Annotated in this window: 195 protein-coding genes, 7 pseudogenes and 2 riboswitches (1 of these 204 cut by a window edge); of the genes and pseudogenes, 127 read left to right on the top strand and 75 right to left on the bottom strand. The window is 66.3% G+C overall.

Annotated elements, in window-relative coordinates; genetic code table 11:
- The 3 genes from galE to NA3_RS20390 form a co-directional block, all read left to right on the top strand.
- Positions 1-379 carry the 3' portion of a UDP-glucose 4-epimerase GalE gene (galE, locus tag NA3_RS20380; protein ID WP_062965188.1) on the top strand. It extends 608 nt beyond the left edge of the window, so 379 of the gene's 987 nt are visible here — the last part of the coding sequence; its start codon lies off the left edge, out of view; its stop codon occupies positions 377-379.
- Complete coding sequence (locus NA3_RS20385; protein WP_062965189.1) at positions 376-1,125, top strand: polysaccharide deacetylase family protein; 750 nt, start codon at positions 376-378, stop codon at positions 1,123-1,125. The genes galE and NA3_RS20385 overlap by 4 nt, the downstream gene beginning before the upstream one ends.
- Positions 1,126-1,248: 123 nt before the next feature.
- The gene (locus NA3_RS20390) at positions 1,249-1,965 is read left to right on the top strand and encodes a DUF7144 family membrane protein (RefSeq protein ID WP_308189523.1); all 717 of its coding nucleotides are present in this window, start codon (positions 1,249-1,251) and stop codon (positions 1,963-1,965) included.
- On the opposite strand, the gene NA3_RS20395 is transcribed toward NA3_RS20390, so the two are convergent.
- Positions 1,910-3,400, bottom strand: a complete 1,491-nt coding sequence (locus NA3_RS20395; protein WP_062965190.1) for an MFS transporter — start codon at positions 3,398-3,400, stop codon at positions 1,910-1,912. The genes NA3_RS20390 and NA3_RS20395 overlap by 56 nt on opposite strands.
- 136 nt (positions 3,401-3,536) lie before the next feature.
- Here NA3_RS20395 and NA3_RS20400 point away from each other — a divergent pair, with 136 nt between their 5' ends.
- Positions 3,537-4,325 carry a TetR/AcrR family transcriptional regulator gene (locus tag NA3_RS20400; protein ID WP_062965191.1) on the top strand — a complete coding sequence of 263 codons (789 nt, stop codon included), beginning with the start codon at positions 3,537-3,539 and terminating at the stop codon, positions 4,323-4,325.
- Between the two features lie 227 nt (positions 4,326-4,552).
- Here NA3_RS20400 and NA3_RS20405 read toward each other — a convergent pair whose 3' ends face one another.
- Positions 4,553-6,004 carry an NAD(P)-binding domain-containing protein gene (locus NA3_RS20405; protein ID WP_062965192.1) on the bottom strand — a complete coding sequence of 484 codons (1,452 nt, stop codon included), beginning with the start codon at positions 6,002-6,004 and terminating at the stop codon, positions 4,553-4,555.
- 523 nt (positions 6,005-6,527) lie between these two features.
- On the opposite strand from NA3_RS20405, the gene NA3_RS20410 reads away from it, so the two are divergent.
- The 9 genes from NA3_RS20410 to NA3_RS20450 all read left to right on the top strand — a co-directional run bounded on the left by NA3_RS20410 (position 6,528) and on the right by NA3_RS20450 (position 17,804).
- Complete coding sequence (locus NA3_RS20410; protein ID WP_062965193.1) at positions 6,528-7,412, top strand: LLM class flavin-dependent oxidoreductase; 885 nt, start codon at positions 6,528-6,530, stop codon at positions 7,410-7,412.
- A 22-nt stretch (positions 7,413-7,434) separates the two neighbouring features.
- On the top strand, positions 7,435-8,733 hold the full coding sequence (locus NA3_RS20415) for an LLM class flavin-dependent oxidoreductase (protein WP_062965194.1): 1,299 nt from the start codon (positions 7,435-7,437) through the stop codon (positions 8,731-8,733).
- Between the two features lie 159 nt (positions 8,734-8,892).
- Complete coding sequence (locus NA3_RS20420; RefSeq protein ID WP_062965195.1) at positions 8,893-10,548, top strand: ABC transporter substrate-binding protein; 1,656 nt, start codon at positions 8,893-8,895, stop codon at positions 10,546-10,548.
- 2 nt (positions 10,549-10,550) lie between these two features.
- On the top strand, positions 10,551-11,504 hold the full coding sequence (locus NA3_RS20425; protein WP_062965196.1) for an ABC transporter permease: 954 nt from the start codon (positions 10,551-10,553) through the stop codon (positions 11,502-11,504).
- Positions 11,501-12,484 carry an ABC transporter permease gene (locus NA3_RS20430; RefSeq protein ID WP_084491703.1) on the top strand — a complete coding sequence of 328 codons (984 nt, stop codon included), beginning with the start codon at positions 11,501-11,503 and terminating at the stop codon, positions 12,482-12,484. The genes NA3_RS20425 and NA3_RS20430 overlap by 4 nt, the downstream gene beginning before the upstream one ends.
- Positions 12,481-14,094 carry a dipeptide ABC transporter ATP-binding protein gene (locus NA3_RS20435; protein WP_062965197.1) on the top strand — a complete coding sequence of 538 codons (1,614 nt, stop codon included), beginning with the start codon at positions 12,481-12,483 and terminating at the stop codon, positions 14,092-14,094. The genes NA3_RS20430 and NA3_RS20435 overlap by 4 nt, the downstream gene beginning before the upstream one ends.
- A gap of 101 nt (positions 14,095-14,195) precedes the next feature.
- Positions 14,196-15,101, top strand: a complete 906-nt coding sequence (locus NA3_RS20440; RefSeq protein WP_062965198.1) for a LysR family transcriptional regulator — start codon at positions 14,196-14,198, stop codon at positions 15,099-15,101.
- Between the two features lie 25 nt (positions 15,102-15,126).
- Complete coding sequence (locus tag NA3_RS20445) at positions 15,127-16,464, top strand: LLM class flavin-dependent oxidoreductase (RefSeq protein WP_062965199.1); 1,338 nt, start codon at positions 15,127-15,129, stop codon at positions 16,462-16,464.
- Positions 16,461-17,804 (top strand): NtaA/DmoA family FMN-dependent monooxygenase, encoded by a 1,344-nt coding sequence (locus NA3_RS20450; RefSeq protein ID WP_062965200.1) that lies wholly within the window; start codon positions 16,461-16,463, stop codon positions 17,802-17,804. The genes NA3_RS20445 and NA3_RS20450 overlap by 4 nt, the downstream gene beginning before the upstream one ends.
- Before the next feature lie 242 nt (positions 17,805-18,046).
- On the opposite strand, the gene NA3_RS20455 is transcribed toward NA3_RS20450, so the two are convergent.
- Positions 18,047-19,846 (bottom strand): ABC transporter ATP-binding protein, encoded by a 1,800-nt coding sequence (locus tag NA3_RS20455; protein WP_062965201.1) that lies wholly within the window; start codon positions 19,844-19,846, stop codon positions 18,047-18,049.
- Positions 19,843-21,546 (bottom strand): ABC transporter ATP-binding protein, encoded by a 1,704-nt coding sequence (locus NA3_RS20460; RefSeq protein WP_062965202.1) that lies wholly within the window; start codon positions 21,544-21,546, stop codon positions 19,843-19,845. The genes NA3_RS20455 and NA3_RS20460 overlap by 4 nt, the downstream gene beginning before the upstream one ends.
- A gap of 444 nt (positions 21,547-21,990) precedes the next feature.
- On the opposite strand from NA3_RS20460, the gene NA3_RS20465 reads away from it, so the two are divergent.
- From NA3_RS20465 to NA3_RS39295, 5 genes are all read left to right on the top strand, one after another.
- The gene (locus NA3_RS20465; protein WP_062965203.1) at positions 21,991-23,265 is read left to right on the top strand and encodes an acyl-CoA dehydrogenase family protein; all 1,275 of its coding nucleotides are present in this window, start codon (positions 21,991-21,993) and stop codon (positions 23,263-23,265) included.
- The gene (locus tag NA3_RS20470) at positions 23,262-23,732 is read left to right on the top strand and encodes an LLM class flavin-dependent oxidoreductase (RefSeq protein WP_227995225.1); all 471 of its coding nucleotides are present in this window, start codon (positions 23,262-23,264) and stop codon (positions 23,730-23,732) included. The genes NA3_RS20465 and NA3_RS20470 overlap by 4 nt, the downstream gene beginning before the upstream one ends.
- The gene (locus NA3_RS20475) at positions 23,729-24,943 is read left to right on the top strand and encodes an acyl-CoA dehydrogenase family protein (RefSeq protein ID WP_062965204.1); all 1,215 of its coding nucleotides are present in this window, start codon (positions 23,729-23,731) and stop codon (positions 24,941-24,943) included. The genes NA3_RS20470 and NA3_RS20475 overlap by 4 nt, the downstream gene beginning before the upstream one ends.
- Before the next feature lie 38 nt (positions 24,944-24,981).
- Positions 24,982-26,013: an aldo/keto reductase gene (locus NA3_RS20480; RefSeq protein ID WP_062965205.1), complete on the top strand. Its 1,032-nt coding sequence runs from the start codon at positions 24,982-24,984 to the stop codon at positions 26,011-26,013.
- A gap of 230 nt (positions 26,014-26,243) precedes the next feature.
- Positions 26,244-26,411, top strand: coding sequence for a hypothetical protein (locus NA3_RS39295; protein ID WP_308189522.1), 168 nt, complete (start codon positions 26,244-26,246; stop codon positions 26,409-26,411).
- A gap of 64 nt (positions 26,412-26,475) precedes the next feature.
- Here the strand turns inward: NA3_RS39295 and NA3_RS20485 are convergent, their stop codons facing one another.
- Positions 26,476-27,534 carry an LLM class flavin-dependent oxidoreductase gene (locus NA3_RS20485; RefSeq protein WP_062965206.1) on the bottom strand — a complete coding sequence of 353 codons (1,059 nt, stop codon included), beginning with the start codon at positions 27,532-27,534 and terminating at the stop codon, positions 26,476-26,478.
- A gap of 470 nt (positions 27,535-28,004) precedes the next feature.
- Between NA3_RS20485 and NA3_RS20490 the strand changes: the two genes are divergently transcribed.
- Positions 28,005-29,216, top strand: a complete 1,212-nt coding sequence (locus NA3_RS20490; protein WP_062965207.1) for an acyl-CoA dehydrogenase family protein — start codon at positions 28,005-28,007, stop codon at positions 29,214-29,216.
- 76 nt (positions 29,217-29,292) lie between these two features.
- Here NA3_RS20490 and NA3_RS20495 read toward each other — a convergent pair whose 3' ends face one another.
- Positions 29,293-30,372 carry an acyl-CoA dehydrogenase family protein gene (locus NA3_RS20495; protein ID WP_128145222.1) on the bottom strand — a complete coding sequence of 360 codons (1,080 nt, stop codon included), beginning with the start codon at positions 30,370-30,372 and terminating at the stop codon, positions 29,293-29,295.
- 447 nt (positions 30,373-30,819) lie between these two features.
- On the opposite strand from NA3_RS20495, the gene NA3_RS20500 reads away from it, so the two are divergent.
- The 11 genes from NA3_RS20500 (at position 30,820) to NA3_RS20545 (ending at position 41,479) form a co-directional block, all read left to right on the top strand.
- The gene (locus NA3_RS20500) at positions 30,820-31,932 is read left to right on the top strand and encodes an ABC transporter substrate-binding protein (RefSeq protein ID WP_062965209.1); all 1,113 of its coding nucleotides are present in this window, start codon (positions 30,820-30,822) and stop codon (positions 31,930-31,932) included.
- A 48-nt stretch (positions 31,933-31,980) separates the two neighbouring features.
- Positions 31,981-32,838 carry an ABC transporter ATP-binding protein gene (locus NA3_RS20505; protein WP_062965210.1) on the top strand — a complete coding sequence of 286 codons (858 nt, stop codon included), beginning with the start codon at positions 31,981-31,983 and terminating at the stop codon, positions 32,836-32,838.
- Complete coding sequence (locus NA3_RS20510; protein ID WP_084491705.1) at positions 32,819-33,673, top strand: ABC transporter permease; 855 nt, start codon at positions 32,819-32,821, stop codon at positions 33,671-33,673. The genes NA3_RS20505 and NA3_RS20510 overlap by 20 nt, the downstream gene beginning before the upstream one ends.
- Before the next feature lie 106 nt (positions 33,674-33,779).
- Entirely contained in the window at positions 33,780-34,655 is an 876-nt protein-coding gene (locus NA3_RS20515) for a MetQ/NlpA family ABC transporter substrate-binding protein (protein ID WP_227995223.1), read from the top strand.
- A 47-nt stretch (positions 34,656-34,702) separates the two neighbouring features.
- Positions 34,703-35,458: a YcnI family copper-binding membrane protein gene (locus NA3_RS20520; RefSeq protein WP_062965212.1), complete on the top strand. Its 756-nt coding sequence runs from the start codon at positions 34,703-34,705 to the stop codon at positions 35,456-35,458.
- A gap of 40 nt (positions 35,459-35,498) precedes the next feature.
- Positions 35,499-37,037 (top strand): copper resistance CopC/CopD family protein, encoded by a 1,539-nt coding sequence (locus tag NA3_RS20525; protein ID WP_167355014.1) that lies wholly within the window; start codon positions 35,499-35,501, stop codon positions 37,035-37,037.
- A 96-nt stretch (positions 37,038-37,133) separates the two neighbouring features.
- Complete coding sequence (locus tag NA3_RS37000) at positions 37,134-37,274, top strand: hypothetical protein (RefSeq protein ID WP_157126578.1); 141 nt, start codon at positions 37,134-37,136, stop codon at positions 37,272-37,274.
- A gap of 276 nt (positions 37,275-37,550) precedes the next feature.
- Positions 37,551-37,868, top strand: a complete 318-nt coding sequence (locus tag NA3_RS20530) for a hypothetical protein (protein ID WP_062965213.1) — start codon at positions 37,551-37,553, stop codon at positions 37,866-37,868.
- 278 nt (positions 37,869-38,146) lie between these two features.
- Complete coding sequence (gene sigJ / locus NA3_RS20535) at positions 38,147-39,088, top strand: RNA polymerase sigma factor SigJ (RefSeq protein WP_062965214.1); 942 nt, start codon at positions 38,147-38,149, stop codon at positions 39,086-39,088.
- Positions 39,089-39,169: 81 nt separating this feature from the next.
- Positions 39,170-40,396, top strand: coding sequence for an NAD(P)/FAD-dependent oxidoreductase (locus tag NA3_RS20540; RefSeq protein WP_084491706.1), 1,227 nt, complete (start codon positions 39,170-39,172; stop codon positions 40,394-40,396).
- Between the two features lie 261 nt (positions 40,397-40,657).
- A complete protein-coding gene (locus NA3_RS20545; RefSeq protein WP_062965215.1) occupies positions 40,658-41,479 on the top strand; it encodes a class II glutamine amidotransferase in 822 nt (273 codons plus the stop codon).
- Positions 41,480-41,508: 29 nt separating this feature from the next.
- Here the strand turns inward: NA3_RS20545 and NA3_RS20550 are convergent, their stop codons facing one another.
- Both NA3_RS20550 and NA3_RS20555 read right to left on the bottom strand, forming a co-directional pair.
- A complete protein-coding gene (locus NA3_RS20550; protein ID WP_062965216.1) occupies positions 41,509-41,766 on the bottom strand; it encodes an amphi-Trp domain-containing protein in 258 nt (85 codons plus the stop codon).
- A gap of 63 nt (positions 41,767-41,829) precedes the next feature.
- On the bottom strand, positions 41,830-42,981 hold the full coding sequence (locus NA3_RS20555) for a carboxylate-amine ligase (RefSeq protein WP_062965217.1): 1,152 nt from the start codon (positions 42,979-42,981) through the stop codon (positions 41,830-41,832).
- 768 nt (positions 42,982-43,749) lie between these two features.
- Between NA3_RS20555 and NA3_RS20560 the strand changes: the two genes are divergently transcribed.
- The 5 genes from NA3_RS20560 (at position 43,750) to NA3_RS20580 (ending at position 49,637) form a co-directional block, all read left to right on the top strand.
- Positions 43,750-45,141 carry a glucose-6-phosphate dehydrogenase gene (locus NA3_RS20560; RefSeq protein WP_062965218.1) on the top strand — a complete coding sequence of 464 codons (1,392 nt, stop codon included), beginning with the start codon at positions 43,750-43,752 and terminating at the stop codon, positions 45,139-45,141.
- Between the two features lie 110 nt (positions 45,142-45,251).
- Entirely contained in the window at positions 45,252-46,937 is a 1,686-nt protein-coding gene (locus NA3_RS20565) for an IlvD/Edd family dehydratase (protein ID WP_233427311.1), read from the top strand.
- Positions 46,924-47,949 (top strand): C-terminal binding protein, encoded by a 1,026-nt coding sequence (locus NA3_RS20570; RefSeq protein ID WP_062965219.1) that lies wholly within the window; start codon positions 46,924-46,926, stop codon positions 47,947-47,949. Before NA3_RS20565 ends, NA3_RS20570 begins: the two co-directional genes overlap by 14 nt.
- A gap of 36 nt (positions 47,950-47,985) precedes the next feature.
- Positions 47,986-48,603 (top strand): bifunctional 4-hydroxy-2-oxoglutarate aldolase/2-dehydro-3-deoxy-phosphogluconate aldolase, encoded by a 618-nt coding sequence (locus NA3_RS20575; RefSeq protein WP_218021862.1) that lies wholly within the window; start codon positions 47,986-47,988, stop codon positions 48,601-48,603.
- Complete coding sequence (locus NA3_RS20580) at positions 48,600-49,637, top strand: sugar kinase (protein WP_062965221.1); 1,038 nt, start codon at positions 48,600-48,602, stop codon at positions 49,635-49,637. The genes NA3_RS20575 and NA3_RS20580 overlap by 4 nt, the downstream gene beginning before the upstream one ends.
- A 20-nt stretch (positions 49,638-49,657) precedes the next feature.
- On the opposite strand, the gene NA3_RS20585 is transcribed toward NA3_RS20580, so the two are convergent.
- Positions 49,658-50,269 carry a DUF421 domain-containing protein gene (locus NA3_RS20585; RefSeq protein WP_218021863.1) on the bottom strand — a complete coding sequence of 204 codons (612 nt, stop codon included), beginning with the start codon at positions 50,267-50,269 and terminating at the stop codon, positions 49,658-49,660.
- Between the two features lie 256 nt (positions 50,270-50,525).
- Here NA3_RS20585 and NA3_RS38215 point away from each other — a divergent pair, with 256 nt between their 5' ends.
- Genes NA3_RS38215 through NA3_RS20600 form a run of 3 tightly spaced genes read left to right on the top strand, consistent with a single transcriptional unit; the run spans position 50,526 to position 51,890 of the window.
- Positions 50,526-50,987, top strand: a complete 462-nt coding sequence (locus tag NA3_RS38215) for an SRPBCC domain-containing protein (protein ID WP_062965222.1) — start codon at positions 50,526-50,528, stop codon at positions 50,985-50,987.
- Entirely contained in the window at positions 50,984-51,358 is a 375-nt protein-coding gene (locus NA3_RS38220) for an ArsR/SmtB family transcription factor (RefSeq protein WP_062965223.1), read from the top strand. Before NA3_RS38215 ends, NA3_RS38220 begins: the two co-directional genes overlap by 4 nt.
- A 28-nt stretch (positions 51,359-51,386) precedes the next feature.
- A complete protein-coding gene (locus NA3_RS20600; RefSeq protein ID WP_062965224.1) occupies positions 51,387-51,890 on the top strand; it encodes an SRPBCC family protein in 504 nt (167 codons plus the stop codon).
- Between the two features lie 16 nt (positions 51,891-51,906).
- Here NA3_RS20600 and NA3_RS20605 read toward each other — a convergent pair whose 3' ends face one another.
- Complete coding sequence (locus NA3_RS20605; protein WP_062965225.1) at positions 51,907-52,323, bottom strand: hypothetical protein; 417 nt, start codon at positions 52,321-52,323, stop codon at positions 51,907-51,909.
- 220 nt (positions 52,324-52,543) lie between these two features.
- Here NA3_RS20605 and NA3_RS20610 point away from each other — a divergent pair, with 220 nt between their 5' ends.
- Positions 52,544-52,759, top strand: coding sequence for a hypothetical protein (locus NA3_RS20610; protein ID WP_062965226.1), 216 nt, complete (start codon positions 52,544-52,546; stop codon positions 52,757-52,759).
- A gap of 84 nt (positions 52,760-52,843) precedes the next feature.
- On the opposite strand, the gene NA3_RS20615 is transcribed toward NA3_RS20610, so the two are convergent.
- The 7 genes from NA3_RS20615 to NA3_RS20640 all read right to left on the bottom strand — a co-directional run bounded on the left by NA3_RS20615 (position 52,844) and on the right by NA3_RS20640 (position 61,520).
- Positions 52,844-54,586, bottom strand: a complete 1,743-nt coding sequence (locus NA3_RS20615; RefSeq protein ID WP_062965227.1) for an NRAMP family divalent metal transporter — start codon at positions 54,584-54,586, stop codon at positions 52,844-52,846.
- Between the two features lie 152 nt (positions 54,587-54,738).
- The gene (locus NA3_RS37710) at positions 54,739-54,888 is read right to left on the bottom strand and encodes a hypothetical protein (protein WP_167355015.1); all 150 of its coding nucleotides are present in this window, start codon (positions 54,886-54,888) and stop codon (positions 54,739-54,741) included.
- Between the two features lie 292 nt (positions 54,889-55,180).
- A riboswitch (M-box (ykoK) riboswitch) is annotated at positions 55,181-55,352 on the bottom strand.
- Positions 55,353-55,513: 161 nt separating this feature from the next.
- Positions 55,514-56,266, bottom strand: coding sequence for a DUF8020 domain-containing protein (locus NA3_RS20620; RefSeq protein ID WP_062965228.1), 753 nt, complete (start codon positions 56,264-56,266; stop codon positions 55,514-55,516).
- A gap of 368 nt (positions 56,267-56,634) precedes the next feature.
- Positions 56,635-56,806: riboswitch (M-box (ykoK) riboswitch) on the bottom strand.
- Between the two features lie 235 nt (positions 56,807-57,041).
- Positions 57,042-58,637 carry an Nramp family divalent metal transporter gene (locus NA3_RS20625; protein ID WP_062965402.1) on the bottom strand — a complete coding sequence of 532 codons (1,596 nt, stop codon included), beginning with the start codon at positions 58,635-58,637 and terminating at the stop codon, positions 57,042-57,044.
- A 98-nt stretch (positions 58,638-58,735) separates the two neighbouring features.
- A complete protein-coding gene (locus NA3_RS20630; RefSeq protein ID WP_062965229.1) occupies positions 58,736-60,058 on the bottom strand; it encodes a magnesium transporter MgtE N-terminal domain-containing protein in 1,323 nt (440 codons plus the stop codon).
- 149 nt (positions 60,059-60,207) lie between these two features.
- The gene (locus NA3_RS20635) at positions 60,208-60,723 is read right to left on the bottom strand and encodes a DUF3558 family protein (protein WP_167355016.1); all 516 of its coding nucleotides are present in this window, start codon (positions 60,721-60,723) and stop codon (positions 60,208-60,210) included.
- Positions 60,724-60,797: 74 nt separating this feature from the next.
- The gene (locus NA3_RS20640) at positions 60,798-61,520 is read right to left on the bottom strand and encodes an ABC transporter permease (RefSeq protein WP_062965231.1); all 723 of its coding nucleotides are present in this window, start codon (positions 61,518-61,520) and stop codon (positions 60,798-60,800) included.
- Between the two features lie 191 nt (positions 61,521-61,711).
- Between NA3_RS20640 and NA3_RS20645 the strand changes: the two genes are divergently transcribed.
- A complete protein-coding gene (locus NA3_RS20645; protein WP_167355017.1) occupies positions 61,712-62,578 on the top strand; it encodes a phosphatase PAP2 family protein in 867 nt (288 codons plus the stop codon).
- A 133-nt stretch (positions 62,579-62,711) separates the two neighbouring features.
- Here NA3_RS20645 and NA3_RS20650 read toward each other — a convergent pair whose 3' ends face one another.
- From NA3_RS20650 to NA3_RS20670, 5 genes are all read right to left on the bottom strand, one after another.
- Positions 62,712-63,605, bottom strand: coding sequence for a COG4705 family protein (locus NA3_RS20650; RefSeq protein ID WP_084491709.1), 894 nt, complete (start codon positions 63,603-63,605; stop codon positions 62,712-62,714).
- Between the two features lie 79 nt (positions 63,606-63,684).
- Entirely contained in the window at positions 63,685-64,296 is a 612-nt protein-coding gene (locus NA3_RS20655) for a GPP34 family phosphoprotein (protein WP_167355018.1), read from the bottom strand.
- A 61-nt stretch (positions 64,297-64,357) separates the two neighbouring features.
- Positions 64,358-65,005 carry a DedA family protein gene (locus NA3_RS20660; RefSeq protein ID WP_062965234.1) on the bottom strand — a complete coding sequence of 216 codons (648 nt, stop codon included), beginning with the start codon at positions 65,003-65,005 and terminating at the stop codon, positions 64,358-64,360.
- 374 nt (positions 65,006-65,379) lie between these two features.
- Positions 65,380-66,402 carry an aldo/keto reductase gene (locus tag NA3_RS20665; RefSeq protein WP_062965403.1) on the bottom strand — a complete coding sequence of 341 codons (1,023 nt, stop codon included), beginning with the start codon at positions 66,400-66,402 and terminating at the stop codon, positions 65,380-65,382.
- 61 nt (positions 66,403-66,463) lie between these two features.
- Positions 66,464-66,931 (bottom strand): VOC family protein, encoded by a 468-nt coding sequence (locus tag NA3_RS20670; RefSeq protein ID WP_062965235.1) that lies wholly within the window; start codon positions 66,929-66,931, stop codon positions 66,464-66,466.
- Positions 66,932-67,044: 113 nt separating this feature from the next.
- Between NA3_RS20670 and NA3_RS20675 the strand changes: the two genes are divergently transcribed.
- On the top strand, positions 67,045-68,040 hold the full coding sequence (locus NA3_RS20675) for a helix-turn-helix transcriptional regulator (RefSeq protein WP_062965404.1): 996 nt from the start codon (positions 67,045-67,047) through the stop codon (positions 68,038-68,040).
- 60 nt (positions 68,041-68,100) lie between these two features.
- Here the strand turns inward: NA3_RS20675 and NA3_RS20680 are convergent, their stop codons facing one another.
- Positions 68,101-68,679, bottom strand: a complete 579-nt coding sequence (locus NA3_RS20680; RefSeq protein WP_062965236.1) for a TetR/AcrR family transcriptional regulator — start codon at positions 68,677-68,679, stop codon at positions 68,101-68,103.
- A 91-nt stretch (positions 68,680-68,770) separates the two neighbouring features.
- On the opposite strand from NA3_RS20680, the gene NA3_RS20685 reads away from it, so the two are divergent.
- The 3 genes from NA3_RS20685 to NA3_RS37010 are packed head-to-tail and all read left to right on the top strand — an operon-like array spanning position 68,771 to position 70,649.
- Positions 68,771-70,009, top strand: a complete 1,239-nt coding sequence (locus NA3_RS20685) for an MFS transporter (protein WP_167355019.1) — start codon at positions 68,771-68,773, stop codon at positions 70,007-70,009.
- 58 nt (positions 70,010-70,067) lie between these two features.
- Positions 70,068-70,454: a nuclear transport factor 2 family protein gene (locus NA3_RS20690; RefSeq protein WP_062965238.1), complete on the top strand. Its 387-nt coding sequence runs from the start codon at positions 70,068-70,070 to the stop codon at positions 70,452-70,454.
- A 39-nt stretch (positions 70,455-70,493) separates the two neighbouring features.
- A complete protein-coding gene (locus NA3_RS37010; RefSeq protein WP_157126579.1) occupies positions 70,494-70,649 on the top strand; it encodes a hypothetical protein in 156 nt (51 codons plus the stop codon).
- Here the strand turns inward: NA3_RS37010 and NA3_RS20695 are convergent, their stop codons facing one another.
- On the bottom strand, positions 70,650-71,105 hold the full coding sequence (locus NA3_RS20695; protein WP_062965239.1) for a MarR family winged helix-turn-helix transcriptional regulator: 456 nt from the start codon (positions 71,103-71,105) through the stop codon (positions 70,650-70,652).
- A 44-nt stretch (positions 71,106-71,149) separates the two neighbouring features.
- Here NA3_RS20695 and NA3_RS20700 point away from each other — a divergent pair, with 44 nt between their 5' ends.
- A complete protein-coding gene (locus tag NA3_RS20700; RefSeq protein ID WP_062965240.1) occupies positions 71,150-72,706 on the top strand; it encodes an FAD-dependent monooxygenase in 1,557 nt (518 codons plus the stop codon).
- Positions 72,707-72,880: 174 nt separating this feature from the next.
- Here the strand turns inward: NA3_RS20700 and NA3_RS20705 are convergent, their stop codons facing one another.
- Together NA3_RS20705 and NA3_RS20710 are read right to left on the bottom strand one after the other, a co-directional pair.
- Positions 72,881-74,347 carry an MFS transporter gene (locus NA3_RS20705; RefSeq protein WP_218021865.1) on the bottom strand — a complete coding sequence of 489 codons (1,467 nt, stop codon included), beginning with the start codon at positions 74,345-74,347 and terminating at the stop codon, positions 72,881-72,883.
- Positions 74,348-74,357: 10 nt separating this feature from the next.
- A complete protein-coding gene (locus NA3_RS20710; RefSeq protein ID WP_062965241.1) occupies positions 74,358-75,275 on the bottom strand; it encodes an MBL fold metallo-hydrolase in 918 nt (305 codons plus the stop codon).
- A gap of 101 nt (positions 75,276-75,376) precedes the next feature.
- Here NA3_RS20710 and NA3_RS20715 point away from each other — a divergent pair, with 101 nt between their 5' ends.
- On the top strand, positions 75,377-76,330 hold the full coding sequence (locus tag NA3_RS20715; protein WP_062965242.1) for an AraC family transcriptional regulator: 954 nt from the start codon (positions 75,377-75,379) through the stop codon (positions 76,328-76,330).
- A 75-nt stretch (positions 76,331-76,405) separates the two neighbouring features.
- Here the strand turns inward: NA3_RS20715 and NA3_RS20720 are convergent, their stop codons facing one another.
- Positions 76,406-77,191, bottom strand: coding sequence for an IclR family transcriptional regulator (locus NA3_RS20720; RefSeq protein WP_062965243.1), 786 nt, complete (start codon positions 77,189-77,191; stop codon positions 76,406-76,408).
- A 207-nt stretch (positions 77,192-77,398) separates the two neighbouring features.
- Positions 77,399-77,818, bottom strand: coding sequence for a hypothetical protein (locus tag NA3_RS20725; protein ID WP_062965244.1), 420 nt, complete (start codon positions 77,816-77,818; stop codon positions 77,399-77,401).
- 197 nt (positions 77,819-78,015) lie between these two features.
- Between NA3_RS20725 and NA3_RS20730 the strand changes: the two genes are divergently transcribed.
- The 16 genes from NA3_RS20730 (at position 78,016) to NA3_RS20800 (ending at position 91,581) form a co-directional block, all read left to right on the top strand.
- Positions 78,016-78,819: a 2-keto-4-pentenoate hydratase gene (locus NA3_RS20730; protein ID WP_062965245.1), complete on the top strand. Its 804-nt coding sequence runs from the start codon at positions 78,016-78,018 to the stop codon at positions 78,817-78,819.
- The gene (locus tag NA3_RS20735) at positions 78,816-79,589 is read left to right on the top strand and encodes a 2-keto-4-pentenoate hydratase (RefSeq protein ID WP_062965246.1); all 774 of its coding nucleotides are present in this window, start codon (positions 78,816-78,818) and stop codon (positions 79,587-79,589) included. Before NA3_RS20730 ends, NA3_RS20735 begins: the two co-directional genes overlap by 4 nt.
- A 31-nt stretch (positions 79,590-79,620) precedes the next feature.
- Entirely contained in the window at positions 79,621-80,655 is a 1,035-nt protein-coding gene (locus NA3_RS20740; RefSeq protein WP_062965247.1) for a ferritin family protein, read from the top strand.
- A complete protein-coding gene (locus tag NA3_RS20745) occupies positions 80,652-80,951 on the top strand; it encodes an MmoB/DmpM family protein (protein ID WP_062965248.1) in 300 nt (99 codons plus the stop codon). Before NA3_RS20740 ends, NA3_RS20745 begins: the two co-directional genes overlap by 4 nt.
- Before the next feature lie 10 nt (positions 80,952-80,961).
- The gene (locus tag NA3_RS20750) at positions 80,962-82,467 is read left to right on the top strand and encodes a YHS domain-containing protein (RefSeq protein WP_227995222.1); all 1,506 of its coding nucleotides are present in this window, start codon (positions 80,962-80,964) and stop codon (positions 82,465-82,467) included.
- Complete coding sequence (locus NA3_RS20755) at positions 82,464-82,790, top strand: phenol hydroxylase subunit P4 (RefSeq protein WP_062965405.1); 327 nt, start codon at positions 82,464-82,466, stop codon at positions 82,788-82,790. Before NA3_RS20750 ends, NA3_RS20755 begins: the two co-directional genes overlap by 4 nt.
- Positions 82,790-83,212, top strand: coding sequence for a 2Fe-2S iron-sulfur cluster-binding protein (locus NA3_RS20760; RefSeq protein WP_084491712.1), 423 nt, complete (start codon positions 82,790-82,792; stop codon positions 83,210-83,212). Before NA3_RS20755 ends, NA3_RS20760 begins: the two co-directional genes overlap by 1 nt.
- Positions 83,212-84,123, top strand: a complete 912-nt coding sequence (locus tag NA3_RS20765; RefSeq protein WP_062965251.1) for a catechol 2,3-dioxygenase — start codon at positions 83,212-83,214, stop codon at positions 84,121-84,123. Before NA3_RS20760 ends, NA3_RS20765 begins: the two co-directional genes overlap by 1 nt.
- Before the next feature lie 39 nt (positions 84,124-84,162).
- Positions 84,163-85,224, top strand: a complete 1,062-nt coding sequence (locus NA3_RS20770; protein WP_062965252.1) for an NADH:ubiquinone reductase (Na(+)-transporting) subunit F — start codon at positions 84,163-84,165, stop codon at positions 85,222-85,224.
- A gap of 22 nt (positions 85,225-85,246) precedes the next feature.
- Positions 85,247-85,717 carry a hypothetical protein gene (locus NA3_RS20775; RefSeq protein ID WP_062965253.1) on the top strand — a complete coding sequence of 157 codons (471 nt, stop codon included), beginning with the start codon at positions 85,247-85,249 and terminating at the stop codon, positions 85,715-85,717.
- 97 nt (positions 85,718-85,814) lie between these two features.
- Entirely contained in the window at positions 85,815-87,563 is a 1,749-nt protein-coding gene (locus NA3_RS20780; RefSeq protein ID WP_062965254.1) for a PEP-utilizing enzyme, read from the top strand.
- Between the two features lie 5 nt (positions 87,564-87,568).
- The gene (locus NA3_RS20785) at positions 87,569-88,615 is read left to right on the top strand and encodes a PEP/pyruvate-binding domain-containing protein (RefSeq protein WP_062965406.1); all 1,047 of its coding nucleotides are present in this window, start codon (positions 87,569-87,571) and stop codon (positions 88,613-88,615) included.
- A complete protein-coding gene (locus NA3_RS20790) occupies positions 88,612-89,286 on the top strand; it encodes an HAD-IA family hydrolase (RefSeq protein WP_062965255.1) in 675 nt (224 codons plus the stop codon). The genes NA3_RS20785 and NA3_RS20790 overlap by 4 nt, the downstream gene beginning before the upstream one ends.
- A 73-nt stretch (positions 89,287-89,359) precedes the next feature.
- Positions 89,360-89,782: a GlcG/HbpS family heme-binding protein gene (locus NA3_RS20795; RefSeq protein WP_062965256.1), complete on the top strand. Its 423-nt coding sequence runs from the start codon at positions 89,360-89,362 to the stop codon at positions 89,780-89,782.
- Positions 89,783-89,890: 108 nt separating this feature from the next.
- On the top strand, positions 89,891-90,112 hold the full coding sequence (locus tag NA3_RS36130; protein ID WP_084491713.1) for a tautomerase family protein: 222 nt from the start codon (positions 89,891-89,893) through the stop codon (positions 90,110-90,112).
- A 17-nt stretch (positions 90,113-90,129) separates the two neighbouring features.
- Positions 90,130-91,581 carry an aldehyde dehydrogenase gene (locus tag NA3_RS20800; RefSeq protein ID WP_062965257.1) on the top strand — a complete coding sequence of 484 codons (1,452 nt, stop codon included), beginning with the start codon at positions 90,130-90,132 and terminating at the stop codon, positions 91,579-91,581.
- A gap of 315 nt (positions 91,582-91,896) precedes the next feature.
- Here the strand turns inward: NA3_RS20800 and NA3_RS20805 are convergent, their stop codons facing one another.
- Positions 91,897-92,490 carry a helix-turn-helix domain-containing protein gene (locus NA3_RS20805; RefSeq protein WP_062965258.1) on the bottom strand — a complete coding sequence of 198 codons (594 nt, stop codon included), beginning with the start codon at positions 92,488-92,490 and terminating at the stop codon, positions 91,897-91,899.
- Positions 92,491-92,622: 132 nt separating this feature from the next.
- Between NA3_RS20805 and NA3_RS20810 the strand changes: the two genes are divergently transcribed.
- The 4 genes and pseudogenes from NA3_RS20810 (at position 92,623) to NA3_RS20820 (ending at position 95,434) form a co-directional block, all read left to right on the top strand.
- The gene (locus NA3_RS20810; protein WP_062965259.1) at positions 92,623-94,221 is read left to right on the top strand and encodes an MFS transporter; all 1,599 of its coding nucleotides are present in this window, start codon (positions 92,623-92,625) and stop codon (positions 94,219-94,221) included.
- Between the two features lie 46 nt (positions 94,222-94,267).
- Positions 94,268-94,459 carry a hypothetical protein gene (locus NA3_RS20815; RefSeq protein WP_062965260.1) on the top strand — a complete coding sequence of 64 codons (192 nt, stop codon included), beginning with the start codon at positions 94,268-94,270 and terminating at the stop codon, positions 94,457-94,459.
- A gap of 105 nt (positions 94,460-94,564) precedes the next feature.
- Positions 94,565-94,909: pseudogene (locus tag NA3_RS39300) on the top strand (ATP dependent DNA ligase); the annotation flags it as partial.
- 123 nt (positions 94,910-95,032) lie between these two features.
- Positions 95,033-95,434, top strand: coding sequence for a hypothetical protein (locus NA3_RS20820; protein ID WP_062965261.1), 402 nt, complete (start codon positions 95,033-95,035; stop codon positions 95,432-95,434).
- Between the two features lie 486 nt (positions 95,435-95,920).
- On the opposite strand, the gene NA3_RS20825 is transcribed toward NA3_RS20820, so the two are convergent.
- Positions 95,921-96,658 carry a DUF4386 domain-containing protein gene (locus tag NA3_RS20825; protein ID WP_062965262.1) on the bottom strand — a complete coding sequence of 246 codons (738 nt, stop codon included), beginning with the start codon at positions 96,656-96,658 and terminating at the stop codon, positions 95,921-95,923.
- 186 nt (positions 96,659-96,844) lie between these two features.
- On the opposite strand from NA3_RS20825, the gene NA3_RS20830 reads away from it, so the two are divergent.
- Positions 96,845-97,570, top strand: coding sequence for a TetR/AcrR family transcriptional regulator (locus NA3_RS20830; protein WP_062965407.1), 726 nt, complete (start codon positions 96,845-96,847; stop codon positions 97,568-97,570).
- Between the two features lie 398 nt (positions 97,571-97,968).
- Here the strand turns inward: NA3_RS20830 and NA3_RS20835 are convergent, their stop codons facing one another.
- Positions 97,969-98,307: a hypothetical protein gene (locus tag NA3_RS20835; RefSeq protein ID WP_062965263.1), complete on the bottom strand. Its 339-nt coding sequence runs from the start codon at positions 98,305-98,307 to the stop codon at positions 97,969-97,971.
- A gap of 295 nt (positions 98,308-98,602) precedes the next feature.
- Between NA3_RS20835 and NA3_RS20840 the strand changes: the two genes are divergently transcribed.
- Both NA3_RS20840 and NA3_RS20845 read left to right on the top strand, forming a co-directional pair.
- Complete coding sequence (locus tag NA3_RS20840) at positions 98,603-98,920, top strand: YciI family protein (protein ID WP_062965264.1); 318 nt, start codon at positions 98,603-98,605, stop codon at positions 98,918-98,920.
- A 67-nt stretch (positions 98,921-98,987) separates the two neighbouring features.
- A complete protein-coding gene (locus tag NA3_RS20845) occupies positions 98,988-99,797 on the top strand; it encodes a type 1 glutamine amidotransferase domain-containing protein (protein WP_218021866.1) in 810 nt (269 codons plus the stop codon).
- Between the two features lie 177 nt (positions 99,798-99,974).
- Here the strand turns inward: NA3_RS20845 and NA3_RS37015 are convergent, their stop codons facing one another.
- The gene (locus tag NA3_RS37015; RefSeq protein ID WP_128145227.1) at positions 99,975-100,238 is read right to left on the bottom strand and encodes a hypothetical protein; all 264 of its coding nucleotides are present in this window, start codon (positions 100,236-100,238) and stop codon (positions 99,975-99,977) included.
- Between the two features lie 18 nt (positions 100,239-100,256).
- Entirely contained in the window at positions 100,257-101,063 is an 807-nt protein-coding gene (locus tag NA3_RS20850) for a CPBP family intramembrane glutamic endopeptidase (protein ID WP_062965266.1), read from the bottom strand.
- A gap of 174 nt (positions 101,064-101,237) precedes the next feature.
- On the opposite strand from NA3_RS20850, the gene NA3_RS20855 reads away from it, so the two are divergent.
- Both NA3_RS20855 and NA3_RS37020 read left to right on the top strand, forming a co-directional pair.
- Positions 101,238-101,723: a hypothetical protein gene (locus NA3_RS20855; protein ID WP_062965267.1), complete on the top strand. Its 486-nt coding sequence runs from the start codon at positions 101,238-101,240 to the stop codon at positions 101,721-101,723.
- Between the two features lie 24 nt (positions 101,724-101,747).
- A complete protein-coding gene (locus NA3_RS37020; protein WP_128145228.1) occupies positions 101,748-101,942 on the top strand; it encodes a hypothetical protein in 195 nt (64 codons plus the stop codon).
- Positions 101,943-102,042: 100 nt separating this feature from the next.
- Here NA3_RS37020 and NA3_RS20860 read toward each other — a convergent pair whose 3' ends face one another.
- Both NA3_RS20860 and NA3_RS36140 read right to left on the bottom strand, forming a co-directional pair.
- On the bottom strand, positions 102,043-102,381 hold the full coding sequence (locus NA3_RS20860) for an SDR family oxidoreductase (protein WP_062965268.1): 339 nt from the start codon (positions 102,379-102,381) through the stop codon (positions 102,043-102,045).
- Between the two features lie 158 nt (positions 102,382-102,539).
- Positions 102,540-102,821: a nuclear transport factor 2 family protein gene (locus NA3_RS36140; protein ID WP_218021867.1), complete on the bottom strand. Its 282-nt coding sequence runs from the start codon at positions 102,819-102,821 to the stop codon at positions 102,540-102,542.
- Between NA3_RS36140 and NA3_RS38225 the strand changes: the two genes are divergently transcribed.
- The 4 genes and pseudogenes from NA3_RS38225 to NA3_RS37715 all read left to right on the top strand — a co-directional run.
- Complete coding sequence (locus tag NA3_RS38225; protein ID WP_218021881.1) at positions 102,715-103,077, top strand: type 2 periplasmic-binding domain-containing protein; 363 nt, start codon at positions 102,715-102,717, stop codon at positions 103,075-103,077. The genes NA3_RS36140 and NA3_RS38225 overlap by 107 nt on opposite strands.
- A gap of 201 nt (positions 103,078-103,278) precedes the next feature.
- The gene (locus NA3_RS20870) at positions 103,279-104,391 is read left to right on the top strand and encodes a hypothetical protein (protein WP_227995221.1); all 1,113 of its coding nucleotides are present in this window, start codon (positions 103,279-103,281) and stop codon (positions 104,389-104,391) included.
- A 270-nt stretch (positions 104,392-104,661) separates the two neighbouring features.
- Positions 104,662-106,146, top strand: a complete 1,485-nt coding sequence (locus tag NA3_RS20875; RefSeq protein ID WP_084491718.1) for an MFS transporter — start codon at positions 104,662-104,664, stop codon at positions 106,144-106,146.
- 27 nt (positions 106,147-106,173) lie between these two features.
- A pseudogene (locus NA3_RS37715) lies at positions 106,174-106,275 on the top strand (nucleotidyltransferase domain-containing protein); the annotation flags it as partial.
- 182 nt (positions 106,276-106,457) lie between these two features.
- Here NA3_RS37715 and NA3_RS20880 read toward each other — a convergent pair.
- Positions 106,458-107,687: a hypothetical protein gene (locus NA3_RS20880; RefSeq protein ID WP_128145229.1), complete on the bottom strand. Its 1,230-nt coding sequence runs from the start codon at positions 107,685-107,687 to the stop codon at positions 106,458-106,460.
- Between the two features lie 293 nt (positions 107,688-107,980).
- Between NA3_RS20880 and NA3_RS38230 the strand changes: the two genes are divergently transcribed.
- The 4 genes from NA3_RS38230 (at position 107,981) to NA3_RS20900 (ending at position 113,375) form a co-directional block, all read left to right on the top strand.
- Positions 107,981-109,666 carry a class I SAM-dependent methyltransferase gene (locus tag NA3_RS38230; protein ID WP_218021868.1) on the top strand — a complete coding sequence of 562 codons (1,686 nt, stop codon included), beginning with the start codon at positions 107,981-107,983 and terminating at the stop codon, positions 109,664-109,666.
- A 154-nt stretch (positions 109,667-109,820) separates the two neighbouring features.
- On the top strand, positions 109,821-110,402 hold the full coding sequence (locus NA3_RS20890) for a DUF4262 domain-containing protein (protein ID WP_062965273.1): 582 nt from the start codon (positions 109,821-109,823) through the stop codon (positions 110,400-110,402).
- A 212-nt stretch (positions 110,403-110,614) separates the two neighbouring features.
- Entirely contained in the window at positions 110,615-111,658 is a 1,044-nt protein-coding gene (locus NA3_RS20895; RefSeq protein ID WP_062965274.1) for a YdcF family protein, read from the top strand.
- Positions 111,659-112,265: 607 nt separating this feature from the next.
- On the top strand, positions 112,266-113,375 hold the full coding sequence (locus NA3_RS20900; RefSeq protein WP_063917620.1) for an MBL fold metallo-hydrolase: 1,110 nt from the start codon (positions 112,266-112,268) through the stop codon (positions 113,373-113,375).
- A 691-nt stretch (positions 113,376-114,066) separates the two neighbouring features.
- On the opposite strand, the gene NA3_RS20905 is transcribed toward NA3_RS20900, so the two are convergent.
- A complete protein-coding gene (locus tag NA3_RS20905; protein WP_084491722.1) occupies positions 114,067-115,698 on the bottom strand; it encodes an outer membrane protein assembly factor BamB family protein in 1,632 nt (543 codons plus the stop codon).
- 919 nt (positions 115,699-116,617) lie between these two features.
- Between NA3_RS20905 and NA3_RS20910 the strand changes: the two genes are divergently transcribed.
- The 4 genes from NA3_RS20910 to NA3_RS20925 all read left to right on the top strand — a co-directional run bounded on the left by NA3_RS20910 (position 116,618) and on the right by NA3_RS20925 (position 120,605).
- Positions 116,618-117,574 (top strand): glycoside hydrolase family protein, encoded by a 957-nt coding sequence (locus tag NA3_RS20910; protein ID WP_227995219.1) that lies wholly within the window; start codon positions 116,618-116,620, stop codon positions 117,572-117,574.
- 153 nt (positions 117,575-117,727) lie between these two features.
- On the top strand, positions 117,728-118,735 hold the full coding sequence (locus NA3_RS20915; RefSeq protein ID WP_218021869.1) for a TetR/AcrR family transcriptional regulator: 1,008 nt from the start codon (positions 117,728-117,730) through the stop codon (positions 118,733-118,735).
- Positions 118,732-120,336, top strand: coding sequence for an FAD-dependent monooxygenase (locus NA3_RS20920; protein WP_062965276.1), 1,605 nt, complete (start codon positions 118,732-118,734; stop codon positions 120,334-120,336). Before NA3_RS20915 ends, NA3_RS20920 begins: the two co-directional genes overlap by 4 nt.
- Positions 120,336-120,605 carry a nuclear transport factor 2 family protein gene (locus NA3_RS20925; protein WP_128145231.1) on the top strand — a complete coding sequence of 90 codons (270 nt, stop codon included), beginning with the start codon at positions 120,336-120,338 and terminating at the stop codon, positions 120,603-120,605. The genes NA3_RS20920 and NA3_RS20925 overlap by 1 nt, the downstream gene beginning before the upstream one ends.
- 409 nt (positions 120,606-121,014) lie before the next feature.
- Here the strand turns inward: NA3_RS20925 and NA3_RS20930 are convergent, their stop codons facing one another.
- The 5 genes and pseudogenes from NA3_RS20930 to NA3_RS20940 all read right to left on the bottom strand — a co-directional run bounded on the left by NA3_RS20930 (position 121,015) and on the right by NA3_RS20940 (position 123,282).
- The gene (locus NA3_RS20930) at positions 121,015-121,248 is read right to left on the bottom strand and encodes a hypothetical protein (protein WP_128145232.1); all 234 of its coding nucleotides are present in this window, start codon (positions 121,246-121,248) and stop codon (positions 121,015-121,017) included.
- Between the two features lie 34 nt (positions 121,249-121,282).
- Entirely contained in the window at positions 121,283-121,642 is a 360-nt protein-coding gene (locus NA3_RS20935) for a DUF3558 family protein (RefSeq protein WP_128145233.1), read from the bottom strand.
- A gap of 832 nt (positions 121,643-122,474) precedes the next feature.
- A complete protein-coding gene (locus NA3_RS37025) occupies positions 122,475-122,651 on the bottom strand; it encodes a hypothetical protein (protein ID WP_157126580.1) in 177 nt (58 codons plus the stop codon).
- 169 nt (positions 122,652-122,820) lie between these two features.
- Positions 122,821-123,064, bottom strand: a pseudogene (locus tag NA3_RS39155) (undecaprenyl diphosphate synthase family protein); the annotation flags it as partial.
- Positions 123,043-123,282, bottom strand: coding sequence for a P-loop NTPase family protein (locus tag NA3_RS20940; RefSeq protein ID WP_218021870.1), 240 nt, complete (start codon positions 123,280-123,282; stop codon positions 123,043-123,045). The gene NA3_RS20940 and the pseudogene NA3_RS39155, both read right to left, overlap by 22 nt.
- 208 nt (positions 123,283-123,490) lie before the next feature.
- Between NA3_RS20940 and NA3_RS20945 the strand changes: the two genes are divergently transcribed.
- Positions 123,491-124,414, top strand: coding sequence for a hypothetical protein (locus NA3_RS20945; protein ID WP_062965280.1), 924 nt, complete (start codon positions 123,491-123,493; stop codon positions 124,412-124,414).
- Between the two features lie 481 nt (positions 124,415-124,895).
- Here the strand turns inward: NA3_RS20945 and NA3_RS20950 are convergent, their stop codons facing one another.
- A complete protein-coding gene (locus tag NA3_RS20950) occupies positions 124,896-125,456 on the bottom strand; it encodes a TetR/AcrR family transcriptional regulator (protein ID WP_062965412.1) in 561 nt (186 codons plus the stop codon).
- 38 nt (positions 125,457-125,494) lie between these two features.
- Between NA3_RS20950 and NA3_RS20955 the strand changes: the two genes are divergently transcribed.
- Positions 125,495-126,535: an epoxide hydrolase family protein gene (locus NA3_RS20955; RefSeq protein ID WP_062965281.1), complete on the top strand. Its 1,041-nt coding sequence runs from the start codon at positions 125,495-125,497 to the stop codon at positions 126,533-126,535.
- A gap of 181 nt (positions 126,536-126,716) precedes the next feature.
- Here the strand turns inward: NA3_RS20955 and NA3_RS36155 are convergent.
- Positions 126,717-126,947, bottom strand: a pseudogene (locus NA3_RS36155) (transposase); the annotation flags it as partial.
- Positions 126,948-126,976: 29 nt separating this feature from the next.
- Positions 126,977-127,309: a hypothetical protein gene (locus NA3_RS20965; protein WP_062965413.1), complete on the bottom strand. Its 333-nt coding sequence runs from the start codon at positions 127,307-127,309 to the stop codon at positions 126,977-126,979.
- 236 nt (positions 127,310-127,545) lie between these two features.
- Here NA3_RS20965 and NA3_RS20970 point away from each other — a divergent pair, with 236 nt between their 5' ends.
- Positions 127,546-127,929: a hypothetical protein gene (locus NA3_RS20970; protein WP_128145234.1), complete on the top strand. Its 384-nt coding sequence runs from the start codon at positions 127,546-127,548 to the stop codon at positions 127,927-127,929.
- 577 nt (positions 127,930-128,506) lie between these two features.
- Here the strand turns inward: NA3_RS20970 and NA3_RS20975 are convergent.
- Complete coding sequence (locus NA3_RS20975; RefSeq protein ID WP_233427317.1) at positions 128,507-129,394, bottom strand: esterase/lipase family protein; 888 nt, start codon at positions 129,392-129,394, stop codon at positions 128,507-128,509.
- 168 nt (positions 129,395-129,562) lie between these two features.
- Between NA3_RS20975 and NA3_RS20980 the strand changes: the two genes are divergently transcribed.
- Together NA3_RS20980 and NA3_RS39305 are read left to right on the top strand one after the other, a co-directional pair.
- The gene (locus NA3_RS20980) at positions 129,563-130,105 is read left to right on the top strand and encodes a TetR/AcrR family transcriptional regulator (RefSeq protein WP_062965285.1); all 543 of its coding nucleotides are present in this window, start codon (positions 129,563-129,565) and stop codon (positions 130,103-130,105) included.
- A 387-nt stretch (positions 130,106-130,492) separates the two neighbouring features.
- On the top strand, positions 130,493-130,702 hold the full coding sequence (locus tag NA3_RS39305; RefSeq protein WP_372464268.1) for a helix-turn-helix domain-containing protein: 210 nt from the start codon (positions 130,493-130,495) through the stop codon (positions 130,700-130,702).
- On the opposite strand, the gene NA3_RS20985 is transcribed toward NA3_RS39305, so the two are convergent.
- Positions 130,703-131,296, bottom strand: coding sequence for a TetR/AcrR family transcriptional regulator (locus tag NA3_RS20985; protein WP_062965286.1), 594 nt, complete (start codon positions 131,294-131,296; stop codon positions 130,703-130,705). It lies immediately after the preceding gene.
- 248 nt (positions 131,297-131,544) lie between these two features.
- Here NA3_RS20985 and NA3_RS20990 point away from each other — a divergent pair, with 248 nt between their 5' ends.
- Entirely contained in the window at positions 131,545-132,684 is a 1,140-nt protein-coding gene (locus NA3_RS20990) for a lipase family protein (protein ID WP_227995217.1), read from the top strand.
- Positions 132,685-132,820: 136 nt separating this feature from the next.
- Positions 132,821-133,066 (top strand): hypothetical protein, encoded by a 246-nt coding sequence (locus tag NA3_RS20995; RefSeq protein WP_373995284.1) that lies wholly within the window; start codon positions 132,821-132,823, stop codon positions 133,064-133,066.
- A gap of 48 nt (positions 133,067-133,114) precedes the next feature.
- Here NA3_RS20995 and NA3_RS21000 read toward each other — a convergent pair whose 3' ends face one another.
- Complete coding sequence (locus NA3_RS21000) at positions 133,115-134,344, bottom strand: saccharopine dehydrogenase family protein (RefSeq protein WP_062965414.1); 1,230 nt, start codon at positions 134,342-134,344, stop codon at positions 133,115-133,117.
- A 403-nt stretch (positions 134,345-134,747) separates the two neighbouring features.
- Between NA3_RS21000 and NA3_RS21005 the strand changes: the two genes are divergently transcribed.
- Positions 134,748-135,251, top strand: a complete 504-nt coding sequence (locus tag NA3_RS21005) for a hypothetical protein (protein WP_063917650.1) — start codon at positions 134,748-134,750, stop codon at positions 135,249-135,251.
- Between the two features lie 9 nt (positions 135,252-135,260).
- Here the strand turns inward: NA3_RS21005 and NA3_RS21010 are convergent, their stop codons facing one another.
- The 6 genes and pseudogenes from NA3_RS21010 to NA3_RS21030 all read right to left on the bottom strand — a co-directional run bounded on the left by NA3_RS21010 (position 135,261) and on the right by NA3_RS21030 (position 141,874).
- Positions 135,261-136,139: a DNA-binding transcriptional regulator gene (locus tag NA3_RS21010; RefSeq protein WP_062965290.1), complete on the bottom strand. Its 879-nt coding sequence runs from the start codon at positions 136,137-136,139 to the stop codon at positions 135,261-135,263.
- An 862-nt stretch (positions 136,140-137,001) separates the two neighbouring features.
- The gene (locus tag NA3_RS21015) at positions 137,002-138,159 is read right to left on the bottom strand and encodes an acyl-CoA dehydrogenase family protein (protein WP_062965291.1); all 1,158 of its coding nucleotides are present in this window, start codon (positions 138,157-138,159) and stop codon (positions 137,002-137,004) included.
- A 60-nt stretch (positions 138,160-138,219) separates the two neighbouring features.
- Positions 138,220-139,023 carry an enoyl-CoA hydratase/isomerase family protein gene (locus tag NA3_RS37720; protein ID WP_167355025.1) on the bottom strand — a complete coding sequence of 268 codons (804 nt, stop codon included), beginning with the start codon at positions 139,021-139,023 and terminating at the stop codon, positions 138,220-138,222.
- Positions 139,024-139,089: 66 nt separating this feature from the next.
- Positions 139,090-140,520: pseudogene (locus NA3_RS37725) on the bottom strand (long-chain-fatty-acid--CoA ligase); the annotation flags it as partial.
- A complete protein-coding gene (locus NA3_RS21025; RefSeq protein ID WP_084491724.1) occupies positions 140,517-141,542 on the bottom strand; it encodes an alpha/beta hydrolase in 1,026 nt (341 codons plus the stop codon). The pseudogene NA3_RS37725 and the gene NA3_RS21025, both read right to left, overlap by 4 nt.
- Entirely contained in the window at positions 141,542-141,874 is a 333-nt protein-coding gene (locus tag NA3_RS21030; RefSeq protein ID WP_062965292.1) for a death domain-containing protein, read from the bottom strand. The genes NA3_RS21025 and NA3_RS21030 overlap by 1 nt, the downstream gene beginning before the upstream one ends.
- A 92-nt stretch (positions 141,875-141,966) precedes the next feature.
- On the opposite strand from NA3_RS21030, the gene NA3_RS21035 reads away from it, so the two are divergent.
- Positions 141,967-143,034: an AraC family transcriptional regulator gene (locus NA3_RS21035; RefSeq protein WP_062965293.1), complete on the top strand. Its 1,068-nt coding sequence runs from the start codon at positions 141,967-141,969 to the stop codon at positions 143,032-143,034.
- Between the two features lie 835 nt (positions 143,035-143,869).
- Here NA3_RS21035 and NA3_RS21040 read toward each other — a convergent pair.
- Positions 143,870-145,045: a saccharopine dehydrogenase family protein gene (locus NA3_RS21040; RefSeq protein WP_218021872.1), complete on the bottom strand. Its 1,176-nt coding sequence runs from the start codon at positions 145,043-145,045 to the stop codon at positions 143,870-143,872.
- The gene (locus NA3_RS21045; protein WP_084491756.1) at positions 145,042-146,541 is read right to left on the bottom strand and encodes an APC family permease; all 1,500 of its coding nucleotides are present in this window, start codon (positions 146,539-146,541) and stop codon (positions 145,042-145,044) included. The genes NA3_RS21040 and NA3_RS21045 overlap by 4 nt, the downstream gene beginning before the upstream one ends.
- 165 nt (positions 146,542-146,706) lie before the next feature.
- Here NA3_RS21045 and NA3_RS21050 point away from each other — a divergent pair, with 165 nt between their 5' ends.
- From NA3_RS21050 to NA3_RS21095, 10 genes are all read left to right on the top strand, one after another.
- Positions 146,707-147,306, top strand: coding sequence for a TetR/AcrR family transcriptional regulator (locus tag NA3_RS21050; RefSeq protein WP_062965295.1), 600 nt, complete (start codon positions 146,707-146,709; stop codon positions 147,304-147,306).
- A gap of 346 nt (positions 147,307-147,652) precedes the next feature.
- Positions 147,653-148,831 (top strand): hypothetical protein, encoded by a 1,179-nt coding sequence (locus tag NA3_RS37730; RefSeq protein ID WP_167355021.1) that lies wholly within the window; start codon positions 147,653-147,655, stop codon positions 148,829-148,831.
- Positions 148,828-149,265, top strand: coding sequence for an acyl-CoA thioesterase (locus NA3_RS37735; protein WP_062965297.1), 438 nt, complete (start codon positions 148,828-148,830; stop codon positions 149,263-149,265). The genes NA3_RS37730 and NA3_RS37735 overlap by 4 nt, the downstream gene beginning before the upstream one ends.
- Positions 149,266-149,293: 28 nt before the next feature.
- On the top strand, positions 149,294-149,920 hold the full coding sequence (locus NA3_RS21065) for a TetR/AcrR family transcriptional regulator (RefSeq protein ID WP_062965298.1): 627 nt from the start codon (positions 149,294-149,296) through the stop codon (positions 149,918-149,920).
- A 3-nt stretch (positions 149,921-149,923) separates the two neighbouring features.
- Complete coding sequence (locus NA3_RS21070) at positions 149,924-151,456, top strand: AMP-binding protein (RefSeq protein WP_062965299.1); 1,533 nt, start codon at positions 149,924-149,926, stop codon at positions 151,454-151,456.
- Between the two features lie 65 nt (positions 151,457-151,521).
- Positions 151,522-152,700, top strand: a complete 1,179-nt coding sequence (locus tag NA3_RS21075; protein WP_084491725.1) for a saccharopine dehydrogenase NADP-binding domain-containing protein — start codon at positions 151,522-151,524, stop codon at positions 152,698-152,700.
- On the top strand, positions 152,697-154,265 hold the full coding sequence (locus NA3_RS38235; RefSeq protein WP_062965301.1) for an acyl-CoA carboxylase subunit beta: 1,569 nt from the start codon (positions 152,697-152,699) through the stop codon (positions 154,263-154,265). Before NA3_RS21075 ends, NA3_RS38235 begins: the two co-directional genes overlap by 4 nt.
- 47 nt (positions 154,266-154,312) lie before the next feature.
- Positions 154,313-154,531, top strand: a complete 219-nt coding sequence (locus tag NA3_RS37035; protein WP_062965302.1) for an acyl-CoA carboxylase biotin carboxyl carrier protein subunit — start codon at positions 154,313-154,315, stop codon at positions 154,529-154,531.
- Positions 154,532-154,705: 174 nt separating this feature from the next.
- Positions 154,706-156,070, top strand: coding sequence for an acetyl-CoA carboxylase biotin carboxylase subunit (locus NA3_RS21090; RefSeq protein ID WP_062965303.1), 1,365 nt, complete (start codon positions 154,706-154,708; stop codon positions 156,068-156,070).
- An 899-nt stretch (positions 156,071-156,969) separates the two neighbouring features.
- The gene (locus NA3_RS21095; RefSeq protein WP_062965304.1) at positions 156,970-157,794 is read left to right on the top strand and encodes an NHL repeat-containing protein; all 825 of its coding nucleotides are present in this window, start codon (positions 156,970-156,972) and stop codon (positions 157,792-157,794) included.
- Positions 157,795-158,310: 516 nt separating this feature from the next.
- Here NA3_RS21095 and NA3_RS21100 read toward each other — a convergent pair.
- The 3 genes from NA3_RS21100 to NA3_RS21110 form a co-directional block, all read right to left on the bottom strand.
- On the bottom strand, positions 158,311-158,745 hold the full coding sequence (locus NA3_RS21100; RefSeq protein WP_062965305.1) for a hypothetical protein: 435 nt from the start codon (positions 158,743-158,745) through the stop codon (positions 158,311-158,313).
- A gap of 139 nt (positions 158,746-158,884) precedes the next feature.
- On the bottom strand, positions 158,885-159,328 hold the full coding sequence (locus NA3_RS37740) for a response regulator transcription factor (RefSeq protein WP_218021874.1): 444 nt from the start codon (positions 159,326-159,328) through the stop codon (positions 158,885-158,887).
- A 588-nt stretch (positions 159,329-159,916) separates the two neighbouring features.
- Positions 159,917-160,738: an SDR family NAD(P)-dependent oxidoreductase gene (locus tag NA3_RS21110; RefSeq protein WP_062965307.1), complete on the bottom strand. Its 822-nt coding sequence runs from the start codon at positions 160,736-160,738 to the stop codon at positions 159,917-159,919.
- Positions 160,739-161,485: 747 nt separating this feature from the next.
- Here NA3_RS21110 and kdpB point away from each other — a divergent pair.
- The 5 genes from kdpB to NA3_RS21135 are packed head-to-tail and all read left to right on the top strand — an operon-like array spanning position 161,486 to position 169,407.
- Positions 161,486-163,645, top strand: coding sequence for a potassium-transporting ATPase subunit KdpB (gene kdpB, locus NA3_RS21115; RefSeq protein ID WP_062965308.1), 2,160 nt, complete (start codon positions 161,486-161,488; stop codon positions 163,643-163,645).
- Between the two features lies 1 nt (position 163,646).
- A complete protein-coding gene (locus tag NA3_RS21120) occupies positions 163,647-164,519 on the top strand; it encodes a potassium-transporting ATPase subunit C (RefSeq protein WP_062965309.1) in 873 nt (290 codons plus the stop codon).
- Positions 164,520-164,521: 2 nt separating this feature from the next.
- Entirely contained in the window at positions 164,522-166,174 is a 1,653-nt protein-coding gene (kdpA, locus tag NA3_RS21125; RefSeq protein ID WP_062965310.1) for a potassium-transporting ATPase subunit KdpA, read from the top strand.
- A complete protein-coding gene (locus NA3_RS21130) occupies positions 166,175-168,751 on the top strand; it encodes a sensor histidine kinase (protein WP_062965311.1) in 2,577 nt (858 codons plus the stop codon).
- Complete coding sequence (locus NA3_RS21135) at positions 168,742-169,407, top strand: response regulator (protein ID WP_062965312.1); 666 nt, start codon at positions 168,742-168,744, stop codon at positions 169,405-169,407. The genes NA3_RS21130 and NA3_RS21135 overlap by 10 nt, the downstream gene beginning before the upstream one ends.
- A gap of 907 nt (positions 169,408-170,314) precedes the next feature.
- Here the strand turns inward: NA3_RS21135 and NA3_RS21140 are convergent.
- The 3 genes from NA3_RS21140 to ald all read right to left on the bottom strand — a co-directional run bounded on the left by NA3_RS21140 (position 170,315) and on the right by ald (position 173,502).
- Entirely contained in the window at positions 170,315-170,599 is a 285-nt protein-coding gene (locus NA3_RS21140) for a hypothetical protein (protein WP_157126582.1), read from the bottom strand.
- Between the two features lie 181 nt (positions 170,600-170,780).
- Positions 170,781-171,221, bottom strand: a complete 441-nt coding sequence (locus NA3_RS21145; protein WP_062965416.1) for a hypothetical protein — start codon at positions 171,219-171,221, stop codon at positions 170,781-170,783.
- Positions 171,222-172,401: 1,180 nt separating this feature from the next.
- Entirely contained in the window at positions 172,402-173,502 is a 1,101-nt protein-coding gene (ald, locus tag NA3_RS21150; protein ID WP_062965314.1) for an alanine dehydrogenase, read from the bottom strand.
- A 138-nt stretch (positions 173,503-173,640) separates the two neighbouring features.
- On the opposite strand from ald, the gene NA3_RS21155 reads away from it, so the two are divergent.
- From NA3_RS21155 to alr, 3 genes are all read left to right on the top strand, one after another.
- Positions 173,641-174,177 carry an Lrp/AsnC family transcriptional regulator gene (locus tag NA3_RS21155; protein ID WP_062965315.1) on the top strand — a complete coding sequence of 179 codons (537 nt, stop codon included), beginning with the start codon at positions 173,641-173,643 and terminating at the stop codon, positions 174,175-174,177.
- Between the two features lie 599 nt (positions 174,178-174,776).
- Positions 174,777-176,117, top strand: coding sequence for an amino acid permease (locus tag NA3_RS21160; RefSeq protein ID WP_227995470.1), 1,341 nt, complete (start codon positions 174,777-174,779; stop codon positions 176,115-176,117).
- Positions 176,114-177,304, top strand: coding sequence for an alanine racemase (gene alr, locus NA3_RS21165; RefSeq protein WP_062965317.1), 1,191 nt, complete (start codon positions 176,114-176,116; stop codon positions 177,302-177,304). The genes NA3_RS21160 and alr overlap by 4 nt, the downstream gene beginning before the upstream one ends.
- A 376-nt stretch (positions 177,305-177,680) precedes the next feature.
- Here the strand turns inward: alr and NA3_RS21170 are convergent, their stop codons facing one another.
- The 4 genes and pseudogenes from NA3_RS21170 to NA3_RS21175 all read right to left on the bottom strand — a co-directional run bounded on the left by NA3_RS21170 (position 177,681) and on the right by NA3_RS21175 (position 180,417).
- Positions 177,681-178,109: a VOC family protein gene (locus NA3_RS21170; RefSeq protein WP_218021875.1), complete on the bottom strand. Its 429-nt coding sequence runs from the start codon at positions 178,107-178,109 to the stop codon at positions 177,681-177,683.
- A gap of 31 nt (positions 178,110-178,140) precedes the next feature.
- Positions 178,141-178,290 (bottom strand): annotated as a pseudogene (locus NA3_RS36175) (ATP-binding protein); the annotation flags it as partial.
- A 1,021-nt stretch (positions 178,291-179,311) separates the two neighbouring features.
- Positions 179,312-179,610 (bottom strand): annotated as a pseudogene (locus tag NA3_RS39495) (IS1380 family transposase); the annotation flags it as partial.
- Positions 179,611-179,661: 51 nt separating this feature from the next.
- Complete coding sequence (locus NA3_RS21175; RefSeq protein WP_062965319.1) at positions 179,662-180,417, bottom strand: SDR family oxidoreductase; 756 nt, start codon at positions 180,415-180,417, stop codon at positions 179,662-179,664.
- A gap of 106 nt (positions 180,418-180,523) precedes the next feature.
- Between NA3_RS21175 and NA3_RS21180 the strand changes: the two genes are divergently transcribed.
- Both NA3_RS21180 and NA3_RS21185 read left to right on the top strand, forming a co-directional pair.
- Positions 180,524-181,366 (top strand): LysR family transcriptional regulator, encoded by an 843-nt coding sequence (locus tag NA3_RS21180; protein ID WP_062965320.1) that lies wholly within the window; start codon positions 180,524-180,526, stop codon positions 181,364-181,366.
- A gap of 208 nt (positions 181,367-181,574) precedes the next feature.
- Positions 181,575-181,898, top strand: coding sequence for a hypothetical protein (locus tag NA3_RS21185; RefSeq protein WP_128145241.1), 324 nt, complete (start codon positions 181,575-181,577; stop codon positions 181,896-181,898).
- Between the two features lie 696 nt (positions 181,899-182,594).
- On the opposite strand, the gene NA3_RS21190 is transcribed toward NA3_RS21185, so the two are convergent.
- The 3 genes from NA3_RS21190 to NA3_RS21200 all read right to left on the bottom strand — a co-directional run bounded on the left by NA3_RS21190 (position 182,595) and on the right by NA3_RS21200 (position 187,422).
- Positions 182,595-182,870 carry a hypothetical protein gene (locus tag NA3_RS21190; protein ID WP_063917652.1) on the bottom strand — a complete coding sequence of 92 codons (276 nt, stop codon included), beginning with the start codon at positions 182,868-182,870 and terminating at the stop codon, positions 182,595-182,597.
- 47 nt (positions 182,871-182,917) lie between these two features.
- Positions 182,918-183,544 carry a hypothetical protein gene (locus NA3_RS21195; RefSeq protein ID WP_062965323.1) on the bottom strand — a complete coding sequence of 209 codons (627 nt, stop codon included), beginning with the start codon at positions 183,542-183,544 and terminating at the stop codon, positions 182,918-182,920.
- A gap of 98 nt (positions 183,545-183,642) precedes the next feature.
- Positions 183,643-187,422, bottom strand: a complete 3,780-nt coding sequence (locus NA3_RS21200) for an nSTAND1 domain-containing NTPase (RefSeq protein WP_062965324.1) — start codon at positions 187,420-187,422, stop codon at positions 183,643-183,645.
- A 165-nt stretch (positions 187,423-187,587) separates the two neighbouring features.
- On the opposite strand from NA3_RS21200, the gene NA3_RS21205 reads away from it, so the two are divergent.
- Both NA3_RS21205 and NA3_RS21210 read left to right on the top strand, forming a co-directional pair.
- The gene (locus tag NA3_RS21205; RefSeq protein WP_062965325.1) at positions 187,588-189,024 is read left to right on the top strand and encodes a phenylacetate--CoA ligase family protein; all 1,437 of its coding nucleotides are present in this window, start codon (positions 187,588-187,590) and stop codon (positions 189,022-189,024) included.
- Positions 189,021-190,157 carry a ThiF family adenylyltransferase gene (locus NA3_RS21210; protein ID WP_062965417.1) on the top strand — a complete coding sequence of 379 codons (1,137 nt, stop codon included), beginning with the start codon at positions 189,021-189,023 and terminating at the stop codon, positions 190,155-190,157. Before NA3_RS21205 ends, NA3_RS21210 begins: the two co-directional genes overlap by 4 nt.
- 23 nt (positions 190,158-190,180) lie before the next feature.
- Here the strand turns inward: NA3_RS21210 and NA3_RS21215 are convergent, their stop codons facing one another.
- Positions 190,181-190,921 carry an MSMEG_1198 family transcriptional regulator gene (locus tag NA3_RS21215; RefSeq protein WP_062965326.1) on the bottom strand — a complete coding sequence of 247 codons (741 nt, stop codon included), beginning with the start codon at positions 190,919-190,921 and terminating at the stop codon, positions 190,181-190,183.
- A 153-nt stretch (positions 190,922-191,074) separates the two neighbouring features.
- On the opposite strand from NA3_RS21215, the gene NA3_RS21220 reads away from it, so the two are divergent.
- Positions 191,075-191,491 (top strand): hypothetical protein, encoded by a 417-nt coding sequence (locus NA3_RS21220; protein ID WP_062965327.1) that lies wholly within the window; start codon positions 191,075-191,077, stop codon positions 191,489-191,491.
- Positions 191,492-192,241: 750 nt separating this feature from the next.
- A complete protein-coding gene (locus NA3_RS21225; protein WP_084491731.1) occupies positions 192,242-192,523 on the top strand; it encodes a LuxR C-terminal-related transcriptional regulator in 282 nt (93 codons plus the stop codon).
- A gap of 839 nt (positions 192,524-193,362) precedes the next feature.
- Here NA3_RS21225 and NA3_RS21230 read toward each other — a convergent pair.
- Both NA3_RS21230 and NA3_RS21235 read right to left on the bottom strand, forming a co-directional pair.
- Positions 193,363-193,797, bottom strand: a complete 435-nt coding sequence (locus NA3_RS21230; RefSeq protein WP_062965328.1) for a hypothetical protein — start codon at positions 193,795-193,797, stop codon at positions 193,363-193,365.
- 149 nt (positions 193,798-193,946) lie between these two features.
- The gene (locus NA3_RS21235; protein ID WP_062965329.1) at positions 193,947-195,152 is read right to left on the bottom strand and encodes a hypothetical protein; all 1,206 of its coding nucleotides are present in this window, start codon (positions 195,150-195,152) and stop codon (positions 193,947-193,949) included.
- 1,223 nt (positions 195,153-196,375) lie between these two features.
- On the opposite strand from NA3_RS21235, the gene NA3_RS21240 reads away from it, so the two are divergent.
- The 4 genes from NA3_RS21240 (at position 196,376) to NA3_RS21250 (ending at position 198,230) form a co-directional block, all read left to right on the top strand.
- On the top strand, positions 196,376-196,684 hold the full coding sequence (locus NA3_RS21240; RefSeq protein ID WP_308189521.1) for a LuxR C-terminal-related transcriptional regulator: 309 nt from the start codon (positions 196,376-196,378) through the stop codon (positions 196,682-196,684).
- A 647-nt stretch (positions 196,685-197,331) separates the two neighbouring features.
- Positions 197,332-197,745 (top strand): hypothetical protein, encoded by a 414-nt coding sequence (locus NA3_RS21245; protein WP_062965330.1) that lies wholly within the window; start codon positions 197,332-197,334, stop codon positions 197,743-197,745.
- A 6-nt stretch (positions 197,746-197,751) separates the two neighbouring features.
- Positions 197,752-197,895, top strand: coding sequence for a hypothetical protein (locus NA3_RS37045; RefSeq protein ID WP_157126583.1), 144 nt, complete (start codon positions 197,752-197,754; stop codon positions 197,893-197,895).
- A complete protein-coding gene (locus tag NA3_RS21250) occupies positions 197,892-198,230 on the top strand; it encodes a hypothetical protein (RefSeq protein WP_062965331.1) in 339 nt (112 codons plus the stop codon). The genes NA3_RS37045 and NA3_RS21250 overlap by 4 nt, the downstream gene beginning before the upstream one ends.
- A gap of 5 nt (positions 198,231-198,235) precedes the next feature.
- Here NA3_RS21250 and NA3_RS39580 read toward each other — a convergent pair whose 3' ends face one another.
- From NA3_RS39580 to NA3_RS21265, 3 genes are read right to left on the bottom strand one after another with little or no spacing between them, the layout of a single operon-like run.
- Positions 198,236-199,342 (bottom strand): DUF8320 family protein, encoded by a 1,107-nt coding sequence (locus tag NA3_RS39580; RefSeq protein ID WP_062965332.1) that lies wholly within the window; start codon positions 199,340-199,342, stop codon positions 198,236-198,238.
- A complete protein-coding gene (locus NA3_RS21260) occupies positions 199,339-200,556 on the bottom strand; it encodes a sensor histidine kinase (protein WP_128145244.1) in 1,218 nt (405 codons plus the stop codon). Before NA3_RS21260 ends, NA3_RS39580 begins: the two co-directional genes overlap by 4 nt.
- Positions 200,526-201,197 (bottom strand): response regulator, encoded by a 672-nt coding sequence (locus NA3_RS21265; protein WP_084491732.1) that lies wholly within the window; start codon positions 201,195-201,197, stop codon positions 200,526-200,528. Before NA3_RS21265 ends, NA3_RS21260 begins: the two co-directional genes overlap by 31 nt.
- A 238-nt stretch (positions 201,198-201,435) precedes the next feature.
- Here NA3_RS21265 and NA3_RS21270 point away from each other — a divergent pair, with 238 nt between their 5' ends.
- From NA3_RS21270 to NA3_RS21300, 7 genes are all read left to right on the top strand, one after another.
- Positions 201,436-201,834: a hypothetical protein gene (locus tag NA3_RS21270; protein ID WP_128145245.1), complete on the top strand. Its 399-nt coding sequence runs from the start codon at positions 201,436-201,438 to the stop codon at positions 201,832-201,834.
- Positions 201,835-201,999: 165 nt separating this feature from the next.
- A complete protein-coding gene (locus tag NA3_RS21275; protein ID WP_128145246.1) occupies positions 202,000-202,461 on the top strand; it encodes a hypothetical protein in 462 nt (153 codons plus the stop codon).
- Between the two features lie 533 nt (positions 202,462-202,994).
- Positions 202,995-203,504: a hypothetical protein gene (locus tag NA3_RS21280; RefSeq protein WP_227995215.1), complete on the top strand. Its 510-nt coding sequence runs from the start codon at positions 202,995-202,997 to the stop codon at positions 203,502-203,504.
- Positions 203,501-203,839 (top strand): YncE family protein, encoded by a 339-nt coding sequence (locus tag NA3_RS21285; protein ID WP_062965336.1) that lies wholly within the window; start codon positions 203,501-203,503, stop codon positions 203,837-203,839. The genes NA3_RS21280 and NA3_RS21285 overlap by 4 nt, the downstream gene beginning before the upstream one ends.
- 913 nt (positions 203,840-204,752) lie before the next feature.
- Positions 204,753-208,970 carry a PQQ-binding-like beta-propeller repeat protein gene (locus NA3_RS36190; RefSeq protein ID WP_062965337.1) on the top strand — a complete coding sequence of 1,406 codons (4,218 nt, stop codon included), beginning with the start codon at positions 204,753-204,755 and terminating at the stop codon, positions 208,968-208,970.
- A 42-nt stretch (positions 208,971-209,012) separates the two neighbouring features.
- Positions 209,013-210,059: a hypothetical protein gene (locus NA3_RS21295; RefSeq protein ID WP_062965338.1), complete on the top strand. Its 1,047-nt coding sequence runs from the start codon at positions 209,013-209,015 to the stop codon at positions 210,057-210,059.
- 18 nt (positions 210,060-210,077) lie between these two features.
- Positions 210,078-210,464, top strand: a complete 387-nt coding sequence (locus NA3_RS21300; protein WP_167355023.1) for an integrase core domain-containing protein — start codon at positions 210,078-210,080, stop codon at positions 210,462-210,464.
- Positions 210,465-210,524 lie beyond the last annotated feature (60 nt).

Genomic DNA, 210,524 nt, shown 5'->3' on the forward strand with positions numbered 1-210,524 from the left:
GGTCGTCTTCGGTGCCGATTACCCGACGCCGGACGGATCCTGCGTTCGCGATTTCGTGCACGTGATCGACGTCGCGAACGCGCACGTCAGCGCGGCGGAGCGGCTCGAGCACGGGCAGAGGGGCAATGCGGTGTACAACGTCGGGACAGGGTGCGGGTACTCGGTGTTCGAAATCCTCGAGGCCGTGCGCGCGGTGACGGGGAAGCGGTTCCGGTATTCGGTCGGCGACCGGCGTCCGGGTGACCCGCCGCGCGTGATCGCCGACATCGCGCGAATCGGTGACGAACTCGGCTGGCACGCGCGGCTCGGCCTGGCGGACATGCTGAGCAGCGAATGGAATGCACGGGTCTTGCCGCGACGCGGGAGAAGCCACGCATGAAACGCCTCGCGTGGGCAGCGCTCGCCGGTACCGGTGCGGTGACGCTGAACGCCCTGCCGTCGGTGACCGCGATCTCCGCGGTTCGCGAGCGTCTGACTCCTCGCCTGTCCGGATACGCCGACATCGGCACGGTCGCACTGACTTTCGACGACGGCCCGGATCCGGCGTCGACGCCGGCCGTCCTGCACGCGCTGCACACCGCCGGCGTGCACGCGACGTTCTTCCTGCTCGGATCGATGCTCGCGCGGGCACCGGCGCTCGGCGCGGAGATCGCCGCGGCGGGACACGAAGTGGCGGTGCACGGCTGGAGCCACCGCTGCTTGCTGACGCGCGGGCCCGTAGCGACATACCGCGACATCGCCCGCGCGTACGACCTGATCGCCGACGTGACCGGAAGCGCGCCGCGGCACTATCGACCGCCATACGGGATAGTCTCGGCCGCGGCACTCGCCACTGCCCGGCACTTGGGCCTGACGCCTGTGCTGTGGTCGGCGTCCGGCAAGGACTGGGTGCCCACCGCGACCCCCGACACGGTGGCACGCCGAGTAGTCCGCGACCTTCGCCCCGGCGCCACGATCCTGCTGCACGACTCCGACTGCACATCCGCACCCGGCTCGTGGCGCGCGACGCTGGAGGCGATCCCGCGAATCCTGACCGAGTGCGCCGAGCGAGATCTGCTCGTCGGCTCTTTGGCCGAGCGGACGATGCACCAGCGGCGTCAGGCCGACAGCCGCGCGCGGAACTGATCACCACCCGGACGCCCCCGGTGTCGGAGGTGGAATTCATCCTCCCGCGGGTGTGGCCCGGGCATCACCGGGTACTGCGCCGATCGAGAGTCGTTGCGTTACATCGGTTATCAGGAGGAATGCATGTCGGACCACACCCCGATCACCCCGGCCCCTGTCCAGCCCGCCACACCCGATACCGGCATCCATACCTCTGCGGCGCCGACCGCCGCCGACCATTCCCGCGTGCATCGGCTGGAAGGTCCCGCCGCCGCGGTCGGCGCGGTGGCCGCGGCGATCCTGCTGGCCACGGCCGGCGCGCTCCAGATACTGCAGGGGATCTCCGCTGTCGAAGCCGATGACATCATCGTCGTCGGCCCGCAATACACCTATCAGTGGAACACCACCGGTTGGGGCGTGGTCCATATCATCATCGGCGCCTTGCTCGTCGCCGTGGCCGCCGCGCTGTTCACCGGCCGCACCTGGGCGCGAGCCACTGCCATCACGCTGGCCGCACTCTCGATCGTCGCCAATTTCCTGTGGCTCCCCTACAACCCGTGGTGGTCGATCCTGATCATCGCCCTCACGCCTTCCTCATCTGGGCTGTGGCCACCTGGCACCACCACCCCGGCCACGCGTAATCGCGGGCCGTATTTCGGGGAGCACCTTCCGAACTGGGAAAACGAGCCCGTTGAGGTCCGGCCGCCCACACTGGGCGGCCGGATCGCGCTCTGCGGCAATCCACTGGGCTGGTCTCGCCGACATCACCTTTCGATCAGCGAGCGGCCGCGTGTCGTGTGCCGAGTCACGGTGGCGGACTTACCGAGCGCGGTGCCGCGCCCGGTTGTTTCGGTTCCCTGATCACGACCAGGCTGATCACCAGCGCCGCGGCGGCGAAGACGACCGCCGCGATGACCGCGGTGGACAACCCGTGCGCCAGCGCCTCGTGGACCCCGGCGCCGGAACGTTCGCGGTCGGAGCGGGCGGATTGATAAGTGGTGGTCAGGATGCCGACACCGAGGGACAGGCCGATCTGCTGGGTGGCTTGCAGCAGTCCGGATGCCGCACCCATATCCCGCGGCTCGAGGCCACCGAGCACGGTCATATTCAGGGTGACGAACGCCAGGCTCAGGCCGGCGCCCAGCAGGATGAACGGCGCGAGAACGCCGGTGAGGTAATTGCTCGTGCCGGTGGTGGTGGTCAGCCAAACAGCTTCTGCGAGCATCAATATCACACCGGTGAGCAGAATCTGTTTGCGTCCGAACCGGGCGATGAGTTTCGGCGCCCACTTCGCCACCGCGAACTGCACGACGGCCATGGGCAGGAAGGCGAGTCCGGCGACCAGCGGGCTGAAGCCGAGCGCGTCCTGGATGTAGAGCGACAACAGGATGTAGGTGCCGGCCATGGTGGCCATCAGCAGGACGAAGGTCAGATAGGCCCCGGCCCGGACCCGGTTGCCCAGCAGGCGCAACGGCATGATCGGCTGTTCGGCGTGGCGTTCGATGAAGACGAATGCCGCCACCAGCACCACGCCGGCGACGAACGGCAGGACGGTCCCGGGCGCGGTCCACCCGTGGGTCACATTGGTCAGCGCGTAGACGATGCCGACCATGCCCAGGGTGGACACGATCGCACCGAGCAGATCGAAAGTGCCGCGGTGGCGTTCGGTTTCATCGAGGTAGCGCCGGGCCAGAAGGATGGTCGCGATGCCGATCGGCACATTGATGAAGAACACCAGGCGCCAGCTGAAGGTGGTGAGCACACCGCCGACGATCAGGCCGAGCGTGATCCCGAGCCCGGTGACCATCGAGAAGACGCCCAGCGCCCGAGTGCGCTGCGGGCCCTCGGCGAACGTGGCCGCGATCATCGACAGCGCCGCCGGTCCGGCGAAGGCGAATCCGACGCCCTGCAGCGCTCGCGCGGCGATCAGCAGGCCGCCGTTGGGAGCGATGCCGCCCAGAATCGAGGCCACGACCAGCAGCCCCAGGCCCCAGGAGAACATCCGGCGCCGGCCGAGGATGTCGCTGGCCCGGCCGCCCAGCAACAGCAGGCCGCCGTAGGCCAGCGAGTAGGCGCTGAAGACCCAGGCCAGCGATTGCGCCGACATCCGGAGCCCGGATTGGATCTCGGGCAGCGCGATATTGACGACATTGCTGTCCACCGCGACCATGAGCTGGCACGTCACGATGACACCGAGCGCGATCGACAATCTGCGATTACGGGTGATGGTGGCGGGATCCGTCGGCGCGTCCGCGCCGGGAATTCGGGTGTCGGGCTGGATATCTCGGCTGGTCATCGACAGTCCGTTCGAAGGATTCGGAGGAAGGTAGCGAGAGCTACCGCGCGGCGCTGCACATCGCTCTACGCTTGTAGACTCGAATCAGCATAGGTCTCCAGGCCAATTTCGTCTACATGTGTTGAGTGAGGTTGCGATGCCGGTTCACGAATTCGAGGCGGCTCCCGCCAGTCGTGCGCAGCGCCGTCGCCAGACCAGGCAGCTGATTCTGGAGGCGGCGCGGGACCTGTTCGCCGAGCGCGGCTACATCGAGACCACCATCCGGGCCATCGCGCAGCGCGCCGATGTCGACCCGGCGCTGGTGATGCAGCATTTCGGTACCAAGAGCGCGCTTTTCGACGAGGTCGCCGGCATTCCGGTCACGCTCGACGACGCGCTCGAGGGTCCGCCCGAGGAACTGGGTGAGCGATTGCTCCGGCATGCCCTCGCCGATGTGGACCGCAAGGAGGACCGGACCATGCCGGTGCTGCGGTCGATGCTCACCCATCCCGAGGCGGCGCACGCGGTGCGCTGCGCGATCATGAATCCCGAGACCAGTCCGTGGACGCGGGTGCTGGTCGGCCCGGACGCCGAGCGGCGGTCGGTACTGATCGGCACTCTGGTACTCGGCGTGCTGATCGCCCGCTACATGGTGCACCTGCCCGGCGTGGCCGATGCGCCGGCCGAACGCCTGGTCGAACTGCTGGGCCCGTGCCTGCGCCCGCTGGTCGTCGGCGACGCCGAAACCTCGGTTGCGGGACCAGGTTCGGTTCTGGACGAGCTGGCCGAAGCGGAGGCGGCGCGCCGGGCCGCGGCGGAGCGGGTCGACGAATGCGCGTTCGCGGCGTTGGCGGCCGGTGCCTCCTACGGGGAGGTCGGCCGCCTGGTGGGCATCACCCGGCAAGCGGCGCGGAAGCGGTGGCCGCAGCGTGGAGCTGCCGAGTAGGCGCGGATTGCGGGTGTGACAACCAGTGTTGTCGTTCGGGACAACCCAGAGCTTTTGCCGATCCGGTTGCTTCGATGACAACCTGTGTTGTCGCTTCGGTCGTGGCAACCCGAGTTCTACTGTTCTCCTCCGGGCGCGAGGATTCGCAGCCGCGGGAGTTCGACGAGGTCGCCATCGATGGGCAACGGCGGATGATGATCTATCAGGACCCGCCCCGGCACAGGTCCCTACGTCTCACTCGGCGTGAGTTGTGGCGACCATAGCGCGTGGTGATAGTGGTGCCGTAACGACGGCGGTGGCGTTGCGGGTGCGGATGCCGGCGCCGATTCCTGGTCTTCGAAGTAGAGATCGCGGCCCAGTGCGTCGACCAGCCGGGGGATGTGGTGCGCCAGGCTCTGAGTGTCGCCGATGGGGTATCCGAAGCTGAGATGTGCTGCTGCGGAGAAGATGTGGATCCGGCCGATCCATGGTGCGCGGCCGGGTGCTTTCTCGGCGAGTTGGAACCCGTCGCCCAGATAGGGCGTTCGTGCCAGGGCGGGGTCGGTGAGATCGGGATCGGGGCGGTACCGGTCGCCCCACAGCGCGATGTCCGACGCGATGCCCCGCAGTTCGGCGCGGGTGTGTGGATCGTACTGGTATCCCGTGCCGGCGATCACGAAGTCGAAAGTGTGCCTGCCGTCGGCCGCGTCGACGATCACCTGGTCGCCGGCCGGGGTTGCGGCCGACCACGGCGCGTCCAGGTGGATGCGGAAACCGGCGAAAGCGGTGGCGCGCGTGACCGATTCGAGCGGCACGCTGCGACCCGCCCGGGCGGCGAGGACTCGCTGCCGCCAGCGGGCCTCGTCACCGCGCCGGTGATAGTTGTTGCGGGCGCCGAGGTTGGCGGACGGGCCGCCGCCCGCCCCCTGCACGATGAGGTCGGACCGCCGGGTGAACAGGTGCACCTCGGCGGCACCCGCCTCGAGCGCGGTCGCCGCGGCGTCGAAGGCCGAGGCCGCGGCGCCGAGCACACCGATCGTTTTCCCGGCCAGCCGGGTGACATCGATGGGGTGGCCGGTGTGGGCGAGCAGGTTCGCCGGCAGTCCGGCGAGTTCGGGGGGCAGGTAGGGTCCACCCGTTCCCTCGACGCCGTTGGCCAGCACCAGCTTTCGGGTGGTCTCCCGGATCGTCGTTTCGGTGCCGTCGGGCCGGCGCACGGTGAGGGTGAGGACGAGCCCGTCCGGTCCGGGTGCGATGTCGGTCAAACGGGTGTGGTGGCGTACCGGGACGCCGAAGTGGGTTTCGATCCACTCGAGATAGCGTGCCCAGGTCAACCGGGGAATGCGCGGCAGGCTCTCGTAGGCCTCCTCCCCGTATACCGATTCGTACCAGGCCTGGAAACTCAGTTCAGGGAAGCCGAATTCGGGCTCGGGCCACCGCTTCGGAGTGCGCAGAGCGACCATGCGCGCGGTGGTGGTCCACACTCCCGTCGCGCCCGCCGCGGCGGCGTCGATCACCGATACGCGGGCGATACCCGCACGGCGCAGCGCGAATCCGATGCCCAGACCGGCTTGGCCTCCGCCCACCACCACGACATCGTGGTCTGCCGCCGAGGGCTGCACCCAGTTCGCCGGATCAGGACCGAAACGGCGCAGCACGCGCCTCGCGTGGAGATCGGCGGATGTATTGGATTCGGCCACAGGACAACCCATTTCACTCGGCCCGGCGGAACGATCGGGCGACTCGCACCGCCGCGCGATGGCGGCCGCCGGCGCACCAGGATGGTCACGTGACGCCCGGTGCGCCACGCGGCGACGGACCACCGCCCACCGCGTTCGACAATGTAGAGCCGGCAAGCAGCACGCACACCAGTTTCTGTCCCGGCAAATTTAATTCCTGCTCCGCCGTGGCCGGACGATTATGGGAATAGCGTTGCCGACGCCGTCGGTGAAGGCCGGCTGGAATGACCGTGTAGATAATCTTGCCGATACCAAACGGGTGCGGATCGAAACGACCGGCATAGTCTGGGACGGACGTCCGAACCTCGAGCCTCCAAGTGGTCGGTGCGATGACAATCGAAGCGGCAGTGGGTGTTTCACCAACGGATGCTCCGGCGGCCGTTACGGTGCCACGGGAATCCTGCGGGCGCTCCCGACATGTCCGTCCGGTGTTTTCCGGGCCGTGGAAATTGCCGATGACCGCGACGAAGAAAGGTCATGTGCCATGACCCGTCACACTATTGTCGGCGCCGCCCTGGACGGGGCACAGGTGGCAGCCGTCTTCGATCGAGCAGGCGCCGGGCCGAAGAAATTCGGCGCGCTGCTGGACGATTCGGGAATCGATTTCGTCGTGTTGCGGCCGGACTCCGCGACCGTGCGATTCGATCCCTCGGTCGCCGCCGCGGTTTTGGCTCGCCATACGCGGTCGGTGGGACTGGTGGTGGCCGCTGCCCCGCTGCGCGACCATCCCTACAACCTGGCCCGGCGGCTGGGCTCGATCGACCACGCCAGCGGTGGCCGGGTCGGCTGGCTGGTGCTGCTCGGCGATCCGGCGGCCGCCGACGGGCGCAGTGTGTGGACCTCGGCGCCGCGTGGCGATGTCCCGGCCGACGCCGTGCGGGCAGTCCGTGAACTGTGGGAGAGCTGGCCGGCGGATGCCGTCGTGGACGACCGCGAACGCGGTGTCTTCGCCGAGTCCGCGCGCATTCGATATGTGGATCACGCAGGCGCGCACAGTATTACCGGACCGTTGAACATTCCGGAACCACCACAGGTCAAACCGCCCGTCTTCGCCGAATCCCCGGTCCCCGGCGAATACCGCGACCTCGCCGGGCTCGCCGACGTCGTGTTCGCCCCGGCGGGCACGGCGGTGCGCGGCCCGGTGTTGCGATGGGCCGCCGCCGAGGCCCCAGTATCGCCGGCCGCCGAGGCCGCCGGCGTCGTGATCGCCGGGGAGGGGACACCCGCAGCCATCGTGGCCGCAGCCGCCCGGCATGTCACGGCGAGCGCCGTGCCACCGGCCGGCACCACACTGCGTGCGCGCCTGGGTCTTCCGGCGCCCGATCCGGTGCTCCCGAGTAACGCGCGCAGCGCCTTTCCCGCCGCTTGATCCGGATCGACGAGGAGATTTCATGACCGCCACCGCCCAGCCCGCGCAGGTGATCCTGAACGTCAACGTTCTCGACGTCGGAATCGCTCCCGGCGCATGGACTCTCGGTGATGTGCCCGCGGGGGCCTTCGTCGATGCCGGGCATTTCGTGCAGGCCGCCCGGACCGCCGAACGCGGCACCCTCGATGCGCTGTTCCTCGCCGACGGGCCGGCCCTGCGCGAGGATCCGCGCCACAAGCCCGGACGCGCGCTCGAGCCCGGGGTCATCCTGTCGGCGGTCGCCGCCGAGACCGAGCATCTCGGTCTCATCGGCACCTTGTCGACCACATTCAACGATCCGGTCGACTTGGCCGAGCGGCTGCTGTCGCTCGACCACGCCTCCGGCGGGCGGCTGGGCTGGAACGTGGTGACGACCTATTCGCCCGCGGCGGCCGGCAATTTCGGTCTGAGCGAGATGCCCGATCGTGATGCGCGCTACCGCCGGGCCGCGGAATTCGTCGAGGTGGTGCGCGAACTGTGGGACAGCGCGCTGGCCGGCGGAGTCGTCCACCATCACGGCGAATACTTCGACGTGGAGTGGGGACTGCGCACGCCGCCCTCGGCGCAGGGCTATCCACTGCTCGTCCAGGCCGGTGGATCGCCTGCCGGGCGGATCCTGGCCGGCCGCAGCGCGCACGCCGTGTTCTCGGCGGAACTGACGGCATCCGCGGCGCTCCGGCACTACCGGCACGTGAAAGCCGTCGCGTGCGAAGCCGGGCGTGATCCTGCCGAGGTGAAGATCCTGCCGGGACTCACCACGGTCATCGGGTCCACCGAAGCCGAAGCACTGCAACGGTTTCAGACCCTGTTCCGATCGGTCGACGAGGGGCCCGAGCGGGTACGCCTGGAGGCGACCCTCGGCGTGCCGCTGGATTCGCTGGATTTCGACCGTCCGCTTCCCGAGGCGGTGCTGGCCGGCCCACCGGATCCGAGTACCTTCTCCGCCTCGCTGGGCTTCCGGGAGTCGATCGTCGAACTGGCCCGCGAACGCGATCTGACGCTGCGGGAGTTGATTCGGGAACTGCGCGGGGGCGCCGGTCATCGCGCGGTGATCGGAACACCCGAGGACGTCGCCGACACGATCGAGGACTGGTTCCGCCGCGGCGCCGCCGACGGCTTCAACCTCATGCCCGACGCCTTTCCCTCGGGCCTGACCACCGTCGTCGACGAAGTGGTCCCGATCCTGCGCCGCCGCGGACTATTCCGGCACGAATACGCCGAATCGACGCTGCGGGAACGCTTCGGATCACCGGTGCCCGCGCCTGCCGCCGTGCGGGTGTGACCTGTCGTCTTCGTTCAGATTCGCTTCAACGACGGTGTAGTCGATCTGGCCGATCGCAACCCTCGGAACCGTTCCCGGACCGGCCTAGCCTGAGCGCACGCCCCGAGGCGTCCGATCTGACGAGCGCATCGCGCCGCCACCCGAAACGAATCGAAACCTATGTCACACAGAAGAATTCACCGCCGCCCGATCGCGCTGGCGATCGCACTGATCAACGCGGCGGTGGTCGCCGGATGCGCCACGCCCGCCAAGCAGGTCGCCGTGAGCGACGACAACGCCACGCCCGTACCCGGCGGGACCCTGCGGTTCGGCCTTCTCGATGCTCCGGCGAATCTCGACCCGCACTCCGGCAGCTCCTATCCGGAATCGCTGATCACCAGCAACATCACCGACAAACTCGTCTACCAGAATCCGAAGACCGGTGCGCTGGAGCCGTGGCTGGCCACCTCGTGGCAGTACAACAACGCCCTCACCCAGTTCACCTTCCATCTGCGCGACGACGTCACCTTCAGCGACGGAACGAAGTTCACCGCCGATTCGGTGAAGGAGAACTTCGACCTGCTCGGCCGGGGCGACCAGCGACTGGGAATCGTTCCGGTGACCGCGTACTGGGTGGGATATCAGGGCACCGAGGTGGTCGATCCGACGACGGTGCGGGTGAGTTTCGATCGGCCCAGTGCCGGGTTTCTGCAAGCGTTGTCGCTGTACTTCTCGGGAATCGTGGCGCATTCGACGCTGGTTCTGCCGAAAGAACAACGCAGCCAAGCCCAGAATGTCGTGGGAACCGGGCCGTTCACCATCGCCCAGCACATCTACCAGCAGAAGACGGTCCTGAAGAAGCGGGCCGGCTACCACTGGGCGCCGGCGAGCCGCAAGCACAACGGTGACGCGTATCTGGACGCGGTGGAGATCGACGTCATCCCCGAGGCCGGAGTGCGCACCGGTGCGTTGCGGGCGGGAACCGTCGACGCGATCCTCGATGTCAACAACACCGACGAGGCCCCGCTGCAGGCGCAGGGATACCGGATCGTGCCGCAGCTCATCCCGGGTCGCGACATCTCGCTGGACTTCAAGACCGACCGCTTCCCGACCGACGACAAGGCCGTACGGCAGGCGGTGCGGCTGGGCTGGAGCCGCGACGCGCTGGTCAAGACGGTGCTGACGCCGAGCTACAAGGTATCCAGTTCGGTTGTGTCGCAACGTGTCCCGGGCTATGTGGACTTCTCCGCAGATCTGCGCGAGAACCAGGGCGAAGCCGAACGGATTCTCGAGGCCGGCGGCTGGCACAAGGGTGCCGACGGCATCCGGGTCAAGGACGGGCGGCGACTGCAACTCGACCTGCTCGGCATCGACAATCTGGTCAACAACAAGCCCGCCTACCAGCTGATCCAGCAGGATCTGCGCAAGATCGGCATCGACCTGCAGCTCAATGCGCTGCCGATTCCCGACTACACCGCCGCCAGTACGCAGCAGGGCCGCTGGAACATTCAGGCCGCCAACCAGAGTCGTGCCGATATCTCGGTGCTCGAACAGGTGTACTCCCCGCAGTACGGGAATATGGCCAAACTCGCGCCGGGAAGTCCCGAGGCGAACGAGGCGGTCGCGAAACTGAGTGCGCTGAGCAAAACCCTCGATCCCGCTCAGCGGGCGAAGGCCGCGGAGGAGGCGCAGCGGTACCTGCTCGACGAGCAGGTGCTCACCGTCCCGGTGTACAACCCCGCGCAGGTGACCGCCGCCGGCGCCAAGGTGCACAACATCGGCTACGAGGCGCAGTCGCGGAACGTGTTCTACGACACCTGGATCGAGCAGGGGTAGTCGTGCTGCGCTATGTGGCCGCGAAGCTCGCCCAGGCCGTATTCGTGGTGTGGGGCGCCTACACCGTGACCTTCGCGCTGCTCTACGTCCTGCCCTACGACGCGGTCGACGTGCTGTTCGATCCGACTCAGGGTGATCTGATCACCGCGGGCGACAAGCAGAAGGCGCGCGTCTACTACGGTCTGGACCACTCGCTGTTCGGCCAGTATCTGCATCGTCTGGGACAGGCTGTGCACGGTGATTTCGGCCGCTCCACCCGCACCGGGCAGGATGCGTGGGCGATGATCAGCGGTGTTCTGCCGCAGACCGCGGTGCTGGCGGTCACCGCTCTGGTCCTGGCGGTCGCGCTGGCGACGGTGGTGGCGATCGTGGCCGCGTACACGCGGTGGCGGTGGCTGGCGGAACTGTTCGCGACGCTGCCGGCGGCCGGGGTGTCGATTCCGGTGTTCCTGCTGGGATTGGCCGCGCTGCAGGTGTTCTCGTTCCGGCTGGGCTGGTTCCCGCCGATCGGCAACGACGGCATCGCGAGCCTGGTGCTGCCGGCGGTGACGCTCGCGATCCCGGTGTCGGCACCGATCGCGCGGCTGTTGCTGGAGAATCTCGACAGCGGGATGCGCGCGGGCTACGTGACGGTGTCGCTGGCCAAGGGTGCGACCCGGTTGTGGGTGGTGGTGCGCGAGGTCCTGCGCAATGCCGCGCTGCCCGCCCTGACCATCGCCGGGGTGACCTTCGGGAATCTCCTGGCCGGTGCGGTGATCGTCGAAACCGTTTTCTCCCGTTCGGGTTTGGGCCGTCTGACCGAGACGGCGGTCCGCACCCAGGACGTCGCGGTGGTGCAGGCCGTGGTGGTGCTCGCGGCGGTGATATTCGTGGTGGTGAATCTGATGGTCGATCTGGTGTATCCGGTGCTGGACCCGCGGCTGCGGGCTCGGCTGTCCGCGCGGAGCCCGGCATGAGCGGGCGAGGGCCGGAGGCGGCAGCGCAGCATCACCACGCAGGCCCCCCGATCATGCCCGTCGAACGCAGCATGAGCGGGCCGGAGGCGGCAGCGCAGCGTCACCACGAGGCGGTGGCCGTGCTCGACGAAGTGGAGCCGATCGCAACGACTGTGCAGTGCAATCGTTTTCGTCGATTTGCGCGTACGGCGCGCGCTCGGCCGGGACTGGTTCTCGCGTGGCTGGTGGTGCTCGTCGTGGTGGGCTGGGCGGTGGCTCCGTCCTGGTTCACCGATCACACTGCGGTCGACGGTGACCCGGACTCCGGCTTCCTGCCGCCGTCGTTGGACCATCCGTTCGGCACCGACCGTCTCGGCCGGGATCTGCTGGCCCGTGCGATCTACGGCACCTCGACCACGCTCACCGCGACGTTGCTCGCGGTCGCCATCGGATTTCTCATCGGAACCCTGATCGGTTTGCTGAGCGGGATCATCGGCGGCCGGCCCGACGCCGCGGTCATGCGCTGTGTCGACGTGCTGCTGTCGATCCCGGCCCTGCTGCTGGCGATGACGATGGTCACCGCGCTCGGCTTCGGCACGGTGAATATCGCGCTAGCGGTGGGTGTTTCGGCGGTGGCGTCGTTCGCCCGCGTGATGCGCTCACAGGTGCTGACCGTGGCGGGCAGCGATTTCGTGGCCGCCGCATACGGTTCCGGAGCCGGATTCGTCCGCGTCGTGGTGCGCCACGTGCTGCCGAATTCGATCCGGGCGGTGCTGTCGCTGGCGGCGCTCGAATGCGGCACCGCGGTCCTGGCGGTCGCGGCGCTGGGCTTTCTGGGTTACGGGGCTCCGCCGCCGCAGCCGGAATGGGGTCTGGCGGTCTCCGAAGGCCGCGACTTCCTGGCCACCTATCCGTGGATCGCACTGTGCCCCGGCGTCCTGATCGCCGTGGTCGTGCTGTCGGTGAATCGAATCGGACGCGCGTTGGGAGAACAACGATGACCACTACGGGACCGCTGCTGCGGATCGACGATCTCACCGTGCGGTACCGCGACGCCGCCGGGCCCGCGGTGTCGGGGGTGTCGCTCGAGGTCGCCGCGGGCGAATTCGTCTCGATCGTCGGCGAATCCGGCTCCGGCAAGAGCACCACCATCCACGCCGCGCTGCGGCTGCTGCCGCCCGCGGCGCGGGTGCGCGCGCGAGCGCTGGAGATCGGCGGACACGACGTCTCGCGGTGGAGCGACCGGCGCCTGGCGCGCGTTCGTGGCCCGGTGGTCGGCTTCGTACCGCAGGATCCGGGAACATCGCTGAATCCGGTGAAGCCGGTGGGCCGGCAGGTGCTCGACGCGCTGCGGCTGCATCGGCGCGCCGACGCGGGACGTGACCTGGTCGTCGAAAAACTGGCGGCGGCGGGATTGGCGGCACCGGAGCGGGTGTACCGGCAGTACCCGCACGAATTGTCCGGCGGTATGAAGCAGCGCGTCCTGATCGCGATCGCGCTGGCCAACGATCCGGTGCTGCTGGTCGCCGACGAGCCCACCTCGGCCCTCGATGTGACAGTGCAGAAGCGAATACTGGACCGGCTCACGGTATTACGCGAGGAATTGGGCTTGGGCGTGCTGCTGGTGACCCACGACCTCGGTGTCGCGGCGGAGCGGTCGGACCGGTTGCTGGTCATGCAGCGCGGTCGCATCGTGGAGCAGGGGGCGGCTGCCGCCGTGCTGTCGGCGCCGCGCCACGACTACACCCGTGCCCTGCTCGCCGCCGCGCCCGCCGCGCATCCCGGGCGGCTCGTGCCCTCCCCGGGAGTGCCCGTCCGGCCCGCAGTGGCCTCCGCGCAACCGGTGCTGCGGCTGTCGGAGGTGACCAAGGGTTTCGGCGGAGTGCGGGCGGTGGACGAGGTGACGCTCGCGGTGCGGGCGGGGACCACCCACGCGATCGTCGGGGAGTCGGGTGCGGGCAAATCCACGCTGGCGCGGCTCGTGGTCGGTCTGCAGCGCCCGGAGGCGGGCGCGGTGTGGCTCGACGACGTCCGCGTCGACGGCAGGGGCCGCCGGCCTCGGTCGCTGCGCTGGCAGATCCAGCTGGTGTACCAGAATCCGTACACGTCCCTGGATCCCCGCTTCGACGTCGCCGCGATCATCGGCGAGCCGCTGCAGGCATTCGGGCTGATCCGTGATCGCGCGGCGCGGCGCCGGCGGGTGGCCGAGCTGCTGGACGCGGTGGCCTTGGACCGCGCGCATCTGAGCAGGCGACCGGCCGAATTGTCGGGCGGCCAGCGCCAGCGTGTCGCGATCGCGCGTGCGCTTGCCGCCGAGCCCCGCGTGCTGGTGCTCGACGAGGCCGTCTCCGCACTCGATGTGTCTGTGCAGGCGCAGATTCTGCAGCTGCTGACCGATCTGCAGGCCGAGCATGGGCTGACCTATCTGTTCATCACACACGATCTGGGAGTGGTGCGGCTGATCGCCGACGACGTGAGCGTGATGCGTCACGGCCGGGTGATCGAAACAGGTTCGGTTGCTTCGGTTTTCGAGGAGCCTCGGGAGGATTACACCCGCACCCTGCTGGCCGCGGTGCCGGATGTGCGGGTGCGGCTGCCGGTGCCGGCGTGAAACCGCAGCTGCACAGAATCGTTCTGATCGTAAGGATTTCCTCCTCGGTTGCCGGCTGGCAAAGATGAAATCCGGATGTCCCGCAGTCGAAGCGAGGGACCATGTACGACATTCGACGGCTGATCCTTCTGCGGGATCTGGCCGAACACACGACGATGACCGCGGTGTCCGAACTGCACGGCATCACCACCTCCGCGGTATCGCAGCAGTTGCGCATCCTCGAGGACGAGGTCGGCGTCGTGCTGACCCGCCGCGAGGGCCGGGTCCTGCGGCTGACGCATGCCGGGCGGGTCCTGGTGGACCACACGTCGCGGATCGTGGCAGCGCTGGAGGAAGCGGAATCCGCGGTCAGCGCGACCTCGGAAGCGGTGACCGGGGTGCTGACCGTCGCCACCTTCCGCACCGCGCAGATGCGGCTGGCGCTACCGGTCACCGTGCGGTTGCGCGCGGAACATCCCGGGCTGCGGGTGCGGCTGGTGGATCTGCGGCCGGTGGATTCCGTTCCGGCGGTGCGCCAGCAGGATGTGGACCTGGCGATCACCTATTCGTACTCCTTCCGGTCCCGGGATCTGCCGCTCGGCTTGGCCTCGGAGTATCTGTTCAGTGATCCACTGGTCCTGCTGGCCCCGCCGCAGTGGCGTGAGCGAGTCCGGGAGCACGGTCTGGGCTGTCTGCGCGACGCCGACTGGATCACCGCCCTGGACGGGGAGCCGTCGGTGGCGTCGGTGCATTTCGCCTGCCGCGAGGCGGGATTCGCGCCGCGGATCGAACATCGCAGCGGAAGCTTCGAGGGTATGGCCGAGATGGTCGAGCACGGACTGGGAGTGACTATCGTGCCCGAGATCTCGGTCGCCGACCGGCATATGGAACTGGTCGTGTGCTCGATCGACAACGGCATCCGGCACGTCGGGGTGACGTATCGGCAGGCCTCGCTGGAGCGGCCCGCGGTGGCGGCGGCGATCCGGGCGCTGCGCTCGATCGCCCAGCCGTTGCGGCTGGCGTCGTGAATTCACGAAACGAGAAGGAGGAGCCGTGGCGCGACGCCAGGTCCATCTCAACGTCAATATCCTCAATGCGGGCGTCTTCGGCGGAGCGTGGCGTTTCCCCGGAGCCGATCCGGAGGCGAGTTTCGGTGTGGAGCACTATGTGCGGATCGCCCGGACCGCCGAGGCCGGCAAATTCGACGCGATCTTCCTCGCCGACGGGCCCGCGCTCCGCGACGACATCCGCTTCCGGCCGTTCAACAGCCTGGAACCGACGGTGATCCTTGCGGCCGTGGCCGCGGCGACCGAACGGATCGGACTCATCGCGACCCTGTCGTCGAGTTACAACGATCCCTACGATGTCGCGCGCCGCTTCGCCACGCTGGATCTGCTCAGCGGCGGGCGCGCGGGCTGGAACGTGGTCACCACCGCCGGCGCCGAATCGGCGCGCAATTTCGGCTACGACGACGAATTCGATCACACCACGCGATATCGCCGCGCGGCCGAGTTCGTCGAGGTGGTGCGCAAACTGTGGAACAGCTGGGAACCCGGCGCCCTCGTCGGGGACAAGGCGGCGCACCGGTTCGCCGATGTGGACCGCATCCACCGCATCGACCATCGCGGTGAATTCTTCGATGTGGCAGGGCCGTTGAACGTCCCGCGGTCACCGCAGGGCGAGCCGGTGATCGTCCAGGCGGGTGCCTCGGACGCGGGGCGGGCGCTCGCCGCGACGGTCGGCGAAGTGATCTTCACCGCCGCGCAGACGGTGGCCGAAGCGGCCGACTACCGACGCGATGTGACCACCCGTGCGACTGCGGCCGGCCGGGCGCCCGGGAGCTTCCTGGTGCTGCCGGGGCTGTCCACGGTGATCGGCGCGACCGAGCGGGAGGCGGCCGAGCGCCGGGCCCTGCTGGACGAACTGGTTCCCACCGAATACGCGCTCAATCGGCTGGCCGATCAACTCGGTGTGGATCCCGAAGTGCTGCAACCGGATTCGCCGCTGCCGTTCGACCGGCTACCCGATCCGCGGACGGCGGGCGGCTCGCACACCTTCCACCGAGTGGCCGTCGACCTGGCGCGCCGCGAGAACCTGACCGTGCGGCAGTTGCTGCGGCACCTCGGCGGCGGGCTGGGCCACCGGATCGTGACCGGCACACCGGAGCACGTCGCCGACACCATCGTCGAGTGGGTCGATGCCGGGGTGGCCGACGGATTCAACCTGATGCCCGACGTGCTGCCCGGCGGCCTGGATGACTTCGTGACGGGTGTGGTGCCGATTCTGCAGCGACGCGGCGTCTTTCGCACCGAATACACCGGCAGCACGCTGCGATCGCATCTCGGGCTGCCGATACCGGAACCGATCCGCACACCGGAGGTGGCGCGATGACGCGCGAACTGCATTTCTTCGTCAATGTCGGCAGCTCCGGCTACCACCCCGCCGCCTGGCGCGAAGACGACCTGCCCGCCGACGCGTTCATCCGCCTGTCGCACTATCGCCGCACGGCCGAGATCGCGGAGCGGGGTGCGCTGGACGGGTTGCTGTTCCCGGACATCCCCGTGCAGCAACCGTCGATCGCCCGCGCTCCGGCGGCCACGCTCGATCCGATCCTGCTCACCTCCGCGCTGGCGGTGAGCACCGAGCGGATCGGCCTGATTCCCACGGCCACAACGACGTTGAACCGGCCCTACAACCTGGCCCGGCGGATCCTGTCGCTGGATCGGATCTCCGGCGGCCGGGCGGGATGGAACGTGGTCACCACCTTCGCTCCGGACGCCGCGCGCAACTTCGGTCTCCACGACCTGCCCGAGCGCGAGGAGCGTTACCGGCGCGCCGCCGAATACGTCGACCTCACCATCCGGCTCTGGGACAGCTGGGAGGACGACGCCGTCATCGGGGACCAGGCGGCCGGCCGGTTCGCCGATCCCGCCCGGGTGCACGCGGTCGACCACGAGGGGGAGTTCTATCGGGTCGCCGGTCCGCTGAACGTCCCGCGCTCGCCACAGGGACGGCCGGTGCTCGTGCAGGCGGGCGCGTCCGGGCCCGGCCGCTCGTTCGCGGCGGCGTGGGCGGAGGCGATCTACACCACCCATCTGAGTCTGACCGGTGCGCGTGAGTTCGCCGCCGAGATCCGCGGTGCGGCAACCGCTTCCGGGCGTGACCCGGATGCCGTCCGGATTCTGCCCGGACTGATCCCGGTCCTGGGATCGAGCGAGGCCGAGGCGCGGGCGGCGTTCGATCGGCTGCAGCAGCGACTGCATCCCGACAGCGATCCGGTGCGCGGGCTGGCCGCTTGGCTCGGACATCCCGACGAGGTTCTCGATCTCGACGCACCGCTGCCGCCACGGTTGCTGACCCTGCCGGAAGGGCGGATCGGGCCGCAGGGCTTCTTCTATTCGCTGACCCGCTACGCCGCCGAAACCGGATATACCGTGCGCCGGTTGCTGACCGAATTCCTCGGCGGGCACCGCGTCGTCGCCGGAACACCGGACGCGGTGGCCGACCACATCGAGCACTGGTTCCGCACCGGCGCGGTGGACGGATTCACGATCATCCCCGCGGTCTTGCCGGCGTCGCTGGCCGATTTCGTCGATCAGGTGGTGCCGCTGCTGCGTGCCCGAGGCCTGTTCCGCCGCGAATACACCGGCACCACCCTGCGTCACCATCTCGGTCTGCCGGAGCCGTCGAACTCTTTCGCACCGGCCCTCGCGGCCACCGACGGAAAGTGACAACCCACCACATGATACCCGGCCTGACGCCGTTCTGTACAACGCCGAGCCAGCGTTCCAGGCGCTATCCGGCGCGGCGGGGCATGGCCGAAGGGCGGCAACCACATCCCAGCTTCGCCACCGCGCTGCGCCACCACCGGCTTCTCGCCACCATCGAACAGTCCGCCGCCGAGGGAATCGTCCGGAGCCTCCCATGCGGTTCGGTGGCGAGTTGCCCTTGAACCGCAGTTTCCCGCCGGTGATCAGCCGATGAGCTCCCCGCGCGGATCGTCCGCGGTATCGGGCGCCCAGGCGGCATGCAGCCGGGCGTAGCGGCCGCCAGCGGCCGAAAGCTGTTCGTGTGGACCGTCTTCCACGATCCGTCCGGCGTGGAAGACGAGGATTCGGTCGGCCATCTCGGCGCTGTGCAATCGGTGGGCGATGGTAATGGTCGTGCGGCCCGAGGTCAGGTGCGCCAGGGCGCGCTGCAGTCGCACATCGGTGGCGGCGTCGACGCCGCTGGTGGCCTCGTCGAGCACCAGCAGATCGGGATCGGTCAGCGCGGTGCGCGCCAGGGCGACCAGTTGCCGCTCGCCCGCCGACAACGCCTCGCCGCGCCGTCCGACCACCGTGCGGAGGCCGTCGGGGAGATGATCGATCCACTCGCGCAGCCCGAGCCGGTCCAGGACGTCGAGGACCGCCTCCCGGGAGGCACCGTCGCGGCCGAGCGCGATGTTGTCCTCGATACTCCGGTCGAACAGGAACGGATCCTGCGGCACGATCGTCACCCGCCGGGCGAGCACCCCGCCGTCGATGTCGGCGGTATCGTTATCCCACAGCGCGACCCGTCCGTGCGAGGGGAGCAGCTGCCGGGTGATCAGTTTCGCGAATGTGCTCTTACCGCAACCGGTCTCGCCGACGACCGCGACGTGCTCGCCCGCCCGGATGCGCAGATTCACCGGCCCCAGGGCGAGCCTTTCCGGCACGTAGCCGAATGTCACCCCGGCCAGTTCGACGGACGCCGCGCCGGACGGGAGAGCGGTGTGCCGGGGAGTTCGCGAGCTGATCGGAGCGTCCAGAACGGTCGCTACCCGCCGCAGTCCGGCCTCGGCATTGCGGGCATCGGCGAGGCTGGTGACGGCGAACTGCATCGGCCGTACGAAGAATGTGGCCAGGAACAGGAATGCCACGATGTCACCGGCGCTGGCGTGCAGCGGGCCGATGCCCGCGGCCGTGCCGACCACGATGACCGAGGTGGTGATCAGTCCGCTGGCCCACTCACCGACCGACATGTTGAATCCGACCGGCCACAGCGTTCTGCGCTGTGCGGTGAGGACGGCGTCGATGCGCCGCTCGGCGCTTTCGCGCATCCGTTCCTCGATGCCGTAGCCACGGATGGTGTCGATGCCCAGCAGCAGTTCCAGCAAGCCGGCGTACAGTTCGCCGATCCGCACGCGCACCGCGTCGAAACGCCGCGCCACCAGTCGCTGTAGCCGGCGGCCGGCGATCGGGACGAGTGTGCCGATGATCAGCACCAGCAGCGCCAGCGGCCACGAATACACCGCCATGACGGCCAGCGCTAGCACCATCTGGCAGATGTTCTGGACCACGGTGACGCCGCCCGACTGCGCATAGACCGTCACCATGTCCAGGTCGTTGGTGACGCGGGCGACCAGGTCGCCGGAATCGGTGCCCCGGTCGGCGGGATCGCGACGCAGGATGCGGCTGAAGGCGGCCGCGCGCAACCGGAACAGGACCTGTTCGACGATCCGGATCAGACGCCGGTTCACCAGCGACGAGCTCAGCATCGCGGCCAGCACCGCCGCCACGCCGACACCGACCGCCGCGAAGACGATGCGGGACCGGGCGGCCGGCGTGGTGTCGGTGAGCAGGGCATGGTCGAGCGCGTACTGGATGGTGATCGGGATGACGATGCGACCACCTCCGGCGACGACGACCAGTAGTGCGATACCCAGGAGCGCGGTGCGCGGCAGGGGAGCGTGGCGGTCGATTCGGCGCAGCAGTGCAGGAATCGAATCGCGGTGCGGGGCAACCGATGTCATCGCAGCGTCCCCGCCATCCGATAGGCTCCGATCAGATTCCGGTACCCGGGCACGGTCGCCGACAGAACCTCGTGCGGGCCGTGCGCGACGACGCGCCCGGCGTCGAGGTAGACGACGGTGTCGGCGAGGGAGATCGTCGCCGCCCGATGACCGACCAGGACGACGGTGGTGTGGCGGTCCGTTCCCGCGTATTCCGTGCGCAGCCGCTCGACCACGGTGTGCTCGACCACGGGGTCCAACGCGGAGGTGGTGTCGTCGAGCAGCAGCAGGCGCGGTCTGCGGAACACCGCGCGGGCCAACGCGATTCGCTGCCGCTGCCCGCCGGACAGCTGGGCGGATTCCGATACCACGGTGTCGAGCCCGCCGGGCAGTGCGGCGACGAAATCCTCGGCACCCGCCACACGCAGCGCGCGCCGGACCGCGTCGTCTCCGGCGGTCGCGCCGAGGGTGATGTTGGCCCGCAGGGTATCGGCGAACAGGAAGGCGCTCTGGGTGACCAGCGCGGTGCGATCCCGCAGCGTGGAGGGGCTGATCCTGCGGGTGTCGATGCCGTCGATGGATATCGTGCCCCGGTCGGCTTCCAGCAGATGGGCGATGAGAGCCAGCAAGGTGGTCTTCCCGGAGCCGGTCGGGCCGACGACGGCGACCACGCTGCCGGGCGGAATACGCAGCGCGATGTCGTGCACCACCCGCGCCGCGGTGTAGCTGAATTCAACCGCGGTGAGGTGGACCCCACTTCCGGACGGCAGCGGTTCGGGACGACATCGTCCCTGTGTGGGGTGTTCGGTTTCGGCCGCGGTGGCCGCCAGTTCGTCCTGTCCGGTGACGCCCAGGGGAAGCACTCCGAGAAAGCGCGCCAGGACGTTCAGCGGGATCGCGGTGGTGATCAGCAGATAGACGACCTCCACCAGCGTTCCGACGCCGATCTGCCCGGCCTCGATGCGGCCGACGCCGACGGCGAGAATCACCAGCGCGGCCAGCGGCGGCAGCAGCTCGATCGCCGGTTCGAAGATCGCGCCGGCGCCGCCGACCCGCAGATTCGCCGCCCGCAGCCGGTCGGCCGACGCCTCGAACCGCGCGATCTCCTGATCGGTGATGCCCAGGGTGGCGATGACCTGACGGCCCTCGACCGCCTCGTGCGCCAGAGCGCTGAGCACGGCGCGCTGGTGCTGCGCCCGTTGTGCCCGCGGCGCCAGCACGCGCTGATAGGTGAGATTCGCGGCCAATACCAGCGGTATGACGATCACCGCGATCACCGCGAGCCACGCGTCCGCGAGCGCGATATCGACCATCACCAGCGTCAGCATCCCGGTCATACCGACGGCGAACGGGAAGTGCTGCATGGGATCCCAGGCCATCTCGGTATCGGAGACCGCATGCGAGACGAGATATCCGGCCTGATGACGCCGATGCCAGGAGACGCCCAGGCGCAGATACTGCGCGACCACGGCCTTGCGGGCCGCCGCGGTGGCACCGAACTGGATGTTCCCGGTCGCGACCGTCCGGCCTATGATGGTCACCGCTCGCAGCAGCGAGACCCCGAGCACGAAGACGGCGCCGGTCGCCCCGGCGGCCCATCCGAAGCCGTGGTGGGCGAAGCCGGCCACGACGATGTGATCGGTACACCAGCCGACCGCTTTGGCGCCCAGCACCATGCAGGCGCCGTTGACGATGCTGCAGAAGAAGGCGATCGCCGCCATTCGCGGATGCCTGCGGCAGCCGCGCACCAGGCTCGCCAGCCCGCGTCGCAAGATATTCGCCCCACGCTGCGTCTCGATTCCCGCCGCTGCGAGAACCGGATTGCCCCCATGCTCATGAATCCGACTGCCGGTGCACCGAACCTGCCACGCGTGCCACCGGCACCTCCTCATCTGTCGATTCGTCCACTGTCGCGAAGTTCGTTGTTTATGGCAACGAACTTGATCGGCGTGATTCGAAACCACCATCGGTGTCTCGTGCCGGGGAGAACAAGACAGTTCCGCTTATCGAATCGTTCAGTTCAACTGAACGCTGTCGGCGTCAATGATTAGGCGGGGCAAGGGATTTCAATCATCGTGAGCGCACCCGTCGATTTCGCCCGGCTCGAGTGTTCCACTGTGGCGACCACTCAGGCCGCTGACGATTCCGGCTCCAGGAGGACTGTCATGACCCCGATATCACGACCGGATTCGCCGGCCGAAGCACTGGCGCGCATCCGCGAGGTGCTGGCCGAATTCGCGAAGGGCGCCGGGGAACGTGACCTGTCCTTCGAACACCCCGACGAGTTGATTCGCGCGCTGGGTGACGCCGGATTCGGGCGCCTGCGAGTGCCGGTCGAATTCGGCGGCTTCGATGTCGACCTGCCGACGCTGTTCGATCTGCTCGCCGAGGCCGGTCGCGCCGACTCCAACATTCCGCAGATCTGGCGTGGACATTTCACGACCACCGAAATCCTGCGCGCTGAAACCGATGCCGAGGTCCGGGCGTATTGGCTGCACCGGATCGGCGCCGGCGCGGTATTCGGCAACGCGCAATCGGAACCGTCCGCCGTGATCGCCGCGGCCGAGGCCGCGGGCACCGTGACCGGCGAATGGGGCTCGACCACCACCCAGGTGCGTACCGACGAACACGGCCGGCGGCTCGTATCGGGAACCAAGTTCTATTCCACCGGCTCGCGCTTCGCCGACTTCATCCGCGCGGCGGTGGTCGACGAGGAGGGCAATCGCGGCTTCGTCGTCGTCCCCGCGCATCATCCGGGCGTCACCCACGCCGACGACTGGGACGGTATCGGGCAACGCCAAACCGGCAGTGGCACGACGCTTTTCCACGATGTTCCGGTCGAGGAGCACGGCGATATCGGCCGCTACCGAGAGTCGCTGCGTGGCCTGGACTCGTTCGTGCAGATTGTTCATCTGGCGAATCTGACCGGTATCGCGCGCAGTATCGTCGCCGAAACCGTGGACTTGGTGCGCGGGCGCACCCGCACCAGCCTGCACGCGCTCACCCGCAACGCCGCCGAGGACCCCGAGGTGCTCGGCGTCGTCGGGCGGCTCCAGGTCCGGCGCCGCACCGCCGAAACCCTGCTGCGCCACGCCGCGGTGACCTTGGAGGCGGCCCACACCAGCGGGGCGGAGGCCGATTTCGGATACGCGTACGTCGAGACCTCCGCGGCTCAGGTGGCTGTCATCGAGGCGGTGCTCGATGCCGCGACCACGGCCTTCGACGCGCTCGGCTCCTCGGCCGTGCGTAACAGCACGCACCTGGACCGCCATTGGCGCAATGCGCGCACGCTGGCCTCGCACAACCCGGTCGTCTACAAACCGCGGGTCATCGGCGATCATCTGGTCAACGGCGTGACGCCGCGGCCGGGCTACTACCGGGACCGGCCCTCGGTCGCCGATGCGGGCGAGGCGCCCGCCGAGGTGCGGAGCGACCGGTGAGCGAACACTTGCACATCAACGTCAACATCCTCAACGCCGGAGTGTTCGGCGGGTCGTGGCGCTTCCCCGGGACCGACCCCCTGGCGAGTTACGGCATCGAGCATTACACCTCGATCGCGAAGAAGGCCGAGGAGGCCACCCTCGACGCGGTATTCCTCGCCGACGGGCCGGCGCTGGATCCGAGCATCGAGCATCGCCCCGGCAACAATCTGGAGCCGACCACGGTGCTGGCCCGGATCGCGGCGCAGACCGAGCGGATCGGGTTGATCGCCACGCTCTCGTCGTCCTACAACGATCCCGTCGAACTGGGCCGCCGCCTGGGTGATCTCGACCATCTCAGTGGCGGGCGCTTCGGCTGGAATGTGGTCACCACCGCCGGGCCGGTCGCGGCGCGCAACGCACGGCGCCGGGCCGCCTCCGAGGCGGTCGCCTCCGATTCCGCCGCCCCGAAGGCGGTGTCGCGATGACCGCTGTTCACCCGCATCGCATTCCGGAGGCAGCCGGCCCGACCGTGGCCGGCATCCGCGCTGCCGCCGAGCCGATTCTGCGGCGGCTCGGTGAGACCGCCGCCGCCCGCGAAGTCGCTCGCGACTACGCCTTCGCCGAGGTGCGCGCACTGGCCGAGGCGCGGATCGCGCTGACCGGCATCGCCCGCGAGGACGGCGGTGCGGGTGGTTCGCTGCGTTCCGTCGCCGATCTGGTGATCGCGATCGCGCGCGCCGATTCCAGTGTGGCACAGGCGCTTCGCAGCACGTTCCTGGTCGCGTACCGGGTGGCGAGCCGCCCGGACCTCCCGCAGCGCGAGCTGACGTTGCAGCGGCTGCGGGCCGGCGATCTGTTCGCCGGCACCGTCAACGAGCGCATCGGCGGGGCGAGCGGGCAGACCAATGCGACGGCGCGCCGCTCGGGTGGCGACTGGATCGTCGACGGCGAGAAGTACTACTCGACCGGCGGCCTGTACGCGTCCTGGTTCTCCACACAGGCGCGCACCGAGGACGGTACGGTCCTGCGCTTCACCGTGCCCTTCGACCGCGCGGGTGTCGAGCGGCTCGACGATTTCGACGCCATCGGGCAACGCCTGACCGCAAGCGGCACAACGTGTTTCACGCAGGCGCGGGTGTACGACCACGAAGTCACCGAAACCGATGCCGCTGAGCCGGACAATCCGTGGCAGGGCTCGTTCGCGCAGCTCTACCTCGCCGCGGTCGAGGCCGGGGTGGCGGCGCGCGCGTTCGACGACGCCGTCACCTTCGTGCGGGAGAAGGCGCGCCCGATCAAACACAGTTCCGCGACCGCCAGTGTCGATGATCCCTATGTCCGCCAGACGGTGGGCCGGATCGCGGCCCATGCTCAGGCGGCCCGTGCGGTGGTCCTGCTCGCCGCGGAAAACCTCGCGGGCGTACAGGGCCTGACCGGGGCCGAAGCCCGCGCCGCGGGTGCCGCCGCCGCGGTCGAGGTCGCACAGGCCGGTGTGGTCGCCATCGAATCCGCTCTGGCCGCAGCGGAATTGCTCTTCGACGTGGGCGGTGGCTCGATCACCGACCGCGGCCTCGGTTTCGACCGGCACTGGCGCAACGCCCGCACCGTCGCCAATCACAATCCGCGGCAATGGAAACAGGCCGTCGCGGGCGCCTACCACCTGACCGGTGTGGAACCACCGACCACCGGACTGTTCTGACCCCTGATAGTCACCATCGACGACCCCGAGAGGACCCCATGACCGTCTACACCCCCGAGGCGCCCTACGCTGCCGCAGAGAATCGCTACGAGACGATCCCGTATCGCCGCAGCGGGCGTTCGGGTCTGGACCTGCCGTCGATCTCGTTCGGCCTGTGGCAGAAGTTCGGCACCGACTACCCCTTCGCCACCCAGCGCGAAATCATCCTTCACGCCTTCGATCTGGGCATCACCCACTTCGACAACGCCGACCGATACGGCCCGCCGCACCGGGCCGCGCAGCTGACCTTCGGAGCGGTGCTGTCGAAGGATCTGGCGCCCTACCGCGACGAACTGATCCTGTCGACGAAGGCCGGCAATCCGATCGGCGCCAGTCCCTATCTCCGTGGCGGCTCCCGCAAATCGCTGGTGGCCTCGCTGGAGCACAGCCTGCGCGATCTGGGCACCGACTACGTCGACATCTTCTACCACCACAGCCCCGACCTCGAGACTCCGCTGGAGGAGACGGTCGGCGCGCTGGTCGACGTGGTGCGCCAGGGCAAGGCCCTGTACGTGGGCATTTCCAACTACCGGACCGATCGGGCGCACGAGATCGCCGAGCTGCTGCGCGGCGAGGGCGTGCCGTTGCTGATCCACCAGACCCGGTATTCGATCTATGATCGCGGCCCCGAACAGAGCGGGCTGCTCGACACCGCCAGTGCCGACGGATTCGGTGTAATCGTGTATTCGCCACTGGCACAGGGACTTCTGACCGACAAGTACCTCGAGACGATTCCCGAGGGCGCGCGGGCACGCAACAGTGCCTTCCTCTCGCCCGAGGTAATCGACGACACCTACCGGCAGCGCACCGCCGCGTTGAACAAGATCGCCGAAGCGCGCGGCCAGTCGCTGGCGCAGCTGGCACTGCAATGGGTGCTGCGGCGTCCCGAGGTCACCTCGGCGCTGATCGGCGCCAGCTCCACCCGACAGCTCGACCACAACCTCGCGGCCCTGACCTTCCCGGCACTGACCGACGAGGAACTGGCGCTGATCGACGAACACGGCGTGCACGGAACCGGATCGCGGCGCTGAGATGTACGCTCCGATCGGCGCCGTAGATCTCCCGGAAACCATTCCGGCCGAGACGTTTTCGACCGGATTCAGCGAATCCACCCGGGCGCTGATCGCCGCCGGGCCGCGTACACCGCGCGAGTTGATCGAGCGCGGCGCCGGGGCATCGCCTACTGGTCGGAACCCCAGAACAGGTTGCCGACGATCTGCGGGAGTGGTTCGAAGCCGGAGCCGCGGACGGGTTCACGATCATGCCCGCCGACACCGCCGTGGATCTGGAGAACTTCGCCACCGGCGTGGTGCCGATCCTGCAGCGGCGCGGGCTGTTTCAGTGGGAGTATCGGGAACGGACACTGCGTGCGCGCCTGGGACTGCCGGTGGTGGACCGGCAGGTGGGCGACATCGCCGAATCGGCCTGAAACAGTTGTGCGGCAGTGGTAGCACCGAGGCGGGGGAATCGAGTCCCCGCCTCGGTGTTGTCGCTCAGCGCAGCAGCGGCAGCAGGTGCTCGCCCTGGCGGTGGATCTCCTGCAGGTAGGGGGTGTCGGACAGGACGAAATGGGTGATTCCGAGGTCCTGGTACTTCCGCAGCGATTTGGCGACGTCCTCGGCTGAACCGACCAGCCAGGTGCTGCCCGCACCGCCCCCACCGACCCGGCCCGGCGCGGTGTAGAGGTTGTCGTCGAGCACATCGCCGCGGGCCGCGAGATCGTACAGGCGCTGCTGGCCGACCGCGGCCCGCCACTGCGGACCCGGGCCCGCCTCATGGCTTTTCGCCATCTCCGCCACGCGGGCCTGGGCATCGGCCCACGCCTGTTCGGTGGTGTCGCGCACGACGGTGGTGACGCGCAGACCGAATTGCAGTGGCGGAAGTTCACGTCCGTGCCGCTCACTCAGCTCCCGCAGGCGTTCGATCCGCTCGCGCACGTCGGCGAGCGGCTCACCCCAGAACAGCTGCACATCGGCCACGGTCGCCGCCACCCGCTCGGCGGCGGGCGACGCCCCGCCGAAGTAGAGGGTGGGATGCGGCCTGCCCTCCCGGACCGGAATGCGCGGCAGCACGGTGGAATCGGTCACCCGGTAGTGCGTTCCGTCGTGGGTGACGTTCTCCTCGGTCCACAGCCGGCGAACGAGGCGGATGAACTCCTCGGTCCGTCCGTAGCGGGCGGCCTGGTCCTCCTCGGATTCACCGTAGGCGGCGAGATCGTCCTTCCCGGAGACGATGTTGATCCGCACCCGGCCGCCCGACAGATGATCGAGCGTGGCGACGGCCGAGGCGAAATGGGCGGGCCGCCAGTATCCGGGCCGGATGGCGATCAGCGGCTCGAACGACCGGGTGCGCGCGGCCAGCGCCGTCGCCACGGTGAGCGTGTCCGGCCGGCCCCACCCGGTACCGAGCAGCGCACCCTTCCAGCCGTACTCCTCGAGCGCTCGCGCCTGCGCGGTGAGGGTGTCGAGGCTGTTGTGATCGGTGGTGACGGTGTCGCCCCGGTGGCCCGGTGTCACTTGATTGGGGATGTACCAGAGGAATTCGGCGCTCATCGGGGTCGTCCTGTTCGGTGGTCGCGATCCGCGGCGGGCGCTGCTGGCTACCGCCGGAGGAAGAATGTTCGGCGAGGCGAACACCGAGAGTATGGCCCCGCCGGCTCGTCCGATCGCCTGTCCGCCCGCCCGACATGATGGGCGAAAAGCGCTGTGTTCTGCGCAAATTCGATCCCAGCAGAGATAAATTCCGGTCGATTCGAGAGCTACCGCGGCGCTCGATGGATCACCGGCCGGTCCGTGTGCGCAGGCGGCGGACATTTACGTCCGCTATCGCGGTAAGAATTGGCCTGAACCAAAGCCTCCGGCCGGCCGCCGGAACGTGCGAATGTCGTTGGGTTACCACAAAAATGGACCGCGCCGGGCCTGCGGAGGAGATCGGCGTCGTGTCCGCCGCAGGAGGGGGATGCGCCCTCTTGTGGGCTGATCGCACGATCCATTCAGCACACCGACGGTCCCGGGAGGGCATCATGACGTCGACACATACCGAGCCCGTTGCACCCGCGCTCGAGTCCATCGAATTGCAGGCGGTGATCGACGAGATCGCCGCGGATGCCCGGCGCCGCCGCGAGGCCGGCGGCGGTCGCCCGGACCGCGCGCTGGCGCTGGCTCGCGAGCATCGACTGGGCGCGGTGCGACTGCCGCATGACCTCGGTGGCGCCGGCTACAGCGTGCGCGAATTCTTCGCTCTCGCGGTGCGGCTCGCGCAGGCCGATCCCGACGTCCCGCACATCCTGCGCATCCACTGGGGCACCGTCGAAGAAGCGCTCCGCACGCGCGAGACGGAGCGAAGCAAGCAGTGGCTGCAATGGATCCGCGAGGGCAAGATCTTCGCCGGTGCGCAGTCGGAGCTGTCCGGGCAGCCGGGCGTGTACAGCTACGACACACTGCTCACCGCCGAGGACGATCATTTCCGGCTCAACGGCCGCAAGTTCTACAGCACGGGCAGCATCTACGCCGACTATCTGCGCATCGGCGCGAACGACGAAGCGGGACAACTGGTCAGCGTCGTCGTTCCCGGCGACCGCGAGGGCGTGCTGCACGTCGACGACTGGGACGGCATCGGACAGCGTGAGACCGGCAGCGGCACCACCGTCTTGGACGACGTGTTCGTGCACGCGGACGAGATCGGCGAATTCCGGCTGCTTCCGGGCCCCGGACGACCCCGCAGCCCGCTGGTCCATCTGCTGCTGCACGCGATCGCCGCGGGCATCCTGCGGGCCCTGACCGAGGACACCGCGACGCTGCTGCGCGAGCGGACCCGGTCCTATTCGTGGGGCAATGCCGAACTGGCCCGCAACGATCCGCAGTTGCTGGCAATCGTCGGATCGCTGTCGAGTACCGCTTTCGTGGTGGAAGCCGCGGTGCTGGCGGCCGCCGATGCCCTCGACGCGGCGACCCGTCACGTCTGGCAGCACGGCGTCCCCGACGATCGCTTGGAACTCGCGGCCTCACTCCAGACGTCGCAGGTCAAGGTGGCGGTGGAAAAGATCGCCCTGAGTGCCGCGGCCGAGGCCTTCGACGCCGGTGGGGCGTCGTGGACGCGCGCATCGGCCGGGCTGGACCGGCACTGGCGTAATCTGCGGACGCTGTTCTCCCACAACCCGACCGTGTACAAGGCGCGGGTCGTGGGCGATGTCGTCGTCAATGAGGCCGAGTTGCCGAGCGTCGGATTCTTCTGAGCCCGCGCGCTTTCCGCCGTGTGGTGCGGGGGAGTCGGGTGGCGGTGGTGCCCGCCGCCGTCCGGCGGCGCCGCACCTATGCGGTGAGTTCGGCGAGCTGCGCTCGCCGCACATCGGCGGACTGGCCTTGCACCAGGAGGAACAGGGCGGTGCGCGCGTAGAGCTGTGCGGTGTCGTCGCCGGCCAGCCCGCGCCCGGAGCGAGCGATCAGCAGGGCGCGGGTGATCACCGACAATGCCTCGCCGACAGAGACCTTCACGGCGCGACGATCCTCGGCCCGGTATGCCCCACCGCCGTGAGCACGTGCCTCGTCGGACAAGTCGTAGGCGGTGGCTCGCAGCTGTTCGAACCGTGGTCGCCACACCGCCGCCACCTGCTGCGCCGGTTGCTCCGACGTCCGTTCCAATTCACGCAACACGGTGTCGGCCAAACCGAAATGCTGGGCGCGTGCGTCGTTGGAGACACCTTGGTCGAGGAAGCGCGCTCGTTCGATGGATTCGGTGGTGAGCACATTCTCCTCGGGCACGAAAACGTCGCCGAGCGTCACCCGCGCCGTGCGGCTGCCGGCGACCGCGCCGAGCTCGAGCGTGCCGGTACTGTGCAGGCGATCGTCCACGGGAACGAGGGCGGTGACGACGGTGTCGGTGTCCCTCTCCACCGCCGCGACGGTCAGCGCCGAGTTGAGGCCCCAGCCGCTGACCCACGACACGGTGCCGTCGAATATCCAGCCGCCCTCGGCCTTTCGTGCCGCGATGTAGTGGTCGGGGTATCGCCGCACATCGCTGACCCCGGCGCCCAGCAGCAGCTCCCCGCGCAGAATGCGCTGTGCGAGTGGGGGAATCGGCGCACCGGTCGCTTCCAGGGTGCCGATCCGCTCCGACAGCGAGGCGTGCTGGGCCCAGACCAGCCAGGTGTTGAAGCACGCGCCGGCGATGATTTCGTGCACCTGACGATCGGTCTCACGGTCGACGCCGGCGCCGCCGTAGCGCGCCGGGGCGGTGTGGTTGAGCAGCCCCAGCGCCGCGAGTTCCTCGATGTGCTCGGTGTCGACGCCCTCGCGATCGGTCGCGAGGGCACGCGGTCGCAGCACGGTGTCGGCGTAGTCGCGCACCTTCGCGACGAGCGGGTGGTCGGATCCTGTCTTCGCGAATGTCACTGCGTCCCTTCCTGTCTCTACCGAGGACGCAACCCACCGGGCAGGCGGCGACCGGCATCCTTCGACCGAAATTATCGGCCCGGACGGTGCCGGCGGATCGTTCCCGCGAGCGGATCAGCCGCCCTCGCCGCCGTCGGACCTGGTGCGAATCGATACTGCCGGACAAAAATTCCCGCAGATTCGAGGTGCGGGCATCCGCCGGATCTACGGAATTGCCAATTTCTGCTACGAGGTTCTTGGCGATTCCGTCAAGAAATACTTCATATTTCTCGTTCGCCGCAGCTGGGCTCAGGCTGAATTTTTTCGTAGGTAGAAACCGTTGGGGGGCTTACGTTCTGAACCATATCAATTCCCCGGAGTGGCAATCCAGATGAGGATGGTGGCCGGGGCCGGCGCTGGAGAGGGAAATATCGTGAGCGGCAGAACAACGCATCGTGAGGTGCGACCGTGAGCAGAATCGGCGGCAAGCGCCTGCTCGGAAAATTGACGGCGTTGTCGGTGGCGTTCCTCGCCGTCTCTGCGCTGGTGGCCGGCTGCGGTCTCGGAAAAGACAACGGAGTGGTGTACTTTCGCTTCGCCAACTCGCCCACCGCACTGTCATTGGTCAGGATCGCCGACGAGCTGGGGTACTGGAACCACGCCGGGGTGAAGCCGAAATATGTCGGTCCGGCCACCGCCGTGCCCGCGGTGCAGTTGCTCGATCAGAACAAGATCGATATAGCGACCGGCATGTTCAACGGCGATATCGACGGGAAGGTGAAGGACTTCAAGTTCACCGCCATCGCATCGAGCATGCTCGATCTGCCGAACGAACCGCATATGGCCTATTTCACCAAAGCCGGTTCGGATATCACCAAGAACAACCTGAAGGCCCTCGAGGGCAGGACGGTCGGCATTTCGGCGACCAACAGCTGTGTCGATCTGGTGATCAAGCAGTACCTGAAGAACAACGGCGTGGATCTGAACAAGGTCAAATTCCTCCAGCTCAAGGAGGAGTTGATTCCGCCGGCCATCGAAAAGGGGGAAGTCGATCTCGGCGTCTTCCACCCGCCGCTGGTGGGTGTGCTGCTGAGCAAGCCCGACAAGTTCACCGAGGCCTTCACCTCCTTCGACGACTGGGGCCCGCAGGGCGGCCAGGCGCCGTATGTCGCGAGCAACGCGTGGCTGCAGAAGAATCCGGCCGCCGCACGCGAATTCGTCGGCATCATCGCCAAGACGGCGAACTGGGCCAACGCTCACCCCAAGGAGTCCGCGGAGATCGCCGGTAAGACCACCGGCTACCCGGTGGAGCAGACCACCAACTGGCACTACGCACCTAACGCCCTGCTCGACAAGGCGAGCCTGCAGTTGTGGTGGGACCTCGTGCGGGATGTGGGCAAACCGCTGCCGGGCTCGGAGAAGCTGAAGCCGGAGGACATCGCGACCAACGCCTTCAACCCGTACGCGAAATCGGCCGATCTGCTCGAATCCCAGGAGCAGAACACCACGATTCTCGACAGCGAGCAGAACAGCAAGGTGCTGAAAACCGATCTCGTGGAGATCGCCGGCGCCGAGAAGTGATCAGGCGTTGTTCAATCCATTATTCGTCCCACAGAGAAGTCGAATGTCATGAGTCAGCAAGTGCTCGTCGAGCAAGTGGAAAAGGATCCGCCGCGGCCCGCGCCGACCGAGTGGAAGATCGAGGCGAAGAGTGTCGGCAAGCTCTACCCGCGCACCGATCGGCGTGCGAAGGAGGCGACCACCGTCCTGGACGGATTCGATCTGCGGATCGGCAGCGGTGAGTTCGTCTCGTTGCTGGGCCCCAGCGGATGCGGGAAGTCGACGTTCCTGAACATCCTCGCCGGTCTCGAAACCTACAACGGGGGAGCCGTTTTCGTCGACGGTAAGCGGGTCGAGGGCGTCAACAAGAACGTCGGAGTCGTGTTCCAGGGGTATGCGCTGTTCCCCTGGCTGTCGGCGCAGAAGAACGTCGAGGTCGGTCTCAAGGTCCGCGGTGTTCCGAAGGCCGAACGCCGGGAGCGCGCCGCGCAGGTGCTGCGGACAGTGGGACTGGAATCGGCTGCGCATCGGCTGCCCCATCAGCTGTCCGGTGGTATGCGCCAGCGTGTCGCGATCGCGCGCGTGCTGGCCTACGAGCCGGAGATATTGGTCTTCGACGAGCCGTTCGCGGCCCTGGACGCGCAGACCCGTGAATTCCTGCAGAGCGAACTGCTGCGCATCTGGGAGTCCGGTGCCAGGAAGAAGACGGTCCTGTTCGTCACCCACTCGATCGACGAGGCGATCTTTCTCTCCGACCGGATCGCGGTGATGACGCGGGCGCCGGGCCGCGTGAAGGCGGTGCTGGATGTCGAGCTGCCGCGTCCACGCGACTCCGAGGTGCGCAGTTCCGAAGATTTCGTACACATCCGCTCGCGCGTCGCGCGGATCCTCGAGGAGGAGGTGCGCATTGGCCACGACGATCAGTGAGCCGCTGCGTGATTCGGAGGCGGCGACCGATCGTGACCTCATCCCGCCGAAGGCGCCCAATCCGTGGCTCGCGAAATTCGACCGGCTCCTCTACGGCGTCATCGGTCTCGGCCTGTTCCTGCTGCTGTGGTGGTGGGTGGTCGCCAGCGGCCAGGTCAGCGATCAATACCTGTCCACACCGCAGGACACGTTCGCAGCGTTCGTCGACGGACTGAGCGACGGCACCCTGGGCAGCCAGATCTGGCCCAGCGTGCAGCGCGCGGTGATCGGATTCGTGATCGCGCTGGTACTGGGTGTCGCCCTGGGCATCCTGGTCGGATCGTTCCGGATCTTCCAGAAGCTCGCCGAGCCGGTCTTGCTGTTCTTCCGGAACCTGTCGCTGCTGGCGTTGCTGCCGGTGTTCGTGCTGTTCTTCGGCATCGGCGAGGAGTCGAAGATCGCGATCGTGGTGTGGGCCTGCTTCTGGCCGATCTTCGTCAACGCGGTGAGTGCGGTGAGCGGGGTCGAGCGCCTGCTGCTGAACGCGGCGCGGACGCTCGGCGCCGGACGGTTCTACATCTTCACCCAGGTCGTGCTGCCGGCGGCGATTCCCGCGATCTTCCCCGGGATCCGGCTGGCCGCGGCCAACGCGTTCACCGCGCTCGTCGCGGCCGAACTCGTCGGCGGTGCACAGGGGATCGGCATCTATATCAACACCGCCTCGTTGCGGTATCAGACCCCGCAGATGTATGCCGGAATCTTCGCCCTCGGCGTGGTCGGAATCATCGTCAACGCGATTCTGACCGTCGTCGAGTGGCGAGTGACCTCCTGGCAGCGGGGACTGACGAGCAAATAGCGCGGAAAGTAGTGGAATGCACAGGACAGATCGGCGCCGGTTGCCCGCAGCGATGCGGGTTCCGGTTCGGCACAGAATCACGACGATCATCGCCTCGCTTCTTCTCATGCCCACCGCGGCCGCCGGATGCGGGTCGGCGACGAAGGTCAGCTACGAACCCGGCGCTGACAGCGAGAATGCGTTGGTCGTGTACGTCGGCCCCGGCGACGATCGGGAAATCCTCGATTACGCGATCCACAACCTGCTGCCGGATTCGGTGAAGGTGAAACCGGTCGACGCGACCGGCGACGCCAATGCCCGCATCGCCGCCGGCAAGGGCGATCTGTCCTACTTCCAGCACATTCCGGCTTTCGAGGCCGACAGCCGGAAGAATTCCTATACGAATCTGAGCATCGTGGCGAAGGTGAACGTGGTGCCCTACGGGGTGTACTCCTCGAAGTGGCGGGATCTGAAGGACACCAACGACTGGGTGCATGTGGGACTGGTGCAGGATCAGGTCGCCGCCGTGAGCCTGCCGCACGGCGCTCAGGTGGCCCTGCCCGCGACGCCCACCGGTTTCGCGCGCGGGCTCTACCTGTTGCAGAGTGCGGGCCTGGTGACGCTCGATCGGCCGTTCGGCGGCACCTCGGCGGCGGATCTGACGATCGGTCAGGCGAACGTGCGCGACTCCGCGCGGCATCTATCGTTGCTGCCGTTGAGTTTCGACCAGGATCTGGCATCCATCTATCACAGCTACGACGCGGTGGTCCTCAGTCCCGACCAAGCGGCATCGCTGGGTCTGCAACCGGCGAAAGACGCGCTCGCGATCGAGCCCGGACCCGAAAATCCTTATGCGCACGTCCTTGTCGCGCCGTCTCGACTGGCGGGCGACCAGCGGGTGCTGGAACTGACTCACGCGCTGGAGAGCCCCCGGCTGGCCCAGTTCCTGGCGACGAAATACCGGGGCGCGGATATCGCCGTAGCCGCCGCGGGCGCCAAATGACGTCGTCCGGCGGTACGGGGCCGAAATCACTTCACAGAAGGAAGACAATGGCAGACAGCGACATTCGCGAGCGGCGCGCACCCGTGCATAGGCACCTCGTCCGCCGTGGGAGCGTGGTGGCGATCGCGGCCGCGGTGCCGCTGGTGGCATTCGCGGCACCGGCCGCGGCGCACGTGCAGACCGATGGCACACCGGTGACCAAGGGCGGCTACGGAGTCGTGCATCTGATCGTGCCCGGTGAATCCGCCACGGCGAATACAGTCGGGCTCACCGTCACCATCCCCGCCGGGGTGGATCTGACATCGGCACGGACACAACCCATTCCGGGGTGGACGGCGTCGGTCGAACGGGAACAGGCCGCCGGTCGGGTGACCAGGATCGTGTGGAACGCGAACACGCCGGCCGACGGTTTCGGCAATGCGCAGTACCGCGAATTCTCGTTCTCGGCGGGACCGTGGCCGAAGTCCGTGGATTCGGTCGCGCTGCCGTCCGATCAGCGGTATTCCGACGGTTCGGTGGTGTCGTGGAACGAGATAGCCGTCGACAAGGCCAGCGAGCCCGAGCATCCGGCGCCCGTCGTGCCGGTGACTCGCACCGTCGCCGGACATTCCGACGACGGCGGTCATGTCGTATCGGCGGCGAACACGTCGCTGGACGGGCACGACGACGCGCTGCACGACGGCGGCGAATCATCGCCGAGCGGATGGTGGCAGGTGTTGTCGGTGGTGGCGCTGCTGTTCGCGGTCGCGGCGGGTGCGGCGGCGACACTGGCATTGCGGCGCGATCGTGAGCCTCGGTCCTAGGGGTGCACTGCGGTGCTGGTTCGTCCTGATCGTCGCGTGCGTGGCGCCGGTGTGGTCGGCCGGCGCCGCGGCCGCGCACGCCGTGCTGGTGTCGACGACACCGGAATCGGGAACCCATGTCGACACAGCGCCGGGTGAACTGCGGCTGCAACTCGACGAGCCGGTCACCCTCGTCGCGGGGTCGGCGCAGCTGATCGACAGCGGCGGAAAGCGATTCGCGCTGTCCGCCGCTCGGCTCGACGACGGTCAGCGCCGGGTTGTGCTGGTGCCGGCCGAGGCGGTTCCGGACGGGGCCTATCTGGCCACCGCGCGCGTCGTGTCCGCCGATACCCACGTGGTGTCGTTATCGATTCAGTTCACCGTGGGTGCGGTGACCGCGCAGGGCCGGTTCGCCCAGCATTCTCCGACCGGTATCGAGCACTATCTGAACTCTCCGACGCGGGGTATCACCTATCTGGGATTGATACTGTCGGCCGGACTGTACGCCGCGGCGCTCTGGGTGTGGCCGACGGTTATTCGCAGCCGACGTTTCCGGGTGCTCTATCGGGTGGGAATCGGGATTTTCGTCGCCGGATTCGTCTGCCGATTTCTCGTTCTGGTCGCCCAGCAGGACGGCGGTCTGTCCGCGATGTCGGTAACGGGTGCACGCACGGTTCTCGAGACCCCGCTGGGAGTGGTGACGGTGATCGCGGCGCCGGCCTCGATCATCGCCTTCGCTCTCGTCACCCGTGCCGCCCGCGCGGTCGTGGGAGCGGGCGCAGCGCAGGCCGCTGCCGCGGTTGTCGCGGTGACGCTGGACGGTCACGGCAGCTCGGTGCAGGGGTGGCCGTGGTCGTTCGCCGGTACGTTGCTGCACGTGTACGGCATCACCGTGTGGCTGGGCGGTGTCGTCGTGATCGCCTTCGTCTTGCGCGGTGCGCCGAATCCGACCCGATGGCATGCCGTCGCGGTCGGGCACGTGCTGGCGGCCGTGGCCGGTGGAATCGGGCTGGCGGTCGTGCAGGTACACCCGCCGCCCGCGCTCGTGCACACCACCTACGGCCGGGTCCTGGTGGCCAAAGTCGTTGTGGCACTGGGCGTTGTGACGCTCGGCTACCTGAGTCTGCGCTGGTTTCGCCGCACCGGTGCGATCGTCGGACGGCCCGGGTCCCTCGTGCCGGAGACAGTGCTCGCGACGGTGGTGCTGGCGGTGACCTCGGTCCTGGCGACGCTGCCCCCGGCGAAGGACACCTACACCACCGATCTCGTCACCGCACTCGACTTCGGGGCCGCGCAGGTGCTGCACGTCGGCATCGACTCGATCCGGCACGGACCGCAGCGGCTCGCGGTCGACTACATACCAGCGAATACCTCTGCGGCGCACGGCGATTCCGCGACCGTGAGCGTCGACCTGTCGTCGGAATCGGCGAATGTGGCACGATTACCGGTGACGTTGGGGCGCCCCGTGGTGGAGCACGGATCCCTGGTATGGCGCAGCGAGCATCTCATCGTCCCCGCGCCGGGGCAGTGGAAAGTCACCGTCCGATTCGACGGCGGCACCGGCCCCAAACTCGCCTCCTTCTCCTACCGAGCTCTGTGACCGAGCCGGAACGAGGAAGCGATCACCCCAGCGGGGATTGCAGCGCACGATGTCGCCACAGCACGCTCGGGATCGCTCAGCACGGATCGTGGGCGCATGGCGGGATATTCCGGCGCCCCGTTCGCCCGCGAGCTCGGTATCCGGCCCGGTAGCCGCGTGCTGCTCGCCAACGCCCCGAGCGGGTTCGCGCTCGAACCGCTCGGTAGTGACGGCACGGAAAACCACGACATGGCTTGACGGCGTTACCGGGCGCCGGTGAGTTCGGTCTGCCCAGTCGGTACCGACGGACGGCCTGGTCTGCCGGCGTGGAACCACAGATCATCAACCCCAGCGCACATCTGATGGCGATCGCTCGAACTGCCGGCTGACTCCTCTCGGCATGCGCATCCCCGGGGTCCATATGGTTTCGAGCAACCGGGCAGCGGTCACGAGGACCAGTGCGGGGGCGGATGTCCGAGTAACGTTCGCGAACCTTCAGCGATCTTTCAGGCAACACGTTCAGGGAGGTTCGACATGAAATCTGTGAAGCGACTTGCCGCGGGTGCCGTCGTCGCTACCGCGACGGCTGCTGCGGCGCTGGCCGGTGCGGGTGCGGCGCAGGCCGATGTTCCGGTGTGGCAGGCCAACTGTCACGTCTACAACATCTTCAATACCGGAGGGATGTCCAACTGCGAGTTGCCGACCTGGCAGCAAGTGAAGCTGACGTGCGTCGCGTGGCCTGTTCCGTTCACCTATTGGAAGTACGGCCCGGTGCAGTACGGGCAGAACCAGTCATGGGCCAGTTGTGACTCGCCGGGGGCGTTGGTGCGCGTCGAGGTCATCCAGGCGTAAAGCTGAAGCAACCCAGGGTTATTCGTCGTCTGCGGCCGTAGTCCAGCGTCATCATTCCCGCCTCCTCCGCAGGGTGGACGCCCAGAATCATGCGGATGTGGCGATCGGGGCTGCGGAGCCGGCGAGTAATCAAGCGCCCCAGTGCCTCCGGCATCGGGGCGCTTCGGCGCATCGCCACAGCACCGCGCTGTCCCGGCAAGGCACCCGCGTACTCCGCTACCCGCCAGGACCGGGGGCTCAGGTGGACGCTCCCGATATGTGTGGCCGACGATGGTGGCATGTTGCTCACGCGCGAAGTCGATGTGTTCGAGAGTTTCCGGGCTCGTCTGGAAGCGATCGCCTATCGCTTGCTGGGCTCGGCCAGTGACGCCGAGGACGCGGTGCAGGAGACCTACCTGCGCTGGCAGGCCGCCGACCGTGAGTACGTGCAGACGCCCGAGGCGTGGCTGACCAAAGTGCTCACCAACCTCTGCCTCAACCAGCTCACCACGGCTCGCGCCCGGCGGGAAACGTATGTGGGACAGTGGCTTCCGGAGCCGGTGCTGGCCGGCGACTCGATGCTCGGGCCGGCCGACACGGTGGAACAGCGGGAATCGGTATCGATTGCCATGCTCACCCTCATGGAGCGGCTCACCGCCAAGGAGCGCGTGGTGTACGTGTTGCGCGAGGCTTTCGGCTACCCGCACCACGAGATCGCCGAACTGATCGACATCACCGAAGCCAACTGCCAGCAGGTGTATCGCCGCGCCAAACAGCATCTGTCGATGGAACGGGCGCGCATCGAGGTCGACGAGGCCGCAGCGCGACGGATCGTGGAGGAATTCCTGGCCGCGGCGGTCAGCGGGCAGACCGAGAAGCTGGTAGAGCTGCTGACCGATGATGCCTCCATTGTCGGCGACGGCGGTGAGTTCCTCGCCACGCTGAGCCGGCCGCTGTTCGGCGCGCAGCGCGTCGCGCGGTTCGTGTGTCTGGCGATCAAGCCCTCCAACGGCACGTGGAACAAGCTCGGCGGCAAGCCGGAGATGTTCGCGGCTATCGCCAACGGCATGCCCGCGCTGGTGCTGGTATCCGAGCGGCGGATTGTGGCCGTGGTGGTCCTGCAGGTCACCGTCGAGGGCATCGCGGCCGTGCACGCCCAGGTCAACCCCGACAAGCTGGCACATGCCAACCGTCGGTGGGCCACCCGCGCACCGGGAGCACCCCTGCCCGAACTCTGGTGACGCACATCACATCTGGTGACTGTCAGGCTTCGTGCCCCTGTCCGGTTCAGGTATCGACCCTACCGAGACAGGAGTACAACAATGAAGCACCGCATCGTCGTCCTCGGAGCCGGGTATGCCGGAGCGATCACCGCCGGCCGCCTGGCCAAGCGACTGCACCGCGACGATATCGAGATCATCCTGGTCAATGCCGAGCCCGATTTCGTCGAACGGATCCGCTTGCACCAGGTCGCCGCGGGTCAGGATCTGCCGGTCCGTCCGCTGCGGAAGATCTTCGCGGGCACCGGTGTTCAGGTGCGGGTCGCGCGGGTCGATTCGGTCGACGCGGACCGCAAGACCGTCGAACTGGCCGGTGAGAACGGCGCCGAGACGCTGGCCTACGACACCCTGGTCTACGCCTTGGGCAGCACCATCGCCGACATGGGCGTGCCCGGGGTCGCCGAGCACACCCACAATGTGGCGAGCAGGCAGGCGGCACTGCGGTTGCGGGAGCGCCTGAACGAGTTGGTGGCGGGGGAGACCGTCCTGATCGTGGGTGGCGGCCTGACAGGTATCGAGGTTGCGACCGAGGTCGCCGAGGCGCGCCCGGACCTGAAAATCGCCATGGCGGCGCGCGGCGGCGTCGGCGACTGGCTCGACGAGAAGGCACAGACCCACCTGCGCGCCGGCTTCGAACGTCTCGGAATCGCCGTGCACGAAAACGCCGACGTCACTCGCGTCACCGATCGTGGCGTCGTCACCCGATCGGGTGCGCAGATCCGAGCTCGAACGATTGTCTGGACAGCAGGTTTCGCCGTGCACCCCATCGCGGCCGCCAGCACACTCACCGTCTCCGAGTCCGGGCGCATCGTCGTCGACGACACCCTGCGCTCGGTCTCGCATCCCGATGTCTACGCCGTCGGCGATGCCGCGCACGCCGCCGGAGTAGGCGGCAAGACGCTGCGCATGGGCTGTGCCACCGCCTCACCGATGGCCTGGCTGGGCGGCGACGTCATCGCCGCCCGGTTGACGGGAAGAGAAGTCCCGAACGCTCCGATCGGCTACAACAGCCAGTGCATCAGCCTCGGCCGCCGCGACGCCATCGTGCAGAAGGTCACCAAGCAGGATGAGCCGACTTCCAAGGTCGACGTCGGCCGCAAAGCCGCACGCGTGAAGGAGCTGATCTGCAAGGGCGCCATGTGGAGCGTCACCCACCCCACCCTGATGATGCCGAGCAGGCGTCGCCACCTGATCACGCCCCCTGGGCTCGGCGGGCGAACCGCGGGATGGACCGCCGCTGCCGATCAGCAGCCGAGCACAATCAACTGACCGGCGCGCGGGCGGTGTGGCTCGCACGGCAGTGGCGACGCGACCGCGATTTCCGGGCAGGACACGATGTCGGTCGGCGAGGGCGGATCTCTGGCGACCGGCCGGGCCGGTATTCCGGCCGTGGAATGTGGTGGTAGCTCACCATTTGCGGCGAATCGCTCGAGAATATTCGATTCCACACCCGGGTTCGACGGATCGACGGAGCCGAGGGGCTATCGCAGATGGTGTCGACTCTGTTTGAATCAATATATGTGCCGGTGGATGGCGTACTGGGGCGAGCCGCTCCTTATCGAGGATCTGTTGTTCCGCCCTCAACATTCTCTGATCGACCAGAGTCTGCACTCCCGTATGGGGGAGACCACCACCAACGGGGACGGTTTCGGTGTCGGCTGGTACGGCGAGGGTGACGAACCTGCGGTGTACAAGGCGATCGAGCCGGCCTGGAACGACAGGAATATGCGGGAGATCGCCGGTCAGGTGCGCACGTCCAGGTTGCTGGCCCATGTGCGGGCTTCGACCGGCACCGCGGTTCAGCGCAGCAATTGTCATCCGTTCCGGCACGGTCGATGGTTGTGGGTGCACAACGGCGCCCTGCGCGGCTTCCGCGAAATCAGGCGTGACCTGTTGATGGCCGTGGATCCCACGCTGTTTTCCGACATCGAGGGATCAACGGACACAGAGGCTTTGTTCTACCTCGCCCTGACCTTCGGTCTCGCCGATGACCCGCTCGGTGCCGTCGCGCGGGCGGTCGGTTTCGTCGAGGACGTCGGGCACGCGAACGGAGTCGAGCGTCCGGTTCAGATGACCGTCGCGACGACCAACGGTCAAAGCCTGTGGGTCTTCCGCTATTCCAGCGAGCGCCGATCGCGGTCCCTGTTCTTCTCGACCGAACTCTCCCAGTTGCGAGCATTGCACCCCGAGGTCGAGGTGTTGCGCGAACTGGGCGGTGAGACCCGCTTCGTGGTGTCGGAGCCGCTGCGCGATCTCGAGGGGGCGTGGAACGAAGTACCCGAATCCGCTGCTGCGGTAGTGGGATCCGGCGCCGACGCGATCTTGCCTTTCGCGCCGATCTCACCCGTCTGAGGTCGACACAGGCGCTGAATCATGTATTCCTACAGCGCGTCGGAGACCGAGCCGCCGGTACGTTCGTCACGCCAGCTGATCTCGATTTCGATCTCGGTTTCGTCGCCGTCGATCTCGATTTCGAGTTCCCAATGGACGCGGTCGGGAACGACGGTCTCGATCGTATCGCCATCGGATCCCAGTTCCACCTCGGAGCCGCCCGCAAGGGCCTGTCCTATCGCGATGAGCCGCTCGGACACTTCTCGGCGCGAGAGTTCGGACTTTCTGTTGATCTCCAACTTCGGCACGACGACTCCTGCCTCGATGCGGTACGGAGCGATAACTGAACCATAGCTGATGCGGGGGTGATGTCACGCCGGCTGACGGTCTTCGGTGGCGACGCACCCTTCGGTAGTCAATCGTGCCATCTGCTTCAAGACCTGAGAGGGGCCTCCGACGCGCAATGCCTCGCGTTGTCGAACAGCGCCGTTGCCGCCCCGCAGAACGGCCGCCAACGCACCGCGCGTGAATTCGTAGTCGCCGGCCTGTTCGAGAGCGGGGCGGATATGGGTGAGCATGTGTGCAATGGATCCGGGCATGGGCGTGAAATGCGTTGTATCCGTGCGGAACTGCGAGCCGGACAGGCCGTCGCGGGCCGCGCGCCGGCATGCCGACCGTAGGTGTGCCAGGTCGACAGGCGCCGACGGCCGCCCGCTGTCCACTGCCGCGACGGAGGTGATGACCAGTGCCCGGACGAGGCTCGCCAACAGTGCCGTCTCCTCGACCGTGGCCGGCACGTCGCTGATGCGGATCTCGATCGTCGGCAGATGCGAGGACAAACGCACATCCCAATAGACCATCGCTGCGTCGAGGATGCGCCCGTCGTCGACAAGCTTGGTAACCATGTCGTCGTATTCGGCGGCGGACCGCAGGTACGGGGGAGGCCCGGCGCTGGGCCACCGTCCCCACAGCAGGTGGCGCCAGCTGGCGTATCCGGTATCGGCACCCTCTGTGATCGGGGAATTCGCCGTCAGGGCCAACAGTGCCGGTAGCCACGGACGCAGGTGATTGCTGACCTGCACCGCGACGTCGCGGTCGGGCACGCAGACATGAACGTGGCAACCGCAGATCACCTGCTCGGCCAGTTCGCCGAAATGCGCAGCCATGCGCTGGTATCTGGGAGTGTCGGTCATGGACCCGCGCGGCGGTCCCCAGATCGGCACTCCCACCGCCAGTGGTAGCGATCCTGTGCGCGCCGCGGCATGCGTGACCGAGAGTCGCGCCCGCCGAAGTTCGTGGTGCAACTCCGGAATGCTCGTGCACACCGGTGTGCACGTTTCGATCTGACACTGGGATAGTTCCAGTTGCAATTCGGCATCCGGGGCGCGTGCCGCGACGACGGTGTTGGTCAGCGAGGGGCGGCCGGTGGCCGGATCGATGAGAACGAACTCCTCTTCCACGCCGACGGTGAATGGACGAATGCTATTGCCGTGCAACGGATCACGTGGCTCAGTCGACACCATGGACGTCACGGCCACCTCCCGGGTCGGTGCTGTCGAGGCATGCGCGCTCGCCGAATTCGTTGCATCGCTCAGTGCTGACAGCTCGGATGGTCCGTGCGAACAATCTGTCGTTGATTCGTCGAGTGCGGCCTGTAATGCTACGAAGTTCGGTTGAATGGGTTGAATTGATTCTCGAGACAATTCTCCGATTCATCGACCAGCGCGATGGTCACGCTGGTGGAATTTTGTATTCCGGCTCCAGAATGCGGGGTACTCGAAGTTTACCGGAGAATTGCCCGCTAAACAGAGGATTGGTGCAGGTCTTGCGAATCGTCCTCGAACTCGACTCGCCTCCACCGGCAACACCGCCATCTACCGCTGCGAGTCATGAACTCGGGCCCGCCGCCCGGCTCCAGGACAGCGCCGCCCGCGCGCGACGGTGCCGTGGTGGCCGGGTGTTCGCCGGTGGCGGATCGCGTGGCGGTAACGATCGTCGGCGGACAGGTGGGTGACTGTTAGATTGAGGACGAGGAGATCGACTATCTCGTGAAGGTGCTGACCCGCTTCGGTTGATCCGCCGCCGCGTCGCCGCGTGTGCCGTGGAGGAGGTGTGATGCACGATCCCGATCCACCGTTTCGCCCGATACACCGGGCCGATGGCTACCTGTCTCCGGATGATTGCGGCCTGATCGACCCGGCCACAGGGGTGCTGGAAACCGAGCTGCGGTGCGCCACCGGAGTCGTGCGGTCGTGGCTTGACGGCTGTGACTACGCAGAGGGGGCCACACGATGATCCGACGACTCGTCATTTTCGGCGGCACCGGTGACCTGGCCGGACGCTATCTGCTGCCGGGCTTGGCCGCTCTCCACGAAACCGGCCGCCTCGACCCGGGTTTCGAGGTCGTCTGCGCCGACCGCAAGGGCCGCGACGATGAACAGTTCCAGGCATGGGCTGCGGCCCAGCTCGATCGGCACGCCCCGGCCATCTCGGCCGACACCCGGCAGGCGATCCTCGCGGCTGCGCGGTACCAGCAGGCCGACATCAGTGATCCGGCGCAGGTGGCGGAGACGATCGGCGGTGCGGAAGCGGTGGCCGTCTACCTGGCGTTGCCGCCGGCGTTGTTCTCCACCGCGATCCGGACCCTGGACGCCGCGAGTCTTCCCTCCGGTAGCCGGCTCGTATTCGAAAAGCCGTTCGGGGAGGACCTGACGAGCGCGCAGGAACTCAACACGTTGCTGGCGGATCTGGTTCCGGAACAGGCCGTCTTCCGGGTGGACCATTTCCTGGCGATGACCACCGTGCAGAACCTGCTCGGTAGCCGGTTGGCCAACCGGGTGCTCGAATCGCTGTGGAACAGCGCGCATATCGCCGAGGTCGAGATCGTCTGGGAGGAAACTCTCACCCTCGAGGACCGGGCCGGGTACTACGACCAGGTGGGGGCGCTCGAGGACATGGTGCAGAACCATCTGCTCCAACTGCTCTGCCTGGTGGCCATGGAACCGCCGATCACCCTGTCCGAACGGGATCTGCGTGACCGCAAGGTCGACGTACTGCGGTCGATCCGCACCCTGACCGACGACGATATCCGGCGCCGCACCCGTCGAGCCCGTTACACCGCCGGCGCGATCGGCGACCGGCACGTCCCTTCCTACACCGACGAGCCCGGTGTGGACCCGCAACGACGGACCGAAACCTTCAGCGAAGTCCAGCTGGCGATCGACAACTGGCGATGGGCCGGAATCGATTTCGTGCTGCGCACCGGCAAAGCCCTCGCCGCCGACCGCAAGGAAGTCGCCATTCATTTCCGGCCGGTCCCGCATATGCCTTTCGGCCATCACGGGACTACAGCGCCGAACGTTCTCCGGTTCGGCCTCGAGCCGGAAAGTCTCACGCTCGCCCTCACCGCCATCGGCGCCGCCGCGGGCACTCTGGTCCCGCTCAGCATGAGCGCAGCGATCCCGCCGCCCGACCTGCCCGCCTACGGACGCCTGCTGCTGGACGTGTTGCTCGGCAACCCGGCCCTGTCCATCCGCGGTGACGAGGCGGAGGAGTCCTGGCGAGTAGTCACTCCCATCATCTCGGCCTGGTCGCGTGACCTGGTCCCGCTCGACGACTATCCCGCGGGATCAGCGGGCCCCGGCACCTCGCATACCCCGAACCGGAAAGACCGCCGACAATGAACCGGCCGAACTCGCCGTCGCCTACTGGCGCACCACATACGCCATCGGCCGGGCACGCCGCGGGGGAGCTGCGGAGCCAGGCATGGTGGGACAACGCGGGAAACCGCGAGATGACCGCTCTGTATCTCGAGCGGTTCCTGAACTACGGCCTCACCCGCGCCGAACTTCAGTCGGGCCGGCCGATCATCGGCATCGCGCAGACCGGTAATGATCTGGTGCCCTGTAATCGGCACCATCTCGCCCTCGCCGATCGGATCAAGGATGGGGTCCGCGACGGCGGCGGTATTCCCTTCGAGTTCCCGGTGCATCCGTTGCAGGAGACCGGAAAGCGTCCGACCGCGGCGCTGGACCGCAATCTCGCCTATCTCGGACTGGTCGAGGTGCTCTACGGATATCCACTCGACGGAGTGGTGTTGACGACGGGCTGTGACAAGACCACACCCGCCTGCCTGACCGCGGCGGCGACGGTGAATATGCCGGCCATCGTCCTGTCCGGAGGGCCTATGCTCAACGGCTATCACAAGGGCATGCGGACGGGATCGGGATTGGTGATCTGGCAGTCCAAGCGGCTTCTGGCCAGGGGGGAGATCGACTACGACGAATACATGGCGCGGGTGACCGCCTCCGCGCCCAGCATCGGACATTGCAACACCATGGGCACGGCGCTGTCGATGAACAGCCTGGCCGAGGCCCTGGGCATGTCCTTACCCGGTTGCGCGGCGATTCCGGCCCCTTACAACGAGCGTGCGCAAATGGCCTACGCCACCGGCTTCCGGGCGGTGTCCATGGTCCGCGAGGACCTGACTCCCCGAAAGATCATGACCACACAGGCTTTCGAGAACTCGATCGTGGTCGCCTCCGCCATCGCGGCGTCGACCAACGTGCCCATCCACATCAACGCCATCGCACGCCATGTCGGAGTGGAACTGTCCAACCAGGACTGGCAGCGCGTCGGACACGGCATCCCGGTGCTGGTGAACCTCGCGCCGGCGGGCGAGTTCCTCGGCGAGGACTTCCACCGCGCCGGTGGTGTCCCGGCAGTCATGCGGTCGCTGCTGGAAGCGGGATACCTGCACGGTGATGCCGTCACCGTGTCGGGTCGAACCGTGGCGGAGAACCTCGAGAATGTCCCGCCCGCCGACCCGGCGGTCATCCGACCCGTGCACAACCCCGTCACCGCAAACGGCGGACTGCTGGTCATGACCGGAAACCTGTTCGACTCCGCGATCATGAAGACATCGGTCATCACCGGCAAGCCACCCGCGTTCGACTACCGCGCCATTGTCTTCGACGGGCCCGAGGACTACCACGCCCGCATCGAAGACCCCGAGCTGGGCATCGATCAGGACTGCATTCTGGTCATCCGCTACACCGGGCCCATCGGATATCCGGGCTCCGCTGAGGTGGTGAACATGGAGCTTCCCGCCACGCTGAGCCGGCAAGGCATCATGGCCCTGCCCACACTGGGAGACGGCCGGCAGAGCGGCACATCCGACGCACCGTCCATCCTCAACGCCAGTCCCGAGGCCGCGGCCGGCGGAAATCTCGCCATCCTGCGCACCGGTGACCGGATCCGCGTCGACATCGACAATGCGCGCGTCGATGTCCTGCTGACTGCCGAGGAGATCGCGGCGCGGTGGGCCGACTACACACCACCGGCGATCGAACACCAGACACCATGGCAGGAGATCTACCGTTCCACGGTCGGTCAACTGGACAGCGGGGGTTGCCTGGAGCTCGCCGTGTCATACCAGGATCTCGTCCACACCAAGGGGATTCCCCGTGACTCACACTGACACTCGCGCCACGATCCTGATCGCCGACTACGACTTCGGCGATGTCGACATCGAACGCGCGATCGTCGAGGCCGCCGGATTGCGGCTCCTCGCCGCGCAGTGCAAGAGCGAGGACGAGGTGATCGAGGCGGGACGCGAGGCCGACGGCATCCTGACCCAGTACGCGCAGGTGGGGTCGCGTGCCATCGGCGCGTTGCCCCGCTGCCGGGTGATCGCCCGCTACGGCACCGGTGTGGACATCGTCGACGTCGAGGCCGCGACCAGGCACGGAATTCAGGTCACCAACGCACCCAACGATTGGTGCGCCGACGAGGTCGCCGACCATGCGATCGCGCTCTGGCTCGCGGCCGCGCGCAAGATCTGCCAGTACGACCGGGCGACCCGGCGTGGCGAATGGCACTGGAAGACCGGAGAGCCCATCCACAGATTGCGCGGTCAGGTGCTGGGCCTGCTGTCTTTCGGCGCGATCGCAAGGCTCATCGCCGAACGGGCGAAAGGATTCGGCGTCGAGGTCTGGGCACACGACCCGTTCATCGACCAGTCCGAGATCCGAGCGGCCCAGGTCCGGCCGGCGTCTTTCGACGACCTCGTGGAAGGTGCCGACTGCGTGGTGATCCAAATGCCACTCACCCCGCAGACACACCATGCCTTCGACCGCGCGACGCTGCGCCGGATGAAGCCGACCGCCATCCTGGTCAACACCGCACGCGGACCCATCGTCGAGGACGCGGCGATCCAGCAGGCGCTCACCGAAGGGTGGATCGCCGGCGCGGCACTGGACGATCTCGAGGAGGAGCCCGCGAAACAGCGCGTGTGGCGCCCGACCAACCCTCTCCTCGAGCTGCCCAATGTCATCGTCACACCGCACTCCGCCTACTACTCCGAGGAGTCCATCGCAACGGTGCGGACCATCGCTGCCGAAGAGGCCGTACGGGTTCTGACCGGCCAACCGGCACGATTCCCGGTCAACGAGCCCGGCGCAGGGCCTGGTCGCAGCGAAGCCCGGGGTTGACGTGCACGGCGGACGGCTCGGTCGATGACGAGTCCCATGGACTCCGTGTTGCAGGGTTCCCGGATCCTGCCGGTGCTGACCGTGCCCGACCCGGCCACGGCCCACCGCTTGGCCGCGGCCCTCGCGGCGGGCGGTGCCCGCTGCGCGGAAGTCACCTTCCGCACCCTGGGCGCGGAGCAGGTACTCGAGACGATGGCGGCGCATGGCTCCCTGACGGTCGGCGCGGGCACAGTGCTCACCCGGGAGCAGGTGGACCGCGCCGTGGCCGCCGGGGCCCGCTTCGTCGTCTCACCCGGCTACGCCGAGGAAGTCGTGGCCAGGTGCCGGGAGCTCGAGGTACCTGTGGTGCCGGGCATAGCCACCGCCACCGAGCTGATGCGTGCCTTGCGTGCCGGCTGCCACACGGTCAAGCTCTTTCCCGCCGAACCACTGGGTGGATTGCGGACGCTCAGGGCGCTCGCGGCGCCGTTCCCGCAGGCCGGTTTCATTCCGACCGGCGGAATTCAGGACTCCCACCTGGCGTCGTATCTCGCCGATCCGGCGGTCGTTGCCGTCGGCGGCAGCTGGATGGCGACCGCAACGCTTCTGGAGCGGGGCGACTACGCGGAAATCCGTAGGCTGACTGCCGAGGCCGTCGATCGGAGCGCGCCGTGACCGACGTGGTGGCCCTGGGCGAGGTGATGTTGCGCTTCGACCCGGGCGAGGGCCGCATCCGCACCGCCCGCACCTTCCAGGTCTGGGAGGGCGGCGGTGAGTACAACGTCGTGCGAGGCCTGCGCCGCTGCTTCGGATTGCGAACCGCCGTCGCCACCGCTTTGGCCGACAACCCCGTCGGCAGACTGGTCGAGGATCTGATACTCCAAGGGGGAGTCGACACCTCGCTGATCCGCTGGGTCCCGGACGATGGCATCGGCCGCACCGCTCGCAACGGGCTGAACTTCGTCGAGCGTGGCTACGGCATCCGTGGTGCGCTCGGTGTCAGCGATCGCGCGCACACCGCGGTCTGCCGGCTGCGCCCGGGTGATTTCGACTGGGACACGGTATTCGGCGCCGGCCCGCGGTGGTTCCACACCGGCGGTATCTTCGCCGGTCTGTCCGAAACCACTGTCGACGTGGCCGAGGAGGCCATGGTGGCCGCCCGCCGCCATGGCCTCACCGTCTCCTACGACCCCAACTACCGCCCGAGCATCTGGGCGGACAGGGGTGGCCCGGGCCGGGCCCGCGAGGTCGATCTGCGTCTGGCCCGGCATGCCGACGTCGTCGTGGGTGCCCTCGCCTTGGCCGGTACGTACCCGGGTGATGTGCGTGTCGGTGCCGATGAGGTGGCGGACGCACTGATGGAGGCGGCGTCCCGAATCCCCCACGCATCGGTCGTGGCAACCACATTGCGCGAGGTCTCCTCCGCCGATGTCAACGACTGGTCCTCGGCTGCTTGGTCCGCCGACACCGGTTTCGTGACCGGCCCCCGAATGGATGGACTGCATGTCCTGGACCGCGTCGGCTCCGGCGATGCCTTCGCCGCCGGCCTGATCTACGGTCTGCTCGCCGGTGTCTCGGTCGAGCGCGCTCTTGCCTACGGCACGGCTCACGGAGCCCTCGTCATGACCACACCGGGGGATGCGTCCATGGCCTCCCTCGCCGAGGTCGAGTCCCTCATCGCGGACGGATCAGCCCACGTCAGACGCTGACCGGGTCGTCGGACTGCGGATCATTCGTAGCGGTGGGAATGTGGCTCTTCGGGACTGTGGGGATGACGGCGTAGCGTCGCGAGTTCGGTGCGGATTTGGGCGAGCAACCGGTCGTGTTCGTTGCGCAGGTCGGTGATGGTGGCGTCGCGGTGGGCCTTGTCGAGGGTGACCACGAGTGCGCCGCCGGGAAAGAGGGTGGCGTCCGAGATTTCACCGATGTCGTCGGCACCTTGTCGGCGACAGGCGGCGGCGACATCGGCGCGACGCAGGCCCAGGCGGGTGAGTGCTTTCGGGATGGCTCGGCCGTTGCGGACAAGGGTGGTAGGCCGGCCTTCGAACAGACGGACGAGTAGCGGATGGATGTTGACCGCGCGCACGACGATCGCGTTGAGACCGATGAGGATGGCCGCGCCGAGCAAGCCGCCGGACAAGCTGTTGTCGTTGCCGATGACCGCGTTCTGGACGACGTTGGCCAGTAGCAGCATGACCACCAGGTCGAAGCTGTTGAACTGGGCCAGATCACGTTTGCCGCCCAACCGCAGCAGCACCGCGAGCCCGCCGTAGACCAAAACGGTGCGCAACAACTTCTCGAGGGGCGGGATTTGAATGTTCCACAGGTCGTGCCAGATCATCGCCGGAGGTCTTCCCTTCACTCACACATCGGTCATGGTGTTTCCTACCCGTTGTCGCCGGGACGATTCGCTCCTGATACGGCTGCGCGGGCGCGCGAACAAGTCGCGAAACTCATCCGGAAAGCGCACCGGCGCGGACTGCCGGTGTAAGCAAGCGCCGACGTTGCGGAGAGAGCGCAGGAGCAACCAAAGGTTGCGTGTTTCGTTGGTGCCGACTAAAGTGCAACCAATGGTTGCGAATTGAGAGGAGAGGGTTGTGGAGTACGGCACCATCGAGCGCGAGATTCATATCGACGCTGCCCCCGAGGTGGTCTACGAGGTCGTGACAAAGCCTGAACACATCGCGCAATGGTGGGGCTTCGACGCGTCGTTCCCGGCGGTACCGGGCGGCAACGGGCGGATGGTCAGGCAGCCGCGAGACGGGACCGGCACGCTCGTGGTGCGGATTCATGTCGTCGCAGCGGACGCGCCGCGGCGATTCGTCTTCCGTTGGGGCCATCCGGAGAATCAACCTGCGACGCCCCGGAACTCGTTCCTTGTGACTGTCGAGCTGGTGCCCAGCGATGGTGGGACGCTGTTGCGATTGACCGAGGCCGGCTTCCGGGAGATCGGCTGGGAGGCAGCGCAGCTCGAGGCGTATTACCGCCGCCACCGTGCCGGCTGGAACCTGCACGTCTCGAACCTGGCGGCGTACGCGGCGGGTCTGGTGCGGTCGTGACGCCGGAGATCGACGATGAGCTGTGGGCGGCCATCGGGGACCCGACCCGACGCCGCCTGCTGGACCTGCTGCTCGCCGGCGGCCCCGGCACGGCGACGAGCCTGAGTGCCGCGCTGCCGGTGACGCGACAGGCGGTCGCAAAGCATCTGGGTGTCCTGGAACGCGCCGAATTGGTCATGCCCCACAAGGACGGCCGCGAGGTGCGCTACATCGTCGACGAAGCGCAGTTCTCCCGCGCTGTCGAGCAATTGGCGTCGGTTGGCGCGGCATGGGACGCACGCCTGCGCCGCATCAAGGCGATCGCCGAATCGGTGCACACGCTGCGGTCGAAAGCCGAATCGAAAACCGTTGAGGCGCAATCGGATCGGTGAAACGGTCCGGGATGAAAGGAGTCGATCCATGACACGTACCGAGCAATCTCCCGGGCCGCATGCGGAGGCCACTGGAGATTATGAGAAAACGATCCGTGTCCAGGCACATCCGGACACCCTGTTCGACGCGCTCACTACGGTCGCGGGCCTGGCGGCCTGGTGGACGGATGTCACCGGATCCGGTGACACCGGTGGTGAGCTCCGCTTCTCCTTCGATTCTCCAGAGCCCTGCGTGATGCATGTCGATCAGGCGACGCGGCCGTCGTCGGTGCAATGGACCGTCACCTCCTGCGGCTTTCTGCCCGACTGGGTGGACACGCGGCCGACGTTCACCATTGCCGCGGTCGGTCGTGACGCATCCGAACTCCGGTTCCGTCATGAGGGGCTGACCGCAGAGCTGGAATGTATCGACCAGTGCACGCGCGGCTGGGATCACTTTCTCGAAAGCTTGCGCCGGTATGCCGAGGACGGCCGCGGCATGCCGCGCGGCAGCAGCGCGGACAACGCCCGCCGCATTCGGGAACGGGCGTGACGCCGCTCGGTGACCGTCAGAAGGGGCCGTTCGGAGTCTCGCCGCCGTTGGGACCATCTGTGTCACCGAACAGGTCGCTACCTCGGTGACCGTCCCAACCGCCGTCGCCGATGTTCCTCGGGTTGTCCCCGTAGGTGCTGTCGTCGCCGAGGATTCCCGAGCCCGGCGACTGCCCGTCATCCGGGTCATGGTGACGGTGATGGTGATGGTGGGGCTGGTTGGCCAGCATCGACAATGCCACCCATTGCCCGGTGCTCCAGGTGCCGGCGCGGTCGGTGCTGCGGTTGTCGCCGTTATGGGCGTTCCACACGGTGTGATCCAAGGGGGCGTAACCGCGCAGTTCGCGCAGACGCCGCGATTCGGATCGGACGATCATGACCGCGAGGAGCGCGACGAGAGCGACAACGATGACGATCACGATCGCTGTTTCCATGCCATGAGGATGGTCGCTTCGGCGCGGTTGGGCAATGCACGCGCCGTACAACGTGGCGGCCCGTTGACGGGAATCCACGGCCGCGGGCAGAAACCTTTGCGCAATCCTTATCGCCGCCGGTGACGAGGCTTGCTTGGATGGTGGCGGAGGTGGCCGCGAAAGCGGCGTTCGCTGACCGGTTGGCATGTGCTGTCCGAGCGTGGAAGGCCCGGTGGTGAGGATGGCGCGGTATCTCGCGGAGGGGTTCGGTGCCCGGTGGGCTGTGCCGGTCGTGTCGGCGCCGGAGCATGTTCCGGCGTACACGCCGATGCAGGTGTGGATCGGAACCGCGGTGGTCCTGGTGATAGTGGTGGCGACGCTCGCGGCGATCGGCTGGATGATTCTGCGTGGTCGGGTCGCTCAGCATTCCCGGCACCGCGCGCACAGGCGTTCGTGACGCCAGGGTTCAGCATTCGTCCGGGCGAGTCGATGGTGGCCGGGGTGGTGAGCGTGGAAAACGCTCACCACCCCGGCTGGTCGATCAGCCCGTAATTTGCTGGACGATCTTGACCCCGACGAGGGCCACAGCGATGAGCAGGTAGCCCCGCAGTGCGATCATCCCGGCGGTGCGCAGCGGTGAGAACGCCGGTCGCGGAAGGGTATCGAGGGCGGGGGTGCGCCAGGTGTCGCGGTCGTTGTCGCGGATCTGTTTGCGTTCGGCGCGGCTGAGGGGAGTGTCGTCGAGTTCTTCGATCTGGTCGGGGTCCAGACCGCCGAGTTCGGCGGCGGTGCGTTCGGCGGCGGCGCGATCGGTCCGGCGTTTGCCGAGCGCGATCGCGATGCCTCCGAGCACACCGACGAGCGCGCCGACGCCGAAGCCGATTTCCAAAGTAACGGTGGAGATGTCGGGGAAGAACGTCGCCGCGGTGAGGGCCAGCGACAGCAACACCAACGACCAGACGATGACGGCGGCGACAATATTCTGGCGGGTGGTGTTGACCCACGGGCCGAGGATCGCCTTGTCGTTGCACAGCAACACCAGGAACACGGTGGCCGACGGCAGCAGCACACCCGCCAATGCCTGTACGCCCTGGGTCAGGAGCCCCAGTACGTGGTCGGGGCTGAACGACACCGCCGCGGCAATTCCCAGCAGGAGCGCGTAGCCGGCGTAGAACAGGGGAGCTTGGCTGATCTTCCAGTGCAGCGAGTGCCGCTTGCCCAGGGTGTCGCCGAGAGCGTAAGTGGTGGCCAGGCCGACGGCGTTGGCGCCGACCAGCGAGGCGTCGAGCAGCAGGATCGCGAACAGGGCACCGGCGGCCTGACCGACATGGTCGTGCAGGCCCTGGGCGACCGCGCCGGCGTCGGTGAAGGCGCCGACCGCTTCGGGAGCGAGGCCGAACGCCGCTGCGGCCATGATCGCGATGGCTCCGGACATGACGACGACGATGCCGACCCACAGGTCGATGCGTTCGTAGCGGATCCAGCGCGGGGTGATGCGCTTGTCGACGATGTTGGACTGCTGGAAGAACAGTTGCCAGGGGGCGACGGTGGTGCCGACGATGGCCACGATCAACAGCAGCAGCGTGGAGTTGAGCCCGCCGGGGAACGACGGAACGATACCGGCGGCGGTGGTCGACACGCTCGGGTGCACCATGAATGCCAGAGGGAACATCACGATGTTGATCGCGATGAGCGCGAACAGGAACCGTTCCCAGCGCCGGAACGATCCACCCGCGACCACGGCGAACAGCAGCACAGCCGCCAGTGGCACCGAGACCGCACGTGGTATGCCGAAGTACTTCAAAGCCAGTGTGACGCCGATGAATTCGGTGACGATGGTCAAGGCGTTCACGATGAACAGGTCACCCACGCTGAAGGCGCCCCAGAACTTGCCGAATCGGGAGAAGATGAGGCGGGCGTGGCCGACGCCGGCGACCGCGCCGAGGCGGACGACCATCTCCTGATTGACGTACAGGACCGGGATCAGCAGGGCCAGCGTCCATACCAGTGCCATGCCGTAGTTCTGCCCGGCTTGGGCGTAGGTGGCCACGCCGCCGGCGTCGTTGTCGCCGACCATGACGATCAGGCCGGGCCCGAGGATGGCCAGCAACATCTTGAAGCGTTGTCCGCGGGTGCGTCCTTCGGCGGTGTCGTGCTGGCCGATCCGGCCGAGGGCGCCGACGATGTCACCGACATGCGCGCTGTCGGCCACCGCGGTGCCGGCCGCCGGGCCGGTGGAGACAGTAGTGGTGCGGCGGGCCGAGCCGCCGGGGAAGAAGGCCATCGCCGTTCCTCGTTTCGAAATCGTGGACGCAAGACGCTGTCGAGCGCAGGTGGTTGGAACGAATCGGTGAGCGGGCGCAGCAGCGATAGGTCGCCGGTGCGCCCGGCTGATACCTTGCGGCGGAACGGGTTTCGTATTCCGCCGACTTTCTGCTACCGGTGGTGGGAGTGCGCGCCCAGGGATGCGGTGACCACGGCGGGAGGCATGTGGGCGAGACGAAGGTTGTGCCGCTCCTCGGGGGTGAGGTGGTAGCGGGCACGGACCCGGCGGGCGGAATCGGTGAGGAAAGCGGTGAAGCTCATGACTGTCTCCTTGCAGATGAGAGCCGGCGAGCCACAGCGGTATCGGCACACAGCAGCCACGCACAGGCCGCTCGGGCACGGCAGATCGCCGTGCCCGATGCGATCGGGTGCGGTGGACTCAGGCGACGACGGCGCCGCAGCAAGCTGGGAACGAAACGGCGGTTCGAACCGAACTCGGATACGGACTATCTCCGGATGGCATCTCGTCCCTCACCTCCTTGCTGCCAGGACGCACGCGCACGTCACAACTTCTGAAAAACAGCCGGGGTTGCATCGTCGCGAGAGCGACCGATGGGCACCCCTCTCGTCAGAGCTTCGGCACTGTACGACGTATCCCCTTGCGGGAGAAGCCACTTCGGATCATCCCTTAATCCGGGAAGATCTGTCCTAACCCTGGGCGTCTCTCGACGTCGTCGGATCAGTGGCCTGTGTTCGTACAGGAGCCTCGCCTAGCGAGGTGCTGACCGAGCAATTGTGCATTGCCGGGGACCACCTGTCAAACGGGGTGATGCACGCCATATCGTGGGTCGAAAGTTGCTGCCGCAGAGGGGGTTCGCAACGCGGGATGTCTTTTCCCGCGCCGTTCGAGTCTGTTCCGCTGCCGGGCATGCGGTTCGTGCCGATGTCAATTGCCCGCCGCAGCAGCGGAGTTCTGCTCCGGCCCCGGTTTGGGAGTGGTCTGCAGCTGGAAGAATTGGATCGCCGAGGCGATACCCACCGGCACTCCCAGCAGCACCGTGCCGGCGGCGGCGCCCAGGGCGACCCCGGCCGCCGCACCGGCGATGCAGCTGCCGACCCATCCGGGCACGAAGATAGGGGTCATCAGTGCGGCGCCGACGACGGCGCCGGCGACGCAGCCGCCCGCGCCACCGACAATTGTCCCGATCAGCGCTCCAGCCCCGGTCGCCAACCCGAACTGATTGGCCGCGCGTGACACGTTGTTGTCGAAATCCGACTGCGCGTCGACGTGCTCGAGCAATCCTGGCGGCAGTGCCGCAGGCATGGCCAGCGGGGTGCCGGCGGCCGGGGTGGTGTTCGGAGTAAGCGTCGCAGTGTTGCCGTTTACCTCCGCGGCGATCGGGAACTGCTTGCCATCGAATTGATAGGCCAGGGGGAGGCCCGCGACGATGGTGCCCTGCGAGTCGAGCACCTGGAGCTCGCCGTCGCGGGTGGTCAGCGAACCGAGATCGGTTGTGACGGAAACCGATTCACCGACCCGTTTCGCGGTCCAGTGAATCGCGGTCTGCGGAGTGCCGCCCTGCGAGAGAGGCGGCGTAACCGGCTGAGGCGGTGCGGCCGCCGAGTCGGGCATGTTCACGCAAATCACGCCGGAGATCAGCATGGCGGCCAGGCTGTAGGTGGTGGTCTTCCTCATCATTGATTCCTTCGCAAACGGACGGTACGAAATTGGTTTTCGATATTGCGGGCAGCGCAAATCGGCACGACCGGAGTTTTTCGGCGGCCATGCCTGAAGTTGATGAATTCGGCGAATGTCGTCGGAGCGTCGAACGCATTTCCCGAAGGCGATCGATGACAGCACGAATTAGCTGTCCGACGTCTCTGTGGGCACAGCCGAAGGAAATGTCAGATTCGTGTGATGTGAATCGAACCGCGAAGGTGCGCGAACGACAGGGGGCTCGGATACAGACTATCGCCAGGGGCCATGGTCGTCCTCACCTCCTTGCGGCCGGGGCGCACGGGAGCGCCGTCATCTGTGCACGAAGGGAGACTGCCGCTAATCGCGGGATCACACCCCTCTCGTCAGAGCTTCGGCACTGTACGACGTATCCCCTTGCGGGAGAAGCCACTTCGGATCATCCCTTAATCCGGGAAGATCTGTCCTAACCCTGGGCGTCTCTCGACGTCGTCGGATCAGTGGCCTGTGTTCGTACAGGAGCCTCGCCTAGCGAGGTGCTTTCTACGCCGCACAGCTTGACACCGATTACGGCGGACGTCAAATTCGAATGATGTGAGCACTGGTGCCGGCATGTAAGAGAATCGCGGGTGAGGACAGTGTCACGTTCTCACCTCGGTGAATTTCGCGAGACGGCCGATTTTCGCGCGCATGAAGTCGCGGACGATCGGGTGCGCGCGCCGCGCGGCGGACGCCGCGGATCGCTGATGATCATGACCACTGAGGAATGCGAAGTTGGTCAAGCTCCGCCGAGTTGGATCGCTTTGATCAGCAGCAGGACGGCGCCGACGATGAGGTATGCGCGTAAGGCGAGCATGCCGAGTTTGGTGCCCGCCGACCAGGTGACGGGTTCGAGGAGCGTCAGGGGCGGCATGCGCCAGTGATCGCGGTCGGCGTGGTCGGCCACGGGCGCCGGAGCCGGGGCGGGTTTGCCGCGTTGCATCCACTTCAGCGTTGCCACCGCGACGATCGCGAGGACGGCCAGGGCGACGGTGAGCCATCCGGCGGTGGCCACGACGTCGATGTCCGGGAAGAGGGTGGTGGCCATGAGGATGCCGGACAGGAGGAGCAGGACGGCGACGATGATTCCGGCGACGATGTTGAGCCAGGTCCGGTTGACCCAGGGGCCCAGGACTTGCGGGTCGTTGCAGAGCAGGAGCAGGAACACGCTGGCGCTGGGCAGCAGCAGACCGGCCAGTGCTTGGACCGCGGTGGTGATGAGCCCGAGTGGTGCGCCGGGGATCAGCACGATGGCCGCGGCGAGGGCGACCATGGCGATGTAGGAGAGGTAGAACTGTTTGGCGTCGCGGAAGCCGCGGTGCAGGGAGTGTTTGATGCCGAATACGTCGCCGAAGGCGTAGCTGGTGGCGAGGGTTACCGCGGCGGCGCCGATGATGGAGGCGTCGAGGAGCACGATCGCGAAGATCGGTCCTAGGGCTCGGTTCACGTCGCCGAGCAAGTGCGCGATTTCACCGGCGTCGGTGAATTGCCCGGTGGTTCCCGTGGTGCGGGCGGCGAAGTCGGCGGTCATCATGAGTGCCGCGGCGCCGATGACGACGACGAAGGCGCCGAGTGTGGTGTCGGCGCGCTCGTAGCCGATGAATCGTGGGGTGATGCGTTTGTCGACGATGTTGGATTGCTGGAAGAACAACTGCCAGGGCGCCACGGTGGTGCCGACGATGGCGATGATCAGCAGCACCGCGTCGGAGGTGATGCCGCCGCGCACACCCGGGATGACGAAATCCCTTGCCGCGCGCCCCCATTCGGGATGTGAGAGCAGCAGCATCGGAATCTGCAACAGGGTGATGGCGATGAAGACGAACATCGCTCGTTCCCAGCGGCGGAAGCTGCCGCTGGCCATGATCGCCACCAGCGCGATCGCGGCGGTCGGCACGACGATGTATTTGGAGATGCCGATGTAGTCCGCGGCGAGGGTGACGCCGATGAATTCGGTGACGATGGTCAGGAAGTTGAGAACGAACAGGTCGCCGACGGAGAACCAGCCCCAGCCGCGGCCGAAGCGCTCGTTGATCAACCGGGCGTGCCCGACGCCGGTGACCGCGCCGAGGCGGACCACCATCTCCTGGTTCACGATCAGTACCGGGATCAGCAGCAACAACACCCAGAGCAGGCTGTAGCCGTAGTTCTGCCCGGCCTGGGCGTAGGTCGCCACGCCGCCGGCGTCGTTGTCGCCGACCATCACGATCAGCCCCGGCCCGACAATGGCCAGGAGGGTCAGTGCGCGGGTGCGGAAGGTGCGGGGGTGGTCGGTGTCGGTGAGCCGGATACGACCGAGTGCGCCCTCGATATCGCCGAGGTGCGCCGAGTCCAACACCGCCGAGCGCGGCCGCGCCGGCGGTGTGCTCGGATGCGGCGCCGGGCGAGGCGGCGTCGTGGGTTGTGCTGGGGCGGAATCGGTTTCGTGCGGATTGGTCATAGCGATACGTCGTGGTTCGTGGCGTCGGTCGCCGGTTCGATATCGCGAATCGGGCGGGGCGCGGGTTCTCGTCGGCGCCAATCGTCGGGAATGATGGCTTCCAGGACGTCGTCGACGGTGACCACACCCAGCACGCGGTCGTTGTCGTCGATCACCGGAAGCGCGTACAGGTTGTAGTCGGCCATCAGTAGCGCGATATCGGTCAGGTCGGCGTCGGCGGTGACCCGGACCGGGTCGGAATCCATCAGCTCCGACACCGCGCGGCCGGGTTCGCTCTGCAACAGGGTTATCACCGATACCACTCCCACCAACCGTTCCTCATAGAGGACATGGATCTTCAACAACGCCTCCGACTGCAGGCCGTGCGCGGCGGCGATCACCGACAACGCTTGTGACGCAGTCGTATTCGGTCCACAGGTGGCGAAGTCGACGGTCATCAGGCCGCCGGCACTGTCGGGGTTGAATCCCATCAGGGTGATCACCTTGACGCGCTGCCCGGCGGGCATCAGATCCAGGACCCGCCGACGCCGGGATTGACGGAGGTCGGTGACCGCGTCGGCGGCGTCGTCGGCGCGCATGCGGCCCAGCAGCGCGGCGACCTCGGAGTCGGGCATGTCTTTCAGCAGGCGACTGGCTTCGTCGGGATCCAGTTCTTCGAAGACGTCGGCTTCCAGCTCCGGGTTGTCGTGCACACGGTCGAGGATTTCGCCCTGCTCGTTCTTGGTGGCGTCTTCGAGCAGGTCGGCGATCTGCGCCGGTTTCAACGCCCCCACCCGGCCACTGAGACGGCGCACGGTGATCGAACCAGGGTGTCCGATCAACGGCTCGAACGCTTTCCAATCCCGGGACGCATGCCCGGCGCCGGTTTTGATCAGGCCGAACAACCGGGCCGGGCGGCGGGTGTCGAGGCGGGCCAGAACCCAGCCGGAGCCGGTGTCGTCGAGTTCGACGTCGTAGGCGCGCACCAATTCCGCCGCCGAGACGTCGATCAACCGGTGGCCGAGGATATCGGCGCGCAGCAGCACCTCGCCCTCGCGTCGTTCGAAACTCCGCAGGTCCACCTTGTTGACCGCCAACAGGATTCGGTCCGCGGTGAAGTCGCGGATACTGCCCGACGAGACGAAGACCTTGCGACCCGCCATCCCGACCACCGCGCCGGTCACCGGCGGATAGGCGTCGCCGCCGGGAAGCCGGACGATCAGGTCTTCCACCCGGCCGATCGCCTCGCCGGACTTCGCGATCACCGGAGCCTTCAGCAGCTGCGACAGATGCAGGGTGCCGCCCGCTGACGTCGAGCCGGCCGAAAAGTTCTCGCTCATGTCCAACTCCCGCCTCACAGGCCGACATGGATGATGTGATCCGGATTCTGCACCGGCTGGGCCGCGACGGCGACTACGCGACGCCGACATTTACCTGAACGACGGGTGCGGTACCCGACTCGGATCGCCGTGGACGACATGCCGATCGCTCAGACACCGTCGACCGAGAGGGTGGCCAGCATCAGGTCCATGGCCGCCGCGCAGGGATCGGGCCGGCCGGTGTGGTCCTGGTTGTTCACCCACCAGGTCACGGTTCCGGTGTCGGCCGCGGTCACGGCGCAGCTTCCGGGGTCGCGGGGATTGCGCCAGTACATTCCCCCGAAGCGTTTGATCACCACTTTCTCGACCCGATACCCCTGCTGGTTGGCCACTTCGACGTCACGGGCGAGGGTGTCGCCGCGCAACCACGCGTAGGTGAGCTCGGCCGTGCCGGCGCCGGGATAGGCCGCTCTCCATCCGCATATGGTCGACCCGCCTTCGGGTGTCACCGCGGGCACGCGCACTGTGGCGGCGATGACGGGATCGGACAGCGGACCGCATCCGGCCAGAAAATTGGGATCGCCGGCGGGCCGGACGGCGGCATCGGGCTGCGTGTGGTTCGAGCATCCGGCCGTCACACACATCATGGCAATCGCGACGGCGACGAACGGCCCGATCCTTCGCATATCGCGCACCATGCCGCCGTGAACGCATCGGCCGCAAGGTCCTGCTGACAATCCATACGGATCTTTAGCGGTGTTCACCGCTGGTGTCGTCGGATTCGGCCTCGGGCGACGAGTTCGATGGTGACCGCGACCGCACAGGATTGCGCGAGGAGCAGGCCGAGGAGGACGAGGATTTGAACCGCGGCCGCGCGGCCGGCGGAGCCGCTGGCGAGGAGCACGCCGACGAATGCCCCGGGGAGCGTGACCAATCCGACTGTGCGGGTTTGGTCGACGCCGGGTAAGAGGGCGTCGGCCGCGGTGGATCGGATGATCTCCAGGCGTGCGTGGCGGTCGGTGAAACCCAGGCTCATGGCTGCCTCGACCTCGCCGCGTCGGTCGTGAACGGCGTCCAGCGCACGGCGTGCCGCCAGCGAGGTCGCGGTCATGGCGCCGCCGAGAATGATGCCACCGACCGGGACGACCGCAACCCCCGCGAGGGGAACCACGCCGCTGACGAGCATCACCGGAAGGACGGCAGCCCATCCGGTCGCGAGCGCTGCGGCCAGCCATGTTCCGGAGCGCCCCGCTCGTGCTCGGCGAGCGGAGGTGACCACCGCGGCCGCGAACATCACGCCCAGAACGAGAAACGAGGACCAGAGATGGCGCAGGGCGGCGGCGAGCACCAGCGCGACCACACTCAGTTGGACGATCGCGCGAACGGCCGCACCGGGCACGACCAGCGCCGACCCGAGGTATGCGAGCCGGTATACCGCTGCCGATGCGGCGATCAGAAGCAGACACACAACCGCCAAACTCATTCCGGGCGATGCGACGCTCACTGTTCCCACCTTCTGCTGCAGCCCCGGGAACCCTGAGGCGGCCGACCATGGGGGCCGGCTGTGCGACGCTCAGCGTTTCCACAGCGTTGTTTCGCGACACTAAGCATGTGTCTGCGGTTGTCGAGGTTCTCCAGGGTTTTGTGGACGAAATACGCACGGAATCGTCGAGCATGGAAGTCGCGATCGGTGCGGCCGCTGTCGGTACGGCGGCCCTGGTCGTGTCGATCCTGGTCGGCCGGGTCGTCGATTCGTCGGCCTCGGGAGTACGGGGCGGGTGGTGGGCGTTGCGGACCTCGGTCGTTGCGGCGCTGTTCATGGTAATGACGGTGCAGGTCGCGGATTCCGGATGGGTTACCGGTGCCGATGCGGCGACGTTGCGGTGGTTCGTCGAACATCGCAACGGCACCGCTACGGCTCTTGCGCGCGCGATCACCGATATCGGTAGTCCCGTCGGTGTGGCTGCGGTGGCGGTAGTGTTTTCCGCGGTGTTCGCCTGGCGGCGACGCAGTGCCGTTCCGGCTGTATTCATCGTCGGCACAGTCGGTTTCGCGGCTGTCGCCAGCACGTCGATGAAGTATGTGGTCGGGCGGGACCGCCCCCCGGCTGTTCTGCACCTGACCGCGGAATCGGACTACTCGTTTCCTTCGGGCCACACCACGGGTACCACGGCGTTGGTCGGTGCCGTGCTGGTCCTGTGTGTGCTGGCGCGGCCCGGGCGTGCGCGCTGCGCGCTCGCGAGTGTCTCGGCCGCCGTGATCGTGGCTGTGGTCGCGGCCACACGGTTGTACCTGGGAGTTCATTGGCTCACCGATGTGGTCGGGGGTGCGATGCTCGGGACGGCTGTCACACTGGCGGCGACGACAGTGCTGATCTGGTTGTCTCCTACGACCGCCGGTGAGCGGCGTCGGTCCGGGCGGGGGCCGGTCCTCAGCGCTTCGCCGGATCAGCCCGGTGACGAGTCGCCCGCGGAACGGAGTTCCGTTGAGGACGAGCCGTCTTTTTCCGCAGGCAGCGCGGAGGCCGAGGCGAGGAAGTGATTCCTGCGTCGCAAGATCGACACACCCTGAGGATGCCGCAGCTTCGAAACCGTGCCGGCTGTCGCCTCGGCGAACAATGACTCCCGCTCCACCTGCGACATGTGGTGGAGCGGGAGTCTCACGTGGATCCGAATCAGCCCCGTCGCTGTGATAGGGGCTCGGCCGCATCGGAATCCGCGGCCGGTGGCACGCCGGCGGCGTCTGTACGGTCCGCGGCGAGGACGGGTTCGAACTCGGCGGTGGATCGGTCGCGTTGCCGGCGCCAGTGGGTGTAGGCGATGCCCAGGACCAGGATCGCGAACAGGACCGCGGAGGTGCCGTAGGTGCCCAAACCGAGGCCGCCGGAGGTGCGGGGTTTGGACAACAGGTCGCCGCCGGTGGCCCCGAGGGGGCGGGTGAGGATGAACGCGATCCAGAACAGCAGTGGGCCGGGGATTTTCGTGAAGTAGTGAGCGGCCAGGATGGCGGCCATGACCGCGCCGATGAGTAGAGCGCTGCCCCAATAGCCGAGCCCGGAGCTGTCGGACAGGAAATCGCCGGTGGAGGTGCCGAGGGTGTTCGACAACAGGATCGCAGCCCAGTACAGCAGTTCACCCCGGAAAGTGGTGATGTTGGTGACGTCGTAGGTTTGTCCGCTGAATTTCCAGACGACGAACACGATCGCCAGTCCCGCGATGAGGATGGCCGCGCCGGCGCCGTAGCCGAGCCCACCGTCGGTGGAGGTGCCGTGTCCCGGCCCACGGTTGATCAGGTCCGACATGGTGGTGCCCGCGGTGCTGGTTGCGGCGATCACGGTCCAATACAGGGCGGGATGGAAACGGCGGGCCCGCAGTTGCGCGAGCAGGCTGACCACGAAGATCGCCAGGAACAACACCGTTGCCGCGACGTATCCGAGCTTCAAGGTCTGCGAGATCATGTCGCCACCGGTTTCGCCCAGGGTGGTGGCGGCGATCTTGAGCACCCAGAACATGACGGTGATCTGCGGCAGCTTGTAGTGGGTGAACGCGTTGTCTGTCTGCACTGTCATGGACGTAGACGATTCCTTCGTCGAAGCGGGCATACAGTGGCGCATTCTGCGCCACAGCTGCTGAGAAGACGCTGTGAAACTAGTACTGCGAGGCGGACGCGGCAGGCATGTTCGTGCCGGGACCCGGCGCGGATCGGCCCGACCGTGCGGCGAACAACGGGCGCGTTCCGAAGCCGAGGGAGTCGGCGAGTGCCTCCCGTTCGATCCGAGCCAGCGATCCGGCGAGTCGACGGCAGTCGTCGTGCTGTGCGATGAATTGCCGTGCCCAGTAAGCGGTTTCACGGTTCGGCCACCGCGGGCACTGGATGGCCAGAGCGCCCGCCGTGTGCAGGATCGCGATCAACGCCCGCGTGGTGTCGTCGGCGGGCTGGGCGTCGAACAGGGCGCGGTGCAGTGCGCAGCGCAGGGCTTGTTTGCCGAGCAGATCCGTGGTGGGCCATGTCGTGCGAAAGATCATGCCGCCGAGCCTGATCCGGTCTCGGCGCACCCGGTGGGCGGCGTGCAAGGCATCCAGTGACCGGCGGCGAAGCCGCTGCGGTGACACGGTCCGCCGGGAGTGCACCGCGCCGTCGGCGTTGTCGGCGGAAGCGGCGACGGCTACTGCGAGGCCGGCGGTACGCCTGTCGATCACGAGCCGACCGGTGTCGTCGTCGAGCAGCAGCCACAACAGGTCGTGGGTAATCGGACTCATGCCCTCACCCTGGCGCGAGGCGGCTGTGGAATCGCTGAGAGGCCGTGGCGCCGGTGACATCTCATCGGGCGGTTCTGTCCGGCTGGACGTCGACGGCGCCGGCCGGACCGGCTTGCCGGCGTGAGCGCCGTCGCAGATACAACACCCCGGCCGTCACGATCGCCAGACCCACGACCGCCGCGACGGCGTAGCTCGGGCCACGCAGCACGTCCTCGACATGGCGCCAATTCGCGCCCGCGAAATAGCCGCCGATCGCGAGGGCCGCGGTCCACGGCAGGCAGCCGGCCACGGTGTAGATCCCGAACCGCATGCCGGGCATCTCGGCGATCCCGGCGGGCAACGAGATGAATGTGCGAATCCCGGGGAGCAGCCGGGCCCAGAACACGGCCGCGCGCCCGTGCCGGTCGAACCACTCCTGCGCGCGATCGACCTCTTCGGTGCGCAGCAGTACGTATCGGCCCCACCGATGCAGGGCAGGGCGCCCACCCCACCGTCCCGCCAGCCAGGCCAGATAGCTGCCCGCGACATTGCCCAGCGTGCCGGCGACGATCACAGCCACCAGATTGGGGTGCGCACCGCCGACCGCCCCGGCGGCCAGCGCACCGCCGAGCAGCATCGTCACCTCCGAGGGGATCGGAATACACGCCGATTCGGCCGCCATCAACACCACGATGGCGACAAGTCCGTAGGTGAGGATCAGATGTTGCATTTCGACGGTGGACTTTCTGCGGAGACTGTTCGGTCGAGGCACGCCACCACGGACGAACCGGGCGTGGCGATCGACGACACCGGATGCGGTGTCGAGGCCACCATGGCAGAGCCCGGCTGTGATCACGCTGAGAGAGATGCACGAGATCGGGCCCCATCGCCCACGATCGGGGAGGTCATGGAGTAGCGAACTCGGACGGAGTCGGTATGCGGCTGCAGAAGGTCCGCGAGCGCGTTGGGCGTTCTGCGAATCATCGCCGCACACGCCGGCACGACCGATTGAGGCATCTGCGGACGAGACGACCGAATCCCGCAGCTCACCGCTTATCGCCGATTACGGGTTCGGACGGTCGGGCAGACCGATCCCGAGTGCGTCTACGGCGTCTTCGACCGTGTCGTCCGGTGGTGCGCGAGGGCCGGTGGGACATAGGCGACGTCGACCGGTCCGATGTCGGTTCCCGGCGGGACGATCTCGTCGATGTGGTCGAGCAGGTCGTCGTCGAGGAGGGTGCCGGCTCCGGCGAGCAGGTCGTCGAGCTGCTCGGGCGTGCGCGGCCCGATGATCGCCGAGGTAACCGCTGGGTGGGCGGTCACGAACGCCAGCGCGAGGTGGGGCAGCGACAGCCCGGCCTGTTCGGCGATCCGGGCGAGTGCTTCGACGGCGTCGAGTTTGCGTTCGTCGGTCATGTGCTGCGGTGCCCAGTGCAGGCGCCCGGCCGACGGCGTTTCCGTGCTGCCCTTGCGGAGGCGACCGGCGAGCAAGCCCATCGCGAGCGGACTCCACACCAGGACACCCAGCCCGTAGCGCTGGCAGACCGGCAGGACCTCGCGTTCGATCCCGCGGTTGAGAATCGAGTAGTGCGGTTGCTCGGAGCGGAAGCGTGCCAGCCCGCGTCGTTCGGCCACCCACTGGGCTTCGACGATCTCCGACGCGGGCAGGTTGGAATGGCCGATCGCCCGTATTTTGCCTGCGCGCAGGAGGTCGGTCAGCGCGCTGAGGGTTTCCTCGATGTCGGTGCCAGGGTCGGGGTGGTGGGTCTGGTAGAGGTCGATGTGGTCGACACCCAGGCGGCGTAGCGACCCTTCGACCGCGGAAACGATCCAGCGGCGGGAGTTGCCTCGCCGGTTGGGATCGGAACCCATGGGGCCGTTGAACTTCGTGGCCAGCACGACATCGTCGCGGCGGCCGCGCAGGGCCTTGCCGAGGATCGTCTCGGACGTACCGTCGCCGCCGTAGACGTCGGCGGTGTCGATGAAGTTGATGCCGCCGTCGAGGGCGCGATGGACGATGCGCACGCAGTCGTCGGCATCGGGGTTGCCGTAGGGGCCGAACATCATCGTGCCCAGGGCATAAGCGCTGACCTGGATGCCGGTTCGGCCGAGCGGGCGAGTGTGCATGATTCTCCTGCGGCGGTAGAGGAGTGCGGCCGCGACCGGCCGCACTCCTGGTGGAGATGGGTCAGCCCTGGGCGTATTCGGCGGCGACGTCGACGATCCAGGTGACGCCGAAGCGGTCGGCGAGCATCCCGAAGGCGGGCGCCCACTGCGCAGGACCGAACTCCTCGATCACGGTCGCGCCCTTGGCGAGACCCTCCCACACCGGGGTGACCTCTTCGATGCTCTCGCCACGGACGGAGAGGAAGAACGGCTCCTCGGTGATCGTGGTGCCGTTCTCACGACGCGTGGTGGGCGTGCCCGGAGCGGCCGGGGTGTGCTCGCCGGGCACGTCGTAGGCCATGACCTGGAAGCCGTTGTCGGCAACGACCTGGCCGAACACGACGTGGTCGGAGCCGGGCAGATCCGCGGGCATCCCGAAGTCGGAATAGGTGGCGACGGTGAGCTGCCCGCCGAACACCGACTGGTAGAACTCCAGGGCTTCACGGGCCTGGCCGTGAAAGTTCAGGTGGGCGACAGCGTTGAGCGACATGGTGTTCCGATCCTTCGGGAGTAGTTCGGGCGCCGGAGGTTTCCGGCGACAGGAACGACAATGCACGCAGTAGCGGTCAGAGAACGTCCGCTACTCGTGGCAGGGTGGAAACCATGCCGACCGCCTCCTCGACGACGACCTCCAGCCGGCTGCTGTCGCTGCTGTCGCTGCTGCAGGCCCGGCGGGACTGGCCTGGTGGTCTGCTCGCCGAGCGGCTGGGCGTCAGCGAGCGGACCGTGCGCCGCGACGTCGACCGGCTCCGCGAGCTGGGTTACCCCGTCCGGGCGGTCAAGGGCCCCGACGGCGGCTACCGGCTCGAAGCGGGCAGTCACATCCCGCCACTGCTGTTCGACGAGGAGCAGGCCGTCGCGCTGGCCGTGGCGCTGCGGATCGCCGTCGGGACGGGCGCGGGCATCGAGGAGGCGGCCGCGCGTGCCCTGGCCACCGTGCGGCAGGTGCTGCCGTCGCGGTTGCGCCAGCGTGTCGACGCTCTCGAGATCAGCTGGGCCGGCCACCGAACCGATCCCCAGGTCGACCCGGTCATGCTGCTCGAGCTGAGCGCCGCGGTCCGAGCGGGCGAGGAACTGCGGTTCGACTACCGCTCACCGGGACAACCCGAGGACGCCGGGCCGCGCGCGCCCCGCCGGGTGCAGCCCCACCACCTGGCGGTGCGGGCCGGACGCTGGTATGTCGTCGGCTGGGATCCCGACCGCGGCGACTGGCGGACCTTTCGCGCCGACCGAATGACACTGCGAGTCCCCAACGGCCCACGCTTTACGCCCCGGGACGTGCCGGGTGGCGATGTAGCCACGTTCCTGTCGGCCCGGTTCAAAGGTTCTGAGGGCGCGGACGTCTGGCCCTGCCGCGGCGAAGTAATCCTCGACCTGCCCATAACGGAGGTGACCCCGTTCGCCGGCGACGGCGTCGTCGAGGAACTCGGCCCCGCCAGAACCAGGCTGACGGCGGGGTCGTGGTCTTGGACCGCCCTCGCGGCGGCATTGGCCCGCTTCGACACCGAGATCGAGGTGACCGGACCACCGGAGCTGCGTGCGGCGTTCGCGGAACTGTCCCGTCGCGCCGGGCGCGCCGCGGGAACCGGGTGCCGGTGATTGCTTCGACGAGTCCGCAGCCGATTGATGGTCCGCAGGGCGGGGAAGTCCGGTGGAGATTTACGTATCGGAGGACGGCCGGTCGGTGAGCGCGCGTACTGCGGAGGACACAGCTTGGCGGAGCTGTTCGGGCGTGTAGTCGGGTCCGAGGATCATGCGACGCAGCTGCGGCATGGCAAGGCTCCAGCCGACGAGACCGAGGGTGAAGAACAACACGGTACGCGGATCGTGGTTGCCTGTGCGGGTTGCGATCTCGGCGGCACTGATTTTGTCGAGGTAGTGCCGGGTGCGCGCCTGTTCGTCGGGAACGGTGTCCTCGCCCATTTCCAGCGCTTCCCACAGCAGCAGTCGCAGGGCTTCGGGATGGGCGCGATGGTAGTCGAACAGTGCTCCGGCGTACGCGCCCAGGTCGGCATCGTCACCAGGTGGCACCGCTTCGGCCAGGTCGGTCATCAACCGCTCCAACACAGCCGCGAACAGCGCTTGCTTGTCGCCGAAGTAGTCGTAGATGGCTCGTTTGTTGGCTTTGGCGGTGGCCGCAATCCGATCCACGCGAGCTCCGGCGACACCGTGGGCGGCGAATTCGGCTGCCGCCGCGGTGAGGATGCGTTCCTTTGTTGCCGCTGAGTCGTATGCCACCTGCGCAATTGTAACGAACTGGTTCGTTTGACAGCGCGTGCCACTGCTCCTAGCATCCGAACGAACTAGTTCGATCGTTTGGGAGATGGTGATGACCACGACCGAAGAGCCGACATCCGACCGGCCGTCCGCCGATACCGGTATTGCAGTGCGCCCACTGCTGTTCGCGGTGATGGCGATCTGTAGTGGAGTGACGGTGGCCAATGTGTACCTGGCGCAGCCACTGCTGACGTTGTTCGCCCAGGGGTTGGGTGTCGCGCCCTCGTCGGCGGGGGTGGTGGTGACATGCGCGCAGTTCGGGTACGCGGCAGGGATTCTGTTCCTGGTGCCGTTGGGCGATGTCCGTCGCCGTCGTCCGCTGCTGATGGTGATGCTGAGCGCGACGGTGATCGCGCTGCTGCTCGCCGCGGCCGCGCCTGGGCTGTCTCTGCTAGCGGCGGCAGCGGCGCTGGTGGGAGGGTTCACTGTCGTCCCACAGGTATTGGTGCCGTTGGCTGCCGAGCTGGCCCCACCGCACCGGCGCGCCTCGGTCGTGGCGGGAGTTCAGATCGGGCTGATGACCGGCATCATCGGCTCTCGCGTGATCGGCGGCGCAGTGGGCGACGTGTTCGGGTGGCGCGCGGTCTACGTGCTGGCCGCCGTCCTCACTGCAGCGTCGGGACTGCTGACGGTGACATTGATTCCGCGTGAGCCGACTCGCGCGACCACGCTGGGCTACGGCCGCCTGCTCGCCTCGCTGCTTCGGCTGGTGCGGGCCGAACCCGCCCTGCGGCACTCGTGTCTGCTGCATGCGAGCCTGTTCGGCGCCTACAACGCCACCTGGACCTCGCTGGTACTGACGCTGACCCACGAGACCTATCACTTCAGCACCGCCACCGCGGGATTGTTCGGGGTACTCGGCCTGGCCGGCGCGTTTGCGGCACCGTGGGCAGGGCGGTTCATCGACAGGCGTGGCCCCTTGCCGATCATCACCGCCGCGCTGCTGCTGACGCTGCTCTCAGCTGGGGCCTACACGCTGGGCCGCACCGTGCTGGCGTTCATGGTGGTAGCGATCGTCACGGTCAATATCGCGGTGCAGTGGAGCCAGATCGCCAACCAGGCCCGCATCTTCGCCTATCTGGCCCAGGCGCGCAGTCGCGCCAACACCGTCTACATGGTCACGGTCTTCCTCAGCGGTGCGATCTGCGCCGCCCTGGCCGCAGCCTGCTACGCGGGCTTCGGCTGGCCCGGAGTCTGCGGTCTCCAAGCAGGCCTCGCCGCCATCGGACTGACGGTCCTGCCCTTCGCACGACGCTACGACCGTCGACATCGCACGGCGGTTTCCGCCTGAGCCCCAACGACTTCCCGGAACCCTCCATCAACACCCCCATTGCAAGGAGATCACCACAATGACCATGCCCGCGATGCCCGCTGCCGTGATGCAGTTCTTCACCGCTTCCCAGTCCGGCGACGCCGACGCCTGGGCCGACACATTCGCCACCGACGGCGTCTTCCATGATCCGGTGGGAGAACCGCCGATCCTGGGCCGCACCGCAATCCGCGAGTTCATCGCCTCGGTGCTGCCGAACTTCAGTCCCTTCCTCGGCCTCACTCCCCGCGAAGCCCACACCGTCGGCAACTCCGTCGCGGTCTCCTGGACCGGCGCCGCCGTCACCGGCGCAGGAACGCCGGTGAACTGGTCGGGCATCAACATCTACGACCTCGACGAGGACGGCCTCATCCGGGAAGCACGCGCCTACTTCAACCGAGCCATCTTCCGAGCCCAACTCGACTGATAACACCCATCGCGAGCCACCGCTCGGTCAGCGACAGCTGTGAAGTCGAACGAGGAGATCATGGAGATTCCGGCTGCCTCCACTTCGACCGGCAGCTACCGCACAGCGGCCGAGCCGGTTGCCAGAGCCTGCAGGATGGTCGAAAGCTCGGAAGAAGCGGCCGAGCCCGTGCCGGGCACGGCTGTTGCCGGCTGATCAGCTTGGATCCGGGAAGGGGTCGTTTCGTCGGTCGAGGTTGTCGCCGAGCCGGGTCAGCAAATGCCTCAAGGTGGCGATCTCGTCGGCCGTGAATCCTGCGACGGCCCGCTGGTCGAGGGCGACAAGGTGTTCATGTGCCTCGGTGAGCCGAGCCTCGGCCCCGCCGGCCAGCTGGATCGTCTGACTGCGCGCGTCGTGTGGGTTGGGTTTGCGGCGGATCAGGCCGTCGCGATCCATCCGAGCGAGTAGCTGCGCCATGGAGGGCTGTTCGATACCGGTGGCTTCGGCGAGTTCTTTCTGGGTCAGCTCGACCCCTTCGTTCAGCAGTGCGAGCGCCGGTACCTGCGCATAGCGCAAGCCGAGCGGTCTGAGCATGTTGTCGGCATCGCGCGCGAATGCGCGGGCGGCGCGGTTGATCAACTGAGCAAGGCTGGGAGCGGAGAGCGGGGCCATACCATCCTTTACATAGGAGCCTATCTAGTATTACATAGGATCCTATGAATTCTAGTTCTTCAACATCCACAGCCCAAGTTGTCATCGCCGGTGCGGGTCCGACCGGTCTGATGTTGGCGGCAGAGCTGCGCTTGGGCGGCGTGGACGTGGTCGTGGTGGAACAGCGCGCGTCGGGAACCGTCGGCGAATCGCGCGCACCCGGCATCAACGCGCGCAGCGTCGAGATCTTCACCCAGCGCGGGCTGGCGGAGAAGTTCCTCAGCCGCGGCAAGGTGCTTCCGGGCGTCCTGTTCTCCGGAATACCGATGGCACCACACAATTTCGACCCGGACTGGCCTTCGGCGCTGATTCTTCCGCAGCACCACACCGAACGGATCCTCACCGCACATGCGGTGGACCTCGGCGCTCGATTCGCATGGTCGACCACCGTGGTCGACCTGCGCCAGGACGATCAGGGCGTCGAGGTGTTCGTGGACGGGCCGGCGGGCCCGAGCACGATCCGCGCGGACTATCTCGTCGGCACCGACGGCGGCCACAGTACGGTGCGCCGGATCTGCCGGATCCCGTTCCCGGGTGATGAGCCACTGTCGTGGTGGGTGGTCGGTGACGTGCGGCTCGATTCGCCGCCCGACGGCAACGGTGTGTTCGGACGCAACAAACACATCGGCACATACCAAATTTCGCGAGCCGAACCGGGATGGTTCCGGCTGAGCCTGATGCGGGCCAACCCGCCCGCCGACCGCTCCGCGCCGGTCACCCTCGACGAGCTACGCGAGGTCATGCACGATGGCTTGGGTACCGATTACGGCCTGAGCGAGGCACGGTGGATGTCACGATTCTCGGACGGATTCCGCCAGGTCACCTCCTACCGGCACGGACGAGTCTTCCTCGCCGGTGATGCTGGACATATCCATTCACCGATCGGTGGCCAGGGCTTGAACCTCGGAATCCAGGACGCGGTAAACCTCGGCTGGAAACTCGCCGCCGTGCTCAACACCGGAGCACCGGACACGCTGCTGGACACCTACCACCAGGAACGGCACTCGATCGCAGCCACCGTGTTGCAACTGACCAAAGCGCAAACGGCGCTGATCAAACCGGGCGCTCAGAACGACGCACTACGCGCGGTGGTGGCCGACATGATCACGGTGCCCGACACATGCCTGCGGCTCAGCGGAATCCTCAGCGGGCTCGACCTGCGCTACCCGCTCGGCGACACTCACCCGCTACTCGGGCGGCGCATGCCGAACTTCACCCTGTCCACCGATCACGGCACCACCACTGTTTTCGACCTGCTGCGCCCCGCGCGACCGCTGCTGATCAACTTCGGCGCCGACGGACTGACCGGCACCCCTGCCGTATGGGCGGATCGCGTCGACTACATCGAGGCGCGGATCGATCCCGAGCTCACGACGAACAGTTGGAAACTGCCCGTGTTCGGCGAGGTCCCCGCCTGTGACGCGATATTCGTCCGACCGGACGGCCACGTCGCCTGGGTCAACCCCGCCGATAGCCCCACCGACCCAAACACTCTGACCGCCGCCCTCGACCAATGGCTGGGCACGCCCGCCGACTCACGGATCGCCGGAACTGTCTCGTGAGGCCGGGCACGGCCCGGGGTGGGCCGCAGCCAGAACGGGACGACGAGCCCGATCTGTCGCATCGATGCCTGCACTGGGCTCCGGCGCCGATGCGCCGGCTTTCGAACGAAGGGTCGCCCGCGTGGAGGCGAGGGGTATCGAATAACGCTCTGCACCAGGTGAATTGGACTCGTATCAGGTCGTCGAGGCTGGGGACTCCTGCATCGCGTGGGTCCGGGGCAGAAAGGCGGCGATGAGCAGGCCGAGCATCATCGCGCCTACCGCGATCAGGAAGCAGACGCGGAAGCCGAGCATGGTCGGCACGGCGATCCCGTGCACGTCCTTCGCAGTGTCAGCGAGGACCGCGCCGATGACGGCGCTGGCGACTGCCGCGCCGATCGAGCGCATCAGGGTGTTGAAGCCGTTGGCTGCACCCGTCTCCCCGATGGGGACCGCACCGACGATCAGGGCGGGCAGCGAGGAATAGGCGAGGCCGATGCCCACGCCCAGGATCACCGTGATGACCAGGCTCTGCCAGGGGGAGCGCAGTAGACCGAGGCCGACGCCGTAGCCGATCGCGATTATCGCCATTCCGAGGATCAACGTGCCCTTGGGGCCGAGCATCGCGGACAGCGGGGCGTAGCCGGGGGTGATCAGCAGCATCGTCAGGCCGAGCGGCGCGATGAGCAGGCAGGCGCCCACCAGCGACTGGCCCAGGCCGTAACCCGTGGTCGTCGGCAGTTGGAGCAGTTGGGGCAGGACCAGCGAGACCACCAGGTAGGAGGCGCCGACCATGAGCGCGGCGAGGTTGGTGAGCAGCACCGCGCGGCGGGCCGTTATGCGCAGGTCCACCAGCGGAGCCGGACTACGCAACTCCACACTGGCCCACAACACGAGCACGATCGCCGCAGCGGCGAACAGTTCGAGGGTGGTGCCGGAGTTCCAACCCCAGTCGCCGCCCTTGGTGACCGGCAGCAGGAACAACACGAGACCGGTGGACAGCCCCAGCGCGCCGAGGACGTCGAAAGTACCGGGCACGCGGGCCGAAGACTCGGGGACGACGAGGATGATCAGCACGATGCACAGGACGCCGAGGCCGGCGGCACCGTAGAAAAGGGCATGCCAGTCGGTGTGCTGGGCCAGCAGCGCGGCGGCGGGCAGCGCGACGCTGCCGCCGACACCCATGGCGGAACTCATCAGTGCCATGGCCGAACCGAGCTTGTCGCGCGGGAGGATGTCGCGCATCAGGCCGATACCCAGCGGTATTGCGCCCATCGCGCAGCCCTGGAGAGTCCGGCCCGCGATCATGGCGAGTGGTTCGCTGGTGAGAGCACTGGTGAGCGCGCCGACGACCATTACGGTCAGGCTGAAGAGCACCATGCGACGCTTGCCGTACAGGTCGCCGAGGCGGCCGGTGATCGGCGTGGTGACGGCGCCGGAGAGCAGGGTCGAGGTGATGACCCAGGTCGCGTTGCTGGCTTCGGTGTCCAGCAGGCGCGGCAGGTCCTTCATCACCGGGACGACCAGGGTCTGCATCACGGCGACCACGATGCCCACGAAGGCGAGCACCGCAACGACGAACCCGCTCGGTCCGGTGGAAGTCCGGACGGTCGATGTGCGCGTGATGACAGTGGATCCGCGGATCGGAAATGGCTCGCGCACGGGCTGATGCTCAGTTCGTCGCATTGTCCGCTGCCCATGGGCCGAGGGCGAACCCACCGTTCTCCTGTCGGACCTCCACCGCGCCCGCGCCGCCGAAGTGTGCGGGGACGAGCAGTTCCCGTTGGTCGGCCGCGCGGTGGAGAATCCGGCGACGGCTGGCCTCGGACTGCGCGGGATCCAGGCAGGCGCTGCTGTTGCAGGAGGGGTGGAGGATCTGGACCGGGCTGTGCAGCAGATCGCCGACGAACACTGCCCGGTCGCCGCCGGACGCGAGCCGCAGCACCGACGAGCCGGGCGTGTGACCGGGTGCGGACTCCACCGTGAGGTGGTCGTCGATGCGATAGAACTCGTCCCACAGCACGGCCTGTCCGGCTCGGTGAACGGGCGCGATGCTGTCCTGGTAGATCAGCCGGTCGTCCACCTGACGACCATTCCCGTACGCGTTGTCCGGACCGTAGTAGAAATCGTCGGCCGCCGGAATGAGGTACTGAGCGTGGGGGAACGCCGGCACCCATTCCCCGTCGACGTCGACCGTGTTCCCACCCACGTGGTCGACGTGCAGATGGGTGTTGACGACGACGTCGACGCTCTCCGGGCGGATACCGGCCCGCGCCAGCAGCTCGAGAAGGTCGCTCGGATACCGGTGAAACGGTGGCATGCCCGGTCGTTCGCGCTCGTTGCCCACCCCCGTATCGACCAGGACGGTGCGCCCACCGCTACGCAACACCCACGTTTGCAGCGCCAGCACCGCCCGGGCGCTGTCGGGTTCCCAGTGGTCCGGTACCAGCCAGTCCGCGTTGTCCTGCCACACCTCGGCAGCGGCCGCCGGGAACATGGCGGCGGTAGGCGCGAAGGGCCGGTGCCATTCGACGACCCGAATCACCTCAACGTCCCCCAGCATCATGCGCCACACGCTCTCATTCGTCATACACGCAGCCTAGGAACGCTCGAACGATCTGCTCAATGCTCGATTTGATCAGAAAAATAAGCGATCGGATCATGCCTTTGCCCGAGAGATAGGCTGGGCGGATGGATGTGGTGAGCGACGCAATCTCCGCGGTGCACCTCGGGCACCCGTGGTCCCACCGGGTGCGCAGAAGCGGCCGGTGGTGCGCGCGGCGCGACCCCTACGACGGGGCGGGCTTCTACGTCGTTCTCCAGGGCAACTGCTGGCTGTTGCCCGACGGCGGTAGCCCGATCTCCATCGGCGTGGGTGACGCGGTGCTGCTGCCGCACGGCACGGGACATGTGCTCGCCGACTCCCCGGTCGACCCGACGAACGCCGTGAGCCAGGCTGTGCCGTTCGAGCACTGGCTGGCGGAACCGGCGGCAAGCGCACACCCCGACCACGACGCGGTGGAGATCCTCTGCGGCCGGTACTGGCTGGACTGCAGCCGCATCCACCCCCTGATGACGGAACTGCCCGAGGTCGTCCACCTGCCCAGCCGGGTGGGCAGGCACCTGGAACTGCGCGCCGCGATCGATCTGCTCGCCGGCGAACTGGACGAGCGGCGCCCCGGCTCCTGTGTCGCCCTGCCGAACCTGCTCGATCTACTCCTGGTCTACATGATCCGGTCCTGGATGACCGATGCCACCAGCGGTGCCTGGCCTGGCGCACTGGGCGACCCGGTGACCGCCGCCGCCCTGCGAGCGCTGCACTCGGATCCATCCGCTGCTTGGACAGTCGACCGCCTGGCCGCCGCGGCGGGCGTGTCCCGCCCCACCCTGATCCGCCGCTTCACCAGCCTGGTCGGCCGCCCACCGATGGCGTATCTCACCTGGTGGCGACTGATCCGCGCCGCCACGCTGCTCCGGGACACGTCGGAAACCCTGGCCACCATCGCGGGCCGGGTGGGCTACGGCAGCCCGTACGCGCTGTCACACGCCTTCGAACGGGAGTTCGGCATCACACCGGGGCGGTACCGAACGACGGCCAGGGACCGCGCCATGCCCGCCGCGGACACACGTCACTTCGCCGGATAGTCGGATCCTGCGCAGGCCGGTCGGATTGAAGGTGTCGTGCCCACACGATCGCAGATAGGCCTAAAACGTGCTTGGTCAGAAGTTGACAGCCCGCGCCAGTTTGGTGGCAGCGGCGACCACGAGCCGGCCGGGGGAGTCGACGCGATCGCGCAGTTCGTCTGCCGTGGCGACCAGTGATATGGCGGCGTGGGCGACGCCGGAGCGATCGCATACCGGCGCCGCGACTGCGGTCATGCCGGTCATCACCTCCTCGTCGTTGACGGCGAATCCGCGCCGGCGAACATCGTCGAGCACGGCGTCGAAGAGAGCGACATCGTGGATCGAGGCAGTGGTCATCGGCGGAAATCCCGCCAGCCGACGCGCTTGGGCGACGCGCGGATTGAAGGCCGCGATGGCCTTTCCCGAACTGGTCAGATGGGCCGGGAGACAGTAATTGACGTTGGCCATCTGCCGAAAGCGCCCGGGAGCGTGCAGGCGCTCGACATAGATGATGTTCGCGCGCTCCGGGACGGCAAGATGGATGGTGAATCCGGTGCGCCGGCGCAGGTCCTCGAGAATCGGCATGGCGCGCTGGCGGATCTGAGAACGTCCGATGGCCAGCTGGCCGAGTTCGTAGACGTGCAGTCCGAGCTGGTAACGGCCGGTTCGCGGATCCTGGACCGCGTATCCGCGGTCGCAGAGGCTGGTCAATAGTCGATGAGCCGAGCTCTTACCGATTCCGAGCTGCCTCGCCACATCCGTCACACCCAGCGATTCCGCCTCGCGAAAGCAGTCGAGCAGGTCCAAGGCCGCGACCACGGACTTGAGTCCACCCTCGACGGTTCGGCGTTTGTCCTCATGGTCGGCGTTCGATGGTGCCACGGTTCTCCAGCCTCCTGAGACGCGTCGCTGCGTCCCATCCATGGATGACGCTCGTCGTGTCCCAGTGCGGTATGACGGGCGAATCGACGATATGTCACCGATCACGATGGCAGCATACTGTGATGCAGATCGCATTGCCGTGGGTGTTCCGATATGCGGAACATCCTTGTTGCGGGACCGCGCGCGGCGGCGGGGCGGTGCGGTCGTTCAGCCGGCGGGTGTGGTGCGGCCGTAGGGGTCGGCCACCAGGAAGGTGATCAGCGCGTGAAGTTCGGCGGTCCCGGCGAGTTCTCGGGGTGCGGCGCTGCGCAGTCCGTCGCCGAGTAACCGTGTGATCGCGTAGTCGCGCACGAACGTGGTGACGATGCGTGCGCTGCCGGAGCCGAAACCCAGCCGGAAGCCCAGTCGGCCGGGCCCGGACTCGTCATCGAAGGTGATCCGGTGGCCGCCGGCGCCGAGGACGGCATTCGCCTCGGCCACCAATTGTTCTGCGGCGGTGCGCAATACGATGTGGTCCTCGGCGCCGCGCTGCGGAGATTTCGGCATGCTCGGGCGGGTCGCCGGCCAGGACGGCGTTCCTGCGTGGGCATGGAGTGCGGCGGCTACGTCGGTCGCGAACGACGTCATGGTGACCTCCTGTCTTGCGCGGGCCGCAGTATCGGATCGGGCCCCAGTGCGTTCGAGTCTGGCCCCGGCGGCAAACCCGGCCCTGCCTTCGTTCCGGCTCGCGGAACACGGCGGAGGCGAAACAGTTTCCAGCACTGGTGGTTCCGTCCTGCGGAACGTTTTTCCGGCAGCGCGCCGATACGGGAGAGCGTGTGGTTATGACGGACACCACACTGATAGCCGAGCTTGCCGACAAGCTCTGGGATGCTGACAGGTCGTCTGTTCCGATCGAACCACTGACGCGGTCCCATCCCGGGCTCGGCGTCGACGACGCGTATGCGATCCAGACGCACAACATCGACCGGCGTGTCGCTGCCGGAGCGCATATCCGCGGACGCAAGGTCGGACTGACATCGCGCACCATGCAGGAACTGCTCGGCGTCGACGAGCCGGACTTCGGCGTCCTCCTCGACACCATGTTCGTCGAGGACGGCGACGAGATAGACCTCGGCCAGATGGTGCAGCCGCGCGTGGAAGCCGAGATGGCATTCGTGATGAAACACGATCTCGCGGGGCCCGGCGTGACAATCGCCCATGCGCTCGCAGCGATCGACGGGGTGCTACCGGCGATCGAGATCGTGGACAGTCGTGTGACAGACTGGCGAATCACGCTGGCCGACACCATTTCCGACAACGCGTCCTCCGGGAAAGTCGTCCTCGGCGGCCGGCTCACGAAGGTGGCGGATCTCGACCTGCGGGTCGTCGGAATGGCCTTGAGCCGCAACGGATCCGTCATCGAGACCGGCGCGGGTGCGGCGGTCCTGGGCAATCCGGTGCGCTGTGTCGCGTGGCTGGCCGACAAACTCTGCGAATTCGGAATCGGCTTGCGCGCGGGCGATCTCGTCTTGCCGGGCGCGGTGCACCGAATGGTGACGGTGGCGCCGGGAGATGTATTCCGCGCCGAGTTCGCGCACCTGGGTGCGGTGACGGCCCGCTTTTCCGGATCGGAGGTACGCGCGTGAGTACGTCGCGGCAGATCGTGACCGAACTACGCATAGCCGAGCGGGAACGCAAGGCCATCGAACCCTTCTCCGACACGATCCCCGATCTCGACATCGCGACCGCCTACGCGGCGCAGGCTCGTTTCGTGCAGGGCAAGATCGACGACGGTGATCCCGTTGTCGGAGCGAAGCTGGGCCTGACCAGTCGCGCCAAACAGCTCGCGATGGGTGTGTCGGATCCCCTGTACGGCAGGGTTACTCGCAGCATGCTGGCACCCCACGGCGAGCCCGTCGATCTCGGTACGCTGATCCAGCCGCGGGTCGAACCCGAGATAGCGTTTCTGCTCGGGCGTGAGCTGGCCGGGAGTGCAACGATCACCGAAGTGCTCACTGCCACCGAGGCGGTCTTCGCGGCGCTCGACATCCTGGACTCGCGCTACCGCGACTATCGGTTCACTCTCCCCGACGTTGTCGCCGATAACTGCAGCGCGGGACGCTTTCTGCTCGGATCGACCGCGCTGTCACCCACCGCCGTCGCAGATCTGCGCCTCACCGGCTGTGTCCTGCGCGCCGACGGCGAGGTGGTCGCCACCGCTGCAGGCGCCGCGGTGATGGGGCACCCCGCGGCGTCGGTCGCGTGGCTGGTGCGCCGGCTCGCCGAACGCGGCGAAACGCTGCCGGCCGGCTCGCTGGTCTTCTCCGGCGGGCTTACCGCACCGCTGCCGCTGTGCGCTGGGCATTGCATCACGGCCGAATTCGACGGACTCGGAACCGTCGAGGCATTCGCCTGACCGTCAGGTCGGCATCACACAGGAGGAATACATGGGATACGAGCTGCGGACTCAAACCATCGAACCGATCCGCAACACCTTCCGGCACCTGATCGACCGGTTCGGCGACAAGCCCGCGAGCCGGTATCAGGAAGCGACCTACGCTCTGCAGCCGAGCGAGAACTTCCACTATCGGCCCACCTGGGATCCCGAACACGAGCTTTTCGACCCGAATTATTCGATGTTGAAGCTCACCGATCCCTACGACTACAGCGACCCGCGACAGTACTACTACAACACCTACGTGTCGGCCCGGGCCGACCACTACGAGGGGTTCGCGAAGGACCTGAAGTACGTCGAGGACCGAAATCTGCTCACCACGCTGCCCGACTCCTGGCAGCGGTTGGTCGAGACGATCGTGCTGCCACTGCGTCACTACGAGGGCGGCGCCCAGATGATCTCCAGCAACGCCTGCCGCTTCGCCTGGGGAACCACCGTCTCGCAGCCGATGGGCTACGCCGGCATGGACCGGCTCGGAAATGCGCAGCTGCACAGCATGATCGGGCTCGCCATGGCCGGCGGCCGCGGCGACAAGCTGGTCGCGGCCAAGCAGCACTGGCTGGAAAACCCTCGGCTGCAGCCGCTGCGTGAGCTCGTCGAGCACGCCCTGATCGAGCGCGACTACGCGGTGTCGCTGATGGTTGTGGAGCTCGTGGACGCGCAACTGTTCCCGTTGCTCTTCCGGCACTGCGACGCACGCGCTCTGGGCGATGGTGCGATGGCCTACAGCCTGCTCGCTCAGCACTTCCTGCAGTGGTACGACGACCAGCAGAAATGGTTGTCCGCCCTGCTGCGGGCGTGGGCCGCCGACCCGCAGCACGGGGAGTCGAATCGGGTGGCCCTGAAAGACATCGTCGACCGGTGGTATCCGCAAGCCCGCGCCGCGGTGCGTGCGATCGCAGAGGCCATCGATGCCGATCTCGGCCGCGCGGACGCGGTCGAGGCGGCAGACACCTACGCCGCCGAGTTGGAGGCGACCTTCGACAAGCTCGGCCTCGCCCTCGACCGGAACGGAGTCGGTGCATGACACGAGCAACATCGGCGGGACGCGTCCGCAACGTGGGCGTCGACCTGCAGGACACGGACGAGTCACGCACGATCGTCGACGCGATCGAGCGCGACAACCCGGATGCCACCGTGCTGCGGATGCCGGGAATGGTGAAGGTTCAGGTATCGCCGCAACTGGTCGTCCGCCGCAGCACTGTCGAGGAACTCCTCGGAAGGCAATGGGACACGCAGGAATTGCAGCTGTCGCTCATCTCGCTCGTCGGCAACATCGCCGAATGGGACGAGGACGAGATCGTGATCAAGTGGGAACACTGAAGGAGACGTCGTGGCCAAAGCATCGATGAAGGAGCGGTACCGGCTGCTCACCCGTGACCTGGACTGGAAGCCCTCCTATGTCACCGAGGACGAGCTGTATCCGTACACCGAGTACGAGGGCATCAAGATCCACGACTGGGACGCGTGGGAGGACCCGTTCCGGCTGACCGTGGACGCGTACTCGAAATATCAGGCGGAGAAGGACAAGCGGCTCTATGCCGCCTTCGACAGCTTCGCGCAAGGGCAGGGGCATCTGCAGCTCACCGATGCCCGATACCTCAACAGCGTTAAGATCTTCCTGCAGGGCATTACGCCGAACGAGTACTACGTGCACCGCCACTTCAGTTATATCGCACGGCATTTGAACGGCCCCGGCCCGCGGTGCGCCAACCTCTACCAGAGCATCGACGAATTGCGCCACGCCCAGACCGAGACGCACGCGCTGTCTATGTTCAACAAGTACTACAGCGGATTCCACTCGCCCGGGCGGATGTACGACCGCGTCTGGTACAACAGCGTCCCGAAATCGTTCTTCGACGACGCGGTCTCGGGCGGGCCCTTCGAATTCCTGACCGCGATCTCGTTCAGCTTCGAATACTTCCTGACCAACCTGCTTTTCGTACCGTTCATGAGCGGCGCGAGCTACAACGGCGATCTGTCGACGATGAGTTTCGGCTTCTCCGCTCAAAGCGACGAGAGCCGGCATATGACCCTCGGCCTCGAGGTGATCAAGTTCATCCTCGAGCAGGACGAGGTCAACGTGCCCATCATGCAGGACTGGATCGACAAGTGGTTCTGGCGTGGCTACCGGTTGCTCGGCATCGTGGCGATGATGCAGGACTACATGCTGCCGCGCAAGGTGATGAGCTGGAAGGAGGCGTGGGAGCTCTACCTCGAGCAGCAGATGCTGGACGGGCTGTTCCCCGACCTCGCCTACTACGGCATCCGCCCGCCGATGGGTATCGAGCAGGCGATCGCCGAGAAGGACTATGTCAGCCATCAGGTGCACTGGATCTTCTACCAGTTCTCACACGCGGCCGGCTTCACCACGACGGTCCCGCCGGAGGCCGAGATGGACTGGTTGTCGGCGCAGTACCCCGCAACCTTCGATCGGTACTACCGTCCGCTGTACGACAAGGCGGCGCGGATGCAGGCCGGTGGGAACCGGTTCTTCAACGGCGGTCTGCCCACGCTGTGCCAGGTGTGCCAGATCCCGTGCGGGTTCTCACCGATCGGTGATCCTTCAACGATCCTGGTAGAGCACTGCACCTACGAGGACGAGCGGTACAACTTCTGCTCCGACGGGTGCCGGTGGATCTTCGAACGGGAACCGAAGAAGTACATCCAGGCATGGCTGCCGGTGCACCAGATCTACCAGGGCAACTGTGGTGGCCCGACCATGCCGGAGGTCTTCGACTGGTGGGGGCTCGAGCCGGGCGACTCCGGCGAGTACACGACATCGCGCGACGCGTCGAACTGGGCGGCGTGGCACGAACCGACGGGAGCGCGGGCATGAGTGTCGTGAAATCCATCGGTGCCTACGACGTCCTCGGCCGAGACCGCCAGGAACTTTTCGGTGACGATCTGCTGGTGAATCTGCTGTGGGAAGGGCAGATCTTCATCACCGTCCCGACGTGCTGCAGGGTGCCCCGGCACATGACGTGGGGTGAGTTCAAGGCTCAGGTGCTCGATCCGTGGGCCGGCTCGGATCCCGACTATCGGCCCGAGGCGGCGGGGGACTGGCGCCTCGACGAGACGCCGTTCGAGCCGCGACCCGAGCAGACCCTCGCCGAGCTCGGCGTTGTCCACAAAGGCTTGATTCGGTTCCGGGTGGCCTGATGCCACTGCTTCGTATGCAACCGGGGGACATCGTGCTTCCGGTTCGCGAAGGCGAGACGATCCTCGCAGCGGCGTGCCGCGACGGATTCACCTACCGGTTCGGATGTCGCCGCGGCGGCTGCGGAATCTGCAAGGCGGATCTGGTGTCCGGCGCGGTGGGCTACGACACGACGGTAGCCGATTCGGTACTCGGCGAACAGGAAAAGGCAGCCGGTGTCGTACTCACCTGCCGGGCCCGGATTCTCTCGGACGAGGCCGTACTGAGGATGCGGCCCGACAGCAAATTGAAGCTGGTATTTCCGTGGCTGCTCGCGGCCACGCAGCAGGAGATCGAACAGATTCGCCGCGCGAATGCCGGCCACGCGATCAACGATCGATCCGGCGGTGCCCGGTCGAACATAGTTCAGAGAAGGAGACCCTGATGCCGGTCAACAAGATCGGGTACGTACATGCCCGAGTAACCGACCTCGACGAAGCGGTCGAGCACTACAGCAACACCCTCGGTCAGACGGTCGTCGCCCGCGAGGACGGCAAGGTCTACCTGAAGGCGTGGGACGAATTCGATCACCATTCGGTGGTGCTCGAGGAGGGCGGAGTCGGCCTGGTCAAGCTCGGCTACAAGGTGCACACCGACGACGACCTCGCACGGTACGAGAATCGGATCAAGAAGTTCGGCGCGACCACCCAGCGCATGAGCAAGGGGGAGAATCTCGCGGTCGGCGACGGCCTGCGGATCACACTGCCCTCGGAGCACGTCCTCGAGCTGTATACCCAGATCGAGTACGTCGGTACCGAGACCGGCACGCTCAACCCGGATCCGTGGCCGCGTACCGTCCGCGGCGCCGGCGTCCACCGCCTCGACCACGCCCTGATCGGAGCCGAGGATCCGGCGCTGGTCGAACGATTCTTCATGGAGTGCCTGGATTTCGGCGTTTCCGAGCGCCTCATCACCGATCCCGCCGATCCCGATCTCATCGGCAGCTGGCTGTTCTGCGGTCAGAAGGCACACGACCTGGCGGTGATCAAGGGGGAGAACGGCAAGCTGCACCACTGGGCGTACTGGCTCGAGGACTGGAACGAAATCCTGCGTGCGGGAGACATTTTCGCGATGGACGACGTGTCCATCGATATCGGCCCGACCCGGCACGGAATCACGCGCGGCAAGACCATCTACTTCTTCGACCCGTCCGGCAATCGCAACGAGGTCTTCTCCGGCGGCTACATCACGGGCGCGGATTTCCCCACGATCACCTGGACCGCGGACCAGGCGAACAAGGGCATCGTCTATATCTCGCGCGAGGTCCGCGACACGTTCACGACGGTATTCACCTGAGCCGCAGCGACATTCACTATGCAAGACAGGACATCACCGATGGCCGAGACGTACACCATCTCGATCGAGCCCCTCGAGCGGGAAGTTCGATGCCGATCCGACCAGAACATTCTGGATGCGTGCCTGCGCCAGGGCGTCTGGCTGCCGCATGCATGCACGCACGGCACCTGTTCGACGTGCAAAGTCCAGGTGCTCGACGGCCACGTCGAGCACAACGACGCGTCCACCTACGCGCTGATGGATTTCGAACGCGGTGGGGGCAAGGCGTTGATCTGTACCGCGACTCCACGGTCGGATGTGACCATCGAGGCCGATGTCGAAGTGGAGGAAGGCGTCGAGTTCCATCCGATCGGCGACTACACCGGCACGGTGGTGGAGATGGCCGATATCGCGCGCGGCACGCGGCGGCTGCTGATCGACCTGGATCGTGAGATGGCGTTCAATGCCGGTCAGTACGTGCAGGTTTCGGTTCCGGGCAAGGGCGTAACCCGCTGCTGGTCGATGGCGAATCCGCCCGGGCAACCCGGACGTATCGAACTTCAGATTCGGAACACGCCCGGTGGGCTCGCGACCGAAGGCTGGGTCTTCGACACCCTGGCCGTCGGTGATTCGGTTCGGCTCGCCGGGCCCTATGGGCGTTTCTTCCTCCGGGAAGCGAACCTGAAGCCGGCGATTCTCATCGGCGGCGGCACGGGTCTGGCACCACTGAAATCCATTATCCGGCACGTCCTCGAGTCGGGCTTGCCGCAGCGCCTGTACCTGTATCACGGTGCGCGCACCGAGGCCGATCTCTACGATGTCGAGTTCTTCCGCGAGCTCGAGCGGAGTTTCACAGCGCAGTTCACCTACCGGCCGTGCTTGTCAGAGCAGGCCGTCGAGGGATTCGCGCACGGCTTGGTGACCGACGTCGTCGGTAGCGATTTCCCGACCTGCCGCGGACATGTCGCCTATCTGTGCGGTCCACCTCCCATGGTGGACGCGGCGGTCAAGACGCTGATGGGCAAGCGCCTGTTTCCGCGCGACATCTTCCGCGAGGAATTCCTCGATGCGTCGGACAAGGCGACCGGCGGCCTCCGCAGCCCGCTGCTGAAGACGTCGTAACCGAACCACGAAAGGACATCGGATGATCACCGAAATCAGCCAGCGTGACGTCGTCTTCACTCCGTTCATGCTGCGTATTCGCGCGGTCCTGGACAGCGGCACGCTCCCGGAGGGGCGGCGATTCCGGGCCGAGCGCAGCGAAACCTGCGCGATTGCCGTCGCCGTGGACGAATGGGTGGGATTGCGGGCCTACGCCGAACATATGGTTGCCGAGGCGAACGCTATGCTCGGCCCAGGCGTCGAACGGATCGAATTGCGCGACGAATACGGGACCGGGGTGCTGGCATTCGAACTGGGGTGGGCGGGCCGTCGTTATCGCCTGTTCGTCCGACAGGAGGACAGGCACTCCGGTCGTCTGGAAACCGGCGACGATCACAACGGTGTACCGCAGCGGCCGAGCGGTGCGAGCGGCATCGACGACCTCGTCATCGACCTGATCGCCGGCCCGGCCCGAGCCGGCGGGGACAGCAGCCGCGACACGTCCTCGGTATGAGTACCGTAAGGCAGCGGCCCGGGGTTCGCCGATCCTGCGACCGCTGCGCCCGTGCATAGGCTGCACTGTGGCTGTTGGGGATGCGGAAGGGAGTGCGATGCCGACCGTGGTACCGCTCGACGAGTTGGTCGCCGACGAGGGCTATCCCGGTTGTCGCGATCTCGACGACGGGACCACGCCGTCGCCTGTCGATCCGTATTCACGGTTCCGCGCCGGCGACCAGGACCGGTTCTGGTTCCTGGATTTCCACTGGCCACGGGGGCTGACCCCGATGGGATTGATCAGTCTCGCGGACGGCTACGCGCGCGGCGCCCAACACGCCGCACGGGTGCTGCAGTTGCCCTCCGGCCGCGGCATAACCGTCCGGACCGTCGGCACCCACGCCTATGCCGCGGAGGTGGCGCTGGACCGACCGGGGGAACGAGACGCCCGCGCCAGGGAATTCGCCCAGCGGCTGCCGGCCTTCGTACAGGATTTCGAGCAGCTCTGGCGCCACCGCTGCGCCGAGATCGACGCCGATTGGGCACGGTTGCGTGACGCCGGCCGATCGATCGGATCGCGCGTGGAACTGTCCCGCTATCTGTTGCGAGCGCGGGCTCATCATCGCCGGGCTTGGGAAATCCATTTCGAATTGATGTATCCACTGCTCGCGAATTACATGGCGTTCTACGGACTGTGTACCGAGCTGAATATCGACCCGGCCGACATCGGGATTTTTCTCGGCGGCCGGGACAACCGGATCACCGCGACCGATCGTGAGCTGGGTGCCCTGGCCGGGGCAGCTCGCACGATGGGGCTCGACGATATTTTCGCGACCACCGAACCCGAATCGCTGTCGAAGGTGCTGCGCGCGGCCGGTGGCCGGGCCGCGACCTGGCTGTCTCGTTTCGATGCGTTCCTGGCGGAATACGGCTGGCGGACCGAGGGCATAGACGACGTCGCACTACCGAGCTGGACAGAGGATCCGACCTCACCGCTCGGGACGATCAAGACGTTGCTGCAGAAGGCGGAACTGCACGATTTCGATGCCGCACGGACGGCGTCGGTCGCGGCACGCGACGCTGCCCTCGACGCCGCCCGTTCCCGGCTGACCCGCGAGGAGCAGCGTGCCTTCGATGCCGGTCTCGCGTCCTGCCGCCGGGCGAATTTCGCTTGGTGGAACGAAGAGCACGATTACTACATCGACTTGCGCGCCGCGCTGCCACTGCGGAGTGGCGTCCTGATCGCGGCCCAGCAGTTGGGGGCGGATCGGCCCGACGATGTGCTGTATCTGTTCTGGCCCGAGCTGATGTCGGTTCTGGACGGTCATACCCCGTGGCAGTCGCTCACGGCGTTGATCGGCGAGCGGCGCGACTATTTCGAACACTGGCGCACGCGCCGCGCGAGCCTGCCGAAAGTGATCGGCACCGTGCCCGTGTCGGTGAACGATCCGATCCTGCTGGAGGTCTTCGGAATCAACCGCCACTTTCTCCGCGCGGTCGGCGGTAATGGTGCAGCCGTGTCGACAACCACGCTGCGCGGTGTGCGCGCGGCCGGCGGTGTAGCTCGCGGGATCGCGCGGGTTTTCACCAACGCCGACGATCTGCATCGGATCCGCCCGGGAGATGTGCTGGTCTGCGAATCGACCTCACCCAACTGGACTCCCGCCTTCGCGAAGATCGCCGGATGTGTGTGCGACGGCGGCGGACCGCTGTCGCATGCGGCGATCGTCGGCCGGGAGTACGCGGTGCCGACGGTCACCGCCGTGGGTGTGGCGACAACGGTCATTCGCGACGGCGACGATATCGAGGTCGATGGGACGAACGGAACCGTCACGGTCTATCTGCGCTGCGAGACGACCCGGTGAACGTCATGGCCGAGCACATCGTGTGGCTGGATCGCCTCGACGCGTCGACGGCGACGACAGTCGCGGGGCCGAAGGCCGGGCGGCTCGCCGAACTTGCCGCCATCGGTCTCAGAGTGCCCCGGGGCTTCGCCGTCACGGCCGACTGCTACCGCCGATTCTGCGCGGAATCGGAACTCGACGCCTTCGTGAGCGAACAACTCGCCACGCTCTCCGATGTGCGGGACTGTGCGCGGGTGGCGGACGTGATCGGCACCGAATTCGCGCGGCGGCCGATGGCCGACGCCATCGAGTCGGCGATCACCGATGCCTACGCAGAACTGAACTTCCGCTGTCTCGAGGTCAATCAACCTGTCGCCGTGCGCAGTTCGGCGATCGGCGAGGACGGCGGACACACCAGTTTCGCGGGCATGTTCGACAGTTACCTCGGCGTATCGGGCACGGAACGAGTCCTCGGCGCTGTGCGCAGATGCTGGGCGAGCCTGTTCTCGGCGCGTGCCCTGTCGTATCGGCTGGGGCGGGGCGTATCGGCCGCGGATATGCCGATGGCCGTTGCTGTGCTCGAGCTCGTCTCGGCGCGCGCCTCGGGTGTCGCGTTCTCGATCCATCCGGTGACCGGGCGCCGCGATCGGATCGTGCTGGAAAGCACATGGGGGTACGGCGAGACGGTGGTCCGGGGTGCGGTGACACCGGACCACATCGAAGTCGGCAGGACCGATCGGCGCATGCTGGCCTACGAGATCGCGGACAAGAACGTGGTCGCCGCGTTCGACTACGCCCGCGGGGAGGTCGTGGACACCGTGATGCCCGCTCGGTTCCGCCGCGCTGCCAGTGTCGACGAGGACCACATCGCCGCGGTCGTGGACGCGGTGTGCGCTATCGAGGAGTACTTCGGCTACCCCGTCGACGTGGAGTGGGTGATCGAGCGCTCCCGGTGTCCCGGGGAACCGGTGACGATCGTGCAGGCACGTCCGGTGACCAGAACGGCCGAGCCCGCAATCGTCTGGGACCTTGCCGAATACGCGTACCGCTATGCCTTCGGCGGCTCATCGTGACTGCGTGCGCGTTGATCCTCGACTTCGGCGGCCCGATCCTCGTCACGCCGTTCGAAGTCCTGCGGCGCTTCGAACGGCGGCGCGGACTGGAATCGGGCACCTTCGAGTGGACCGGGCCATTCGACCCGGACCGTGATCCACTGTGGCGCCGAGTGGTGGCGGCCGAGATCGACCAGCCCGCCTATTGGGCGGCGCGGGCGGCCGATGCGGCCGCGATGACAAATATCGGTGAGGGCTCGGGCAACAGCGGTATTCGCGGTTTGATGGCCGAACTCTACCCATGTACCGACATCGACTCGGCGATCCGGCCGCCGGTCTACGAGACGGTGCGCGCCGCGCGGGCAGCCGGACTGCGGACGGCGGTATTGACCAACGATCTCGCCTCGTTCTACAGCGACGAGTGGATCAGCCGGGCTCGGGTGCTCGAAGAATTCGACGTGGTGATCGACGGCTCGATCGCGGGCGTGTTCAAACCCGATCCGGCCGCCTACCGGCTGACGTTGGAGGCGTTGGAGGTTACCGCCGACCAGGCGCTATTCGTCGACGACCATGCGCCCAACGTCGAAGGGGCGCGCGCCATGGGGATGCGGGCCATGCTGTTCGACGTAACCCGGCCGGCGCAGTCGTATCGCGAGATCGGCTGGTCCCTCGGGCTGGATCCGCGACCCTGACGAGGCCGTACAGCGGTTCCGGGGAGCGGAACAATCGTGGGGCCGCCGCTCGGGTGGCGCTTGACTCGAATACATGGACGACCTGATCGACGCGCGAACCATCGCGCTGGATGCGGCACAGCGCGTCCTGAATGCCGCTGCGGGACAAGCGAAATCACTCGATGTCCGGGTCGCGATCGCGGTCGCCGACCGGTCCGGACATCTCGTCGCCTACGGCCGGATGGACGGCGCCCCACTGCTGTCGGGGCAGATAGCGCAGGACAAGGCCTACACCGTGGCGGCATTCGGACTGGCGACCCACGAGTGGTTCGACCTGATCAAGGATGATCCCGCGCTGCTACATGGAATTGTGAAGACGGATCGTCTGATCGTGTTCGGCGGTGGCGCAGGCATTTACGTGGACGGTGGGCTGGTCGGCGCCGTCGGCGTCTCGGGCGGCAGTGCGGAACAGGATCGCCGCATCGCCGAAGCCGGCGTGGCGGCGGTCTCGCGGTGATCCTGCGAATCGTGTTCCACCAGGGGGAACGAGTACCGGCGCCGAGGAGCGGCGTGCCTACCGTCGGAATACCGGCTTGCGCCTAGACCGTCAGAAGGAGATATCGCTGTGCCATTAGTCGAGGTCACCATAACGGAAGGACGTTCGCCCGAACAGATCCGGGCGTTGATTCACGAAGTCACCGGCGCTGTCGAACGTTCCGTGGACGCGCCTTTGCCCGCCATTCGTGTTGTCGTCCGGGAAGTCGCGACGACGCACTGGGCAGCCGGTGACATCACCATCGCGGAGCGGCGTGCCTCCGCGCGCGCGGATTCCGCGCGTCCCCACTGATTCGAACGGAGCGGTTCATGCCTGCGAAGAGCTCATTTGGTCATGTCATCGACGGCAAGGAGGTCGACTCCGACGACGGCGCCACCTTCGATACCGTCGACCCCTGGACGCGGGAGCCGTGGGCCGAGGTGGCACTCGGCGGCGCGGCCGAGGCCGATCGGGCGATCGTCGCCGCGCGCCACGCCTTCGACGAAGGACCGTGGCCCAGAATGGGTTTCGCCGAGCGCGGCGCGATTCTGCACCAGCTCGCCGACCTCATGGAGGAGAACTCCCGCGAACTCGGCCTCGCCGATTCCCGGGATATGGGCAAGCCCTTGGCGCAGAGCCAGGGCGTGGATGTGGTTCGCGCAGCGCACAATTTCCGGTTTTTCGCCGACCATGCTCGCCTGTCCACGGGTGAGCAGCTGCCGATGCCGGGGCACCACATCTACACCCGCTACGAGCCGGCCGGCGTGGTCGCGGCCATCGCACCGTGGAACTTCCCGCTGATGCTGGAGACGTGGAAGGTCGCGCCCGCGCTGGCGTGGGGTAATACCGTCGTCCTCAAACCCGCCGAGGACACTCCGGCCTCAGCGACCATCTTGGCGCGCCTGGCGCTCGAGGCGGGTATGCCGCCCGGCGTCCTCAACGTCGTGCACGGGTACGGGCCGGAGTCGGCCGGACAGGCACTGACCGAGAATCCGGCGGTCGACAGGATCACCTTCACCGGTGAATCCGGCACCGGCAAGATTATCGCCTGCGCCGCGTCGCAGCACCTGACCCCGGTCAGCCTGGAGCTCGGCGGTAAGGGCGCGAACATCGTCTTCGACGACGCCGATCTCGACAACGCGGTCGACTGGGCGATCCGGGCCATCTACACGAACGCGGGACAGGTGTGCCTCGCCGGTAGTCGGCTCTTCGTGCAGCGCGGCATCCACGACGAATTCGTGTCGCGATTCACCGCCGCTGCCGAGGCCTTGGTCATCGGTGATCCCAAGGACACGGCGACGCAGTTCGGTCCGCTGGCCTCGAAACAACATTTCGACAAGGTGAGTGCGTACCTCGACCTCGCGCCGAGCGAGGGCACGGTACTCACCGGCGGCCGCGGCGAGGGGTGGGTCGTCAGACCGACAGCCGTGACGGGTATCGATCCGGCGTCCTCGCGACTGTTCCGCGAGGAGATCTTCGGGCCGGTGGTCGTGATCGTGCCCTTCGACACCGAGGCCGAGGCCGTCGCCCTCGCCAACGACACCCGCTACGGCCTCAATGCCATGGTGTTCTCGGAGAACTTGAGCCGAGCCCATCGCGTCGCCGCCGCGCTCGACGCCGGGACGGTATGGGTCAACTGCTTCTTCATCCGCGACCTGCGGGCACCCTTCGGCGGCAGTGGCGATTCAGGCATCGGCCGTGAAGGTGGAAACTTCAGCCGTGAGTTCTTCACCGAGCCGAAAGCCGTTGTCATGCAAATCGCGCCATCAGCCATGGACTGAACGGTTCGACAGCTCGGGGCGGCGGATATCGGTGGCCCGGTGTCAGCCGTTCATTGGAGCGCGCCTGGATGGTCTGGTTCCGGCCCGGATAGTTCGGAAGAGGGTGTTGATGTACCGGTTCTCGCCGAGCGCGCCTCGCAACCGCGCGTCCATCCGTCGCCGAAACGGACCGGCCGCGAAAGTTCCGGCGTCCGTTCACAACCCGCCGATCGGGTACGCCCGTGTTGAGCACGGAAAGTTCTCTGTCGGTGTTCACCGCTCGCCGCCTCCGAGCTCCGGCCGGTGAACCGCCGCTCCTCGGAGCACCGCCGGCGCTCAGCCACACGAACCGTCGGCGGAGCAGTCCTGGTCGTCGCGTTGGTGGCCGCGGCGAGCCTCGCGGTCGAAGATGCCGATGATTTCGCACGGTCCACCTTCGGCGCCGATCGCGTGAGGCAGCATGGTGGGGAACTCGGCGGCCTGGTTGGTCGCGACCCGGAAGCGCCGGTGGCCCAGCATCAGAATGGCGGTGCCGGACAGGACGACCAGCCACTCGCGACCGGGGTGGGCGCGCATACGCGCGGGGTTGTCCGGCGGTGGTTCGGTCATGCGTCGACGGACCACGCTCATGCCGGGTTCGGCTTTCATCGACCAGCGCATGATTCCGTGCGCTGCGTCGATCATGGGGCTGATCACCACATCGTCGGCGTCGGATTCAACCAACTGGTCCAGCGTGGTGTCCAGGGCTCGGGCGAGGGTGACCAGCTGATCCAGCGCCAGGCGCCGGTGACCGTTCTCGATCCGGGAAAGGCTGGATTGACTCAGGTGGGCTCGGGCGGCCAGTTCTTCCAGTGACCAACCCTGGGCCACGCGAAGGGCGCGGATGCGCTTGCGTACAAGGCTGTCCAAATCACCGTCTTCTTGCGTCATAGGCAAGAGTGTATGCCGATGACGCAAGGCGTGGTTACCGTCACCAGTGGATCGACCGGACCGGCGGCTGAACCGGCCGACTCAGGCCACCCCGGCGTCGATCTTCGCCATTCCCTTTTCCGAGAGGACGCCATGAACAACCCACCCACATCCGGCGGCGCTGGTGACGCGGCACCGGACGCCGGTCGGCTGCGAGCCATCCTGGTCGCGGTCTCCCTCGCGCTGATGGCCGTCATCGCATCGGTCTCGGGGCTCAACGTTGCCCAAACCCAGATGGCCGTAGAGTTCGGTGCCTCTCAGAACACCGTCTTGTGGATCATCAATATCTACACCCTCACCCTGGCCGCGCTGCTGCTGCCGCTGGGCGCCCTTGGTGACCGCCTGGGACGCAAACCCATGCTCGTCGCGGGTCTGGTCGTCTTCGGAGTCGCCAATGCGGTCGCCGGGCTCGCCCCGAGCGCCGAGGTGATGATCGGCGCGCGCGTGGCCGCTGGTATCGGTGCGGCGATGATCATGCCGATCACCCTGGCCGTCATTACCTCGACTTTCCCAGAAGAGCAGCGCGGCAAGGCGATCGGTGTCTGGACGGGCGTCGCCGGTGGTGGCGGCATCCTCGGGATGTTCCTGTCCGCCCTGCTGGTCGACATCGCCGACTGGCGATGGCTGTTCCTCCTTCCTCTCGTGCTGGTCCTGGCCGCGCTGGCGACCACCCTCACTGTGGTGCCCAATTCCCGTGAGCACGGCGGTCACGGCTTCGACACCGTCGGCGCGCTGATCTCGATCGTGGCTGTGGTCGGTCTGATCTTCGTGCTGCAGGAAGGCCCCGACCGCGGCTGGACCGCACCGGCCACCCTGATCAGCCTGACCCTCGGTGTCCTGGCCACTGCCGGGTTCATCGCGTGGGAACTGCGACGCCGCGACGCGGCCCTGCTCGACGTGCGGTTCTTCGGTGCGCGAGGTTTGGCCGGCGGTTCGATCACACTGCTGGTCGTCTACGGCGTGCAAGCCGGTATCGCGGTGGTCCTGTTCCCGTTCTTCCAGGCGGTGCTCGGCTGGTCCGGGCTGCTGGCCACGGTGGCGACGCTGCCCATGGCCGTGGCCATGATGCTCACCTCCGGCCTGGCGCCGACACTGTCCGAACGGATCGGCGCCCGATCCACCATGGCAATCGGGACCGCGGTGAGCGGCCTGGGTCTGGCGCAGATGGCCGCATTCGCCTCCGTCGAGGGCGGATACCTGTCCATCCTGCCCGGCATCATCGCCATGGGCGTCGGCATGGGCCTGGCTATGACCCCCTCCACCCACGCCATCACCAGCTCCCTACCGCAGCAGAAGCAGGGCGTCGCTTCGGCACTCAACGACGTGACTCGCGAGTTCGGCACCGCCCTCGGCGTCGCCCTGCTCGGGGCGCTCGTGGCCACCGGCTACCGCCACTCCATCGACGGCAAACTCGACGAAATCCCGCATGACACTGCCGATATCGCCCGTGGCGGCGTCGCCAATGCCCTCGATGTCGCCGCCGGCGCGGGCGAACACGCACACGAACTGGTCCAGGCGGCCAGGCAGTCCTTCGTCGACGGGTGGCAACAGGCGATGTGGGTGGGCGTCGCCGTCCTGGCCGGACTGCTGATCTACATCCTGGCGCTCGGCCCGAACACCCACCTTGCCGAGCCCGCCGACGACGCCGAGACGCCTGAGCACCTCGAGGGGGCTGGTGCTGTCGGCGGGTAACCCCACTGTTGTCGGACCGACCGGTCGGGTCTCGTATTGTTGACGTGTGCTGGAGGTAGGTGCCCTGGTCAAGAAGTCGGCTGACAGTGACCACGTCTTCGAGATCGTCGAGATCGAGGACGACGCACGGGCACTCATCGCGCCGACCGGGGAAACCGCACACGCACCGGGTTCGTACTCGTACTGGTGGCGGCTGCGGCTGCTCATCCCCGCCGGGGGGACCACTCCGGGACAGTGACGCTCAGCGGACGTGGTTGTAGCGGGCTGGATCCCGGGTAGCCGTCCTCGCGGCGGGGTGTTCGGGTGCTGATCCTGGGCGGGCCCGCACCTCGGCCGGAGACTCGTCTACGTCGGCACTGTCGGCACCGGGTTCTCGGTCCAGCAGCGGCGGGTGCTGCAGGCGCGGCCGGACGAGATCGCCCGGGAGACAATCCCGTTCGCGGTGCCGCGGCGGTTATGGCCGCGGCCGGTGTACTGGAGTGAACCCGGCCTTGTGGTGACGGTGTTCTATCGAGAATTCGCCACTGCACCGCGGCATCCGAGCTGGGCCCGATTGCGTTCCGATGAGGATCCCGCGATGTCGGGCTGCCCGCCCGACCCACTCCACCCCGGTTCAGCTGCGGCGTTTGGTTTGTCCCTGCAGGACAGGATCAGCGACTGCGGGGCGGACCGATCTCGGTGTCAGTGACCGCGTCAGGTCGCCGTCAGTGTGCTGTCAGCCAGGCCGGACACAGTAGGTCCATCGAACACGACAGCCCCGGCCAACGAACCGGCCGGGCAACTGCCACAACAGATTTCGAAGGAGACCACCATGTACGCCACTCTCGCCCTGACCGCCCAGGACCAGCTCACCGTGCGCACCGCCGCCTACGGCGCGGTCTCCCTGCTGGCCGCCGGATCGAGCAAGCCCCACAAGGCCGCCACCGCGGGATCGACGGCGCTGCTGTCGGCGACCGGCACGGTCGGACACGTCCTCGCGGCAAAGTCCAAGGACATCAAACTGGCCGGCAAGTCCGTCGCCGAACTCGCCGACCAGGTGCTGCCCGCCCTGACCGCCGCGGTCGCTCTGCTCGAACAGTCCGATCCCGCCGAGGCCGACAACTTCCGCACCATCGTGCGGGTCGCGATCGAGGCCGCCACCGCCGATGTCCGGCCCGGCCCGGTCACTACCGAGATGATCCGCAAGATCACCGCCGCCATGCACACCGCGTAAGCCGTCAAGCGGCGGACCGGCAGGACAAGGCCGCCAGTCAGCGTGAGGCCGGCGGCCTTGTGCGACGAGTTGTCCTGGGGGAGATCGCTACTCGGCGAGGACGCCTGTGGCGGCGGTCGGAATCACTGTGTAGTTGGACTGGACGACTCCGCCCCGCCGGCCGCCCTGGACCGCTGGCTGCCACCAGTAGGTCCCGACGCGCGTGCGGAAGGCCAACCTTTTCCCGGCGGCACAGTGCGCTGACGCGAGGATTCTCCCGAATCGGGTTGCTGCAGAGGCTGTTTGCCAGGGCTGGAGTCAGCTTGCCGCCAGGTCCATGCGGAGAAACTCGGTGATCCGCATCAGCCGCGGTGGACGCGCCGCGTCGGGGAGATGCCGGAACGCCTCGGATTCACCGATCAGGCGCGGGTTGTCGAGTTCCCTTGCCTCCCCGTTGATTTCCAGCCGTGCACGACCGGACGCCAGGACCTTCTCGAATACCGGTCGCTACCGGTCTTCGTGTCCTGGTGCGGTCGGCTGGGGAAGGCGAAAGCCCTTGATTGCCAGCCATGTACCGAGCGAGAGCTCCCACAGGGCTATCGGGAAGGCGGCGAGACCGGCGAGCGGGGTGCCCTGCGCGTAGGCGCCGAAGAGGATCGCTATGTCCGAGGCGAGCAGCAGCGGCGCGCCGACGAAGCCCACCAGCGGAATGATGCGCGGCACCAGCCCCGAGCGGTACAGCACCGAACCGAGGAACAACGCATTGACGACAGGCATCAGGCTCTGCCCGAGCAGAAACGTTGCATCGTGGACCGCCACGAGTGTCCGGCCCGCCGTGATCAACGAGGCCGCGTCCGCGCCGGCTCCTGCGCCGCCTTGTCGCAGCGTGACGACCGACAGCACGGTGCTCACGCCCACGAGAATGAGGCCGGCCTCCAGCACCCGAGAGCTCACGAAGCCGATGGCCGCTGTCTCGCTGTACCGCCGTGCTACCGGGAACAGCGCCACCGCGGTGCCTACGCACGAGAGAGCCAGGATGACTTCGAGAAACGCACCCCACAGCGCACTGCGGGCATCACCGGCCCCGAGAACGAAGTCCGCGTGATCCAGGACGGGCTTGTAGAGCAGGAGAGTGGGTATCGAGGTGACGAAGGTGACCAGGTACAGCGCGCCGGCGACGAGGGCGCTGTACCGCATCGTGTCGCCGGCGCGCCGCGGTGTCCGCGCAGGTGCGGTTGTACCCATGGTGAACTCTCTCCAGAAATGAGGTGTACGGGGTACACCTTCGGTGTTCCCAAACCGTAGGTGTACACTGTCCACCTGTCAAGATGGCGCCACACGGCGGGCGCGTCCACCGGCGGGGAAGGGGCACGGGTGGTTCAGCGAGCGCGGCAACACACACCGTCCGAGTCGGGTGACCCGGACGGTGTGATGCCCGGCGATGCCCAAGGCCGTCGACGCACACCGCTCAACCGTGATCGGGTGCTGTGCGCGGCAGTCGCGTTGGCGGATCGGTCCGGTCTCGCCGGGGTGAGCATGCGCCGGCTCGCTCAACACCTCGGAGTTGTCCCGATGGCCTTGTACAAGCACGTGGCGGACAAGGAGGAACTGCTCGACGGCATGGTCGATCTCGTCGTCGCCGAGTTCACCCCCGCCGATCCGGCACTGCACTGGAAGGACGGTGTCCGGCAGTACGTGTTGTCGGCGCGGCGAGCGGTACTCCGTCACCCCTGGGCGCGGCAGGCGATCGAATCCCGCACTCGGCGAACGCCTTCCGTGCTCGCGTACATGGACGCGGTGGCCGGCATGTTTCGTGCGGGCGGGTTCTCGGTGGATCTGACCCATCATGTGATGCATGCCCTGGGCAACCGCATCTGGGGCTTCAGTCCCGAACTGTTCGACGAATCGGGGCACGATCACGCGCCGCCACCCGACCCGCAGGCGCAACAGGCGATGATGGCCGAATTCGGCCGGCGCTACCCGCATATCCTGGAGATCGCGACGGTCGCGACCGGCGGCGATCTCTCCGGTGTCGGCCAGGGCTGCGACGAGCAATTCGAATTCGAGTTCGCCCTCGATCTGCTGCTCGACGGCGCCGAAAGACTGCATCGGCTGGGCTGGAATTCGCGCGACCCCAACGTGTCTCGCCCGCGCTAGTGTGCCGATTCGGTGCTGAGTCCCCGGGAACCGGCCCCACCTGGTCGGCGACCCGGTCGCGATCCTCCGGATTCCGGACCGGGGTTGAGGCGGCCCGCGAGTGGCGCCGATTCGCCTGCTGGGCCGCGGCCGCACCCACCCGAGACACGCACCCCGGCAGCTCGAATCTGCCGGGTGCGTGTATTTCGTCGCCGTCGGGTGCTCGGTCACCGTGGGGGTCCCCGCAGCTTTCGGAGCCTTCGTGTACCTGGTGACACCATCGTTAACGGCACGCCTAATCGCGTGTTGCGCAAGGCGTTTCACTGCACCGTTCGATCGTCGGCTTCAGTTCTCCACGAATTCGAAGGGTCGTCGAGGGCGACGAGAAACACCACTATGCCCCCCATCTCCGGCAGCGATCAGCCGTGCATCACGACCTCGAGGCGGGAAGCATCGGGGAGGTGGGTACTGAGCGTGGTCAGCTCGATCGCGATCCGTCCCGCGCCGGGAGCGAAGGATATCGAATTGGTCTCGTTGTGGAACATGTGCCGGGATACGCTACCCACTCCACCGCTGTCCACATTGCGCCAGTTGACGACCGCGACCAGCGACGACCCGCATCCGGCGCTGCCGGTGCCGGCGATGTCGTTGGTCTGGTAGCCGATGGAGACCTGGTCGCTGTCATCGAAGATGTTGGCCTTGGCGTCGATGGTCGTCGCGCACGGACCTCCATCGAACTGTGCGGTCAGCGTCGGCATACCGGTGTGCGACTCGGCCGATGCCGGCGCAGCTTGAAACAGAAGCGCGCTACCGACGGCAGCGAGGATGGAAACAAAGGCGGGAGCGTGCATGGTGTCCTCTCGCGGTTCAGGTCCTACACGCTATCGACATACGGGCTCAGGTTCCATCGACCGCGCCACCCTGAGTCCACCCTGACCCAGTAGGTCCGCGGAGCGGCAATCCGTTCGCGAACCCGGCCGCGACGCAACTGCGGTCACTCACAGCCATCGAGCAACCACTTGGCAACTGCCCCCGCGAACATATACTCGATACATGGCCGAGTGGATCTTCTTCATGCATCCGCCTCGCGACAATTTCATCGCCACCATGACCGTAGACGAAAGATCCGCATTCGCGGCACACACGGAATGGCTGGCGCGCCTGGACGCCGCCGGTGTGCTGCTGGTGGCCGGGCCCACTCTGGGCACGGTCAATACCGGCGTCGGTATCTTCACCGCCGACGACGAGGCTGCCGCACGGCGCATCATCGCTGATGAGCCTGTCACCACCGGAGGCTTCATGCGCGGCGATCTGCGGCCGATCCAGCTCGGCTACCTCAACCCCCGCACCGAGAGCGAACCTGTCACCTGACCGTCGCGCCAGAACGATGGCTGCGCGGTCCGATCACTACCCGGCGAACCACACCGAGCGCCAGTCCGTGGTATCGGCGGTGAAGTCTTTCCCTACCATCGGAGGACCGACAATGGCCATCGCGCATCCGATCGAGCATCACGAGATCATCGATGTCACCCGCGCCCAGCGCCCCCGAGTGCTGATGGTGGTCGCCAATCCGGCGACCTCGACGACGCTGAACATTCCAGTCGGCTTCTGGGCCGCCGAACTCACACATCCCTACTACGAATTCACCAGGGCCCGTTACGATATCACCATCGCCAGCCCCGACGGCGGGCGGGTCGAGATGGACGCCATGTCCGACCCGCGCGACGAGAGCCGCTGGTCGGCAGACGATCTGATTACCATGGGCTTCGTCAACACCCCCGAATTGGCTACCCTGCTGGACAATAGCGCTGAATTGGCTGATCTGAGCCACGACGACTTCGATGCCATCGTGGTCTGCGGAGGTCAGTCGCCGATGTTCACCTTCCGGGGTCGCAAGGATCTGGCCGCCTTGATCGGGGCATTCCACGCGGCCGAGAAGCCGACCGCGGTGCTGTGCCATGGCACCTGCGCGCTGCTGGACGTTGTCGCCGACGACGGCACGCCGCTCATCAAGGGCAAGACCATGACCGGCTTCGCGAACGTCGAGGAAGACTTCTCCGATCAAGCTCTGGGCCGCACCGTGATGCCGTTCCGGATCCAGGACGAGGCCACCGCGCTGGGCGCCAACTTCGTCACCGGCGGCCTGTTCCGCGCCTTCGCCGTCCGCGACGGCAACCTCATCACCGGCCAACAACAGTATTCCGGCACGAAAGTCGCTCGGATGGTGATCGGGTCGCTGGGAATCTGAGCAACTCGAACCTGCGCCGAATGCGCAAGCACCTGCGACTGCCCTCCAGCCGACGCCGGCGCGCCGGCTGATCCACTCGATCTGACAGCTCTCAGCGGACTCGGCCTGCCGGTCCACGTCGCCCTGCCACACCACGGCCGGCCGTGGCACGCCGAAACGCCGGGCGTCGGAAAGTGGTCAGAGCCGCAGCACGCTGCTTCCGAGGCTGAGAACACTGCTGCCCGCACTGAGCAGCAAGCTGATGATGCTTTGAATGTCCATGTCCGATCTCTTTCCATCCGAGGAAGCCGGGTCGAGCTCCGAAGACGGATAATCCTCCACCGCCGCCGCCCAGCCCCGGCGAACCTTCCCATCAATGGCAAATTGCTCGGACGAACGGTCTGTCAGCCGGACAGATCGGGGTTCCGGGCCGGCGGGGCAGAAGGTCGAGATGCGACTCACCGATCCTGCCGATGCGCTCTACACCCGCCGACTGCGCCGCCGATCCCGGCCGCCGGTTTCAATGAGCCGAATTGAGCGCGCTTGGCTTGTCTGAGGTGTGGGCATACTCAGCTGGTTGCGACGTCGCCAGCTGCAGGCGGTTACCGCCGCGGCTAGGGTCAGGACCGCTCCGCCGGCAATCACAACGACCGGCCGGTCGTAATCCGGTGTCGCGACGGCGGTCACATTGAGCATGGTGTGAAACAGAATCGCGGCCGGGACGCCGTGGCCGGTCACATTGTGCAGCCAGACGATCAGCACTCGTCCGGCGACGGTTCCGGCGAACCACCCTGCGATCCACCAGAACTCATGTCCAACCTGGACAAGCGGTACCAGATGCCATGCCGCCCAATAAGTTCCCAGGGCGATGCCCGTCCACGCCGGGCCCCAGCGTTGTTGCAGAGGATCGGTCGCATAGCCGGTCCATCCCAGCTCCTCACACGTCGCCGCAAACCATGTTGCGATCACCGCGAAAGGCAACGCCGCCAAGGCAATCGGAACACCCCCGTCGACCGCGCCGAGCATGCGGGCGATCCCGTAGGCCGTGCCTCCGGTGACCAGCGGCAGACCTGCCGCCGCCAGGTACCACGCCTTATGCGTAGCGGCCGAATAGTCGAACGTACTCCGCAACAACGCCCGCACCGCGGACCTGCCCTCGTCGCGGTACACGAGGAACACCGCCGCGAGCATCGGCACCAGGAACATCATCGCGCTCGCAGGCAACTCCAGCGCGCCCACCTGCACACTGTCGACGACAGCGCCCAGCACGAAGAACGGCAGCGACATTGCGGTAACCAATGCCAGGAACAGCAGCGGACGCCGCCGGGAACCAAGCTCACAACCCATCGCACCAGCTTGCCGTACAACCAGCCGCGCTACGTGATTCCCGCCGCGTGCACCTCCATTTTTTGGGCGCCTTTCGTCGTTAACGGCCTCCGAGAATCACCCGATGAGACGGCCATGAGTCCAAATCGGCAGAAGGTTCGACAATTCTCGGCGCGAGCCGGTGTCCTGGCCGGCGTTGCTGTCGCCGTGTTGGTCGGGATGGGTGGGCCCGCCACCGCGGTGCCCGATGATCCGGCGGTTCCGTTCACGCCGACTTTGACACGAGTTCCCGGCGGCAACTGCGCCGCCATCATCGATGCCCAGACCGTGCCGCAACCCGGATCCGGCCAGTTCGGCGTCCGGGTAAAGATCACCCAGACCGGACAGCTCTGCGGCGGGTACCGGGTGGCGGTGCGCTGGCACAATGTCGACTCCGGTTACAGCGACGGGCAGTCGCAGCACGTCGACGCCAACGGCGTCATCGACGCCCCCGACGGCATCATCACCGGCATGGGCACCGCGCCGGGCGCCGGGCGGGTGGAAGCCAAGATCATCACCACTTACGAGGACGGCCGCGAGATGGAATACGTCGCCGGCACAGCCACTTTCACCCTCGCCTGACCAGATCGACCAAAGGAGTCAACCTTGTTCGCACGTCGTGGAATGTTCGTCGCCGTCCTGCTCGGGGCAGCGGCATTGGCCGGCAGCGCCACCGCCACCGCTGCTCCGCTCCCATTGGAAGCGGCCACTCAGTCTCCCAGCGACCCCGTCGCCGGTGGCCTGTGCAATGCCGATCCGGTCATCGCGCTGTGGTGCCTGCTCGCCAGCCCCTCGGCATAGGCGTTCTTCCCTCGCTATGGGCCCGGAACCTTCTCCGATGCCGCGGGCGGTGAGCCCGCGGCATCGGCGGTTCGAGCGGCGCCGTATGCCGGTGTGGTGGTCAGCTGTGGGCCGTTGTTGTGCGTGTGGCCAGCCAGTCGCGGTAGCGGGTGGTTGCCAGGCGGGCGCCGACGCCGGCGGTGAGAGCGTCGCGGGGTGGCAGGGCGAACTGCCCGGCGGTCGGGCCGGTGCTGGTCATGCGGTGGTCGCCGGCGGCGTCGATGCCGACGATCGACAGCAGTACCACGTGACCGACGCCTGCGCGGTGTGCGGCAGCATGCAGATTGCCGACCGTGGCCCGGAAGAAATCGGCCGCGCTGTCGTCGGGTATCGGCGCCTGGGTGGCGTCGATCGCAACGTCGATCCCGGTGAGCGCCGCCGCCAGGCCATAGGTCGACACCGGTCGATCGCGACAGCACCGACACCTCGTTACCGGCTTCCGACAGCGCCGCCACGATGCGCGTGCCGATCAGTCCCGTTCCGCCCAGAACCGCGATCCGCAGCGGTCGAACCTGTTGTGTTGCAGCACAATTCGTGAAATCCATCGAAGGTGTCCTTTCAGGCGAAGATGGCGCCGGGATCACCGGTGAACCAGGTGTTGTCGATGCGCATCCGCGAGATCAGCCACCGATCGCCGTCGCGCCGCAGCTCGACCTCGTACGGGTTCTTCAACAGCGCGTGGGACCGAAGAGTCGGCGATGAGCAGGTGCTGAGCCTCCACAGGGCGGTCATCGTGGCGGTGTCGCCGTCGATGCTGATGCGGGTGTTGGTGACCTGGTGGGTGGTGTCCGTCGACGAGCTTGCTGAGCTGCCTGTGATCCATCTCGCCGGTGAGGCCACCCCGACGGCCGATCTGCCACCCGGCCCGGTAGCCACCACCCTGCAGGAGGCGCTGACCCTGGTCGGGATCGGCCACGGCGTCCTGCCGATCGGTGCGCACGCCCAGCGCTACCACGCCCGCCCCGACGTCACCTACCTGCCGCTACGCGACACACCACAGCTGGAATGGAGACTGGTCTGGCTCGCCGACCGCACCAACGCCCGAATCCGCGCCTTCACTGCCGCCGCCCTGACCTTCACGGGCGACAGACCCTGAACCCACCCCTTGCCCGAAACGCCGACCCACCCAGCCGATAGCGCCTGCGGACAGGCATTTCGGAGACCTCTGCGATCGAACCACCGCTCAGTCGCCAATCATCAAGTGGCGCAACACAACCCAGCCTTCGTCGATTCAGACAGGCGAGGTGGAACCGCCGTACGATCGAAGCCGGCAGGGCAGTGGTGATCTACTGGATTCATGATGGCACGGGAAACTCCGGCGACGCTCACCGAGGCACTGCTGGCGGGCCCACGCGGTCGTCGTCTTCTCCTCGAGTACGCGCGCATCGCCGACGAAGGTGCGCGTGAACACGCACAGGACTCCTTCTGCTCCGGAGTGTTCTACGCCGCCCACCACCTCGACGCGGGAAGCGGGACCACATGCGTCATCTATGGACCCGACGCCGACCAACCCTTCCCGACCGTCCCGCCCGAAGAGGTCGCGCGGCGGCTGGCGGACGTGCCGCTGCCCGATGTGACGGAAAAGGACCTGCGTGCCGCCCTCGCGGCGGCCACCGACTCTGCCCGATACTGGCAGGAGCCCGACGGCGAAGATGTTCTCGCCATGACGGACCCGATCCTTCGGGAACTGCGGAGCGTCGCCGAACATATCGGTGCGTCGGAGCACGCTCGGTGGTGGACCACCGGCGTCGCTCGCGACGAGCAGTGGTCATTGCGATGGAGCAAGCGACACAACCGGGTTGCTCCGGTTCGGAAAGTGCTCACCGCATGGCTACGCCGGGTCGTTGCTGAGGAGAAACGCGCGGCGCGGGAACGCCCCACCGATCCGACAGCCGCCCACTCCGGCGAGTGGTGGTCAGCGCCGCTCGGCGTTGCGTGCTCCACGCGGGCGCTCGATGACGGTTCGCCCGCGGCGCTGTGGTTCGTCGAAGACTCCGCGGGTGAGAATCGCGCCTGGGCTCGGCGACAGATCGTCCCGGGAGACATCGATACGTTCGAAGTCGACGGCGCCGCCGCCTGGGGGCATCTGTGTCAGCGGTTCCCGCTCGAGGTCACGGCGCAGAAACGCCACGACTGGTACCGCACCACGGGCCGCGACGGACGGTGGGTTCTGCCCGACTGGCATGCCGTCGCCGAGGAGTACGGGGGAGTGCACCTCACCGTCGCGGGCTATCTCGCGGCTGCGGGCATCGCTATCGATGTCGACGGTGACACGGCGTCGGTGATCGCGGGATGGGCACCCGACGAAGCGTTCTGGCTCACCGGTGACGTCCGCGCCGAGGGTGACATCGTCGAATGGGTGCGCAACGACATGGACGAGACGTGGGCCGCCGTCCGAAGACCGGGCTGATCCGTGAGATCCAATTGCTTCCGAGGTATCAAGCGCTACCGCAGGATTCACGCCGAACTGCCCATGGCGACGGACATCAAGGTCTGCCCCCGCAGTCTCGGTTCTCGTGACCTTGGCCGGCATCGGCGGACAGCCGGTCTCGTCACAGACCAGTTCGGAAAGGGACGATAATCCCGCGACGTCCTTCTTAGTGAGTGAACTCACTTGACATTGTCAGAGCTGCCGTCAACACTGAGTGAGTTAACTCACTCAGTCGGAGAGGGTGCGGATATGCAGGAGGGTTCGAGACAAGAGTCCGGGCGGCGGTTGGTGTTGCGGTCCAGGCTGGGAGTGGCTGTATTGGTACTGCTGTGCGCTGTTCAGTTTCTTGACATCGTGGACTCGGCGATCGTGAACGTCGCCTTGCCGTCCATCCAGCACAGTTTGCAGGTCACACAACAGAATCTGCAGTGGGTGGCCAGTGGCTACATCTTGACTTATGGCGGCTTTCTGCTGCTCGGTGGCCGTCTGGGCGATCTGATCGGCCGGCGCCGCATGCTGTTCGCGGGTCTGGTGGTGTTCGCTTCCTCGTCATTGACGGCCGGACTGACCGACGATGCCGGGCTGCTGATCGCGGCGCGGCTTGTGCAGGGCGTCGGGGCGGCGTTCATGGCTCCCGCGGCGCTGTCCGAACTCACGACGAGTTTCCGCGAGGGCAAGGATCGGGCCACCGCGCTCGGAGTGTGGGGCGGCATCAGCGGCGTCGCCGCTGCGGCGGGTGTGTTCCTCGGGGGAATCATCTCCCAGGGGCCGGGCTGGCGGTGGGTGTTCTTCGTGAACCCGCCCATCTGCGTCGCGGTAATCGCTTGTGCCGTAATGCTTCTGGCGGACGATCGGCCCAACCGGACCGGGCGGGCCGCCTTCGATTCGCAGGGCGCGGTGCTGCTGACCGGCGGCATGCTGCTGTTGGTGTACGGACTGGTGCGCGCACCGACCGTGGGCTGGGGCTCGCTTTCCACCGTCGTGTGCCTGGGTGGATCGGCCGCTTTGCTCGTCGCGTTCGCCCTCAACGAGGCACGCACCCGTGATCCGCTGGTGCCCGCGGCCGTTCTCCGGGTGAAAGGGCTGGTCGCAGCGGATCTGACCCAGCTGATCGCGTTCGCCGGGTTCTTCTCGCTGCTCTTCTACGCCACCCTCTACATGCAGGAGATCCTGCACTACTCGCCGATCCGGGCGGGATTCGCCTACCTTCCGATCACCGCAGGGTTCGCCGTCGCCGGAGGCGTTGCGTCGCAACTGATCACGCGCGTGGGCACCCGCTCGGTGATGGTCGTGGGCTGCCTGCTCGCCGGGGCCGGCATCTACTACGTGTCCAGGGTGCCGGTGCACGGCTCCTACCTCGGAGATCTGCTGCCGGGATTTCTCGTGATGTCGTTGGGGGCGGGGCCGGTGTTCGTCGCCGTCACCGCCGCGGCCAACGCGGGCGTGCCGCCGCACACGGCCGGGCTGGCGGCGGCATTGCTGAACTCGTCCCAGCAGGTCGGCAGCGCGTTCGGCCTCGCAATCCTGTCCGCCGTCGCCATCACCCGCACCAACAACCTGATCGCCGCGGGCGCGTCCACCGCCGTGGCCGCCGACTCCGGCTATCACCGGGCGCTGCTTGTCGGGGCCATCCTGATGGCGGTCGCGGCCCTGATCGCCCTACGCACCGGCAATACGCGCATGCGAGCCCCGCTGGTGATGGTCGACGCGGAAGCGTCGTATTCTGCTGAGTGAGATGACCGACTCATGCCAGACTGCGGCCGTGCCACCGGCACCCATGCCCCGGACAGCGACTGGGATTTCGGCATCTACTATCGCGGCAGCTTCTCACCCGACCGACTGCGTGAGATCGGCTGGTCCGGACGCGCCATGCGACATGACAGTGCGTTTGGTTACCGAAGCCTTGGGGTGATCTTCCGACGCACAGCCTCGACGTGGATTTCCTGGCTATATTCCGTTGGGCTCGACAGGTCCCGTTGGCGTGAAGCGGCATTCCCCAGACGTATGTGTGCGAGTCTTTTGCTCACCTCGGTCCAGTTGTCCTGTTAGTCGATCTTCTCGGCGGCTCGCAGGTGTGCCATGGTATCGGCGTCCGGGTGGAACTCGACCCGATATCGCGGTGGGTAGAAACCCTCGACCGGTCGCAAATCGATTGCCGTGGACAGTGTTTGCCAGGGAACGAAGAAGGTCGCGCCGGTGTCGGGGTTGGTCAGGCTGACGTTGTTCGCGCGCGGTAAAAGTGTGGGAACCGTATCGGTCCACGGCGTCCAGGTCGTTTCGACACCGTCCTTCTTTCTCACCGCGCCCAGCTTCGCGGCACGATCGTCGGTCAATTCCGCGTCCAGGTCGGCGCGCAGATGCTCGTACTGCTGCTCGTATACGTGGGCGGCCAATACTGTTTCCGCGGAACGGATCTCACGCCACGCCGCGTGAGTTCGCGGCACCCGGTAGGGGACCAGCCGGCCGTGGTCGTCGAGGGTGTAGGGCACTGGCGACACCTCCCGCAGCGCGTCGTCGAACAGTTCCCGCGCGGTGCGGACCAGATGGAGCACGTGCTCTTCGGAGAATTCCGCACCGACGAGAACACCGGCGTTCTGCGCGACGAAAACGATCGGCCGCGCACCGGCTTTCGTGCCGATCCCCGCCAGCCATCCGTCCACCAGTGGCAGCGACCCCGCGTAATCGTCACCGCTGGTGTCGGGGATGTAGAGCATGCCGCCACGGTCGCGCGGGTCGTAGCGGCCGATCGTATCCAGGCCCAGTTCGGCCATGTTGGCGCGGGCGGTGTCGAAGACGGTGTCCGAGTCGACTCCCCACTCTTGGAGCTGGGCCGGGTTCGTGTTGTGCATTTTGGTCTGTCCGTCGATCACGGCCGTCTCCATCAGACAGGGCAGAATCGGGCGCCACAGCGTGTGGTCGGCGAGCCGCGCCCCTTCCATCCGCATGTCCAGGTTCCCGGCCTGCCGGATCAGCGGCCGCAACCGGTCGGCGACAGCCGCCCAGCCCTGTCCCTGCCCGCGTTCCTCGGGCGACGGCAAGTCCACGAACTCGAACAGCAGCCGCCGGGCTTCCTGATCGGAAACACTCTGACACCGCTTGAACACCGTCTCCAAGCTGATCCGCCCCCGCTGCCGATCGTGTGTCTCGTAACCGATCACGAACTCCGTCGCATCGAACTCGGCCCACACCACCCGCTGCTGTGCCCGCACCATCGCCAACGCCTGCTCCCCGAACTGCCTGCGTTTGGACCCGAACAGCCTGCCCCTCAAACTCATGCGCCGAAATGTACGGCAGAACCCCGACAGAAGCGTCAACAGTTCACATTTTCAAATTGTGATCACGGCTTTGCGACGACCGCTCATGCTGACGGGATGAGGGTGTGCTGATGGCTCGTCCGATGCCGAGCGCAGCGGTAGGTCCTTGCAGGCGTGCACGGACGAAACTGCCTGCGGAGCATACCTATTCACAACGCCGCTGCGGCTCGGGCCGGTGCCGACTGTCGGGTACAGCCGGATCGGGTGGTGACGGTGTACGACCGCCAGTTCACCATCGCGGTGCGTCGTCCGAGTTGGGCCGGCTGAGCACCCGGCCAGGTCCGTCGGGAGGCTCGGGCTCCATGCCCACGCCCCGAGACGCGCCGAAGATACTCTGCATTGAAATTCTTGTCCGGCGCAGTGGGGGATACCTGCCTATGGCCACCGATAAGGCGGACACGTCGTTCATGCCGATGGTGATCGCGGCCTGCGAACAGCGGGAGTCGCCGCAGCAGCGCCTGCTCACCGACGGACTGGCCGCCACGATGCTGCCGGCGCCGTTGCGGGCCTTGCTCCGGCTGCGTGTGGTACGCACCCGGTTGGCTGTGCTGATGGACCGTGACGCGCCCGGGATCTGGAACAGTATCGCCTGCCGCAAGCGGTATCTCGACGATGCCGTCGCGCAGGCGATCGCCGATGGCATCACCCAGATCGTGGTACTGGGTGCCGGATTCGACACTCGCGCCGCACGTTTCACCGCCGCATCCGAGGTCACCGCGGTGGAAGTGGACCTGCCTCGTACCGTAACGCGTAAGCGGAGCCGGCTCGGTGAGAGCCGGGTCGTCCTGGCGGCCATCGACTTCGAGCACGACGACCTGGCCACGGTTCTGACTGCCCACGGCTACGATCCGGCCCGGCCTGCGATCATCGTCTGGGAGGGCGTCACCCAGTACCTGACGGCCGATGCCGTGCGCGACACCCTGCGTGCCCTCGACAATGCGGCACCCGGCACCCGGCACCCGGCACCCGGCTCGCCTTCACCTATGTCCGTCAGGAGTTTCTGGACGGCAGCGAACTCTACGACGCGCCCGGGCTACGTCGCCGTTTCGTCGACACGGGGATCTGGCGGTTCGGCCTGCGTCCTGCCGAGGTTGCGGAACTGCTCTCCCGTTTCGGCTGGCACGAACACGAGCAGGTCGGCCCGGGCGAATACCGCGAGCGCTACCTCGAACCGGTGGGTCGCCTCGGGCCGGTCTCGCCGGTCGAGCGCTGCGTGGCGGCCGTCAAGAACTGATCGTCTCCGGCAGCGCTGTCCGGAGATGTCAGCAGGCAGGCCCAACAGGCTTTCTGCCTCCCGGCCATTGAGCTGGGAGACAAGATGTGTTTACAGCCGCTGGTCAGCTGCCCGCCGGCTCTCGAACACGAGGCGTTCCAGGGACCTCACCCCCGGCGGCAGGGCCCGCTGTTCGCGGAACGTGCGCACCGCGCCCGGAACTGTCGATCAACGGGATCAAGGAGCAGGAACCAACTTTTCCCGCCCGGTGCTCCTCGGCGCCACAGCACGCTCGGGATCGCTCAGCACGTATCGTGGGCGCATGGCGGGATATTCCGGCGCCCCGTTGGCCCGCAAGCTCGGTATCCGGCCCGGTAGCCGCGTGCTGCTCGCCAACGCCCCGAGCGGGTTCGCGCTCGAACCGCTGCCCGAACAGGTCTGCCTGCAGCGGCGCGCGGGGCGCGGGCAGTATGACGTGATCGTCGGCTTCTGTCCCGACTATCGGTCTCTGGATCGAGGATTCGGCATGTGGCGCGCCCGCCTCACGCTGGCGGGTGGGCTCTGGGTCGCGTGGCCGAAGAAGTCCAGCGGGGTGGTTACCGATCTCAGCGATACCGTGGTGCGCGAATTCGGCTTGGCCGCAGGGCTTGTCGACAACAAGACGTGCGCTATCGATGAGACGTGGTCGGGTCTGCGTTTCGTCGTCCGGCTGGCCGATCGGCACTGACCTTCGCGATCATGGGATCCCCGCCACGGTCGAGGATCTGCCGGCGATCACCACCTGTCTTGCGCGGAAACCGCTGTGCTGGATGGACTTAGGCCGACCGCGACGCGGGCCGCGAGGTGTATTCCTGTCGGTGGCAGTCAGTAGAGTTGCGGCCGTGAACACCTCGGATTGCATGTGCGTGGTTTGCCATGATTACGGCGATCGCGCCGATATGCACCCTGGCGATCAGAAGTTGGTCGACAACGTCGGCGAGTTCGGCTGGGGCGTACTCAGTATTCCCGCGAGCGACACCAGTGGTCCGTGGGCGTTCACCGTGGGTTTGTGGCACAGCTTTCGCGTGCCCGAGGTGGCCCTATTCGGAATCTCGCCCGAGAATGCGATGGCGATGCTCAACCTTGTCGGCGGCCAGGTCGCCGCCGGCGCGCGCCTCCACGTCGACCAGCGGATCGACGGCGTGCTGCCTGCCGACTATCAGATGACATTGCGGCCGATCACCGAGCCTTGGCGCAGACCGTTCTTCGGCACAGCGATCCGTTACTACCGAGCCACCGTGGAGTGGCCGGTCCTGCAGTGTGTGTGGCCGGATCGATCTCACCGGTTCCCGGGTGAGCCCGGATTCTCGCCCGAGCTCGAGCAAAAACAACCGAGGCTGGAGTTGACACCGGACGAGCATCCTCAGGATGGCTGGACGGCCTATCGTGAGGAATGGGTGGAGTGGGCCGAGGGACAGCGGTAGCGCCTGCTCTGCCTCGCAACAAGGTCGGGCTCAGCCTGCAATCGGTAGTACCGAGCGCAGTCGGGTAACAGCCGGCCCCGCTGATCTGTTTCCGGCGCTCCGGAACGGGAATTATCGCTACGTCGCCCGGTCGCCGCGGATTTCTCGGTCGCGCCGACGACTTCGAAGTGTCTTCGGCGCGACGGCCCGGCAGGGGTCGGAAGGAGTCTCGGATGCAGACGGCGGCGTACCTGTCGATCGGGGGGCTTCTGGTGGCGAGCGGAGCGGTCCTGGCATTCATCGCGGCGGTCCGCGTGGCCTCGGAGCCTCGCCGGCTGTCGACGGGATTCGTCCTGCTGGCGGCGGTCATCCTGCTGGGGGTCGGCGGAGCGACCGCGGTCGTCGGATTCGGCCCGGACGCGCCGTCGTCGTTCAGGGTGGTCGTGGTACTCACGGCTCCGTTCGCCGTGGCCGGTATCGCGTTGCTGGTCAACGGAATCGAGCTGATATCACGGGACGGGTTGGCGGCGACCACCGCGTTGCCGGTCGGACTCGGGGCCGGCCTGATCGGCCTGGTGGCCGCGGTCGTCACGGTCGCGTCCGGTCCGGCGATGCCGAGCTGGGCCATCGGCTCCACCGTTCTCCTCGCGGCGGTCGCGGTCTATTTCGTGGCGCATCTGATCGCGTTCGGCGGCTACGCGCTGATCTACGGCAGCCTGGCGGCTCGTCCTGAGGCCGACGCCGTCGTGATTCTCGGCTGCGGCCTGAATCGCAGATCCGTGACGCCGCTGCTGGCCGCGCGACTGGACCGCGGTATCGATGCCTACCGCACGGCGCTGCGGTCCGGGCACCGGCCGGTCCTGGTCACCTGCGGTGGACAGGGGCCCGACGAGGCGACGACCGAAGCCGACGCGATGGCGCGTTACCTCACCGCCCGCGGCGTCAGCGGACACGCCATCGTCCGAGAACGGCACTCGCGCAACACCGCCGAGAATCTGCGCAATTGCCTGCGCGAGTTGAACCGGCGCGGTATCGATCCGGAGCAGCTTCGAATCACGGTGGTAACCAGCAACTTTCACGTCCTGCGGACGGCCGCGTTGACCCGCCGCCTCGGTATCGACGCCCAGGTCCTGGGATCTCGGACCGCCGCCTATTTCCTGCCCGCCGCCTTTCTGCGCGAATTCGTCGCGGTATTGGCGACCCATTACCGGCGCAGCCACATCACGGTCGCGGTCTCGATTCTGGTCGTCCTGCTCGCCGTGATGGCCCTGCCCTGAACACAGGGCAAAGGCTCGGCGAAACTGCCTGTCCATGCGGAGTCGCGCAGTGTTCACCCTCATCGACGCGCGTGATCGGCCGCGGACCGGCTGGAACGTGTTGTTCGGCATGTCGTCGCAACAGCTTCGCGTATCAGGCGGTCATGCTGCCCCGCGGCCGCCAGGCCATCCACAACTCCCGGCACATGGCCGCCCGCATGTTCACCGACTGACCACCATGACGGCCAGCCGCTGAACATGCGTGTGGCCCCCATGGCCCGCCGCGGTCCGGATACACACCGGCGTCGCGCAGAACGGGCAACCACAGCCCGACAACCCTGGCCAGGCCCTTTCGCCGGGGTATTTCTCCGGTCCGAAAGCGACTGATCGCCCGACGGTGCGACTGTAGCCTGATAATGCATGGTTTCCGGATGCGGTTTCGCCCGCAGCGCAATTCCATATAGTGAGGCCGCCGCACAGGCGCCACCGCCTGCTCGTCACCTCCGCCGACACGTTCTGTGTGTCGTCTCACCGAGATTGTCTGAGAGGCTCGCGGCCCGTATCGGAGGAGATATCGGCTATGTGTATGTCATGCGCAAACCTGCAAGATGAGGCGAGAACGCCGGGGATGTCCCGCCGTTCGATATTGGCTGGCATCGGCGGCGCGGCCGCGGCAGCGGGGATCGCCGCGTGCAGCTCGTCGAACACCGGATCATCGTCCAAGACCGCTTCCGCCACGTCCACGTCGGCACCAGCGACCGCGTCCGCCAAGCTTGCGCTGGTTCTGCTGGGCACCCGCGCCGGACCCTACGTGCAGGGTGATCGGACCGGGATCTCCACCGCGTTGCTGGTCGACGGGCACGTCTATCTCATCGACTGCGGTCAATCCTCGGTGTGGCAGTACCACCGTGCCGGGCTGAAGTTCGCCGACCTGAAGAACATCTTCATCACCCACCTGCACTCCGACCATGTCGCCGACTACAACAACTTCTTCATGCTCGGCGGCTCCACCGACACCCGCACCACCGACGGCGTCTCCGCGCCCGTGCAGGTGTATGGGCCCGGCCCCGCCGGCGGACTGCAACCCGCCTTCGGCGGCGCCAACCCGCCTGTCGCGCAACCGGAGAACCCGACTCCCGGCTTGGCCGAACTCACCCAACGCTGCAACCAGGCCTTCGCCTACAGCAACAACGTGCTCATGCGTGACACCGGCCTGCAAGACACCGGCGCGATCGCGGTCGTGCACGAAATCCCACTACCGAACGTCGGTGCCGGCTACACCAGCCCCGCCCCGCCGACCGCACCTTTTCCGGTGATGAGCGACGATCGGGTCCGCGTCACGGCCACCCTCGTGCCCCACGGACCGGTGTTCCCCTCCTTCGCGTTCCGCTTCGACACCGAATACGGTGCGGTCACCTTCTCCGGCGACACCACCAACTCCGACAACCTTGTCACCCTCGCCCACGGATCACAACTGCTGGTGCACGAAGCGATCAACACCGAAGGTGGAAACCTCTCGGCGACCGCGCAATCACACATGACCCAATCCCACACCGCGGTCCAGCAAGTCGGAACCATCGCAGCCAAAGCCGACGTCGCCCACTTGGTGCTCTCCCACATCGCCGACTTCGGCCCCACCGCCACCATCGACCCGACCCAATGGACCCACTGGGCCCAACAGGGCTACACCGGCCAAGTCACCATCGGCAACGACCTGCAAACCATCACCATCCGGTAAACCAACCTCACCGCCCACGACCGTCCCGACAGCTGTGCGGCGGTCACCAACCGGCGGCCGCGGCGGGTGAGAAGTGCTGCGGGCCACCAGATTCGACGCAGGGCGTCCGCCGAGCCGATCACCGACGCGAGCATCCGCCACGACCTTCCGCGTGCCCGCCGCCGGGCCGTGCGAACCCGAAGGTGTGGCCGCTGACCACCGTCCGGCATTCGCTCAACTGTGCTGCTATGGCGCTTCGTAGCTCGTCGAGGTCGGGGCCGGGGTGTGGTGTCATGGCGTCATCCTCCGGGTTCGCATGGTGGCGGGGGAGTCGGGTGCTCAGTTGGCTTTCTGCCCTTCTGCGCCCTTGATGAGCGCTGCGGTGACCACAGGTCACAGCGAAGGCGGTTCGCGTCGCCCACGCTCGCGGACTCGGCCGCGTCACAGCCGGCGGATCTGGTGCAACGGAAATCCGGGCCGTCGGCGCCGAACCGATTGTGGGTAGCGGACTTTACCTGTGTCCGGGAGTGATCGGGTGGATGTCGCCTTCGTCGTCGACGCGTATGCGTGGCGGATCATCGGCTGGCGCACGGCCAAGTCGATGACGACGCGCTGGTGCTCGATGCCATCGAGCGCGCGATCCGGACCCGCGAACGGCACGGCTGAGACGTGAAAGTTGTTGTCGACTGTCAAAACCGGTAGGCACGCGCGATCAGGGCAGGCCGTAGGCCAGGAGGACGTTGCCCGGTGCGCCTTGGGTGATCGGGTGCAGGTAGCCGGAGTTTGTGTAGAGCATGCCGTTCGAGATGACCGCGCCGTTGCCGTTGAGCGAGCCGCCGGTGCCTGGCACCAGGTTCACAGTCGTATAGGCGCCCAACGTGTTCAGGTCCTCGAGGATCGCGCCGGTATCGGCCGAGAAGACGCGTAGGTGACCGTCGACACTACCCTCGTAGACGAGCCCGGGCGTCGCGGATACCGCATTCGGCATGGCCCGACACTGCTGGTCGACCAATTTTATGCCGGGCGGGCACAGGGTGGGCGGGTTCGGGGTGCTCCAGACGCGTGAGCCGTCGGCCGGGTTCAGGGCGAACAGAGTGCCCGGACCGGCCTGGTAGGTGGCCACGTACAGGCGTTTGCCGTCGTAGGCTGCGCCCCATTGGATACCTTGCAGCGACTCGGCGCCCTGCACCGGCAGGGGGGTGGACGGAGACGACAGCTGGGATTGCCAGATGATGGCGCCGTTCGTGGCGTCGAGCAGATGGTAGATGCCGCTCTTCTGACCCGCGCCGACGACTCTGCGTCCGTTGATGGTGAAAATGTTCGGCTGAGTGCCGAAGTCGTAGTCGTGACCGGGATTCGGGCAGTTCCCGCCGGCCGGTGGCACCAGGCAGCGGACGTTCCACGTGTCGTTCGGGGTCATCTGATGATTCCAACGGACCGCCCCGCTCCCGAGGTCCAGCGCGGCGATCGCTTCCGCTCCGTCGGGCGTGCCGGTGTAGGGATTTCCGGAGGTGTAGTACAACGTGTTGGTCGTCGGGTCGATGGTGGGTGAGGACCAAATCGCCCCACCGCTGGGCGCCAATGCCGGCGTGCCGCCGGTCGGCTCCGACGGCGGAATCGTGTAGTGCTGCCACTTGATAGCGCCGCTCGCGGCATCGACCGCCACCATGCTGCCTCGAAACGAGCAGCACTGGTAGGCGGGGTTGACCGCTTGGCCCTCCTCCTGACTCGAGGTGCCCACGTAGACCGTGCCGTTGTACACCAACGGTGAGCTGGTAATGATCGCCCATGGGTGCTGGTCGAGTTTGGCGCTCCAACGCTTGGCGCCTGTCGCTGCGTCGAGTGCCCACAGGTTGGCCGAGTTGTCACCGAAGTAGACGATGCCGCCCACGACCGCAATCCCGTCGCGCAACCCGTACGTGGGAAGGTTCCCAAGAGTCGTGTGGGCGTCGAACGACCATTTGGACCGACCGGTCTTGGCATCGAGAGCGTACAGCTTTCCGTCGCGCCCGCCGACGTAGAGGACATTGCCCACTACTGCGGGCTGACTGGATGCGGCGACGGCGCCTGGGAAGGCGAACGCCCACTCGAGTTTCAACGAACCGACATTGGTGGGCGTGAGAGTGGTTTCGTTCGGATTGTATCGGGAACCGGTCGGGTCGAACTGCCACATGGGCCAGTCTCCGCCGGCCGCCGGAGACTGCGCGGAGGCGACGGAGGTGAACAACAGGACAACCGCCACGAGTGGAAAACACGCGCGGAGTAGTAGCTTTCGGAGCCTGGCTGGGAACGCGGCGCGACCGATGGCGTCGGCCTTGCCGTTCACGGTCGTACGTATGTTCATCAGCTGAATCCTTCTGACCACAGCGCGATTTCATCGCCGAAGAGCCACGGTGCGCCGATCCGGCCTCGACCGGCCCTGGCCGGTGTTCGGGAGCAGTGCATGGATGTTGCTGCTGTGCGGCACTTTCCCACGAATTATCGCCGTTTGAACCCGAATCTGTCCCGGTTCCCCGAAATCGGACCGATGTTCCCCAGGTTTCGCCGACGAACGCTGCCGCCGGCGGCGACGCCGGCGCGATGAGGTACGTGGGAAGTTTGGCCAAAGAGGCGGGGTGATGGGCCGCTTTCAGGCGGAGTCTGTCACGGCTGATCGGTCGGCCACCGAACGAGCCGAACTGAGAATGGCCTCTGATAATCCAATCTGCCCGCGGACGACGAAATCCGGGTGGGTTCTTCGGCGTGAGAGATAGTTCGGAGCCTGTATCAAGTGTCGCCGAGCCGCTGCGATCCCGAACTCGCCAGGCTCGGACTGGGAATCCGGGCTTACCAAGTCATGAAGGTCGTTCATCACATGGCTGAGATCGCCAACTTCGGACAACAGCCGCCGGTCCGAGGGTTAGCCGGCCGTCACCGCGGTCTGACCGGTGTCGCGATCAACATCGTCGTGCAATGGCGCGGCGCAGGCGCGCGCTACCGCGCCGGGTGGCGCGACTTCGTTGACGGCATCGCCCCGGCTCGCAGACCGGATGGCGCGCATGCCACTTCATCTCCACGGCGCACGCAGCAGAGTCCGGCGGCGCCGGGACGGCCGGCGTCGGCGCCTGTGCTGCCACCACGACAGCAGCATATCGACCTACTCACCACGCGCGGTGTGTCAGCAATCATTCAGCGTTCACGGGCGGGATAATCCGCATATGACGTCGATCGGGCTGTCCCGCAGAGCGACGCTCGCCCTGGCAGCGAGCGTACCGTTGAGCGTTGTGGCATCCCGACGCGCAGTGGCCGCCGCCCCGCCGATCCGATACACGATGACGGCGTTCACCAACGCCAGCCAGATCGATATGTGGGTCTACGAATCCACCGACGCAACGAATTTCCGGCTCGTCCAGGCCGACGCCTACCGGCCGCCGGACGCCGACCCCGCCGACACCCCGGCAGCGGCGGCCACGACCAAGAAGGGCTTGTGCCGCGACCCCAGCGTCTTTCGTCACATCGACGGCGAGTACTACGTGACGTACACGACCGCATGGGACGGCAACACCATCGGGTTCGCTCGCAGCCACGACCGGATCGACTGGGAGTTCTTGTACGAGTATACGATTCCGTTCGGCGGTGTCACTCATACCTGGGCGCCGGAATGGTTCGTCGACCGTGACGGCACGGTCAGCGTCCTGGTGAACATCAACGACGGCACGGTCTTCCGGCCCTACGTCATGACAGCGACCACCTCATCGCTGAGCCGGCTGCATTGGACCACGCCCACACCGCTGGCAGGCATCATTCCGGCACCGGGCGGCCTCGGCTACATCGACACCACGGTCAAGGTGTCGCAGGGACGCTACTACGCGTTCGTCAAGAACGAATCGACCAAGAACGTCGAGGTCGCGGTGGCCGACCGGCTGGTCGGCCCGTACACGTTCGCGCGAACCGGCAACTGGGCGCGCTGGGGCGGACCGGGCCCGGGACAACCGCGCGAGGGACAGTGCGTGATCCCTCTCCCCGACGGCCGATGGCGGATCTACCTCGATGCCTACGACCTCGACGAACCCACGCACGGTCACTATCTCTACAGCGACACCGTCACCGGCGACCTGCTCGGCGAGTGGACCACACCGAAGGACCTGCCCGTCCTGTCCGGTTTCGTCCGCCACTTCACCGTGTTGCCCGAACAGTTGAACACCGGCCCGCAACCGGGCCCGAAGCCCGCCACGCGGTGAGGACGATCGGGCCGCGGCCTGGCCGCACCGGCCAGGCACCCACGGCCCGCTCTCGGCATAGTCACGGAACGCGCGAAAAGCGGGCGGCGCAAAGGAATTCGGGGTTCCGGTAGTAATCGCGCGGGAACAATGACAACGGCTTGACCAGCGGTTATGTCCTTACCGGGATCTCGGCAAGACCTGGACTCGACCCGCACCCCCCTCAGCATCCTGCGCGATCAGCTGACCCGGCTCGACACCCCCGCCGACGAACTCGCCGCCGGGCTGCATCCGTTCGTATCCGGGGGCGCCTCCGCCGGACTGTTCGACGGCCCCACCACCACAAGGGAAGACGCGCTGCTGGCGCGTCGAGTGTTTCATCACATAACGAACATGTTCGTAAAGAGCGTGTTCGTAACGAACATGTTCGTTACAATCGGATTCGTGAGTGAGCATCGAGTTGTCCGCAGTCGCCGGGAGCGCCCGAGCAAGCCTGCGTTGACGCGTGATCGTGTTGTCGCCGCTGCGGTGGCGGTGATGAGGTCGGACGGTTTGGAGAAACTGACTCTGCGTCGGCTGGCGACTGAGCTCGATACCGGGCCGGCGTCGCTGTATGTGTATTTCCGCAACGTGGCCGATCTGCATGCGGCGGTGCTCGACGAATTGCTGGCCAGCGTCGATCTCGGTCCGGTCGGCGCACCCGGGGATTGGCGTGAGCGCCTCGAAGCAGTCCTTTCCTCCTATGTCGGTGTCCTGATGCAGTATCCGCCGTTGGCACGGTCGGCCCTGCTGACCCGCCCGTCGGGGCCCTGCTATCTCGACCTGGTGGAGGCGCTGGTGGCGCTGCTGCGTGAGGGCGGCGTCGAAGCGGACAGGGCGGCCTGGGCGGTGGATCTGCTGATGCAGGTCACCACTGCCACGGGTGCTGAACAGGCCACACGCCGAGAGAACCCCCGTGACGGCGACGAATGGGACGCACTGGTCGCCGCAATCGAGAATGCCGACGTGGGGCGCTACCCGCAGATCCGCGACCTGGGACAGCTGCTGCTGTCCGGGACCGGCACCACCCGCATGCGCTGGGCCCTGTCGGTCCTGCTCAACGGGATCCTGGCCACCGCGCTACCGGCGCCGACTCCGGCTTCACCATCCGAAATCGACACCAGCGAAGGAGAACGATCATGAACACCATCAACGAAACCACCACCCCCGATCCGATCCCTGTTCTCATCATCGGCGGCAGCCTGGTCGGTCTGTCCGCAGCGGTATTCCTGGCTTGGCGCGGCGTGCCCGTCGTGGTCGTCGACAAGCACCGCGGCAGCTCGCCGCATCCGAGGGCGATCGGCTTCACCACCCGCACGGTGGAACACTTCCGGCAGGTCGGGGTTGAGGTTCCACCCTCACTGCAGGGCATGAAGCCACCGCGCCGGGCGCGGGTGGAGAGCCTGACCGGCCGATGGTTCGAGGAGTACCCATGGACGCCAGGTGGGAAGGACGCCTACGGCGCGGAGGCCTCGCCGGTACACGCGATCGCGATCACCCAGGACCGGCTCGAACCCCTCCTGCGTGACCGTGCCGCCGAGTTGGGTGCGGACCTACGACTGGGCACCGAACTGCTCGACTTCGCACAGGACGACGACGGCGTGACCGCGACATTGCGCCGCCGCGACGATGGCCATGAATATCGTGTGCGCGCCCGCTATATGGTGGCCGCGGACGGCGCCACGAGCGCCGTGCGGGAGACGTTGGGTATCGGCCGCCACGGCGCGGGTCCGCTGTCGGTGCAGCGCAGCATCCTGTTCCGCGCACCACTGGATGAGTACCTCGAGCACGGCGTGGTCCAGTTCGAGATCGAGCGGCCCGACCTGAAGGCATTCCTGACCACCTATTCCGACGGCCGATGGGTGCTGATGCTCAGCGACGACATCGACCGCGACACCGATGAGCAGATCCGGGTGGTGCAGCAGGCGATCGGCCGCACCGACATCCCCGTAGAGTTGGTGACCACCGGCCGCTGGGACCTGGCCGGGCTGATCGCCGACCGCTTCTCCGACGGCCGGGTGTTCCTCGCCGGCGACGCCGCCCACCAATTGCCGCCCAACCGTGGCGGTTTCGGCGCCAACACCGGTATCGACGACGTACACAACCTGGCCTGGAAACTCGCCGCGGTGCTCTCGGGTGAATCCCGCCCGGCGCTGCTGGACACCTACGACGCCGAACGCCGCCCGATCGCGGACCTGCGCCACGATCAACTCTTCGCCCGCGCCGACTACAAGGCCTACCTGACGACCCCCACGACCGACGTACCGGTGCTCGACGACGCTGCGATCGAACTCGGCCAGCTCTACCGCTCGGCCGCCGTCCTCGGCGCGGGCGGCGACCTGCCGCCGGCACGGCGACCCGACGAGTGGGCCGGTCAACCCGGAACCCGCGCGCCGCACCTGGCCCTTACCGATCCCGGCACCAGCTCGACACTGGACCTGTTCGGCCGTGGATGGGTCGCGGTGTCCGAGGACGCCCGTTGGCGCGCGGCCGCCGCCACCGCCTCGCAGCAGCTCGGTGTCACGGTCGGATTCGTAGAGATCGGCATCGATGTCAAGACAGTGGAATCGGACGTCTTCGACACCGCCTACGGACTCTCCGGCACCGGGGCCTCGCTGGTTCGCCCCGACGGCTACATCGCCTGGCGCGCGGTCGCGGTTCCCGACGACCCCGCCACGGCACTGACCCAGGCCCTGGCACAGGCCGACCACACGACCCGCCGGCCCTCCGCGGCGAGCCTGTGATGAGCACGCTCGACCGACGCCGCACCCGCCTCGAAGACCTCGCCGCGATTCAGGAGTTGGCCGCACGCTATGCCCGCGCGATCAATCATGGATACGCAGGCAAAACCCTCGACACCGAGGCGGTGCGCGAGGTCTTCACTCCAGGGGCGCGCTGGCACAGCGATGGCTTCGGCGGCTCGCCATCCATGCCCCGCCCAACTGACCCGTGCAGGACCCGAAACCCGAACATGGTTGCGGGCCTTATCGGCCATCTCCTCCAGCGCCAGTAGTGCACCCCTGGACACGCCGCCTCTATTTGCGTGGGCGCCTTCCCGCTGGCTGCCACCGGGCTCCTCCCGGGTCTGCGCCTCGCGAGGAGCGCGCCAACCCCGGCCGGACTCACCCGCAGGTATGACATCGCGACCGGCGCCGAGCCCCGACTCCGATGAACCTTCGCCCCCTGTCGTCGTCGGCGCCGAGTTTCCGAGAAGCGATAAGGCCCAGGCAATTTCCGCGGTCGGTCGGAGCCTGCGGTGTCGAGGAGTGCGATGAGTCCGGGTAGTCACTACGCAAGCTCATCGACGAGATCCACTGCGGCGCAACCACTCCCGAGGGTGGCAAAGCCGGTGGATCTCACCCGTGGGTATGGTGATCCGCCACCGGAGCGGCGACAGTGGAATGTCGTGTGCGACGGGAAACTCAGAAGCAGTAGGGGAATTTGCACGTGGACGGATCGTTGGGGCCGAAGATCGCGGCTATCAGGCCGTTGATCAACACGTCTGCGGCACCCGACCCGGTGCTGATTGCGATGTCCTGTGCGCCGGCAACCGACGGGGCGGCGACCTCGGGCTGTGTTGCCGCGGCGGTGGCTGTGATCGGGGTGGTGATGAGGATGCCCGCCGTGACTGCCAGCATCGTCTTTCGAGTAATCATGGGATCCTTCGTTCGATTGTCGGGTGATGCGCGGTTAAGGAAGTGACCTGGAAAGGGCTGCTCCCAGACGGTTCGCTTCGGCGCAGGGTTCGCCTTCGCCGGTCTGGACGCGTGCATTGCGCACAGTAAGCACGATGCTGCCGAAAGCGGCCGGCGTTCCGGTGTAGCAACCCAGCTTGTTGGTGTCTTGCACCGCGCGAAACACGACCACGTCTCGGCCGTAGTACTGAGTCCTGTGCACGTCGTTGTACTTACCGGAGGCGAGCTGATCGTCCAGGGTGCTATCGGAGGCGGTGACGACCAGTTCGTAGGACTGATCGGCGGATTGCCACTTGCAGACGCGCGCGGCCGGGTTCCCGGCGTCGGCCACACGGGTCTTGGAGGATGTGTTCACACCCGCGGCGCTGAGCGCGGATTCCGACAGCGAACACGCGTCCCACACGGCCTCGGTGGTGGGGGCCGTTGTGGTGGAAGGGCTTCCCACTGCGGTGGTCGGGGGTGCGGTGTTGGGGTCTCCCACCGCGGTGGTAGGGGGTGCGGCGTTGGGGTCTCCCACTGCGGTGGTAGGGGGTGCGGTGTTTGCGGGCATTGTGGCGACATCGCCGGCCGAAGCCGGTGGCGGTGTCACTGATGCCCCACCGGTATGAGCGGTGGTGGCGGCACTGCTCGCCGAGACAGGCCCACTCGGGCTCGGCGAGTTGTTCACCGCCGTGCCGCAGGCTGCGAGCAACATCACGGCTCCACATGCTATTGACGCGAGACGGCTCCCGGGCCCGCCCCAACGCCCCTTCGAGAGTTGCCGAACCTTCAACGTTCCCGGACTTGTGGTCTGGGCATCGGATGACTCTCCAACTCCGGCAGCTGAGCTAATCCTGTCGGTGCCTGGCAAAAGTGAATCCTTTCCGTGGCAATTGTTTCCTGGAGCCTCGAGCCAGGTCAGTTCGGAAGGCTGTTGGGAAAGCAGACAGGCCGCCAGATCGTTCCGCAGGCGAGGTTGTTCAGATCCGCGGAGCCACTGGCAATTCCGCTGTTTGCGTTCACCTGCGTCTCGCTCGTCTGGGCTCCGATCGGTGTCTCGGCCTGGGCGGGAGCGATGGACACCAGAACGGCACCGTATCGAGCGGACGGCCCCTCTCCGTTGACGCTTCCAAATGACTTGCGTCGCAGTCGGAACGGTGTGCCATCAGGTGGTTGGACGAGTCACCTGAGTTCTGGAGCCGGTTCGGTCAGCAGACTCCGGGCACTTCACCGTGTAAGAGGATTTGAATGAAGCAGTCCAGATTCGCGCTGCCGGTACTCAGACCCGGCGCGGGAGTCGCGTTCGCCTCGGCGGCACTCACCGTTGCCGCCAGCATGAGAGTAGCGGCCGCCGCGGAAACAACCACCTTGCGTTTGATGCCCACACTGATCTCCTTGTTGTTACATCCAGTCCCGGCGGCACTGCGACACCGGCGCGATCGGCCCGCTACAGCCGATTCGGGCACGCGCGACTCCGCGCATGCCTCGTTCCGCATGGAAAGACTCTCAGACGGAAACTCTGGCCATTCCCCTGATTGGGAAGCGAAGGGGGTCTCAGGCCCCGTACCTGCGGTTCGCGGTCGGCGTAGTTGCGGAGTGCGCGCAGGAAGTCGACCTCGCGGAAGGCCGGCCAGTACGCCTCACAGAAATACAGTTCGGCGTAAGCGGTTTGCCACAGCGGGAAGCCGGACAGGCGCTGTTCGCCGCTGGTACGGATGACCAGGTCCGGGTCGGGTTGATCCGCGGTGTAGAGGTGTTCGGCGAGGTCGTCGGTGGTCAGGCCGTCGGCGATTCGCTGGTCGTTTTTCCGGCGGCGGCACCGTCATGGTCGCTGGGCTCGGCGACGAGTTGCTGTACCCGGGGACGCATGAATTTGCGGTAGCCCACGATAGAGCGGAGGAAGCTCCAGTTAATGCGGTCGTACACGCCGTTGGTGTGCTGGCCTCCGCGGTAGCGCAGGCGGCGTTGCAGGATCCCCGTCAGGCAGGTTGCGGCGGGGAGGTCGAGGAATATCACGGTGTCGGCGGTCTTTCGTCGGCTCCGAGCAGAGCAGTTCATCGGTGATATTGCGCGCCTGTGGCTTCTTTTTTGTCTGCAACCGCGTTCCGGCCCGCTGTGCTCACGTCCCAGCTGGCGGGCTCTGAAACCCGTTGTGGCGAACTGGAGTCCGAGGTGCGGATTCGTCCGTCCCGGTAGAGTCGGATACAGACGGGAGGGGAAACCAGTGCCGACACTCGAGGATATCGAGCAGGATGCCACGGCGAAGTTGAGCCGACTGTGGCGGACCGTCACCGGCGATCTGCCGCATCCGCCACACATCATGCGGCTGTGGTTTCGCGCTGAGGACCCGGGGGAACCGGTGGTGAAGGTGTGTCTGGTCGCGGGGCAGGAAGCACCTCCTGGCGTCCTGGCGCAGGCGGCGACGGTGCTACGTGACGAAGAAGACGCGTTCGCGGAGAGCGGGCCGGCGCCCGGTGGCGTCGTACAGGGAAGAATCGGTGCCGACGACATCCGTGTGCACTGGAGTGACGGCATTGTGCTGGTGATCATGACCGGTGCGGCTCGTCCCGTTGACGAAGCCCTGCCGGCCACCCTCGATCAGTTCGTCCCGTATCCCGAGGGTGCCGCGTACACCGACGAGGACGGCCCTTCCTCGCGTGTACACGACTCCGCGAATGCCTCGGCCCGGGTACTCGAGACGGCGGTACTGCTTCGGGAGGCCTATCTCCGCGGACGGTTGGAACAGATCGAGCGGCAGAGCACCGCGAAAGACGGGCGCCGGGCACTGCGCTTGCGGACCGGGCGGGTGGGCGGCTTTCTGGGGCATGCCGCCGAAGTCGCGGGAGCGTCCGGTGTCGGTCTGCTCGTGGTGGGCGGTGTGAACGTCTTCGATCCGGATCACAAGCAAGCCGGCCTGAAATGCTTCGCCTTCGCCGCATTGCTTTTCCTGGCTTGCGCCCAGATCCTCCTGGTAGAACGACGTTTCTGGCCGATTCTAGGCGCGGCAGTGGGCGGAACCGCCGCTGTCCTGATCATTCGCTGGCCCGAGTTGCGGATCGCCGGATACGCGTTCTTCCTTGTGGAAGCGGCGCTCTACGCGTGGTTGCTGCCGACGTATCGCGCCTCATTGCGGGCGAAGCGGGCCTGACCTCGCCGACGCGGGTGTGCCGTGTGCCCGCAACTTTCGTCCGGAGCGCCACCCAGTTCCCCGCAAGCCGGCCACATCGTCGTCTGTGATTCCATGGCTCGTCGCCACCCGTGCGGAATCACGGTTCAGGCGGAGCCGGTGTGGTTACATTTCTGCGACATCCACGATCAAAAGCCAGTCTGGGCCAGGGCTGGCCTGGAGTGCGTGGGTCGTCGCGGTGGAGTGTGGCGATCCAGCCGACGTTGACGCCGCCGTCGGGTCGCAGGCACAGGCCGCGTCCGTGTCCTTCGAGTCGGAAGCCGTTGCGCCAGCCGCTTTTTGCTGATGCCCAGTTCCCGACGGCGGCTTTCCAGTGGATGAGGTCTTGACCGTCGTGGCATTGGTCGATGACCGCGGGGATGTCGTCGTTGCGGTGGCCGCGCAGCAGGACGCGGCCGTGGGGGTCGGTCGGCATCGGCGCGGGCGGCCCCGAAGCCATTGTTCAGTCGTCGGCGAGGCGCTGGATGGTGGTGCCGAGCCAGGCTTCGAGCTCCGCGGGCTCGCCGAGTTCGGAGCGCAGGACGCGGCGGCGGGTCGAGACACCGAGCACGAAGGCATCGATCGCGGCGGCTCGGCTGCGGGCCTCCGCGTCGCACAAGCCGCTGTCGCGCAGGTATTGGTGTAACGGCTGCAGCGAATTCGTGTCGAGGAAGGTGGCCAGCGCCTCCGCCGCCTCCGGGCGTTCGCCGGCCGCGCGGTGCAAGACGAGCAGCGGATCTTCTCCCTGTGTGCCGAACCAGCGTTGGACGATGCTCGCCGCGAGCCGAGAACCCAACCCGGAAAGGGCGCCGTCGAAGGAGTTCGACACCGGAAGTTCGACCCGCGTCGCCGCCAGGAAAAGGCCGTCCTTGCCGCCGAAATAGCGGGTGATGAGGTTCGGTGATACTCCGGCAGCGTCGGCCACATCTTTGACTGTGACTGCCGTGTATCCGTGGCGGGCGAACTTGCGTTGGGCGTGTTCCAGGATCCGCCGCCTGGTGGCAGCCGCATCTCGAGAACTCATGTGTTTCATCATACACAAATATGTGTACGCTGATACACATGAATGACGATCTCCGTGCACGGCTCCGGCGGACGCGGCGCGTGACGACGCCGTGGAGCGACGACCGGACGAGGGGTATCACCGCCACCCGCCTCGACGAGCTGCTCGACTACTGGGCCGTCGGGTACGACTGGAGCGTGCACGAGCGCCGCATCGACGAATTCCCCTGGGAGACAGTGCAAGCCGACGGCGTCGATCTCCGGGTGATCCACCGGCGAGCAGCAGACCCCGACGTGCCGGTCGTGGTGCTGCTCCACGGCTGGCCGGACTCCGTGCTGCGGTTCGAACGGGTTCTGCCTCTGCTCACCGACGTGCACGTGGTGGTGCCGGCGCTGCCGGGTTTCCCGTTCGCGCCGCCGCTCGCCACACCCGGTATGTCGGTGAACCGGATCGCCGTGATCGTCTCCGCCGCCCTCGGCGAGCTCGGCTATCTGCGATACACGGTCTCCGGCGGCGACGTGGGCGGCACCATCGCTGAGCTGCTCGCGGCCCGGCACCCCGACAGGGTGACTGCTCTGCACCTGACGAACATCGCACCTCAGCATGCGCTCACGACCGACCCGGCGACGCTCGCACCCGACGCGGCGGCCTACCTCGGCCGGGCCGCGCAGTGGTTCCGCACCGAGGGCGGCTACATCGCCGAGCAGTCCACGCGACCGAACACGCTCGCCGTCGCGCTGGGCGACTCACCCGCGGGCCTCGCCGCGTGGATCGTCGAGAAATTGGAGTCGTGGTCCGACGAGTCGGCATTCACACCGGATGAGCTGCTCACCTGGGTCACCGCCTACTGGGTCACCCGCACGATCGGCACCTCGTTCGCCACCTACGCCGAACCGGTCACTCTCCCCGGCCGGATCGACACACCCACCGTGCTGTCGGTCTTCCCGCGCGATACCAAACCGGAGCCGCGAAGCTATGCCGAGGCATTCCTCGATATCCGTGAATACGTGGAACACCGCGCCGGTGGCCACTTCGCGGCCTGGGAACAGCCCGAGGCCTACGTGGCCGACCTGCGCCGCGCGGTCGAACTCGGTCGCTGATCCTGAGCTCGCGATGCCATGGAGACCGGGCCCGATCTGTCGCAATCGCAGACTCCGGGCGCGTGTGCAACTCTGAGCCGAGAGGTCGATCGTGACCTTGCCGTGGACGTGGAGGGCCGTGGTGAAGTTCGACCGCCGACCGGATGCCGTCGATGGTGAAGGCCGCTGAGATGGGCGCGCAGACCACGGTTTTGGAGCGGGTTCCGTTGCGGGAGTTGCCCGTTCCGCGGCAGGCGGGATCGTGTTTCTCCGATCCGACGTGCTCGGTCATCTCCGCTTCCAACGCGGTTTCCAGCACGGTCTTGGTCAGCTCGGTGAGCAGCCCACCCGGCCCGACCAGATCGATGCCCTGTTCCTTGACTTGGGCCAGCAGCTGCTCGGCCAGCTTCTTCGTCTCCGCCGCCTCCGACAGTCCGCACCCGCGCGCAAGAACTGCTGCGCTCAGCTGAATAGGACCGACCTCTCGCATGACCCCGTGGTCCCGTCACCGCCCGGCCGCCGTGTCTTGGCCGGGTCGATGCGGAGCCGAATACCCTTGTACACCACGGTGTTCGGCGCATCACCGTCGTCAGGATCGCCCGAACCCGCAGGATCGGGCAGCTCCGCGGACTCCTCGATGACGATCTGCGCCCGCGCCGCGCCGGGATCGAACATCTCCTGAAACGGCAGCACGAACGCTCCGCCGAGGCCGCGGTGCTTCGCCCGACCAGCCGCCCACCCCAGCAGTGCCAGCGGGCCGGCGAAAGCGATCAGCACCAGCAGGGCCAGTCCCATGCCCACGAGCGTACAGACCACCCCGCGCGCCCCGCCCGAGCGACGATCCGTTCCGCCGCAGGAAGAAATGTCCGCCAACCTGAGCCGACCAGAACGTTCCGGAATCAGGACCGAGGGTGCTGATCGACGCACCATCGGCCTGCCGGATCGGGTTGGGTGGCGCTTGCGGCCTACGCTGGCGGGGATCCTTGCTCGTTGGTGTGTTTCCCGTTCCTTCGCGTGGTGGGAGATAGCTCGTGGTGTCGATCGAATCCCAGTTTCGTAGTGTGGCGCGGCTGCTGCGTGCCACACCGATCTTGTCTGTGTCCGAAGCGCAGGCTTTGCAGCGATATGTCACCCAGCTCGATGTCGACTTCGAACGCGAGAGCTGCGAAGCGTTGGAATGGCGGGAAAGAGTTGCACCCCTTCGGGATTCGGTGATCGCGGCGGTGTGCACGGCGGTCGCTGAGGCACACAACATGAAGATGAGAGCCGACCTGGCCGCCGCGCAGCAGGTGCGTCGCCCGAGCTCGGGCAGCCTCGACCGCCGCGCCCGCATCGAGCCCGGTCGGTCACCCGGCGCCGCTGCTCCCGCTCCACCCCGCCGCGTTCGGCCCAGCGTCATGCCGTCGGGTGAATGACACACTGGGCAAACGTCCGAGCGTGCCAGCAGATCACCGTCATTGGGTGCTTGCCATTGCGGAGTCCTTGCGCTCCTGCTAGCTGGAGGCGGCCGTGTTGCCGCCTCCAGCGGCGCCGACAAGCACAGGCCAGACCCGGCCCGGCTGGTACGCCGAGGGTCGCACGACGCCCCGGACGGTCGCACACCGTGGATCCACCGCAGCGACGTCGCGGTCTCCTGCGTCGACGACGTCGTTCTCGTGTCCTACAGCTGGAAGCCCGACGATCCGGCGAATGGCTCGCGATATGGCCTGCCGCTTACCGCAACCCAGACCGACCTCGCCACGGGTGCCGACGACCTCATCACGGTTGGGCCTGTTCCTCGACTCAGGTCACTGGTGCGAGCAGCACACCTACCCGATCGGAAACGCGAGAAGACACCCACACCCGCTGCCAGTTAGCCACTACGACTGGAACCCAATTGGGGGGCAGGTCACACTGTCACCCGATCGTGCAGCAGCGCCCTTCGGTACCGAAGGATACGGTCTCGGCGATCGCTGACAGGGTGTCGCGGATAGTTCGGGCGTTCAGTTTTTGCTATCGGGAAGGGGGCCCTAGGAGAGGAAGGACGATCGTGCATGTCGGTGGGGTGGCGTGGGCGGGGTCGAGTGCGTCGAGTACTTCGTGTATCGCTACTGGATCCGATGTCAGCTCGTTGTGTTCGGTGAAGTCGGTTGGGCAAAGATCTTGTAGTACAACGTTGTGCACGTTGGGGCCGTCGAGGAGGCCTGTGGTGTAGGGGGTGGCGATCTGGTCGTAGCGGGTGACGATCATGGTGAACGGGATCGCCGGTGTGGCATCGGGTTTCGGTTCGAGGTCTTGCAGGAACGGTGCCCCGGGTGACAGCTGACACGGTCCGCAGTGACGGGTGGCCGCCGCGCCGCTCCCGGTGGATTCCACCAGCGGCTGCACACCGGCGAGACCGCTGACCGTCGATCCGTGCAGGGGGGCGGCCAGTGCGACGTAACGGCCGATCTTCGACGCCCCGCCGAGTCGGCTCAGGTAGTAGTAGGCCACCGCCCCGCCTATCGAATGACTCACCAAGTCAACCTGTTTCACCCCCGTGGCGGCCTCGACCCGATCTATGAAGTTGCCGATCTGTGTGGCGCTGTCCTGTATGGGAGCGGTGGCGCCGATCGGACCCAGCCCCTCGGATCCGTAGGTGGTGGTGTACACGCAGTAGCCGGCGTCGGCCAGCACTGGCGACAGTGTATTCCAGCTGATGGTGTCGTTCGACAATCCGTGGATCAGCACAACGGGATTCGGATGTGCTGCGGTCGGCCGGCACGATCGATCGTTGGCCCCAGGAGGCGACTGCCCGGGTCCGGTCAACTCGGCCTGCACGCCGCCCAGATAGCTGTAGGAGGCGGCGGGATCGGGTACATGATCGTCGGCCACGGCTGGACCGGCTGTTGTCACGAGCATCGTAGCAGCCAGCGTGGCAACGGATATCACTCGTCGCATCGACGCACTCCTTCGTTTGTATAGCCGGTCAGCAGTCCTTCCGCCCCCGCCGCGGAAGGAATGACCGACCGGCCGGTCATAATGTAGCATCGGGATACGCTGGCGGCAGCCTGAGAGAGGAGAGCGGTCATGGCCCGACCCTCGGAGCCCGGTCGTAGGGCGCTGTTGGACGCCGGCTCTGTGGTGGCCGAGCGTGCGGGATTGCGGGGGCTATCGGTCAACGCTGTGGTTGCGGCGGCGGGAATGTCCAAAGGCAGCTTCTATCACCATTTTTCGGACCGACGTAGTTACATGATCGCCCTGCACCGCCGCTACCACGATGTTCTGGCCGAAGCGATCCTCGCCGAAATCGGCGATCTCGCCCCGGGTTTTTCCCGTCTTGCCGCCGGCGTCACTTCGTATCTGGATGCATGTTTGCGGACGCGCGGTACGAAAGCCTTTCTCGCTCAGTCGCGTACCGACACCGACTTGCTCGATGAGGTCCATGCGCGCAATCGAGCAGTGGCTGCAGTCATCGAGCCGGATCTACGGGCTATCGGGTGGGACGATCCTGCGGCGGTGGCGCACCTGGTCGTCGCGATGGTCGCCGAAATCGCTTTGGCCGAACTGTATGCCGATGAGCCGCAGCCAACTCTGCGTTCAGCGGTGATCGGCCTTATCAAGAGGGAGTAGGCGCAGCTCGCGCAACACCGACCGGCAACACCGCCGACTTCGTGCTGATCTCGGTCTCGAACGGTATGGCTCAGGGGGGCGTCGCTGCCCCTTCGGGCAGGTCTGCACCGGTCGCGCATTGGGCCGCCACCCACCGCATGGGCACGCCCCTGTCCGGTGGATCAAGGCCGATACCGCGACTGCTGTGGAGCAGTCTGAGGCGACGATGAATGAATCTCCGTCTCGCTGATGTCTGGTCGCGGCGTCGGCCTGGACCGGATGTCATCTCGCCTGCTCGGTGAGCTCGAGGGCTGCAGACCGAAGGTCGCGCATGTCGACTGCGGCGGTTTCAGTGCCTGCGCAGATCCCGAACAGCCCACCGATACGGGGGCAGACGTGGCGGATTAGATCCCCGAGCATGGCAACGCGGCACGCACGACGGAACAATTGTTCACACACCGCAGCACAGTCCTGCGTCGAATTGAACGTGCCGATGAAGTTTGCCGCGCCCGCTGCACGAGAACAGCCTGGGCATCGCCGCGGCGCATGAAAGCTTGTACCGCACAGCGAGTCGAAGCGTTCGCCGGCCGAGGGGTAGGCGCGGAATCGACTCGGTGATCAGTGGTCCCAGCTGTCGAACTGCGCTCGGGCGCCGGCGATCACGAGGTCGAGTGCGGCTTCGACGCGGGCGTGCTCGCCGGTGGCGAGTAGATCCAGTTGCAGTCCCCGAAGCTGGGCCAGCAATGCGGTCGCGAAGGTCTCGGCGTGATCGGTGGGGCATCCCGCTCGCACGGCGAGGGTCGTGATCAACGAGATCCAGTCGCTGACAACGCTGTCGAGGAAGCGGCCGTAACGGTCGGGGTGCATCAGTGCTTGGCCGTAGGCTTCGAACAGCAGCCGGAAGTGCCGGGCGCCTTCCGGTTGGGTCCAGCGATTCCACAGGCTGCGCAGCAGAGCTTCCGCATCGCCGTCGACGTCGCTGGTGACCGGCTCGCGAGCGCGGATGGTTTCGAAGATTTCGGCCACGAGTTCTTCCTTGGTGCCGAAATGGTGCCGCAAAGTCACATGGGATACACCCACAGCGTCGGCCAGCGGCCGGAACGACAGGTCGGCGATCCCGTGCTCGAGGACATAGTCCATGATCGCGTCGATGAGCTCGCCGCGTCGATGCTGAAAGCGCAGGCTGCGCCCGTCGACTCGCCCGCTGGTCACATCCGGATCCTACTCACGCTCGGCACGGTACCCGCCGTGGAATTGACTCTACCGATCGGTAGAAGTATATGTCACAATACCTATACCGAACGGTAGACACAGTTCGTTCCGAGGCCGGACACCTCGACGTGCCCGCCGCACTCGGGCACCCTGCCGCAGCGCATCGCCCGATTTCCTGACCTGAACGACGACCCGAAATCCGCCCGAAGTTTGGAGATATGTTGAGCCGCACACCCTTTCGCAGAAGAATGGCCGCGCTCGCGGTAGCCGCGGCCTCGGCCGGCGCGCTCGTCGCCGCCGGATCGGTTCCCGCTGCGGCCCAGCCGGCGAGCCAGGCCGCCGGTACCGTCGTCGAGACCGCGCCGCTGCCGCACGAACTGTGGCTGCCCGGAACCGCTGACGCACAGCGGATCACCTACTGGTCCACCGGCGCGGACGGCAAACCCGCCCTGTCATCCGGTGCCTACTTCACACCCGCTGGAACCCCGCCGCCGGGTGGCTGGCCGGTCATCGCCTGGGCCCACGGCACCTCCGGCGTCGCCGACCAATGCGCCCCCTCCCGGATCGGACCCGCGCTGCCCCAGCGCGACAGTGGTTACCTCGGGCACTGGCTCGAACGCGGCTACGCAATCACCGCCAGCGACTACGTCGGGCTCGGCACACCCGGCATGCACCCCTACCTCAACACGACTGTCGAAGCCCACAGCGTCGTCGACATGGTCGAAGCCAGCCGAAAGGCCAACCCGGCCCTGTCGCCGAAGTGGGTCGTCATCGGCCAGTCCCAAGGCGGAGCCGCCGCGGTCGCCACCGCCCGCCACGCCACCGAATACGGCGGCCCCGACCTGGACTACCGCGGCGGCGTGGGCACCGGAGTGCCCGTGTACCTCGAAAAAGTACTTCCCACACTGGGTCCCGGTGTCCCGCCCACCAAGCTTCCCGCCAATACCACCGGCTATCTCCTGTGGCTGACAGCCGGCCTGCGAGCCAGCCATCCAGAGCTCGGGCTCGACTCCTATCTCACCGACTACGGCCGCGACAGCCTCGCCGTCGCCGAGCAATGGTGCGAACGTGACGGAACCGGCCCTTTCGCGCAGATCGATCTCAGCAAGGTCTACGCCCGTCCTCTCGCCGAAATCCCCGATATCGACCGGGTTCTCACCGATTACATGGGCCTGGCCGACTCCGGATACGATCGGCCACTGTTCATCGGACAAGGACTCACCGACGTCGACGTCCCCGCTCCCGGCGCGCTCGCACTGGCCGCGGCGATGAAGGCCAATCAGCAACCGGTGACCCTGAAAATCTATCCCACCGACCACAGCGGCACCCTCGTGCAATCCCAAGCCGACGTCGAACCGTTCGTCGATGAGTTGTTCAGCACACACTGAGATCTCCTTCCGATCTCACCGCAGGCGCTGCCGCCGGCGTCCAACCTGTCGCAGCAGGCCCTGATAGTGCAAGTCGCCATCACCTGTGGACTGACGGTTCGACAGCTCGGGGCGGCGGATACCGGTGTTCAACGAGGTGTCGGTGTTCACCGCTCGCCGCGCCGCCAGGGATCAGCGCCAACGATTGTCCGGCCGTGGTTTGCGCGCGTGCAGTGGGCTCGACTGCCGTGCGAATGTGAACCGTGCAGTGCCGCTGGGTCCGCTCGATCCGCCCGCGGACGAGCTGATCAGGCAACGCCGTGATGGGCTGCGCTCGCACAATCGCTTTCCTGCGCGCCACATCCGAGCCGACACGGCATTGGCCCCGAATGCTGAACGGTAGGGGGCGCGACGGAGCCGGTCCGGCACATCGAACCGGCGCCCTCCCGGCTCAGTGGATCGGTTCCTGCTCGAGGAGATAGAGGGGTGCGCTTGCCTCGCGCCCCAACACATCATCTAGACGTTCGAAGAACCGCTCGGGGTCGATGACGGCTTCCGGCGGGTGCACGCCCGGCAGGCGGGCCGAACCGTCGACGACCTGCGACATGCCGATCGCCAGCGGGACCCCGGTCATACGTGCCATGTCGCCGAGCAAGGTCCGTGCCGGATCTTGGGCGGGGACATGGGGATTCAGGTGTGCCAGCACCATGTGCGGGTGGCCCTGCTTGATGCCTGAGACCGCCGCGAAAAACGCCGGGAGCGTCCCGGGCCCCTTGGCGCGAAGCGCGATCGGCGCCGATCGGATGATTCGCGGCAAGCTCGGATCGGCGAATGCGCCCGCTGCCGCTTCATTGGTGAGTTTGCCACTGTCGATATCGCGGCGGAGGGTGTCGAGGTAGGCCATTGCCCATGTACTCATCACCATCAGGCTGGTCGCGTCGCCGGTGGGTTTCAGAGTGTGCTGCAGCGTGATCGGTTCCGGGTGCCCGATGGAGTAGGCGGTTCCTCGTCGTCCCCCGGGAAGCTGCAGTGACACCGGCCGAAGGGGACGTTGCTCGCTGAGCCGACCGGCGATCACACTTTTGATCGTGCCGCTGCTCTGCTGCATCCAATGCACCGCAGCGGCCGAGGGAAGGCTGCCGGACCCCAGCGGTTGCCCATCGTCTCGGGTCGTATCATCCGCGCCGTCGACATCGACCGGCCACGCGGTGTAAGCGTCACGTACCGAATCCAGCTCTGCGGCTGCGACAGCTGCCAGCAAGTTGCTGATGCCCGGGCTGGCACCCATACCTATGATCGCGCAAACGCCGCGGCTGCGAGCTTCCCTGTCGAGCTCGAGCATCTCTATCGTTGGCTCCCAATCGTCGCAGACATCGAGGTAGTGCGTCTGCGTATCGATCGCTGCTTGCAGTATCGCCGGTCCGAAGCGGTAATAGGGTCCAACGGTGTTGAGCACGACGTCCGCCGACGCCAGCGCTGCCCGCAACTGCGCGACGTCGGTGACGTCCACGTGGATCGCTCGGACGGGCACGGGTGCGTCGGCCAGGCACCGAGTCAACTCTTCGGCCGCGCCCAGATCCTTGTCTGCTACAACGATTTCCGTCACGTCGGGGACGTTCACGGCTGTTCGCACGGCCACGGCGCCCATGGCGCCGGCCCCGCCCAACGCGAGAACCTTCATCGGATACTCCTGACTCCCGGGATCGCGGAGTGCTGTCTTCGGGCGCACGGACGCGGCGAGTCGCAGTGAGCGCTCTGTGGACAACAACTCCTCTAACATATGAAACTAACGTATCAGATACGATAGTTGTGCAATTGATAGGAGATGGAAGGTGCATGCGAAGTCGGAGTCAGGGGAGGTCGGCGAACTGCGCAAGGGATCGGCCTCGAGTCGGCTGGACATCGACGACAACGGTCACCGCCGCGGGGATGGCGATGTCCGGCAGCGCGGGCATGAACTTCCTCGGGTGGGCGATCTCGAACAACGGTGGTCGACGTCGTGCTCAGCGAATCCGCCGCGATGGAGGTGTCATCGATTTCCTGTGGTGCGCAACCGTATCCGCGTTCCCCGTACTGGTTACGACATGCGGAACCAGGAGGTGCCGATACCGAAGAACGCCACTGTGCGCTCGCATCTTCGCGGACTACGTCAATTGCGACCCGTTCGGCGTCTCGTCTTCCTGGAGTCCGCGGCAGGGCTGCTGCTGGGAGTGGTGACGTTGCCGCAGTCCTATCCGTCGGTGGGGGAGACGCCGATGTGGGCGCAACTGCTCGGCTTGTCGGTTCTGATGACAACGCTCGGCGCGAACCTGTGCCTGTGGTATCGGGTCGTCGCGGCCGGCGTGGGGTCGCGGTGGCGTTACTACACGCCCGCGCTGTCTGCGGAACAGCGATTGCACCAGTTCATCCTGGATGAGCGGCGGCTCCGGATGGCCGCGGTCACGTATACGGCCGCGTCCTGCGTTCTGGTGCCACTGCCACCGGCGTGGCGATGGTTCTGGTTCGTCCTCACGCTGTCGACGATGGCCCTGACCACAGTGTCGCTGTGTCGAATATGGCGCGATGAAGTGCGCCAACCCTCGCAGTGAGGACCGATGCTACGACGCGTGAGTGAAGCCGGCGCCCGCACTGATGGCATCCGAATACCAGCGGAACAATCGAATGGGTTGCGCGGGTGTGGATTCGAGAAGTTCCGCCCAGCAAGCCGCGACCGCCGCGCGCGCAGCGGTGCCGACCCACGGTTGGGGAAGAAGCTGGGGCGGCAGTAATGGGTCCGGTTCCATGGCGCGCGTGAATTCCGCGGCCAGGGCCACCGCGATCGCCAGATGCCGAACAGGCGTCGAAGTCCGCAGTTCCCGCGAATAGTCTTCGGCGGCCATGTGCAGCCGCCTATGCCCGTCGGCGATGCGGTCCAGCGGCCACAAGTGCTGGGCGATTTCGCGCGGGTCCACACGGCGGCCGACGGTCAGGTCGGTGCTGGTGAAAGTAGTGATGTGGTCGACAACGCCGAGTTGCGTTGCGGTGGAGCGGATTCGCTCCTCCCAAGGGTTCGCGGCGACGTACAGACCGCCGTGAATCGGCGCGCCACCGAGCCGGAGGATGGTGTCGCGCATGGAATCGCGGGCGGGCCGCGCGGATTCGGGAACGCCGAACGCGGCCAGGTGCCAACGCTGGTCCCAGGAGACCTCCCCACGATCCTGGGCGTACATGTAGCGGACGAAATCGAGATCGGGTTCGAGACTGTCGCGCATCAGATCTGTCGCGCGCAATACGGCCTTGCGGCCGCGCCCCTCCTGGACGAACTTGCCCTCGGCGACGAGTCGTTTGATGCAGAGCCGGACCTGCTGATCACTCATGTCGAGGGCGTTGGCGACATCGTAGAGTTCACCCGCATCAATGGTGGCGTCCTCCCGGACCAGGCTCTCCACCAGCGTGCGGGTCGAGACTTCACTGTCGCGGAACGGATTCTCCTCCACTTTCACCTTCGCATTCCGTGCCCTCGACCGGCGTCTATCGTATCTCGCACGTTCGGTTACGTTCCGATCGACCACTATACGTCCAGCTAGCTGCCGACAGCCTTCGAGCTCCGGAGGGGGCCGCCGCTCCTCGGAGTACCGCGACGGCGGGCCCGCTCGGTAAAGATCCGCCCGGCGGTCCGGCGGAACACCCGGTCGGCGGCGTAGATGTCGAAGGCGGACAGTGTCTCCACAGTCGACGCGCCAGCGTGGTCGCCTCCTGTTACTCTCGGCTCGGCCTGCCCCCAGCTACGCCGAGCCACCCAGGGCGTCGGCGAGGAAACTGCACTCGTTTCCGGCACGTGGGATTGCCATGCCGGTGATGGCGTGGTCGGCCGGACGGTTTCGACTTCGAGCGCGGCGATGTTCTCGCCGGGTCGTTTGATCATGTCTTTGTCACGGTAGTGCAAGTGCAAGAACCCGGTCGCTGTCTTGCTCACGATGTCGCCGGTGAAACCGACAACAGTGCGAGAGAAGGTGGACGATCCGGCTCGGCGATTGCTACCCGTGATTCCGGAACTTGATAGCCCATCGAGGGATTGGGTGGCAAGGCTCCCGTCGAGGGGAGAGGTGGGGTCGAGGCGCCAGTTCAGCACGGCGGTGATGTCGTCAGTTGGCGTCGCTAGCCTCAGACCGTCGACACAACCAATTCGGCAGGGGTTCGGTAGCCGAGGAACTTGCGAGGCCGATTGTTGAGCCGGTGGTGAAAGAGCGGACCACCGGCTGGCGCCGTCCGACCACCCGGACCTGTATCTGGTCGTCTACACGCGGTGGAGGGCAGCGGGCACAGTTGCGCGGCCGCGCCCGCTGTGTCGGTTTCGGTTCAGAGGCCCATGTCCTTGGCGATGATGGTTTTCATGACCTCGCTGGTTCCGCCGTAGATGCGGTTGACGCGGTTGTCGGCGTAGAGGCGGGCGATGGGGTATTCGTTGATGAAGCCGTAGCCGCCGTGCAACTGGAGGCAGCGGTCGATGACGCGGGCGGCTACTTCGGTGCAGAAGAGTTTGGCGGAGGCGGCGTCGGCGGGGGAGAGTTTTCCTTCGTCGAGGGCTTCGAGGGCGCGGTCGACGACGGCTTCGGCGGCGTCGATCTCGGCGCGGCAGGCGGCCAGTTCGAATTTGGTGTTCTGGAAGCCGGCGACGGGCTGGCCGAAGACGTTGCGCTGCTTGGTGTATTCGGTGGCGAAGCCGATGGCGGCTTTGGCTTGGGCGTAGGCGCCGATAGCGATGGACAGCCGTTCCTGAGGCAGGTTCTGGCCGAGGTAGGAGAAGCCTTTGTTCTCTTCGCCGAGGAGGTCCTCGACCGGGACGCGGACGTCGGTGAAGGTGAGTTCGGCGGTGTCGGAGACCTTGAGGCCGAGTTTGTCGAGTTTGCGGCCCACCGAGTAGCCAGGTGCGGCGGTATCGACCACGAGCAGCGAGATGCCGTGGCGGCGGTCGTCGGGCTTCGGCGCGGCGGTGCGGGCGCAGACGATCACCCGGTCGGCGTGGACTCCGCCGGTGATGAAGGTTTTGGCGCCGTTGAGAATGTAGTGCGTGCGGTCGGCGGAAAGCTTTGCGGTGGTGCGCATTCCGGCCAAGTCGGAGCCGGTGCCGGGTTCGGTCATGGCGATGGCGAACATGGTGTCGCCGGTGACGAATCCGGGTAACCAGCGCTGCTTCTGCTCGTCGGTGGCGAGCTTGTTCAGATACGGCAGGCACAGGCTCACGTGCACGGTCGAGCCGCCGAGGGAGACACCGGCGCGGGCGGTTTCCTCGATGAGGATGGTTTCGAAGGTGAACGACTCGATGCCCGCGCCGCCGTACTGCTCGGGCACTTCGATGCCGAAGATGCCGAGTTCGGCGAGTTTGTAGTAGAACTCGCGGGGAACGATGCCGGCCGAATACCATTCGTCGTAGACGGGTACCACTTCTTCTTCGATGAACGCGCGGACCGTCTTTCGGAAGGAATCGTGGTCGGCGTCGAAAATCTTGCGCTGCATGGCTTTTGACTGCTCCATTGTGCTGGGGACGTAATTGCCGTCGTGGGTGGTTGGGGGCGTTTACCGCCCGGTGTAATTCGCCTTGCCCGGGCCGGCCTCGAGGAAGCTGGCGACCGCGCCTTGCAGGTCCTCGGTGATGAACAGCTCGCCCGACACTTGCGGGGTCACCGAATCTGCGTGTGCCACACCGCCGGAACGCCACGCGGTCACGATCTGCTTCGTCGCGGCGTGCGCCCGGGTGGGGCCGTCGGCCAGGCGCGCGGCCAGTTCGCGCGCGGCGGTCTGGACGTCGTCGTGGACGGCGTTGACCACACCCCAGTCGGCGAGGGTCTTCGCGTCGTAGAGATCGGCGGTCATCACCAGTTCCCGGGCGCGGCCCGAGCCCGCCCGCTCGGCGAGGCGCTGCGGGCCGCCCATGGACGGGGTCAGCCCGACCACGGTCTCCACCAGACCGAATTTCGCGTTGGGCGCGGCCAGGATGATGTCGCAGGCCAGGGCGATCTCGAAGGCTGCGGTGAGGGTCAGTCCGTGCGCGGCGAAGATCACCGGGCACGGCAACGACTCGAGCGGATGGATGATCCGCTCGAACAGGTCGCGCCACAGCCCGATGCCCTGCTCGGCTGACAGCCCGTCGAACACGCGGACGTCCACGCCGCCGGAGACGACCTTGCCCGCGGCGCGCAGCAGCACCGCGCGCGGCGGGGCGGCGGCCAGATCGGCGAGGTCGGCGGCGATCGACTCCAGCAGCGCCTTGTCGAACAGGTTCAGCGGCGGGTTGTCGATGGTGAGGACTGCCAGTTCGGCGCCCGATTCGGTCTCGATGCGGCTCAACCGGCTTCCGGTCGAGGTACTCGAATCGCTCATGGCCGCTCCTTTCTCGTGGCGGGGATCGGGCACTGTGATCGACCGTTTGAGGACCTTGCCCGAGGCACTCTTTGGCAACGCGTCGAGGAACCAGATGTGACGCGGGTATTTGTACGGCGCCACACGGGCTTTCACGTAGTCGCGCAACTCGTCGGCGGATGCGTTGTGGCCGGGGCGCAGCGCGACCGCGGCGCCGACCTCTTCGCCGTGGGTGGGGTGAGGGAGCGCGAGGACGGCGGCTTCGTGAACGGCGGGGTGTTCGTAGAGCACTTCCTCGATCTCGCGGGGGTAGACGTTGAATCCGCCCCGGATGATGAGGTCCTTTTTCCGGTCGACGATGTAGTAGTAGCCGTCGTCGTCGCGGTGGGCGAGGTCGCCGGTGTGGAACCAGTCGTCGCTGTCGAATGCCTCGGCGGTGGCGTCGGGGCGATTCCAGTAACCCTTCATCACGTTGTGTCCGCGCACACAGAGCTCGCCCACAGTCCCGTGTGCGACGGGGCAGCGCTGCTCGTCGACGATTCGGAATTCCACGCCCCGGATCGGTGTGCCGATCGAGCCGGGACGGGCGCTGCCCAGGAGGTTGAAGCCCGCGACCGAGGAGGTTTCCGACAGACCGTAGCCTTCGAAAATCGTATTGCCGAAACGTTTCTCGAAGGAACGGAGAACATCGGTGGGCAGCGAGGCCCCGCCGCTGATGCAGGTGCGCAGCGTCGCGGTGCGCGCCGGGTCTGCCTCGGGCATCCGGGTCAGGGCGGTGTACATGGTCGGGACGCCCGCGAACACGGTCACCTCGTCGCGCGCGATCGTGTCCAGAACTGCCGCGGGTTCGAAGCGCGGAAGCAGGGTTACCAGCGCTCCGGCGGTGACCGCGGTGGTCAGCACACACGACAAGCCGAAGATGTGGAACAGCGGCAGGACTCCCATGATCACGTCCCGCGGGGTCAGTGCCAGCAGGTCGTCGACGAGAATGCGCGCGTTGCCGTGCAGATTGTCGTGGGTCAGTTCAGCGCCCTTGGGAGCGCCGGTGGTGCCGGAAGTGTAGACGATGACCGCTGTGTCGGAGCCGGAGCGGGAAACGGCCTGTGCGCGAGGATGTCCGGGGAGAGCCGCGAGCAGTGCGTGATCGACTTGCTCGACGCGGCAGCTCGCCGCCGCGGTCTCCTGCTCGGGTACCGACGCGTGCGCCCACAGCAGCTTCATCCGTGAATCCGTTGTGTAATGCGCGATTTCGCGGCTCTTGAGCAGCGGATTCATCGGCACCACGACCGCACCGAGGCGGAGCGCTCCGTAGAACAAGACCGGGAATTCGAGGACGTTGGGCAACATGAGCCCGACGCGGTCGCCCGGTTCGACGCCCATCGAGGCCATCAGCGCGGCCGCGCGCGCCGTCAGGTCGTCCAATTCGGTGTAACGGATCGTGTTCTCGCCGGATCGCAGAGCGGGCCGGTCGGGATGCTCGGCGGCGGTGCGGGTGAGGGTTTCGGCGAGGTCGTTCATCGTGGTTCTCCTGCCGCGAATCGGTCGCGGATTCGTTCGTCCAGCCAGGTATCGAGGCGACCGTAGGCGCGTTCGCGCACCTCGGGCAGGGACAAGAACACGTCGTGGCGCGCATCGTCGATCGGAATCACGGTGGTGTGGATTCCCACACAGCCGGACCATCGGGCGATCTGGGCGACATCGAGCACGGTGTCGGCGCGGTCGGCGGCCGCGGTGTAAGCGCGCGAGAAGTGGGTCTTGTCCGAATGCAGCACGAGGGCGGGAACCCCGACGTTCAGGCCGCGATGCAGGCGAGCGTGGCCGCGGCGGATCGCGTTGAGCCAGCCCACGGTGACCGGGAAGCCCGCGCGCGGCTTGAGTGCGAGGTCGTAGTCCCACTCTCCGGATCCGTCGACATGCAACGAATCTCCGTAGGCGGTGCTTGCCGGCAGGTTCAATCGCCGCAGAGGCAGCACGGGTGCGAGCCCGCGCAGAGCCCACGTGAGCGGACCGCGCATCTTCGCCGAGCCTTGCAGATCGAACCATGGGCTGTTGAGCACCAGCCCGGCGATCGGATCGACGCCGCGACTCTGCCGTCTGCGGTCCAGCCACAACGACGCGATGAGCCCGCCGGTGGAATGCGCGAGCACCAGGATCGGAATCGCGCCGTGCTCGGCGATGATCAGCTCGACGGTGCGCTCGATCTCCTCGTCGTAGGTCTCGAGCCGCGAGATGTAGTGGGCGGTCTGACCCGGCTGCCGGGCGCGTCCACTCTTGCGCAGATCCAGGGCGTAGAAGGCCTGACCACGGGCAGCGAAGAACTCCGCCAGATCGGTTTGGAAGAAGTAGTCCGAGAACCCGTGCAGGTACAGGACCGCGCCCCCGACCGTGTCGTCGTCGCCGGGGTCGCGGCGGACCACGACCGCCCGCACATCGCCTTCCCCGTCGGGGTCTTTGCCGAGATCGAGTGTCCGGCGGGAGTATCCCGGTCCCAGGATGTCGGCGTCCCAGACGGGCCACTCGACTGAGTCGGTTCCGGCCATCACACGCTCTCCTCGACCAGATCCGCGCGGTTACAAGCCTTTTCAGGTCGCGTGCCGATCAGGGTTCGGTCCAGGTCGGTGCGCAATGTGGTCAGTGAGTCGAGCAGATAGTTCTGGTGCACCCGCCACGGCGCGCGATCGCTCTGGCGTGGGAAGGCGCCGATCGAGCGCTGGACATACCCTGCGGCCAGATCCAGCAGCGGCTGAGCGCGCATGTCGCGCTGTGGAAGGGGCTCGGCCGCGGCGTAGCCGTGCTCGTCCATCCAGTCCAGCACCTTGCACACCAGGCGGTGAGTGAGGTCGGCGGGATCGGTTGCGCGAATGGTTGCCATGCGTCGAGTCTGCTGGCGAGCCTGTGGGCTAATCTTGCCTCACGACGACAAGTTCTTATCGCTAGGCGACGTTCCGGGCGGAAAGGGTGCGTGTGGATTACGTCCGCTCGGCGGGACTACGAGGGTTGCGCGCGGTGGTCGCCGAACTAGGTGGGAACGCCGAGCGGTACACCCGCTGGGCCGGGGTGCCCGTCGCCGCGCTGGACAGCGATGATGTGCTCGTTCCCGGAATGGCGATGGCCGAGTTGCTCGAGTTCGCTGCATCCGATCTCGGCTGCCCGGATCTGGGATTGCGTGTGGCCGCGCGACAGGACCTGACGATGCTGGGTTCACTCGCGGTAGCGATGCAGCATTCCGCTACCGTCGGCGACGCGATGGAGTGCACGTCGCGGTATCTGTTCGTGCACGCCCGCTCCCTGCGTCTGACCGTCGGTGACGATCCGCGCGGGCACGGGGACGTGGCTGGTTTGTACTACGGTCCCGCCACCGCCGAGGGGCCGGTGCAGGGAACCGATCTGGGACTGGCCTTCACCCACCGCGCGGTCACGTATCTGCACAAGGGGGACTACGGCCTGGCAGGCGTCGAACTGCCGTACCGCCCACCCGCGTCCGGGCGGATCTATCAGGAATTCTTCGGGTGCCCGGTGTATTTCGCGAGGCCCGGGCACCGTGCGGCCGTGCTGCGTGTTCCCCGAAAAGTACTGAACTTCAAGCTGATCGGCGTCAACGACAACCTCCGTCGCCTCGCGCTGGCATTCTTGGCCGAACAGGCGCCCGCGCCAACCGCCGCGTCGGTACGCAGCGAGATCGCGCCCCGAGTGCGAGCCATCGTCCGGGAGTCGGTCGGCACGCGGATGATCGATGTGGCAGCGGTGGCGCGATTGCTGTCGATGCACGAGCGCACGCTGCAGCGGCGCCTCGAGCAGGAGAACACCACCTTCGGACGTTTGGTCGACGACGTCCGGCGCGAGACCGCCCATCGTCTGCTCACCACCACCGACCTGCCCCTGGGGCAGGTGGCGGGCATGGTTGGTTTCGCCGAGCAGTCGGGCCTATCGCGCGCGGTCCGGCGATGGTGGAATGCCGCCCCTCGTGAAATCCGTGCCATGCATACGGCCGCCCGCTCGCCGCGGTTCCTCAGTGCGCGGCCCGAGGAGTGACCAGTTGCCGCGGTGGAGCTCGGTGCGCGAGCCGCAGCGGCGCAGGATAGTGGCCGGGCAGCGCTCGAAGCGACCATATCCCGGACGACGGCCATCGCGGCGATGAGCACGCACGCAGACAGCGTCGCCGCATTCCGTGTCAGATGTGCGCGGCGGCCTTATCGGCCGGGCAGGGCCGACAACGCGCCGACACCGCCGCCCGGTTGTGGGCGCCGTAACCGGAATCGGCGCTGGTATTTTCGGCAAACTCTGTGGCGATCCAGCAGGTCACAATCATGGTGACACCGGTGCAGTGAGGTTCGATTCCTGTCGCAGTACCTCACCGAAGCAGTACCGGGCGTGTTTGCTTGCGCAGTTCGCGGATCGGCCGCGGCCCCGCGTACTGGAGCCCGGTGCCTTCATCCAGGCAAAAGTTAGGACGGGCCGAAAACGTCACTGTGACGGCATAGGATTGCCTGGCGTGCAGGCGGGCCATCGTGGCGCCGACGTGAGTGGTCGGAAGGGGCGAAGCGGCTCGCGGTGCGATGGTGAGTTTTCGCCAGTGCGGCGCGGGAAGTGATGGCCCCACAGGCGACTGTCTGAGGCAGAGCCTGGCCGACACGTCGTGACAAACAGGGTCCGTGTCGGCCAGGTCTCAGGTAGGGCGGCTCTGGTGTCAGGCCGACAGGGAGGGGAGGATAGCGGCAAGTCCTAGGGCGCCGCCGATGCCACCGATGACTGCACCGAGTGCGCCGATGATGGTGGCTGCTTGGCCTAGTGCTTGCAGATCTTGGGCTGAGGATCCCATGATTCTCCTTGGTGCTGAGTGGTTGTTTTTCACTGCTCCGACTGCTTGTCAGTCAGAGGTCTCTTCGACGGCGAGGAGGTCTTGCATCGTCGCCGTGGGTTCGGTTGTGAACTGTGCGTACAGTTCGAAGAAATCCATTGGTGTGAAGGCTTTTTCGGGCGCGTGGACACCGGGTTCGGCGATCTTGCCGCGCCGCAGCAGTTCGAGTCCGATAGCCAGTGGGATGCCGGTGTGCCCTCCCATTCGCCCGGGCAGGTCGTGGCGGGGATACGCCGCAATTGTCATGGGCCTGCCATTTCTGGAACCGCGGGCCAGAGCCCACAGGTTCGGCAGAGCAGGTGTCTCGGCCGGGCCGGGTTGGGCGGGACGTGAATCGATCAGGTCGGCGGCATCTGCCGCGCTGAGCGCACCTGCCTCGAATTTGGCTGCCACAGTGCGCAATTGGTCGATCAGTTCGTCTGGGCCGGCCTGCAGATTCACTGACCGGCGTAGTGCCGGATAGGAGATAGGTAGGGTCACAGGTTCCGGGTGGCCCATGGTGTACGCGTGTACGGTTCCGATCCCGGGAAAGGCGAGGTCGACACGCGCAAGGGGATCGATGTCTGCCGGCGCTCCGTGCGCCCAGGCTCGGATTTTACCAGTGCACTGCAGCAGCCAATGCTCGGCGGCCGCGGCGGCGCTGGTGGATGGGTAGGCCGCCTCTGGCTCGACGACTGCTTCACCGAGGCTCCAACCGGTGAACAGTTCGTCGACAACGTCGAGGCGCTCAGCCGCCAGCCGCGCACACATGTTGGTCGTTCCCGGGCTCGCGCCGATGCCTACAACGACTCTGCGTCCGCCCTGGCGGGCGAACCCATCGAGTCCGAGAGCCTCAACCGTCGATTGCCAATCGTCGTCGATGTCGAGATAGTCGCAGCCGGATTCGAGCGCCGCGCACAGGATGGGAGTACCGAACCGCGTGAACGGCCCCATAGTGTTCAGCACGACATCGCATTCGGCGAACGCGGCCCGCATCGATGCCTCGTCGGTGGCATCGAGTTGGACCGGTTCGGCTATGGGCCCGACTTCGTCTGCTAACAGCGACGCTCGAGCCAAGTCGAGATCGGCGATCAGCAGGCGTTTCGCCGTGCCGAGACGGGCGATAGCTCGCACGGCGTGGCGGCCCATGCCGCCCGCGCCACCGACAACGATGACGGTCAACGGTTCTCGTACAGTGTCAGTCACTTCTGGTCTCCACTTCGGATGGGATTCGATTGCGGGGCAGGGTTTTCCGGCCCAGCGGTTGGCTCGTCGTGCGACGCATCTGCACCGATTGCGGCATAGACGTCAGGGTGAGCCCGTCGTAGCCACAGGGCGTAGCCGGCACCGACTGCCGCGGCTGCCACCAAGACCAGCGGCAACGAATTCACGACCGGATTGCCGACCCCGGTCAGGCTCGGATAATGCGCAATGATCAGCACGACCGCAGCGGTGAGACCGATCCCGCCAAGGGCCGGCGCCAGCGCGGTACGCCACCACCGCCGATCGCGTCGTCCGCGGAAGTACCCGACCACCGCAAATGCCGTCACCGCCTGCAGAGACACGAGCCCGAGAGTGCCGAGCCCGGACATGCTCACCGCGAGCGTGCGATAGGGATCCATCCCTGCGATCGCGAAGATCGCGATCACGGTGGCGTTGAACGCGCTCTGGAACGCGCTGGCTCGGGCCGGTGACTGATGAACGACGTGAACCCGCCCCAGTGACCGAGGGAGAACACCTTCGCGTCCGAGCGCGAAAGCCAGACGATTCGTCGAGTTGTGCGTGGCTACCAAAGTGGCGAAAAGACTGGTCAGCAGCAGCACGCTGAGTAAGGCGGCGGCGGCTGCGCCGAGGTGGTCAGCCGTGAGATCGATAATGAGATCGCCGAGCTTGTGGGCGGCTTCCTGGCGAACATTGTCCAGCCCGAGTGCGCCGACCGTGATCCAGCTCGTGAGGCCGTAGAAGATCGCGACAACAGCGATCGAGCAATAGGTCGCCACGGGCACGGTCCTCTTGGGATTCCGTGATTCCTCACCGTAGAGAGCGGCGGCTTCGAACCCCAGGAAGGAGGTGAAGGCGAACATCAGCCCGAGTCCCAGCGCACCCTGCCCTATCCCGGCCAGATCGAACGCCGCGAGTGGGAATGCGGCGCCGCCGTGGCGCCCCACCATCGACGCATCCAGCACAACCAGGACTGCCAGTTCCGCCGCAACCAGGACCCCCAATACGCGGGCGCTGAGATCGACTCTGCGGTATCCCAATATCGCGGTGAGGGCGATCGCGAGGCCGGCATGGACAACCCACGGCCAATCGAAGCCGAACCCGGCGACCACGAGGTGGGTGAAGTAGCCGAAGGTGGCCACCAGCATCACCGCAAGGGCGTTGTAGGAGAGCATCCCGACGAAACCTGCCGCCACAGCGGGCACCCGCCCCAGTCCAGCCGCAATGTATGCGTACAAGCCCCCGGCACTGGTGATCTGCCTACTCATGGCCGCGTAACCGACCGAGAAGCACAGCAGGATTGCGCCTGAGATCACGTACATCGCCGGCGTTGCTGCACCCGCACCGAGGGTGAATGCCAGCGGGAGGGTCGCGACCATCGCAGCGAGCGGAGACGCCGCTGCGATAACGAGGAAAACGATCTTGGGCACGGTCAATCCGGCATGGAGGGCCCTTGAACGCTGGGGGGTGGATTTCGACATGAACGGCACTCGTCTTCTGTGCGGAGTAGGCCAGTGAGGCGGGTCACTGTGGCCTCAGAGTCTGAACTATGTCAGCCAACTTGGTCAAGCAACAAAGTTGGAGTGGGGATTGGTATCCTGAGCGCGTCGCACGTTCACGCTGGTATTCGATGCAGGAGGAAGCCCATGGCCAGGCTGGCAGTCGCCGACCGCCGGGCACTGCTCTTGGCTGCCGCTGCGCGGGTTATCGCCCGGGTCGGCATCGCCGACCTGACAACCAGGACGATCACCGCCGAGGCGGGAATGCCGCAGGGAATATTCCACTATTGCTTCCGAAGCAAAAATGAACTCCTGGCCGAGTTGATCACGACGACAGTCGCTGAACTCGTGGACTTGTCCTCTGTCGTCGATCTGGTGACCGACGACCTCGATGCCACGATCCGCGGCGCCTTGCGGCACATGTGGCAGAGCATCGTAGAGCCGGCGGACAAGCAGTTGGCGCTCTACGAGCTCACCGTCTACGCCCTGCGAGACCCCGAACTGGCAGATCTGGCCCGGCGCCAGTACGAGGGCTACTTCCGTGCCTCCACCCGCCTGCTCGACACGATCGCCCAGCGCGCCGGAATTCGCTGGACCGTGCCGGTCCCGTCCCTTGCTCGGACGCTCGTCAGTGTCATCGACGGCCTCGGACTGAACTGGCTCGCGGATAAGGACTCCGACGCGGCCCTCGCGGTGCTCGACACCTACGCAAGCCAACTGGCCGCTATGGCAAAGCCATCGCCCTGACCGCTGGGCACCGGCGTTCGATTGGTGGTGAGCGTATTCGCGGTGTGCGGCAGGGATCGTCGACTGGTTCTGCCACGCCTGTCGTGATCAACGTCGTGAGATAGGTTGGGGCGCTTACGGATCGGCTCCCGTATCGGTTCCTGGCCAGAGGCGCTGGGTGTACTGGAACCGCATCTCGACGGCCGGGCATGCAATGGCCTTCCTGGTCGGATCAGCGGTGTCGAATCGACGCAGCGACCCGCACGGTCGCCGGTTTGGCTGCCGGGTTGCCCAATGCCGTCTCTTGCGCATGGCTAGCTCCGCGTCGTACTCTCCCTAATAATCATTATTAGGGAGAGGGAATCCTATGAGCGATGCGCTCGAGATGACGACCGCGAAGCGGCGGTCACCGCTGCGAGTCTTGTCGCGACTTCTGATTCCGGCTCTCATGTTTCAGGCGGTCGCGCACGGAGGTGCCTACGCGACCGGGCGCGAGGTCATCGAATTCGGCGCCGTCTACGGCGGACTCGGCTGGACCGCGGGTGTGGCGATGGCGGCGACAGGCACACTGCTGGCCTATCTGGTCTACGAAACCGCTCGCCGCTGGCGGCTATTCGACTACCGAGCGATGACACAGCACCTCATCGGCCGGTGGTACTGGCTCTTCGACCTCATCTACATCCCGTTCGCGATCGCCATCATCGCAGTACTGTCCTCTGCGGCCGGCAACATGCTCCTCGACACACTGAGCCTGCCGTACTGGGGCGGGGTCTCGGTCATCATCGTCGTCACAGCGGTGGTGGTGTTTGCGGGTGCCGGCTTTGTCGAGCGATTCAACAGCGTCGGCACCGTCGCGCTGATGTGCGCCTACGCCGCGTTCTCGATTTTGGTCATCACCACACACGTCGAGCAGATCGATTCCGTACTTGCCGGCAACGACCACAGCCTGAAGCCCCACGGAACGTTGCTCGATGCAGCGCTGCTCGGAGCCGTGTACGTCGGCCTGGGATTCGTGGTGTACCCGTCCACCTTGATGACGGTCCGGCATCTGCACACTCGACGCGATTCGGCTGTCTCTGCGATCTTCACCGGCGCGCTGTATGTGGTTCCGTGGTTCCTCGCCTACTTCGCACTGATGGGCTTCTACCCAGCGGGTTCGGTTTTCGATGCCCCGGTTCCTTGGCTGGAGATGCTTCGTGACCAGCCTCGGTGGGTGACCGTCGTCTACGGCGTGGTCGTCGGCTGGACCTTGGTGGCGGCGTCGGTCGGGCTGGTGCAGTCGATCGTGCAGCGTGTCGATTCCAATCTCGCCGATCTCGGGCGCTCGACGATGAAACCTTCGATGCGCGTAGGTATTACGGCCGCCGCATTGCTGTTCGGTGCGCTGTTGTCGGCTATAGGCATCGTCGACCTGATCGCTGTGGGGTACATGATCGGCGCCATCGCTCTCATCGTGGTCTTCGGCATTCCGCTGTTCATCAAGGGTGCCCGCTATCTAATGCCGGGCGGCCCGGATCGCGTAACGGTCGGCGAGGAGCTGTCGTGAGCGCACCGTCGGCGTGGTACACCTCGATCGAACTTCGCCGCGCGGACTTCGACTATCTCGGGCATGTCAGCGCCGCTGCATACCTGGCACTGTTCGAGGAGGCTCGCGTCCGCTGGCTCGCCGGCGGCGCCGGGCACACCGAACCTTCGTATGTGGTCGCTGTCCAGAACATCGAATACCTGCGCGAGGTTCGCTTGGCCGACAGCCCCATTCGAGTATCGATTCGCGTCGAGGACCTGAGCACGCGACGGTTCGCCATCACCGAGGAAATGCATGCGGTGGATGGGGAGCTTCATGCCAGATCGCGGGCGACCCTCGTCGGATGGGATCGCGCCGAACGACGATCCCGCGTCCTCAGCGAAGACGAGCTGGTACTCATCCGGGCTGCGTTCGTTCCCACAGGCATCGAATGGAAGGATAAAACTACCGAATAACCGATATTAGACAGATTGGGGTAAGTCCATGACTGGAAGCGTCGACCACGCCGCCGAAACACGGGAAGAGATTTTGCGAGCGGCGGCGCAGCTTTTCCACGAACGCGGTTACGCGAAAACGAAGGTCACCGACATCGCGCGCGCGGTCGGCATTACGCCTCCATCGCTGTACTGGCACTTCGCCTCCAAAGAGGAGATTCTGTTCGAGTTCCTCCGGACCAATCTGGAGACGTTCAACCGGGAGATCGCCCAAGCAATCGGCACCGTGGGCGACCCCGAATCCAAGCTCCGTCTGCTGGCCACCACCCACACCCGACTGCAACTGCAGTACCGCGATGAGGCGCAGACGGTCCTGTCCGTCACCCATGCGGCGACCCAACTGTCGGAGCACCTGTCGCCTGAGCACACCCATGAGGTCCGCGCACTCAACCGCGCCCATATCGACAGAGTCCGCTCGATCATCACCGAGGGCGTCGAACAAGGAGTCTTCGCCACCCCAGATGTCACCGCACTGACCTTCGCGGTCGTGAACATCTGCGAATACACCGCTATCTGGTTCCGCCCCGAGCGCCACCTGGACCCCAAAGCAGTCGCCGACGCCAACGGCGAGTTCGCCGTTCGAATGGCCCGAAATCACCACCCGCTCAAGGAGTAATCAATGAAGATCGCCGCCGACGAGCACAGCGCCGGCCCCCTCCACGACCTCGCCGAAGCGCTCGCCAACCGGCCCGCCCAGCTCCTCATCCGATCAGACCAGGGCGACATGACCGTCACGCAGTTCGCAGCGGCTTCTCGGTCCGCCGCCAATTTCCTTCGGGGCGCCGGCATCCGAAAGGGTGATCGAGTTGCTGTCATGGCCGCCAACAGCATCGAGCACCTCGCGGTGGTCTACGGGATCTGGCTCGTCGGCGGTGTCGAAGTGGCGGTCAACACCGAACTCCGGGGACCACTGTTGCGGCACGTGCTCGCCGACAGTGACCCAACGTTGGTGATCGTCGACAAGGCACTGCGCTCGCGAGTCGAGGCCGAGGCGCCGGCACTGCCCGCGGTAGCGCTCGAAGATGTTGCGTTCACCGACTCCATCGCACCCACAACCTTCGGCCCGCGCCCGCGGTCCTCCGAGCTGGCATCACTGCTGTATACCTCCGGCACGACTGGGCCCTCCAAGGGAGTGATGATCCCGCACGGCTACTACTCCTATTACGCCGCGATACTCGGGCGAGTCGTGGAGCTCTCCCCAGCAGATGTGACTTACTTCTGCCTGCCGTTTTTCCACGTGGACGCCCACATCGCTGTTCCGGCAAGTCTGCAGCATGGATCGGCCTTCGCGTTTGTGCCGCGATTCAGTGTGTCGGGATTCTGGCGCGACTTGGAACGTTTCGAAGCCACCTGGTTCGGCGGAGTCGGGGCAATGCTCTCCGCGCTTATCAACTCGGCCACTCCTCCGTCTTCCGTGCTGCAACGACTGCGCTTGATCCTGGCGGCTCCGGTCCCGGAGGAAGCCTTCGCATGGTTCACCGATCGACACGGCGTGCCGATCCTGCAGATGTATGGGCAGACCGAGGCCAATGGTCCGATCTATTCGTCACTGGACGACAACCGCCGTGGCGCGATGGGCAAGGTACGGGCCGACTTCGATATATCAATCGTCGGGCCCGATGGCAACGAGGCCCCGGACGGCACCGTCGGGCAGATGCTGACCCGCCCGCGCCGCGCCGACATCATCTGCCAGGGATACTGGCAGCGCCCGTCCGCGACTGATGCCGCATTCGCTGACGGCTGGTTTCACACCGGCGATCTGGTCCGTCGCGATTCCGACGGCTTCTTCTGGTACGCCGGCCGCCTTACAGACAGTCTGCGGCGGCGCGGAGAAAACGTTTCGGCCTACGAACTCGAATCCGTCGTGCGATCGGCACCGGGCGTGCTCGAATGCGCCGCGATCGGCGTGACGGATGCGCTTGGCGGCGAGGACGAAATCAAAGTATTCCTCGTCGTCGACGACGAGGCGGTCTTCGACCCAATCACCTTCCGTGACTTTTGCGCAGCGCTGCTGCCACGGTTCGCCGTTCCGCGCTATGTCCAACTGGCCGACCCGGATTCGCTGGTTCGCGGCCCCGGGACTGGGGCGATCCAAAAGCACCTTCTCGACCGATCTGTCGCCGAACAGGTAATCGACCTGACCCGGTGCTGATCGCGAGTTCCTATTCCAGTGGCTGAAAACCCGCTTCCGACAAGCGGAATCGAACAGGAGAACTGATGCATGTAGTGGTTGTAGGCGGCGCCGGTCGCGTCGGTCGCCGAGTGGTTACCGAACTGCTGGCCACCAGCGAGCACCGGATTTCGATCGCAGATCGGGTGGCGCCGAAGGGGCTAATGGACGAACGCGTCCGGTTCGTCGAGGTCGACCTGATTTCCGACAGTTCGTTGGATGCGGCGCTGCGCGAAGCCGACGTCGTGGTCAACACTGCGGGCCCCTTCGATGTGTGGGGGACCGTAGTTCTCGACGCGGCAATCAACGCGGGGGCGGACTACATCGACGTCTGTGACGATCCCGAGCCCACCTTGGCGCTGCTCGATCGCCACGCACAGGCACGTGACGCAGGCGTGCGGGCGGTCGTCGGGCTCGGGGTCAGCCCTGGGCTGACCAACTACCTTGCAGTCATCGCCGCTCGCACGCTTGACCGCACCGACCTGTTGGCGACATTCTGGGGCAACTCCAATGAGGGCATGGACGCCGCGACAGCTGCCGTGCACGCCCGCGCACTGTCGGCCTCCTTCGCCGAAGGCCGTGCCGCCTATACCCACCTGATCACGCAAACCTCCTCCGACGTTCTGTTGTGGCGTGGCGGCGAATTGACCAGAGAGCGCGCGTGGCGCGCAAAATATCGGGTCACTACCTCGGCCGGCGAGACCGGGCTGTACCGGGTGATAGGCCATCCCGAACCGGTTACCGTGCCGCGCACCGTCCCCACCATGGACTGCATCAACATCGGCACCGTCAATGCGGGCACCGACCAGGTGATGCTGCCCTATCTCGAGCGGGTAGCTGCAGGTGAGATCGATGAAAACCAAGCCCTGCAGCAGATCGCCCGGAAACTCGCTGAGTGCCCGCAGGCGATCGCGACCCCTTTGATCGGACCGCCGCTGCCGCGCAATATCGGGGCTGCCGCAGTGGGAGCCACGAACGACCAAGCCGACGGAGTCCTCGTTCTGCCGGGCGGACCAGTCGCAGGTTCGATGAGCTTGGAGACAGCCCGACCCGCTGTGGTCGGTGTACTCCACATCGAAGACGTAGCACCCGGCGTACACGCCCCGGAAACCGCCTTCGACGCAGAGGATTATCTGTCCAGGTACGCGGCCACCTTCTGGGATTCGGACAGCCCCTACCTGATCGACCGGGTCGGTCCGACCGCCCTGGTGGAGGTCGAGCGGTGAGCTTCAATTGGCAGGACAGCTTGGCAGAACTCGGGCGACGACAGGCTGCAGCGCAACGGCTCGGCGGACCCGAACGCGTGGCTCGCCAGCACGCGCAGGGCAGACTGACCATCCGCGAACGCATCGACATGATCGCCGACCACTTCACCGAAGTCGGAGAGCTTGCAGGATTCCCGGTCCGCGACTCGAGCGGCAAACAGATCGGCACCAGCGCCTCGAGCTATGTCTGCGGTCTAGGCGAGATCGACGGCCGCCCAGTCGCGCTCGGCGGAGAAGACTTCACCGTGCGGGCCGGAGCGCCACAGACCTACCTCGATCGATACAAGGGCGGCATGGGCGGATTCATCGAGGATCTGGCGCACGAATATCGCATTCCAGCGGTGCTTTTCATGGAAGGCATCGGAGGCGACGTGTCGGCCCAAGACGAGGTCGGCCATTCCTACCTCGTAAGTTCGATGAGTTGGAAACGCAGCATCGGACTGCTCAACGAGGTCCCAGTGCTAGTGGCGGTGCTCGGCGCCGCGGCAGGCGGCACCGCCGGCCGCGCGGTACTCAGCCATTTCAGTGTCATCAGCCAGGGCAGCGTGCTGTTTGCCGGCGGGCCGCCAGTGGTGCGCCGGGCACTCGGCCAGGAGGTGGACAAGCACCAACTCGGAGGAGCGAAGGTACACACCTCCGAGTCCGGAGCTATCGACAACCTGGCACGCGACGAGGCAGACGCCATCGACCAGATCAAGCGGGTGCTGAGCTACCTGCCGCAGAACGTCTGGGAGCTGCCACCACGCGGACCACAGAGCGACCCGGCCGACCGGCTGTGCGAACGAGTCATGTCCCTTGTTCCGGAAAACCGCCGCCGCGGTTATCGCATGGCGGCGGTGATGGCTGACGTAGTCGACGCGGAGTCACTGTTCGAGATCGGGCCCGACTGGGGGAAAGCAGTGGTTACCGCCTTCGCCAGAATCGACGGGATACCTGTAGGACTGATCGGGAACAACCCGATGCACATGGCCGGAGCACTCGACGCTGCCGCCGCCGAAAAGCAGGTTCGCTTCACCGACCTGTGCAGCACCTTCCACCTGCCCATCATCAATTTCGTTGACGTTCCCGGATTTATGGTTGGCCCGGCGGCGGAACGCGCCAATGTCGTCCGCTGGGGTATGCGTGCCATCCAGTCGCTGGTGGAAGCAGATGTCCCGATCGTGACAATTCACGTGCGCAAGGCGTACGGCATGGCCGTCTCGGCAACCTCGGACCCCGATGCGCTCGGGCTCCGCATCGCTTGGCCCTCAGTCGAATGGGGCGACATGCCCATCGAAGGCGGCGTGGAAGCCGGCTTTCGCAGCGAAATCGAGAAAGCCACCGACCCCGACGCGTTCCGGCGTGAGATCGAAGAACGCATGCTGCGCGAGGCGAATCCATGGAAGACGGTCGAGGCATTCGGCGTCGAAATGATGATCGATCCGCGCCAGACGCGGCGGGTCGTAGCCAGATTCCTCAACGCGAGCCTGCATGCAATGCGAACCAAGATCGGGCCTCGAGCCAAACCCTGGGCGATCCGCCCGTGACCGCCCACCACCGATCTCGCATACAGACCAATCACAGGGAGACACCCATGGCGATCGTTACAGCGGAAATCAACGCCAGTATCTGGCAGGTACTGGTCGCGGTAGGCGACACGGTGCGAGCCGACGACGAGATCATGATCCTGGAGTCGATGAAAATGGAGATTCCCGTCACCGCGCCGGTCGACGGCGTGGTAACCAGCATCGAGGCCGAACCGGGGGCGGCAGTCGACGTCGGCTCGGTACTTGCCCGGATAGAGACCCCATAATGCCCGGTGCTGCTGAGGACATTCCTCATGCCCGACTTTTACCACAGTGGTGTCGCAACCGCCGCGACCGAATGCACATTCCCGATTATCAACCCGCCGCACCGGCGCGCCGACCTCCGGAACGTTTTCCGAACTGCGCCGAAAACACAGGCACGATGACCAGGAGCCTCATTGATGTTCGACAAATTGCTGATTGCCAACCGCGGCGAGATCGCGGTGCGGATCGCGCGCACGGCGCGACGTCTGGGAATTCGTTCGGTGGCGGTATTCTCCGACGCCGATGCCGACGCGATCCACCCCGGTGTAGCCGACGACGCGGTCAGGATCGGGCCGGCACCGGTCAACGAGTCGTACCTGCGGCAGGACCGAATCATCGAGGCTGCACTGACCACCGGTGCGCAGGCTGTCCATCCCGGTTACGGATTGCTGTCAGAGAACGCGGATTTCGCCCAGGCAGTCATCGATGCCGGCCTGATTTGGGTCGGACCGTCGCCGAAGGTGATCGAGGCGATGGGCGACAAGATCCGCGCCCGCGAGCTCATGGCGCAATCAGGGGTCCCCGTTGCGCGCGGTTCAGCCGAACCCCCCTCAGACAGCATGCAAGCGCTTGCCCAAGCCGAGCAGATCGGGTTTCCGCTCATGCTCAAAGCAGCCGCGGGTGGCGGCGGCATCGGGATGAGCGCGGTCGAGTCCGCGGATCGCCTGGGCGCAATGTTCGACGCCGCCCGATCCCGGGCTGAGCGGATATTCGGGCGCGGCGACATCCTGTTGGAGCAGCTCATCGAGCCGGCCCGCCACATCGAAGTCCAAATCATGGGCACCGGCGACGGAATCTTCGTCTTCGGAGAGCGTGATTGTTCGGTGCAACGACGGTTTCAAAAGGTGGCGGAGGAGTCTCCGGCACCGCGCCTCTCCCAGGCCGCTCGTGATCGCTTGTGGCAGGCGGCTCGCAGGGCAGGCGAAGCGGTCGATTACAAGGGCGCCGGGACCGTCGAGTTCCTCGTCGACCCAGGCTCCGATGAAATCGCCTTTCTGGAGATGAACACTCGGCTGCAGGTCGAGCATCCGGTCACAGAGCTGGTCACGCGCACCGATCTGGTCGAACTGCAGCTCCTGGTCGCCGCGGGGGAGCGAGTCGACGTCCGCGACCAAGAACCGGTCGGTCACGCCATCGAGTTCCGCCTCTACGCTGAAGACCCCGAAACGTTCTTGCCTGCACCGGGATTCATCCATAGTTGGCAACTGCCAATCCACGATTGGTTACGCGTGGATGCTGGTTTCGACGCCGGCCGGGAGGTGACTCGCTACTACGACCCGCTGATCGCCAAGCTATGCGTGTACGGCAGCGACCGCGACCAGGCCATCGAGCGTGCTCGGCAGATGCTGGCGGAAATCGAAGTCGCGCCCGTGACGACTAACTTGCAGTTTCTGCGCCGCCTGCTGGACATCCCCGAATTTCTCACCGGTACCTACGACACCGGGCTGGTCGCGCGTAGCAGCACAGCTCACATCCGGCAGCGCGGGATGCAGCGTAGTTGAACTCGTACGCCGTTCGAACTCGACCGGGCTGCCCCTGAACGCATTACAACAATTGTGGTCGGGCACGGGCATGCCCGGCCACAAAGGCATGCCCTCCTCCCCGCCCTTCACGCACTCGACACCGCTGCGTGTACAGGGCTGCGGTGTAGGAGATTCCCATCGCGCGGGGCGGTTTCGCGGGCGGCACGTCTGGCGGCACTGGTGTTCTGGTTTGCCGCGCGTCGGTGGGAGTGGTTGACCGACAGCCGCGCCATCGAGCGCCGGATCGCCGCCGTGGCGAATTCGAATGCCTGATCGTTCTCATATCGGCTCTCGATCGCTGTCCTGCCAATGCGCGGGCGCTGCTGGGCTCCTGCGCTGTGCAGTCTTGGTGAGGTCGTACCACCTACGCGCGGCCGACACGGACGAGAATCGGCTCGGAGTGCGGGGGCGGCGCCTGCCGCCGCCTGCCTCTTGTCGTCTTCTCGGTGCAGAGTTTTCTTTATCGCGTGTCATCGAATGTCGCGCTCAGGCTGGCCGGTGCGGGTGGTATGAACTATTGCGACCTCGTCTGCGGTGCGCGTTTCCGGCGGCACCTGCGGGTCGGCTTGTCACCGAGCCCGCTCCGAGGGATTGCTTTTCTGCCGTTCAGGAATGCCGGGTAGGCGAGCGAGGCCGTGCTGTTCGTTTGTTGGAGGCCGTGAGGAATCGATTGTTCGTAACGTTGTGGAGGGAGATTCGATATGAAACTGCGCTTCACCAAGCAATCGGGTGCGGCACGAAAATCCGTACCCCGCAAATGGATTCGTAAAGCCTGCGCCGCAGCGGGCATCGGAGCGCTCGCGCTTGTGATCGCCACCGCGGGTGCTGCTGCTGCCCCACCAAGCGGATCAGGAACCGGATCGGCGGCACCAGCTACCTTGTATGTTGCCGAAAGCTACAACGGCACCGTCGCCTCGGTCCCGGCCAGCGGCGGCACCCCCACCGCCGTGGCCAACGGACTCCGCCAACCGTGGGGAGTCGCCGTTGCCGGCAACACCCTGTATGTCACCGATGTTGCTGCCGGCACGGTGATTTCGGTACCGGTCGGCGGCGGCACCCCCACGACCCTGGCCACCGGCCTCGACCGGCCAAGTGGGATCGCGGTCTCCGGCAACACTCTCTACGTCACCGAAGTCCCCGTCGTCAACACCGGGGCCGTCGTCTCCCTCCCGGTCAGCGGCGGGACCCCCACCACCCTGGCCACGGGCCTGTCGGATCCATTCGGGATCGCGGTCTCCGGCAACACCCTCTACGTGGCTGAATCCGGGAACGGCACCGTCGTGTCCCTCCCGGCCGGTGGCGGCACCCCCACCACCGTGGCCACGGGCCTGTTGCAGCCAATCGGCATCGCGGCGTCCGGCAACACCCTCTACGTGATCGAAGGTGGCAACGGCACCGTCGTGTCCCTCCCGGCCGGTGGCGGCACCCCGACCACCGTGACCACGGGTTTGCCGAGGTCTTTCGGCATCGCGGTCTCAGGCAACACCCTCTACCTCACCGAAGTCGATAACGGCACAGTGGTTTCGGTCCCGGCCAGTGGCGGCACCCCCACCACCGTGGCCACGGGTCTGTCGGGACCCATCGGAATCGCAGTGCAATCCGGTATGGGATGCACCGGTCCGCTCGGTTTCCTCGGACCGCTCTGCAACTTCTTCGGCAGCGCGGCAGCCGACGTTGCGGGTGATACCAGTCGTACACGGTGAGCTGAGGGACGCCACCGTCGCTACGTAAATCGCGGTGGGCGAGGAGGGTCCGGCGGCTCGGATCCGCCGGGCCCCGGTTGCTCACCGTAGGGCATGACCGTCGATCGTGCGCGGCTACGAACCGGTGTGCGGTGGTGGCGGTGTGGTGACTCGAAATATGCAGGCTATGGGTTTGCTCGCTGGGTGCCATGCGCTAGGTTGTGGAGCGCCACAACATCACACGCTGTCGGGGCGGCGATCTCGCCGATGTTTTGGTGTGTGCCACGGGTTTCCGCGGGCCGGTTTGCCCAAGCCGGCTTGTTGTGCCCTCGGGATTCCTCATTGAGCCGGGGAATCGAGGGACCGGAAGGCCCGGTGCCGGCGAGGGAGCCCTGCCACTGGTCCTCTCACGCCGGCACCGTGTCCAGCCGGGAAATCGCCGGCCACGCTACACCATTCCCCGAATCGCCGGCCGATCCCAAGCTCTCGGCCGGAGATGCGCCATGCGGGGTGTAGCTGTTCTGCTCGCGTGGTGGTTCACATGTATGGCCACTGGTCGGCGTCGCGGTGGGTGTCGTGGTCCAGTCGGGGGTCGTCGGTTGCGCGTAGCCACCGCGCCGGGACACGGATCGTTTCCAGTGCCGGCAAGCGGGCCGGCAGGCCGGTGTGGTCGACCAGCATTCCCACGACGCGATAGCCCTGCCGGCACGGCAGTCCGAGGTCGGTGGCTTGGGTGTCGGTGAGCGCGATATCGGTGTAGGCGCGTTCGATCAGCCGCAGCCCTTCCACGGTCACCGGGTCCGTGTGGGGGTCGACGCTGGTGACGGTGAGCTGGAACCGGGTGCCGGCCAACAGTTTGGCCACCCACATCGGGCTGCCCGGTAGCTCGCGGTCGGGGTAGCGGGCGATCGGCAGGCGGCGGGGGACCAGGACCACGTAGGTGTGCCCGATCTGCACATCTCGGGCGCGCATACACATGGTTCGTCACCACCCCACACCCGGACGACCGCGTCGGCGGCCCAGAGACGGTCCCCCGCAGTCACGACCGGTTCGGGTTTGTCCCCAGCGCGGCCCGGCGGCGGGCTGATGTGCGGTGGGGCGTGCGGGCGCGTTATTCCTCGGCCGGGGCGTGGGCGGTGAGGGTTTTGATGGTGGCGATGAGGTCCATACCGGTGAGGTCTTTGGCCAGGTATGCCGCACCGGCGCGGGCGGCGTGAAACCGGTCGTGCTCATTCGGGTAGGCGGTGAGGATGATGCAGCGTGGGGCACGACCGTCGATGAACTTCAGGTCTTCGCACAAATCGAGGCCGGTGGCGTCGGGCAACCGCATATCGACCACGGCCACATCCGGTCGCGCCGCCAGAATCCGGAAGAACGCTGTCTCCGCCGTGCCGGCGGTGCCGACCACCTCCAGTCCAGGGTCGGCGTCGATCATCTCGGTCAATGCGCGCAGCACCCGTGGTTCGTCGTCGACCAGAAACACCCGCACCGCACGGGCCGATGCGAAAGAACCGCCTGGCCCGGGCCAGGGGGCGGGTCGTAGTACATCGCTCACCTGTTCACACTGCTCCGGCCTCGGGCGTGTATGCAGGGAGCCGAAGACCCCGGTCCCGGTGACCTCCGGCCCCTGTTGTCCCACAGCGCCTAGAAGTCGGTGACTGGACTCTAGACCGGCGCCAGGTTCCGACTCACCGTCACCAGCATCGACCGTCAGTGGCCTCGCCTGTCCGCCCGTCAGGATTTTTGCGCCTCGGGCAGCACATCCTCGACGTTGGATATCTGGACAAGCCCGGGAAGTTCACACCTCGACCCCGTCCTCGATGCGGTGATGATGTCGTGCAGCACTGCGACGGCCGATGCATCCCCGACCCTATGACCGGGCACACGATCCTGGCGGGGATCATGCCCCCGCCCCTGTCTCGAGTAGCTCTGGTCCCGCAGGAACGGGGTGGGGCCTGACCTACGAACTCGATCCGATGTGTTCGGTCTTGATCGTGGGCAGGGCCGAAGACCTCGAGCGACTCGGTCGAGGCCATGCTGGCCCGGCGCGGTGGGGCCTTGCGGCGCCGCGGATCCGGGGGGGGCAGGGCCGGCGGGCGGAACGCTTCTCCGGTGCACGTCGCAGCACTGGGGATTCGTTCGGTCAGGCGGCCCGAGTGAGTCCGTTGGTCCACGCGGACAGCCGTGACCAGGCGCGGGAGTTGCGGACCTGGGATGCGGGCGCCGCTGGCCGCTCGCACTCGTAGTAGCCGCCGTTGACGACCGGGATGTTGCGGTTTGAAAGGGCGGTGAGCAGCACGGCAGCGGAGGCGAGGGATTCGACGGCGTGGCTGCGTAGCTGCGGCAGATCGATTTCGAAGTCGCACGGATCGACGGCGATCGCGGTCAGGCCTGCGGGGCCGGTCTCGGCGAGGGAGCGGGTGAACATGGTCATGGCCAGTTTCGACTGTGCGTAGATCGCGAGCGGTGTGTAGTAGCCGTGTCTGCGGTCGAGATCGGAGTAGTCGATGTTGCCGCCGAGGTGTAGGCGTGAGGTCACGTTGAGGACGCGGCCGCGGGCGGCGGCGATGGCGGGGGCCAATGCCATGGTCAGCGTCCATGGGGCCAGATAGTTGACCTGGAACGTCAGTTCGTGGCCGTCCTCGGTGTGGGTGCGCCCGTGCGGAGCGGGGATCGACGCGGCATTGATCAGTGCATCCAGTGCGGGCAGAGTGTCGGCGAGTTGCGTTGCCAGAGCGGCCACTTCGGAGAGTCGAGAGAAGTCGGCATGCGCCATCCGCAGGCGCCGCCGGTCGGCGCCGTCGGCGATCAACTGCGCCTTTGCTTGCTCGCCGCGGACTTCGTCGAGAGGCAGCATGAGGACGGTGTCGCCGTCGGCTACCAACTGCTGTGCCGTCGCGTAGCCCAGTCGGTCGTCGACGCCGGTCACCAGGACCGTGCGGGGCGCGGAGGAGTATTCGGACATGACGCTCCAAGCGGAAGAAGGCGTGTGCCTTCACCCATACAGGGTCGAAGGCGCACAGCGGTTAGTGGATTCGCGGTATCGCGGACTGCGATCGGAGGTCGCGATGTGAGGTGATCAGGACACGCGGAGTCGCGGACGCGGACTCGGCGGCTCGTCCTCGGACCCGAAGCCGAAACGCTCCGGTCCGGACAGCACGGGGGTGATCACATCTCGATGCAACCCGATCCGGACCACCGCCGCAAGGATCTCGGAACCGATTTGACGGTTCCCTAGCGTCTGCTGAGGTGTCACGAGCCGTTGGCCCGATGCGTGCTCAGTGCCCGAGCCGGGTTCCCAACCGCTTCTCGGCAACTTTCACCGCCGCCGGCGACCTGCCATGACGAGCGAGCTCCCCGAGCTACTCCCGGACCGGCCGCCGTCGTAGCGCTGGCGTGCTCGGCTCGAGCCTGCCCTCGGGCATCGTCGCGCCGAGTCGACCAGCTTCACCGAAGATTCGATCCATGCGGGCGACCACGTGATGTAGGGCGCTACCTGAATGGATTCCGGCAGGATGACCGCGAGCGGCAATGGTACGGCGTCAACAGCGCTGTCGGTGGGTTCGTGATCGGCGTTCAATTCCGGTCCGATGGTTCGCTACCGAGGATCTGGTGACAACGCTGTGACAATCGAGAACATGCTGGGCCTGGTGATCGGGCTCGCGCTGATGGCCTACCTGGTGGTCGCACTCTGCCGGGTGGAGTGGTTCTGATGACCCTCGGCACGACCGGCGCGCCGCGGCGAAGCGCGCACGTGGCACAGCCACAGCCGCACCGAGTCTCCGGTGGGGTGCTGCGTCCGCGGCAATTGGTTAGCGCTCTCCCCGAAGCGTTCCGGAAACTCGATCCGCGCGTCCTGGTGCGTAATCCCGTGATGTTCGTGACCGAGGTCGGCGCGGTCCTGACCACCGCCATCGCCGTGGACCGTCCGTCGCTGTTCGGCTGGCTGATCACGGTATGGCTGTGGCTGACGGTGCTTTTCGGCAATCTGGCCGAAGCGGTCGCCGAGAGCCGCGGCCGGGCGCAGGCGGATACCCTGCGCCGCACCCGCAAGCAGACGGTGGCCTTCCGGGTGGTGAACTGGGAGCCCGGTGACGACCTGGAAACCCTTCCACTGGAAGAGGTTCCGGCGGCCGACCTCCGGCGCGGCGACATCGTGCTGGTGCAGGCCGGCGAGCTGATCGCCGGGGACGGCGACGTGGTGGAGGGCGCGGCCAGTGTCGACGAGTCGGCGATCACCGGGGAGTCGGCGCCGGTGATCCGGGAGTCCGGCGGCGACCGGTCCTCGGTGACCGGTGGCACCCGAGTGCTGTCGGACCAGCTGCTCATCCGCATCGTCCAGGAGCCCGGCCACAGCTTCCTGGACCGGATGATCGCTCTGGTGGAGGGCGCGCAGCGGCAGAAGACGCCCAACGAGCTGGCCCTGAACCTGCTGCTGATCGCCCTGACCTTCGTCTTCCTCGCGGCGACGGTCACATTGCAGCCGATGGCGATCTTCGCCAAGACCGTGATGCCGGCCGCACACGACACGGCCGCGGTCGGCCACAACGGCATCTCGGTGCTGGTACTGGTGTCCCTGCTGGTGTGCCTGATCCCGACCACCATCGGGGCGCTACTGTCGGCGATCGGTATCGCCGGCATGGACCGCATGGTGCAGCGCAACGTCCTGGCGATGTCCGGTCGCGCGGTGGAGGCGGCCGGCGACGTTCACACGCTGCTGCTCGACAAGACCGGCACCATCACGTTCGGTAATCGCCAGGCGACCGAATTCCTGCCGGTGGCAAAGGCTTCCGCGCTCGAACTGGCCGAGGCGGCGCAACTCGCCAGCCTCGCCGACGAAACGCCCGAAGGTCGTTCCGTGGTCGTGTACGCGAAGGCGGCGTACGGATTACGCGAGCGTGAGCCCGGGACGATCGCCGCCGCGCATTGGGTGCAGTTCACGGCAGTCACCCGGATGTCCGGTGTGGACATCGGAACTCGGCGGATCCGTAAGGGCGCGGCCACGGCGGTGATGGCCTGGGTGCGCGACAACGGCGGACACCCGACGGCCGAGGTCGGCGAGATCGTGGACGCCGTCAGCGCGGCCGGCGGCACCCCGCTGGTGGTCGCCGAGCACATCGCGGGCACACCGGCCCGGGCACTCGGTGTGGTCCGGCTCGAGGACGTGGTGAAACCCGGTCTGCGGGAACGGTTCGATGCCATGCGCCGGATGGGCATCCGTACCATCATGATCACCGGCGACAATCCCTTGACCGCCAAGGCGATCGCCGACCAGGCCGGTGTCGACGACTATCTGGCCGAGGCGACACCGGAGGACAAGCTGGCGCTCATCCGCGCCGAGCAGGCGGGCGGCCGGCTGGTCGCGATGACCGGGGACGGCACCAACGACGCGCCCGCACTGGCCCAGGCCGACGTCGGGGTCGCCATGAACACCGGGACGTCGGCGGCCAAGGAAGCCGGCAATATGGTCGACCTCGACTCGGACCCGACCAAGATCGTCGAGATCGTCGAGGTCGGCAAGCAGTTGCTGATCACGCGCGGCGCCCTCACCACGTTCTCCATCGCCAACGACATCGCCAAGTACTTCGCGATCCTGCCCGCCATGTTCGGCGCGATCTATCCGGGGCTTTCGCGCTACAACGTGATGCACCTGCACAGTCCGGTGTCGGCGATCCTGTCCGCGGTGATCTACAACGCGATCATCATCGTCGCGCTGATCCCGCTGGCATTGCGCGGCGTGCGCTACCGGCCGTCCGGTGCGCAGGCGCTGCTGGCTCGCAATATGTGGATCTACGGTCTGGGCGGTGTGGTCGCGCCGTTCCTGGCCATCAAGCTGATCGACCTCGCGGTCGCCCTGATTCCGGGGATGTGACATGACTCGACTTCCTGTATGGCTCGCCCAGCATCTGGCCGGACTGCGGGTGATCGCCCTGCTCACCCTCACCGTCGGACTGGTGTATCCGCTGGCGATGACCGGTATCGCGCAAGCGTTCGGCAATCGGGCCGCCGGTTCGCTGGTCCAGGTGAACGGGCACTTGTCGGGCAGTTCCCTGCTCGGCCAGAACTTCACCGATGCCGCCGGCAATCCGGTACCGAAGTACTTTCAGCCGCGGCCGTCGGCGGCCGGCACCAACGGCTACGACCCGACCGCCTCGGGGGCCGGCAATCTGGGCGGGGAGAGTGTGGTCGACACGTTGCCCACCTCGTCGGATCCGAAGTCCGGCAGCCAGGGTCTGCTGACCCAGGTCTGCGCGCGCAGCAAGGCCGTCGGGGACCTCGAGGGTGTCGACGGCTCGCGGCCCTACTGCACGGCCGACGGCGTCGGTGCGGTGCTGGGGGCGTTCCGCGCGAACGGATTGACCGGCAATGTGGTTCGGGTGGTCAGCCTGAATCAGGCCTGTCCGGCAACACCTTTCGTGCAGAACTACGAGGGCGTCACCGTCGAGTGCGCGACCCCGGCCACCGATTATTCGGCCGCACTGATCATTCCGGTCCGGGGCGCGGCACCCGCCGTCCCCGCGGTGCCCGCGGACGCGGTGACCGCGAGCGGTAGCGGCCTGGATCCCGACATCTCCGTGTCGTACGCGAAGCTGCAGGCGCCCAGAGTCGCCCGGGAGCGCCACCTTCCCCTCGAGCGCGTGCAGGCGCTCGTCTCCGCGCACACCACCGGCCGGGCCCTCGGATTTCTGGGGGAGCCCGCGGTGAACGTGCTCGAACTCAACCGCGCGCTGGATCGGGAGTCGTAGACGTGTTCGGTTGGCTACAAGCACTTGTCGTGCTGGGTGCGGTCCTGGCACTGCACTTCCCGCTCGGCGACTACATGGCCCGCGCCCTCGACGGCGGCCCACACCTCGGCATCGAACGCCGGATGTACCGGCTGTGCGGGATCGACCCGGACCGGGAACAGGATTGGCGCGGCTACCTGATCGCCATGGCCGCCTTCTCGGTGGTCGGCATCGTGGTGCTGTTCCTGCTGCTGTGGTTGCAGGGGTGGCTGCCCTGGTCGCTGGGACACCCCGGAATGTCCTGGCAACTGACCCTGGACAGTTCGGTCAGTTTCGCCACCAACACCAGTTGGCAGAACTATGCCGGTGAGACGACCACCGGGCATCTGGCGGTCATGGCAGGCCTGGGTGTGCAGGGTGTGGCCTCGGGCTCGGTCGGCATCTGTGTGGCGCTGGCCCTGGTACGCGGGCTGGTCCGGCACAGCGGCCGTGAGGTCGGCAATTTCTGGGTCGATCTGCTGCGCAGCATCTTCCGGATCATGCTGCCGCTGGCGGTGATCTTCGGATTGATCCTGATCGGGCTGGGCGTCGAACAGAATCTGGCGGGCGCCCAGGCCGCGACCACGTTCACCGGCGGTAGTCAGACGATCATCGGCGGCCCGATCGGATCCTGGGAACCGATCAAGCTGATGACCGGTGATGGCGGCGGCTTCTTCAACGCGAGCAGCACCCATCCGTTCGAGAACCCGACCGCGTTGAGCAATGCCGTCGAGATTCTGCTGATGCTGCTCATCCCCACCGCCTTCATCCGCACTTTCGGCCGCATGGCCGGTAATCTGCGCCTGAGCTGGACCCTGCTGGTCGTCGTGGTCATCCTGTTCGGCCTGCTCCTGACCGGCGGCGTGCTGGCCCAGGAGTTCCACCAGAGCACGGTGTCCCAGGCGGTCGGCGGGCCGGTCGAGGGAACCGAGCAGCGGTTCGGTGTACCCGGCAGCACCCTGTTCGGTGTGAGTTCGACCGCGACGGCCGACGGCGCGCTGGGCGCCTCCTACGACAGTTTCAACGGTCTCGGCGGCGGTGTGCTGGTGGCGGCCATGATGCTCGGCGAGATCGCGCCGGGGGGCACCGGCAGCGGGCTGTACGGGCTGATCATGGTGTTGCTGGTTACGGTGTTCCTGGGCGGGCTGATGGTCGGGCGCACCCCGGAGTTCTTGGGCAAGCGGATCGGGTTTCCGGAGATGCGCCTGGTGGTCGCCTACACCCTGGTCGCGCCGACCGCGATCCTGGCGTTGACCGCGATCGCGATCGCGACCCCGGCCGGGCGTGCCGGGATGGGCAATACCGGGGCCCATGGTTTCATGGAAATCTTGTACGCCTACACCAGCAACGTGATGGGCAACGGGAGTGCGATGGCCGGCCTGACGGGGAACACCACGTTCTACAACCTCACCATGACCGCGGGCATGCTCATCGGCCGCTATCTGCCGATGGTGTTCGTACTCGCCCTGGCCGGGCGGCTGGTGGGGCAGCGGCCGATGGCGGCGACCGCCGGCACGCTGCGCGCCCAGGGCGTCACGTTCGTCGTGCTGGCCACCAGCGCCGCCTTGATCCTGGCGTTGCTCAACTTCCTGCCCGCGCTGTTCCTGGGTCCCCTGGCAGACGGTGCGCTCGGTTAGATGAGCGATATCTCGCCGCCCGGCGCGGCGCAGCGCACGCCGCGGGGGCGACTCCGGATCTATCTCGGAGCCGCCCCCGGGGTGGGAAAGACCTACCGGGCACTCGACGAGGCACACCGCCGGTTCTTGCGCGGCACCGATGTCGTGGTCGGGCTGGTCGAGACCCATGGCCGCCCGAACACTGTCGCCATGCTCGACGGACTGGAGGTGGTGCCGCGAAAGACGGTGCGGTACCGCCGTTCCGAGTTCACCGAGATGGATGTCGACGCGATCATGGCCCGGGCACCGACGGTCGTGGTCGTCGACGAGCTGGCCCACACCAATGCGCCGGGATCCCGGAACGACAAACGCTGGCAGGACATCGAGGAACTGCTGCGCGCGGGCATCGACGTGCTGTCCACGCTCAATATCCAGCACCTGGAATCGTTGAACGACGTAGTCACCCGCATCACCGGTGTGGCACAAGGGGAAACGGTTCCTGACGCGGTGGTGCGGGCTGCCGAGCAGGTCGAGCTGGTCGATATGACCGCGGAGGCATTGCGCCGCAGGCTCGCCCACGGCAACGTGTGTGCCCCCGAGAAGATCGACTCGTCGCTGCGGAACTACTTCCGCACCGGAAACCTCACCGCGCTCAGGGAATTGGCTTTGCTTTGGGTGGCCGACAAAGTCGACGACCAGCTCGACGACTATCGCGCCGAACACGACATCACCCACACCTGGGAAGCCCGCGAGCGGATCGTCGTCGCGCTGACCGGGGGACCCGAGGGGGACACCATCCTGCGCCGGGCGGCGCGCATCGCCGAACGCACCACCGGCGCGGACCTGCTGGCCGTACACGTGGTGCGCAGCGACGGGCTGGTCGATGCCGGTCCGGCGCATCTGGCTCGCCAGCACCGTATGGTCGAGGACCTGGGCGGCAGTTACCACCAGGTCATCGGCAACGACATCCCCACGGCCGTACTGGAATTCGCGCGTGCCGTGAACGCGACCCAGCTGGTGTTGGGCGCCAGTCGGCGGGGGCCGATCGCCTCCCGGCTGTTTGCCGGCGTGGGCACCAGTATCAGTGTGCGGTCCGACGCCATCGACGTGCATCTCGTGCCGCACGAGGCGGTCGGGCGTTCGCGCGGTATCTGGCGCCCGCCGCCGGCCTCGAGCTTGCGCCGCAGGCTGATCGGGTCGGCGCTGGCCGTGCTCGGCTTGCCCTTGGTCATGGCGGGTGCGCTGGCCGCCGGGTTCCCGCTCGGTACCTCCACCCTGGTGGTTTTCGGCACGGTCATCGGTGTCGCGCTCGTCGGTGGGCTGTATCCGGCTACTCTGGCAGCGCTTTTCGGCTTCGCCCTGCTCGACTGGTTCCAGGCGCCGCCCACGCACAATCTGGAGATCCGCGATCCGCGGAACATCGTCATGCTCCTGGTGTTCGTCCTGGTGGCGGTGGCGGTGAGCGCGGCCGTCGAGCTCGCCGGCCGGCGCACCGCGGAGGCGGCCCGGGCACGGGCGGAGTCGGCGCTGCTCTCCTCGCTGGCCGGGCGGGTTCTGCACGGTGCGGCGGCACTGCCGACCCTTCTCGAACAGGTCCGGGAAGCCTTCGCGATGGATTCGGTCACGCTGCTCGAGCGCCGGGAAGACGCGGTGGAGGAGCAGGTTGTGGATCACGATCCCGAGAACTGGAGGATCGTCGCCACCGCCGGTGACCGCCCGTCCACCGCGCCGTCCGCCGGTGACGCGGATGTGCGAGCGAGTGAGAGCTTGGTGCTGGTGTTGCGCGGGCGCACCCTCGGTGCCTCCGAGCGCCAGGTCGCGGAAGCCGTTGCGGCCCAAGCGGCCATCGCGTTGTCCCAGCAGCGGCTGGCTGAGAGGGCGGCGGTGTTGGCTCCGGTGGAGGAGGCCGACCGGATGCGGACGGCATTGCTGGCCGCCGTGGGGCACGACCTGCGCACGCCGCTCGCGGCGGCGTTGGCCGCGGTGACCAGCCTGCAGGACATCGAGGTTCGGTTCTCCGCCGAGGACCAGGCTGTCCTGCTCGAGGTGGCGCGGCAATCACTGGGCCGGTTGGACCGGCTGGTCACCGACCTGCTGGACATGAGCCGGCTACAGGCCGGGGTGCTCGGTGTGCGACTGGAACCGATCGCGCTGGAAGAGATTATGCCCCTCGTACTCGGTGATCTCGATGTCCCGCCCGATATCGTGCGCGTCCACATCGAGCCCGATCTGCCTGCGGTGCATACGGATCCCATGCTGCTGGAACGAGTGTTGGTGAACCTCATCGCGAATGCGCTGCGCTACAGCCCCGATGACCGGCCGCCGACCGTCACGACCGCCGACAACGGCGACGGCACGGTCCGGATCGAGGTGATCGATCATGGTCCCGGTGTCGACCCCGCGGATCACGAACGCATCTTCACGCCCTTCCAGCGGCTCGGCGACCGGCACCAGGGCAACGGTGTCGGGCTCGGATTGGCGCTGGCTCGCGGCCTTGCCGAAGCGATGGGGGCCTCCATCGTGCCCGGTCCGACCCCCGGCGGGGGCATGACCATGACCGTGACGGTCCCAGCGGCCCAGGGGGACCCATGGCCCTGATCCTGGTGGTCGACGACGAACGGTGGATGCTCGAGGCACTCACCGTCAACCTGCGGGCCCGCAAGTACGACGTGATGACCGCGGTCGACGCGGCGGCGGCTCTGCGCATCGCCGTCGACTTCCACCCGGATCTGATCGTGCTCGACCTCGGCCTGCCGGACATGGACGGACTGGACATCATCCGCGGCCTGCGCGGCTGGACCGACGTCCCGATCCTGGTTTTGTCCGGCCGCTCCGATCCCGACGACAGGATCGAGGCCCTCGACGTCGGCGCTGACGACTACCTGACCAAGCCGTTCGTCATGGGCGAGCTGTTTGCCCGGATCCGAGCGCTCCAGAGACGCTCCGTCCCGGCCGATTTCGTGCCGGTCGCCCACATCGGCCGCTACACCGTGGACCTTCCTACCCACACCGTCACGCCCGCAGTCCATCTCACCGGCACCGAATGGCGTGTCCTCGAGGTCTTGATCCGCAACCCGGGCAAGCTGATCAGCCAGAGCCAGCTCCTGACCGAGGTGTGGGGACCCGCCGCCGAGGGCAAATCCCAATATCTGCGCGAATATCTGGGCCGCCTGCGGCGCAAGCTCGAGGACGACCCGGCCCAGCCGCGCCACCTGATCACCGAGCTCGCGATGGGCTACCGCTTCGTCCCGTGACGTGTGGTTCGGCTGTCGCGCGGCCGTGAGACCGGCTTGTTGTTCGCCTTCTGTCTCGGGGTTCGGATTGCGGGCCAAACGGTGACTGGCGCGCCTGTCGGACCGGATCGGGCGTAAGCGCCTGATCACCACCCACAAGTGGGTGTGGGCGCAGACTCGAGCCGGCCCCACGGTTACTCCGCGCTCTCGTCGCCTGTGCGGTGCTGGCCTCGGACGACCGAGCAAGGACTGCTCATGGGCCATCGTCTGTCATTACGTCATTCTCGCTGCTCAGATGCTAGAGGCTGTCGTGGTGGCAAGTGGCCGGGGGTGCTCCCCGGCCCGATTGACTTGACGTCCTGACCGCTCGGCGATCGAGGTGGAGTGTCCGATGTGGTGTTCTTCCGGGGTCGCCCGGTGAGGAAGCCGTCCAGTCCGGTCTCGGCGAGGCTTCGATGTCTTTCGCGGTACTTCCATTGTCGCCCAACATTATTCGTGGGTCGGCGGGCGAACGATCAGGCTCCTTCCGATGTCGTCGCGGAAGCGATCATCGGTGTCGGTGTCCGGAAAACGGCTGTGCCCACAGCGCAAATTGAATCGAAACCGCACGGTACTCGTGGGGTCGACACCGACACCGCTCGGGCCGTGCAACCGACAGCCATCGCAGCCCGTTACCACGCCCGACGTACCGACAGCGGCCGTCGCGATCCACGCCAGACCGACCTTGGGCGGCCCAGTTGGCGAACGAAACTTCGGCGACGGTCGGCGGGAGCCGCACCGGGACGTGGCGCTGGAGGCAGGACGCGACCAGACCACAATCACAAACGCAATCGCGTTCGCCCGCCGCGCAACACCACCAACACCAGCAGAGTGGCCGGGGGAACGGCCGATGCGCCGAGTGCGGCTCGGTCGGCGTCTCCGACGTCGATCACCAACGGCCAGTATCGGCGATCGCGATCTGTGTGGTGAGCTCGAGGAGCGGTTTGCCTTGCAGCCCTAGCGCATCGAGGATCGGCAGCACCAGCGCCGCCGACGACGAACCGATCAGTACGGCGTATATGGCCCCGTGACCGGTGCTCAACAGGCGGACCGGCGAAAGGCCCGCGACCGCCGCGAACACTCCGACAATCGCTGCTCGCGCCGCCCCCACACCGAGAACGGGCCGCGCTCGCGGATCGCGCACCGGAACGAGCGTGCCGGCGACGAGCATCACCAGATTGAACCTGATATCGGCGTTCGGAGGCGCCGAGGATACCGAATCCGATGGTGCCGAGAAGGATTCGGCCAGCAATTCCCCGCTGGTCACCGGCACATGCCACGCCACACGCCAGCAGGCGTTAGCCCGGTGAGGCCGAGCACCATGAACAGGTCCAGGGCGGGAGACTCAGCGACGTCTACTTCTTCGACTTGGACTTCTTTTGCGAGGCAGCGGTTTTGGGCAGAGTGACACGCAGGGGGACGAGTTTGGCGGGGATCGGAATGTTCTCGTCGGTGTAGTAGCAGGCGCACATCCGGTGGTAGCCGTCGGCGATCTGCAACGGTGTCCCGGTAGTGAGGTCTCCTTGGACGAGCAGGATCGGTGACAGTGGTTGGTCGGTCAGGATTTTCGCCAGATCGGCCCGCACGTGTGGGTTGTCGGGTGGCACCAGCTCCAGGCGTGCCGCGCGCAGGATGTCTTTGGCCTTCTTGTGCACTACCGGCGCCTTCCGCAACATCGCCACCAGTGCCTCGACGGTCTCGGGGTCGACGAGAAGTTGCAGGTAATCGGCCGCAGCCGGGTAGTCGTGCTGTTGCGGTTCATCCAGCCACCGCACCGATTGTGGTTCACTCGACATCCGCATACTGTCCACCGCCAGATTTGCGTGCGCTACCCCGACACGCCGGGAATTCGGAAATCGCTTGGCGGCCAGCGCGTTCGAGCTTCCCATGGATGGCGCCTTCCGCTCTCAACCATCTGCCCGCGACGGTGGCGCCGATCGGCGCGACCCGGAACGGACTGCCGGTCGGCATCCAGGTGTCTGGCCGCTGCTCACGAATTCAGTCCCCGCACCCGCACTACCGTGACGTTCCACTGTAATTCGCGCGCCGATCCCGGACCGTTCCGTTCATGTGGTAGCGACCACTATTGCCGACAGCGTCGGTGCTCGCATGTCACACGGGACGGTGATGCCACCGTCGGGGGAGCGGTTCAGAATTGCCGAAGCACCAGCCCACACACCATCGCGGTGTTCCGCCTGACGAGACGCTTGTAGCGGCCACGCCCGTGCTGTCGAGGCCTTCGGCTGACGATGCGGGGTCCACGCAGCGATCGCCAGGCCGAGCCCGCCGTGGTGGCGGAATCGATTGTTCCGCCGAAAGCTGTTGCGTGTCATGATTTGTCGGGTTGCCGGCCGGATTCTCGCCGCCCTATGGCCGCCGAGTTGCTCGGCGATCGACTTTCAAGTGCGTATTCGCCGGTCTCCTGTCCGATGAAGTGGTTGATGGTGCGCCTCGTTGCGCTGGCACGCCGTTGTGCCGTCTGATTGCCGGTATCTCGCTGTGCCGCTGAGGCTCGAGCGTCGTTGGTCTGGACATCTACGCCGTTGAAGATGCCCGCCTCAGCGAGGGCCTGAATCGTTGGAGGCGAGTGTTACTTCGATCATCCGAACAGTCGTTCGCACGGCAGTCGCGGTAGGCGACTGGGTTCGCCGATCGAGCGCAGTACCAATTCGATTGCGTCGCTTCGTCTTCGGCACCAATCCCTGATGAAACTGCAGGCTGCTGCGGCGCTGGCGCGATAGTTGAACGGTCTGCCGGCCAGCCAGATTCGAAGATGAACGTCTTCGTTGGAACGAACAGGGGACGCGATGGTCACGGCTGCATACATCACGTCGGTCGCATACTCGGTGTGTGTATCCGAAGATGGCCTCGGCACTCGCTCGGCGAGCGAACCGTCACCGTCCGAGCGGGGGAGTGGTTGGCTGGCGGGTGGGCCGCCGTGGTCAGGGCTTTTCACGACTTCATGAGGTGTTTCGGTCACAGGGTCTCGACGGGGTAGCCGTGTGCTGTGGCTACTTCGTCGGACAGTAGCTTCCCGTCGTGGATGAGCAGGCCCTCCGCGAGGCCGGGCACGGTCGCGACGGCCTCCTCCCAGCCCTTGTCGGCGAGTGCGACGATGTACGGGAGGGTAGCGTTGGTCAGCGCGTAGGTGGATGTGCGTGGTACAGCCCCCGGCATGTTGGCGACGCAGTAGAACACCGAATTATGGACGGTGTAGGTCGGTTCGGCGTGGGTTGTGGGCCGGGAATCCTCGAAGCAGCCTCCCTGATCGATCGCGATATCGACGAGCACCGAACCGGGCTTCATCCGTTCGACCAGTGCATTCGACACCAACTTCGGCGCTTTGGCGCCTGGGATCAGGACGGCACCGATCACCACATCCGCCTCGAGGACCGCCTGTTCGAGTTCGAAGGTGTTGGAGACGATGGTCTTGACCTGCCCGGAGTAGAGCGCGTCGATCTCTCGGAGCCTGGCGGTCGACAGATCCACGACGGTGACGTCGGCATGCATGCCGTATGCGATGGCAATCGCGTTCTTTCCCGACACGCCGGCGCCGATGACGAGGACCTTGGCCGGTGCAACCCCCGGTACTCCGCCCATCAGAACCCCGCGCCCACCGCCGTGGCGCATCAGATGGTAGGCGCCGGCCTGGGGGGCGAGTCGCCCCGCGACCTCGCTCATCGGAGCGAGCAGGGGCAGCGAGCCATCGCCCGCGGTGACCGTCTCGTATGCGATCGCAGTGGTGCGTGATGTCAGCAGCGCGTCGGTGCATTCTTTGGACGCGGCCAGATGCAGGTAGGTGAACAAGACCTGATCGTGTCGCAGACGCGAGTACTCCTCGGCGATGGGTTCCTTGACCTTCAACAGCAGGTCGGCTGCCGACCAAACCTGGTCGGCGGATGAGAGAATCTGCGCGCCCGCGGCTTTGAAGTCCTCGTCGGAGAACGATGAGCCGATGCCGGCGCCGGATTCGACGATCACCTCATGGTCGCCCTGTACCAGTTCGTGGACACCGGCGGGGGTGATGGCGACGCGGTACTCGTGGTTCTTCGTCTCGCGGGGGATGCCGATCTTCATAGCTACTCCGTGTTCGTGTTTGTCTCCCGTTGCGGCACTGAGTGCCTGGGATCTGGAACTGCAAGCAATGTGCACACAGTATGAATCTTGTTCCACAATGCGGCGTTTTGCGTGAGTAAAATTCTGTAAGATCGCGGAATGGTGAACTATTCTTCAGAATCGGGTCGATCTGGCGTGGCCGCGGTGAAGGATCTTCGACGCAGGAGCGCGCTCGACGACGTCGATCTGCTCATTCTCGAGCAACTGGCCCGCAATGCGCGGACCCCGAACAACGCCCTCGCCGAACACGCAGGAATCGCTCCGTCTACGTGCCATGCCAGGCTCCGGTCGCTGATCGAACGCGGCGTCATTCGCGGTTTCCACGCCGACATCGATCCGGCCGCGCTCGGGCGCGAACTTCAGGCGATGATCGCCGTCCGCGTTCAAACCAGCGCGCGCAAAGACCTGCAACGTATCGCTCTCGGTCTGTTGTCCCTGGAGGAGGTGATGAACGTGTACTTCATCGCCGGCGTCGACGACTACCTGGTTCATGTCGCTACGCCGAACAGCGAAGGGCTTCGCAACTTCGTCCTCGAACATCTGAGCGCGCATCCGGCCGTTGCGACCACCCAGACGATCCTGATCTTCGAACACATGCAGCCCCGTGCTCTCGGAGCCGAGCGCGCCGACGCATAGTGCGAAACGTTTGCCCTGCTGTCGTATTCAGCGGCGAGAGGAGAGATGCAGGTCCTGGTCGGCGCTCGGAACCCGCGGTTCTCCGGCTTCGATCGATGATCTTGTCGACGCCGCACCCTGCCGGCTTCGACACGCTTCGTCTCGTCGACCCGGTCCGCGCTCACCGGAAGAGCTGAAATGTCCGGATGCCGGTTCCGATCATCGACGTGAAGATCCTTCGGCGCATACAGTCAATCCGGCTAGAGATGTGAATAATATTCACGATATTTGCCTTCTATAGAATTTCCATCGAGAACATGGACCGTCTGGCGAAGGAAAGCCATACTCGTCTGCGGTGATCGAGGTCACAGTCGTGAGTGCTCGCCGGCGAGGCCGGTAGCTGCACCGCTGGAGGATCGGCGACTCCGGCATCTTCGGCGTCGTCCTGACCGATCTCAGTGGCCGATCGCTGTCGAATGACGACTCGGAGGAACTCGCACATGTCACACACCTATGGGGAAAGGGTAGGCGCCGACGCTGTAACCGGCTCCGAACCTCCCCCCGTGAACGCCGTAGACCGCGAAGGGTATGCGCGCGGACTGAACTCTCGAACGATTCAAATGATCGCGATCGGGGGTGCGATCGGGACAGGCTTGTTCTACGGTACCGGTGGCGCAATCGAGCAAGCGGGTCCGGCATTGATACTTGTGTACCTCGCGGCTGGCGCAGTGGTATTCATCATTATGAGAGCGCTCGGCGAGTTGCTGACGTACCGGCCGGTATCGGGGAGTTTTGCCGAATATGCGAACGAGTTTCTAGGGCCGTTCGCGGGATTCGTCACCGGCTGGACCTACTGGGTGGTGTGGGTTAGTACGTGCATGGCCGAAATCACGGTGGCCGGCAAGTATATGCAGTACTGGTTCGACATCCCGGCCTGGATCACCGCCCTCGTCGTGCTGGGTGTCTTGTTCGCCGCGAACCTCATCTCCGTGCGTCTGTTCGGAGAGGGTGAGTTCTGGTTCTCCGCAGTCAAGGTTACCGCCATCATTGCGATGATCGGTATCGGAATCGGCGTTCTGACAATAGGATTCGGTCACGCGCCACACCCGGCTGTCACCAATCTGTGGGCCGACGGGGGTGTATTTCCCACCGGCGTCGGCCCGGCGATGCTGAGCCTGCAGATCGTGATGTTCGCTTATGTCGGGGTCGAGCTCGTCGGTGTCACCGCCGGAGAGGCCGACAATCCGCGCCGCACACTCCGGAAAGCGATCAATACGTTGCCGCTTCGCATCGGCTTGTTCTACATCGGTGCCCTTGTCGTCATCATGTCGGTCTCCAGCTGGCGCACCTTCCATGGGGGCCGGAGCCCTTTTGTGGAGGTATTCGAACAAATAGGGGTCCCGGGCGCGGCGGGCATCATCAATTTTGTGCTGTTGACAGCCGCCCTGTCATCGTGCAATTCGGGAATTTACTCCACCGGTCGAATGCTGCGTACCCTGTCACTGCGGAAGGAAGCCCCCGCCGGATTGAGCCGAATAAGCTCTCGGGCGGTCCCCGCATCCGGAATCACCGTTTCTGCGGCCGTCATGGTCGCCGGGGTAGTCGTGAACATCATTTCCCCGGACAAGGCATTCGCCTACATCACCTCGGTATCGACTATCGGGATCATCGCGGTGTGGGGCGTCATCCTCGTTTGCCATCTCATCTATCGGCGCCGTGTTGAGCGAAAACTCGTGCCGGCCGGCGACTACCGCCTGCCCGCGGCGCGGATCACCGCGCCGGCCGCACTGGGCTTCCTCGGTCTGGTCCTGGTGATACTGCTACTTACCGACAGCGGTCGTACCGCCGTGGCCGCCGGTCTGGTGTGGACTGTGCTGGTCTGCGCCGGTTACATGGTGATGCAGCGGGTGTCGACACCAGCCGCCTCCTCCACGGTCGTCGCGGTCGAGGAGGCGGAATGAGGCGCTCAGCTCCACCATCCGCGATCGATCCTCATGAACCACCAGCCGCAGCCTCGACCGAAATGGTGATCGATCTCGATGCGATCACCCACAACGTCGGTGTTCTCCGGGAGCGCGCGGGCCAAGCCTCGATCATGGCCGTGGTCAAAGCCGACGGCTACAACCACGGCGCCGTGCCTGTCGCCTGGGCTGCGCTACGTGCCGGTGCAACCGAATTGGGCGTTACGAGCGTGACGGAGGCGCTGGCGCTGCGCGGCGCCGGAATCACCGCGCCGATCCTTGCATGGCTGCATACGCCCGACGCGGACTTCGACTCGGCTCTCACGGCCGGAGTCGAACTGGCGGTGGCGTCGCCACGGCACTTGGCCTCGATTTGTGCGGCGGTCCGGCGTACCGGCATCACAGCAACCGTATCGGTCAAGATCGACACCGGTTTGAATAGAAACGGAGTCGCTGCTCATGAATACGAACAGCTGCTGGCCGATTTGAGTCGAGCAGATGCGGCGGACGCCGTTCGATTTCGAGGCCTGTTCACCCACCTATCGCATGCCGACGAACCTTGCCACCCGTCGATCGAGGTCCAGCGTGAACGGCTCACTGCCGCCGAATCGCAGGCGCGTCGGCGTCGCCTGCGCCCGGAGATTGTTCACATATCGAATTCGGCTGCCACGTTGACCAGACCTGATTTGACCTTCGACATGGTGCGTCCGGGCATCGCAATGTATGGACTGAGCCCGTTCCCGCGGATGGGCTCGTTCGGGTTGCGCCCGGCGATGACGGTGCGGACGCAGGTCGCGCTGGTCAAGCGGATCTCTGCCGGTGAGGGTGTTTCGTACGGACACCGGTGGACCGCCGCCGAGGACACGACCATCGCCTTGCTTCCGATCGGATATGCCGACGGCCTGCCCCGCGCTCTCAGCGGTCGTTTCGATGCACAGATCGGGTCACGCCGATATCCCAGTGTCGGCAGGGTCTGCATGGATCAGACGGTTATCGAGTTGGGTCCTCGCAGCGATGTCCGGGAGGGAGACACCGCGGTGCTGCTCGGCCCCGGAAACAATGGTGAACCCACCGCTCAATCTTGGGCCGACGTGCTCGACACCATCCATTACGAAATCGTCACCGGAATCTGGGGGCGCGTACAACGCAAGTATGTCGGGAACAATGACCATCTGCGTATCGATTGAATGGATCTGAAAGCTCCTCGGCGCAGCCCCGGTCGATCCAATTCGGCCAGGTGGTTACTTCGGGCTGATGCCTGCAGCGCCACCGGGACACCCCGCAACAGGACATGCAGCACCGCGCCTCGACCGGAGTACGCGGCGGCCACCGCACATGAGTAGGCGGTCGGCTCAGAGACGCGAGAGCAGGTGCGGCGGGTTCAGAACGATTCGTCTCAGACGAGACAATGCCAGTCGCTCCGGGAGGGTGTCGAGCAGCTGGCCGAGCGTGAGGTTCCCGCCTTCTTGGGGTGCTCCGAGGGTGGCCCGATCGCCAGGAGCATGGGATGGGCTTGTCCGGTCACGGGCCTTGTCTGATGGTGTCTGCGGCTGTGTGGATCCGTCAATCCGCTGAGGGGGCTGCGGCGTTGATTCGTTGCCATTGGGCTTTGTCCCACTCGACGTACTCGATCTGGACTTCTGGGGTGAGTCGAGCTGTGAGGTTGCGTCCCGTTGGCACGGTCTGTGGCTCTCGAACGATGTCGGCGCCCGATGTGAGCAGCGCGGCATGGAATTGATCGAGATCGTCGACGATCACCGTGGCCTGGGTTGCGCGGTATGGGGCAAGAATCGTGTCATCGCCGGCGACGATGAGGATCTGCCCGATCGAGGCCAAGCGGAGTCCGTTGGGCATGTCGAACTGCATGCCCACCCGAACGCCGGTCGCGGCGGTCAGGGCTGCCGTGGTGGTTTCGAGGTTGGACGTATAGACCCTGGCATAGGTGCGCAATACCTGCATGGCCGAGATGAACGCTGGTGTCTCGGCTGGCATTCCGTGTCGGGCTGCTGTCTTGCTCGGGGTGTCAGTCCGTCCTCGGTCGGCTTGCCGCGGCGGGCTTTTGCCGTTGACGGTAGGACTTGCCCTCGACGACGAGTTCGTAGGCCGCCGATTGCAGCCGGTCCATCGCAGACTGCGCCAGCAGCGGGTCGGCCATCATGGTCAGGATCTCGGGGGTTCGCGGTCGCGGTGATCACGGTTTCCGTTACGCGCCGTCCAGGCCGATCCGACAGCGCGCCGCTATGTTCCAGGCTCCGCAGGCTTATCCGTGCGCGCGGTGCCGTTGTGCCAGCAGGCCGAGGATCCACAGAATGAACAGTGCACTGCCGGACAAGATGCGCGTCAGGGTCGATGTCTGTGATTGCTGCCGACAAAGCGCTCAGAATCGTGGGATCGTGGACAGGGTCGCCGGTCTCGAAGACTTCGGTGAGCATGACGGTGGCGTCGCCACAGACTGATTTGCTGGACTTCGCTGACCAGTTCATCAGGGGTGCGTCCCGGGAGAACGCGGCCGTCGAGATCGATGCTGATCGGGGCAGGGATAGCGTCGATCCGCGTCGTCGTGGCGTGCACCTGTGGGATTGACCGTGTTGTGCAGCATCGGATCGAACGTGGCAAGCTCGCGCCCGTTCCTCGGCGCTGGCGGCGCGCGTAGCGGCGCACTGTCTTGTCGTCCAGATCGAGCGCCCGGCAGATTGCGGTACGCCCGATTCCTCTGTCTCGCAATGCATGCGACCCCAGGATGTGGGAGGTTTCGGCAAATCGACCCAGTCCCAGTGTGTTTCACCCCTGCCAGGTGCGGGATCACCGCGTTCGGTCGCGGTCCGGCAGTCTGACGCACCGGCCGCAACACCTCGGCGACGGCCCGCAACAGCATCCGCGCGGTGCGGGTGCGGGCCGAGCTTTTCCACTTGGATGTCTGTCGGCCGTTCGGGCCGGATGGGTCAGGTGGGGCCGGTTGTGGCGGCGCGTAGCCGATTATGTTGTGCCACAACGTGAGCCATTCGTGGGACCGGGGCCAGTGGCTGGGGAGGTGCAGGATGGAGCGGCGTTGCGGGCGCGCCGGCCGGGCGGGGATGTTGGCGAGTTTGCGGCGCAGGGTGGCGCCGCGGGCGCGGCCATGGGGACCGTCGGCGAGGATGCCGGTCGCGTAGCCGCATTCCGGCGATAACGGGGAGCGGCCAGATCCGTGCTCAGGTAGCCGCGAACGGTGAAAGCCCCTTGCGGAGAATCTGTTTCCCGGCGATCTTGGTGTGCCCGTAGGAGGCGCCCTGTTTCTGATGGCCGTAGACCGGCCGCAGCAGCGAGCCGATATCGACGAAAATCGCACCGCCGCGCCGGGCAGCAGATCGGTGCGGACGGCCGGCGCCGTCAGGTGCTCGCGCACCACGGATTCCAACTGTTTGACATGACCGAAACTGGACTCCGGCAACAAGGTTCCCACCGTCGAGGGCGCATACACACCGTCGAACAACTCGGTCATCCCGCCGCTGCGGTTCATTACAGTGCGAGTCGCTCTTATCGGGACAGACCGCTCGACATGGTGTTACCTCGCGCCGATCGTTGCCCCGCCGTCGATGACGAGTGTCTGACCGGTGGTGTAGCCGTTGGTCATCAGGTGTGTGAACGCCCGCGCGATGTCCTCGGTCGAGCCGACCCGGCCCAGGGGGAGGCTCGTGGCAGCGTCAGCGAAGAACTTGTCCTGCTCACCGGCGGACATTCCTCGCCAGAGGGGACTGCGTACCACGCCGGGGAACACCGCGTTGACTCGCACGGGCGCGAGGTCGCTGGCCGCGGCGCGGGTGAATGCTTCGATCGCGCCGAGCGCAATGGCTGCTGTGGTGAATCCCGGTGCGGGCCGGAGGATGCCGGCTCCGCCGCTGAGGGTTATCGACTGTCGCACGTACGGGAGTGCCGCTTGGACCGCGGTGACCGCGCCCCACAGACGAACGGCCAGGAAGTCCTGCATGGCCCGGATTTCGCTGTCGGGCAGTGGACCGGAAACCAACGCATCGCCGGCGGTGAACGCGAGGTGATCATGTGAACCGACAATTTCGAAGAACTCGCGAACCGCATCCTGGTTTCGGACGTCGAGCACGTGCCCCATAGTCGAGCTGGGCAACTGCTCGAGCGCGGCAGACACCGATTCCGTTCCACGGGAAGCGATCACGAGTTCAGCACCTAGTTCGGCAGCGCGCTGCGCGGTGGTCAGTCCGATGCCCGAGCTTCCGCCGATCACCACCACCCGCTGCCCAGCGAGTTCGGTCCCGGATCGCCCTTGCTGCAGGGTCTTGCTCGTCATGTCGTGGTCGCCCTTCTCGAAAGATCAACGATTGCTGCACCAGCTTCCTGGTCAAGTGCCGCACCGGTCCAAGACTTCTTCGGAACATCGGCGATACCCTGTAGGTATGGCAAGTGGGTTCGATCTGCGGAAGTTGCGCTATTTCGTTGCCGTAGCCGAAGCGGGAAACTTCACTCGTGCGGCGGTCTCGCTCCACATCGCGCAGCCGGTGTTGAGCCGTCAGATCAAGGAATTGGAACGCGAACTCGGCGGCCCCCTTTTCGTTCGGCACCCGCGTCGGCTGGAATTGACCCCCGCCGGGAGGAAGCTCCTCACGGACGGACGGCGGCTGCTGACCTCTGCGACACGCCTGACCGACGACGTGCGCGGCATCGCCACGGGGACACGAAGTCTCACCGTCGGGCACCACCGGGCCATCGCGCTCCGTCAGACGGTCCTGGCGTTCCAGCACAAACACTCCGGCATCGACGTAACCGTCGTGCCCCTGGACCACGACAGCGAGACACACGCGGTGCTGTCGGGCGCGGTGGACGTGGCCGTCGTCTGCCCGTCCTCTCCACCAGCAGATGTGGCCTCGACCGTGCTCTGGCAGGAACCGACGATGGCAGCACTGTCCACCGGTCATGAACTGGCGCAACGACCAACGCTGACACTCGCCGACCTTGCACCGTTCAACCGCGCCCGCTTCGACTCAACACGTCCTGACGGCCGCGCGCTCCGTGACGCCGACGACCGGCTCGATCTGCTGGCGAACAGCTCGGCTGTCCATCTGGCTCCGGCCCTGGCCGCGCGGCGCTACCACCACCCCGACGTGACGTTCATCCCCGTCACCGACGCACCTCCCACTCCGATCCTCGCCGTCTGGGACAACGACCGCCAGTCACGACTCATCGTCGACTTCACAGCAGCCGCGCTCGAGGTACACAACGCTACGACCAGCAACAACTAGGTTCTGCCTCGAAGGGGATATCGGACTCCCGGTGGATCGGACCCCGATAGGGCCGGCTTCCGATCGGGGCGCTCCGGCCTTCGAATGGAATGGCGAACGCGTGAGCGCGGGCAAACGGTTGGGCGCGCACGGCTCCAGGTGCGCACGCGGAGAGCAACACATCATGGCAGGTTTCGACCCGCACAACCCTTTGCAAGGAGGACACACGATGCGTAGAAGGACCTCGCTCACGCTCGCGGCGGTACCGGTGGGATTCGCGGTGATCCTCGGCGCAGCAGCCGTCTACCACTCGATGGCCAAGCCCACCCCCAGCTCGAAGGAGTACTCCGTGGTCGACAAACAGCACCCGCTCGAAGAACCCATCGACGGCGACGGCGACCAGCCGATCATCGACGGACTCCCGCCGACCAGCGCCCACGACTTCTACGAAGATTCCCAGCCCGGCCCTGGGGCCGGCCCAGAAAATCCGGTCCCCGCCGGGCCAGGAGCGACCGACGACGGCGGTTGGACCGCGCCAGGACCCTCGAAATAGCACACCGGCCACAAGCAGCGCCACGCCTCGGCCCCTAGCTCGATCCTCACCACACGGGCTGGGGCGCTCATCTGCGGCGGACCTTTCCCCGGAATCCGCCACCGATTCTAGGTCACACCCCGGCGACCTACGCCCGCTCCCCCCCGCCGGGGCACCTCGCCGGGGCAGTGAGGTCCCTGGCATCGCCGCTCGCGCAGCCGGTTTCGGCGCGCGATCTGTGCTTGAGTGCAGCGTTCGGCGACCTCGGGGTGTGGTTGCGGACTGGCCATGTCCGGTTCGACGTGGCGCGGGCAGAACTGGTTGCCGGACGCGGCAAACGCACCCCGTGCTGGACAACAGTGCTGGTCAACCGCGTGTGACGGGGAGTGGCCGACAACCTCAGCGCCAGGATCACTGAGGCCGAACGCGAAGGCTGGCTGGGTGAGGCCGAAGGCCTGCGGGTCAGCCTCGCGGCAGCTACGGACAAGCTGGCTCAACTCGACAACCGTGCCCGCCAAGCCTCGACCGTCATCTTGGACAGCCGGCGGTCGCTCACGACGGGCGCGGGTCCCCGGCCACTGCGATCCCGTCGACGAGGACCCTGGAAGTTGTGGCGCCTGGTCGTTTGCTCACCGGTGACGACCGCGGCGGCGGGACGATAAACCGGCCGTCGCCGCGGCCGATGACCGGAAATTATCGCCGTTGCCGCGGTGCCGGTTACGAAATCGGCACGTCCGAAATCTTGGTTCCGTCGTGGCCTGCGGTCGAGCAGTACAGTTTTGCTTCGTTTCGCAAGGCTGCGATTTTCACGACGTTGGGGTCGGCGCCGTGTTTGTCGTTGTACATCTTTTTGACTTCGTTGTTCTGCTTGTCTTGGGACTGGCTCAGGAAATCACTGCAGGTGGTGTCGCCCCCCTTGTTGCAGCCACTGACGCAGAGCGTGACCGTGGCGAGCCCGGCGATCACGGCGAGGGCGATTTTGTCCGATTGCATCGAATTGCCTTTTCGTGAGAATGTGCGAAAGGTGGGTCGGATTTTGGTCACCGAGCGACCGGTCTGCTGGACAAGTAGGCCCAGGCACCACCAACCAGCAGCAGCAGGCCACCAGCGAGCGTCAGGTACAGCCCTGGCCCCGCTGTCGGGTGCAACGCATTCAGAGCTGTTCTGGCGAGGCCGCGCGCGCCGAATACGCGGCCCGGGATGTTGGTCAGATGCATCAGCGCGATCGCGGCCACCGCGCCACCGGCGACGCTGATCGCGGCGGCTGTCGGGCGCGGCGCGCGGCCGAGAACGTGGGCAATTCCCAGCCCGCCGGCGATGACCGCGAGGGCGAGAGTGTAATAGCCCGCCTTGGTGGCGTGTGCGGTCTCCGCCTTTTCTGCCGATTTCTGCAACCGGGTCGCGAGGTTCTGCGTCAGTGAACCCGTGTGGGTCTGGGGAGTAGCGTCCAGCACAGCAAGATCGGACGTTGTCTTGCCGACGCCGGTGACCGTCACCGTGCCGGCGGCTTTTCCGGTGCCGGGCGAATCGACGCTGGCCCATACCAGAAATGCACCGGCGGCGACGAGCAATGCGGCGATGACTGCGAGGGCACCGGGCCAGGAAATTCCGGTTGAAACCGATCCGGCGGTCTGCTGCGAACTTTGCGGATATTGGGATGATGTCATGGATTCGATTTTTTATTCCGATGGCGGCCACGTCAGTCCTGCAATCGACCGACAGCGCCGCCGCCCGCGCTGCGGGCAGACGGAACTTTTCTGTCCGGCTATTCGGGCGCGTCGCCGCACAGCGGGCGTGGCGGCACTCCCGGTAGGTAACGACGCCATTCCTGCGGGGTCAGCACACTGCTGCCGCCGGCGCAGAGTTGTGCGGCCACTTGGTCGGGGTCGGTCGCCCACAGTTTGACAACTTTGTCGGGACCCGCCGCGGCCAGAATACGGCCGCCGAGTACGAAGGCCGCGTCGTTGATTCGGCCGCGGTAGGCGTTCAGCACGGCGAGACGGCCGGGGCGGTGTGGGTCGGCGACGTCCCACACCCACACGCCGTTGTCGCCGGCTCCGCCGACCAGTCGGGTGCCATCGGGGCTGAAAGCGACGGTGACGATCGCGTCGGCTGGGCCGGTGAGCATTGAAAGAGGTTGTGGCTGGCGAGGATTGGATATGTCGAACAGCCGGGCCGTATGGTCCATGCTGCCGGCGGCGAGCAGGGTGCCGTTCGGGCTGATGGCCGCCGACCCGACGTCGTTGGTGAAGCCGGTCAGCGGATGCGGCAGTTCGACGGGTTCGGTGTGCCGCCGGATGTCCCACAGCCGCACCATGTGGTCGGAGGTCGGAATCACCAGCAGCGTGCCGGTGGGGTCGATCGCGGCCGGACCGGGCAGTCCGGGACCGGCATCGAGAGCGGCCACCTGTCGTGGAACATCCGGATCGGCGATGTCCCACAGGGTGACGATGCTGCTGTCCTGTCCGAGGACGACCATCAGCGTGTTGTCCGGGGTGTAGGCGATGGCGGCGACGATGCCGGACATGGCGGGAAAGAACGAGCGCCGCACCGGATGGTTGGGGTCGTGCACATCCCAGAGCATCACGTGCCCGCTCGGGGTGCCGACCGCGGCCAGGGTCGCGTCGGGGGACAGCCCGACCGCGCCGCATGGTTTATCGTCCGGGCCCGCGTCGAGGGCGGGGTACTCGTGCGGGTTGCTCGCGTCGGTGAGATCCCAGAAATGCGCATGCCCGTCCGAACTACCCGTTCCGACAAGAAGTTTGGTGCCACTGCGATCGATCGGCGTCTGAAAGACGACACTGCGTGCCCCGCTCAGGGCCGGCCCCGGCAGCGGCCAGATCCGCATGGTCCCGTCGAAACCGCCGGTGACCAGAGCTTGGCCGCCGAGGGCGAATCGGGCGCTGACGACGATTACCGGATTGGGCAACTCGATCGGCGGATCATCGGAGTCGAGCCGCCAGATGCGCGTGGTGTTGTCGGAACTGCCCGCAGCCAACCGGGATCCGTCCGGACTGAAGTCGATGTCGTTGACATAGCTGGTGAATCCGCGCAACGCCGGCAGCGCTCCGGGGTGCGCCGGGTCGTGCAAATCCCAGCGGCGGACGTCATTGGTACGGCCGGCCACGGCGAGGGTGGCACTGTCGGGAGCGAAACGAACCGCCAGCGCCTGGCCGGTGACGCCGGAGCCCGGCTGATCCACGATCAACCTCGGTGCCGGTCCGGTGAGATCCCACAGGCGTAGTGCGCCGGCCACTCCGGCGGCGGCCAGCAGATGTCCGTCCGGGCTCGCGGCGATCACCGGTGCTCCGGCGGGCAGTTCGAGCTCTGCCAGTGGCAGTGGGTGGGCAGGGTCGACGATGTCCCATCGAGACACCGCCGTATTCGTAGTGGCGGCGGTCAACGTTCGGCCGTCGGCGCCGAACGTGATGCTCTTGTAGCCGGCGGCCGGATCACCTATTCCCGCGAGCAGTACCGGTGAGCGGGGATCGGCAACGTTCCACAACTGGATTCGTCCATCGAAGGCGACAGCGAGCACACCTCCGTCCCGGCGGAGGGCGAGCGATTCGAGCACCGCGGCGGGATGCGGTGGCGCAATGGCCGCCAGCTCGGTCGGTGGTGTCCGGGCACGCAGCCGGTAAACGGTGACAGTGGCGTCCTTGCGGCCGACTGCAAGCAGGGTTCCGGTGTCGTCGGCGGCGACCAGAGTGCCGCCGTCGGTGCCGAGTACCCGGACCGGCGTGTGCGTGGCCGAAGCGTCCAGCAGCGCCGAGCGTGCCTCCAGCGTCGGCTTCACCCGGTATGCCGCCAGGGCCAATTGCGCCGACAGTGCCGGATCCACGGCGCGCAGTTGCTGGGCCTGCAGCGCGACCTGGCGGGACATGGCCTCGTCACGCGCACGGCGGGCCGACGATTCGGCGAGCAACGTCACGGTCGCCAGCACGACGGTGGCGATCAGGGCCACGGCCAGCCCGGCGACCATGCGCTGCAACAGCCGAGTGCGGCGGCGCTCGCGGGCGCGAAGCTCTCGATGATGCTGCTGGCTAGCGGTAATGTAGTGGCGTTCACGGTGATTCAGCTCGCCGTCGGTGCCGCTGTCGAGCCAGTCCTGGATGACGGCCAGCCGAGCCGGCCCGAGCAACGCGCTCGGATCCTGTTCGCTGTCGCGCCACAGTTGTTCGGCCTGGGTGAGCTGACGGTGTATCAGAAGCCCGGCTTGGTTGCCGTCGACCCAGTCACCGAGCCGTGCCCAGGCCGCGATCAAGGCTTCGTGGCTGATCTCGATGGTGTCCGCGTCAATGGTCAGCAGCCGTTGCGCGGCGAATCGATCTATCAACGTGGCCACATCGTCATCGGAGTCGTCGTCGTAGCGCAACTCACCGCGCTGCACGCGGCGGCGGGTCCGGTTTTCGCCGTCGATGGCGATGAGCCGCAGAAAGATCCGGCGGGCCAGCCGCTGCTGGGCCTCGGTGAGGCCGCCGTAGACGGCCTCGGCCGACTTGTCGATCGCGCTCGCGATGCCACCGGACGCGGTGTAATCGGCGACGGTCATCCGACGACGGCTCGAGCGCCGCCAGGTCTCCAGCAGTGCGTGCGACAGCAGCGGCAGCGCGCCGGCGTCGTGCGCGGCGGGCGAGCCGCGAGGCGCGAGTTCGACCAGCAACAGCTGCACCAGCTCGTCCTCGACGGTCCAGTTCGCCTTGCGGGCCGGCTCGACGATGACATCACGCAGGGCTTGCCGGCTGAGCGGTCCGACCAGAATCGACTGCGCGGCAAGCACATGCTGCAGAACGGCTTCCCGGGCGGCCTGCGCGTAGAAATCCGCCCGCAGCCCGAGAACGTACACCGGTCCGTCGGCTCGCTCGGCCCCGATCGCCGCCAGGAAATCGGCGCGCTCGTCCTCGTTCGAACACAGCGACCAGGTCTCCTCGAACTGGTCGATGACGACGACGTCGACCGGTTCGGCGACGTCGTGCAGGACGCGCAACGGGTGCACTCCGGGTGTGATCAGTGCGACGGCCCGCGCTGCGCGCCGTAGCGAGGGCATCAGGCCGGCCCGCAACACCGATGACTTGCCACAGCCGGAGGCACCGATCACCACCAGCGTTCGCGGTGTCCCGGAGTGGCTTTCGAGACCGTGCACGCGACGGTGTAGTTCGGCGGTCAGCTCGTCTCGCCCGAAAAACCAGTCGGCGTCGGTGTCGTGGAACGGTTGCAGTCCGCGGTAGGGGACCGGGCCCTGGCTGCGCCGCCGACCGGTCGTCGGGCGGAGCCGACGCACCGCCGCCAGCCAGGCCTCCTGTGCCACGGGATCGGGTAACCCGCAGGCGCTCAATACGTCCCGGAACATCTTCTCGTTGGGTTCGGTCGGGACGTGGTGGCCGGCGAACCATCCGCTCACGGTGCCGTGCAGACACCCCGATTCCTCGACGACCTGGCGAACGGTTAGTCCCGCATCGACTCTCAGCCGCGTGAGCGCGGCCGCGAACTCCGCCCGCGTCAGGAGTGTGGAGGGATCGGGCCCGTTGTCCCGTCTCTCCGTCATCGACTAATGGTATCGGCCGCGGTGCTGATTCCGCAGCTCGTTGTATGGACCTTGTACGGACTACTTCGCACCCGATACGTGCAGGTCAGACGATTTGTCCAAGGCGGCGAACAGCCACTGCCACAACAGATTGCGGTCGTCGCCGATAGGAAAGGAATCGCACGAATGTCCACATCACTGCTCGCGCCTCCTGAGCCGGTACCGGGCTTCGGCCGAGCGCTCGAGACCTTCCGGCGAGCCGCCCGGCAGGTGCCGGCCTACGCCGACTTCCTGGCCCGCCACGGCGTCGACCCGGCTGCGGTCACCACGGCCGAGCACTTCGCCGCGCTGCCGCCGGTTACCAAGGAAAACTATCTGCACCACTACCCGTTGCCCATGCTGCTCTGGCGCGGCGACGCGAGTCGGGCCGGAACCTGGTCGTGCAGTTCGGGTTCGACCGGTCGACCCACCTACTGGCCCAGAGACGCGGTGTCCCAGCGGCAGGCGGTCGAGCTCTATGGCCGGATCCTGCGCGAAAGCTTCCAAGCACATCGGCGGAAGACCCTGCTGGTGGTCGGTTTCGCCATGGGCAACTGGATCGGCGGGACCTACACCTACTCGGCGGCACTGGCATTGCGGCGGCGGGGTTTTCCGGTGTCGGTCATCGCGCCCGGGATCGAGGCCGACACCATTCTCGACAACATTGCCGCACTCGGCCCCCAATACGAGCAGGTGGTGCTGGCCGGCTACCCACCGTTCGTCAAGGATGTGCTCGATCGCGCCGACGACCGAGTGCTGGGCCAGAATCTGGGCCTGCTGCTCGCCGGTGAAAGTATCAGCGAGCAGTGGCGAGATTATGTGCTCGAACGCCTCGGCCGGCCCGGCCGCACCCGGTCGACCTGCCTGATCTACGGCACCGCCGACGCCGGCATCATGGGCCATGAAACCCGCACCACGATCGCGGCGCGGCGGGCCGCCCGAAGCGATGCGCGGCTGAACGCGGAACTGTTCGGCGTGGACGACGCCGGACCGACCTTCGTCGAATACGACTGCGACTACCGCTTCACCGAGGTCGACGCCCAGGACCGGTTCCTGTTCACCGTCGACACCGCGATTCCATTGGTGCGCTATCGGATCAACGACGTAGGCCGTGTCCTGACACCGGCTCGGCTGGCCGAGGTGCTGCAGCGCAGCGGATATCGCCTGCCGGTGGTCACCTCCACCGCATCCTGCGGTTTCCTGGCGCTGAACCGTCGCGCCGACATCGCGGCCACTTTCTATGCGGTGAAGATCTTCCCGGACAACATCCGTGCGGCACTGGAGGATCCGGCCTTCGCCGCGACGGTCACTGGCAAGTTCGTGCTCGCCACCGAGACCGACAACCGTTTCGCCCAGACGTTGATGCTCCGGGTGGAACTGCAGCCCGGTGCCCGCTGCGGCGACGGCATGGTGCGGCGGTTGCGTGAGCGTGTCGTCGCTGCGCTGGTGCGAACCAATCACGAATACGCGCGGCTGCACCAAAGCCTCGGCGCCGCCGCGGAACCCACTGTCAGCCTGCACGAGTTCGGCAGCGCCGGCTTCGGCGCCGGTATCAAACACCAGTGGATGGAGCGCGCGTCATGATCGACATCCTGCACCCCGCCCGCGACGCCGGACGCATCGCCGCACTGCTCGCCCCCGACAGCGGTTACCGGTTCGTCGACGGCTGGGACACCGCCCTACCCGAGCTGGCGAAGATCGACCGGCCCGCCCTGGCCGCGGGCACGGCCGAGGCCGAAAATGAGCTCACCCGCTACCTCGACGCGGCTCGAGCAGACTGTTCGACCGAGCGCGCCAGCCGGTACGTGGTGTATCCGTGGCGCCGGTGCGTAGTGAAACTACCGGACAGCGAACATTTCTGGCAGCTGCGCACGGCCCGCAACCGGTATCTGCTGACCCCGGACGACCAGCGACGGTGGTCGGAGGCCCTGATCGGGATCACCGGGCTCAGCGTCGGCGCCGCGGCGCTGAGTGTCTGCGCGCTCACCGGGGCGCGGCGCTTCCACCTCGCCGAGCGCGACGTGCTGGGGCCCACGAACCTCAACCGACTGCACGCCTCGGTGTGTGATCTCGGCGAGGCAAAGCTGACGCTGGCTCAGCGACGGACCCTCGAGCTCGACCCCTACACCGACATCCGCGCCTTCCCCGAGGGGTATTCCCCCGCGGGCGCTGCCGAGTTGCTCGGCGCAGCGGGCGCGCAACGGTTGACGGTGCTCATCGAGGAGATGGACGACCTGGCGATGAAGGTCGACATTCGCAGGCGGGCGAGCGAACTCGGCATTCCCGTCGTGATGGTCACCGATCACGGCGACAACGTGCTGCTCGACGTCGAGCGTTACGACCTCGAGCCCGGCTACCCGCTGTTCCATGGCGCGGCCGGAGATATCGCCGGGCTGGGCACGCGCGAGTTGGCCGATCCGAGTCGCCGCCGGGAACTCGTCACCGCGATCGTGGGCACGCAGGTAACGCCGCAGACCCGCTATTCGCTGTGTCAGGTAGGCGACACGCTGCCGTCCTGGCCGCAGCTCGGCACCGCGGTGACACTGGCCGGTGCCATCGCGGCGCTGGCGGCCCGGCTCATCGCTTGCCGGCAACCGTTGGCGTCCGGCCGCTACCGCATCGACGCCGATCGGGTGCTGCTCGGGCCGGCCGGGACGGCCTCCGGTCGGTGGAACGAGCTCGGTGAGCTGGAATTCCGCGCCCGTCTGGGGTGCTGAGGCCCGGCGGCCCGGCAACGGTGCTACGAAAAGTGTTCGGGACGTAGCACATCGCTGTGTCCGTTGCGCCGGCACCAACTCACCAGGTAGCGGGCATGCAGGCCGCACCAGCGATACACCGACCCCAGGGTCAGCGGGAGGGTGGGGTCGTGTTCGTTGCGTTGCTTTATGATCGGCCCGATGTAGGTACTGGTGACCTTGTTGGCGGTGTTCGTCCCGACCTGCGCCGCGCGGGCCAGCGACAGCGCGTCGGTGGCCCGCCCGGCGGCAATGGCACCGGCCAGCCGGGCGGCTGTCGCCCCGCGCTGGCTGTCGAACAGTTCATACAGCGGTGGCGGTCCGTCGGGCGGGGTCGCGTCCGGCAGCCTGCGTCCGATCGCCACCGCGCTGATGACATCGAGCAGAGCCGGGACCCCCGAGGATTTGGCGAAGACGCCGGCCACCTCAGGGCGCAGCCGCGCCTCATCGACCAGATCGCGTTCCATGCTGTGGCCTTGGGTGGCCAGCAGCACCGGAGCGAGGCGTTCGGCGCGCACCAGCATGTCGACGACGTCCAGGCCGTCGAAGCAGAATTCCAGTTCCGGATGATTCCAGACCAGGTCGACGATAACGACGTCGAAACGATAGGTCGAGGTGACGGCTTGCTGGACGGAAAACCGATCGACCGCGACGGTGATGGCCGATTTCGGGATCCGCTCTGCGAGCGTGGGTTCGACCATATGACCCAGCGGTGACGCTACCAGCACCCTCATCCCGCTCTGCATGCGACAGATCATCGCCGATACTCGTAAACCACGGCAAGACAAGGACTCCGGGCCGAAATCGATATCGCACTGGCGATTGCAAATAGGCGACCGACCAGGTTGTCGTGTGAAGAGCCGACTGCATTTCCGCGAGGGGGCTGCGACGCTGGCTTCATGATGACCATGGGCGAGGTGCCGCATCATACGGTCGTCGTTTCGGTTACCGCCCTGAGTCCGCTCATCCTCGCGGTGCACGCAGTGGCTGCCGACGGGGCACTCGCTCGGCGTTGGCGCTACGACAATGTGATCGACGTGGCCGTGGCGACGGTGACCGATCTCGATTCCGCTGTCGCCCAACATCGTCATCGCCGCGAGCGAACGCCGTTGGCGGCGATCGCGATCACCCGGTACCGGTCGACCGTCGACGTACTGTTCGAGCGCAGCAGCGAGCAGGCGCTCGCGTATTTCTGTGGTTCGCGCGGCACCTGTGCGACATTGGACGCTCGGCGCGAATACGCCTGGGCCTTGTTCCTCGCCGAGCACACCGCCAACTACCTCGCCGCTGTGGGCATTCATTCGAACCTGCATTGACGAACGCCACAGACGCCACAAACGCCACGAACGCAGCCGTCGCGCCGACGATCGAGGCAGCGCCGGCGGGCGCGTACCGTGTCGGCGGCAGTGGCTGCGTTCGTGCAGGGAATATTGTTGATCACCTGGTGTACGGCAACCGGTGGATCAGCTGCTGCCCAGGGCGTCGAAGAGGTCGTCGAGCACATTCCCCAACGAGCCCAATCCGATCGCGGACAAGATATTGGCAATTGCGTCCACAATTCCCCATTGGCTCGATCCCATGAACTGACTCCCGATTCCGTGTGGATAACTGCGATACACACTGTCTCAGGAAGGGGTACCGATGCGGTATCGGCTGTCCGGCCGACATGTGCGGCGTCCTGAATCAGATGTCGTTCAGGGCAGACCGTGCGCTGATTCTGGATTGGTCGGGACCGCAGAAAGTCTATTCCGATACCACGGCCAGTCTTGTTCGCGCCCGGCGCTCGCCGGTAGCTGGAACCGGTTGGTCGGTACGATCCGCTTGCCTGCTGCTCTCACCACAGGGCCACGACCAGCACCGCTGGGGTGGTTCCAGGGGTGCGAGCAAGATTTTGCCCGGCCTTCGTTCCGAGAGCCGAAATCCTGCCTGATATCGCATACCACGGGTTTACTTCCGTCCTGACATCGGTGTTCGAGTTTGTGATACTCGAATTCAGATGATGAGGACGCACAGGCGGCCCGCGATATGCGAGACCGATTCTGCTGCTCGAGGCGAAAGGACCGCTCATGCCGGCGGCAGAAGGTGCGGCGCAGAACGATGCGGCAATGGTCCATGAACTCCATGTTCCGGCGTTGAGCGCTCGGGAGCTCGAAGTCCTGCTCGCTTGGATCAGAAGCGATTCGAAAAAGGAGGTCTGCGCGCAGCTCTACATTTCCACCGGAACCGTGAACACTCATTTGGCCCGAATTCGGTGCAAGTATGAGTTGGCCGGGCGCGTCGCCTCGACGAAGGCAGCACTGCTCGCCCGCGCCCTGCAAGACGGGTATATCTCGCTCGACGAACTCTGAACCGCGCACCGGCTCGACGCCTCCGGAGGGGTAGGCGGCGGACGCCTTTTGCGGGCAGCGGTTCCCGTTCTCGTGTGGGCGATCCATCGATACCGCAAACATGAGCTCGCTGACAGCATTCCTGCCCCACAGGGACTGCCCCGAGTCTTGTTGACGCGCGGGTTTGGTTCTTCAGACCGCGCCTATGCCGTCGAGCACGTGGGCGATGCGGACGATGTGCTGGTTGTCGACGAGATGGGATTCAGAAGGAAGGAGTGAAATCTGCTGGCGTGCAACGACAATACCCAGGAACGGCGGGCCGGGTGTAGAGCTGTCAGCTCGGCGTCTTCTGCGCGTACACGACCGCCAAGGGTCGCACCCTGATCGACAGCGAGTTGTATCTGCCGAAGTTGTGGACCTCCCATCAGTGCCGGTGCCGGTGCCGGGTGCCCGAAGGGGAGGACATCGCCACGAAAAAGGTTTTGGCACAAAGGCTCTGGCCCGTGTTCGGGGTCCTGGCGTTACCGCCCGCAGGTCACCGCCGACGAGGCCTACGGCGGTTCGAAGTTCCGCGGGTGGCTCGAACGACGGTGGGTCGGATATGTGGTGGCCGCGCCCAGCAGCGGGTAGATCGTGACCCTGTCGGGCAGTTGGCGCGTCCGATCGGGTCGTCGTAGGCGCCCCGCCCGACGCAATGGGAGCGTCTGAACTGCGGCAAAGACGCGAAAGGCTCCCCGGTTGTTCGACTCGGCCGTGGCTAGGCTGCCCACCGTCAGCGAAGCCGGCGCCGGCTGGCCGCGCTGGCTTTTGGCCCGCCGGTCGCTGACCCGCACCGCGAGGGGTGAACTCGAGATCGCCTACTACCTCTGCGGCGCCCGATCGGCACCACTGACGAGGATCTCACCCGTGTCGCTGGTGCCCGCTGGTCGATCGAGGATTGTTTCCAGACCGCTAAAACCGAGGTCGCGCTCGATCAAATCACCCTGGCCCTGCTCGCCCACACCTATTGGGAAGACGTTGACGTAAGGGTTATTTGGTTCTCCGACATCCACGCCGGGCAGGGCACCTTCAGCAACCGGGCAACTCGCCGCCACACCGGGCGCGCCCTCAGCTGGCTCGACGGCGTTAGCGTTGACCCGGCCGTAGCAACTACAGCCGAGCCGGTACGCCACCGCTCCAAACGTCGCTGTCGCGATCACGCCCGCCCGAAGCGAATCGACGCTTATCCTGCAAGGCGCCCCAGCCGTGCTCAACTCGGTGAATATGCCGGTTATCTCACTGACGACGATCAACACACATTCCGCGGCGCGAAAGAACTACAGAGCCGAGACTTCCGCCGTCCGGAACGTTCGGGCGCCGGCTGGCGTGGTGCCCGGCGGTCGGTGTTTTCCGGGCTGCCGAGTCGGATAACGGTCGATCGGATGGCAGATGCCCCACAGGTGAGTCAGTACCAGGGCCCTGGGTAGCTGCCATTCGCCGTCCGTACGAGGCGGCCCTTCTCGTAGCAGACGTAATCCATTGCGAAGTCGAAGCATTTGGAGTAGTCGTTTGTGACTGTTGAGCCGTCGATTACCAGCCGCCAGTCGTTGAGAGTGTCCATCGGCAGGAGTGACCAGGAGCCTGCCAGCTTCCGGTTGGTTTCGATATCGACGACGGAATTGCCGTCCTTTTGGCTTCGGAGGTAGAGGTATCTTCCGGCGAGGAAGGCGGCGTCCACGTTCAGTCCCTGCGCATCGGCACCTGTCTTGTCGACCAGGAACCTGTGCGTTGCCAGGTTGTAGACCCGCAGCAATGCGGCAGGGACGCCGCTTCCGTAGATCAGCACGTTGTCGCCGTCCATGCTGGTGGCGGTAACGAATCCGCCGTCGGCGAGCGGACCTGCGAGTTGATTGGTGCGGCTGTCGAAGTACCAGATGCTGGCGTCGGGGTAGTTGTTGTGCTGGAGCAGGAAACCGTCTCGCAGGCCTTGGGGAATGTTCTCCATTACGTGGCCGCTCGATTCGCGGATCAGATCACCCCCGTCGAAGTGGCCGATGTCGCGTCCAGTTTCCGCGCTGAGGAAACTGACTCCCTGGCCGGTTCGATGCGCGATGGCGTCGTTGCTGACGTAGTCGGGACGAAAATCGTTCTGCCACTTCAGGGCCAGTGTTCGATTATCGAACATCATCGCCAGACCCGAGCCGGTGACGAGCAGGCCGGCTTTCGTCGGGTAGAGCTTGTCCAGCTGCCGGGCGTTTATCGTGCCTGCGGGCCATGGCACCTGTGCCGTGGGCGAGGTGGCGCCTGGGGTGAAGGAGGTGATGGATGATTCGGTCTTCTCGGCTGTCAGGCCCGATGCCGGTGTGCGTATCGTCGTCAGGTAGACGACGCGGATGTCCTTGCCCGAGCCAGCGATAGCGCAGAAATAGTCGATCAGCTCGGCGCCAGCGGGGACCGGCGGCGCGGGCAGGCCGACGAACCGTCCAGCAGCGGTGTCGAATACCGATGCGGTCTGTACCTTGGTTTCCTCGATGCCGGTGCAGTTGACCGAGACGGTATCGATACTCCGCCGAAGATCACCGTTTTCCGGGAGCCGGACGTCGGTCCGAATGGGAGGCGGCGTCGAGGTTTCGGACGGGGACGTGATTTGCGGCGGCGGCGTAGTTGTCATTGTACTGCTGTGGTTTTCGGTAGAGCAGGCAGTCAGTGTCGCGGCCAGGAGCAAGGCTATAACGTAGTACGTGCGCACGAAAGTCTCCGGGATGAGTCGAACAGGTCATGGTTGGCGTACGATGCGTCGCTGGAACTTCGGACATCGCGCCCTATTTCGATCTACGGCGGGATATGGCCCGGGCTCTCGCCGAATACATGTGCAACGTCGGCCTCTTCTGTGCCTATCGGCATGCGCGTCCTCCGACGATGTCCCATCGGCAACAACAACTTAGGACGAAGGATGATTATCCTGGACTCGGTCGGGGGTGTCATTCGTTCAAAGGACCGACAACCGACGGCGTATCCGAATACCCACTCTGCTGACTTCATGGCCGCGCCACCCGCCTCACCGGTGGTGGAAACGGTGATGTGTTCGACGCCGTGCGTTGCCGGTGGGGCGGAGGGGATTGCTGCAGTCGCTGCGGGACCGAGCGGGGGCTGGGGCATCCGACTGAGGTGTGTGCCGGGCGGTGCCTTGGGCGGAACGTACTGCAAGACAGGCCGAAGGACATGGCCGGCATACAGCCGATCTGTGCTGCGTCGGCGCCCTCGTCATTCTTCAGAGTCGCCACGACTGTGTTGCCGCCCCTTGGCGACGTCGCTGTCGTTCCCTAGTCGGCGAGGCGATCCTCGATCGCCTGACGTACCTGCTCGAGTTCCGCGGTCGGTAGCAGCGGTGCCGTCCGGGCAGACATAGGCGCGAAATGATGCGGGCTGTGCAACCCGGGTATCGGCTGGTGCGGTACGCGCTGTGATGGTGTCACGTTTCGGATCCGCACGCCGCGAGGGCGACCGCGGTTCCAATGACGCTGACGGCGATACGAAATTTCCTTTCCGCGCAGTTCTACCGGGCCATGGCCGGTCAGCGGTGCATTCGAATCCGACTTTCCGCGCCATTGTCGGTTCGGGAATCGGTCGAGCACGGGACTGCACCAACCTGACCGGCCTGTTACAGCGGGCTGCTAGGGATGCGCTGCCGACCCGATGGGACTCGAGCCCAACACAAGTCGGGCGCCGGGACCCTCAGACGGACACAGTTCGTTTGACAAGCGAACGGTGGCAGCAGTTTTGGGTTCAACCAACTGGAATCTCCCAGGTTCGGCAGCAACTGAGTAGCGTTCACGGAACGCGTCGTCGGCGGGGACCGACTGCGCTTCGGCTTCTTCAGAACAGGAAGACACCGTGTCCGAAACTCAACCGGTCCATGCTCATCCGGTCAACGCCCACACAATTGTCCGCTCGGCGCCGCTGTCAGATGAGCGGCCGTCTCCGTCGCTGAGCAGCAGGGAAATCGAAGTTCTCCTGGCGTGGATTCTCAGCGACACCAAAAGCGACGTGGGCCGGCGGCTGTTCATCGCGCCGGGGACAGTCAACACTCATATCGGTCGGATTCGGGAGAAGTACAGTCGCGCTGGTCGGCCGGCGGCGACCAAGGCTGCGCTGCTGGCACGCGCCCTCCAGGACGGCTACATATCCCTTGACGACATCTGATACCCGCTGCGGCGCTATGGGCGATGGACGTCGTTTGGTATCGCCCTGCCGGATAGCAGGCAGCGACACCGGACTAGTCGACCTGGAGGGTTCGGTGCACGACAGATCGAAGTCACCGCTGACACTGCGCTGGTATCCGTTGTGAAAACCGAGCTCGTATTGGGTGAGGAAGCCTGCTCACATGATTTTTCGGCCACGCTCTGCAGGACAGGATCGCTTTGTCGGAACGCAGTGCCGAGCACGCGGGCAACACGGACGACGCGTCGGCGCTCACGGCGATCGCAACGCCCGCTCGCCTGATGCGCGACCGTGATTTGTTGATCCGACATAGATTCATGTGCACTCCTAAAGCCTGTTCAGCGGAGCGTTTGGACCCCTCGGTGGAGAAGGCCGTCGCCCGACAGCCGGTATAGGGGGTGGTGCTGCAATTGTTACCCGCCGATCCGGACGGAAGTCGCTCGAATCGCGGAAAGCTATCCAGATGACCGCTTGCCCAAATGATTTCAGCTGTTCGACCGACGGTTGAACGATGAAACAGATGCGATGCTTAGGGGCATCGGCATGCTGCCGGGCCGTACGCGATCGGGCAACGCTGAAAACGCGATGTACGCCCGCTGTGACGGCGCTTATCGAAGGGAACAACACCAATGGCCAAGCGGCACAAGTATGCAGACGCAAACCTCGCGGTCGACAGCGCACTGTCGTCTCAGCGGATTGCCGAATTGAGCAAGTACGTCAGCGAGAACGTCAAGTCCGGGGTTACGGGTGTCCGATTCGAGGGCGCGGGTCCGGGGCGAACCAACTTCTCTGTGCGCGGGTGGGGCAACCATGTCGAGTACCTGACCTTTCACGTGCGGATCAGTGACGCCCCGCACGGTGCGACCGTGCGGACGAGGATCGACTCGTACAAGACCACGCAGCAGACGTACATGATGATCCCGATATCGCCGAAATCCATGTCGGGCTACAGCCTGTACAAGCGTTTCATGCTCGCGCTCGCGGACGCGATTCGCGCGGAGGACCCCGCAGCCACCGTCGCCGTCACCGAGCGGGTGCAGTAGGCAGCGATGGAAACCCTGATTGTTCTGGCCATCGTCGCGGCAATCCTCTGGTCCTCGTGGCGGTTCTGGTCGAGCGGAAAGTACAAGGCGGACAGGCCGGACCCGGATTTGACGCAATTTCGGCCCGACACCTCCACGGAGGAAGAATGAGCGGGGCAGGGGCGACACCGCCCGAAGACGTGATCTTCGAGCTTTGCCCCTTCCATCTTGCCCGTGCCGCCTTCTTCGTGAGTGTGCTTCCGGTGTTCTACAAGCTGGCTATCGAAGGAGTCACTGTCACAACGGAATACGATCTATCGAACGGTCATGTGTCGACGTCGGACAACTTGGCGTCCCAGCTCGGTGGCGTGGCGGTCTGGATCGTCCTCGCCGTGGCAGCCGGTATATCGGAGTGGTACCTCCGGTCGAAATCCGTCGAGTGGCCCGCTGCGGCGCGAGAGATGCTCGTTCGTTTCCGCCTGGCCTCTACGCCGAAAAGCGACTGACACACTCAGGGGTGCGGTAGCCGGCGGCGCCCTGCTTGCGACGGCAAGACGACATCGTTCGTCGTTCGTCCGGCGGATGTCGGCAGCACTGGCTCGGCCGCGGCGTCGAGTTCGATTCGGCGGATGCCTGTTTGCGGATCGTTGATCACTATCGTGGCCGATATCGGCCGGTTCGGCGGCAGGATGCGGATGTGGGCGCTGCCGGCGTCGGTTCGGTCGAGTTCGGTAGCGATGGTGGACAGTAGGTGGTGATGGGCACTCGGGTTCATGTGGTCCAGGCCGTGGTCATCGACAAGGATGACATCGACTCCACGCCGCCGAGCAGACTGAGCGGCAGTGGTCACCGGCTCGGCGGCCAGCATGGGCGCGCGGAGGGTGTCGCGCAGGTGCGCCTCGACCAGGCGGCAATCGTTGCGCAGCGCAGCGTCGAGAGGCGCGGGGCCGGCAATAGTTTGCAGGATCGGACGCACCATCCGGTCCAGTCGTTGGGTTTGTGCGCGGCGCTCGTCCAAGGCGGCTGCTGCGGCAGCTTCCGAGCCTGCTTGACGAGTGGATTCTTCGCGTAGTTGGAAAATCGTGCGCGCGGCCGGGCGCAGGGTGTAGGCGAAAAACGTCGACATCGCCAAGGGGCCGAGGTTGATCGCCGAGATGGCGATACCGTGGGTGGGGCCCTGGCCGGTGGTTGCTGTCCACGCCGTGGCGACCGCGATCATCGACAGGAGTCCGGCCCACGCGGCGCCGGTCCGTCCGCGTACGCACATGAATGTAGCGGTCACCGTGCATGCGCCGAATACCCACATCTGGGCAACGGACACCGGTGGCACGGGCAGATTGAACAGCGTCATCGCTGTGGACGCCGGCATCGACGAGACCAACGCGATGGTGGTGAACGCGGGTAGTGGATCCAGTCTGACCTTCAGCAGCGCAACCGTTGCGGCCACCGCGATTGCGAGCGCGACGCATATCGGCCACACGTGGTGGACGTGTTGCGCGGAACTGAAGGCAAGTGCCGCTTCGGAGCAGAGGTAGAAGGCCGCGAGCAGCCAGGCTGCGCGTGTATTCATGCCGAGCAACGCGCGGACATCCCGGAGCGCGGCCGGTAACGCGCTCATCCGCCGATCTCCCGCCAGGACATGTGGATGGTCGTACTGGCACCGGGGCTGGTCAAGACCTCGACAGAGCCGCCGGACAACTGGTGGACCCGTTCGACGATACTGACCGTGACGCCGAGCCGGTGTGGCGCGATTCGTGTGATGTCGAATCCGACGCCGTCGTCTGTGACCGTGATGTCGATGTGTGAATTGCCTAGCGCGACACTGACTTTGCATACCGCGTCTGCGCCGGCGTGTAGCGCACTGTTGCGGACGGCTTCGCTGACTGCCGCTCCCAGGACGTGCACCGGCTCAGCGGGATACGTCGCATCGACGGGGCTGTCGGCGGCGAGTTCGACCGCCAGCCGTTCGTCGACATCGGCGACGGCGGTTCGAAGATGAGCTGCCACCGCGGCTGCTGTGTAGGTGCCGGAGCCTTCGGATTCGACGTCGTCCAGTTTCGCGATAGCGAGTTCGGCCTGATGGCGTACCTCGCTGCGATGGGTACCGCGTGCGGCCGCGAGGAGGGTCGACATGGCCCAGTCGTGCAGCAGTGCGTTGAAACGGGCGCGCTGGACGGTGCGTGCGGTTGCCGCGGCGGCCGCGGCGGCGGCCTCGTGGGCTTCGGCCCGGGTTGCATCCAGGAGGCGGCCGGTGCGCATGGCCATGAGTGCCGCGCTGACGTAGAGAAGGCAAAAGCTGGTGGAAAACATCATGTCCGGGATGAGCACGCCGTTGTGGCCGGGGGCCCGGCAGAAGTGATTGATCAGCTGTACCGGCACGATCGCGGACGCCAAAGCCAGCAGAGTCCACATCGGTCGCCAGACCACCGCCGCGGCCAACCCGGCCAGGCCCGGGATCGTCGAGATCCAGGCGTCGCCTTGCAGTAGTTCGCCGTTCCAGGCCAGCGGCCAGGACAGTGCGGCCGCAATGAAGCCGAGGGCGCTGCCCGCGGCGGCGCGGCGGATCCAGCCGATGTCGCGGTGAAAAGACATCGCACCCAGTACAACTGGGGGACCGTAGACGGCCGCTACCGCGAATACCGTCCACCAGGGCGCCACGAGCTTCGCCTGACTCGTCATCGTCGGTGCCATCAACACCATGTAGAAGAGGTAGCCGGAGGAGATGAAGCGGGCGAACAGTCGCGTGATGCGCACTTCGGCGGCACCCTCGCCGGTCCCGGCCGACGCCGGTTCGGAGACGGTCATCGGCGTCGTCGCGGTATAGGTAGCCACCCGTCCTCCAACGCGCGTTTGAACAGCTCGGTTTTGGTCCGTGAGGGCCGCCCGGCCTCGGCGTATTTCTGACGGATACGTCCCAGGTAGGCGTTGACGGTGTCTTCGGTCAGGTCGGTGAGCTTCGCTACCCGCGCAGCGGGTTCACCGGACGCATACAGCGCCAGCACTTCTCGCTGCCGGGGGCTGAGATTCACGACCGCGAATTCGTCGTCGGAATCGATCGCCGCCGCCCAATCGGTGGTCGGAACCTGCTTGCCGGCTGCAGCGTCACGTACGGCGGCCGCGACGATATCGTCACGCTCGGATTTGCGCACCACTCCGAGGACGCCGGCTCGCGCGGCCGCACGAACCAGGAAGGGTTCGTCGCCGGAGGTGAAAACCAGCGTTTCGATGCCGGCCGACCGCAATCGTTCGATATTGGCCGCCGGCGACGAACCATCCGGTAGCCGAAGATCGAGTACAACCAGATCCAGTTCGGCGGTTATGCCGAGTAGATCAGGCACCGACGCAGCGGCCGCGACGATAGCGATCGACGGCTCGCCGGCCAGTACCTGCCGCAACCCAGCCACCGTCACCTGGTGATCTTCAACGATTCCGATCCGATGCGGACTGGCCGCCTCCGAGTTCTCGGGCAACATTCCCCCCTTTTTTCGACGTGACGATGTGGTTATGCGGCCCCGTCGGCCGACTTTTCATCTCTGGCAAGAGTGGATGATGGTTGGCGGTCACCGGAAAGGGGTAAGACCACCAGTCAGCGGATCCATCGATTGTGGGCACTCGACCAGTTGTCATTCGAAGGCTCGACTGATTTGTTCGCCCGGAACTACCAGACTGGAGCCCATTGATGCCGTGCGTGCGAGACAGTGAGGAGGCGTGGTGAACCCCTCCGTTGCACCTGGTGGCGTCCCCGTGGTGACGGTGGATGTCGGGGACCTCGCGGAGCTGATCCTCGCAGTGCACGATGTGGCCACCGATATTCCTCGCCGCTTCCGCCGCCAGCATGACAATGTCATCGACATCGTGGCCGCCACCGTTAGCGACATACGCCCCGAAATCGCGCAGCGCCGTTACCGTCTCGACAAGCCTCCGACAGCAGCATTCGCGGTCCAGCAGCGCGGGCTGAAGGTGGATGTCATCGTCGAACGCGACGACGGGATCGCCCACGCGAGCTTCCACACCCGCACGACCGGGTCCGAAACCCGCTGGCCTGCAAGGCTTGCCGAATACACACACCACACCTTGCTGGCTCACAACATTACTGCCACACTCGCGTAAGCCCGAGCCGCTCGCGCTGCCAGCTTTGCAGTCGTGCCCGCCCGGCTCCTTGTGGCGAATGTCGGTCGAACAGCCGATGTCGCCGGGTCGTGTGTCGAGCCCACAATGATCCGACATTATGGCACCGGACAGGAGGAAGTGGTGGGGAACTCTAGCTCTAACAGAGTGTCCGGCAACAAGTTCGGCTCTGGCGATGTTCATATCGATCAGAGCGTCAAGCAGACCATCAAGAAGCGCAGGATGATCTTCGGTGGTGCTGGCGTGGTTGCCGTAGCTGTCGTCGCTGGAAGCATCTTCGCAACCACGCACAGCTCGACCAGTTCGACCACGATCGACGCTTCCACACTCGAAGGCACCTGGACTGCCTCGGATGGATCCGGCGAGAAGGTTTTTCGTGGCAGTGGCCAGCAGTGCCGGGGGTTCTTCTACTCCGACAGCAAGCCGCTCGATATCGGCGGTCCCATGGAGTGCGACTTGTCGCAGAAGCCCGACGCGCAACAACAGTACACACTCTTGGTTACTCAGAGCGAAAATCATGGTCGCTACAAGATCAAGTTCGAGGACCGGGACCACGCGAGTGTCTACGACCTGTCCGGAACGCAGCTGTATCAGCTGGCTCGGCTCTAACTCAGAGCTCGAGAGCCGACGATATGGCACGAAATGCCGTAGGAGGGAAACGGTTCGAGGATCCGTTGTGCCTCCGCGGTGACCGTCGCAGGAGTGCCGATATTGGCCGGCTGCGGCAGATCGGATTCCGGGACGCCCACACCATCGAGCTCACATCCAGTGGCGGATGCCAGCTCTGGCTGCCGCTTCGCCACGGTCGATGAGATTTCTCAGGCATCGGGGGAGAAGCTCACAGAAACACAGGACAGAGGACCCGTTGCGTACGCTGAGCCCGACACGGAGGCGATGGCCGAGATGCCGCTCAGCGGAAGCTGAACCGCCCGTGTAGTGCGGGTCGGCGGGGCCGTCTACCGCGCCTCCTCGCTCAGGCCGTCAGCGAACCCGACGACTTGCCCCAGCGTTGCAACGACCGGTGGAGACCGCCGGCCCGTTGAATAGCTCACGTTCCATGTCGGTCGTCTGGAGGATATTCGTCGGGGGAATTTGATGGAATCCTTTATGGCAGAACATATTTAGGCTTACATGGAGGTGGCATGTCGATTGCTCGGAAGTCTGGCGGATACATGGCGATGATCGCGGCGCTCACGTTCGCTGCGGTCGGAGCCGCGGCCGACGCGGAAGCGGCGCCGTCGACTGGCAGCTCTTCCGGCAGTGGCCTCATCGATACCGGCAGCGCCGGAACGGGGAGTTTTGCCGGAGGCAGCGCGGCGGGGGGATCCGGGTCGGCGTCGCCTCGTACTCAACTGTGCAATGCATCGACCGAATCCGGCGGTGCGGGAGTCACCGACACCATCCACGAACTTGGCAAGGCCGGTCCCATCTCCTTCGTCCTGAGTTACGAGACCAAGAACATCCCGGACCAGATTCAGGTGTTCTACGAGGGATCGCAGGTGTACAACACCGGCTACGTCGGCGACAACATCAACGAGGGCACTGGTTCCGCGCTGGTGACTCTGCCGCCGGGCACTGCGACCTCCATCCTTGTGCGGGTGACCGGTCCGGACGCCACCGAATGGAGTTACACGGTGCACTGTCCCGCGTGATCTCGGAAGCCGCAGGCATTGCCGTGGATCCATCTACACACACCGTCTACGCCACCGAGGGGCAGGCAGACGCGGTGGCAGCAGTCGACGGTCCGCAGCAGGCCAAGGTTCCCGTGGGGTCCGGACCGGGCGGCGTGGCAGTCGACCCTTCGACACACACTGTCTTCGTCGCCAACCTCAAAGACGGCACCGTATCCGTGGTCAACGGCGCCACGGAATCAACGATCGCGACGATCACGGTGGGGGAAAGGCCGTACCGCGCGGCCGTGGACGCGAGGTCACATACCGCGTACGTTTCGACCGCGGCTGGCATCAAGGCACTAACGCCGGCATAGTCGCGCCCCGGCCCCCACGGGAACAGCTGGCCCTTACCGGCTCACAACCTGGCCGTGACGAGACCTGACAGGATGGATAGCTGATGACACCGGCGGATCAGCGCCAGATCCCACCGTTGAGGCAAATCCGTGTCGCGAACGAAATCCCTTGTGCGAAATACACATACGTGCTCGTGGAAATGCTTCGCTGAAAGCGATCCTCGCTGTATTCATTGTGGCCGGCTCGCTTGTCCCCATGGTGGCCTGCTCGAATTCCGAATCCGGAACCGAGCAGCACAGGCCGAGGGGAACAGTGTCCTCCTCTCTCGCCGCCATCGGGCAAAACCTTTGCCAAGCAAGCGGATATACCTTCGAGAACACCCGCGGCACGACGCCGTGCGAGATCATGACCGAGGCGTGGATCAACTACCGCCTCGACTCACCGACCGGCGGTCCGCGCACGGTAACTCTCGAGAACGGCACAACTGCCTTCTGCACTGACACCACGCGAGCCGCCGGCGGTGTCAAGGGCACGTGCGAGTACAACGGATCGGAATTCCGGGCCCGGTTGTAGCCGCGGCCATCGACAGCGGACCGGAGAGTACCCGGTCCGGTTTTGCCTCCACGGCCGACAGAATAACAACTGTCGGTACTTGATGTGCATGTCTATTCTGTTGTCGCTCAATGGGTTTACTCTTCGACATGAGGTCGGGAGCGATCACGTTCGGCGGTCCTGTGTGCGGATCGGGACGTCATCATATGCGGATGTCGTGTGAATAGATGATGGTGTCGGCGCGGGCTGGTGCCGACAATGATCGGACGATTCGTGTACCCGGATGTATCAGGCCGGTCGGCAGTCGTGATCCGGACGCGCCGTGGTGCCGCCGATGCGTTGCCTGGCGTCGATGCGTGATTCGGCGGAGAGGGGAAAGATATGACGAGCCGCCCGCCACTGCTCTCGCTGCGGCCGTATCACCTGGCGCGATTCGGTCTCGCGCTGGCTGTGGTGCTGTTACTGGTCGATCCGAATTTCGGGTGGCTGATCGTCGCCGGCGCTTGCGCGGGCCTGGAATGGCAGACCCGCACGAAGCGGGTCGAGTGGACGCCCAGCGTACAGAGTTTCCTGATTCGCCACCGCATGGCGCCGGATCCGCAGACGGCCTTCGTCACGGTCGCGGTTTCGCCGGCACCACCTTCGCGTGATCGGGGTGGCGCGACAGGGCTCGTAGTACCTTTCGCGCCGTTGTCGTTCGGCGACATCCTCACCGGCTCATTTCGCGCAATCCGCCGATATTGGCCGGCCTTGATCGGCTTCACGCTGACGCTGATGGTGGCGGCACTGGTCGCGTTCTCCGTGCTGGCCAGGGTCGTGTTCACGGTGGCTGTGGATACCGGCGACGACAGTTCGATCAGCGGATTCCTCGCACATCTGATGCTGGGGTTGGTCTTCTTGGCGGTGGTGTTGTGCGCCATCGGAATTCCGGTGGACGCGATGGTGAATGCGGTGTGTGTGATCACCGCCGATCGGGCTGTTCGCGGTGAGAGGGTGCGGCTGTCCGAGGTCGTCGGCGCTGCGCGGCGTCGGTTCTGGCCGTTGTGCAGGCTGATGGTGGTGTTCTACACCGTCTTCCTGGTGGCCCCATGGTTGGTCGAAATCGCCGCATTTCTGGTGGCGGGGTTCGGTACCGGCATGGCCGCGTTGCCGTTCGTCTTCATCGCCATATATGTGCTCGGCATCGTGTTCAGCCTCGCACCGGTCGTGATGACGCTCGAGGGAACCGGGGTCGTCGAGTCGCTGTCCCGCTCGGCGGCGCTGGTCAAGCCCGCCTTTTTGCGGGTCGTCGGACTGCAGTTGCTGTGGTCGGTACTGGTGGTGGGTGCGCTGATGTTGTCGGGACTGCCGTTCGGTCTGATCAGTCTGCTGGTCCCCTCCGACGCGGTCGTCACGGTCTTCGTGCCCTTCTATCTGACGATCGCCGTGGTCGTCGCATTTCCGCTGTTCCGGGCCGTGCAAACACTGATCTACACGGACTTGCGTCTCCGTTCCGGAACGTACGGAGGCGAAAGTGACTGGCGCTCAGGCAAAGACGGCATCGGCGAACACCCAGTGACCGGTGACGACGGTATCAGTACCTCGAATGCGATTGTCACCCTTCGGCCCTACCATGTGTGCCGGATAGTTGCGGCCTTCGCGCTTTTCCAGTTCTTTTTCGACCTGCCCGGCATCCCGTGGCTGATCATCGTTGCCGGCTGCGTGGCGGGCGAATGGTTCATCCGGTCCCGCGGTCTTTCCTGGGGGCCCGAGATCGGCGCCACGCTCGCGGCGCTCAGGCTCTACCCAAGCGGTACAGCACAACCCGACCAGGCGACACATGACGAGCCGCCGCAGCCGGACCGCGATCCAGCGAACGACCCGAAGCCACCGGCGGCCGAGGCCGCCGACCCGCCCGGCGCCCCGGAACCGGAGGGTGTGAACACAATCCGACTCGGCGAACCCCTGTTTTCGGCACCGCCGGCGGCTGCCGATCCGGAACGCCGCGTTGTGCTGCCGACAATGGCCGCCGAGCCGGAATACGGATTCCCGTTGCCGCCGCGACCAGCCCCACCTCGGCAGGGGGCTGTGGTACCGACACCGTCTGCCCAGTCGGGGAATGGGCCTGTGGCGCTGACGCCGTCCACCCGGTCGGGGGATGCGGCTATGGCGCCGGCACCATCCGCCGAGCCGGAGAATGAAACTCCGCCCCCGGCATCCACCGAGGCCAATTGCGAGAATGCGGCGCCGCCGCGATCCACCGACCCGGAGCACGGACTGTCGGTGGCGACTTCGTTTACGCCGCAACTGCCGCCGCCCCCGGAGCGGGCCGCCTCGCCGTCGGACCAGCTGCCGCTGCCACAGGAAACCATCGGCCGTTCCGGCCGCGGGCGCCTACCCAGCGTGAGGCTCACAGCCCTGATTCTCGCCATTCTTCTCGTCGTTGGGGGTGCGGCGATCTGGTGGGCCACTCGCGACGACACCACCGTGGCAATGCCCCCGTCGAACGGGCAGCTGCGCTCCACATTCCCGGACAAACCCACACCCGCCTGGACAGTGCACGCCTCCGACGTCTTCGGTCAGGCCCGTTTCGCCGCACCCGTTCCCTCCGTGAGCAACGCTCCCGGTTTTATCGACCTCGGTGACATTCTCATCACCACCGCGTATAAGCCGAGGACCGACGGCGGCGCCGATCTCGTCGCCGTCGATTCCGCGAGCGGAGCGATCAAATGGACCACGCATGCGGGATTCGGCGTCTCGTGCGCCGCACAGACCCTCGGCGGGTTGCTTCCCTGTGCGGAAACACACGGGATGGGTCCCGACCACGTCGACGAAGTCATCTTCGTGAAGATATCGAACGGGACGATCGACCATCGGCTGCCCGCCGACGATGTTCAGCGCATCGCGGTCGTCGGAAACGACATCGTCACCGCCGGCCACCATGGAATTTCGCGCGGTACTGCCACCGATCTCACACGGCGATGGACCACGGCGTGGGTGCCGCGGGGCAGCTGCCCAGGGTCGGGCGACATCGAATACTTCGGCGCGACAGACGAATTCGCCTACTACGGTGACGATACTGGCGCTCTGGTCGTCCGCTCCTCGGACGGCCGACGTGTGATCGACAGCGAAGCCCTGCAACCGGTCGTCTATCCCGGCCACGGACTCGTGGCCCAAACCTGCGCGGCGGGCGATCCCGCCAGCCGCCAGACCGTCGTACTCGACGACACGGGCGCGCTGTTGCGAACCCACCCCGGCGGCGGACGGTATGCGAGCCCACTCGTTCTCGCCGATCAGCCAGATCGGTACATCGTCGACGGTGCCGCCTACAATTTTCGTGCCGGAGTGCAAGCTTGGTCGCACGGCAGCGGTGTGGCTGACATCATCGACGACACCGTGTTGATGGTGCTGTCCGACCGGATGTCGGCGATCGACTTCACCACCGGTAACGCACGGTGGACAACCGAGTTCGAACCGGTTCACTCCTACACAGCACCGTTCCGGTGGATCACCGATCGGCAACGGGTTCTGTTCACCATCGATGACACCGTGCGAGCGGTGAACCTCCACACCGGCGCCACCGACTGGACGCTGCCGATCGGCGATGGCGATCCGGTAGCGGCCGGTACGGGATTCGCCGTCGCATCCGCGGACGCGATCACCTTCTACGGCCCGACCGGTGGCGCTGCCGGCGAGACCGCAAACGGCAAGGACGCCAACGATTCCGGCGTCGGCGGCACCCGTCTGGTAACCAAATGCGGTAACCCACCCGAGATGACACCGGTGAACTACCGAACCGACTCCGGCGGACTCGTGGTGCGGATGGAGCTGCGCGCGAAATGCCCGGGCGGCGATATTCTTTCGACCGACGGCCTTCGAATTACAGTCTCCGAGCGCGGACGTGCCGTAGCCGGCGGTGTTTTCGACTTCTCCGGCTCGCCGCTGTATCTGCCCGCGCCCGCTGGGGGAGGTGCACGCTCCGGGCTGGTTGAGCACGAGTTCAGGTTCCCGTTGGGGACGTTTTGGCGGTTGCCGAATTCGATCGGAGGACAATCCGATCCGAGTGCGCAGTCGGCCGGCGGCGACAAGACCCAACTCATCGATTGCGTCGACACCGGAACCAGCCGCGGACCCAGCCAGGGCGAATATCGAGATACAGCCGGTTCCGGCGCACCCAGCGCGGCAACCCGACCCGCGACGCCCGCCTCACTCGATCCGGAGATCGCCGCATTGGACGCACTACGGGCGCAGGCGGACGCCGACCGCCCCTCGGTGCAGAAGGATCTGGCCGATCGCTGGGTGCCCCAACTATCTTCCAAGCGTGAGGGTTTGGTCGCGCCCGACGTCGACGGACATGTCGTTACCTGGTCTGCGACAGAAATTCTCCAGCAGCATCTGCGACTGCGACTTCAATATCCGGAAGTGCGGCTCGTCTGGAGCGACGAATGGCGCACCTACGATCAGCCCGGATGGTGGGTGACCATCGCCGGCGTCACGTTCCCCGACCCCGACGGTGCTAACGGCTGGTGCGACGGACACGGCATCGCGGTGAACGAATGCTTCGCCAAACTCGTCAGCAATACCCGTGACTCCGCGGGAACTACCAAGTATCGGAAATAGGTTGGAGCTTTTCGTAGAAAGGCCGCGATCTCAGTGGCGCAGATGGACAAGCTGCTCGACCGGATTGGCTGGGCCGCAGGCAATGGTCGCTTTCGGATGCGTGTGTGGGCAACATTCGCACCGCTGATCGTCGTGGCTGCGACGCTCGGTGGATGCGGCAGCGCGCCAGAGAACGGCATCGCCGACCACGGAGCTACGACGTTGTCTCACGCCGCCACCGGCTCGAGTCCCGGGGTTGTGCAGGCCGATCCAGATTCCTATCGTGCCGATTCGGGTGGCGTGGACGGCTATTACTTCACCAGTCCGAGCGGGCTGTGGCGCTGCGCGATCATTCCCGGGGGTGACAACCCGCAGGCCGGGTGCCAGCCGTCGACGAACACTCGGCCCGACATGGGAGTGGCCGGTGCCCCCACAGTGGAAGACCAGTTCACCCACGGAGAGGCACGACCCAACGCGATTCTGGTGGACCGGAGCAGCGGACCACGGTTCGACCATCTGGGGCAAGCAATCTTCTGGCTCACACCGGGGGAGGCGCAGATGCTGCCCTACAACAGTCCGCTGACAGCAGGGGGCTTCACATGCAACACCCAAGAGACCGGCGTGTCCTGTCGCGATGACCAATCGGGCCGAGGCTTCACATTTTCCACCGCAGGGTTCTCGATGCGCTACAGCGATGTCGAAGCCCGCGCGGGAACCCTCAGCCCCCCGGCCGCGCAGGCGCCGGAACCTCCGGCAGACGGAACGAACTGTGGTGCACGCGGTTACCGCTTCGAGAACATCCACGGCTCGACGCCCTGCGATTTCATGATCGAAGTGTGGAGTCGCTATCGCACCGATGCACCAGCAGGTGGGGCCCATACTGTCGAAGGTCTTGCCGGCGGCTCAATCGCATTCTGCTCCGACGCCCCGGACGCCCCCGGCTCGGCCGGAACCTGCGGATACGGAGGATGGGGATTCAGAGCACTCGGTCAGCCCGGACGACCGGAAGCTTCCGCCTCTGATCGGGCCGGAGCTCTCAACTTCCGTGACGCCTCGTGCACACCCCGGTTCGTCCTGGACACCGACGGCGTATGCCATCTCGGACAATAGCGGCGCGGCGATGCGCTGTTGCGGCATGTCCGGACCAGGGTTCGGTCACCTCAGACGAACGGTGTGGTCGAGAGGTTTTTCGGCACCTTGAAGTATGAACACCTGTTCCGTGGCGTCATCGCCGACGGCGATGCCCTGGATATCGAGGTCCATCGATTCCGGGTCGTTTACGACACGATCAGGCCGCACCAGGCGATCGACGACCGAGTGCCAGCGTGGCCTTCACTGATCGTGACCCGGGGAAAAGCGCTCGATAGGCGGCGTTACAGGACAGTGGAATCAATGGCCCATAATAATCTCGATTCGGTCCCATTCCCGGTGGCCGCAATGCCATGGCCGATTGCCGTGGAGCTCGGCGATGGCAAATCCGTTGCGCTGGCGTGGATGTGGCCCCACCCTCCGTAGTGCATCAGCACGGACACTGACGTGGAACGAATACGGTGGTGGAGGCCCGCCGTGTCCATT

Origin of the sequence: Nocardia africana NBRC 100379 (assembly GCF_001612635.1) — a bacterium.
In the GTDB taxonomy this organism is placed as follows: Bacteria; Actinomycetota; Actinomycetes; order Mycobacteriales; family Mycobacteriaceae; genus Nocardia; species Nocardia africana.

Excerpts from the sequence above, each read along its gene's own strand:
- NA3_RS20385 (WP_062965189.1), top strand. The coding sequence starts at position 376 with ATGAAACGCCTCGCGTGGGCAGCGCTCGCCGGTACCGGTGCGGTGACG.
- NA3_RS20390 (WP_308189523.1), top strand. The coding sequence starts at position 1,249 with ATGTCGGACCACACCCCGATCACCCCGGCCCCTGTCCAGCCCGCCACA.
- NA3_RS20395 (WP_062965190.1), bottom strand. The coding sequence starts at position 3,400 with ATGACCAGCCGAGATATCCAGCCCGACACCCGAATTCCCGGCGCGGAC.
- NA3_RS20400 (WP_062965191.1), top strand. The coding sequence starts at position 3,537 with ATGCCGGTTCACGAATTCGAGGCGGCTCCCGCCAGTCGTGCGCAGCGC.
- NA3_RS20410 (WP_062965193.1), top strand. The coding sequence starts at position 6,528 with ATGACCCGTCACACTATTGTCGGCGCCGCCCTGGACGGGGCACAGGTG.
- NA3_RS20415 (WP_062965194.1), top strand. The coding sequence starts at position 7,435 with ATGACCGCCACCGCCCAGCCCGCGCAGGTGATCCTGAACGTCAACGTT.
- NA3_RS20420 (WP_062965195.1), top strand. The coding sequence starts at position 8,893 with ATGTCACACAGAAGAATTCACCGCCGCCCGATCGCGCTGGCGATCGCA.
- NA3_RS20430 (WP_084491703.1), top strand. The coding sequence starts at position 11,501 with ATGAGCGGGCGAGGGCCGGAGGCGGCAGCGCAGCATCACCACGCAGGC.
- NA3_RS20435 (WP_062965197.1), top strand. The coding sequence starts at position 12,481 with ATGACCACTACGGGACCGCTGCTGCGGATCGACGATCTCACCGTGCGG.
- NA3_RS20440 (WP_062965198.1), top strand. The coding sequence starts at position 14,196 with ATGTACGACATTCGACGGCTGATCCTTCTGCGGGATCTGGCCGAACAC.
- NA3_RS20450 (WP_062965200.1), top strand. The coding sequence starts at position 16,461 with ATGACGCGCGAACTGCATTTCTTCGTCAATGTCGGCAGCTCCGGCTAC.
- NA3_RS20455 (WP_062965201.1), bottom strand. The coding sequence starts at position 19,846 with ATGACATCGGTTGCCCCGCACCGCGATTCGATTCCTGCACTGCTGCGC.
- NA3_RS20460 (WP_062965202.1), bottom strand. The coding sequence starts at position 21,546 with ATGGCGGCGATCGCCTTCTTCTGCAGCATCGTCAACGGCGCCTGCATG.
- NA3_RS20465 (WP_062965203.1), top strand. The coding sequence starts at position 21,991 with ATGACCCCGATATCACGACCGGATTCGCCGGCCGAAGCACTGGCGCGC.
- NA3_RS20475 (WP_062965204.1), top strand. The coding sequence starts at position 23,729 with ATGACCGCTGTTCACCCGCATCGCATTCCGGAGGCAGCCGGCCCGACC.
- NA3_RS20480 (WP_062965205.1), top strand. The coding sequence starts at position 24,982 with ATGACCGTCTACACCCCCGAGGCGCCCTACGCTGCCGCAGAGAATCGC.
- NA3_RS39295 (WP_308189522.1), top strand. The coding sequence starts at position 26,244 with ATGCCCGCCGACACCGCCGTGGATCTGGAGAACTTCGCCACCGGCGTG.
- NA3_RS20485 (WP_062965206.1), bottom strand. The coding sequence starts at position 27,534 with ATGAGCGCCGAATTCCTCTGGTACATCCCCAATCAAGTGACACCGGGC.
- NA3_RS20490 (WP_062965207.1), top strand. The coding sequence starts at position 28,005 with ATGACGTCGACACATACCGAGCCCGTTGCACCCGCGCTCGAGTCCATC.
- NA3_RS20505 (WP_062965210.1), top strand. The coding sequence starts at position 31,981 with ATGAGTCAGCAAGTGCTCGTCGAGCAAGTGGAAAAGGATCCGCCGCGG.
- NA3_RS20515 (WP_227995223.1), top strand. The coding sequence starts at position 33,780 with ATGCCCACCGCGGCCGCCGGATGCGGGTCGGCGACGAAGGTCAGCTAC.
- NA3_RS20520 (WP_062965212.1), top strand. The coding sequence starts at position 34,703 with ATGGCAGACAGCGACATTCGCGAGCGGCGCGCACCCGTGCATAGGCAC.
- NA3_RS37000 (WP_157126578.1), top strand. The coding sequence starts at position 37,134 with ATGGCGGGATATTCCGGCGCCCCGTTCGCCCGCGAGCTCGGTATCCGG.
- NA3_RS20530 (WP_062965213.1), top strand. The coding sequence starts at position 37,551 with ATGAAATCTGTGAAGCGACTTGCCGCGGGTGCCGTCGTCGCTACCGCG.
- sigJ (WP_062965214.1), top strand. The coding sequence starts at position 38,147 with ATGTTGCTCACGCGCGAAGTCGATGTGTTCGAGAGTTTCCGGGCTCGT.
- NA3_RS20540 (WP_084491706.1), top strand. The coding sequence starts at position 39,170 with ATGAAGCACCGCATCGTCGTCCTCGGAGCCGGGTATGCCGGAGCGATC.
- NA3_RS20545 (WP_062965215.1), top strand. The coding sequence starts at position 40,658 with ATGGCGTACTGGGGCGAGCCGCTCCTTATCGAGGATCTGTTGTTCCGC.
- NA3_RS20555 (WP_062965217.1), bottom strand. The coding sequence starts at position 42,981 with ATGGTGTCGACTGAGCCACGTGATCCGTTGCACGGCAATAGCATTCGT.
- NA3_RS20560 (WP_062965218.1), top strand. The coding sequence starts at position 43,750 with ATGATCCGACGACTCGTCATTTTCGGCGGCACCGGTGACCTGGCCGGA.
- NA3_RS20565 (WP_233427311.1), top strand. The coding sequence starts at position 45,252 with ATGACCGCTCTGTATCTCGAGCGGTTCCTGAACTACGGCCTCACCCGC.
- NA3_RS20575 (WP_218021862.1), top strand. The coding sequence starts at position 47,986 with ATGGACTCCGTGTTGCAGGGTTCCCGGATCCTGCCGGTGCTGACCGTG.
- NA3_RS20585 (WP_218021863.1), bottom strand. The coding sequence starts at position 50,269 with ATGATCTGGCACGACCTGTGGAACATTCAAATCCCGCCCCTCGAGAAG.
- NA3_RS20600 (WP_062965224.1), top strand. The coding sequence starts at position 51,387 with ATGACACGTACCGAGCAATCTCCCGGGCCGCATGCGGAGGCCACTGGA.
- NA3_RS20605 (WP_062965225.1), bottom strand. The coding sequence starts at position 52,323 with ATGGAAACAGCGATCGTGATCGTCATCGTTGTCGCTCTCGTCGCGCTC.
- NA3_RS20610 (WP_062965226.1), top strand. The coding sequence starts at position 52,544 with ATGGCGCGGTATCTCGCGGAGGGGTTCGGTGCCCGGTGGGCTGTGCCG.
- NA3_RS20615 (WP_062965227.1), bottom strand. The coding sequence starts at position 54,586 with ATGGCCTTCTTCCCCGGCGGCTCGGCCCGCCGCACCACTACTGTCTCC.
- NA3_RS37710 (WP_167355015.1), bottom strand. The coding sequence starts at position 54,888 with ATGAGCTTCACCGCTTTCCTCACCGATTCCGCCCGCCGGGTCCGTGCC.
- NA3_RS20620 (WP_062965228.1), bottom strand. The coding sequence starts at position 56,266 with ATGATGAGGAAGACCACCACCTACAGCCTGGCCGCCATGCTGATCTCC.
- NA3_RS20630 (WP_062965229.1), bottom strand. The coding sequence starts at position 60,058 with ATGAGCGAGAACTTTTCGGCCGGCTCGACGTCAGCGGGCGGCACCCTG.
- NA3_RS20635 (WP_167355016.1), bottom strand. The coding sequence starts at position 60,723 with ATGCGAAGGATCGGGCCGTTCGTCGCCGTCGCGATTGCCATGATGTGT.
- NA3_RS20640 (WP_062965231.1), bottom strand. The coding sequence starts at position 61,520 with ATGAGTTTGGCGGTTGTGTGTCTGCTTCTGATCGCCGCATCGGCAGCG.
- NA3_RS20645 (WP_167355017.1), top strand. The coding sequence starts at position 61,712 with ATGGAAGTCGCGATCGGTGCGGCCGCTGTCGGTACGGCGGCCCTGGTC.
- NA3_RS20650 (WP_084491709.1), bottom strand. The coding sequence starts at position 63,605 with ATGACAGTGCAGACAGACAACGCGTTCACCCACTACAAGCTGCCGCAG.
- NA3_RS20655 (WP_167355018.1), bottom strand. The coding sequence starts at position 64,296 with ATGAGTCCGATTACCCACGACCTGTTGTGGCTGCTGCTCGACGACGAC.
- NA3_RS20660 (WP_062965234.1), bottom strand. The coding sequence starts at position 65,005 with ATGCAACATCTGATCCTCACCTACGGACTTGTCGCCATCGTGGTGTTG.
- NA3_RS20665 (WP_062965403.1), bottom strand. The coding sequence starts at position 66,402 with ATGCACACTCGCCCGCTCGGCCGAACCGGCATCCAGGTCAGCGCTTAT.
- NA3_RS20670 (WP_062965235.1), bottom strand. The coding sequence starts at position 66,931 with ATGTCGCTCAACGCTGTCGCCCACCTGAACTTTCACGGCCAGGCCCGT.
- NA3_RS20675 (WP_062965404.1), top strand. The coding sequence starts at position 67,045 with ATGCCGACCGCCTCCTCGACGACGACCTCCAGCCGGCTGCTGTCGCTG.
- NA3_RS20685 (WP_167355019.1), top strand. The coding sequence starts at position 68,771 with ATGACCACGACCGAAGAGCCGACATCCGACCGGCCGTCCGCCGATACC.
- NA3_RS20690 (WP_062965238.1), top strand. The coding sequence starts at position 70,068 with ATGACCATGCCCGCGATGCCCGCTGCCGTGATGCAGTTCTTCACCGCT.
- NA3_RS20695 (WP_062965239.1), bottom strand. The coding sequence starts at position 71,105 with ATGGCCCCGCTCTCCGCTCCCAGCCTTGCTCAGTTGATCAACCGCGCC.
- NA3_RS20700 (WP_062965240.1), top strand. The coding sequence starts at position 71,150 with ATGAATTCTAGTTCTTCAACATCCACAGCCCAAGTTGTCATCGCCGGT.
- NA3_RS20710 (WP_062965241.1), bottom strand. The coding sequence starts at position 75,275 with ATGACGAATGAGAGCGTGTGGCGCATGATGCTGGGGGACGTTGAGGTG.
- NA3_RS20715 (WP_062965242.1), top strand. The coding sequence starts at position 75,377 with ATGGATGTGGTGAGCGACGCAATCTCCGCGGTGCACCTCGGGCACCCG.
- NA3_RS20725 (WP_062965244.1), bottom strand. The coding sequence starts at position 77,818 with ATGACGTCGTTCGCGACCGACGTAGCCGCCGCACTCCATGCCCACGCA.
- NA3_RS20730 (WP_062965245.1), top strand. The coding sequence starts at position 78,016 with ATGACGGACACCACACTGATAGCCGAGCTTGCCGACAAGCTCTGGGAT.
- NA3_RS20740 (WP_062965247.1), top strand. The coding sequence starts at position 79,621 with ATGGGATACGAGCTGCGGACTCAAACCATCGAACCGATCCGCAACACC.
- NA3_RS20745 (WP_062965248.1), top strand. The coding sequence starts at position 80,652 with ATGACACGAGCAACATCGGCGGGACGCGTCCGCAACGTGGGCGTCGAC.
- NA3_RS20755 (WP_062965405.1), top strand. The coding sequence starts at position 82,464 with ATGAGTGTCGTGAAATCCATCGGTGCCTACGACGTCCTCGGCCGAGAC.
- NA3_RS20760 (WP_084491712.1), top strand. The coding sequence starts at position 82,790 with ATGCCACTGCTTCGTATGCAACCGGGGGACATCGTGCTTCCGGTTCGC.
- NA3_RS20765 (WP_062965251.1), top strand. The coding sequence starts at position 83,212 with ATGCCGGTCAACAAGATCGGGTACGTACATGCCCGAGTAACCGACCTC.
- NA3_RS20770 (WP_062965252.1), top strand. The coding sequence starts at position 84,163 with ATGGCCGAGACGTACACCATCTCGATCGAGCCCCTCGAGCGGGAAGTT.
- NA3_RS20775 (WP_062965253.1), top strand. The coding sequence starts at position 85,247 with ATGATCACCGAAATCAGCCAGCGTGACGTCGTCTTCACTCCGTTCATG.
- NA3_RS20780 (WP_062965254.1), top strand. The coding sequence starts at position 85,815 with ATGCCGACCGTGGTACCGCTCGACGAGTTGGTCGCCGACGAGGGCTAT.
- NA3_RS20785 (WP_062965406.1), top strand. The coding sequence starts at position 87,569 with ATGGCCGAGCACATCGTGTGGCTGGATCGCCTCGACGCGTCGACGGCG.
- NA3_RS20795 (WP_062965256.1), top strand. The coding sequence starts at position 89,360 with ATGGACGACCTGATCGACGCGCGAACCATCGCGCTGGATGCGGCACAG.
- NA3_RS20800 (WP_062965257.1), top strand. The coding sequence starts at position 90,130 with ATGCCTGCGAAGAGCTCATTTGGTCATGTCATCGACGGCAAGGAGGTC.
- NA3_RS20805 (WP_062965258.1), bottom strand. The coding sequence starts at position 92,490 with ATGACGCAAGAAGACGGTGATTTGGACAGCCTTGTACGCAAGCGCATC.
- NA3_RS20810 (WP_062965259.1), top strand. The coding sequence starts at position 92,623 with ATGAACAACCCACCCACATCCGGCGGCGCTGGTGACGCGGCACCGGAC.
- NA3_RS20820 (WP_062965261.1), top strand. The coding sequence starts at position 95,033 with ATGTACGCCACTCTCGCCCTGACCGCCCAGGACCAGCTCACCGTGCGC.
- NA3_RS20825 (WP_062965262.1), bottom strand. The coding sequence starts at position 96,658 with ATGGGTACAACCGCACCTGCGCGGACACCGCGGCGCGCCGGCGACACG.
- NA3_RS20830 (WP_062965407.1), top strand. The coding sequence starts at position 96,845 with ATGCCCGGCGATGCCCAAGGCCGTCGACGCACACCGCTCAACCGTGAT.
- NA3_RS20835 (WP_062965263.1), bottom strand. The coding sequence starts at position 98,307 with ATGCCGACGCTGACCGCACAGTTCGATGGAGGTCCGTGCGCGACGACC.
- NA3_RS20840 (WP_062965264.1), top strand. The coding sequence starts at position 98,603 with ATGGCCGAGTGGATCTTCTTCATGCATCCGCCTCGCGACAATTTCATC.
- NA3_RS20850 (WP_062965266.1), bottom strand. The coding sequence starts at position 101,063 with ATGTCGCTGCCGTTCTTCGTGCTGGGCGCTGTCGTCGACAGTGTGCAG.
- NA3_RS20855 (WP_062965267.1), top strand. The coding sequence starts at position 101,238 with ATGAGTCCAAATCGGCAGAAGGTTCGACAATTCTCGGCGCGAGCCGGT.
- NA3_RS20870 (WP_227995221.1), top strand. The coding sequence starts at position 103,279 with ATGATGGCACGGGAAACTCCGGCGACGCTCACCGAGGCACTGCTGGCG.
- NA3_RS20875 (WP_084491718.1), top strand. The coding sequence starts at position 104,662 with ATGCAGGAGGGTTCGAGACAAGAGTCCGGGCGGCGGTTGGTGTTGCGG.
- NA3_RS20880 (WP_128145229.1), bottom strand. The coding sequence starts at position 107,687 with ATGAGTTTGAGGGGCAGGCTGTTCGGGTCCAAACGCAGGCAGTTCGGG.
- NA3_RS20895 (WP_062965274.1), top strand. The coding sequence starts at position 110,615 with ATGCAGACGGCGGCGTACCTGTCGATCGGGGGGCTTCTGGTGGCGAGC.
- NA3_RS20900 (WP_063917620.1), top strand. The coding sequence starts at position 112,266 with ATGTCCCGCCGTTCGATATTGGCTGGCATCGGCGGCGCGGCCGCGGCA.
- NA3_RS20905 (WP_084491722.1), bottom strand. The coding sequence starts at position 115,698 with ATGAACATACGTACGACCGTGAACGGCAAGGCCGACGCCATCGGTCGC.
- NA3_RS20915 (WP_218021869.1), top strand. The coding sequence starts at position 117,728 with ATGTCCTTACCGGGATCTCGGCAAGACCTGGACTCGACCCGCACCCCC.
- NA3_RS20920 (WP_062965276.1), top strand. The coding sequence starts at position 118,732 with ATGAACACCATCAACGAAACCACCACCCCCGATCCGATCCCTGTTCTC.
- NA3_RS20925 (WP_128145231.1), top strand. The coding sequence starts at position 120,336 with ATGAGCACGCTCGACCGACGCCGCACCCGCCTCGAAGACCTCGCCGCG.
- NA3_RS20930 (WP_128145232.1), bottom strand. The coding sequence starts at position 121,248 with ATGATTACTCGAAAGACGATGCTGGCAGTCACGGCGGGCATCCTCATC.
- NA3_RS20950 (WP_062965412.1), bottom strand. The coding sequence starts at position 125,456 with ATGAGTTCTCGAGATGCGGCTGCCACCAGGCGGCGGATCCTGGAACAC.
- NA3_RS20955 (WP_062965281.1), top strand. The coding sequence starts at position 125,495 with ATGAATGACGATCTCCGTGCACGGCTCCGGCGGACGCGGCGCGTGACG.
- NA3_RS20965 (WP_062965413.1), bottom strand. The coding sequence starts at position 127,309 with ATGGGACTGGCCCTGCTGGTGCTGATCGCTTTCGCCGGCCCGCTGGCA.
- NA3_RS20975 (WP_233427317.1), bottom strand. The coding sequence starts at position 129,394 with ATGCTCGTGACAACAGCCGGTCCAGCCGTGGCCGACGATCATGTACCC.
- NA3_RS20980 (WP_062965285.1), top strand. The coding sequence starts at position 129,563 with ATGGCCCGACCCTCGGAGCCCGGTCGTAGGGCGCTGTTGGACGCCGGC.
- NA3_RS20990 (WP_227995217.1), top strand. The coding sequence starts at position 131,545 with ATGGCCGCGCTCGCGGTAGCCGCGGCCTCGGCCGGCGCGCTCGTCGCC.
- NA3_RS21000 (WP_062965414.1), bottom strand. The coding sequence starts at position 134,344 with ATGAAGGTTCTCGCGTTGGGCGGGGCCGGCGCCATGGGCGCCGTGGCC.
- NA3_RS21005 (WP_063917650.1), top strand. The coding sequence starts at position 134,748 with ATGCGGAACCAGGAGGTGCCGATACCGAAGAACGCCACTGTGCGCTCG.
- NA3_RS21015 (WP_062965291.1), bottom strand. The coding sequence starts at position 138,159 with ATGCAGCGCAAGATTTTCGACGCCGACCACGATTCCTTCCGAAAGACG.
- NA3_RS37720 (WP_167355025.1), bottom strand. The coding sequence starts at position 139,023 with ATGAGCGATTCGAGTACCTCGACCGGAAGCCGGTTGAGCCGCATCGAG.
- NA3_RS21025 (WP_084491724.1), bottom strand. The coding sequence starts at position 141,542 with ATGGCCGGAACCGACTCAGTCGAGTGGCCCGTCTGGGACGCCGACATC.
- NA3_RS21030 (WP_062965292.1), bottom strand. The coding sequence starts at position 141,874 with ATGGCAACCATTCGCGCAACCGATCCCGCCGACCTCACTCACCGCCTG.
- NA3_RS21045 (WP_084491756.1), bottom strand. The coding sequence starts at position 146,541 with ATGTCGAAATCCACCCCCCAGCGTTCAAGGGCCCTCCATGCCGGATTG.
- NA3_RS21050 (WP_062965295.1), top strand. The coding sequence starts at position 146,707 with ATGGCCAGGCTGGCAGTCGCCGACCGCCGGGCACTGCTCTTGGCTGCC.
- NA3_RS37730 (WP_167355021.1), top strand. The coding sequence starts at position 147,653 with ATGAGCGATGCGCTCGAGATGACGACCGCGAAGCGGCGGTCACCGCTG.
- NA3_RS21065 (WP_062965298.1), top strand. The coding sequence starts at position 149,294 with ATGACTGGAAGCGTCGACCACGCCGCCGAAACACGGGAAGAGATTTTG.
- NA3_RS21070 (WP_062965299.1), top strand. The coding sequence starts at position 149,924 with ATGAAGATCGCCGCCGACGAGCACAGCGCCGGCCCCCTCCACGACCTC.
- NA3_RS21075 (WP_084491725.1), top strand. The coding sequence starts at position 151,522 with ATGCATGTAGTGGTTGTAGGCGGCGCCGGTCGCGTCGGTCGCCGAGTG.
- NA3_RS37035 (WP_062965302.1), top strand. The coding sequence starts at position 154,313 with ATGGCGATCGTTACAGCGGAAATCAACGCCAGTATCTGGCAGGTACTG.
- NA3_RS21090 (WP_062965303.1), top strand. The coding sequence starts at position 154,706 with ATGTTCGACAAATTGCTGATTGCCAACCGCGGCGAGATCGCGGTGCGG.
- NA3_RS21100 (WP_062965305.1), bottom strand. The coding sequence starts at position 158,745 with ATGCGCGCCCGAGATGTGCAGATCGGGCACACCTACGTGGTCCTGGTC.
- NA3_RS21110 (WP_062965307.1), bottom strand. The coding sequence starts at position 160,738 with ATGTCCGAATACTCCTCCGCGCCCCGCACGGTCCTGGTGACCGGCGTC.
- kdpB (WP_062965308.1), top strand. The coding sequence starts at position 161,486 with ATGACCCTCGGCACGACCGGCGCGCCGCGGCGAAGCGCGCACGTGGCA.
- NA3_RS21120 (WP_062965309.1), top strand. The coding sequence starts at position 163,647 with ATGACTCGACTTCCTGTATGGCTCGCCCAGCATCTGGCCGGACTGCGG.
- NA3_RS21130 (WP_062965311.1), top strand. The coding sequence starts at position 166,175 with ATGAGCGATATCTCGCCGCCCGGCGCGGCGCAGCGCACGCCGCGGGGG.
- NA3_RS21135 (WP_062965312.1), top strand. The coding sequence starts at position 168,742 with ATGGCCCTGATCCTGGTGGTCGACGACGAACGGTGGATGCTCGAGGCA.
- NA3_RS21145 (WP_062965416.1), bottom strand. The coding sequence starts at position 171,221 with ATGTCGAGTGAACCACAATCGGTGCGGTGGCTGGATGAACCGCAACAG.
- ald (WP_062965314.1), bottom strand. The coding sequence starts at position 173,502 with ATGAAGATCGGCATCCCCCGCGAGACGAAGAACCACGAGTACCGCGTC.
- NA3_RS21155 (WP_062965315.1), top strand. The coding sequence starts at position 173,641 with ATGGTGAACTATTCTTCAGAATCGGGTCGATCTGGCGTGGCCGCGGTG.
- NA3_RS21160 (WP_227995470.1), top strand. The coding sequence starts at position 174,777 with ATGATCGCGATCGGGGGTGCGATCGGGACAGGCTTGTTCTACGGTACC.
- alr (WP_062965317.1), top strand. The coding sequence starts at position 176,114 with ATGAGGCGCTCAGCTCCACCATCCGCGATCGATCCTCATGAACCACCA.
- NA3_RS21170 (WP_218021875.1), bottom strand. The coding sequence starts at position 178,109 with ATGCCAGCCGAGACACCAGCGTTCATCTCGGCCATGCAGGTATTGCGC.
- NA3_RS21175 (WP_062965319.1), bottom strand. The coding sequence starts at position 180,417 with ATGACGAGCAAGACCCTGCAGCAAGGGCGATCCGGGACCGAACTCGCT.
- NA3_RS21180 (WP_062965320.1), top strand. The coding sequence starts at position 180,524 with ATGGCAAGTGGGTTCGATCTGCGGAAGTTGCGCTATTTCGTTGCCGTA.
- NA3_RS21185 (WP_128145241.1), top strand. The coding sequence starts at position 181,575 with ATGCGTAGAAGGACCTCGCTCACGCTCGCGGCGGTACCGGTGGGATTC.
- NA3_RS21190 (WP_063917652.1), bottom strand. The coding sequence starts at position 182,870 with ATGCAATCGGACAAAATCGCCCTCGCCGTGATCGCCGGGCTCGCCACG.
- NA3_RS21195 (WP_062965323.1), bottom strand. The coding sequence starts at position 183,544 with ATGACATCATCCCAATATCCGCAAAGTTCGCAGCAGACCGCCGGATCG.
- NA3_RS21200 (WP_062965324.1), bottom strand. The coding sequence starts at position 187,422 with ATGACGGAGAGACGGGACAACGGGCCCGATCCCTCCACACTCCTGACG.
- NA3_RS21205 (WP_062965325.1), top strand. The coding sequence starts at position 187,588 with ATGTCCACATCACTGCTCGCGCCTCCTGAGCCGGTACCGGGCTTCGGC.
- NA3_RS21210 (WP_062965417.1), top strand. The coding sequence starts at position 189,021 with ATGATCGACATCCTGCACCCCGCCCGCGACGCCGGACGCATCGCCGCA.
- NA3_RS21215 (WP_062965326.1), bottom strand. The coding sequence starts at position 190,921 with ATGCAGAGCGGGATGAGGGTGCTGGTAGCGTCACCGCTGGGTCATATG.
- NA3_RS21220 (WP_062965327.1), top strand. The coding sequence starts at position 191,075 with ATGATGACCATGGGCGAGGTGCCGCATCATACGGTCGTCGTTTCGGTT.
- NA3_RS21225 (WP_084491731.1), top strand. The coding sequence starts at position 192,242 with ATGCCGGCGGCAGAAGGTGCGGCGCAGAACGATGCGGCAATGGTCCAT.
- NA3_RS21235 (WP_062965329.1), bottom strand. The coding sequence starts at position 195,152 with ATGACAACTACGCCGCCGCCGCAAATCACGTCCCCGTCCGAAACCTCG.
- NA3_RS21245 (WP_062965330.1), top strand. The coding sequence starts at position 197,332 with ATGGCCAAGCGGCACAAGTATGCAGACGCAAACCTCGCGGTCGACAGC.
- NA3_RS37045 (WP_157126583.1), top strand. The coding sequence starts at position 197,752 with ATGGAAACCCTGATTGTTCTGGCCATCGTCGCGGCAATCCTCTGGTCC.
- NA3_RS21250 (WP_062965331.1), top strand. The coding sequence starts at position 197,892 with ATGAGCGGGGCAGGGGCGACACCGCCCGAAGACGTGATCTTCGAGCTT.
- NA3_RS39580 (WP_062965332.1), bottom strand. The coding sequence starts at position 199,342 with ATGAGCGCGTTACCGGCCGCGCTCCGGGATGTCCGCGCGTTGCTCGGC.
- NA3_RS21265 (WP_084491732.1), bottom strand. The coding sequence starts at position 201,197 with ATGTTGCCCGAGAACTCGGAGGCGGCCAGTCCGCATCGGATCGGAATC.
- NA3_RS21280 (WP_227995215.1), top strand. The coding sequence starts at position 202,995 with ATGTCGATTGCTCGGAAGTCTGGCGGATACATGGCGATGATCGCGGCG.
- NA3_RS36190 (WP_062965337.1), top strand. The coding sequence starts at position 204,753 with ATGACGAGCCGCCCGCCACTGCTCTCGCTGCGGCCGTATCACCTGGCG.
- NA3_RS21295 (WP_062965338.1), top strand. The coding sequence starts at position 209,013 with ATGGACAAGCTGCTCGACCGGATTGGCTGGGCCGCAGGCAATGGTCGC.